At 61.0% G+C, this 229,661-nt stretch carries 206 protein-coding genes, 2 tRNA genes, 1 other RNA gene, 1 pseudogene and 1 riboswitch (2 of these 211 only partly in view); of the genes and pseudogenes, 148 read left to right on the top strand and 62 right to left on the bottom strand.

The annotated features are described in order from the left end of the window. Positions 1–358, top strand: partial view of a DUF4136 domain-containing protein gene (locus RE432_RS16500; protein WP_310934613.1) — the 3' portion only. The gene continues 290 nt to the left of window position 1, outside the view; 358 of the gene's 648 nt are visible here — the last part of the coding sequence; its start codon lies off the left edge, out of view; the stop codon is at positions 356–358. Positions 359–419: 61 nt separating this feature from the next. Here RE432_RS16500 and RE432_RS16495 read toward each other — a convergent pair whose 3' ends face one another. After that, complete coding sequence (locus RE432_RS16495) at positions 420–779, bottom strand: H-NS histone family protein (protein WP_310934612.1); 360 nt, start codon at positions 777–779, stop codon at positions 420–422. A gap of 173 nt (positions 780–952) precedes the next feature. Between RE432_RS16495 and RE432_RS16490 the strand changes: the two genes are divergently transcribed. The 7 genes from RE432_RS16490 to thpD all read left to right on the top strand — a co-directional run bounded on the left by RE432_RS16490 (position 953) and on the right by thpD (position 7,323). Beyond that, entirely contained in the window at positions 953–1,771 is an 819-nt protein-coding gene (locus RE432_RS16490) for a carbon-nitrogen hydrolase family protein (RefSeq protein WP_310934611.1), read from the top strand. A gap of 24 nt (positions 1,772–1,795) precedes the next feature. Continuing rightward, on the top strand, positions 1,796–3,253 hold the full coding sequence (gene tldD, locus RE432_RS16485) for a metalloprotease TldD (protein ID WP_310934610.1): 1,458 nt from the start codon (positions 1,796–1,798) through the stop codon (positions 3,251–3,253). A 225-nt stretch (positions 3,254–3,478) separates the two neighbouring features. After that, positions 3,479–4,021, top strand: a complete 543-nt coding sequence (locus RE432_RS16480; RefSeq protein WP_310934609.1) for a MarR family transcriptional regulator — start codon at positions 3,479–3,481, stop codon at positions 4,019–4,021. An 80-nt stretch (positions 4,022–4,101) separates the two neighbouring features. Beyond that, positions 4,102–4,587 carry a diaminobutyrate acetyltransferase gene (gene ectA / locus RE432_RS16475; RefSeq protein WP_310934608.1) on the top strand — a complete coding sequence of 162 codons (486 nt, stop codon included), beginning with the start codon at positions 4,102–4,104 and terminating at the stop codon, positions 4,585–4,587. A gap of 97 nt (positions 4,588–4,684) precedes the next feature. Continuing rightward, positions 4,685–5,992, top strand: a complete 1,308-nt coding sequence (ectB, locus tag RE432_RS16470; protein WP_310935207.1) for a diaminobutyrate--2-oxoglutarate transaminase — start codon at positions 4,685–4,687, stop codon at positions 5,990–5,992. Next, on the top strand, positions 5,989–6,384 hold the full coding sequence (locus RE432_RS16465) for an ectoine synthase (RefSeq protein WP_310934607.1): 396 nt from the start codon (positions 5,989–5,991) through the stop codon (positions 6,382–6,384). The genes ectB and RE432_RS16465 overlap by 4 nt, the downstream gene beginning before the upstream one ends. Before the next feature lie 18 nt (positions 6,385–6,402). Continuing rightward, positions 6,403–7,323, top strand: coding sequence for an ectoine hydroxylase (gene thpD / locus RE432_RS16460; RefSeq protein WP_310934606.1), 921 nt, complete (start codon positions 6,403–6,405; stop codon positions 7,321–7,323). 124 nt (positions 7,324–7,447) lie between these two features. Here the strand turns inward: thpD and ehuA are convergent, their stop codons facing one another. From ehuA to ehuB, 4 genes are read right to left on the bottom strand one after another with little or no spacing between them, the layout of a single operon-like run. Then, the gene (gene ehuA / locus RE432_RS16455) at positions 7,448–8,287 is read right to left on the bottom strand and encodes an ectoine/hydroxyectoine ABC transporter ATP-binding protein EhuA (RefSeq protein ID WP_409079883.1); all 840 of its coding nucleotides are present in this window, start codon (positions 8,285–8,287) and stop codon (positions 7,448–7,450) included. Continuing rightward, positions 8,284–8,976, bottom strand: a complete 693-nt coding sequence (gene ehuD / locus RE432_RS16450; RefSeq protein ID WP_310934605.1) for an ectoine/hydroxyectoine ABC transporter permease subunit EhuD — start codon at positions 8,974–8,976, stop codon at positions 8,284–8,286. Before ehuD ends, ehuA begins: the two co-directional genes overlap by 4 nt. A 2-nt stretch (positions 8,977–8,978) precedes the next feature. Further along, positions 8,979–9,650: an ectoine/hydroxyectoine ABC transporter permease subunit EhuC gene (ehuC, locus tag RE432_RS16445; protein ID WP_310934603.1), complete on the bottom strand. Its 672-nt coding sequence runs from the start codon at positions 9,648–9,650 to the stop codon at positions 8,979–8,981. A gap of 14 nt (positions 9,651–9,664) precedes the next feature. After that, positions 9,665–10,522, bottom strand: coding sequence for an ectoine/hydroxyectoine ABC transporter substrate-binding protein EhuB (ehuB, locus tag RE432_RS16440; RefSeq protein WP_310934602.1), 858 nt, complete (start codon positions 10,520–10,522; stop codon positions 9,665–9,667). A gap of 402 nt (positions 10,523–10,924) precedes the next feature. On the opposite strand from ehuB, the gene aroG reads away from it, so the two are divergent. From aroG to mnmA, 6 genes are all read left to right on the top strand, one after another. Then, entirely contained in the window at positions 10,925–12,019 is a 1,095-nt protein-coding gene (gene aroG / locus RE432_RS16435; RefSeq protein WP_310934601.1) for a 3-deoxy-7-phosphoheptulonate synthase AroG, read from the top strand. 62 nt (positions 12,020–12,081) lie between these two features. Beyond that, positions 12,082–13,494 (top strand): FAD-linked oxidase C-terminal domain-containing protein, encoded by a 1,413-nt coding sequence (locus RE432_RS16430; RefSeq protein ID WP_310934600.1) that lies wholly within the window; start codon positions 12,082–12,084, stop codon positions 13,492–13,494. Between the two features lie 55 nt (positions 13,495–13,549). Further along, positions 13,550–15,043 carry an FAD-linked oxidase C-terminal domain-containing protein gene (locus tag RE432_RS16425; protein WP_409079882.1) on the top strand — a complete coding sequence of 498 codons (1,494 nt, stop codon included), beginning with the start codon at positions 13,550–13,552 and terminating at the stop codon, positions 15,041–15,043. A 9-nt stretch (positions 15,044–15,052) separates the two neighbouring features. Beyond that, the gene (glcE, locus tag RE432_RS16420) at positions 15,053–16,153 is read left to right on the top strand and encodes a glycolate oxidase subunit GlcE (protein ID WP_310934599.1); all 1,101 of its coding nucleotides are present in this window, start codon (positions 15,053–15,055) and stop codon (positions 16,151–16,153) included. A 9-nt stretch (positions 16,154–16,162) separates the two neighbouring features. Further along, positions 16,163–17,389, top strand: coding sequence for a glycolate oxidase subunit GlcF (gene glcF / locus RE432_RS16415; RefSeq protein WP_310934598.1), 1,227 nt, complete (start codon positions 16,163–16,165; stop codon positions 17,387–17,389). 81 nt (positions 17,390–17,470) lie between these two features. After that, the gene (gene mnmA, locus RE432_RS16410; protein ID WP_310934597.1) at positions 17,471–18,586 is read left to right on the top strand and encodes a tRNA 2-thiouridine(34) synthase MnmA; all 1,116 of its coding nucleotides are present in this window, start codon (positions 17,471–17,473) and stop codon (positions 18,584–18,586) included. Between the two features lie 16 nt (positions 18,587–18,602). Here mnmA and RE432_RS16405 read toward each other — a convergent pair whose 3' ends face one another. From RE432_RS16405 to RE432_RS16380, 6 genes are all read right to left on the bottom strand, one after another. Beyond that, positions 18,603–19,412 (bottom strand): sulfite exporter TauE/SafE family protein, encoded by an 810-nt coding sequence (locus tag RE432_RS16405; RefSeq protein WP_310934596.1) that lies wholly within the window; start codon positions 19,410–19,412, stop codon positions 18,603–18,605. A gap of 134 nt (positions 19,413–19,546) precedes the next feature. Beyond that, positions 19,547–20,545: an asparaginase gene (locus RE432_RS16400; RefSeq protein ID WP_310934595.1), complete on the bottom strand. Its 999-nt coding sequence runs from the start codon at positions 20,543–20,545 to the stop codon at positions 19,547–19,549. An 83-nt stretch (positions 20,546–20,628) separates the two neighbouring features. Next, a complete protein-coding gene (locus RE432_RS16395) occupies positions 20,629–21,606 on the bottom strand; it encodes a tripartite tricarboxylate transporter substrate binding protein (protein WP_310934594.1) in 978 nt (325 codons plus the stop codon). Positions 21,607–21,648: 42 nt separating this feature from the next. Next, positions 21,649–22,731 carry a GTP-binding protein gene (locus RE432_RS16390; protein ID WP_310934593.1) on the bottom strand — a complete coding sequence of 361 codons (1,083 nt, stop codon included), beginning with the start codon at positions 22,729–22,731 and terminating at the stop codon, positions 21,649–21,651. A gap of 1 nt (position 22,732) precedes the next feature. Further along, the gene (locus RE432_RS16385) at positions 22,733–23,959 is read right to left on the bottom strand and encodes a hypothetical protein (RefSeq protein WP_310934592.1); all 1,227 of its coding nucleotides are present in this window, start codon (positions 23,957–23,959) and stop codon (positions 22,733–22,735) included. Between the two features lie 13 nt (positions 23,960–23,972). Continuing rightward, positions 23,973–24,890 carry a polysaccharide deacetylase family protein gene (locus RE432_RS16380; protein ID WP_310934591.1) on the bottom strand — a complete coding sequence of 306 codons (918 nt, stop codon included), beginning with the start codon at positions 24,888–24,890 and terminating at the stop codon, positions 23,973–23,975. A 158-nt stretch (positions 24,891–25,048) separates the two neighbouring features. Here RE432_RS16380 and RE432_RS16375 point away from each other — a divergent pair, with 158 nt between their 5' ends. Further along, entirely contained in the window at positions 25,049–25,807 is a 759-nt protein-coding gene (locus RE432_RS16375; RefSeq protein WP_310934590.1) for an IclR family transcriptional regulator, read from the top strand. Positions 25,808–25,877: 70 nt separating this feature from the next. On the opposite strand, the gene RE432_RS16370 is transcribed toward RE432_RS16375, so the two are convergent. The 3 genes from RE432_RS16370 to RE432_RS16360 form a co-directional block, all read right to left on the bottom strand. Continuing rightward, positions 25,878–26,876 carry a tripartite tricarboxylate transporter substrate binding protein gene (locus RE432_RS16370; protein WP_310934589.1) on the bottom strand — a complete coding sequence of 333 codons (999 nt, stop codon included), beginning with the start codon at positions 26,874–26,876 and terminating at the stop codon, positions 25,878–25,880. A 31-nt stretch (positions 26,877–26,907) separates the two neighbouring features. Beyond that, complete coding sequence (locus RE432_RS16365) at positions 26,908–28,179, bottom strand: RidA family protein (RefSeq protein ID WP_310934588.1); 1,272 nt, start codon at positions 28,177–28,179, stop codon at positions 26,908–26,910. A 309-nt stretch (positions 28,180–28,488) separates the two neighbouring features. Next, positions 28,489–29,103, bottom strand: a complete 615-nt coding sequence (locus RE432_RS16360) for a glutathione S-transferase N-terminal domain-containing protein (RefSeq protein WP_310934587.1) — start codon at positions 29,101–29,103, stop codon at positions 28,489–28,491. Between the two features lie 273 nt (positions 29,104–29,376). Here RE432_RS16360 and purB point away from each other — a divergent pair, with 273 nt between their 5' ends. Continuing rightward, positions 29,377–30,753 (top strand): adenylosuccinate lyase, encoded by a 1,377-nt coding sequence (gene purB, locus RE432_RS16355; protein WP_310934586.1) that lies wholly within the window; start codon positions 29,377–29,379, stop codon positions 30,751–30,753. Between the two features lie 136 nt (positions 30,754–30,889). After that, positions 30,890–30,965 (top strand) — tRNA-Lys (locus RE432_RS16350). Between the two features lie 87 nt (positions 30,966–31,052). On the opposite strand, the gene RE432_RS16345 is transcribed toward RE432_RS16350, so the two are convergent. Next, a complete protein-coding gene (locus RE432_RS16345) occupies positions 31,053–31,493 on the bottom strand; it encodes a tyrosine-type recombinase/integrase (protein WP_310934585.1) in 441 nt (146 codons plus the stop codon). A gap of 237 nt (positions 31,494–31,730) precedes the next feature. On the opposite strand from RE432_RS16345, the gene RE432_RS16340 reads away from it, so the two are divergent. Then, positions 31,731–32,288 (top strand): hypothetical protein, encoded by a 558-nt coding sequence (locus RE432_RS16340; RefSeq protein ID WP_310934584.1) that lies wholly within the window; start codon positions 31,731–31,733, stop codon positions 32,286–32,288. Between the two features lie 355 nt (positions 32,289–32,643). Here the strand turns inward: RE432_RS16340 and rdgC are convergent. After that, positions 32,644–32,934, bottom strand: a pseudogene (rdgC, locus tag RE432_RS16335) (recombination-associated protein RdgC); the annotation flags it as partial. A 26-nt stretch (positions 32,935–32,960) separates the two neighbouring features. Between rdgC and RE432_RS16330 the strand changes: the two are divergent. Further along, on the top strand, positions 32,961–33,191 hold the full coding sequence (locus RE432_RS16330) for a hypothetical protein (protein ID WP_310934583.1): 231 nt from the start codon (positions 32,961–32,963) through the stop codon (positions 33,189–33,191). A 1,628-nt stretch (positions 33,192–34,819) separates the two neighbouring features. Here RE432_RS16330 and RE432_RS16325 read toward each other — a convergent pair. The 3 genes from RE432_RS16325 to RE432_RS16315 all read right to left on the bottom strand — a co-directional run bounded on the left by RE432_RS16325 (position 34,820) and on the right by RE432_RS16315 (position 36,015). Continuing rightward, positions 34,820–35,134, bottom strand: a complete 315-nt coding sequence (locus tag RE432_RS16325; protein WP_310934582.1) for a putative quinol monooxygenase — start codon at positions 35,132–35,134, stop codon at positions 34,820–34,822. A gap of 249 nt (positions 35,135–35,383) precedes the next feature. Continuing rightward, positions 35,384–35,866: a hypothetical protein gene (locus RE432_RS16320; protein ID WP_310934581.1), complete on the bottom strand. Its 483-nt coding sequence runs from the start codon at positions 35,864–35,866 to the stop codon at positions 35,384–35,386. A 17-nt stretch (positions 35,867–35,883) separates the two neighbouring features. Beyond that, entirely contained in the window at positions 35,884–36,015 is a 132-nt protein-coding gene (locus RE432_RS16315; RefSeq protein ID WP_310934580.1) for a hypothetical protein, read from the bottom strand. 262 nt (positions 36,016–36,277) lie between these two features. Between RE432_RS16315 and RE432_RS16310 the strand changes: the two genes are divergently transcribed. Next, positions 36,278–37,243, top strand: a complete 966-nt coding sequence (locus tag RE432_RS16310) for a tripartite tricarboxylate transporter substrate binding protein (RefSeq protein ID WP_310934579.1) — start codon at positions 36,278–36,280, stop codon at positions 37,241–37,243. 79 nt (positions 37,244–37,322) lie between these two features. On the opposite strand, the gene RE432_RS16305 is transcribed toward RE432_RS16310, so the two are convergent. Then, a complete protein-coding gene (locus tag RE432_RS16305; RefSeq protein ID WP_310934578.1) occupies positions 37,323–37,595 on the bottom strand; it encodes a hypothetical protein in 273 nt (90 codons plus the stop codon). A 364-nt stretch (positions 37,596–37,959) separates the two neighbouring features. Here RE432_RS16305 and RE432_RS16295 point away from each other — a divergent pair, with 364 nt between their 5' ends. Continuing rightward, complete coding sequence (locus RE432_RS16295; RefSeq protein WP_310934575.1) at positions 37,960–39,177, top strand: glycosyltransferase; 1,218 nt, start codon at positions 37,960–37,962, stop codon at positions 39,175–39,177. Here RE432_RS16295 and RE432_RS16290 read toward each other — a convergent pair. Beyond that, positions 39,174–39,359, bottom strand: a complete 186-nt coding sequence (locus RE432_RS16290; RefSeq protein WP_310934574.1) for a hypothetical protein — start codon at positions 39,357–39,359, stop codon at positions 39,174–39,176. The two genes, RE432_RS16295 and RE432_RS16290, sit on opposite strands and share 4 nt — an antisense overlap. 185 nt (positions 39,360–39,544) lie before the next feature. Between RE432_RS16290 and RE432_RS16285 the strand changes: the two genes are divergently transcribed. Next, the gene (locus RE432_RS16285) at positions 39,545–39,880 is read left to right on the top strand and encodes a tetratricopeptide repeat protein (RefSeq protein ID WP_310934573.1); all 336 of its coding nucleotides are present in this window, start codon (positions 39,545–39,547) and stop codon (positions 39,878–39,880) included. Between the two features lie 16 nt (positions 39,881–39,896). Here the strand turns inward: RE432_RS16285 and mntP are convergent, their stop codons facing one another. Next, on the bottom strand, positions 39,897–40,460 hold the full coding sequence (gene mntP, locus RE432_RS16280) for a manganese efflux pump MntP (RefSeq protein ID WP_310934571.1): 564 nt from the start codon (positions 40,458–40,460) through the stop codon (positions 39,897–39,899). 7 nt (positions 40,461–40,467) lie between these two features. After that, positions 40,468–40,636: riboswitch (yybP-ykoY riboswitch) on the bottom strand. A 123-nt stretch (positions 40,637–40,759) separates the two neighbouring features. Between mntP and RE432_RS16275 the strand changes: the two genes are divergently transcribed. Then, complete coding sequence (locus RE432_RS16275; RefSeq protein ID WP_310934570.1) at positions 40,760–41,080, top strand: hypothetical protein; 321 nt, start codon at positions 40,760–40,762, stop codon at positions 41,078–41,080. Between the two features lie 300 nt (positions 41,081–41,380). Here the strand turns inward: RE432_RS16275 and RE432_RS16270 are convergent, their stop codons facing one another. Next, positions 41,381–42,817 (bottom strand): diguanylate cyclase, encoded by a 1,437-nt coding sequence (locus RE432_RS16270; RefSeq protein WP_310934568.1) that lies wholly within the window; start codon positions 42,815–42,817, stop codon positions 41,381–41,383. 251 nt (positions 42,818–43,068) lie between these two features. On the opposite strand from RE432_RS16270, the gene RE432_RS16265 reads away from it, so the two are divergent. Further along, the gene (locus RE432_RS16265; protein WP_310934567.1) at positions 43,069–45,918 is read left to right on the top strand and encodes an adenosylcobalamin-dependent ribonucleoside-diphosphate reductase; all 2,850 of its coding nucleotides are present in this window, start codon (positions 43,069–43,071) and stop codon (positions 45,916–45,918) included. Here RE432_RS16265 and RE432_RS16260 read toward each other — a convergent pair. From RE432_RS16260 to RE432_RS16245, 4 genes are all read right to left on the bottom strand, one after another. Then, entirely contained in the window at positions 45,915–46,256 is a 342-nt protein-coding gene (locus tag RE432_RS16260; RefSeq protein ID WP_310934565.1) for a hypothetical protein, read from the bottom strand. The two genes, RE432_RS16265 and RE432_RS16260, sit on opposite strands and share 4 nt — an antisense overlap. A 47-nt stretch (positions 46,257–46,303) precedes the next feature. Then, positions 46,304–46,666, bottom strand: a complete 363-nt coding sequence (locus tag RE432_RS16255) for a hypothetical protein (protein WP_310934563.1) — start codon at positions 46,664–46,666, stop codon at positions 46,304–46,306. A 9-nt stretch (positions 46,667–46,675) separates the two neighbouring features. Further along, positions 46,676–47,173 (bottom strand): hypothetical protein, encoded by a 498-nt coding sequence (locus RE432_RS16250; protein WP_310934562.1) that lies wholly within the window; start codon positions 47,171–47,173, stop codon positions 46,676–46,678. Between the two features lie 157 nt (positions 47,174–47,330). Continuing rightward, a complete protein-coding gene (locus tag RE432_RS16245) occupies positions 47,331–47,531 on the bottom strand; it encodes a hypothetical protein (RefSeq protein ID WP_310934561.1) in 201 nt (66 codons plus the stop codon). A 282-nt stretch (positions 47,532–47,813) separates the two neighbouring features. Between RE432_RS16245 and RE432_RS16240 the strand changes: the two genes are divergently transcribed. The 5 genes from RE432_RS16240 (at position 47,814) to ribA (ending at position 53,581) form a co-directional block, all read left to right on the top strand. Continuing rightward, positions 47,814–49,160 (top strand): substrate-binding protein, encoded by a 1,347-nt coding sequence (locus tag RE432_RS16240; protein WP_310934559.1) that lies wholly within the window; start codon positions 47,814–47,816, stop codon positions 49,158–49,160. 114 nt (positions 49,161–49,274) lie between these two features. Continuing rightward, positions 49,275–50,141 (top strand): branched-chain amino acid ABC transporter permease, encoded by an 867-nt coding sequence (locus RE432_RS16235; RefSeq protein WP_310934558.1) that lies wholly within the window; start codon positions 49,275–49,277, stop codon positions 50,139–50,141. Further along, complete coding sequence (locus tag RE432_RS16230) at positions 50,138–51,976, top strand: branched-chain amino acid ABC transporter ATP-binding protein/permease (protein WP_310934557.1); 1,839 nt, start codon at positions 50,138–50,140, stop codon at positions 51,974–51,976. The genes RE432_RS16235 and RE432_RS16230 overlap by 4 nt, the downstream gene beginning before the upstream one ends. After that, positions 51,963–52,667 carry an ABC transporter ATP-binding protein gene (locus tag RE432_RS16225; RefSeq protein WP_310934556.1) on the top strand — a complete coding sequence of 235 codons (705 nt, stop codon included), beginning with the start codon at positions 51,963–51,965 and terminating at the stop codon, positions 52,665–52,667. The genes RE432_RS16230 and RE432_RS16225 overlap by 14 nt, the downstream gene beginning before the upstream one ends. Positions 52,668–52,906: 239 nt before the next feature. Next, positions 52,907–53,581, top strand: coding sequence for a GTP cyclohydrolase II (gene ribA / locus RE432_RS16220; protein WP_310934555.1), 675 nt, complete (start codon positions 52,907–52,909; stop codon positions 53,579–53,581). 1 nt (position 53,582) lies between these two features. Here ribA and dbpA read toward each other — a convergent pair whose 3' ends face one another. Continuing rightward, positions 53,583–54,977, bottom strand: coding sequence for an ATP-dependent RNA helicase DbpA (gene dbpA / locus RE432_RS16215; RefSeq protein ID WP_310935204.1), 1,395 nt, complete (start codon positions 54,975–54,977; stop codon positions 53,583–53,585). Between the two features lie 85 nt (positions 54,978–55,062). Continuing rightward, the gene (locus RE432_RS16210) at positions 55,063–55,713 is read right to left on the bottom strand and encodes an NAD(P)H-dependent oxidoreductase (protein WP_310934554.1); all 651 of its coding nucleotides are present in this window, start codon (positions 55,711–55,713) and stop codon (positions 55,063–55,065) included. Positions 55,714–55,843: 130 nt separating this feature from the next. Here RE432_RS16210 and RE432_RS16205 point away from each other — a divergent pair, with 130 nt between their 5' ends. Together RE432_RS16205 and nirK are read left to right on the top strand one after the other, a co-directional pair. Continuing rightward, complete coding sequence (locus RE432_RS16205; protein ID WP_310934553.1) at positions 55,844–56,752, top strand: LysR substrate-binding domain-containing protein; 909 nt, start codon at positions 55,844–55,846, stop codon at positions 56,750–56,752. Positions 56,753–56,939: 187 nt separating this feature from the next. Then, complete coding sequence (nirK, locus tag RE432_RS16200; protein WP_310934552.1) at positions 56,940–58,316, top strand: copper-containing nitrite reductase; 1,377 nt, start codon at positions 56,940–56,942, stop codon at positions 58,314–58,316. A gap of 129 nt (positions 58,317–58,445) precedes the next feature. Here nirK and sstT read toward each other — a convergent pair whose 3' ends face one another. Further along, positions 58,446–59,705, bottom strand: coding sequence for a serine/threonine transporter SstT (gene sstT, locus RE432_RS16195; RefSeq protein ID WP_310934551.1), 1,260 nt, complete (start codon positions 59,703–59,705; stop codon positions 58,446–58,448). Positions 59,706–59,920: 215 nt separating this feature from the next. On the opposite strand from sstT, the gene ssrA reads away from it, so the two are divergent. The 3 genes from ssrA (at position 59,921) to RE432_RS16180 (ending at position 61,080) form a co-directional block, all read left to right on the top strand. Then, positions 59,921–60,287: a transfer-messenger RNA gene (gene ssrA / locus RE432_RS16190) on the top strand. 190 nt (positions 60,288–60,477) lie between these two features. Next, complete coding sequence (locus RE432_RS16185) at positions 60,478–60,759, top strand: type II toxin-antitoxin system RelE/ParE family toxin (RefSeq protein WP_310934550.1); 282 nt, start codon at positions 60,478–60,480, stop codon at positions 60,757–60,759. 6 nt (positions 60,760–60,765) lie between these two features. Beyond that, positions 60,766–61,080, top strand: coding sequence for a HigA family addiction module antitoxin (locus RE432_RS16180; protein WP_310935203.1), 315 nt, complete (start codon positions 60,766–60,768; stop codon positions 61,078–61,080). Positions 61,081–61,181: 101 nt separating this feature from the next. Here the strand turns inward: RE432_RS16180 and RE432_RS16175 are convergent, their stop codons facing one another. Further along, a complete protein-coding gene (locus tag RE432_RS16175; RefSeq protein ID WP_310934549.1) occupies positions 61,182–61,550 on the bottom strand; it encodes a pyrimidine dimer DNA glycosylase/endonuclease V in 369 nt (122 codons plus the stop codon). 268 nt (positions 61,551–61,818) lie between these two features. On the opposite strand from RE432_RS16175, the gene RE432_RS16170 reads away from it, so the two are divergent. After that, positions 61,819–62,079 (top strand): hypothetical protein, encoded by a 261-nt coding sequence (locus RE432_RS16170; RefSeq protein WP_310934548.1) that lies wholly within the window; start codon positions 61,819–61,821, stop codon positions 62,077–62,079. Positions 62,080–62,158: 79 nt separating this feature from the next. After that, on the top strand, positions 62,159–62,314 hold the full coding sequence (locus RE432_RS16165; RefSeq protein ID WP_310934547.1) for a hypothetical protein: 156 nt from the start codon (positions 62,159–62,161) through the stop codon (positions 62,312–62,314). Between the two features lie 42 nt (positions 62,315–62,356). On the opposite strand, the gene ligD is transcribed toward RE432_RS16165, so the two are convergent. From ligD to RE432_RS16145, 4 genes are all read right to left on the bottom strand, one after another. Next, positions 62,357–64,960, bottom strand: a complete 2,604-nt coding sequence (gene ligD / locus RE432_RS16160; RefSeq protein ID WP_310934546.1) for a DNA ligase D — start codon at positions 64,958–64,960, stop codon at positions 62,357–62,359. A 6-nt stretch (positions 64,961–64,966) separates the two neighbouring features. Then, entirely contained in the window at positions 64,967–65,959 is a 993-nt protein-coding gene (locus tag RE432_RS16155) for a Ku protein (RefSeq protein WP_310934545.1), read from the bottom strand. A gap of 54 nt (positions 65,960–66,013) precedes the next feature. Continuing rightward, positions 66,014–66,931 (bottom strand): mechanosensitive ion channel domain-containing protein, encoded by a 918-nt coding sequence (locus tag RE432_RS16150; RefSeq protein WP_310934544.1) that lies wholly within the window; start codon positions 66,929–66,931, stop codon positions 66,014–66,016. Between the two features lie 109 nt (positions 66,932–67,040). Further along, on the bottom strand, positions 67,041–67,559 hold the full coding sequence (locus tag RE432_RS16145; RefSeq protein WP_310934543.1) for a hypothetical protein: 519 nt from the start codon (positions 67,557–67,559) through the stop codon (positions 67,041–67,043). Between the two features lie 172 nt (positions 67,560–67,731). Here RE432_RS16145 and RE432_RS16140 point away from each other — a divergent pair, with 172 nt between their 5' ends. Further along, positions 67,732–69,375: a methyl-accepting chemotaxis protein gene (locus tag RE432_RS16140; protein ID WP_310934542.1), complete on the top strand. Its 1,644-nt coding sequence runs from the start codon at positions 67,732–67,734 to the stop codon at positions 69,373–69,375. Between the two features lie 19 nt (positions 69,376–69,394). Here the strand turns inward: RE432_RS16140 and gph are convergent, their stop codons facing one another. The 3 genes from gph to ompA form a co-directional block, all read right to left on the bottom strand. Continuing rightward, the gene (gph, locus tag RE432_RS16135) at positions 69,395–70,060 is read right to left on the bottom strand and encodes a phosphoglycolate phosphatase (RefSeq protein ID WP_310934541.1); all 666 of its coding nucleotides are present in this window, start codon (positions 70,058–70,060) and stop codon (positions 69,395–69,397) included. A 6-nt stretch (positions 70,061–70,066) separates the two neighbouring features. Further along, complete coding sequence (gene ubiG, locus RE432_RS16130; protein WP_310934540.1) at positions 70,067–70,801, bottom strand: bifunctional 2-polyprenyl-6-hydroxyphenol methylase/3-demethylubiquinol 3-O-methyltransferase UbiG; 735 nt, start codon at positions 70,799–70,801, stop codon at positions 70,067–70,069. Between the two features lie 83 nt (positions 70,802–70,884). After that, entirely contained in the window at positions 70,885–71,469 is a 585-nt protein-coding gene (gene ompA / locus RE432_RS16125; protein ID WP_310934539.1) for an outer membrane protein OmpA, read from the bottom strand. A 419-nt stretch (positions 71,470–71,888) separates the two neighbouring features. Here ompA and gyrA point away from each other — a divergent pair, with 419 nt between their 5' ends. The 15 genes from gyrA to cysM all read left to right on the top strand — a co-directional run bounded on the left by gyrA (position 71,889) and on the right by cysM (position 88,370). Beyond that, positions 71,889–74,600 (top strand): DNA gyrase subunit A, encoded by a 2,712-nt coding sequence (gene gyrA, locus RE432_RS16120; RefSeq protein WP_310934538.1) that lies wholly within the window; start codon positions 71,889–71,891, stop codon positions 74,598–74,600. Further along, a complete protein-coding gene (gene serC, locus RE432_RS16115) occupies positions 74,594–75,727 on the top strand; it encodes a 3-phosphoserine/phosphohydroxythreonine transaminase (protein WP_310935202.1) in 1,134 nt (377 codons plus the stop codon). The genes gyrA and serC overlap by 7 nt, the downstream gene beginning before the upstream one ends. Beyond that, the gene (gene pheA / locus RE432_RS16110; protein ID WP_310934537.1) at positions 75,720–76,805 is read left to right on the top strand and encodes a prephenate dehydratase; all 1,086 of its coding nucleotides are present in this window, start codon (positions 75,720–75,722) and stop codon (positions 76,803–76,805) included. The genes serC and pheA overlap by 8 nt, the downstream gene beginning before the upstream one ends. A gap of 11 nt (positions 76,806–76,816) precedes the next feature. After that, positions 76,817–77,956 carry a histidinol-phosphate transaminase gene (gene hisC / locus RE432_RS16105; RefSeq protein ID WP_310934536.1) on the top strand — a complete coding sequence of 380 codons (1,140 nt, stop codon included), beginning with the start codon at positions 76,817–76,819 and terminating at the stop codon, positions 77,954–77,956. Then, positions 77,953–78,867: a prephenate dehydrogenase/arogenate dehydrogenase family protein gene (locus tag RE432_RS16100; protein WP_310934535.1), complete on the top strand. Its 915-nt coding sequence runs from the start codon at positions 77,953–77,955 to the stop codon at positions 78,865–78,867. The genes hisC (RE432_RS16105) and RE432_RS16100 overlap by 4 nt, the downstream gene beginning before the upstream one ends. Beyond that, complete coding sequence (gene aroA, locus RE432_RS16095) at positions 78,860–80,185, top strand: 3-phosphoshikimate 1-carboxyvinyltransferase (protein WP_310934534.1); 1,326 nt, start codon at positions 78,860–78,862, stop codon at positions 80,183–80,185. The genes RE432_RS16100 and aroA overlap by 8 nt, the downstream gene beginning before the upstream one ends. Continuing rightward, positions 80,182–80,856: a (d)CMP kinase gene (cmk, locus tag RE432_RS16090; protein ID WP_310934533.1), complete on the top strand. Its 675-nt coding sequence runs from the start codon at positions 80,182–80,184 to the stop codon at positions 80,854–80,856. Before aroA ends, cmk begins: the two co-directional genes overlap by 4 nt. Positions 80,857–81,021: 165 nt before the next feature. After that, positions 81,022–82,737, top strand: coding sequence for a 30S ribosomal protein S1 (gene rpsA / locus RE432_RS16085; RefSeq protein ID WP_310934532.1), 1,716 nt, complete (start codon positions 81,022–81,024; stop codon positions 82,735–82,737). Between the two features lie 5 nt (positions 82,738–82,742). Beyond that, positions 82,743–83,102: an integration host factor subunit beta gene (locus tag RE432_RS16080; protein ID WP_310934530.1), complete on the top strand. Its 360-nt coding sequence runs from the start codon at positions 82,743–82,745 to the stop codon at positions 83,100–83,102. Positions 83,103–83,251: 149 nt separating this feature from the next. Then, positions 83,252–83,575, top strand: coding sequence for a LapA family protein (locus RE432_RS16075; protein ID WP_310934529.1), 324 nt, complete (start codon positions 83,252–83,254; stop codon positions 83,573–83,575). Between the two features lie 21 nt (positions 83,576–83,596). After that, entirely contained in the window at positions 83,597–84,871 is a 1,275-nt protein-coding gene (gene lapB, locus RE432_RS16070) for a lipopolysaccharide assembly protein LapB (protein ID WP_310934528.1), read from the top strand. Further along, a complete protein-coding gene (rfaE1, locus tag RE432_RS16065; protein ID WP_310934527.1) occupies positions 84,868–85,797 on the top strand; it encodes a D-glycero-beta-D-manno-heptose-7-phosphate kinase in 930 nt (309 codons plus the stop codon). Before lapB ends, rfaE1 begins: the two co-directional genes overlap by 4 nt. Further along, positions 85,794–86,789: an ADP-glyceromanno-heptose 6-epimerase gene (gene rfaD, locus RE432_RS16060; RefSeq protein WP_310934525.1), complete on the top strand. Its 996-nt coding sequence runs from the start codon at positions 85,794–85,796 to the stop codon at positions 86,787–86,789. The genes rfaE1 and rfaD overlap by 4 nt, the downstream gene beginning before the upstream one ends. A 147-nt stretch (positions 86,790–86,936) precedes the next feature. Further along, the gene (locus tag RE432_RS16055; protein WP_310934524.1) at positions 86,937–87,359 is read left to right on the top strand and encodes a DUF655 domain-containing protein; all 423 of its coding nucleotides are present in this window, start codon (positions 86,937–86,939) and stop codon (positions 87,357–87,359) included. 105 nt (positions 87,360–87,464) lie between these two features. Next, positions 87,465–88,370 (top strand): cysteine synthase CysM, encoded by a 906-nt coding sequence (gene cysM, locus RE432_RS16050; RefSeq protein ID WP_310934523.1) that lies wholly within the window; start codon positions 87,465–87,467, stop codon positions 88,368–88,370. Between the two features lie 41 nt (positions 88,371–88,411). On the opposite strand, the gene mltB is transcribed toward cysM, so the two are convergent. Further along, positions 88,412–89,638, bottom strand: coding sequence for a lytic murein transglycosylase B (mltB, locus tag RE432_RS16045; protein ID WP_310934522.1), 1,227 nt, complete (start codon positions 89,636–89,638; stop codon positions 88,412–88,414). A 10-nt stretch (positions 89,639–89,648) separates the two neighbouring features. On the opposite strand from mltB, the gene RE432_RS16040 reads away from it, so the two are divergent. Genes RE432_RS16040 through RE432_RS16030 form a run of 3 tightly spaced genes read left to right on the top strand, consistent with a single transcriptional unit; the run spans position 89,649 to position 92,304 of the window. Further along, a complete protein-coding gene (locus tag RE432_RS16040; protein WP_310934521.1) occupies positions 89,649–90,572 on the top strand; it encodes a histone deacetylase family protein in 924 nt (307 codons plus the stop codon). A gap of 52 nt (positions 90,573–90,624) precedes the next feature. Next, positions 90,625–91,374 carry an electron transfer flavoprotein subunit beta/FixA family protein gene (locus tag RE432_RS16035; protein WP_310934520.1) on the top strand — a complete coding sequence of 250 codons (750 nt, stop codon included), beginning with the start codon at positions 90,625–90,627 and terminating at the stop codon, positions 91,372–91,374. Then, the gene (locus RE432_RS16030) at positions 91,375–92,304 is read left to right on the top strand and encodes an FAD-binding protein (RefSeq protein ID WP_310934519.1); all 930 of its coding nucleotides are present in this window, start codon (positions 91,375–91,377) and stop codon (positions 92,302–92,304) included. Positions 92,305–92,385: 81 nt separating this feature from the next. Here RE432_RS16030 and RE432_RS16025 read toward each other — a convergent pair whose 3' ends face one another. Then, complete coding sequence (locus RE432_RS16025; protein ID WP_310934518.1) at positions 92,386–93,309, bottom strand: LysR substrate-binding domain-containing protein; 924 nt, start codon at positions 93,307–93,309, stop codon at positions 92,386–92,388. A gap of 143 nt (positions 93,310–93,452) precedes the next feature. On the opposite strand from RE432_RS16025, the gene RE432_RS16020 reads away from it, so the two are divergent. The 12 genes from RE432_RS16020 (at position 93,453) to RE432_RS15965 (ending at position 105,809) form a co-directional block, all read left to right on the top strand. Next, a complete protein-coding gene (locus RE432_RS16020; RefSeq protein WP_310934517.1) occupies positions 93,453–94,655 on the top strand; it encodes a CoA transferase in 1,203 nt (400 codons plus the stop codon). A 34-nt stretch (positions 94,656–94,689) separates the two neighbouring features. Beyond that, positions 94,690–95,484 carry an enoyl-CoA hydratase/isomerase family protein gene (locus tag RE432_RS16015; RefSeq protein ID WP_310934516.1) on the top strand — a complete coding sequence of 265 codons (795 nt, stop codon included), beginning with the start codon at positions 94,690–94,692 and terminating at the stop codon, positions 95,482–95,484. A 55-nt stretch (positions 95,485–95,539) separates the two neighbouring features. After that, positions 95,540–96,508, top strand: a complete 969-nt coding sequence (locus RE432_RS16010; RefSeq protein ID WP_310934515.1) for a tripartite tricarboxylate transporter substrate-binding protein — start codon at positions 95,540–95,542, stop codon at positions 96,506–96,508. Between the two features lie 104 nt (positions 96,509–96,612). After that, on the top strand, positions 96,613–98,109 hold the full coding sequence (locus tag RE432_RS16005; protein WP_310934514.1) for an aldehyde dehydrogenase family protein: 1,497 nt from the start codon (positions 96,613–96,615) through the stop codon (positions 98,107–98,109). Between the two features lie 21 nt (positions 98,110–98,130). Further along, on the top strand, positions 98,131–99,336 hold the full coding sequence (locus tag RE432_RS16000; protein ID WP_310934513.1) for an ABC transporter substrate-binding protein: 1,206 nt from the start codon (positions 98,131–98,133) through the stop codon (positions 99,334–99,336). A gap of 76 nt (positions 99,337–99,412) precedes the next feature. After that, positions 99,413–100,321, top strand: coding sequence for a 3-hydroxyisobutyrate dehydrogenase (mmsB, locus tag RE432_RS15995; RefSeq protein WP_310934512.1), 909 nt, complete (start codon positions 99,413–99,415; stop codon positions 100,319–100,321). 1 nt (position 100,322) lies between these two features. Next, on the top strand, positions 100,323–101,303 hold the full coding sequence (locus RE432_RS15990; RefSeq protein WP_310934511.1) for a quinone oxidoreductase: 981 nt from the start codon (positions 100,323–100,325) through the stop codon (positions 101,301–101,303). Between the two features lie 146 nt (positions 101,304–101,449). Beyond that, positions 101,450–103,273 carry an acyl-CoA dehydrogenase gene (locus RE432_RS15985; RefSeq protein WP_310934509.1) on the top strand — a complete coding sequence of 608 codons (1,824 nt, stop codon included), beginning with the start codon at positions 101,450–101,452 and terminating at the stop codon, positions 103,271–103,273. Positions 103,274–103,369: 96 nt separating this feature from the next. Continuing rightward, positions 103,370–104,011, top strand: coding sequence for a peroxiredoxin (locus RE432_RS15980; protein ID WP_310934508.1), 642 nt, complete (start codon positions 103,370–103,372; stop codon positions 104,009–104,011). 298 nt (positions 104,012–104,309) lie between these two features. After that, a complete protein-coding gene (locus tag RE432_RS15975; protein ID WP_310934507.1) occupies positions 104,310–104,486 on the top strand; it encodes a hypothetical protein in 177 nt (58 codons plus the stop codon). 126 nt (positions 104,487–104,612) lie between these two features. Continuing rightward, on the top strand, positions 104,613–105,002 hold the full coding sequence (gene rplS / locus RE432_RS15970; RefSeq protein WP_310934506.1) for a 50S ribosomal protein L19: 390 nt from the start codon (positions 104,613–104,615) through the stop codon (positions 105,000–105,002). A gap of 63 nt (positions 105,003–105,065) precedes the next feature. Continuing rightward, a complete protein-coding gene (locus RE432_RS15965; protein WP_310934505.1) occupies positions 105,066–105,809 on the top strand; it encodes a CoA pyrophosphatase in 744 nt (247 codons plus the stop codon). A 16-nt stretch (positions 105,810–105,825) separates the two neighbouring features. Here the strand turns inward: RE432_RS15965 and rsgA are convergent, their stop codons facing one another. Further along, a complete protein-coding gene (rsgA, locus tag RE432_RS15960; protein ID WP_310934503.1) occupies positions 105,826–106,731 on the bottom strand; it encodes a ribosome small subunit-dependent GTPase A in 906 nt (301 codons plus the stop codon). After that, complete coding sequence (locus RE432_RS15955; protein WP_310934502.1) at positions 106,724–107,968, bottom strand: M48 family metallopeptidase; 1,245 nt, start codon at positions 107,966–107,968, stop codon at positions 106,724–106,726. Before RE432_RS15955 ends, rsgA begins: the two co-directional genes overlap by 8 nt. A gap of 48 nt (positions 107,969–108,016) precedes the next feature. Here RE432_RS15955 and orn point away from each other — a divergent pair, with 48 nt between their 5' ends. After that, the gene (gene orn, locus RE432_RS15950; RefSeq protein ID WP_310934501.1) at positions 108,017–108,562 is read left to right on the top strand and encodes an oligoribonuclease; all 546 of its coding nucleotides are present in this window, start codon (positions 108,017–108,019) and stop codon (positions 108,560–108,562) included. A 41-nt stretch (positions 108,563–108,603) separates the two neighbouring features. On the opposite strand, the gene paaX is transcribed toward orn, so the two are convergent. Then, the gene (paaX, locus tag RE432_RS15945) at positions 108,604–109,560 is read right to left on the bottom strand and encodes a phenylacetic acid degradation operon negative regulatory protein PaaX (protein ID WP_310934500.1); all 957 of its coding nucleotides are present in this window, start codon (positions 109,558–109,560) and stop codon (positions 108,604–108,606) included. A 179-nt stretch (positions 109,561–109,739) separates the two neighbouring features. On the opposite strand from paaX, the gene paaA reads away from it, so the two are divergent. From paaA to RE432_RS15875, 14 genes are all read left to right on the top strand, one after another. After that, a complete protein-coding gene (gene paaA / locus RE432_RS15940; protein ID WP_310934499.1) occupies positions 109,740–110,732 on the top strand; it encodes a 1,2-phenylacetyl-CoA epoxidase subunit PaaA in 993 nt (330 codons plus the stop codon). Between the two features lie 60 nt (positions 110,733–110,792). Next, on the top strand, positions 110,793–111,080 hold the full coding sequence (gene paaB, locus RE432_RS15935) for a 1,2-phenylacetyl-CoA epoxidase subunit PaaB (RefSeq protein WP_310934498.1): 288 nt from the start codon (positions 110,793–110,795) through the stop codon (positions 111,078–111,080). A gap of 8 nt (positions 111,081–111,088) precedes the next feature. Continuing rightward, the gene (gene paaC, locus RE432_RS15930; RefSeq protein ID WP_310934497.1) at positions 111,089–111,853 is read left to right on the top strand and encodes a 1,2-phenylacetyl-CoA epoxidase subunit PaaC; all 765 of its coding nucleotides are present in this window, start codon (positions 111,089–111,091) and stop codon (positions 111,851–111,853) included. After that, positions 111,850–112,359, top strand: coding sequence for a 1,2-phenylacetyl-CoA epoxidase subunit PaaD (gene paaD / locus RE432_RS15925; protein WP_310934495.1), 510 nt, complete (start codon positions 111,850–111,852; stop codon positions 112,357–112,359). Before paaC ends, paaD begins: the two co-directional genes overlap by 4 nt. After that, on the top strand, positions 112,360–113,442 hold the full coding sequence (gene paaE / locus RE432_RS15920; protein ID WP_310934494.1) for a 1,2-phenylacetyl-CoA epoxidase subunit PaaE: 1,083 nt from the start codon (positions 112,360–112,362) through the stop codon (positions 113,440–113,442). It abuts the gene before it with no gap. A gap of 109 nt (positions 113,443–113,551) precedes the next feature. Continuing rightward, positions 113,552–115,216 (top strand): phenylacetic acid degradation protein PaaN, encoded by a 1,665-nt coding sequence (gene paaN / locus RE432_RS15915; protein WP_310934493.1) that lies wholly within the window; start codon positions 113,552–113,554, stop codon positions 115,214–115,216. Positions 115,217–115,241: 25 nt separating this feature from the next. Further along, positions 115,242–116,030, top strand: a complete 789-nt coding sequence (gene paaG, locus RE432_RS15910) for a 2-(1,2-epoxy-1,2-dihydrophenyl)acetyl-CoA isomerase PaaG (protein WP_310934491.1) — start codon at positions 115,242–115,244, stop codon at positions 116,028–116,030. Beyond that, positions 116,030–116,506, top strand: coding sequence for a hydroxyphenylacetyl-CoA thioesterase PaaI (paaI, locus tag RE432_RS15905; protein WP_310934489.1), 477 nt, complete (start codon positions 116,030–116,032; stop codon positions 116,504–116,506). The genes paaG and paaI overlap by 1 nt, the downstream gene beginning before the upstream one ends. Before the next feature lie 83 nt (positions 116,507–116,589). Continuing rightward, on the top strand, positions 116,590–117,906 hold the full coding sequence (gene paaK / locus RE432_RS15900; protein WP_310934488.1) for a phenylacetate--CoA ligase PaaK: 1,317 nt from the start codon (positions 116,590–116,592) through the stop codon (positions 117,904–117,906). Positions 117,907–118,757: 851 nt separating this feature from the next. After that, entirely contained in the window at positions 118,758–119,210 is a 453-nt protein-coding gene (acpS, locus tag RE432_RS15895; protein ID WP_310934487.1) for a holo-ACP synthase, read from the top strand. Further along, on the top strand, positions 119,207–120,265 hold the full coding sequence (nagZ, locus tag RE432_RS15890) for a beta-N-acetylhexosaminidase (RefSeq protein ID WP_310934485.1): 1,059 nt from the start codon (positions 119,207–119,209) through the stop codon (positions 120,263–120,265). The genes acpS and nagZ overlap by 4 nt, the downstream gene beginning before the upstream one ends. Next, the gene (uvrC, locus tag RE432_RS15885) at positions 120,228–122,051 is read left to right on the top strand and encodes an excinuclease ABC subunit UvrC (protein ID WP_310935201.1); all 1,824 of its coding nucleotides are present in this window, start codon (positions 120,228–120,230) and stop codon (positions 122,049–122,051) included. Before nagZ ends, uvrC begins: the two co-directional genes overlap by 38 nt. 15 nt (positions 122,052–122,066) lie before the next feature. Further along, positions 122,067–122,663: a CDP-diacylglycerol--glycerol-3-phosphate 3-phosphatidyltransferase gene (gene pgsA / locus RE432_RS15880; RefSeq protein ID WP_310934484.1), complete on the top strand. Its 597-nt coding sequence runs from the start codon at positions 122,067–122,069 to the stop codon at positions 122,661–122,663. Positions 122,664–122,665: 2 nt separating this feature from the next. Continuing rightward, the gene (locus RE432_RS15875) at positions 122,666–123,961 is read left to right on the top strand and encodes an MFS transporter (protein WP_409079881.1); all 1,296 of its coding nucleotides are present in this window, start codon (positions 122,666–122,668) and stop codon (positions 123,959–123,961) included. Between the two features lie 5 nt (positions 123,962–123,966). Here RE432_RS15875 and queF read toward each other — a convergent pair whose 3' ends face one another. Further along, positions 123,967–124,791, bottom strand: coding sequence for an NADPH-dependent 7-cyano-7-deazaguanine reductase QueF (gene queF, locus RE432_RS15870; protein ID WP_310934482.1), 825 nt, complete (start codon positions 124,789–124,791; stop codon positions 123,967–123,969). A 328-nt stretch (positions 124,792–125,119) separates the two neighbouring features. Here queF and aceA point away from each other — a divergent pair, with 328 nt between their 5' ends. From aceA to RE432_RS15820, 10 genes are all read left to right on the top strand, one after another. Beyond that, positions 125,120–126,445 carry an isocitrate lyase gene (gene aceA, locus RE432_RS15865; protein ID WP_310934481.1) on the top strand — a complete coding sequence of 442 codons (1,326 nt, stop codon included), beginning with the start codon at positions 125,120–125,122 and terminating at the stop codon, positions 126,443–126,445. A gap of 115 nt (positions 126,446–126,560) precedes the next feature. Further along, positions 126,561–127,526, top strand: coding sequence for a hypothetical protein (locus RE432_RS15860; protein WP_310934479.1), 966 nt, complete (start codon positions 126,561–126,563; stop codon positions 127,524–127,526). A 3-nt stretch (positions 127,527–127,529) separates the two neighbouring features. Beyond that, positions 127,530–127,682 carry a cbb3-type cytochrome oxidase assembly protein CcoS gene (ccoS, locus tag RE432_RS15855; RefSeq protein WP_310934478.1) on the top strand — a complete coding sequence of 51 codons (153 nt, stop codon included), beginning with the start codon at positions 127,530–127,532 and terminating at the stop codon, positions 127,680–127,682. 138 nt (positions 127,683–127,820) lie between these two features. Further along, complete coding sequence (gene ccoN / locus RE432_RS15850; RefSeq protein ID WP_409079880.1) at positions 127,821–129,311, top strand: cytochrome-c oxidase, cbb3-type subunit I; 1,491 nt, start codon at positions 127,821–127,823, stop codon at positions 129,309–129,311. 12 nt (positions 129,312–129,323) lie between these two features. Beyond that, entirely contained in the window at positions 129,324–129,980 is a 657-nt protein-coding gene (ccoO, locus tag RE432_RS15845) for a cytochrome-c oxidase, cbb3-type subunit II (protein WP_310934476.1), read from the top strand. Beyond that, a complete protein-coding gene (locus RE432_RS15840) occupies positions 129,980–130,153 on the top strand; it encodes a CcoQ/FixQ family Cbb3-type cytochrome c oxidase assembly chaperone (protein ID WP_310934475.1) in 174 nt (57 codons plus the stop codon). The genes ccoO and RE432_RS15840 overlap by 1 nt, the downstream gene beginning before the upstream one ends. Next, on the top strand, positions 130,146–131,069 hold the full coding sequence (gene ccoP / locus RE432_RS15835) for a cytochrome-c oxidase, cbb3-type subunit III (RefSeq protein WP_310934474.1): 924 nt from the start codon (positions 130,146–130,148) through the stop codon (positions 131,067–131,069). Before RE432_RS15840 ends, ccoP begins: the two co-directional genes overlap by 8 nt. A gap of 10 nt (positions 131,070–131,079) precedes the next feature. After that, the gene (ccoG, locus tag RE432_RS15830; RefSeq protein ID WP_310934473.1) at positions 131,080–132,582 is read left to right on the top strand and encodes a cytochrome c oxidase accessory protein CcoG; all 1,503 of its coding nucleotides are present in this window, start codon (positions 131,080–131,082) and stop codon (positions 132,580–132,582) included. A gap of 17 nt (positions 132,583–132,599) precedes the next feature. Then, positions 132,600–132,839: a FixH family protein gene (locus tag RE432_RS15825; RefSeq protein ID WP_310934472.1), complete on the top strand. Its 240-nt coding sequence runs from the start codon at positions 132,600–132,602 to the stop codon at positions 132,837–132,839. A 29-nt stretch (positions 132,840–132,868) separates the two neighbouring features. Further along, positions 132,869–133,123: a hypothetical protein gene (locus tag RE432_RS15820; RefSeq protein WP_310934471.1), complete on the top strand. Its 255-nt coding sequence runs from the start codon at positions 132,869–132,871 to the stop codon at positions 133,121–133,123. Between the two features lie 29 nt (positions 133,124–133,152). Here RE432_RS15820 and fnr read toward each other — a convergent pair whose 3' ends face one another. The 3 genes from fnr to RE432_RS15805 all read right to left on the bottom strand — a co-directional run bounded on the left by fnr (position 133,153) and on the right by RE432_RS15805 (position 134,948). Further along, complete coding sequence (fnr, locus tag RE432_RS15815) at positions 133,153–133,881, bottom strand: fumarate/nitrate reduction transcriptional regulator Fnr (RefSeq protein ID WP_310934470.1); 729 nt, start codon at positions 133,879–133,881, stop codon at positions 133,153–133,155. Between the two features lie 488 nt (positions 133,882–134,369). After that, positions 134,370–134,708 carry a type II toxin-antitoxin system PemK/MazF family toxin gene (locus RE432_RS15810; RefSeq protein WP_310934469.1) on the bottom strand — a complete coding sequence of 113 codons (339 nt, stop codon included), beginning with the start codon at positions 134,706–134,708 and terminating at the stop codon, positions 134,370–134,372. Between the two features lie 9 nt (positions 134,709–134,717). Beyond that, positions 134,718–134,948 (bottom strand): AbrB/MazE/SpoVT family DNA-binding domain-containing protein, encoded by a 231-nt coding sequence (locus RE432_RS15805; RefSeq protein ID WP_310934468.1) that lies wholly within the window; start codon positions 134,946–134,948, stop codon positions 134,718–134,720. A 190-nt stretch (positions 134,949–135,138) separates the two neighbouring features. Between RE432_RS15805 and clpB the strand changes: the two genes are divergently transcribed. Beyond that, positions 135,139–137,733: an ATP-dependent chaperone ClpB gene (gene clpB / locus RE432_RS15800; protein ID WP_310934467.1), complete on the top strand. Its 2,595-nt coding sequence runs from the start codon at positions 135,139–135,141 to the stop codon at positions 137,731–137,733. A 50-nt stretch (positions 137,734–137,783) separates the two neighbouring features. Here clpB and RE432_RS15795 read toward each other — a convergent pair whose 3' ends face one another. Together RE432_RS15795 and glnE are read right to left on the bottom strand one after the other, a co-directional pair. Beyond that, positions 137,784–138,467, bottom strand: a complete 684-nt coding sequence (locus RE432_RS15795) for an epoxyqueuosine reductase QueH (protein WP_310934466.1) — start codon at positions 138,465–138,467, stop codon at positions 137,784–137,786. Positions 138,468–138,518: 51 nt separating this feature from the next. Continuing rightward, the gene (gene glnE, locus RE432_RS15790) at positions 138,519–141,293 is read right to left on the bottom strand and encodes a bifunctional [glutamate--ammonia ligase]-adenylyl-L-tyrosine phosphorylase/[glutamate--ammonia-ligase] adenylyltransferase (RefSeq protein WP_310934465.1); all 2,775 of its coding nucleotides are present in this window, start codon (positions 141,291–141,293) and stop codon (positions 138,519–138,521) included. A 194-nt stretch (positions 141,294–141,487) separates the two neighbouring features. Here glnE and RE432_RS15785 point away from each other — a divergent pair, with 194 nt between their 5' ends. After that, entirely contained in the window at positions 141,488–145,051 is a 3,564-nt protein-coding gene (locus RE432_RS15785) for a YhdP family protein (RefSeq protein WP_310934464.1), read from the top strand. Positions 145,052–145,078: 27 nt separating this feature from the next. Here RE432_RS15785 and gdhA read toward each other — a convergent pair whose 3' ends face one another. The 3 genes from gdhA to trxA all read right to left on the bottom strand — a co-directional run bounded on the left by gdhA (position 145,079) and on the right by trxA (position 148,227). Next, positions 145,079–146,422 (bottom strand): NADP-specific glutamate dehydrogenase, encoded by a 1,344-nt coding sequence (gene gdhA, locus RE432_RS15780; RefSeq protein ID WP_310934463.1) that lies wholly within the window; start codon positions 146,420–146,422, stop codon positions 145,079–145,081. A gap of 152 nt (positions 146,423–146,574) precedes the next feature. Continuing rightward, the gene (gene rho / locus RE432_RS15775) at positions 146,575–147,831 is read right to left on the bottom strand and encodes a transcription termination factor Rho (protein WP_310934462.1); all 1,257 of its coding nucleotides are present in this window, start codon (positions 147,829–147,831) and stop codon (positions 146,575–146,577) included. Positions 147,832–147,900: 69 nt separating this feature from the next. Then, positions 147,901–148,227: a thioredoxin TrxA gene (trxA, locus tag RE432_RS15770; protein WP_310934461.1), complete on the bottom strand. Its 327-nt coding sequence runs from the start codon at positions 148,225–148,227 to the stop codon at positions 147,901–147,903. A 232-nt stretch (positions 148,228–148,459) separates the two neighbouring features. Between trxA and RE432_RS15765 the strand changes: the two genes are divergently transcribed. The 18 genes from RE432_RS15765 (at position 148,460) to trmD (ending at position 170,287) form a co-directional block, all read left to right on the top strand. After that, positions 148,460–150,421, top strand: a complete 1,962-nt coding sequence (locus RE432_RS15765) for a DNA topoisomerase IV subunit B (RefSeq protein ID WP_310934460.1) — start codon at positions 148,460–148,462, stop codon at positions 150,419–150,421. A gap of 18 nt (positions 150,422–150,439) precedes the next feature. Further along, positions 150,440–152,743, top strand: coding sequence for a DNA topoisomerase IV subunit A (gene parC, locus RE432_RS15760; protein WP_310934459.1), 2,304 nt, complete (start codon positions 150,440–150,442; stop codon positions 152,741–152,743). A 47-nt stretch (positions 152,744–152,790) separates the two neighbouring features. Next, a complete protein-coding gene (locus tag RE432_RS15755) occupies positions 152,791–153,825 on the top strand; it encodes a CDP-6-deoxy-delta-3,4-glucoseen reductase (protein ID WP_310934458.1) in 1,035 nt (344 codons plus the stop codon). A gap of 69 nt (positions 153,826–153,894) precedes the next feature. Further along, positions 153,895–155,148, top strand: coding sequence for a D-amino acid dehydrogenase (locus RE432_RS15750; RefSeq protein ID WP_310934457.1), 1,254 nt, complete (start codon positions 153,895–153,897; stop codon positions 155,146–155,148). A 6-nt stretch (positions 155,149–155,154) separates the two neighbouring features. Continuing rightward, positions 155,155–156,474: an extracellular solute-binding protein gene (locus tag RE432_RS15745; protein ID WP_310934456.1), complete on the top strand. Its 1,320-nt coding sequence runs from the start codon at positions 155,155–155,157 to the stop codon at positions 156,472–156,474. A gap of 224 nt (positions 156,475–156,698) precedes the next feature. Next, positions 156,699–157,595 (top strand): TcpQ domain-containing protein, encoded by an 897-nt coding sequence (locus RE432_RS15740; RefSeq protein WP_310934454.1) that lies wholly within the window; start codon positions 156,699–156,701, stop codon positions 157,593–157,595. Then, positions 157,595–159,175 carry a hypothetical protein gene (locus RE432_RS15735; protein ID WP_310934453.1) on the top strand — a complete coding sequence of 527 codons (1,581 nt, stop codon included), beginning with the start codon at positions 157,595–157,597 and terminating at the stop codon, positions 159,173–159,175. Before RE432_RS15740 ends, RE432_RS15735 begins: the two co-directional genes overlap by 1 nt. 1 nt (position 159,176) lies before the next feature. Continuing rightward, positions 159,177–160,574, top strand: coding sequence for a type 4b pilus protein PilO2 (locus tag RE432_RS15730; RefSeq protein ID WP_310934452.1), 1,398 nt, complete (start codon positions 159,177–159,179; stop codon positions 160,572–160,574). Continuing rightward, entirely contained in the window at positions 160,561–160,914 is a 354-nt protein-coding gene (locus tag RE432_RS15725; protein WP_310934451.1) for a hypothetical protein, read from the top strand. Before RE432_RS15730 ends, RE432_RS15725 begins: the two co-directional genes overlap by 14 nt. Next, positions 160,911–162,626, top strand: a complete 1,716-nt coding sequence (locus tag RE432_RS15720; RefSeq protein ID WP_310934450.1) for an ATPase, T2SS/T4P/T4SS family — start codon at positions 160,911–160,913, stop codon at positions 162,624–162,626. The genes RE432_RS15725 and RE432_RS15720 overlap by 4 nt, the downstream gene beginning before the upstream one ends. Further along, positions 162,623–163,756, top strand: coding sequence for a hypothetical protein (locus RE432_RS15715; protein WP_310934449.1), 1,134 nt, complete (start codon positions 162,623–162,625; stop codon positions 163,754–163,756). The genes RE432_RS15720 and RE432_RS15715 overlap by 4 nt, the downstream gene beginning before the upstream one ends. 29 nt (positions 163,757–163,785) lie before the next feature. Continuing rightward, on the top strand, positions 163,786–164,346 hold the full coding sequence (locus tag RE432_RS15710) for a type 4 pilus major pilin (protein ID WP_310934448.1): 561 nt from the start codon (positions 163,786–163,788) through the stop codon (positions 164,344–164,346). 10 nt (positions 164,347–164,356) lie between these two features. Further along, positions 164,357–165,385, top strand: a complete 1,029-nt coding sequence (locus RE432_RS15705; RefSeq protein WP_310934447.1) for a hypothetical protein — start codon at positions 164,357–164,359, stop codon at positions 165,383–165,385. A 43-nt stretch (positions 165,386–165,428) separates the two neighbouring features. Further along, positions 165,429–168,050 carry an alanine--tRNA ligase gene (gene alaS / locus RE432_RS15700; protein ID WP_310934446.1) on the top strand — a complete coding sequence of 874 codons (2,622 nt, stop codon included), beginning with the start codon at positions 165,429–165,431 and terminating at the stop codon, positions 168,048–168,050. Between the two features lie 22 nt (positions 168,051–168,072). Next, positions 168,073–168,333 carry a sulfurtransferase TusA family protein gene (locus RE432_RS15695; protein ID WP_310934445.1) on the top strand — a complete coding sequence of 87 codons (261 nt, stop codon included), beginning with the start codon at positions 168,073–168,075 and terminating at the stop codon, positions 168,331–168,333. A 170-nt stretch (positions 168,334–168,503) separates the two neighbouring features. Beyond that, on the top strand, positions 168,504–168,758 hold the full coding sequence (gene rpsP, locus RE432_RS15690) for a 30S ribosomal protein S16 (RefSeq protein WP_310934444.1): 255 nt from the start codon (positions 168,504–168,506) through the stop codon (positions 168,756–168,758). A 75-nt stretch (positions 168,759–168,833) separates the two neighbouring features. Then, positions 168,834–169,454, top strand: coding sequence for a ribosome maturation factor RimM (gene rimM / locus RE432_RS15685; protein WP_310934443.1), 621 nt, complete (start codon positions 168,834–168,836; stop codon positions 169,452–169,454). Positions 169,455–169,534: 80 nt separating this feature from the next. Continuing rightward, positions 169,535–170,287: a tRNA (guanosine(37)-N1)-methyltransferase TrmD gene (gene trmD / locus RE432_RS15680; RefSeq protein ID WP_310934442.1), complete on the top strand. Its 753-nt coding sequence runs from the start codon at positions 169,535–169,537 to the stop codon at positions 170,285–170,287. Positions 170,288–170,442: 155 nt separating this feature from the next. Here trmD and RE432_RS15675 read toward each other — a convergent pair whose 3' ends face one another. Further along, complete coding sequence (locus tag RE432_RS15675) at positions 170,443–173,301, bottom strand: valine--tRNA ligase (RefSeq protein WP_310934441.1); 2,859 nt, start codon at positions 173,299–173,301, stop codon at positions 170,443–170,445. 252 nt (positions 173,302–173,553) lie between these two features. Between RE432_RS15675 and ndk the strand changes: the two genes are divergently transcribed. From ndk to rpoD, 19 genes are all read left to right on the top strand, one after another. Then, the gene (gene ndk / locus RE432_RS15670) at positions 173,554–173,979 is read left to right on the top strand and encodes a nucleoside-diphosphate kinase (RefSeq protein ID WP_310934440.1); all 426 of its coding nucleotides are present in this window, start codon (positions 173,554–173,556) and stop codon (positions 173,977–173,979) included. Positions 173,980–174,014: 35 nt separating this feature from the next. Then, on the top strand, positions 174,015–175,175 hold the full coding sequence (gene rlmN, locus RE432_RS15665; protein WP_310934439.1) for a 23S rRNA (adenine(2503)-C(2))-methyltransferase RlmN: 1,161 nt from the start codon (positions 174,015–174,017) through the stop codon (positions 175,173–175,175). Then, on the top strand, positions 175,172–175,669 hold the full coding sequence (locus tag RE432_RS15660; RefSeq protein WP_310934438.1) for a helix-turn-helix transcriptional regulator: 498 nt from the start codon (positions 175,172–175,174) through the stop codon (positions 175,667–175,669). The genes rlmN and RE432_RS15660 overlap by 4 nt, the downstream gene beginning before the upstream one ends. Next, a complete protein-coding gene (gene ispG / locus RE432_RS15655; RefSeq protein WP_310934437.1) occupies positions 175,666–176,949 on the top strand; it encodes a flavodoxin-dependent (E)-4-hydroxy-3-methylbut-2-enyl-diphosphate synthase in 1,284 nt (427 codons plus the stop codon). The genes RE432_RS15660 and ispG overlap by 4 nt, the downstream gene beginning before the upstream one ends. 49 nt (positions 176,950–176,998) lie before the next feature. Beyond that, a complete protein-coding gene (hisS, locus tag RE432_RS15650; protein ID WP_310934436.1) occupies positions 176,999–178,288 on the top strand; it encodes a histidine--tRNA ligase in 1,290 nt (429 codons plus the stop codon). Positions 178,289–178,291: 3 nt separating this feature from the next. Continuing rightward, on the top strand, positions 178,292–178,927 hold the full coding sequence (locus RE432_RS15645; RefSeq protein ID WP_310934435.1) for a tetratricopeptide repeat protein: 636 nt from the start codon (positions 178,292–178,294) through the stop codon (positions 178,925–178,927). A 3-nt stretch (positions 178,928–178,930) separates the two neighbouring features. After that, positions 178,931–180,088 carry an outer membrane protein assembly factor BamB gene (gene bamB / locus RE432_RS15640; RefSeq protein ID WP_310934434.1) on the top strand — a complete coding sequence of 386 codons (1,158 nt, stop codon included), beginning with the start codon at positions 178,931–178,933 and terminating at the stop codon, positions 180,086–180,088. Continuing rightward, positions 180,085–181,527 (top strand): ribosome biogenesis GTPase Der, encoded by a 1,443-nt coding sequence (der, locus tag RE432_RS15635; RefSeq protein WP_310934433.1) that lies wholly within the window; start codon positions 180,085–180,087, stop codon positions 181,525–181,527. Before bamB ends, der begins: the two co-directional genes overlap by 4 nt. Continuing rightward, a complete protein-coding gene (gene hisC, locus RE432_RS15630) occupies positions 181,524–182,606 on the top strand; it encodes a histidinol-phosphate transaminase (RefSeq protein ID WP_310934432.1) in 1,083 nt (360 codons plus the stop codon). Before der ends, hisC (RE432_RS15630) begins: the two co-directional genes overlap by 4 nt. Before the next feature lie 116 nt (positions 182,607–182,722). Then, positions 182,723–182,959 carry an RNA chaperone Hfq gene (hfq, locus tag RE432_RS15625; protein WP_013742471.1) on the top strand — a complete coding sequence of 79 codons (237 nt, stop codon included), beginning with the start codon at positions 182,723–182,725 and terminating at the stop codon, positions 182,957–182,959. 75 nt (positions 182,960–183,034) lie between these two features. Beyond that, positions 183,035–184,132: a GTPase HflX gene (gene hflX / locus RE432_RS15620; protein ID WP_310935199.1), complete on the top strand. Its 1,098-nt coding sequence runs from the start codon at positions 183,035–183,037 to the stop codon at positions 184,130–184,132. Continuing rightward, positions 184,107–185,417 (top strand): FtsH protease activity modulator HflK, encoded by a 1,311-nt coding sequence (hflK, locus tag RE432_RS15615; protein WP_310934431.1) that lies wholly within the window; start codon positions 184,107–184,109, stop codon positions 185,415–185,417. Before hflX ends, hflK begins: the two co-directional genes overlap by 26 nt. A 9-nt stretch (positions 185,418–185,426) precedes the next feature. Further along, entirely contained in the window at positions 185,427–186,314 is an 888-nt protein-coding gene (hflC, locus tag RE432_RS15610; protein ID WP_310935198.1) for a protease modulator HflC, read from the top strand. Positions 186,315–186,490: 176 nt separating this feature from the next. Further along, positions 186,491–187,654, top strand: a complete 1,164-nt coding sequence (locus tag RE432_RS15605; RefSeq protein WP_310935197.1) for an ATP phosphoribosyltransferase regulatory subunit — start codon at positions 186,491–186,493, stop codon at positions 187,652–187,654. An 85-nt stretch (positions 187,655–187,739) separates the two neighbouring features. Then, positions 187,740–189,035, top strand: coding sequence for an adenylosuccinate synthase (locus RE432_RS15600; protein WP_310934430.1), 1,296 nt, complete (start codon positions 187,740–187,742; stop codon positions 189,033–189,035). A 201-nt stretch (positions 189,036–189,236) separates the two neighbouring features. Then, on the top strand, positions 189,237–189,779 hold the full coding sequence (locus RE432_RS15595; RefSeq protein ID WP_310934429.1) for a phosphoribosyltransferase: 543 nt from the start codon (positions 189,237–189,239) through the stop codon (positions 189,777–189,779). A 136-nt stretch (positions 189,780–189,915) separates the two neighbouring features. Further along, entirely contained in the window at positions 189,916–190,128 is a 213-nt protein-coding gene (gene rpsU / locus RE432_RS15590) for a 30S ribosomal protein S21 (RefSeq protein ID WP_013742464.1), read from the top strand. Then, positions 190,129–192,054 carry a DNA primase gene (dnaG, locus tag RE432_RS15585; RefSeq protein ID WP_310934428.1) on the top strand — a complete coding sequence of 642 codons (1,926 nt, stop codon included), beginning with the start codon at positions 190,129–190,131 and terminating at the stop codon, positions 192,052–192,054. A gap of 264 nt (positions 192,055–192,318) precedes the next feature. Beyond that, positions 192,319–194,601 carry an RNA polymerase sigma factor RpoD gene (gene rpoD / locus RE432_RS15580; protein ID WP_310934427.1) on the top strand — a complete coding sequence of 761 codons (2,283 nt, stop codon included), beginning with the start codon at positions 192,319–192,321 and terminating at the stop codon, positions 194,599–194,601. 92 nt (positions 194,602–194,693) lie between these two features. Here rpoD and RE432_RS15575 read toward each other — a convergent pair whose 3' ends face one another. Beyond that, entirely contained in the window at positions 194,694–195,581 is an 888-nt protein-coding gene (locus tag RE432_RS15575) for an SMP-30/gluconolactonase/LRE family protein (RefSeq protein WP_310934426.1), read from the bottom strand. Positions 195,582–195,687: 106 nt separating this feature from the next. Between RE432_RS15575 and RE432_RS15570 the strand changes: the two genes are divergently transcribed. Continuing rightward, the gene (locus RE432_RS15570) at positions 195,688–196,554 is read left to right on the top strand and encodes a LysR family transcriptional regulator (protein WP_310934425.1); all 867 of its coding nucleotides are present in this window, start codon (positions 195,688–195,690) and stop codon (positions 196,552–196,554) included. Between the two features lie 18 nt (positions 196,555–196,572). Here the strand turns inward: RE432_RS15570 and RE432_RS15565 are convergent, their stop codons facing one another. The 4 genes from RE432_RS15565 to RE432_RS15550 form a co-directional block, all read right to left on the bottom strand. After that, a complete protein-coding gene (locus tag RE432_RS15565; protein WP_310934424.1) occupies positions 196,573–197,727 on the bottom strand; it encodes an alpha-hydroxy acid oxidase in 1,155 nt (384 codons plus the stop codon). Further along, a complete protein-coding gene (locus RE432_RS15560; RefSeq protein WP_310934422.1) occupies positions 197,724–198,527 on the bottom strand; it encodes an alpha/beta hydrolase in 804 nt (267 codons plus the stop codon). The genes RE432_RS15565 and RE432_RS15560 overlap by 4 nt, the downstream gene beginning before the upstream one ends. A 51-nt stretch (positions 198,528–198,578) precedes the next feature. After that, positions 198,579–199,550 carry a tripartite tricarboxylate transporter substrate binding protein gene (locus RE432_RS15555; protein ID WP_310934420.1) on the bottom strand — a complete coding sequence of 324 codons (972 nt, stop codon included), beginning with the start codon at positions 199,548–199,550 and terminating at the stop codon, positions 198,579–198,581. Between the two features lie 118 nt (positions 199,551–199,668). Beyond that, on the bottom strand, positions 199,669–201,603 hold the full coding sequence (locus RE432_RS15550) for a sigma-54-dependent Fis family transcriptional regulator (protein ID WP_310934419.1): 1,935 nt from the start codon (positions 201,601–201,603) through the stop codon (positions 199,669–199,671). Positions 201,604–201,849: 246 nt separating this feature from the next. Between RE432_RS15550 and RE432_RS15545 the strand changes: the two genes are divergently transcribed. Further along, on the top strand, positions 201,850–203,376 hold the full coding sequence (locus tag RE432_RS15545; RefSeq protein WP_310934418.1) for an aldehyde dehydrogenase family protein: 1,527 nt from the start codon (positions 201,850–201,852) through the stop codon (positions 203,374–203,376). A 169-nt stretch (positions 203,377–203,545) separates the two neighbouring features. Next, positions 203,546–204,319, top strand: coding sequence for a 5-oxoprolinase subunit PxpA (locus tag RE432_RS15540; protein WP_310934417.1), 774 nt, complete (start codon positions 203,546–203,548; stop codon positions 204,317–204,319). Between the two features lie 6 nt (positions 204,320–204,325). Here the strand turns inward: RE432_RS15540 and RE432_RS15535 are convergent, their stop codons facing one another. After that, positions 204,326–205,516, bottom strand: coding sequence for a benzoate/H(+) symporter BenE family transporter (locus RE432_RS15535; RefSeq protein ID WP_310934416.1), 1,191 nt, complete (start codon positions 205,514–205,516; stop codon positions 204,326–204,328). A 126-nt stretch (positions 205,517–205,642) separates the two neighbouring features. On the opposite strand from RE432_RS15535, the gene RE432_RS15530 reads away from it, so the two are divergent. From RE432_RS15530 to RE432_RS15520, 3 genes are all read left to right on the top strand, one after another. Next, positions 205,643–207,766, top strand: coding sequence for a TonB-dependent receptor domain-containing protein (locus RE432_RS15530; protein ID WP_310934415.1), 2,124 nt, complete (start codon positions 205,643–205,645; stop codon positions 207,764–207,766). Positions 207,767–207,852: 86 nt separating this feature from the next. Continuing rightward, the gene (locus RE432_RS15525; protein WP_310935196.1) at positions 207,853–210,342 is read left to right on the top strand and encodes a membrane-bound PQQ-dependent dehydrogenase, glucose/quinate/shikimate family; all 2,490 of its coding nucleotides are present in this window, start codon (positions 207,853–207,855) and stop codon (positions 210,340–210,342) included. A 209-nt stretch (positions 210,343–210,551) separates the two neighbouring features. Next, complete coding sequence (locus tag RE432_RS15520) at positions 210,552–210,818, top strand: hypothetical protein (RefSeq protein WP_310934414.1); 267 nt, start codon at positions 210,552–210,554, stop codon at positions 210,816–210,818. Between the two features lie 14 nt (positions 210,819–210,832). Here the strand turns inward: RE432_RS15520 and gcvA are convergent, their stop codons facing one another. Continuing rightward, positions 210,833–211,768, bottom strand: a complete 936-nt coding sequence (gene gcvA, locus RE432_RS15515; protein WP_310934413.1) for a transcriptional regulator GcvA — start codon at positions 211,766–211,768, stop codon at positions 210,833–210,835. Positions 211,769–211,914: 146 nt separating this feature from the next. Between gcvA and RE432_RS15510 the strand changes: the two genes are divergently transcribed. From RE432_RS15510 to RE432_RS15485, 6 genes are all read left to right on the top strand, one after another. Continuing rightward, positions 211,915–212,916 carry a tripartite tricarboxylate transporter substrate binding protein gene (locus tag RE432_RS15510; RefSeq protein WP_310934412.1) on the top strand — a complete coding sequence of 334 codons (1,002 nt, stop codon included), beginning with the start codon at positions 211,915–211,917 and terminating at the stop codon, positions 212,914–212,916. Between the two features lie 68 nt (positions 212,917–212,984). Beyond that, positions 212,985–214,637 (top strand): FAD-binding protein, encoded by a 1,653-nt coding sequence (locus RE432_RS15505; RefSeq protein WP_310934411.1) that lies wholly within the window; start codon positions 212,985–212,987, stop codon positions 214,635–214,637. Positions 214,638–214,677: 40 nt separating this feature from the next. Further along, a complete protein-coding gene (locus RE432_RS15500; RefSeq protein WP_310934410.1) occupies positions 214,678–215,454 on the top strand; it encodes an enoyl-CoA hydratase-related protein in 777 nt (258 codons plus the stop codon). 33 nt (positions 215,455–215,487) lie between these two features. Further along, positions 215,488–216,690: a CaiB/BaiF CoA-transferase family protein gene (locus RE432_RS15495; protein ID WP_310934409.1), complete on the top strand. Its 1,203-nt coding sequence runs from the start codon at positions 215,488–215,490 to the stop codon at positions 216,688–216,690. A 56-nt stretch (positions 216,691–216,746) separates the two neighbouring features. Beyond that, the gene (locus RE432_RS15490; protein ID WP_310934408.1) at positions 216,747–217,466 is read left to right on the top strand and encodes a ribonuclease activity regulator RraA; all 720 of its coding nucleotides are present in this window, start codon (positions 216,747–216,749) and stop codon (positions 217,464–217,466) included. Between the two features lie 256 nt (positions 217,467–217,722). Continuing rightward, the gene (locus RE432_RS15485; protein WP_310934407.1) at positions 217,723–218,463 is read left to right on the top strand and encodes a hypothetical protein; all 741 of its coding nucleotides are present in this window, start codon (positions 217,723–217,725) and stop codon (positions 218,461–218,463) included. Here RE432_RS15485 and RE432_RS15480 read toward each other — a convergent pair. Further along, positions 218,452–218,907 carry a GNAT family N-acetyltransferase gene (locus RE432_RS15480; RefSeq protein ID WP_310934406.1) on the bottom strand — a complete coding sequence of 152 codons (456 nt, stop codon included), beginning with the start codon at positions 218,905–218,907 and terminating at the stop codon, positions 218,452–218,454. The two genes, RE432_RS15485 and RE432_RS15480, sit on opposite strands and share 12 nt — an antisense overlap. 187 nt (positions 218,908–219,094) lie before the next feature. Here RE432_RS15480 and RE432_RS15475 point away from each other — a divergent pair, with 187 nt between their 5' ends. Then, entirely contained in the window at positions 219,095–220,300 is a 1,206-nt protein-coding gene (locus RE432_RS15475) for an ISL3 family transposase (protein WP_310934404.1), read from the top strand. Between the two features lie 76 nt (positions 220,301–220,376). On the opposite strand, the gene RE432_RS15470 is transcribed toward RE432_RS15475, so the two are convergent. After that, positions 220,377–220,455, bottom strand: a tRNA-Ile gene (locus RE432_RS15470). A 204-nt stretch (positions 220,456–220,659) separates the two neighbouring features. Between RE432_RS15470 and RE432_RS15465 the strand changes: the two genes are divergently transcribed. The 4 genes from RE432_RS15465 to RE432_RS15450 all read left to right on the top strand — a co-directional run. Then, the gene (locus RE432_RS15465) at positions 220,660–226,605 is read left to right on the top strand and encodes an MG2 domain-containing protein (protein ID WP_310934402.1); all 5,946 of its coding nucleotides are present in this window, start codon (positions 220,660–220,662) and stop codon (positions 226,603–226,605) included. Positions 226,606–226,621: 16 nt separating this feature from the next. Then, positions 226,622–228,796 carry a penicillin-binding protein 1C gene (gene pbpC / locus RE432_RS15460; protein ID WP_310935195.1) on the top strand — a complete coding sequence of 725 codons (2,175 nt, stop codon included), beginning with the start codon at positions 226,622–226,624 and terminating at the stop codon, positions 228,794–228,796. 110 nt (positions 228,797–228,906) lie between these two features. Continuing rightward, positions 228,907–229,518 carry a SecDF P1 head subdomain-containing protein gene (locus tag RE432_RS15455; RefSeq protein WP_310934401.1) on the top strand — a complete coding sequence of 204 codons (612 nt, stop codon included), beginning with the start codon at positions 228,907–228,909 and terminating at the stop codon, positions 229,516–229,518. Between the two features lie 129 nt (positions 229,519–229,647). Continuing rightward, a protein-coding gene (locus RE432_RS15450; RefSeq protein ID WP_310934400.1) for a hypothetical protein crosses the window boundary here: on the top strand, positions 229,648–229,661 show its 5' portion. 379 nt of this gene lie beyond the right edge of the window; only the first 14 of its 393 coding nucleotides appear in the window; its start codon is at positions 229,648–229,650; its stop codon lies beyond the right edge, outside the window.

The following is a 229,661-nucleotide window of genomic DNA, read 5'->3' as shown; positions in this document are numbered from 1 at the left end:
CTACGATAATCCGGTGACTAAAACCTGGGTGCAGCGTTATAACGACCCTTATCTGAATGACGGCTGGATGGGTCCCGCCTTCGGCGGATATTATGGCGGCTTTCGCGGATGGGGGGGCGGTATATATATGTCGCCCTCGGTATCGAACTTCCCCGTTGATATTTATAAAAATACCTTGACGGTCATTATTAACGATAATCGGAATAATAATGCCGAGGTTTATAGGTCAAGCGCGGTTAATGCCAGCTCCGGGGATAATCTCATGCAGGCCATGCCTTATCTGGCCAGGGCGGTATTTGACCGGTTCCCGGGGAATAACGGGCAGACCCGTGAAGTCGAGTTCGAAAGAAGGCGCTAAGGCGATATCCAGCCGGCGCCTTGCTGTTCGGCAGGCCCCGGCCGGCCTGCCGCAGCCAGCATCAGCCCGAAATCAAAAACTCGCTGCGGTTCTTGCCATCGGCCTCGGCGTGCGTGATCCAGCGGGGCGCCTTGCCCCGGCCCGTCCAGGTTTCGCCCGTTTGGGGGTGGCGGTACTTAATGGGGACACTGCGTTTTGCCACGGCGCCGGCCGGCGACTTGCGCGCGGGGCTTGTGCCGGTTTTCTTGTTGTAGGCTGCGGCAATGTCGTCCGGCGTGATATCGTATTCACGCATCGACCGAATGATGGATGTCATGACCGGGCCGCGGCGTTTTGCCTGTAGCGCTTTGGCCTGTTTCTGGAGCTTCTGTATTTCTTTTTCTATTTTTTGCATAAGGGCAGAATGTGTATCGCGCGTCATTCGATATTCCTGTAATAAGGGTTGCAGAGACTTACCGTTAATATGCCCGGCTTTTCAGCCTGCGCAGCACTTAGTTCGATTGGCTTTCCATTGGCGGGATGGAAAGGCATATATTTAAAGATAAATGCTGCGGCCCAAGCCGCGTATTATAGCGATTAATATGCTGATTAACTATGAACGGAACAGAAAATAATTTCAGCGTTGCCGCCATTCAAATGGTGTCTTCGCCCCGGGTTGAAGATAATCTGGATCAAGCGGCGGCGCTGATTGCCCAGGCGGCGCAGGCGGGCGCCCAATTGATTGCGCTGCCCGAATACTTCTGTTTTATGGGGCATAAAGACGTCGATAAACTGGCTATTAAGGAAGCGCCCGGAAATGGCCCCATTCAGGCGTTTCTGTCCGGCCAGGCCCGCCAGCACGGAATATGGCTGGTGGGCGGAACCCTGCCGCTCGATAATGACGAACCGCAGCGTATTTTTAATACCAGCCTGGTTTATGACCCCTCTGGAAAGCAAGCGGCACGCTACGACAAGGTTCATTTATTCGGTTTTAAAAAGGGCCAGGAATGCTACGACGAATCCCTGTCCATCCGGCCCGGCCAGAACGCGCCTCAAACGGTCATGTTGCCGTGTGGGCGTGCCGGGCTTTCCATTTGCTACGACTTGCGCTTCCCCGAGTTTTTCAGGGCCATGGGCGATGTGAACCTGATTGTGCTGCCCGCGGCCTTCACCTATACAACCGGCTCGGCGCATTGGGAAATTCTGCTGCGCGCCCGCGCGATCGAGAATCAATGCTACGTGTTGGCGCCGGCCCAGGGCGGCGAGCATGAAAATGGCCGCCGGACATGGGGGCATTCTGTTCTAATTGATCCTTGGGGCGACATCATCGACCGTGTCGAGCAAGGGCCGGGTATGGCCGCAGGCACAATCAGCCTTGAACGAATTTCCGATGTCCGGGCCTCTTTGCCCGCATTGAAGCATCGCACGATGTAAACACAGTAACGGACTCATTTATTTATGAAAATTGCGGATCCCGCCATTAATGCTCTGGCCACGGCCAAATCGGTTTTGCTGGACCCTTGGGGCTTGAGCGAATCAGACATGGCCCGCGCCCTGAGCGAGATTTTCACTCATAAGGTCGATTATGCCGACCTGTATTTCCAATATACGCGCAGCGAAGGCTGGAGCCTGGAAGAAGGTATCGTCAAGACAGGCAGTTTTTCCATTGAGCAGGGCGTGGGTGTGCGCGCCATCAGTGGCGAGAAAACCGCTTTTGCCTATTCCGACACCTTGTCTTCCGATGCCTTGCTTTCGTCGGCCCGTGTGGTGCGCACCATCGGGCGCCAGGGGGCCGGACGCCAGAAGGTGATCAGCGGTCACCCGCCGCCCGCCCACGGCCTTTACCCTGCCATCGATCCGGTCAATACCTTGTCGGCGCCTGAAAAAGTGGCTTTGCTGGAGCGGGTCGAAGCAATGGCCAGGGCCTCCGACCCGCATATCATCCAGGTCATGGCGGGCCTGGGCGCAGAATACGACGTCATCCTGGTCGCGGGCAGCGACGGGCGGCTCGCCGCCGATGTTCGCCCGCTGGTGCGCCTGTCGCTGACCGTGATCGCCGAGCGCAACGGCCGGCGCGAAATGGGGCATGGGGGCGGCGGGGGCCGTACAGGCCTGGGCTATTTCACCGACGACATCCTGCGTTCCTACGTGCGGCGCGCCACGCACGAAGCACTGACCAATCTTGAAGCCCGGCCCGCGCCGGCAGGCCAAATGACGGTGGTGCTGGGTTCCGGCTGGCCCGGCATCTTGCTGCACGAAGCCGTCGGCCACGGGCTCGAGGGCGACTTCAACCGCAAGGGGTCCAGCGTATTTTCCGGCAGGATCGGCGAGCGTGTCGCCTCTAAAGGCGTAACCGTCGTCGACGATGGCACGATTGCCGATCGCCGCGGCTCGCTCAATATCGATGACGAGGGCAATGCAACGCAGCGCAATGTGCTGATCGAAGACGGTATTTTGAAGGGCTATATGCAGGACTCAATGAATGCCCGGCTGATGAAAATGCCTGTGACGGGCAATGGACGGCGCGAATCCTATGCGCATCTGCCCATGCCGCGCATGACCAATACCTATATGCTGGCCGGGCAAACGCCGCCAGAGGAAATCGTCGCATCGGTCAAGAAAGGCCTGTATGCCGTCAATTTCGGCGGCGGCCAGGTCGATATCACCAGCGGCAAATTCGTTTTCTCGGCTTCCGAGGCCTACATGATAGAAAACGGCAAGGTGACCTATCCGGTCAAGGGCGCCACGCTCATCGGCAACGGACCGGACGCCATGAACCAGGTCAGCCTTATTGGTAATGATTTGCAACTGGACTCGGGCGTGGGCACCTGCGGCAAGGAAGGGCAGAGCGTACCGGTGGGCGTCGGCATGCCGACATTGCGGATGGACGGCCTGACGGTTGGCGGTACCGCCTGATCCATACGACGTTTATCGGGTGCGGCCGCTCCGCACCCCTGGCCTCATAGCGGGCTAGACACAGAAAAAGGGCCGGAGGGTGTGTCAAACCCCTCCGGCCCTTTTGCGTACTGCGCTGATTTCCCCCTTCCAGGCGTGTAAAGCCTCCCGATGCGTTGGTTGACATCATTGGTTTGCGCGCTTATGATTTCTATAGAAATTAATTGGATTGAATTCTTTTTGATCATGACGACTACATCATCTTCTGCTCAGCAGTACGATTTGCGCATTTTGCGCGCCTTGAGACGCATTACGCGTTCGGTTGCGCTGCATTCGCGCCAGTTGGCGGCCTACAGCAACATTACGGCGCCGCAACTGATCTGCCTGCGCGCGGTCATCGACCACGGGCCGCTGACCGCCACGGCCATCAGCCGTGAAATCCATGTCAGCGCCAGCACCGTGGTCGGCATTCTTGATCGTCTCGAGGACAAAGGTTTGATCAACCGGGAACGGGGCCGCGAAGACCGCCGCATCGTCTTTGTGACGGCAACCGAGGCCGGCATCAAGCTTGCCCACGAAACGCCTTCCCCGCTGCAGAAAAAACTTGCAGACGCATTGAATGCCTTGCCCGAGCTGGAGCAAGCCACCATCACCATGTCGCTTGAACGCATCGTCGACTTGATGGAGTCCGATGGCGTCGCGCCAGTGGAAGCACCCGGCGAGCTTGCCTCGCCGATTCTCGATGTGCCCCTTGGGGGCGCGCTTCCCGAATCGGGACTGGTCGTGTGACAGATTGCGAAACTATCTTCTCCTCGATCAAGCCCACAGCAAGCGCAGACGACACGTGCTGCACTGACTCCCCTGCGTGGATGCGCGCCCCGCAAAAAGGCGACGCGGCAGGCATCCACCGTCTTATCGCCGAGTGCCCCCCGCTCGACCTCAATTCCGTTTACACCTACCTGCTCCTAAGCGAATACTTCGGCCAGACGTGCATTCTGGCCGGCTCGGGCGACACCCTGCACGGTTTTGTGTCCGGCTATGTGCCGCCGCAGCGGCCCGATACGCTTTTCGTCTGGCAGGTCGCCGTGCACGAGCGGGCGCGCGGCCAGCGTCTGGGGCGGCGCATGCTGCAGAATCTGCTGCAGCGCCCCGGCCTCGCCCACATTCAATTCATAGAAACCACCGTCGGTCCGGACAACAGCGCATCACGTGGCATGTTTGCGGGTCTGGCCCGGCAATTGCTTGCGCCTGTCAACGAGCAGCCGCTGTTCGAGCGGCATATGTTCGGGCCGCAAGCCCACGAAGACGAGCCCTTGCTGCGCATCGGGCCGTTTCGTTCCGAATTGCTTCGATAAGAAGCAAGTCGTTCAACAGTCGAGGCGTCAGGAAATATTCGGCGCACTGGCCGGTTTTTTTCTGATCGGCGCCTCACAACCAGGAGAGGAAAACATGATGGACTTAAAAATATTTGACCGGATGGAGTCGGAGGTGCGGGGCTACGTTCGGTCGTTTCCTGTCATCTTCAAACAAGCTCGCGGCTCCGTACTGATCGATGAAGCAAAAAAAGAATACATAGATTTCTTCAGCGGTGCCGGAACCCTGAATTACGGCCATAACAATCCCATTCTGAAGCAGAAGCTGATCGAGTATCTGGACACGGATGGCGTGGTGCATGGCCTGGATATGGCAACAAGCGCCAAGAAATATTTTCTTGAAACGGTAGACCAGGTGCTGCTCAAGCCGCGCAACTGGGAATACACCCTTCAATTTACCGGGCCCACCGGCACGAATGCGGTAGAAGCCGCGCTCAAGATCGCGCGGCAAGTCAAGGGCCGGCAAAACATCATTTCGTTCACGCACGGATTCCATGGCGTCAGCGGCGGTTCGCTGGCGGTCACGGCCAACGCCAAATTCCGCCAGGCGGCCGGCGTGGCGTTGAGCAATACGTCCTTCATGCCTTTCGATGGCTATATGGGCCCCGATGTGAACACCATCGCTTATCTCGAGCGCATGTTGAACGATAACAGTAGCGGGCTGGACCATCCCGCTGCTGTTATCGTTGAAACGGTGCAGGGTGAAGGCGGCGTCAATGTGGCGTCCAAGCGCTGGCTGAAAGAGCTGCAAAGGGTATGCCGCCAGCACGACATGCTGTTGATCGTGGACGACATCCAGGTCGGCTGCGGCCGTACCGGCAACTTCTTCAGCTTCGAGTCGGCCGGCATCGAGCCCGACATCATCACGCTGTCCAAGTCCTTGTCGGGCTTTGGCTTGCCGATGTCGCTGGTGTTGATGAAGCCCGAGCACGATATTTGGAAGCCGGGCGCTCATAGCGGCACCTTCCGCGGCAACAACATGGCGTTCGTGACGGCGGCCCAGGCCCTGGACAGCTACTGGCGCGACGATACCTTTGCCCAGAACACGCAACGCAAGGAACGCCTGGTGCGCGACTGGCTGGAAAACCTGGTTCACAGCTATCCCATGGCGGGGCTCAGCGTGCGTGGCCGCGGGCTGATCCAGGGCCTGGTGACCCCGGCGGACGATGACCTGGCTGGCCTGATCGCCAAGAAGGCGTTCGAGCGCGGCGTGGTGATCGAAACCTCGGGCGCCAATGACGAAGTGCTGAAGTTACTGCCGGCCCTGACTATCGAGGACGAGTTGCTGACGCGCGGTCTGGAGGTCATCGAACGCAGCCTGGCGGAAGCGCTGGCAGAGAAGGGCGTGCGTGCCCGTGTATTGAAATTTGGAGGACAGGCAGGATGATCGTCAGGAACGTCAAAGATGTGATCGGCACCGAGCACGAAGTAAAGACCCAGAATTGGCTTAGCCGCCGTGTGCTGCTGCAGAAAGACGGCATGGGGTTTTCCTTCCACGAAACGGTGATCTTTCCGGGTACGGAAACGCATATCCATTACCAGAACCATCTGGAAGCGGTGTGGTGCGTGGAAGGCGACGGAGAAGTCGAAACCATAGCCGATGGCAAGAAGTATGCCTTGGGCCCCGGCGTGGTGTATGCGCTGGACAAGAATGACGAGCATTGGCTGCGCGGCGGCAAAGAGCCGCTGCGCGTGATCTGCGTCTTCAATCCGCCGTTGACCGGCTTCGAGGTGCACGACGATAAAGGGGTGTATCCGCTGGTCACCGACGCGGCTTGAGCGCGAAGGAGTAAACAGATGAATATATTGATGAAGGATCTGTACGCGTCGCGTACAGACCGAACCTCTGCCATCATTGCCCGCCGCGACCCGGTGGTCTATGGGGGCGGCGCTTATGCGGACGCGCTGGCGTCCGCGCAGGTGGCTTCATACGAACGCGATGGCTTCCTGATGCTGGAAGACGTCTTCAGCGAAGACGAGGTGCAAGGCTTGCTGGACGAGGTCAAGCGCATGAGCGCCGATCCGTCCATCACCAACCTGGAAGAGGCCATTACCGAACCCGGCAGCGATGCGGTCAGGTCGATTTTCCGGGTGCACCAGTTGAGCCAGATGATGGACAAACTGGCGCGCGACCCGCGCTTGATCCATGTGGCCAGGCAGTTGCTGGGCTCCGAAGTCTATATGCATCAATCCCGGGCGAACATGAAGCCGGGCTTCAAGGGCAAGGAGTTCTACTGGCATTCGGACTTTGAAACCTGGCATGTCGAGGACGGCATGCCGGGCATGCGCGCGCTGAGCTGCTCGGTCTTGCTGACCGACAACAATGCCTGCAATGGTCCTTTGATGCTGTTGCCCGGCTCGCATCAGCAATTCATATCCTGCCAGGGCGTCACACCCGACAACCACTACAAGAAGTCGCTTAAAAAGCAAGAGTATGGCGTGCCCGACACCCTGAGCCTGCAACTGCTGGCCGAGCAGGGCGGCATTCAGGCCATGACCGCCCGCGCGGGTTCCGTCGTGTTCTTCGATTGCAACACCATGCACGGTTCCAACGGCAATATTTCGCCATGGCCGCGCGCCAACGTATTCATGGTGTACAACAGCGTGGAAAACACGCTGGAGCCGCCAAAATATGGTCTGGCGCCACGTCCGGAGCATATCGCCACGCGTAAAAGCTTCGACCCGCTGGTGCCGCTCGACGCCACCGTGACCGCTTAGGCGCCTGGCGGTCCGGGCCGAATCCGCCTGGACACAAGACTGCACCCCGGCGGCGGACCCTAGGATCCGCCGCCGGGGTGTTTTTGTTTGCGGGCCAAGCCGGCGGTGCCGGCGTCATGCCGTTTCAGCCGGGGTTGATGAATCCCTTCAGGAACTCTTGAGTGCGCACTTCGCGGGGCGAGGTGAATACCTGTTCCGGCGGGCCTTCCTCGACGATGCGGCCTTTGTCGAAGAAGCAGACACGGTCCGATATCTGCTTGGCGAACTGCATTTCGTGCGTCACCAGCAGCATGGTCAGGTCATCCTCTTCGGACAGGCGCTGGATGACGCTGAGCACTTCGCCCACCAACTCCGGGTCCAGCGCCGAGGTCGGTTCGTCAAACAGCATGATGTTGGGCTTCATGGCCAGCGCCCGGGCGATGGCGACCCGCTGCTGCTGCCCGCCCGATAACTGGCTGGGGAATTTGTCGGCCTGGTCCGAGAGCCCGACCAGGTCGAGGTATTCTTCGGCGCGCTGGTTGGCTTTTTCTTTGGACAGGCCCAGCACATGCACGGGCGCTTCGGTAACATTGCGCCGCACCGTCATGTGGGGAAACAGGTTGAACTGCTGAAACACCATCCCCATTTCTTTGCGCATCTCGCGCAGATGCGCCTCGCTGGCCGGAACCAGCTGATCGTTCTGGCGTTCATGCCAGAGCGGCCGGCCGGCAACGTGAATGACGCCTTCATTGATCGTTTCCAGCGTCATGAGTATGCGCAGGACGGTGGACTTTCCCGAGCCGGACGGCCCGATGATGGTGACTTTCTCGCCTTTCCTGACGCAGAAATCCAGTGCGTCGAGCACGGTCACATCGCCAAAGCGCTTGACGACTTTGTCGAACTGGATAATGGGCTCGGCCTCTTGTCCGGCCATGGCGGCCGCCGGGCCCACGGGCGCCTTCGCTTCGTTGGCTGCTTCGTTCATTTCAGGGGTATCCCTTGCTTGGGCAGGCGCCGGTCAAGATGGCGTATGGCTGCCGAAGCGACTAAAGTCATAATAAGGTACAGGCCGCCCACCATGGAAAGCGGCACCAGGTAATTAAAGGTGCGGTCGCCAATAATCTTGGCCACATTGAGCATTTCCAGTACCGACACCACCGACAGCACCGGCACATCTTTCATGATGGAAACCAGATAGTTGCCCAGCGCCGGGATGATGCGGGGGATGGCCTGCGGCACGATGATGACGCTGAATGTGCGCAGCGGCGACAGGTCCAGCGCGCAGGCGGCCTCGGTCTGGCCGCGTGTGATCGACTCAATGCCGGCCCGGTAGACCTCCGAGGTGTAGGCGCTGTACTGAATACCCAGGGCCAGCGCCCCCGTCAGGAAAGCGGGCAGCACAATGCCATACTCGGGCAGCACGTAATACAGGAAAAACAGCTGCACCAGCAGGGGGGTGTCGCGGATGAACTCGGTAATCAGGCGCGCCGGCCATGACACGATGCGCAGCCGGGACGACTTCAGCGCCGCCAGCACCAGGCCCAGCACGGCCGCAACGAAAAATCCCAGGACGGTGGCCTGTATGGTCACGACCAGGCCCTTGAACAGGATGGGCAGTATCGATGACGCGAAAAGCCAGTTGTTGGTGGTGTCCCACTCTATACCGAACAGCATGCTCAGGTCCTCCCCGCGCGCCAGCGCCCGACGGAACGTTCCAACAGCTTCATGATGGCGGTCAGAACCAGCGCCATGCCGAAGTACATGAACAGCAGCAGGGTGTAGATCGTGACGCTGTCCTGCGTGAAGTTGCGGATCTGTTCGGCCCGGAAGGCCAGGTCGCCCAGGCTGATCAGCGAAACCAGCGCCGTGTCTTTCAGGTTCTGGACCGCCAGATTGCCGAAACTGGGCATCATTTCAGGGATGGCCTGCGGCAGCGAGATGCGCCACAGGACCTGCCTGGGGGTGAAGTCAAGCGCCTTGGCCGCTTCATGCTGGGAGGGCGGCACCGCCTGGATGGCGCCGCGTACGACTTCCGCGCCGTAAGCGCCGATGTTCAGGCTCAAGGCCAGCGTACCGGCAATGACAGGCGGAAGCCGCAGGTCTATGCCGATGGCCTGGCCCAGGACGGGTAGGGCGAAATAAAGCCAGAACAGCTGGACCAGCAGGGACGTGCCCCGGAATACCTCGATAAAGCAGATCGATATCCCTTTGGCAAGCCAGTTATAGGAGATTTTTCCTATGCCAAAGGCAAAGGCGAAAAACGCGCCCAGGATGGTCGAATAAACCGTCAGTTGTATCGTTACCCAGGCACCTTGCAGCAGCGGCGTGCTGTAGCTAAGCCATTCCATCGGATGCTTGCGCTTTACTCAGCGCAGAGTTGCTCGGTGGTTTTGCTGAACGACTCTTTGGCATCGGTAGGGCTGAAGCCGTACTGAGAAAGGATTTTTTCCCAGTCCTCTGTCTTCTTGAACTTGGCCAGCTCGGTATTGACCGCAGCGCGGAAATCCTCTGAATTCTGGCTGAAGGTGAAGCTGCCCCAACTGCGCGCCGGCGCGCCGTCGATCACGGGATCAGTAAAGTTCTTGGCGGCTTCTACTTTCTTGCTTTTCCCCGCCAGCTCGCCCACGGTCAGGCTGGTCGCCGCATAGGCGCTGGCACGCCCGGTCGACACGGTGGAAATGGCATCGGCGTTGTTCGAGATCGTGACCATCCGGTCTGCCGGCACACCCAGCGCCTGAAGCATTTCAAGCTGGTCGGCGCCCGCCATGATGGCGACTTTCTTATCGGACTTGGCAAAGTCCTCGTAGGTGTGCACGTCGTCCGGGTTGCCCTGGGCGACCAGCAGCCCTTCGCCGTACGAGCTGTTGGGCTCTGAAAAAAGCACTTCCTTGCAGCGTTGCGGCAAGATGGCCATCTCGGCCGCGACCATGTCGAAGCGATTGGCCCGCAGCCCGGGGATCAGTGAGCCGAAGTTGGTCGTCACCCACTCGATCTTGCCGATGCCCAACTGCTCCATGATGTGTTTGGCCGTATCGGGCCCCACGCCCTTGGCCTGCCCGTCAAGGTCCATATAGCCATAAGGGATTTCGTTGGCCACGGCAATGCGGACGGTGCCGCGATCTTTGATTTCCTGCAGGCTGGCAGCTGTGGCCTGACCGGCCAGGCTGCCTGTCAGCGAGGCGGCCAGGACATAAAGCGCCGCTTTTTTTATCGTGTTCATTGCATATCCTTTTGCTGTGGTTGATAAGCTGCGTTCCAGTCAAGGCCGCGCTTTTCAATTGGCTCAGAAATGATCATCAATAAAATCATACACTACATAATTATTTGAACTCAAATTAATATTAGTGTAATGGACACGTTGACGGCGCCTATCCCTCTGGTTTTTGCAGGGCAGGCCTGATTTTTTATTGGCAAGATAAAAACTCTATGCTAGGATTGGCCTCTATGTACCGCGCAAGCCCATTTTTCTTTTTTTATTTTTTTGCTTTTCCAAAACCGCTGGTGGAGGAAGGGAAGCGTTGTACGCAGTAAAAAGAACCAAATTCCCAAAAAGCCGCCAGCGTCGCTAGGCGGCTTTTTTTGTACCGCCAGCAGGCGGGCACAATTACTCTGGAGTCTAGCTGTGTCGCACAATACTGATGATTTACGTATCCGGGAAATCAAGGAACTTAGCCCGCCCGCCCATGTTATGCGCGAGTTTCCCTGCACGACCGGCATTTCGTCCACGGTGTATGGCGCCCGCCGTGCCGTACACGATATTTTGCATGGCTCCGATGACCGCCTGGTCGTGGTGATCGGCCCGTGTTCCATCCATAATCCGGTCGCCGCCCTTGAATATGCCAAACGCCTCCTGGCGCAGCGCGAGCATTTCAAAGGCGAGCTTGAAATCATCATGCGGGTGTATTTCGAGAAACCCCGCACGACCGTCGGCTGGAAGGGGCTGATCAACGACCCGGGGCTGGACGGCAGCTTCAATATCAACCTGGGGCTGCGCACCGCGCGTGAACTGCTCATTGGCGTCAATGCGCTGGGTTTGCCGGCCGGTTGCGAGTTCCTGGACATGATCACGCCCCAGTACATCGCCGATCTGGTTTCCTGGGGCGCCATTGGGGCAAGAACCACGGAAAGCCAGGTGCACCGCGAACTGGCGTCGGGGCTGTCCTGCCCGGTCGGGTTCAAGAACGGCACCGACGGCAATACCAAGATCGCGATCGATGCCATCAAGGCGGCGTCGCAACCGCATCACTTCCTGTCCGTCACCAAGGGCGGACATTCCGCCATCGTTTCCACGGCAGGCAACAACGACTGCCATGTCATCCTGCGGGGCGGCAAAACCCCCAATTACGATGCCCAGAATGTCGAGGCGGCCTGCCAGGCGATGATCAAGTCGGGGCTGCGCCCGCGCATCATGGTCGACGCCAGCCACGCCAATAGCAATAAAGACTACAAGAACCAGCCGCTGGTGCTGGAAGATGTCGCCGGGCAAATGGAAGCCGGTGACGAGCGCATATTCGGGGTCATGATAGAAAGCAATCTGGTGGGTGGACGCCAGGACCTGGTCGCGGGCCAGAATCTGACTTACGGGCAAAGCATTACCGACGGCTGCATCGACTGGGATGACTCTGTGCGGGTGCTTGAGCGCCTGGCGGCGGCTGTCCGGCATCGTCGCCAGACATCTGTGCAATCGGCAAATGCCCTGATCGGCAGCAAGGCGTAAAACCCGTTAGTATGGGGTATAAAGCTAAGATAGCAAGCAGCAAGGTTTCCAGGAGTCCAGGCATGAACGCCCCTGTTGTTTCAGAAGTATTGCGTCGCGCTATTCCGGCCGGCTTTCTTGAAGCGCTGGCCGAAAGGTTTGGCGACCGCTTTTCGACCGCCCATGCCGTACGCGAGCATCATGGGCGCGACGAATCGCCGTATCCGCCGATGTTGCCCGATGGGGTGGTGTTTGCTTCCAGCACGGAAGATGTCGCCTGGGTGGCGCGCCATTGCCATGAGCACAAGGTTGCGCTGATTCCTTATGGCGTCGGGTCGTCGCTCGAAGGGCATCTGCTGGCCATCCAGGGCGGCATCAGCCTGGATCTTTCGGGCATGAACCAATTGGTGGCCGTCAACCCCGAAGACTTCACCGCGACGGTGCAAGCCGGGGTCACCCGCAAGCAGTTGAATGACGAAATCCGCAATACGGGTCTGTTCTTCCCCATCGATCCGGGGGCGGACGCCAGCCTGGGCGGCATGGCGGCAACCCGGGCTTCGGGCACAAATGCGGTGCGCTATGGCACCATGCGCGAAAATGTCATGTCCCTGAAGGTGGTCACGGCCGACGGCCGCGTCATCGAAACCGCCAACCGGGCCCGGAAGTCATCGGCGGGCTACGACCTGACCCGTATCTTCGTCGGCAGCGAAGGCACTTTGGGCATCATTACCGAAGTCACCCTACGCCTGTATCCACAGCCCGAAGCCATATCGGCCGCCATCTGTAACTTTCCCACGCTGCAAGCCGCCGTGCAAAGCGTGATCGAGATCATACAGATGGGGGTGCCTGTGGCCCGCGTCGAATTCATGGACACCTGGGCTGTCAAGGCCACGAATGCCTACAGCAAGCTCAGCCTGAACGAATCCCCCTTGCTGCTGTTCGAATTCCACGGCAGCCCCGCAGGGGTCAAAGAGCAGGCCGAAATCGTGCAGGGCATCGCACGCGATAACGGCGGCATGGATTTCGACTGGGCCGAGCAGCCGGAAGACCGCAGCCGCTTATGGACGGCGCGCCACAACGCCTATTTCGCCGGCCTGCAGCTGCGCCCCGGTTGCCGTGCCAGCACGACCGATGTCTGCGTACCTATTTCGCGTCTGGCCGAGTGCGTGTCCGAAACCGCCGTCGAGCTGGACCGAGCCAGTTTTCCGTATACCATCGTGGGGCATGTGGGGGACGGCAACTTCCACGTATTGATGCTGCTGGACCAAGACAATCCCGCCGAGTGGGAAGAGTCCGAGGCGCTGAATCGGCGCTTGGTCGAGCGGGCCATCCGCATGGAGGGCACCTGCACGGGCGAGCACGGCGTCGGCCTGCATAAAATGGAGTTCATGGTGGCCGAGCACGGGCGCGACGCCCTCGACCTGATGGCAAGTTTGAAGCATGCTTTCGACCCCCACAACATCCTGAATCCGGGGAAGATCATTCCGCAGGCTTGAAACGGCAGCGCCCAGCCTGGGCGCCGCCCTATAAAAACAACGATAAAGAGAGACAATGACCGATACTGTTATGAGCCCGGTGGCCGAGCATGCCCCGGATTTCGCGGGCCTGATTGCCCGGCTGGAGCCCAGCGTTCCCAGGCATTGCATTCTGTCGAAAATCGAAGACACGCGTCCCTACGAATGCGATGGCCTGTCCTTGTACCGCGCGCTCCCGCCCGTTGTCATATTGCCCGAGAACGAGGCGCAAGTCGTTGCCGTGCTGCAGGCCTGCAAGGCGTTCAATATACCCATTGTGGCGCGTGGCGCAGGCACCGGACTGTCGGGCGGGGCGATGCCGCACGCGCAAGGCATTCTGCTGGGCCTGGCAAAACTCAACCGCATCCTGAGCATCGACCTTGAAACGGCCACGGCCGTCGTGCAGCCGGGGGTTCGCAACCTGGCCATTTCGGAAGCGGCGGCGCCTTACGGCCTGTACTATGCGCCCGATCCGTCCAGCCAGATCGCCTGTTCTATCGGCGGCAATATCGCGGAAAACTCCGGCGGCGTCCATTGCCTGAAATACGGGCTGACCGTGCATAATATATTAAGGGTGCGCATGGTCACCATCGATGGCGAGATCGTCGAGCTGGGGTCCGAGGCTCCCGATAGCCCGGGGCTTGATTTGCTGGCGGCTTTCATCGGTTCCGAGGGCATGCTGGGCGTGGTGACCGAAGTCACCGTCAAGCTGATTCCCAAGCCTGCCTGCGCCCGGGTCATCATGGCCAGTTTCGCCAGTGTCGAAACCGCGGGGCAGGCCGTGACCAACATCATTGCCACGGGCATCATTCCCGCCGGGCTGGAAATGATGGACAAGCGCGCCATTCATATGGTCGAGCCTTTCGTCAAGGCAGGCTACGACCTGGATGCCGATGCCATCTTGCTGTGCGAGTCCGACGGCACCGAAGAAGAAGTCGAAGACGAAATTCAGCGCATGCTGGCTGTCTTTGAACAGGCGGGCGCCACGCGCTTGCAGGTGTCGGCGTCCGAGGCGGAGCGCCTGGTGTTCTGGGCGGGCCGCAAGAACGCATTCCCGGCTGCCGGGCGGGTTTCGCCCGACTATTACTGCATGGACGGCACCATTCCGCGCAGGCACCTGGGCCGGGTGCTGAGCGCCATCGAACAAATGGAAGACGAGTTCAGCTTGCGCTGCGCCAACGTGTTCCATGCGGGCGACGGCAATCTGCATCCCCTGATTCTGTTCGATTCCAATCAGCCGCAGGAAGTCGAGCGCGCGGAGAAGTTCGGCGCCGCCATTCTTGAGCTATGCGTGCAAGTGGGCGGGACGATCACCGGCGAGCATGGCGTCGGCCTGGAGAAGATCAATCAGATGTGCGTACAGTTCACGCGCGAGGAACTTGATTTTTTCTGCGCGTTCAAGCGCGCGTTCGATCCTTATGGCCTGCTGAATCCGGAAAAAGTCATCCCCACGCTGGTGCGTTGTGCCGAATACGGGAAGATGCATGTTCATGGCGGAGAAATCCGTTTTCCCGAGTTGCCTCGTTTTTAAAGGTTGCGCATGGATTTCGTATTATCCGAGCTTTGTCAGCAGGTCATGACCGCCCGCGGCGCGGAGCGCCCCATTTATATCCGCGGCGGCGGCACGAAAAGTTTTTACGGAGAGCCCGGCGGCCCCAGTCCCATTCCCGACACCGCCATCCTTGATATGTCGGTATGCAACGGCATCGTCAACTATCAGCCGTCCGAACTCGTCATGACCGTCAGGGCGGGCACCTTGCTCAGCGACATCGAAAAAGCGCTGGACGAACAGAATCAGATGCTGGCCTTCGAGCCGCCGCGGTTCGGGCCGGCCTCCACGATAGGCGGCAGTGTCGCCAGCGGCTTGTCCGGGCCCCGGCGCATGGCGGCGGGCAGCCTGCGTGATTTCGTCCTGGGCGCAAAGTTGCTGGATTCCTCCGGCATGGTGCTCAATTTTGGCGGCGAGGTCATGAAGAACGTGGCCGGCTACGATGTGTCGCGCCTGCTGGCCGGCTCCATGGGGATATTCGGCGCCCTGATCGAGGTGTCGATCAAGGTGGTGCCCAAACCTTTCCAGGAACGGACGTTCAGGCTGGAAGCCAGCGAAGCCCAGGCGCTTGAGCTGTTCGGCCAATGGCGGGGCCAGCCAATACCGATCACCGGCACGGCCTGGGTGGCGGAGCCTGAAGGACAGGCAGGGGCGCTGTATGTCAGGGTGTCGGGCAGCGAGCCCGCCGTGCTGAGCGGCGCCCGGAAAATTGGCGGCGAAGCCATGGCCGACGGGGAAGCGCAGTCGTTCTGGGACAGCTTGCGCGATCAGACCCACCCCTTCTTTCAGGCCCGGCCATTATGGCGTGTCGCGGTGCCGCCGCAAACCCCGGCGCTGCAGAAGGGGCCGACTCTGATTGAATGGAACGGCGGCCTGCGCTGGCTGTCGGGCGGGGCGCCGGCGGCTGATTTGCGCGATGGCGTCGGGCGGCAGGGCGGGCATGCGACGCTTTATCGTTTCGACGACAAGGCGCCTGATGTGCCCGTGTTCCATCCCTTGGCTCCCGGTTTGAAGAATATCAACCGCCGGTTAAAGCAAGAGCTTGATCCCGTAGGCATTTTTAATCCCAATCGCCTGTTTCCAGACTTTTAAGGGCACATCGTGCAAACAAATCTAGCTTCTTGGGCGCGTGACACCAATCCAGGCAAAGATGCCGATGAAATCCTGCGCCGCTGCGTCCATTGCGGGTTCTGCCTGGCAACCTGTCCCACCTATCAGGTACTGGGCGACGAGCGCGATAGCCCGCGCGGCCGCATCTACCTGATCAAGCAGGTGCTCGAGGGCGCCGAGCCGACGGAAGCCACACAGAAACATCTGGATCGCTGCCTGACTTGCCGGAACTGCGAAACCACCTGTCCGTCCGGCGTTCAATACGGGGCGCTTGTCGACATTGGACGCGATCTGGTCGATCAACGGGTCGAACGCCCAGTGTCGCAACGTTTGTTGCGCAGCGTATTGCGCCATGCACTCAATTCGCCGCTGTTCGGGCCGGCCATGTCGCTGGGGCGCCTGTTGCGCCCGATGCTGCCCGAGGTGCTTCGCAACAAGGTGCCGCAAGCCCGGCCCCTTGGCCAATTGCCTGTCGACGGGGCCCGTCATCCGCGCCAAGTGATCATGCTGGCCGGCTGCGTGCAGCCCGCCATGATGCCCACCATCGATGCGGCGACCATCCGCGTCCTGGATGCCTTGGGCATCGGCACGCGGGTCGTGCCGGGGGCGGGGTGCTGCGGCGCCATCAATTTCCACCTGGATGCCCAAGAGGCCGCGCTGGACCAGATGCGAGCCAATATCGATGCATGGCTGCCCCTGCTGGACAGCGGGGAAGCCGAGGCCGTCATCATGAATGCGTCGGGCTGCGGCGGCATGGTCAAGGAATATGCACACCATTTGCGCCATGACGCCGACTACGTCGCCAAGGCCTTGCGGCTGGTGGACAAGGTGCGCGACGTGGCCGAGATCGTTGCGCCTCATAGCGCGGAACTGAAGGCCAGGCTGGGCGGATTGCCCGAGCGCACGGCTTTCCATCCTCCGTGCACCTTGCAGCATTGGCAGGGCCTGCGCGGCGTCAGCGAAAACTTGCTGGATGAGCTGGGGTTCAATCTGCAGCCGTTCTCGGAGTCGCATTTGTGCTGCGGCTCGGCCGGCACCTATTCCGTCACCCAGCCTGAGCTGTCCAAGTCCCTGCGCACGCGCAAGCTCGATGCCATCCATGCGGCCCAGCCCGATTACATCGTTTCCTCGAACATCGGCTGCATTACGCATTTGCAAAGCGGTACCGCAACGCCCGTGCGCCACTGGATAGAGGTCGTGGACGAGGCCCTGCAATAGCAGGATTTGCGCAGGGCCGTGTCCGGCGGGCGCGTTCACCGGCGGCAACCTTTGAACGCGAAAGCGAATAAAATACCCGGCATGGTTAAAGCATCAGCAACAAAAGGACGCGTCGTCATCGGCATGTCGGGCGGAGTCGACTCTTCAGTGGCCGCGTGGCTGCTGAAAGAGCAGGGCTACGATGTATTGGGTCTTTTCATGAAAAACTGGGAAGACGATGACGACTCCGAGTACTGCTCAACGCGGCAAGACTGGCTGGATGCGGCCAGTGTGGCCGACCTGATCGGCGTCGATATCGAGGCCGTCAACTTTGCCGCTGAATACAAGGACCGGGTTTTTGCCGACTTCCTGCGTGAATACTCCGCCGGCCGCACCCCCAATCCCGATGTCCTGTGCAACGCCGAGATCAAGTTCAAAGCCTTCCTGGACCACGCCATGTCGCTGGGGGCGGATCATATCGCCACGGGGCATTATGCGCGGGTGCGCGCTGTGGACACCCCGAACGGCCGGCAACATCAGTTGCTCAAGGCGCTGGACCTGACCAAGGACCAAAGCTATTTTCTGCACCGGCTCAACCAGAACCAACTGGCGCATACCCTGTTCCCGCTGGGTGAAATCCCCAAGACGGAAGTCCGGCGCATTGCGCAGTCGCTGCAATTGCCCAATGCCGCCAAAAAGGATTCGACCGGCATCTGCTTCATCGGCGAAAGGCCTTTTCGCGAGTTTCTGAACCGCTATCTGCCCACCCATCCCGGTCCCATCAAAACGCCTGAAGGCGTGGTCGTCGGCCAGCACCAGGGCTTGTCGTTCTACACACTGGGCCAGCGCAAGGGCCTGGGCATAGGCGGCGTCAAAGGCCGCCAGCGGGACGACGGCACCGCCGACGCCTGGTATACGGCCCGCAAGGATCTGGCCAGCAACACCTTATATGTGGTGCAGGGGCATGATCATCCCTGGTTGCTGGGCCGAAGCTTGCAGGCGCTGGATGCCAGCTGGGTGGCGGGCTGTGCACCCGACCCGGGCGAGTATTCGGCCAAGACGCGCTACAGGCAGGCCGATTCGGCCTGCCGCCTGGAGGGCGCTGCCGCAGACGGCTTTTCTTTGTCGTTCACCGAAAATCAATGGGCAGTGACGCCGGGGCAGTCCGCCGTGCTGTACCAGGGCGACGTCTGCCTGGGCGGCGGCATCATCGCCTAAAGCCTGCGCACGCTGATCAGGCGTTGATGCCTTTCAGGAACATATAGATGGCCAGGGCGTACAGCATGATGGCAAAAACACGCTTGAGCTTCTTGACGGGCAGGCCGTGGGCCGCCTTGGCCCCTAAAGGCGCGGTGAAAATACTGGCTATCGCAATCAAACCCAGGGCAGGCAAAGAGATATAGCCGAACGAGCCGCTGGGCAAGCCGGTGACCGACATGCCCGAAACAATATAGCCCGCCACATTGGCGACCGCGATGGGAAAGCCCAGTGCGGCGCTGGTGGCCACCGCCGTATGGATCGCGACGTTGCACCAGGCCATGAAGGGTACGCTGATAAAACCGCCGCCCGCGCCGACCAGGCCCGAGAAAAAGCCGATGACGCCGCCCGCGAGCAGTTGGCCGCCGGTGCCCGGCATCTGGCGTGTGGGGGGCGGCTTCTTGTCCAGAAACATTTGCGTGGCCGAAAAGGCAACGAATATGCCGAAGAAAATGGCCAGATAGGCGCCCTTGAGGATAGAGAACACGCCTACGCTGCCTATCATGCTGCCGATGACAATGCCCGGCGCCAGCTTGCGTACGATATCCCAGCGCACCGCGCCGCGTTTATGGTGGGCCCGAACGCTGGAGATGGATGTAAAAATGATGACTGCCATGGAAGTGGCAATCGCCATTTTGACCGCCAGCTCGCTGTCTACGCCTTGCGACGAGAACATGAAGGTCAGGAAGGGTACAAGAACCATGCCTCCGCCTATGCCAAGCAACCCGGCCAGGAAACCGCTGCCGATTCCAAGTAGAAGTAGTTCGATGATGTGAAAACTGTTCATGAGCTTATGCGAGATGGGCAGAGCGCCGGAGCGACCGGACGCTTACGCCGTAAAAGAATACGCCTGGCAAATGTTGCCAGGCAACGGAATAACAAGCAGCGGTATCATGACACATTCTGCCGCTTGAAGCAGTCTCAAGCTTGCAGATTGCTGAAACGCATGAATTGATGGCGTATGGCCTCGACCGTTTCATTGTTCCCCATCAGTGCGCCCAGCAGCAAGCGTGCCTTCAATGCGTCGAGCAAGCCTGCCGGGATCAAGCCCCGGCCGGCCAGGTCGATTTCCGAGCCCGGAAACCCGTAGGTGTTCGTGAACACGGGTCCGCCGGGGGTGCGCACGGCAAGCACCACCGGCATCTTTGCCGCCAGCCCGGACAGCCTGGGCGCCCAGCACTGCGGCACATGCCCCGCGCCCATCGCTTCGACGACCACCCCGGCGTAACCCAGCCCGGGCAAGGCATCGAGCATTCGGCCATCATCGCCCAGGCAGGCCTTAACGATGGCGATATCCGGCCAGGCGCCGGGCCGGGATAGCGCCAAGCGCGGCATGCCCGACGACGAGGTAAACAGGGCACGCTGCTCGCTGACCAAGCCCAGGCGCCCGGCATTGGGAGAGATAAAAGAAGAAGTCAGGCCGGTATGCCCCTTTTTGACAAAGGCGGCGGCATGCACCTCGTCGTTCAGTACGACCAGGGTGCCGCGGCCGGCGGCCTGGGGCGAGCCCGCCACAATGACCGACGCGAGCAGATTGGCGGGGCCGTCCGCGCCGGCCGCCTGCGCCCCGCGCATGGCGCCCGTGACGATGACGGGCTTCCTGTCGGCAACGAGCATATCGAGCAGAAAGGCGGTTTCCTCGATGGTATCGGTGCCTTGAATGACAATGGCGCCGTCGATGCCGCCGTCGAACCGCTGCTGAATCAGGTGCGCAAGCTCCGCGATCTGGCTGGTCGCCAGCGAGGCGCCCGGCATGCTGCTGAAGGTCAAGGCTTCGATATCGGCTTGCTGCCCAATTTGCGGGACGGCGTTCAGGAGATCGGCGGCGGTGAGCGTAGGCGCAATGCCTTTCGACCCCTGGCCGCTGGTCATGGTGATGGTGCCGCCGGTGGAGATGACGATAAGCTTGGGCTTGGACATGCTGTGGATTCTGTATGGATGAGTGTTGTGTCGGAGGACGCGCCGCATGGCGGCGTCCCTTGCCTTGATGCGGGTTGGCCCGGCTAGTCTATGGTGATGCCGGTTTCCTGGACGACCTTGCCGTAGCGGGATATTTCCGACTGCAGCAGTTGCGCAATCTCTGCGGGCGGCGCGTTCAGGGGCTCGGCGCCCAGATTGCGAAAGGTCTGGATGACTTTCGGGCTTTGGACGGCTTTGCCGAAGGCCTCGTTCAGGCGGGCCACGATCTCGTCGGGCATGCCCGCTGGTCCCAGTACACCGCTATATAAAGTGAGTTCGGCGGCGGGTACGCCCGCTTCGCGTATGGTGGGCACATCGGGCAGTGCGCTGACGCGGTCGGGCGTGCTGACGGCCAGCGCCCGCAGCTTGCCGGCGTTGACCTGGGTGATGGCGGGGGGCATGCTGCTGAACGCGTATTCGATATCGCCGGAAATAATGGAGGCGACCAGTGGAGCGCTTCCCTTATAGGGGATATGAACGATATTGTTCTTGACCGCCTTGTTCATCATTTCGCTGGCCAGATGGATGATGGTGCCGTTCCCGGATGAGCCATAGAAATACGTGTCCGGTTTTTCGTGTATGCGGCTATTCAGTTCCTGAACGGTCTTGACCGGCGAGCTTGCATTGATGACCAGCAGCAAGGGCGTGGACGACACCATGGCCACGGGGGTGAAGTCTTTGATGGTGTCGTAGGGCAGCTTCTTGTAAAGGCTGGCGTTGATCGCGTGCGTGGTCAGGTCCTGGAACAGCAGCGTATAGCCGTCGGCCTTGGCGCGCGCCACGACATCCGACGCAATGGTCGTGCCGGCGCCTGGGCGGTTTTCCACCACAATGGTCTGCCCCAGCTCGACGGATGCTTCGCTGGCAACCGCGCGCGCCACCACGTCCGAGATGCCGCCGGGAGGAAAGCCAACGACCATGCGTATGGGTTGCGTCGGGTAAGCGCTCTGCGCCAGTACGGGACTGGCCGCCAGCGCCAGGGCGCACAGCGAGAGTCGGGAAAATCGTGCGAGTTTTAACATGTGTGTCTCCGGTTATGGCTATGAAAAAAAAAGGAAATGGGCTTATTCAGCGAGCGCCTGCAGGGACTGCCAGTAGCCTTCGATCTGTTCGCGCGCAAGGTTGCGCGCGATGAAAACCAGGGTCGATTGCCGGTCGCCGCCGGGATCGCGTTCCAGCGCCACGGGGCGGTCATAGACATGGCATACGCCCTGGATCAGTTGGGCCTGGCGCTCGCCTTCGAAGTAGACGATGCCTTTGACGCGCAGCAGGTCCTGGCCCCGCAGTTGCAACAGGGTGGACATGAATAGATCGAACAAGCCGCGGTTCAGCGGCGTGTCAAAGCGCAATGCAAAGTTGGCGATGCCGGCGGGATGGATGGAACGCTGCCGGGCCAGGTAGGCGCCCGTCCCGTCCGGCAAGGAACTGTCATCGCGGGGCGGCTCGCCGGGCGTGCCGGCTTGCCTGAGGGCGGCAATATCGCCGAACAGGCCGTCGCCAGGGTCCGCCAGAAAGGCCGGATGATTGAATGGCGTGGCATCGGCCAGCAGGGCGATGTCGAGATCGCCCCGTACGGCGGTGATGCCGCTGGCATAGCTGTTGATGGCGCGTGCCCAGGCCCATGCCGCATCGGCCTGGGCTGGCGTAGCCAGATCGGACTTGCTTAGGACGATCAGGTCCGCGGCTGCGATCTGGGCGTCTGCGATGGCCTGCGCCGCCTGGCGCGCCTGCGTGTTGATCGGGTCGATCAGGGTCACGACATGGGCAAGGCGGTAATCGCGCGCCAGCGGGCCGTCGCCATACAGCGTTTGAGCGATGGGTCCGGGTTCGGCCAGGCCGCTGGTCTCGATGATGACGCGGTCAAAGCTGGGCAATTCCCCGCGATACCGGCGCATGCCCAGATCGACCAGCAACGCCTGCAGGTCGCCGCGCAGTTGGCAGCACATGCAGCCGTTATCGAGCAGCACCGTGTTGTCGTCGGAGCGCTCCAGCAACTGGTGGTCGATGCCGATTTCGCCGATCTCGTTGACGATGAGCATGGAGTTGGACAGCTCGGGCGTGGCCAGCACTTTCTTGAGCAGGGTGGTCTTGCCGCTGCCCAGAAAGCCCGATACGACGATAACGGGCGTGCGCGTATCCGTCCGCATGCTACACCGTCATCTCGATGGCATACAGTCCGCCCGCATGGCGGTCCACGGCGAACACGATGCCGCGGTCGTCGACGAACACGTCGTTGAACTGTATGGACCCGGCGGGCGAACCCGCGGGCGCTTCGGGCACGAAGTAGGCCACTTCCTGCGGGCTGTACGGATCGCGGATGTCATAAGCCCGTATGCCGCCGTTGAAGTACGAGCATACGAGCATGTCCTCTGACTTCCAGGAGCCCGGGACGGGTGTGTTTTCGTGCACGTTGTGCGCGCCGTAGCGGCCGCCCCGCTGTTTGTGTATGTCCACCGGCGGCATGGGCAGCGTGGCGATGCTGATCGGATGTTTTTCGTCGCTGATGTCGACGAGCCAGACCAACTTGGGCCAGTCCGCGGCGTTGTCTTGCACGGTTTCATCGCTGACCACCATCAGATTGCGTCCGAACAGCGGTAGCGCGGTATGCGTGAAGCCCTTGAAGGGCGGCGAGTTCATGAAGCGCGAGATCGGCTTGGGATTGCTCAGGTCCGATATGTCCATGATGAAGGCGCCGCCGTCCAGATAGCCCAGGTAGCAGCGGTCCGGGCGCTGGGGGTAGACGTTGGTGTTGTGGGCGCGGAAGCCCGAGTCGAACTCCGGGGCAAGACGCGTGGGGGGCGGCGCGTCATCGCCTTCCATGGTGCCGGGCATGTGCCAGCGTCCTATGGCCTTGGGCGCGGTCGGATTGCTGACGTCGACAATACGATAAACCTGGTCGTCCTTGGGGTTGCGTGGGACCAGTTCCGGATCGCCGCAGGCCATATGGACGGTCTGGCCATCCACGAACCACAGGCAGTGCGCGCCTCGGGAGTGGGGGGCCGAAGCGTCAAAGTGAGACAGCAGCCTGGGTTTCTCGGGCTGGCTGATGTCGAAGAGGTCGAAACCGGCGGGGGCCAGGCCTGGCTGGCTGACCTGATAGGCCACCGCCATGAGGTTGCCGCTGACTTCCAGGGAGTTCGACCGCACATGGGCATGGGGAAGATCGGTCTGGACCAGGACGCGTGGGCGGCGAGGGTCGGAGACGTCGACCGCCGTGAAGTTCTTGGGCGCGCCTTCGTGTGCCAGCCATAGAACGCGCCGCCCGTCCGGCAGGCATTGCATGGCGATGCCCTCGCCTACGCCGCCGAATCCGCCCAGGGTGTCTTGAGATAACAGGCGCATGTTGCGCTGCTGGGGATAAAAGGTTTTTTGCATGCCTTGGCTTTCCTTAACGTTGAACAGCGGCGGTGCCGGCTTGGGCGGGGCTGGCCTGGTCGTACCATTCCAGAATCTGTTTGCCGGTCATGAAACGGACGCCGTCGTGGCCGGCGATGTAATTCAGCGCATCCTCAAGGTGCTTGATGCGATGCGGGACGCCGCTGAGGAAGGGATGGACGGCGATCGCCATGACCCGGACGCGTTCTTCGCCTTCCATATACAGGCGGTCGAAGCTGTCGCGCACGCGTGTGTAGAACTCCTCGGAGCGATGATGCTGGACCGCCATCATGGGAACGTCGTTGAGTTCCACGGAATACGGCATGGCCACCATGGGGCCAGTGGCGGTCTTCAGGCGGCACGGTTCGTCGTCCAGCACCCAGTCGCCGATATACCGTATGCCGGCCGCGTGGAGCAGGTCGACGCTGTCCAGCGTTTCCGTCAGGCCCGGGCACAGCCAGCCAACGGGTGCATTGCCCGTGAAATCGCGTATGGCTTCCACTGTTTTGGCGATCATCGCGGCCTGGTCGTCCACCGCGTGCGTGGGCATCTGGATATAGCCGTGCCCCATGAACTCCCAGCCGGCGTCATGCGCCGCCTGGGCAACCCTGGGGTAGCTGGCGCACACCATGCCGTTGATGGAAAGCGTCGGCGCGACCCCCAGTTTGTCGAACAGGGCCTTCATGCGCCAGAACCCCACCCGCATGCCATATTCATGCCAGGCCCAATTGGGCACATCGGGAAAAGGCGTAACGCCGGTTGGGGCCGGCAATACTTGGCGGGCCATGGGGCGGGCAATATCCCAGTGTTCCACATTGACGATAGGCCAAACGATAATGCGCGCGTTGTCTGGCCTGGCCAAAGCAGGGCGATCGATGATGGCTGAATAAGGTAGCCGTTCGGCTGGGGTTGAAGAGGAATTTATGTTCATAATATGGATATCGTTAAGTGGCCGTGTAAGAAACCGCAAGATTGCATTGAATCAATACCTTCAATCTAGATATCCGCTTTGGCAGTGTCAACGACTATTCTATATACTTCCATAATATGGATAATTTATTTGAAGCTGGGCCCGCCGGACGGGCAGCCGTGCCGGGCACCCAGGCCATCCGCCGCCTGGTCGATGTGCTCAAGGTGTTGGCCGAATACCAGGAGTCCGGCCTGCGATTTGTCGAGGTGGCCGAACTGTGCGGCTTGCAGCAGCCTACGACCCATCGGATGCTGAAAGCCTTGCAGGCGGAACAGATGGTAGAGCGCGACGCCGATACCCGGCGCTACCGCCTGGGCCCCCTGGCGTTTGAACTGGGCATCGCGGCCGCGCCGCAGTTCAATTTGCTGGAAATGAGCGCGCCGTCTTTGCGCAGGCTGGCCGAGGCCAGCGGCGACACTGCGTTCCTGTTCATTCGCCGGGGTAACGATGCCGTCTGCATTGATCGCGTGCTGGGGCATTATTCCATCCAGACGCCGGTGGTCACGGTAGGCAGCAGGCAGCCGTTGGGTGTCAATGCCGGGGGGCTCGCCATGCTGCTGGCCCTGTCTTCGTCCGAGATCGACACGATTCTGGCCGCGGTGGCTACGCGGCTCGGCGTATACGGCAATTGCGACGAGGCCGACATCCGCCGGCTGGTCGCGCGCAGCCGGGAATTGGGCTACGCCAGCATCGGCGAAATGGCCGTGCCCGGCGTTACCGCCATGGGCCTGGCCGTGGTCACGCAGTTCGGCTCGCCTGCGGCGGCCCTGACCGTGGCCGCGACAACCAGCCGCATGACGCCGCAACGGCAGGCAGAGCTTTTGCCTGTATTGCGCACCGAGGTCGACCGGCTCGCCGGCTTGCTGTACCGGCGCTAGCCTGCCGTCGGCGTGGGCGAACCGGCCGAAAAGTGCATGAACGCTTTCCGGCCGGTTCAAGCACCGTGTCTCATTCCAGCGTAATACCCGAACTCTTCACCACGCCTTTCCATAATTCGGCTTCATCGCCGATCTTCTGGGCAAACTGATCGGAAGTGCTTCCGCCGGCTTGGGCTCCCTGATTCGTCAACGCTTGTTTCACCTCGGCTAATTCCAAGACGGCGTTCACTTCTTTATTCAGCTTTTCGATAATGGCTGGCGGCGTGCCTTGCGGGGCCAGAATGCCCGTCCAGAGGCTGATGTCGTAATCGGCGATGCCCGCCTCCGTCATGCCAGGCAGCTCGGGTAGCAGGGGGCTGCGGTCCTTGGTGGAGACCGCCAACAGCTTGATGCGGTCACTGTCCCGATGCGGCAAAACGGCAGACAGTGTGGGCATGGCAGCGTGCAGCGTACCTCCCATCAGGTCGGTCACCACGGCGGCGCTGCCCTTATAGGGCACATGGTTCATGTTGATGCCGGACTTCGACAAAAACAGAGCCATGGCAAGATGAGTGGACGAGCCCACGCCAGCCGACCCATAGTTGGCGGTATCTGGATGGCTCCTTGCATATTCGAGCAGCTGGGGCATGGTATCGGCGTTAATAGATGGACTTGTCGCGACGACCAACGGCACAGTGGCCACCTGGCTTACTGGGGAGAAATCCTTGAGTGCATCGTACGAGACTTTAGGGTTGACGGCTGGATATTGCACGATCTCCGAACTGGAGCCCAATAGCAAGGTATAGCCGTCGGGCGTCGCGCGAGCCACTTGAGCGGCGCCGATACTGCCCCCGGCGCCAGCGCGGTTTTCTACGACGACCGACTGGCCCAGTCGAGGCGCCAGGTGCTGCGCCAGAATCCGCCCGACCACGTCGGAACCGCCTCCAGGCCCGAATGGCACGATAAGTCGTATGGCCTGGTCGGGCCAGGACTCGCTCTGGCTGGCCGCACTGGCGGGTGTCGCCGGAAGTGCTCCCAGGACCAATGCGAGGCCGGCAATTTTAAGATTAAGAGGGGGGCTGAATTTCATTGTCTTCTCCTTGTTGGTGTGGGGGTCTGATTCACGGGGCATAAACCCAGATTTCAGCTTGTACAACGGCGTTGTCCACGGGCAGGCGGGGCGCTTGCATGCCTGCGATAGGTAAGGCGATGCCCGGCAGCGCGCGCTGCCAGGCGCGGCAAGCGGGCAGGAAATCACGCATATCGGTATGTATTTGGCTGATCCTGACGACATGGCGCAAGCTTGTGCCGTGGGCTTCGCACAAAGCCGCGAACAACTCGATCAACCAGGCGGCCTGCTCTTCCACCAAGCTAGTGCGATGACCGGACTGCCGGGATTGGGCGGCGCCGACCGCTTGGCCGTTCTGAACCGCTACCGCTCCGGAGAAGGCCAGAAAATCGCCGATGCGAACTGCCGCAGGGTAGCCGGGGCCATAAGCTCCCAGGCAATCGGCCGGCGGTGGCAGGCCCATCGTTGGCTCGCCTTCATGGGCGATCAGATTGATTTCTATGCGTGCATCGGTAATGGCGAAGCCGGGGTTGGCCGTGGGAATAATGGTTGTCGCGGGTGGGCAACCTTCGAAGGCATTGACCCATACTTGATTCATGGCGGGCAAATCGTCCAAGTCCGACAAGCCAATCGTCGCCTTCTTTACATGACGCAGCGACAGCCCTGCGGCAGCGAGCGCGGGAATGAGCTTATTTCGAATCAGATATTCAGTTTCCAACTGGATGCGATTGCCTTTCCATAAGTGCCCTTCGGGCACTTTGGCCGAATCCGCGATGCCATCGAGATCGCCCGGCCCATGCGCGGCCATGAAACCGGCCACGAACACCCATCCTCCCACTTTTGCGACGGGTGCGAAGGCTGATGTGGCAGGGATATCCAGCTTGTCGGGATATAGCGTTTCAATGGGACCGGCCTGGTTAGTGGCGGCGATAAGATCCATGGACATGGACGCGTCAGGTTGCGCCAGCCCGGTCGCCAACAGGGAGGTGCTGGGCGCGCTTACCGGGCAGTGCTGCCTGCGTAACTGATGAAAAAATGGAACCGCTCTCCAGTCAGGGAAAAACTGATCGGCACGCACGATACGGTCGACTCCGGAATCGCCGCTATCCAGTAACGCCGCCGCTTGGCGCCATAGGGACGTTGCTTCTTCCGTCGCGCGGGTAGTGCCCAGCAGTGTGCTGTCTGTATCCAGGGCGGATAAGTCGGGAAGGAGCCCGTTCAAGAAGATGAGGTTCCCAGCGCTTGCACCTTTGGCGAACTCTAGAGGATCCCGCCCTACGGCATAACGACCGAGCGGCTCTGGTGCGCGGAGAGGTTGATTCATGCTTGTCTCCAGTTGTATTGCTTGGCAGTTGCAATTCAATTAAATCCATATAATGGATATTTGTCTAAGATGAGTGTGGAAGCCAGACACCGTATTATTTTTATTATTCAACGGTGCTAAGACTGGATTACAGGGATAGAGAAAGCTCAGGTCAATACATGCTTATAAAATATCCACATATTGGATATTGTCCCTATCGTGACAAATCTAGTGAATCGCAGTGGCAAAACGCTTCGGTGGGCTGCTGTGGGACGGCAATAGACGAAAAAAAACCGGGCAGGCCCGGTTTTTTTATTGCATTGGCTGTTGTCAGCCTTGGGGAGGCAAGGTGGCTATAAACGAAGGCCGCGCCTGCAGCTTTTCGTCAAGCCGCTGCAGGTTTGCGTACTTGCTGCGCCAGTTAAGTTCGGGAAAGCGCAAATCAAGATAGCCCAGCGCGCAGCCTACGGCCACATCGGCCAGGCTGAAATTGACGCCCATGCAGAAGGGTTGGTCGTCCAGGCTTTTGTCCATGGAGTCCAGGGCGGCGGCAATCTTCTTGTGCTGGCGGTCGATCCAGTCCTGACTGCGCAGCTCTGCGGCGCGTCGGTTCACTTCGATATTGATCGCCACGGCGGCGTCGAGCACGCCATCAGCAATGGCTTCCCAGCATTTGGTGGCGGCGCGGTCGCGCCCTGGCTGGGGAATCAGGCGGCCGACGGGCGACAGGGTGTCCAGATACTCAACGATCACTCGGGAGTCGAACAGGCTGCCGTTATCATCCATCAGCAGACAGGGCACTTTCCCCAAGGGGTTGTGCGCTTGTATGCTTGTGCTTGCGGCCCACACATCTTCGACTACGAACTCATATTCGAGTTTCTTTTCAGCCATCACGACGCGTACTTTGCGAACGTAAGGACTCGTGAGCGAACCAATAAGTTTCATGGCAAATTCAGGAAGTTGCAGGCCAAAAAAGTATAGCAGGATAGCCGGTCTTATTCGCCGTCAGAGGTAGACAAAACCGCTTCTTCCGCCGATAACAGAGGAATGTGTCGTTTATATGCTTATTTCGCCGAACCGGGTGTGACTTTTTGTCTAAATTCGGGTAATGGGCGCCTAATTACAAGAATGCCTTGCGTGGGGCGGCCGGCTTGCGTCCAGGGCCGAATGGCCTGCGGATGGTAGAATTCCGGGTGATTTTTCTTCATGTGAGCAGTCATGCAAATAGCCCCCCAACTTAGCCATTTGAACGCCTTGTCGCCCCTGGACGGCCGTTACGCCGCAAAAGGCCAGCCGCTACGCGAAACACTGTCGGAAGCGGCCTTCATGGCGCACCGGGTCGAAGTCGAGGTCGCCTGGTTGCTGGGCTTGTCGGACGCCGGCCTGGCCGAGCTTCCCGCGTTCACGGCCGATGCAAAGGCCGCCCTTAAAGCCTTGGTTGCCGATTTCTCTGAAAGCGATGCCGCACGCATCAAGGAGATTGAAAAAACCACCAACCACGACGTCAAGGCCGTTGAATACTGGCTCAAAGAGCGTGTGGCGGGCAATGCCGAGCTGGCCGCCGCCGCCGAGTTCATCCACTTTGCCTGCACTTCTGAAGACATCAACAACACGTCGCATGCGCTGATGCTGACGCGCGCGCGCGCCCAGTTTATTGTTCCGCGCCTGACCGAGCTGTGCGACCATCTGAAGACCCTGGCCCGCCAGTTTGCCGACCAGCCCCTGCTGTCGCGCACGCATGGCCAGCCCGCCAGCCCCACGACGCTGGGCAAGGAATTTGCCAACGTGGCGGCGCGCCTGGACCGCGCCATTGCCGCCATCCAGGCCGTGGAGCCCCTGGCCAAGATGAACGGCGCGACGGGCAACTACAACGCCCATTTGTCGGCCTACCCCGAAATAGACTGGCCCGCTTTCAGTGCGGGCGTGCTGTCCAGCCTGGGCCTGACGCAAAACCCTTATTCCATACAGATCGAGCCGCATGACTGGATGGCGGCGCTGTTCGACGCCGTCGCGCGCGCCAATACCATTTTGCTCGATCTGAACCGCGATATATGGGGATACATCTCGCTGGGCTACTTCAAGCAGCGGCTCAAGGAAGGCGAGGTGGGCTCGTCGACGATGCCGCACAAGGTCAACCCCATCGATTTCGAAAACTCCGAAGGCAATCTGGGGCTGGCCAATGCCTTGCTGCGCCACCTGTCCGAGAAACTACCCATCTCGCGCTGGCAACGCGACCTGACCGACTCGACCGTGCTGCGCAACCTGGGCGTGGCATTCGGCTATTGCGCCGTGTCCTACGATGCTTGCCTGCGCGGCCTGCATAAGCTCGAGCTCAATGCCGCCGCCATCGACGAAGACATCGATTCATGCTGGGAAGTGCTGGCCGAGCCCGTACAAACCGTGATGCGCCGCTACGGTTTGCCCCAGCCCTACGAACAACTGAAAGCGCTGACGCGGGGCAGGGGCATCAACCGCGAAGGCCTGACTGAATTCATCAGCGGGCTGGACCTGCCTGCCGAGCCCAAGGCGCGCCTGCTGGCCATGACGCCGCGCAGCTATATTGGCCTTGCGGCTGAACTGGCAAAAAAAATCTGATCTGCCCTGTGCCCAGTGCCCGGCGGCCGCAGCCGCTGCGCACCTGTGGTTTTCTGTAGTTCTATTTCAGATTTTCTGTATGTTTTTCTTGTCGAATGCAAGGTTTTCGCGTTAGAATCTTTTTCTTTGCAGCGATGGGCTGTTAGCTCAGTTGGTAGAGCAGCGGACTCTTAATCCGTAGGTCGACAGTTCGAGCCTGTCACAGCCCACCAGTAAAATCAAGCACTTAGGCCACTTCTTCGGGGTTGGCCTTTTTGTTTTATGTGCCGCGATATGAGACGCTGTCGCATATCCAGCAGTTACCACGCACCGATTTTTAGGCTGTTTGGGGCAACTAATTCCCGCCACCTGCTCTTGACGTAGATTTCTGTCGTGGCTTTATCCTTGTGGCCACACAATGCCTGGATCCGCTCGATGGGCTCGTCAGACAGCCACATATCGGTCGCGCCTTTGCCTTTCAGATCCCGGAACCCAAATGGAAGCAAGGTGGGCAACTTCTTTTTTGCCTTGGCCTGGGCCCTGCGCAACATCGCGTCGATTCCAGTGTGCGTATATGGCTCCCCCTTGCGCGTGTGAACGATGGGGCGCCGCAGCACCGGGATGTCGCCAATCGCCAAGTCGACAAGATTCAACAGTTGCCCGGATAGATCGATTTCCAGAACGCACCCGGTTTTATTTTGCTCGATGCGCAATACCTTGCCGGCACCCTTGTTGCGCACGATGGCCGGTGTCCAGTCCAAATATCGCTTTCAGGGCGCTGTAGTGTCCGATATGTCAGCTCCATCATGAGCCGCACCTGCTTGGGTGCGACGTCATATCCAGACAGGCGCAAAACCATGCTGCCCGGTAGTGTGGCGCTTGCTTTCGATGAAATGACTGTAGCGTTCGATAGGCACAATTCAACCCCAGGGCTTATTGGATCCCGGGCTCCGTGGTGGATGAAAAGGTATGATTCCCTCTGATAAGAGGAGGGAGCTATGGAGAAACTAGATAGGTTGGTGTTGCTTGCTGTCGGCCTAGTTGGCGGGTGGTTAATCGCCACTTTCCCTGGCTGGGTTGATGCATGGGGCAAAGAGCATTGGTGGAATATAGCTACCGCCTTTGGAACCGTCGGGGCCGCAGTGGGTGCCGTACTGATAGCTCTCTTTAATCATTTGAGCGAGAAGAGGAAAGAGCTGGCTGGCGCTCGGCGTTATGCAAAGTCAGTAGTCGATGTGCTGCTTGCGGCCCACGTTGAGCTTACAAGAGTCAAAGCGCAAATCCAGGCGTTTACACCGAATTCTTGTTTCAGGAATGGAGAATCGACAATCGTGGAGCAACTTACTGGCGTGCTTAACTCTATTAAGTCGATTGATATAGAGCGAGTTGGTGTGGTCTACCCGGAGATAGCCAATACTCTGTCGTCTTCAAAAATGTTTTTGGTGCAAGCCGTTGCCATCGCCGATAGACTGCCGGGGACTGCGCAGGCATGCGTGATAAATGTAGATAGCGCACGAGGTAATTTGTCATATAGCTGGAACGTCATGCTTCAATGATTTGGCAGAGTCAGATTGTAAGAACTGCTCATGGTGGTGGGGAAAATGTATGATTGCGGCTATCTCAAACGGAGATGGTTATGCCACACAAAGTAATAAATGGATTCCATATCTGGGCTACCGCAGAGCAGCACGGTGTAAACGGGTCGCCGCGAGCGTCCGTACATACGAGGCCGGTTGATGGGTCGCGTGAAGCACAGATTTTTCCGCTAGAAACTGCGGTCTCATTTCATACGCTTGAGCAGGCTATGAGGGCGTCTCAACATGTGGTGAGCATCGTGGATCGCATCAGCGATGATGGAGTTCCGTCGCCTTTGGTCTTTAAGACCGATTAGCCTACAGAAGCGGGATGTTGTTATGGCACCTTCTCGCCGCCCAGTGCTTCTACCAGGCCAGCGAGTAGCTGCGCGAGATCACCCGTCATGAGCGTGAAATCGGATTCGAACTGTTCGTCTTCGTTCTGAGCAGTGCCGTCCCGGCCTTCCTTCAGAACGTCCAGTGCGGAAATATTCAGGCCGTCATCCAGCACAAAGGAAACGCGATCATTCCATGTGAGTGCCAGCCGGGTGCACTGCTTGCAGGCCTGGACGTGCTTGCGAATATCCTCGACCTCGATGCTCTGCCGGACGTAGCGAACCTTCAGGCGTCTGTGTGTAGGCCTCTCGCGCCGCCATGGTCGCAGCGTTCGCTACGGTGCTGGCCATACGCCAGTCTGGCAAGGCGGCTGGCAAACAAGCAGCCCAGGCCGCCCAGGTAAAGGTTGATATCAAAGGATGGAGGATGCCCGTGAAGCTCGTGCTGAAATTGACTCGCTGGACGATGATGCTGTCCGTGATCGCGCTCGCCAGCGGATGCGGCACCGTGCCTGGTAATTACTGCGCCGTAGCCCAGAAACCCTTGTGAGTGGCAGTCGGATGCTGAGATCGATACCACTTGCGCGCCGGCTTGTGAGATACGTAGAAGAAGGGGAGTCACTTTACTGCCGGCAGTGTCCTCAGGCTAGGGCTTGCCACTGAGTTGAGTGCGGGTAATTACAATATGTAATAATCGTAAGGACATCAACTCACTTTGTCATGCGATGGATCCGATTGCTCCGCTTAATGTACTGTCAGCCATGATTGTGCTGCAAATCTTCCTCGCATTTACCATGCTATTGGGGGTTGCCACTGATCGTTCGCCATGCAGCAGTGCTCAATCACCAGGAGTTTATATTCTTCTGTTCGTCTCATTTATGATTTGTTTGATTGGCATCGCTTTCACCGAAGACTTCTACGAGGTTTGGCGCCCAATGTTGCGCGATCTATATGTGCCTACTTTGCCGATACAAGGCGGCATGAAACTGGTGTACTTATGCAATTATGTGACTGTTGGACTCATAATGCGGGGTACTGGAGGTAGAAATAGCCCCTTAATGCCTATACTGTTTCTGCTGCCAACCACATCAATATTTTTGCGCGAACACTTCGCATTGACCTTGGCGTATGGCACAACTAGTGGCATATATTATCTTTGGTTGTCGTTCGTAACTGAGGGATCTTTCCCTCGATTTATGGGCCCTAAGGCGCCTCTCCTTCCTTCCGCAAGAAATGGGGATGACAACAATTTTACTGCGCACAGGATAGTCGCACTTTTGTGTCTTGTTGTGACCCTATTGATTGGGTATATAACGAGGCCTGAGCCATTCATGTAACTCCCTTTGCGTGGGATCAGGCCTCGATGTTTTGAGTTGGCTGTTCCAGCCCCGCCCGGTCAGCTTCGGGTAGCGTCCAGTACATCTCTGGTGGTATATGCGGGAAGGGACATTCTGGTAGATCGTCGTTGGTATACGTGTTGACCTCGTTCATATTGGCTCGCTCGCTACATAGAGGAAGGGGAGGCGCAATATTGTTGGCAGCGGCCGAAATCGGAAGCGCGTCGGTGATGAATGTGAAGGGCAGAGCTTTCTTAGATCCAACCCGGATAAGTCATCAAGACTTTAATTGATTTTTTAGCTGCTGGAGCATCAGTGCGCCCGGACGGATCCTATGCGTTTTAGGTAGGGACGTAGTTACATAAAATGAAGGCCTTTGCCATATCCACCAATACCAGGGTAACTCATTCCATGGTGTTGAGTTCGCCTTGATTGGAAAGGCGGCTGTTATCTCTTCCCCATGGTCTGGGCGAACCGACAAGCTTGTTGACTTCCCAGAGTCTAGTTGAAGCTGCGAGATGTAGGCAGGTCGTTTACGACCAAATCTTAGCCTTAAATGTACGCCAGAGATGGTGACGGGCAGGATGCCTGAATTAACGATGCTGAGGCCCAGAGAGTATTCGGTACGAGATGAAGGGCTTTGTCCTATTGAAATATCTATGTTGAGTACGGTGGTAGTTTTGCAATCCAAATAGCGGTAACGGCAGCGCCGACCGTGCCAATGGCAGCGAACACCACTGTTTCTACATTTCTCGTGTGTATATACTCACGTACTCAATCCCTGTCCTGTTGAATGAATGGCTTAATATTAATTATTAATACCTACAACTTGTTTGCTCTGTCATAAATCTATTGGCCTGCTCGAATCCGACTCGAACAGGTCCATCAGCAGGAATGTCCCTTTCTCCCTCTGGTGCGCATTGATCAGCGGGACCAGCCGAGTGAAGTGTTCCGTTGCGCAGTGGGCATCCAGCGCTGCTCGATCCGGCCACGCTTCGATGAATACGAAATGGCCGGGGTCTTTTTGGTCAACGAACAGATCGTACGAGATGCAGAGCGGTTCCTGCTTGGTCTTTTCGACGAGCTCGCGATATAAGGGAATGACCGCGTCAAGCCTGTCGGGTTTGATGAAGTCCTGAGCGATTACTTTGAGCATGATGTTGCCTCTATGTCATGAAATTAATTTTTCTGGATGAAGTCATCGCTCCACGCGCACCTCAAACCATGTCTCCGCCTCACCCATCTCACGTAGCCCATCGCTCCTGGCTAACAGGGCGGCAGCCATCCATCGCTGGGCCAGCACAATGTCTTCCAGCGACATTTCCGTTTCCGCCGTGTCCCCGGCCGTCTGCCAGGCGCTGTGCGCACCGGCGGTGGCGCATTGGCCTGACTGCTATGCGTCAGATCAGGCTGGGCGGGCGAAACCGCTAGCAATCCAGTCCGTTGCGCTCTGGTGATTTAGCTTGAAGCCAGGCAGCACGCGAACCCGTGCAAGTTCTTCGCCGAAGCCATCGTGGGCGCTCAGCTCGGCATAGGGTTCGTATTCGTCAGGAACGATATCCAGAGCAATACGCAGCCGGCCGGACACCGAGTCGATGGTCAAGTTCTTGTGCAAAAGCGCATGAAGCTGTTGCTCGTGCCTGCGCAGCACTTCGGATGCCGTCTTGACCAGCGTGATGAAAGCCGCTGAATCCAGGGGTTTGGGGTTCTTCTTGTCGCGCCCCATGGTCCAGGGGCCGACCAGGGCCGGCTCGTCCTCTCCGTCCTGAATCATTTCGACGGCCCAACCGTCGTCATCCTCGTTCTTGATGACGCGGGCGGTCCAGCCGTCATCACGCCACAGGCGGGCCTCATGGATGCGGGTGGTCGGCTCGGTGTCGTCGGACATTGCCGGGGAAAACTCACTCACTGCGATGCGGTCGATGGCGCAACAGTCGTCGCTTCACCCGAAACCGGCGTGACTGGGTCTTTTTGACCGAGCTTGTAGATTCCAAACCCGATGGCAATGGCCAGCAGGATGCGTAGTGGTTGGCTCAATTTAACAATTCCTTGCTCAGCTAATTGTTGTCGCTTGGTGGGTCATATTCTACGTTGCAGCAGGGTTGGATATTACCCGCTAAATTTTCTTGTGCTCGGTGGCGGCCTGACGCTCATGCCAAAGCAGCAGCGTTATGTCGAAAGGTGCCCCGTCGGTCTAAGCAAGCGGGCGCGATTGACACGTTGAAACGGCAGGAACACAATCTTCTGACATTAACGACAACTAAAAGGCCTGTTTTCATCAGGCTTTCAGGAGGATAGCATGTTGGTACGGCGAAGTTGGATTGCGGCGGGCTTACTGTGTGTGGCGGCAACGGCGGGTGCCAGCACCTATCCGGAACGGACCATTACCATCGTAAGTCCTTTCCCTCCGGGCGGAGCGACCGACGTCATTGCACGGATAGTCGGGAAGGCAATGGGCGCTGATTTGGGCCAATCCATCGTCGTGGTCAACCGGCCGGGTGCGGGCACCACCATAGGCGCCGCCTACGCTGCGGGGCAGCAGGCGGATGGCTATACTTTATTGCTGGCGACAAACACGACCATCGTGGGCGCGCGGTTCTTGTATAAAGAATTGAAGTACGACCCTGATAGTTTCGAGCCTATTGGCGTCCTGGGTACGGCGCCCATGGTGCTGTTGTCCGCCAAAGCCCGAGGGTTCAAGGACACGGAAGCGGCCGTTGCCTACGCTGGGCAGCATGGCGAAGATGCGCGCATCGCCTCGCAAGGCCCGGGCACGCTGTCCCATCTACTGGCGGAATGTTTGCAGCAAGAGGCAAAAATCAAGATGACGCATGTGCCTTATAAGGGGACGGCAGAAGCCTTGCCTCCTTTGATGAATGGCGATGTGGATCTTTTTTATGACACGCCAGGCACGGGATTGCAGCAGGCAGACGCTGGCGCGGTCGGTGTTCTGCACAGTACTGGCCCGGATCGCCTGGCTTCGCATCCCGATATTCCGACTGTAGCTGAGGCAGGGATGAAAGCGTGTGAAATGCAGGCGTGGTGGACGCTGGTTGCGCCGGCAGGCACTCCGCCGGCGGCCATGGCTCGTTTGCAGGAAGCGCTGCAGGTGGCGTTAAAGGACGATAACGTGCGTAAGACGATACAGACTGCGGGTACGGAGCCCTCCGACGGGAAAGCGGAGGGCTATCGGGCCATGGTGCGTGCCGACGTGCAGAAGACCGGTGCGTTGATTGAACGCGCGGGTATTGTCTTGCAGCAGTGACCTTAGGGAAAGCCCATCGTCGCCAGAAGGGGCCATGCGCCCCAATGTTGTAATCTGGGGCGCAGCCGGACGGCAAGCGCTACTGGGCCGCAGCGGGCTGAGCCCGCATGAGCGATTCGCCGGCCAGCACAGTCCGTCGCGCCTCTTCATGCTTGTCGTGCAGGGCCAGATACTTTTCCTGCGAGCCGTCACAGCGGTCGGCTGTTCCGCTGAATGATTCTTCAAGATAACTCTGATACCAGAGCGACTCCTTGACCGTCATGCCCACAAATACTTCGTTGTCGTCCTGGTCTGTCGACAGGGCCCGGATTTCCGATAGATACGCCCGTGCTCCGGGCTGAAATTCCAACATATGACTCCTTAGATAAGCCTTCATTGTAGCCACTGCCCTGAACCCAAGACAAAAGCCGGCGGTCAGGGCCATGCTATAAAACGGTTAACACATCTCGGTAGGGCCAGGGAATATGTTGATTAAAACGTCGAGCCGTTGCGGCATGGCGCTCTTTTTTGCTGCGTTGGTATCCGGGTGCTCTTCGGTCGCTCCGGCGTCTTCGGAGCGTCCCAATGCGTGCACCTGGAACCGCAGCAGTTGCATGTATGAAGGCAAGTATGAGCCAGGGGAAGAAGCCTACGCCGAACAAGAAGCCAAGCGGCTGAACAGGGCTGCGGTCAGCAAGCTGCGCCGCAGCGCCAAGTAAGCGCATCCCCGGATCTGAATGAAGCTATTGGCCGTGACTTATGGCACCGAAGGGGACACCCGGCCCCTGGCCGTGTTGTGCCGTGCGCTGAAAGAGGCAGGCCACGACGTCATGCTGTTGGCGGGCGGGCAAACGCTTGACAGCGCGGCTGCGTCGGGAGTGCGTACCGCTGCCCTGAAAGGAAACATCCGGGACCAGCTCGAGTCGTTGGTGTCTGGCGGAAAAGGCGTAGGGGCGACGGCAGCGGGCTTGGCGCGCATGGCGAACGCCCATACAGAAGACTGGATGCGGCAGCTTGCCGAACACGCCAGGGACTGCGACGCATTGCTGGTATCGGGTTTGGCCGCGTTCGCGGGCTTGTCCGTGGCCGAGCATTTCAATATTCGTGCGATCGGCGCGGGGCTGATACCGATCTCTCCAACCCGGGCATTTCCGTCGCCATTTCTACCCGCCGCCCGGATTCCCCAGGCGTTCAACCGCTTGAGCCATCATATGGTCAACGGCTTGGTGTGGCGCGCATTTCGCAAGGCAACCAATCAGGCCAGACGCCGCGTGCTTGCTTTGCCCTCGCGCCGCCGTCTGTGGAGCGACCATCCTATGCTGTATGGTGTTTCTCCCTGCTTGCTGCCGCAGCCGCGGGACTGGCCCGCGCATACGCGGCTCTGTGGTCAATGGACCGGTCCGTTGCGGCCTTGGACGCCTCCCTCGGGCCTGCAGGATTTTCTGGATGCCGGCGAGGCGCCCATATACATCGGTTTTGGCAGTATGGTCGGATTTGACCGGGAGACGGTGCTGCGGACGATGCTGGATGCAGCGGCCGGCCGTCGCGTCTTGCTTTATCCGGGCTGGGCGGGCCTGCCCGATGGTGTCTTGCCCGACAATGTATATGTGCTGGGCGACACGCCCCACGATTGGCTGTTCCCCCGGACGTCGCTGGTCATTCACCATGGCGGCAGCGGCACGGCCCATTCGGCATGCCGGGCCGGGGTGCCTTCGGTTGTCGTGCCGTTTGCCGGTGACCAGGCCTTCTGGGCCCATCAGCTCCGGCGTCTGGGTGTGGCCGCTACCCCGTTGAAGGCAAAGGGTCTAAGCCAGGCCGGGCTTGAAAGCGCAATCGCATTCGCACAGCGCGCGGAAACCAGGCAGCGTGCCCAAGCGTTGGGCCGTCAAATGGCCAAGGATGCCGGCACGGCCACTGCGGTCGCGGAAATTGAGGCGATTGCGCGGCTGGGCTAGTCCGGCCGCCGGGCGCCGCCGCCACGATTGCGTTGGCTGGTTTGATCCTGGCTCGTTCCGATCTGGCTGGTATGGCCATCCTTTTTGCTGCGGTTCTGCTGATCGCCATGGCTCTGCTGGTCCTCGCGCTTGGTATCGTCGTCCTGCAGGTCTTCTTTGGCTGTGGTTTTATCGTTTTCCATGAATTATTCCTTTGCTCAATGTGTTCGGTGCGTGCAGGACGCAGCAAGATATGTGCCCGCGGGGGATGGGGTGTCCATGCGTGGGCGCCGCTTTCCCCCAACGGTGATAGCATGGGCAAGAAGGCTGGCCGGTATGCAACTCGGGGCAGCCCATTCCAAGGAGCGTTCATGAAACAGGGTGGATTGTGACCAAGAATGAAATGGGTGCGTCCCCATTGATCCAGCGTCTGGAAGCCATGCTTGCGGCAGGCAACGATAATCTGCTGTTGCGCTTCGGCCTGGGCAAAGCCTATGCCGAGGCGGAACAGTTCGAGCAGGCCATCCTTCACTTCGAGCAGGCCATCTTGCTGGACGGCGCACATTCGAGCTCATGGCTTGGCTTGGGGCGTGCCCAGTATGAACTGGGCAGGCGGGAGGAAGCGCAAAAAAACCTGGATAAAGCCGTTCAGGTGGCGACCCAGAAAGGGGATAAGCAGACCGTGAAAATGGCCCAGGTGTTTTTGCGGCGGCTACAGGGATAACGATGGCGCATGGGCATTACATCACCGTGTGTTCATAAAGGATGGCCGCGCCGATGCCCATCAGCGCCAGTCCGCCAAGGATTTCAGCCCATTTTCCCGCTACGATGCCGATGACCCGGCCGACCATGACGCCGAGGGTGACCATGAGCAGGGTGGCCAGGCCGATGGCCGCCGCCGTGATCAAGATATTGTTGTCGATGAATGCCAGGCTTACGCCCACCGCCATGGCATCGATGCTGGTGGCAAAGCCCGTCGCGGCGAGCAGCCAGAAGGAATGGCGGGCGACGGTGGGCGCTTCGGTTTTTTCTTTTTTCAGGCCGTTGCGTATCATCATTGCACCCAGGAGAAGGAGCAGGCCGAAAGCGATCCAGTGATCCCAGTCGGAGACGAACTCGGCCGCGATGGAGCCCAGCGCCCAACCCACCAGCGGTGTCACGGTTTCAATGACGCCGAAAATAAGGCCTGTTCGCAGCGCTTCCGATATGCGGGGCTTGCGAAGCGCAATGCCTTTACCCACGGCCGCGGCAAACGCGTCGGTGGACATGGCCAGTGCAAGGACCATCGTAGACGTGAAGTTCATATGAGGTGATTCCAGCCGGGCGACACATGGACACGCGCATGTGCCCGGCGGTCCATGCTGGTGTCTATGGTCTCGCCATGCCGTCTGGCCGCTTGCGCCATGGCTTGAAAAGCCAAGAATGTTGACGCAAGCCTTTCGCGCGCGGCGAAAGCAGGCTACTCCCCAAAGAGATGGCGCATTGTACCCCAAACAATCAGGCCTCGATGGCGGTCATGGTTTTCCTGGATGCGGGCGTATTGCCTGGGCAAGGATGAGGCGCTTATGATCTGTTGAGCGCCGTCGTGGTGCACGGAGATGTCATGAAAATTCTAAAGACGGAAAAGTTGGCGGAAGGACAAGCGGGCGCTCTGCGCGCCAGGATTCCCGGGGCGACGGAGGTACTGATCGACGAACGCGGGAAGCTGAGCGCCCGGGTAACGGCTTACGTGCCCGATGGGCAGGGCGCCTATGTTCAACACCAGGTTGTCTTGAGCGACGGCGAAATTGAACGCTTGCTTGCCTGCCTGGCGAATCCAAAGAATGAAGAGGTCTCCGGGGTGGTCGGCAAGTTCATGGGAGAAAACCTGCGAAACCTGCTTCGGCTCAGCGCGTTGGGCGCGGGAACGGCCCTCGCCGATTGAAGAAAAGGGGGCCGCCCCCGATGCGATGGTTTTTATCCGCTACTTTGTCGTAGAATAAGGGTAATTACCTAGGGGGTGCGAAATGAACCAATTGTTTGTTCCTCTTTTAGTTGTGACCGCCGCCACGTTGGGCGCAGGCGTTGTCTTCCTGCTTATTCTGATGGCGGCCGCCGGCACGCAGCCGGCGCAGCGCCGGGCCTGGAAAGCGTGGTTGCACCGCTTGTTCTGCCGGGTATCTTTTGATTGCTTCGGCCGTGGGGGTCCCGGCGTCGGGCAGTCCTGAAAGCACCGCCTGGGCGATTACATCAGCCGGGTTTGATTGCGGCCGCCGCGCTTCGCCGCATACAGCGCCTTGTCCGCCAGCAGCAGCATGGCTTCCATGTCGTTGCTGGCCGGATTCCTGAGTGTGCCGCCAATGCTCAGCGTCACGGAAACGACCTGCTGGTCATCCAGCGGGACCATTGCGCCCGCGATCGTACGCTGGATTCTTCGTGTGACTTCTTCCAGCAAGTCTTGCGTGCACTCCGGAATGAATACAGAAAATTCCTCGCCGCCGACCCTGCCACAGGGGTCTGTGTCACGCAGGCATTGCTGCAGCCGTTGTGCCACCATGCGCAGCATCCGGTCGCCGACGGCATGTCCATACGTGTCGTTGATATTCTTGAAGTGATCGATATCGATCATCAGCATGGCGGCGGGCTTCTTCTGGCTGGCCAACTGCACGAGCTGTTCGCCGACGCGTTGATGAAAGGTTCTGCGATTGAGCAGGCCGGTCAGGGGATCATGCTCGGCTAAATGGCGCAGTTCAGTCAGGCTGTTGTTGCGCGCCGCCATGACGCTTGCCACGGCGATGGGCGCCAGTGCGATCGATGCCACGCCAAGACGCAGTGACAGCAATACCGTTGGGTCGTGCAGCTCGAGGGCGAGCGGTACGATGCCGGCTGCCACGGCAACGATGCTCCACAGGCTGAAGGCAAGCGTCAACAGCGCGGTGGCGAACAGGCTGTAGGACAAGGCACAGGCCAGCAGCGCCATCACGGGGAAGGCCAGCGCGCCCGGACCGCCGATCAGCACGCTTGCCAGGAAAGACGTAAGCAGGCAAAGCAGCGGAACCATATTGGGCGTGGCCGCCTCTGGCGCGCGGGCACGGCGTTCCCGCCGCATCCAACTGCTGATGGCGGGCGCCGTCAGCATGGCAGGCAGTACGACAATATAGGAAACAAGTTCAGAGACCATCCAGTCGGCAAAAGCCCGGCCAAAAGCCGTGCCGAACAAATGCGATGACAGGCTTCCTCCGACCACGCCCGCCACGAGCGATGCCGCGGTGACGATCAGCACCAGCCTGGGCAGCGAGCCGGGGGAGGTCAACTGGCGATCGCTTGCCAACGTGCGGGAAAACAAGAACAGGGCGGCGGCCACGCTGATGAGGTTGGGCAGGTTCAACAGAGTTGCCGTCAGCCAGGAATTGCCCATGATGAGGTCGGCCAGGATGTAGCCTGCTGCGGCGGCGGCCCAGCCAGACGGGGTCGCCATGCTCGGTGAGCGCAAAAACAGGCCGAGCAATATCGCATTGGTCGGCCAGAATGCAGCCAGCAGGCCCGAAGGACGCGAATAGATACCGATGACGGACGAAGCCAGCACCACGCCCAGCACCAGCATCCAGTAAGGGGTGCTGGCGGCTCTGACGGGGGTGTGCTCTGGGGCCGAACCAGAAGTTTCTGTCTGGTCATGTGTCATGTTTGCATCGATCGCTGCTTGAGTTGAAATGGATTCTACCGGCGATCCCGAAATATGCAGCTGAAACTTGCAAAACTTTGACACTTGTTTTCATTCAAGGGTGTCCGAAGCCCGTAGACCCGCTTGAAACCCTCTTCTTGATGGGTATCAAGGCCCGGCGCCGCGCGCTATGATACGTTTATAGATTGACATTGGTAAGTTCACGCAGCACCTGTGCTGCACGCATTACCCGGACACCCAAGGAATCAACTATGCAGCACGTTGAAAGCATCTCCATCGCGTTGGCGGAACCGCAAGACATCTCTGTCGAAGTCCTCATCGAGAAATACGCCAAAGGCGGCGAAAAAAGTATTGACGAGGTGCGCGCCCGGGTGGCCAATGCCCTGGCCAAGGTGGAGCAGCCTAGGCATCAACGCAAGTATGCGGAAGAATTTCTTTGGGCCATGCAGCATGGCTTCATTCCGGCCGGGCGCGTCAACAGCGCCGCCGGCACCGACTTGCAAAGCACGCTCATCAACTGCTTTGTGCAGCCGGTGGGCGACTCCATCACCGAAGATGAAAAGGGTCGGCCGGGTATCTATACCGCCTTGGCGCAGGCAGCGGAAACCATGCGCCGAGGCGGGGGCGTCGGCTATAACTTTTCCGCCATCCGTCCCAAGGGCGCTCTGGTCAAAGGCACAGGCAGCAGCGCGTCGGGACCGATCTCGTATATGCGTGTTTTCGACCGCTCCTGCGAAACAGTCGAATCCGCAGGCGCGCGCCGCGGCGCGCAAATGGCGGTGTTGAATGTATCGCACCCGGATATCACCGAATTCATTACCGCCAAGCAGGAACGCGGCCAGTTGAACAACTTCAATGTGTCGGTCGGCGTGACGGACGCATTCATGCGCGCCGTGGAAGCCGACGAGGCATTCGAGCTGGTGCACGCTGCCGAGCCCAATCACGAATTCAAGGACCAGGGGGCGCATTGTCGCCAGGACGGCTTGTGGGTTTACCGTTCTGTGCGTGCGCGCGACGTATGGGATCTGATCATGCAGAGCACCTACGCCGCGGCCGAGCCGGGCGTGCTGTTCCTGGACCGCATCAATGCTGAGAATAATCTGGCGTACTGCGAACACATAGAAGCCACGAACCCCTGCGGCGAACAACCCTTGCCGGATTTCGGTTGTTGCTGCCTGGGCAGCCTGAATCTGACCGCCTATGTGCGTTCGCCATTCACTGCCCAGGCCGTATTCGACTTCAAGCAAATGGCGCGGGCAGCCGCGCTGGCCGTGCGGATGCTGGACAATGTGTTGATGGCGACCAAATGGCCGCTCGACGCGCAGCAGCAAGAGGCGGACGCCAAGCGGCGGCTGGGCCTGGGGTTTACCGGACTGGGCGATGCGCTGATCATGCTGGGCCTGAACTACGACTCGGAGCCAGGCCGCCAGATGGCGGCCGACATGGCGCGGGCATTACGCGATGCGGCTTACCGGGCATCCATCGATCTGGCGAAAGAGCGCGGCGCCTTTCCCAGGTTCGACGCCGATGCCTACCTGCAGGGCGGGTTTGCATCGCGGCTGCCCGACGATCTCAAGGCCGCCATTCGCCAGCAAGGCATACGTAACTCTCACCTGACGTCCATTGCGCCTACCGGCACGATTTCGCTGGCTTTCGCCGACAACGCATCCAATGGCATCGAGCCCGCCTTTTCCTGGTTCTATACGCGTACCAAGCGCATGCCCGATGGCAGCAAGAAGGACTACACCGTCGAGGACCACGCGTACCGCGTGTATCGGGCCATGGGGGGCGATGTCGAGGCATTGCCGGCGGCATTCGTATCCGCGCTGGATATCTCGGCGATCGACCATATGTTGATGGTGGCGGCGGTGGCGCCCTATGTGGATGCGGCCATTTCGAAAACGGTGAATGTCCCGGCCGACTATGCCTATGATGATTTCAAAGACCTGTACATGCAGGCCTGGCATAAAGGCCTCAAGGGCATTACCACGTATCGCCCCAACGCGATTCTCGGCTCGGTGCTGTCGGTGTCCGCGGATGCGCAGTCCAGCGCCCCGCCACCTATGACCCTGTCCGAGCAGGACAAGCGCCTGGTGCTGACCGAGGTCGCGATGTCGCCGCCGCTGGCATCTTTGCGCTGGCCTTCACGCCCCAGCCTGCCGGCCGGCGCGGCGGGCTGGGTCAGTGAAACCATACAGACGCCGCAAGGCGAGTTTGCCGTGGTGGTGGCCGACAAAGACCGGGTGCCTTTCGAGGTGTGGGTGCTGGGCGGACAGCCGCCGCGCGGACTCGATGCCATTGCCAAAACGCTGTCCACCGATATGCGCGCCAATGATCGCGGCTGGCTGCGTAAAAAACTTTCGGTCTTGAAGCAGGTTCATGCTGACGGCTTCCCGATGCCGATGCCGCCCGATGGGCATCGCGTCCAGGTGCCCAGCGCCCCGGCGGCGTTGGCCAAGCTGCTTGAGTGGCGCTACGACGACTTGGGCGCCCTGGATGCGCGTCCCGACGATCCGGCGCCGGTGTTGAATGCACTGTTTGCGCCGCACGAGCCCAGAACGGGAACCGATGGCACCCTGGCCTGGGTGGCCGATGTGCGCAACCCCGCAACCGATGACGATTTTGTGCTGATGCTGAAGGAATTGCAGATGCCCGATGGGAGCCGGCGTCCTTACAGCATGGGGCTGACGGGCGGCCACCCGCGCGCGCTCGATGGGCTGTGCAAGCTGTTGAGCCTGGACATGCGGGTGGTGGATCCGGCCTGGATAGGCATGAAGCTGCGCAAGCTGCTGAATTATGCCGAGCCGCGGGGCGACTTCTTGGCGCGGGTGCCCGGCAGCGAGCGCCAGGTCAACTATCCGTCGACGGTGGCCTATGTAGCGCAATTGGTCATACATCGATACGCCATGCTGGGCATCTTGACCGAAGAAGGCATGCCCATCAAGGCCATGGGCGTTGTGGCCGACGAGCCCGTGCGCCATGCCGCACAGCCTGCGCCCATGCAGGGCAGGCTGTGCGCCGAATGCGGCAATCACACCGTCATCAAGAAAGACGGTTGCGAGTTCTGCACCGTGTGCGGGGCGATCGGAGCCTGCGGCTAATGCTGTGTGGCGGTATTGGACCGCTTCAGCAGTTTGATCAACTGCTGTTTTAGCCCGCTGGAAAAAATAGGCACGAACTGCAGCACATCCTGCGCGTCGACCACCGATTTGATTTCAATGAACTGTCCGGTGAAGGCGGCAGTGTTGCGCGCATTCTTTTCGTACGCTTGCAAAAGCTTGTTGGCGGCAGCCTGAGCCTGGAACAGGCGGGTTTCAAGCTGTTCGCCGCTTGGCGCCGCGTAATGGTCCACCAGGTGTTCCATATCGTCCAGAAACAAGTTCAAGGCATAGTCGCCGCTGCAGTCGGCGCGTTCGTAGCCCCACTGGCGTGTTGTCATAGTGGCCTCGGAAGGGGAGCGGCGTACAGGCGTGCTGCCTGCCCGGCCTAGTTGATGCTGCGGGACGCCTGTTCTTGCGCTTGCACTTGAAGGATCAGCGCTTCCAGGCGTGGCGATGTGCGCAGGGCCAGCACCGGCGTTTCAGGGTTGGCCTCGTCCTGTTCAAGCCGGAGCCTGATGCTTTGCCCTTCGAACGCATCAGGGTTGGCCTGGATCTGCACATACTGATTCAACAGGCGATCAACCGCTTTCTGCGCTTCGTGCAATTGTACGGCCAGCGTCGATTCGGCATGCAGCTTGAATTGCTGCTCTATGGTCTTGGCCAGATCCCAGCTAAAGAACATGAGGGCGTTCTGGCCATGGCATTCGGGGTGCAGGAAGCCCCAGGATTCATTGTTGACTGAGTTCAAATTACGTCTTCAGGGTGTCGAGGTAGTACGGTGTTTGATGGATTTGCCATCGTAAGTATAAACATCGATTTGATCCGGCGCCTGAGAGCTGGGGGTTTGCAGGGTAAACAGACGGCCCTTGGCCGAGACTTTGATCTGCTCGGAGCAGGAACCGAATTCAGGCGATACGGTGTAGCCCGATTTATCCAGCACCACCCAGCGGTAAGCCACAGGGCAGCCGTTGTTGCCGCTATTGATGGAAATCAGCGCGACCTGAGCTTTTGGGGTGCTGAATGCGTAGGTGATGTTCAGCATGCCTTTGACGGGCGGATTGACATCGATGCTGTCCACGCGCAAGCGGGATTCGTACACATATTCGCTGGTGGCGATGTCAAGGGTTCCGTAGGGCGTGGGCAAGTGCAGACGCGATGGACTGACCGGCCAGGTCGCCGGCGAGGTTGCAGAAACAAAAGAGCTTGCGGCAAGCATCACAATGCCTGCCAGCAGCCGGGAGGATAGTGTGAGCATGATGAAGGTCCCATTCGTGAACGAGGCGCGAGTCGGGCGTCAGTAACTCGTTACAAGATTTGCGCAACGTGCGTGCTTTGTAAGGACTATTACATTTCATTTTTGCTCCACTTGCAAGTGGGGCAACGGCAGGAAAGTAAAAAAACAATCCCTGGCGCTATGCGGTTGTAATCATTAAATAAAGAAGCGCCACCGACATCAGGGCGAAATACACGACGATCCCCGCGATGAAGCTTCTTGAAACAATTTTGAGTTGCTGCTTCAGGCTGCGCTGATGCCCTGCCGGTTTGTGGCGCACGCTCCACCATCCGACGGCTACGCTCGCCAGCAGGCTGAGCAAAATAATCCAGATTTTCATAAAGGCATTCTAACGATAAGCCTCGCGCATCGCAGGGCGGACGGGGCTGTTATGTAAGTTTTACGTAAGTTTCAAATTGTATTTCTAATACTCAGCGCAGAAAGCCGTTCAAGAAGGCGCGAGCATATGGAATATATCGCATCGGGATATCGCCAAAAGATGTCGTGCTGCGATAGGTAGTCGGGGAAACAGGCGTATCGCCCGTGTTTTTTCAGGGCCCAAATCGGCATAGACCGATGTGTAGCACTTCAAGCTATTTGACTTACTAAAAGGAGATTACGGATGGAAGACAATAAATCGGGCAAAGCGGGCGGCGTCGATCGCCGGTCGATGCTGAAAATGGGTGCCGCAGGCAGCGCGTTGCTGGCTGGCGCACCCAAAATGGCGCTGGCGGCCGACGACAAGAAGCCCATTGGAAACTTTCCGGCTGGCACCGAGGGCGATTCGGTCTTCATTGGGCTGACCTTGGACATCACGGGCCCTTATTCGGCCCAGGGCGCCGACCAGCAAAAGGGATACGAACTGGCGGTCGAGCAGTTGAATGCGGGCGCGGAAGAGATCAAGAAGATTTCGCCGTTGACCAAGAAAGGGGTGTTGGGAAAAACCGTGAAGTTTGGCGTGGCGGATGCCGAAACCAAGCCCAATACGGCCGTACAGGCGGCCAGCCGCTTCATTCATGACAATAAAGCCATGATGATTTCGGGCAGCACCAGCAGCGCGGTGGCCATTGCCTTGCAAAAAGTGTGCGATCGCGAGCGGACGATCTATCTGCCCGCCATCAGCGGTTCGAACGAAACCACCGGTGTCGATTGCCAGCGCTACGGTTTTCGACTCTGCTATTTTGCCTATACCGCCTGCAAGGCCATCGCGCCTGTGCTGGCCAAGTCGCTGGGCAAAGATCGCAAGGCCATTTATTTGGTGCCCGACTACACCTATGGCCATACCACCTACGACTCCATGGTCGAATTCACCGAGAAGGAAGGCTGGAAGACGGTGGGCGAGCAGGTTCACCCGCTGGGCGCAAAAGACTACAGCTCCTTCTTGATCAATATTGCCAATAGCGATGCGGATACGCTGGTGGTGATCGCCTATGGCGCCGATGCGGCCAACTCTATCAAGCAAGCCAAGCAGTTCGGTCTGCTCGAGAAAATGAACATCGTGGTGCCCTATATGTCGGCTTTTCTTGAAAAGGAAATCGGCCCCGAGATCATGGGCGGTGTGTATGGCGCGACCGGTTTCTGGTGGACCTTGCAGGACGAATATCCCATTGCCAAGGACTTTGTCACGGCGTTCGAGAAAAAGTACAAGGCCAAGCCGCGCGATTCGGCCTATATCGCTTATCTGACCACGGCCATGTGGGCCGACGCCGTCGAGCGGGCGGGTTCCTTCTATCCGCCCGATGTGATCAAGGCCTATGAGGCCGGCGAAGTCCGGCAGGGGCCAGTGGGCGAGGTCAGCTTCCGTGCCGAAGACCATCAGGGCATCATCAACTTCCCCATCGTCAAAGGAAAGAAGCCTGCGGACATGAAAAACCCCGACGACTACTTCGAGATCGTGGAAGTGGTCAACGGCAAGGACGCGCTGCCTGAACTGGGCGTGCTGGGCTGCAAGCTGGGCCCTTATGTCTGATCGGCCAACGACTGCGTAAAGGGGGGCTGAAAAGGCGCCGCGCAATACGCGCGGGCCGCCTGTTCGGACCCGCCCACGTGCACTACATGTAAAGGAGGAGATTGAATGCCAAGCATGTCGTTGTTCTTATCCCAGCTATTCAATGGACTGGCAACAGGGTTGCTGCTGGCGCTGATCAGTACCGGTTTGACGATTATCTACGGCACGCTTGGTGTTGTTAATTTCGCGCATGGGGCTCTGTTTGTGGTGGGGTCCTATGCGGGCTTCACAGCGTACGGCATGACGGATTCCTTTGTCATTGCCATTATCGCCGGCTCACTGGTGGCGCTGGTGGTGGGGCTGGTTGTCGAGCGCGGCCTGATGCGCATGTATTACGGCCGCCCGCCCGAGGACCAGATTCTGGTCACTTTCGGTATCGGCATTATTCTGGTCGAGATTGTCCGTTCCATCTATGGCGGCATCAGCCTGTCGGTGCCCACGCCGGAGTGGGGGCAGGGCATTGCGCGCATCGGCTCGCTGATCTATCCGCTCTATCGCCTGCAGGCCTTGGGGATCGCCGCCGCGACGCTGGCGGTGCTTTACTACATTCTGTACCGGACCAGCCTGGGGCTGATCGTACGCGCGGGCATTGAAGACGCGCAGATGGTCAATGCGCTGGGCATCAACGTCAAGCGTACTTTCCTGCTGGTTTTCGGTATTGGGGCCATGGCGGCGGGGTACGCGGGTGTCATCGATTCTCCCATTGTCACCTTGTCGCCCGACATGGGGCACCGAATACTGGTCGACTCGTTCGTGGTGGTGGTGATCGGCGGTGTGGGGTCCTTTCCGGGCGCCATCGTCGGCGGCATCATTGCGGGCGAAATTCTTAGTCTTACCTCTATGTTCAATCCTGCATACTCGCATGTCATGCTGTTTGTCGTGATGGCTCTGGTTCTTATTTTCAGGCCGCAAGGCTTGATGGGACAGGAGGGTCGCGAATGAGCACGCAACTTCAAACAAGCACACTTGTGCGCCGCCAGATTCCCGAGATGGCCGTGGGCATCTGCCTGCTTGCCGCGCCCTTTATATTGCCGCACCTGGGCATGAGCGCCGACCTGCTGACGCGCATATTGATCTGGGGCCTGTTCGGACTGGGCTTCGACCTGCTGTTCGGGTACACCGGCCTGTTGTCGTTCGGCCAGTCCGCGTTCTACGGAACGGGCGGCTTCGTCGCGGCCTATCTGCTGACCTCGGGCATTGTGCCGCATATGCTTTTCGCCTTGCTCATCGGGGTGATCATCGCAGCCCTTGCGGGCCTGGCCATCGGTTACCTGACCTTGCGCCGCACCGGCATCTATTTTGCAATGAGCACCCTGGCTTTCGGCGAGATGTTCTACTTTCTGGAGAATTCGCTGTTCAAGGCATACACCGGCGGCGAAAACGGGATCGCCGGCGTGCCGCCGCCCGAAATCGCCCTGGGCTTTACAACGATCAGGATTTCCAGCGGCTGGCCCATGTACTGGTTCGTGGCGATCTTCTTCTTCCTTGGCTATCTGGTGGCGCGCCGTATTGTCCGGTCTCCCTTTGGGGCGGTGTTGAAGGCGATACGGGGCAATCCCAAGCGGGCCATGGCGCTGGGCCATGCCATACAGGGCTACAAGCTCACGGTGTTCGTGATTGCCGCAGCCTATGGCGGGCTGGCGGGCGGCTTGCTGGGCGTCTTCCAGTCCTACATGCCCCCCGACGCCTTTGCCCTCGATACCTCGGCTCAACTGGTCATCCAGACCGTCATGGGCGGCGCGGGAACCTTGCTGGGGCCGCTGCTGGGCGCCACGATCTGGCTATACCTGTATGAAGGGCTGCAGCAGGTCGCCAATATCGGCGCCTATTGGAAGCTGATACTGGGTATCGTGTTTGTCGTGCTGGTGACGGTATTCCGTCATGGCGTCGCAGGCGGCGTGCTGGACTACTTCAAGCGCCGGCGCAAGACGACCAGGGAAGTGGACGAAGAGGCCGATACCGAAGCCTCGGCGCAGTTGAACATTGTGCCGCCGATCGGAAACCGGCCGGGCGCCCCGGTGCTGGAAGCGCGCGGGATCACCAAGCAATATGGCGGGCTGACCGCGGTGAGCGATGTCGATTTTGCGGTGTCCGAAGGTGAAATGCGCGGAGTCATCGGGCCTAACGGCGCCGGCAAGTCCACCTTTTTCGCCATGCTGGCCGGCGAGCTGGAAACGACCAAAGGCCAGGTGTTCTTCCGCGGACAGGAGATCACCGGTATCGGCGTGACGGCGGTTTGCCAGCTGGGCATGAGCAAGAGCTACCAGATCAATCAGCTGTTCGAAGCGCTGACGGTCAGGCAGAACGCCACGATTCCCGTGCTGGCGCGCAATCGCGGCAAGTTCCGCACCGACATGCTGCGCAGCCTGCACCGTTCGGAAGGCCTGGACGAGCAAGTCAATGCGGCCATCGAACTGGTGGGGCTGAAGCATCAGGCCGATACGCTGGTGTCCGAGCTTTCCTACGGCGAGAAGCGCCGCCTGGAAATCGGCCTGGCATTGGCCACCGGCGCCAATGTCCTGCTGTTCGACGAGCCGCTTGCAGGTCTGGGGCCCGAAGAGCGCGTGCATGTGGTGGCGTTGCTTAAATCGATACGGAAAGGCCGCAGCATGGTGATTGTCGAACACGACATGGATGCCATGTTCGAGCTGGCTGAACGTATTACCGTACTTTATGAAGGCCGCAAGCTGGCGGAAGGCACTCCGGATGAAATCCGGATGAGTCCGGCAGTCCAGGCAGCATACCTCGGAGGGATGGACGAGCATGAGTCTGCTTGAGGTCGACAAAATCAATAGCTACTATGGGGATTCCCATATCCTGTTCGACGTGTCGATGCGCGTGGAAGAGAACGAAGTGGTGGCTTTGCTGGGCCGCAATGGCGCCGGCAAGAGCACCACGCTCAAGTCCCTGATGGGGATGGTGCAGCCCAAAAGCGGCATCATCCGCCACAACGGAACCGAGGTTCAGCATCTTCCTCCGTATCAACTGGCCAGGCGTGGCATTCAACTCGTTCCCGAAGAGCGGCGCGTTTTCGGGTCTATCACTGTGCAGGAAAACCTGCAGCTGGCGGCGATGTCTGCGGAGCAGGCGCGTTCGCTGGATGAAATCTACCAGACGTTCCCGCGTTTGGCCGAGCGCCGGCGCAATCGCGGCAAGCAGCTATCGGGGGGCGAGCAGCAGATGCTGGCCATTGCCCGGGCGATGATACGCAATGCCAATATCATCATGCTGGACGAACCTTTCGAAGGGCTGGCGCCCTTGATCGTGCGCGATCTGATCGAGGTGTGCCGCAAACTCGCCGAAAGCGGCAATACCATTGTCATCGTCGAACAGAATGTCAGGGCGGCCTTATCGCTGGCCGATCGCTGCTATCTGATCAACAATGGGCACATGGTTTTCGAGGGTACGCCGGCCCAACTGCAGGAAGACAATACCGTGATCCAGAAGTACCTGGGCGTCAAGGTATAAGCGCTTCTTCCTGAAGCCAGGGGCAGCCGCCTTCGCGGCTGCCCTTTTCTATGGTGTCTGCCGCCTTTTCCGCATGCCTGGAGCACTGTCAGCATGGATGGAACAGTAAAAACCGGCAGGGGTGGCTACTGCCCAAGGCTATACAGAAGTATAGTAGCGCATGCGACGTGCAGCGCTGCTGCGAACGAAGGCTCCGGTATTGGGTGGCCTTCGCCAATTTTGTATTTCGAGGTTTTTTTATGCGGCCTACACATGGCGCTGAATCGGTTGTGCCGGAAAAAAGTGGCCCAGGCGCCGAACATGCCAGCCCCGTCAACTATCGGCTGGACTACATCGCGTCCAGCAAGCTGCCCACGCCATGGGCGGAGTTCGCCATTCATATTTTTGTCGACCCAGCCACCAGCAAAGAGCATCTGATGCTTACGTTGGGCGATGTCACGGATGGCGAGCCCGTTCTGGCCCGCGTGCATTCCGAATGCCTGACGGGCGATGCGCTGTTCAGCCAGCGCTGCGATTGCGGCGCCCAGCTTGAAACCGCCCTGCAGGCCATTGCCCACGAAGGCCGTGGCGCCTTGCTGTATTTGCGCCAGGAAGGCCGGGGCATCGGCCTGGTCAATAAAATACGTGCTTATCAACTGCAGGATGCCGGCGCCGATACGGTCGAAGCCAACGAGCAACTGGGTTTTCCGGCGGATATGCGCCGCTACGACTTATGCAAGCCCATGCTCGCCAAATTCGGCATATCGGTGCTCAGGCTCATGACGAACAATCCGCGCAAGGTCCGCGCCATGGAAAAGATCGGCGTCCAGGTGTCCGAACGCATTCCCCTGCAGGTCAACCGCAATCCGTTCAACGAGAACTACCTGAGCACCAAGGCGTCCAAGCTGGGGCATTGGCTCAAAGAGCGGCTGTAGTTCACACTTCGGCCATGAAGCGCATCTTGAAGCGCCGGCCCTTGATGTTGCCGGCGCTCAGTTTGGCGTAGGCGTCCTTGGCCATGCCGCGCTCCAGCGCCACAAAGCTGACGAATTCCAGAATATTGATTTTGCCTACCTGCGCCGCCGCGAAACCGGCGTCTTTCGTCAGGGCGCCCAGCAGATCGCCGGGGCGTAGTTTGTCTTTCTTGCCGCCTTGTATGCACAGGGTCACCATGGGCGCGCGCAGCCGGCCGCCGGGCGCCGGCTTCAGCGACTTTGGATTCGCCCAGACAATGGCCTGGCCCTGGTATTGTTCGATCTGGTTGGCCCAGCGCATTTCGTAGGGCGCGCACAGGCTCAGCGCCAGGCCTTTGTCCTGGCCGCGCCCCGTGCGCCCTATGCGGTGGACATGCACTTCGGGATCGGGCGTGATCTCGACATTGATGACGGCGTCCAGCGCGTCGATATCCAGGCCGCGGGCGGCCACATCGGTGGCGACCAGCACCGAGCAGCTTCGGTTGGCGAATTGGATCAGCACATCTTCACGGTCGCGCTGCTCCAGGTCGCCATGCAGCGCCAGTGCGCTGAACCCGCGCGATTCCAGATACTGGGCCAGGTCGCGGCATTGCGCTTTCGTGTTGCAAAATGCCAGTGTCGACTCCGGCCTGAAGTGCTCGAGCAACTGCGCTACCGCGGCGTGGCGCCGGTCGGCGTCGATCTCGTAGAAGCGCTGTTCGATCTGGCCCGCATCGTGCACCGCGTCGACCTTGATCTCGGCGGGCTTTTTCAGAAACCGCGCACTGGCCTTGCGGATGTCGTCGGCATAGGTCGCTGAAAACAGCAGCGTTTGCCGCGAGCCGGGGCAGGCCGCGACGACTTTGGCGACGTCGTTGTAAAAACCCATGTCCAGCATGCGATCGGCCTCGTCCAGCACCAGGGTGTGCACACTGGAAAAGTCGACCGTGCTGCGTTCGATGTGATCCATCAGCCGGCCGGGCGTACCCACCACAACGTGGGCGCCGAACTTCACCGATTCGACCTGCGGCCGGATGGGCGTGCCGCCGCATAGCGTCAGTATCTTGACGTTGCCAACGGCGCGGGCGAGCCGGCGCAGCTCGTTGGCCACCTGCTCGGCCAGTTCGCGGGTGGGGCACAGCACCAGCGCCTGGGTGCTGTAGACCGAGGGATCGAGCTTATGGACGATGCCCAGGCCGAAGGCGGCGGTTTTGCCGCTGCCGGTCTTGGCCTGGGCGATCAGGTCGCGCCCCTCCAGAATCAGCGGCAGGCTTTGCGCCTGTATCGGCGTCATGGCCTGATATCCCAGGGTGCTCAGGTTGTCGAGCTGGGCGGCGAAGAGGGGCAGTGCGGTGAAGGAAAGGGGGGAGGTCACAATCGGGGGAGCGCAAAAGGCGTCTGGCGCCAGCCCGGGATTGGGCGGGCGTACAGACAATAGGCCCGATTGTAGCGCCTGCGCTGGGTCAGGCTGCCGCGTCGGCGGTTTCGGGGTCAAAGGCCTTGGTGGCCAGGACCTTGATGCAGCGGTCTGCGGTCTCCAGCGCTTGCTGGCGGCTGTCCGCCCCCAGGTCCGTGCCTTCGGCGCGCACGACGCGGACGTCTGTGATGCCGAAGAAGCCGAACACCGTTTTCAAATAGGTTTCCTGGTGTTCCATGGCGCGGCCCGCTTCGCTGTTGGAATAGATGCCGCCGCGGCTCAGGGCGGCAATCACGGTCTTGCCCGCAGCCAGGCCCACTACGCCTGCTTCCGTGTATTTGAAGGTGCGTCCAGCTTGCGCCAGGCGGTCGATCCAGGCCTTGAGTTGCGACGGAATGGAAAAGTTGTATAAAGGCGCGCCCACCACAATGACGTCGGCGTTCAGGAATTGCGTCACCAGCGCTTCGGACAGCGCGTTTTCGCTGCGCTGGGCCTCGGTCAGGGCCTGGTCGGACGGCGGCAGGCGGAATCCCATGGCATCGCGCGAGAAATGATTGGGCGTTTCGACGGCCAGATCCAGGTATTCGACTTGCGTGTCGGGCGTGTCGGCCATCCATTGGGCCACGACGTCTTTGGTGAGCTTGCGCGAAACGGAGTTGGCGCCATTGATGCTTGAGTCTACGTGCAGCAGTTTCATGAGTTCTCCAGGTGTTTTATCAAAAATAGTCAAAAGGACACGATGGATGCATTATGTATTGGCACGAAATGTTTGATAAGTAGGCCTGAATGCGATAGATTGTTCTACTTATGATGTTAATGGGGCGCCCATGCAAGACCTGAACGATATGCTGTACTTTGCCGAGGTCGTGAAACACGGCAGTTTTGCTGCGGCAGGGCGCGCGCTGGGGCTGCCCAAGTCCCGCCTGTCGCGCCGTGTGGCCAAGCTCGAGACCGATCTGGGGGTCAGGCTGCTTCAGCGCACCACGCGCAAGCTGTCGCTGACGACTGCGGGGGAGCTTTACTATCGGCATTGCAATGCCATGTGCGACGAGGCCGAAGCGGCGGCCGCGGCCGTGGCGCAGGTGCAGAGCGAGCCGCGCGGCGTGATTCGGGTGGTCTGCCCCGTGACGCTGGCGCAGTCCGTCGTGGGGCCGGTTTTGTCCGATTACCTGCTTAAACATCCGCTGGTACAGGTTCAGATGCAGGTCAGCAACCGGGTGGTCGATCTGGTCGAAGAGGGTGTCGATGTGGCCTTGCGTGTACGGCTGTCGGTGGACGACAGCGGCAGCCTGGTGGTCAAGCGCCTGGGCCAGACGCAGTCGCTGCTGGTGGCAAGCCCCGCCCTGATCCAGCGGCAAGGCTGTCCTGCTGACCCCAGCGACCTGTCCTTGATGGACTCGGTGGCCATGTCAGTCACGGACGGCCGCGCGTTCTGGAAGCTTTCAGGTCCCAACGGCGCGCAATATACCGTCACGCACAGGCCTGTTTTCGTGGCCGATGACCTGCTTACCCTGAAATTCGCCATACTGGATGGCGTCGGCCTGGGCCTGTTGCCCGACTATATGTGCCGCGATGAAATGGAAACCGGACAACTGGTGTCCGTGCTGCCCAACTGGGCGCTGGAGCCGGGCATTGTCCATGCTGTGTTCGGTTCGCGCCGTGGATTGATTCCGGCCGTGCGTTCCTTTCTGGATTTCCTGGGCGAGCACGTCACCCACGAGCCGAACAAGCCTTAGGGGGATAGGAAACGGGCCGGGCGTGAAACAGCAGCCGACAGGCAGGCCGCCGATGCAAGCCCGGCCAGCCGTTAGGCATGGCTACTTGATATAGATCAATGACGGCATCCGGAGGTAGGGGAAAATGGCAAAATTAGGCTTGCGTTCGCACACTGGAACTAAGGGGAAAACAATGCGGATATTACTTATGCTATGCACGTTCATGGCATCACTGGGGTTTATAGCCCCGTCTTTTGCTGCACATGATGGCCAGGCGCCACATGGCACGGTCACGTATACGCCCGACATCACCTTCACGCTACGAACCAGCATTGCCGACGGCAAGCTGGTGTTTGTGGGGGATGCCGGCGCGATCACAGGTAAAGTGAACCCCGATCTGCAGGTGCCCGAAAACGCCGTGGTGCAGATCAACGTCATCAATGGCGATGGCGCCATTCACGATATCGCCGTACCCGAATTCGGCGCCAAGTCCGATAACATCACAGGCAAAGGCTCGGCCACGGCCATTGTGTTCCGCGCCAACAAGAACGGTACCTTTGAATACCTGTGCACGCTGCCCGGGCACAAGGCGGCCGGCATGTTTGGCAAGCTCATCGTTGGCGAGCCGCAGGAGCAGGCGGACAGCGATGCGCTGGATATCGCCCAGGACCCGACCGCGGTTGGGGTGCCGGTAGGCCAGCGCGGGCCCGAGCACATTACCGTCGACCTTGAAACCACCGAGGTCGTGGGCAAGCTTGCCAGCGGCAGTACGTACAAGTATTGGACGTTCAACAACAAAGTACCCGGCCCGTTCGTTCGTGTGCGTGTGGGGGATACCGTTACCGTCAATCTGTCCAATGCCAAAGAGGCCTCGCACATCCACTCGGTGGACTTCCACGCGGTGACCGGCCCCGGCGGCGGCGCGGCCGTGACCCAGGCGGCGCCCGGCCAGACCAAGAGCTTTACCTTCAAGGCCATGCATCCGGGGCTGTTCGTGTATCACTGCGCAACGCCCATGGTCGCCCAGCACATCACCAACGGCATGTATGGCATGATATTGGTCGAACCGGAAGGCGGCCTGCCAGAGGTCGACCGCGAGTTCTATGTCATGCAGGGCGAGCTGTACACTGCGCAGAAGCATGGCGCGCTGGGGCACCAGGAGTTCTCGCTGGAAAAACTGCTGGATGAAAACCCCGAGCACCTGATGTTCAACGGCTCCATGGGCGCGTTGTCCGAGCAATACAAGCTTCAGGCCAATGTAGGCGAGACGCTGCGTATTTTCTTCGGCGTGGGCGGTCCCAACCTGACCTCCAGCTTCCACGTCATCGGCGAAGTGTTCGACAAGGTCTACGACCAGGCTTCATTGACCAGTCCTCCGCTGACCGATGTGCAAACGACGCTGGTTCCGCCCGGCGGCGCGACCATGGTTGAATTCAAGGTAGATGTTCCGGGCAATTACATCCTGGTGGACCATGCCTTGTCGCGGGTTGAAAAAGGCCTGTCCGGCATCCTGTCGGTGACCGGCGAGGAAGATCACAGCATTTTCCATTCCACCGAAGCCATCGACCCTAATTCGGGACACTGATCCTCGTCCAATGGATGAGGCCGCCGGTCATGCCGGCGGCTATCAACACAGAAGGGCAGGCCGCTTAGAGCGGGCTGCCCTTCTTTTTGTCTGCGTTTTTGTTTACGCGCGCGCCCGTGGACGCGTTGTTCAGGCCTTGAGCGCGGCCGCCTTGGCGGCTGCGTCCTGGTCGATCTGCGAATACGTCCCGGCTGCGGTGAACAAGACATCGGTAGACGAGTTCAGCGCTGTTTCGGTCGAGTCTTGCAGCACGCCAATAATGAAGCCGACGCCGACCACCTGCATGGCCACATCGTTCGAGATGCCGAACAGGCTGCATGCCAGCGGGATCAGCAATAGGGACCCTCCGGCGACGCCGGACGCGCCGCAGGCGCAAATCGCAGCGAGGATGCTCAGCAGCAGGGCCGTGGACAGGTCGACCTGTATGCCCAGTGTATTGACGGCGGCCAAAGTCAGCACGGTAATCGTTACGGCGGCGCCTGCCATATTGATCGTGGCGCCCAAGGGGATGGAGACCGTGTAGGTGTCGGCGGGCAGGCCCAGGCGCTTGCACAATTCCAGGTTGACGGGAATGTTGGCGGCCGAACTGCGCGTGAAAAAGGCGGTGATGCCGCTCTCGCGCAGGCAGGTGAAGACCAGGGGATACGGGTTGCTGCGGATCCTGGCAAAGACGATCAGCGGGTTTACCACCAGCGCAACGAACAGCATGCAGCCGATCAGCACGGCCAACAAGCGTGCATAGCCCAGCAGCGCGTCAAGGCCCGCCTCGGCAATGGTGGACGCGATCAGGCCGAAGATGCCGATGGGCGCGAAGCGGATGACTACCTTCACGATGAAAGACAAGGCCAGCGACAGGTCGGCCATCACATTCTTGGTAGCGCCGTGCGCATGCCGCATGGCAATGCCCATGGCGATGGCCCAGGCCAGGATGCCGATGTAGTTGGCGTTGGCCAGGGCGTTGATGGGGTTGTCGACCACGCTCATCAGCAGGTTGGATAAAACCTCGATAATGCTGCCCGGCGCGCTCAGTGCTTGCGCGTCGGTTTTCAGCTGAATGGTCAAGGGGAACATGAAGCTGGCCACCACTGCGACCAGCGCGGCGGCAAAGGTTCCCAGCAGATATAGAAGCAGAATCGATCCCATATTCGTCTGCTGGCCGTGCTTGTGGTTGGCAATAGAGGCGGCAACCAGGACAAGAACCAGAATGGGGGCAACCGATTTCAGTGCGCTGATGAAGAGGTCGCCGAGAATCGCGACCGCGTTGGCGGCCGACGGCGAGATGAGTGCCAAGACGATGCCGGCGACCAGGCCTATGAGTATCTGGACGACCAGGCTGCCATTGCTGACAAACTGCAGTAGCGGATTTTTTGTGATGGCTGCACGAGGCATCAGGGGCTCCAAAGCTAAGCCTTGCCGGCTTGTATATAAAAACGATTCGCTCCGCCGCCCCGCGCTTGGTATGCGCCGCACTTCTTGTGCCGAACCTTGTTCTGGCCGTGATGTGTCTGATTATTATGACAAAATGGCTAAAAAACAAGCCGGAAGGCATTCTACCACTTCAGAAATTGGTTTAAAAACCCCAGATCGCTTACAATAGACTTCCTGGGGTCGATCCGGCTTCGACGTGGGTCGCGAAACAGCGCAGGGCATGCCGAGCACCAGTAAGCTCGTAAATCCACTGGAAACAATACAAACGCCAACGACGAGCGTTTCGCTTTAGCCGCTTAATGCGGTAAGCCGCTGCACTAATTTGTCTTTGGGTTAGGTAGGGTAAAACCTACAGCAGCGTCATTTACAAAGAATCGGGCCTTGCTGGGTCACTCAGCCTGGTCTTAAATTAATGTGAATCGCCAAGGAAGGGCCTGTCGGTTGGCACGCTCCGCGGTTAAAACTTAAAGTGAACCGAATAAGCATGTAGAACTGCCTGCAGAGGGCTTGCGGACGGGGGTTCAATTCCCCCCGACTCCACCAAGACACACGACGCTGCACTATGCAGCACTAGACGGGGCCAGATGAGAATCTGGCCCTTTTTAGTGTCTTGTGGTGTGGCAATTGACTCTTCCCCATAAACGGGGGGACCAGCATTCATCAAACTCAGAATAGGCATAGCAGCCTCGTATGATCGCGTTGCGATACGTATAGCCATGCGATACAATATGGCATGATCAAAACCTTCAGGCACCGCGGCTTGCAGCGCTTCTTTGAGACAGGCTCTAAGGCTGGCATTCAGGCGGTGCACGCCTCAAAGCTGGCGCGCCAATTGCGTCAACTTAATGACTCATCAGGCCCTGAAGACATGGATATGCCAGGTTGGAATTTGCATCCACTGAAGGGGCAGGATCTAAAGGGCCACTGGTCTGTATGGGTCAACGGAAACTGGCGTCTGACATTCATGTTTGAGGGTCAGGATGCGGTCCTCGTTGATTATCAGGACTATCACTAGGAGAACATTATGCGTATGCACAATCCCCCGCATCCTGGCGAAACCCTGCGTGAAGACGTTCTTCCAGCGCTGGGCTTATCCGTAGCGGAGGCTGCTCGACAACTGGGTGTTAGTCGGGTAGCCCTATCGCGGGTGCTGCATGGACGTGCCGCTATTTCAGTGGATCTAGCACGCCGGCTGGAAGCGTGGCTGCGCAAACCTGATGGGCGGGGGCCTAGTGCGGAAACGTGGTTGCGCGGCCAGATTGGCTATGAGTTATGGCAAGCCGAACACTCGGGGCGCAACATAGAGGTTGAGCCTGCTCATGCTGTGCCTGCTTGAGCAGGCACAAGAAAACCCGTCGGGGCGGGTCGGGGAGGCGACGACATTCGCAACCTATCGACCGATCTGATTCGGTCATTCCAGACCGACAATCAGTTTGATTACTTGTTGCTTCGGTCCAGGATGCGTTGACGGTTCAGGCCTAGCGCTTCTTCAGTCGGGGTCCAGTCTTTCCAGTAATGGTCGGGAATGGATGGGAAGTCGCTGCGTTGAACACCGCTGAACGTCGGTTTGTAGCCGCGGCGCTTCATTTCCTCTACTAAAGCGGTATGCCTATGCGCTAAGTAGGAAAGACGCGTGTAGAAGAAAAGCAGATGGCCTTTGCCCAGTGTGTAGCAGCTTGGTTGCGACAGGTTTCCTTTTGCGGCGGCCTTCTGGGCCAGCGCAAAAACCCGGGGTAGTTCCCGGTATTCGGCGACCAGATGCGGGCCGCTCAGTTCCTGGACGGGAACGCAGTTTATACGAGTCATGGCTATTCGAGGCTAAACCGCTTTTATACCAGTCTTGCCATCTTTCCTGCCCATGCGGGCCCGTATGCCCCCGTCTATTCGGGCGGTATCATCCTTCGGTCGGTAATAGGTAACGCCACCCTGAAAAGGCCGACGTCTCTGTCGGCCCTTGTTCAACTGCCCAGCGCTGACATCCTGAAATAAGCTGTCGCAATCGCATCGGATTTTTTGCGAGGGATGGCCGATACTGAAACTCCGGCACAAGATGCCACTATCCAGGAGATTTTTTATGGCTACCCCTACGGATAAGGTCAAAGATGCCATCGAAGAAGGCGCGAACAAGACGGACAAGGCCATCGCAACCATGGCGGGCAAAGCGTCCCATGCCACGCGCCGCGCCCAGGTCGCCGCTGAAGATGCCGTCGATGGCGGGCGCGATGCGCTGGAAGGGGCGCTGATATGCGGAAAGGCGATGATACGCGCCAACCCTTTGGCGGCAGTGGCCACGGTTGCCGTGGTCGCTTACCTGTGGGGCCGGCTAAGGCGCTAAGCCGCAGCTTTACCTGTTTCCTTTGAGGGCGTCCATGGCCAAAAGTACGTTTGAATATAAAGGTCGAATGGTTGAAGTCATGTCCACGAACATCGTTGGCGGCGGACATGGCTTCGGCCTGAAGATCGATGGCGATGCCATCAACCGTAGCGCGTATGATCCCTCCAAGTCGGAAGACGAGGCGATCAAAGAGGGTGTGAAGTACGCCAAGGAATACATCGATTCCCTGCCGTGAAGCGTGTGCGGCGGATCCGTGGGCGGACGGAACGGCCGTATTTTAATCCTGGCTGGATTTCAGCAGTTTCATCGCTTGCGTCAGTGTCGCGGCCGAGTCCGCATAGTCCTTCCATGGCTCGTTCCCAAGATCCAGCCGCTGGTGGATATTGCCTATATGCCATTGCGTGGCGCTGGCCAGTTTTTCGACCTCATCCCAGCCCACAGGCACCGATATGCCCATGCCGGGACGCGCCCGCAAGGACCATGCCGATACGGTTGTGGCGCCCCAGCCATTGCGCAAATAATCGATGAATATCTTGCCCACGCGATTGCGCGGCCCGCTTTTCGCTGCAAACCGCCTGGGAAAGGTCTTGGCCAAGTGCTGCACCACAGCCTGCGAGCACGCTTTGACGGTGTCCCAATCGTGCCGCCGCTTCAATGGAACAACCACATGCAGTCCCTTGCCGCCGCTTGTCTTGACGAAGGACGCCAGTTTCAGCTCCTGCAAGAATGTGCGAAGCAGCAATGCCGCTTCCTGCATGGCTGCCCAGTCGACCCCTTTGCCTGGGTCCAGATCGAAGGTCATCCGGTCGGGCTTGCCAATCAGCGTCTTCGTTGCATTCCAAGTGTGGAACTCCAGCACATTCATTTGCGCGGCTGACGCCAGGCCCTGTTCCGTGGCGACTTCCAGCAAGGGCTCATGCTCGGGGTCGAGCTTGGCCGGCAGCGCGCGCACGCCGGTTATCTTGAGGGTTTCCAGGTGTTTCTGGAAAAATATTTGGCCCTGTACCCCTTCGGGTGCGCGCACTATCGAGACAGGGCGGCCCTTCATGTGTGGCATCATCAGCGGCGCAATCTGGGCGTAGTAACGGACCACATCGATCTTGCTGGTGTCCGTCGAGGCGTCGATGATCCGTTCAGGGTGCGTGACCTTGAGCTGTCCCAAGCGGGATTTCGTGGCGGTGCTTGCCTGCTTGACGGCATCGCCACGCCGAGCCTGGCCGTTCTTTGCCGCGGTCGTCTTCTTTGCGGTCGATGTCGACCCCGATTTCGATTTGGTCGCAGACATATTGGTCTCCCTTGTAATAGCTTGGGCGGGTTTGTCGTTGCGCAGGCCATGAAACACGGCGTGGCGTATGCGGCCACTGCTTGTCCACTGCGCGAACGACACTTCGGCTAGCAGCGTGGGTTGAACCCAATGCGCCTTTTTTTCGGCTGGGGTGTCTTCAACGAAGGGACTCTTGTCCGAATGCAGGGCTTGCAGGCGCTGGAAAATATCCTGCAGGCTTCGTGTGCTGAACCCCGTTCCGACTTTACCCGCGTAGCGCAGCGTGCCGTGCGCATCGTGTATGCCCAGCAGCAGGGCTCCGATGCCTTTGCGTGAGCCCTGCGGTTCGGTGTAGCCCCCGATGACGAACTCTTGCCGGTGGCCGCACTTGAGTTTGAGCCATGTTGCCGAACGCCTGGATGAGTAATGCGCATCCTTGCGCTTGGCAATAATGCCTTCCAGGCCCATCTTGCACGCACTGGTCTTGATGTCGCGCAAGGGTACGTCAAAGGCGGCGCTAAAGTGTATTGGACAGTCTTCACCTGTTGCGGCGCCCAGCAATAGCTGTTCAAGCATGGCGCGGCGCTGTATAAGCGGCAGGCCGCGCAAGTCCATGCCGCCAAGATAGGGGACGTCGAACAAGTAGTAGCGGATACGGCTCGTCTGCGCGCTGTCGAAAGCATTCTGCAACGCCTGGAAATCCGGCAAGCCCCGGTCATTCATCACGACGATTTCGCCGTCATACCATCCTGCCGGCAGCTTCATTGATTGAAGCGCTTTCGCCAGATGGGGCATACGATGGGTCCAGTCGTGGCCATTGCGGGTCACAAGCTGTATCTTGCGGCGATCGACACGGGCAAGCAAACGATAGCCGTCGAACTTGACCTCATAGATCCAGTCCTGCGGCTCGCCGGACGGTGCATCGGCTAACGTGGCCAACTGCGGACTCAAGGCGGCCGGCAGCGTTGTCCGGGGCGCCTGGAATGATTCGCCGCCAGATGTTGCGGGCACACGCGGGCGCTTTGCCGGACGCTGCTTTGCGCTGTTGTGCCTGGGCTTCTGCTCTTTGGCTGGCCCGACGCTGTCAGGCAGCTCATCCACGACACTGAATGCGGCCTCGGGCCTGGCGAATTCGTCTTTCTCTTTGATCAGGAGCCACGGCGCGGCTTTTTCGGTATTTCCGCGCATTCGAACCAGCGCCCACCTGCCTCCAAGCTTCTGGCCGTGCAAGGTAAAGCTCAGCTTGCCCGCCTTGTAGGCTTTGCGCGGGTCCTGCTCGGCAGTCCAGGTGCCCCGGTCCCAGATAATGACTTTGCCGGCGCCGTATTCGCCTTCTGGAATCTGTCCTTCGAACGCCTGATAAGACAGGGGGTGGTCCTCGACATGGACGGCCATGCGCTTATGAGCGGGGTCCACGCTTGGGCCTTTGGGGACGGCCCAGCTTTTCAGGACGCCATCCAGTTCCAGCCGGAAGTCGTAATGCAGATTGCGCGCCCAGTGTTTCTGTATGACGAAGACGGGCGCATTGCCGCTCGGTGCGCCGCCTTGCGCCGGTTCGGCCGTAACGGAAAAATCACGTTTGGCCTTGTATTGCTTGAGCGGATCGACACGGGCCATATCAGGTCATGCTGCCTTGCGGCTGCGGGATTTGGCGGACGATTTACCGGCTGCCTTCGTGCTGGCGCTACCGGTCTTTGCTGTTTTCCGTGCCGCGGCTTTCCTGGGTGTTTTGGCGCTTGCCTTGTTGGCGGCTTTGCCGCCCGTTTTGCGTGCCGGCTTGGCGGGTTTCCGCTCATTGGTGGCGCGGCCTTTGCCCAGGCTGCGTTGCAGCATTTCGGTCAAATCCAGTATCTTGGCGCCGGCCCCTTCTGTTTCATGCGGCTCAGGTTCGCCGACCGTCTCTGTTTCACCGGCCTCGACCTTTTCCTTCACCAACGCCAGAATCTGCTCTTTGAAGGAATCGACGAATGTGTGAGGCTGCCAAGGGGCGCTCATGTCTTCGATCAGTTGCGCGCCCATCTTCATTTCCTTTTCGGTCAGGCCGGCGGCCTTGACGCCTTGAGGCGGCAGATTCAGCTCATCCCAAGCGCGGATTTCGTCGTCCCAGTGCAGCAGATTCAGGATAAGGGCCGGGCCGCAGGCCATGAGGATGGCCAGGTGCTGCTTGGTCTGTATGACGACCTTGGCAATGCCGACTTTGCCCGACTTGTGCAATACCTCGCGCAATAGCGCGTAGACCTTGTCGCCTTTGCCTATCGGCGAGGTGTAATAGGGGCGGTCAAGGTATATGAAGGGAATAGCGTCGATGGCGACGAACGCTTCGATCTCTATGGTTTGCGTGGACTTGGGGTAGGCGGTTGCAAGTTCTTCGGCAGAAAGCACAACGTATTCCCCCTCGCTGTATTTCACGCCTTTGACGATGTTGTCCTGGCTGATTTCCTTACCGGTCGCCTTGTTGATGCGTTTGTACCCCACCGGATCCATGCTGCGCTTGTCCAGCCAGTCGAAGTCCACGCCCTGGCTGGTGGTGGCCGAATGCAAAGCAATGGGAATATGCACCAGTCCGAATGAGATGGCCCCCTTCCACAGGGCGCGTTTGCTGCTGCTTGCTGCCATGATGTCCTCCGCAGTGGTCGCAGGCCTCCAGCAAGCAGCATACCCGCGGGGGGTTCAGTCCAGGGGCGGATCGGCGGGTTTCGCTTCCATGCGCTTCGGACGGCTGACCGGAGGCGTCAGCCCCCGCTCGCGGATCGCGTCATCGATCGCCATCAGGATGGCATCGCGGCAATCGACATCGTCGGCAAAATGCGGTACCCAGTACTTGATCATGTAGGTGACGCCCTCGGCGGCGTAGGCGATGGCGCGGACAACAGGCTTTTGCGCCGCGGTCAGGACGTCTTTGGGCGAGCAGGAAAAGGCCGCGTCAAACAACAGCTGTTTGCCGTCCAGAATCGAGATGTCATGGCTCAGGATGATTTCGAGCTCGGCCTGGTACTGTTTGCGGGGGGCGCTGTAGTTGGTCAGCATCTGCCGCGATATCTGGCTGTTGGGCAAAATCATATAGGTGTCGTTGGGCGTCAGTATGCGCGTGGTGCGCCAGCCGATTTCGATGACGCGCCCCAGCGTGGCCGGATCGAATTCGACCCAGTCGCCGATGCGATAGGGCGCTTCGACCCCGATGGCAATGCCCGACAGCACATCCGCCAGAACGTTGCGGATGGCGAAACCGAGAATGGCGATGATCAAGCCGGAGCTGGCAAGAATGCCGCCGGCCGATTGCCCCAGAAACAAGCCGATTGCCGCGACGGTGGCAATGGTGAACAAGGTTGCGGCGATCAGTTCGCGCAGCAGCTTCGGTGTTTTACGTTTCTTTCTTACTTTCCTGGTCAGTGCGGCGCCGGCAACGCGGGCAAGCAGCCAGGCGAACGAATAAAACGCCGCCACGGCGCTGAGCTGTGCAATGGCCTTCGGATCCGACCCGGGCAGGTAGTGCTGAAACAGGTAGGCATGCAGAACATACACAAGTACCGATACAAAGCACAGCAATGCCGGCCACAATAGCCGCAGTATGCGCGAACCAGGAATCACAGGAAGCCCCCTTTTTTTGCCCCATAGTATAGGTTTTAAAGGCGGGAAGTTGTTGGCCGGCTACCTGAGGGAGGGCTTTTGATTGTCGGGCAAGCGGCGGGGCCCGGCGCTAGATGCTTCGTACGATCTCCGGGCCCAGGCGCTCCAGTATTGCCAGAACGGCATCGCATTGCTTCGGGGTGCGAGGGTGCACGATCAGCGACCATTGGCCTTCCTGGGTCGCACGCTCGACGCGCTGGATGACGATCTGGTGATCGGGCCGCGCGGTAATCAATCCGCCCAGCAGCAAGCCGGCGATGGCGGCAAAGAAGAGGAAGGCGATGAAACTTGTCTTGGGCGAGGACGCAACGGCGGGCAAACCGCTTGCATAGACCAGGCTCCAGGCAATCAGGCCTGCCAGGGCGCCCGCTGCACCCAGGCCCAGATGCGCCCGGACCGCTGTTCTGGCCACGCCCCGGGTTTCCGGCTCCAGTTTCTTGGAATAATCCTTTTCGTGGGGTTTGATCAGCCGCAAATGCGTCGCTTGCATGCCCGTTTCGGCGTGAAGGGTGGCCGCGGCGGATGCCGCTGCCGATTCGGTATCGAATATTGCGGCGATCTTGGTTGTCGCACGTTCTCCAAATAGCATTTGCCAAGCCATGGCGATCCCCCGATGCATGAGTTGATCTGGCTTCAGCAATTCACGTACCCGGCGCTGGATTTGACGGTTTTCCTGCGGGGAGCTAAAGACTGCCGCTGGTCCGCCGTTAAAGGTTCGGAACTGGGGTTTTCCCTTAGCGAATCGAAGAATTGGAAAGTGAATGAGTTTTTTCAAAAACATGCGTATTGGAAACCGGCTAGCGCTCGGTTTTGGTGTCATTTTGGCTTTGGCCGTGCTGATAGGGTGTCTGGGTGTCTGGCAACTGCGCACCCTGCAGGCGGCCAATCAGCGGATGATGGATGTGCCGATGGCCAAGGAGCGCATGATCGGTGATTGGTACCGCAACATGACCAACGGCATCAATCGGACCATTGCCATTGCCAAGAGTACAGACCCCGCTCTGGGGCCGTACTTTGCCAAGGAGACCGCCGCAGCGACCAATGCGTCGACCGCCCTGCAGGAGAAAATCGTCCCATTGCTGGTGTCCGAATCGGAAAAAGCGCTTTACCAGACGATCATGGAGCAGCGCCAGGTCTATCTGAGCACGCGCGATGCCATGACCCGGCAGAAGGTGGCGGGCAACGCCGCCGAGGCGAATCGCATCTTTGAAAATGAGTTCATTCCCGGCGCCCAGCGGTATCAGAGCTCTGTCGAACAGCTTGTCGAGTCGCAACGCAAGTTCATGGACGACACCTCGGCCAGTATCGCGGCATCGAACGCGTTCAGCCAACAGCTTATTGCGGGCCTGCTGTCGATAGCGGTCGTGGCAGGCATATTGTTTGCGTGGCGCCTGACCAAAGGCATCACGGGGCCGCTGCGGCGCGCTGTCCAGGTGTCGCGCAGTATCGCCAGCGGCGATCTGACCTCCACCATCGACGTACGCACTTCCGATGAAACAGGTCAACTGTTGCAGGCGCTGGCCGAGATGAACGGCAATCTCCTCAGGCTGGTCGGCAATGTCCGCGATGGGGCCTACAGCATCGCCAATGCGTCAGGCCAGATTGCCGCCGGCAATCTGGATTTGTCTTCGCGCACCGAGGAGCAATCCAGCTCCTTGACCGAAACCGCCTCCGCCATGGAGCAGTTGACGAACACGGTCAAGCAGACGGCCGATAACGCCCGGCAAGCCAATCAACTGGTGGTCTCGACCTCGGAAATCGCAGAAAAAGGCGGACAAGCCGCCAGCGATGTGGTGACCACGATGGAATCGATCAACGATTCGGCCGGCAAGATCGTCGATATCATCGCGGTGATAGACAGCATTGCCTTTCAGACCAATATCCTGGCCTTGAACGCGGCGGTCGAAGCGGCTCGCGCCGGCGAGCAGGGCAAGGGCTTTGCCGTCGTGGCCAGCGAGGTGCGTACCCTGGCGCAGCGCAGCGCAACCGCGGCAAAGGAAATCAAGACCTTGATTGTCGATGCGGTCGAGAAGGTGGAAGCGGGCAGCAAGCGGGTCGGCGAAGCGGGCGTCACGATCCAGGAAGTCGTGACCAGCGTCAAGCGGGTGGCGGATATCGTGGGTGAAATATCCACGGCCAGCCATGAGCAGAGCATAGGCATCGAGCAGGTCAATCAGGCCATTCTGCAAATGGACCAAGTCACGCGCCAGAATGCGGCCCTGGTCGAAGAGGCCGCTTCGGCGACCGGCAGTCTGCAGGATCAGGCCACCAACCTGACGACGTCGATCAGTGTGTTCAAGCTGGACGCCGGGGGCGGCGGATCTGTGGCGGCGTTGCCCGCCGCCGCGGCGGCGCGCAGCATTGCCGGCCTTAGCGTGGCGGCGCTTCCCCGGCTGGCTGTGTAGTCAACATAAGAAGCGGCGATCAGCGGTTTGCCCAGTCTTGAATGGCGGGCCAGATGTCTTGCGGGGTTTCCGCGATGGCGTCCGCTTCCCAGGCATGCACCGCGGTTTCCTGCCCGCAATACCCATAGGCGGCAACCACGGTGGCCATGCCGGCCGCTTTGCCGGCGATGATGTCGCGTTGGTCGTCGCCCACGTAGATGCACTGGGACGGCTCGAACCCCGTTTGCCTGGCTGCGTGGAGCAAAGGAGCAGGGTGCGGTTTCGCGTGGCTGGTGGTATCGCCGCCCACCGTTACGGCGCATTCTGTGTACAGCCCCAGGTGCACGACCAGGGGGACGGCCAGGTATTCCATTTTATTGGTGACGATGCCCCAGGCGTAATCGTTGTTCTTGAGCGTGGACAATAGCTCTTTCACGCCTGGAAACAGGGTGGTGAGCGTGGTCATGTCCTGTTCGTAGTCTTCCAGGAATTGTTGGCGACAGGCCTCGTAGTCGGGATGCTCGGGGCTCAGGTCGAGCCCGGCCCGCAGCAGCCCGCGCGCGCCGTGCGACGCAAACGGCCTGAGCGCTTCGTAGGGCAGGGGCGGCAGGCCGCGCCGGACGCGTTGCTTGTTGGCGGCGGCGGCCAGGTCGGGGGCGGTATCGGCCAGCGTACCGTCGAAGTCGAATAAAACCAGTTTGCGCATAAGAAATCAGGCCTCGCGGCGTGTTGCCATCAGGTAGTTGACCGACGTGTCTTGGCTGAGCTTGTAGTGGTCGGTAATGGGGTTGTATTCCATGCCGGCAAGCTGCGTGGCCGACAAACCCGCCTGCCGCGCGGCTGCCGCCAGCTCGCTGGGTTTGATGAAGTTCTCGTAGCTGTGCGTGCCTTTGGGCAGCATGCGCAGCACGTATTCGGCGCCGACGATGGCGAACAGGAAGGATTTCGGGTTGCGGTTCAGGGTCGAGAAGAACACCCAGCCGCCGGGCTTGGCCAAGGTGGCGCAGGCGCGCACCACCGAGGCGGGGTCAGGCACGTGTTCCAGCATTTCCATGCAGGTGACGATATCGAACCGGCCTGCCTGCTGGCTGGCCATGTCTTCGGCGCTGATCGCCTGGTAGTCGACTGAAACGCCCGATTCCAGGCCGTGCAGCCGGGCGACGGTGAGCGATTGCTGGGCCAGGTCGATGCCGGTGACCTGGGCCCCGGCCTGGGCCATGCTTTCGGCCAGTATGCCCCCGCCGCAGCCCACATCGAGGATGGTCTTTCCGGCAAGAGAGCCTGCGTGGTCGGTGATCCAGCCCAGCCGCAAGGGGTTGATGGCGTGCAGCGGCTTGAATTCGCTTTCAGGGTCCCACCAGCGCGAGGCCAGCGCGGCGAACTTGTCGATTTCGGCCTGGTCAACGTTGTGGCTACGGGTGTGGGCAGTAGAGGCGGTTGTGTTCATGGCCTGTCCGGAAAAAAAATAAGGGCCCCGCAATGCGGAGCCCTTATTGTAGCGTTTAACGCTGTAAGTATTACGCAGTGCTATTACTTGCGTGTACCCACGATTTCGATTTCTACGCGACGGTTTTGTGCGCGGCCTTCGCGGGTGCTGTTGGAAGCAACAGGACTCGTTTCGCCCTTGCCTTCGGCGTAGATGCGATCAGCGGCGATGCCTTTGCCGACCAAGTATTCTTTGACCGAGTTGGCGCGACGTTGCGACAAGCCTTGGTTGTACTCTTCAGTACCGATGGAGTCGGTGTGACCAGTAGCAATCAGGGTTTCAAGCGTGATCGTGTCGGCTTGCGCGGCGACTTGATCAAGCACTTGACGGCCTTCGGGTTTCAACGTGGATTTGTCGAAATCGAAGAACGTGTCGGCATTGAGCACAACTTTAGTGGCGGTAGGAGCCACGACAGGAGCTTCGGCTTGAGCAACAGGTACGCCGTCGCAACCGGGGATGCCGGTGGCGGGAGTCCAGAAGTTGTCGCGCCAGCACAATTCGTTGGTGCCGTTCATCCAAACGTCACCAAATGGATTGCGCCAGTTGTCGACAGTTTGCGCAGATACTGCGCCAGAAGCCGTAGCGGCTGCAATGGCGAGTGCTAGTGCGATTTTGGAGGGTTTGTTCATATTTCTCCTCGTTGAGCTTAATGCTGGTAAGTGACCGCAGCGAACCCCCGCCGCATATCAAGAAAACGGAGCCAGTATAGCAACGCCATGACTTAATCAAAGTATTGCGCTGGGTTTCATGCGTGTTAGGGCGAATCTTACGGCATTTCTGGTGGGTTCGTTAAGCTTGAGTGATGCATATGGGCCAGATATTAGGATTTCTACCCTATCTCTCTCATTATTGTTGGTTTTAGGCAACAAGCCCGCAGGCTTAAAGTGCTTTGTGAAGAGTTCGAGGGAAACGGCGGGCTCGCGATCGGGTGGATGGGCGTTTGAATGCCTTCCGGTTGGCCTGACCCGGCCTGGCTGGTGGAAGTGCTAGAATTTCCTATTCGCCCGTTACCGGCCCGATTTCACGACTTTCACGTTTAAGACACTCTATGGATTCCTTTGCCAAGGAGACCCTTCCAATTTCGTTGGAAGAGGAAATGCGCCGCAGCTACCTCGACTATGCCATGAGCGTAATCGTGGGGCGCGCCTTACCGGATGTTCGAGATGGCCTCAAACCCGTGCACCGGCGCGTACTGTTCGCCATGCACGAACTCAACAATGACTGGAACCGGGCCTACAAGAAATCGGCGCGTATCGTCGGCGATGTGATCGGTAAGTATCACCCGCATGGCGACTCCGCCGTTTACGACACGATTGTGCGCATGGCGCAAGATTTCTCCCTGCGTTACATGCTGGTCGACGGGCAGGGCAACTTCGGCTCGGTCGACGGCGACAGCGCGGCGGCCATGCGATACACGGAAATCCGCTTGGCCAAGATCGCGCACGAGCTCCTGGCCGATATCGACCAGGAAACGGTCGACTTCGGTCCCAACTACGATGGCAGCGAGCAAGAGCCGCTGCTTCTGCCTTCGCGCCTGCCCAATCTGCTGGTCAACGGCAGTTCGGGCATTGCCGTGGGCATGGCGACCAATATTCCGCCCCATAATCTGGCCGAAGTCATCGAGGGCTGCCTGTATTGCCTGCGCAATCCCGAATGCTCGGTCGACGAGCTGATCGAACTCATTCCCGCGCCCGACTTTCCCACCGGCGGGATCATCTATGGCATGTCGGGGGTGCGCGAAGGCTATCGGACCGGGCGCGGCCGCGTCATCATGCGCGCCAAAACCCACTTCGAGGACATGGAAAAGGGCAATCGGCAGGCGATCATCGTCGATGCCATTCCTTATCAGGTCAACAAGAAGACCCTGCAGGAAAAGATTGCCGAGCTCGTGAATGAGAAACGGATCGAAGGCATCTCCGATATCCGCGACGAGTCGGACAAGGACGGCATGCGCCTGGTGATCGAACTCAAGCGCGGCGAGGTGCCGGAAGTCATCCTGAACAACCTGTACAAAAACACACAGCTTCAAGATACTTTCGGCATGAACATGGTGGCGCTGGTCGACGGCCAGCCACGTTTGCTGAACTTGAAGCAGATCGTCGAGTACTTTTTGTTCCACCGCCGCGAAGTGGTCACGCGGCGCACGGTATTCCAATTGCGCAAGGCGCGCGAGCGCGGCCATGTGCTGGAAGGCCTGGCGGTGGCCCTGGCCAATATCGACGACTTCATCGCCATCATCAAGGCGGCGCCCACGCCGCCGGTGGCGCGCCAGGAGCTCATGGCGCGCTCATGGGATTCCTCGCTGGTCCGCGAGATGCTGGCGCGCGCCGACGAAGGTAATACGCCGGGCGGGCGGGCGGCTTACCGGCCTGATACCCTGCCAGAGGTCTTCGGCCTGCAGGACGACGGCCTGTATCGCCTGAGCGACACCCAGGCCCAGGAAATCCTGAACATGCGCCTGCAACGCCTGACCGGCCTCGAGCAGGACAAGATTGTTGGCGAATACAAAGACATCATGGCAACGATTGCCGACCTGCTCGATATCCTGGCGCGTCCCGAGCGCATCACGGCCATCATCAGCGACGAGCTCATTGCCATCAAGGCCGAATTTTCCACCGGCGCCAAAGACACACGCCGTTCCGATATCGAGCACAACGCCACCGAGCTCGACACCGAAGACTTGATCACGCCGATGGACATGGTGGTGACGTTGTCGCAAACGGGCTACATCAAGAGCCAGCCCTTGTCCGAGTACCGCGCCCAGAAGCGCGGCGGACGCGGCAAGCAGGCCACCGCCATGAAAGAAAACGACTGGATCGACCAGTTGTTCATTGCGAATACGCATGATTATCTCTTGTGCTTCTCCGACCGCGGCCGCGTTTACTGGCTCAAGGTGTGGGAAGTTCCGCAAGGTTCGCGCAATTCGCGCGGGCGTCCCATTGTCAATATGTTCCCGCTGATCGACGACGAAAAGATCACCGTGGTGCTGCCTGTCAAAGAGTTCAGTGAAGACCACTATGTGTTCATGGCGACGTCGCGCGGGACCGTCAAGAAAACGCCTTTGTCCGATTTCTCGAATCCGCGCAAGGCCGGCATCATTGCCGTGGCGCTGGACGACGGCGACTACCTGATCGGCGCCGACCTGACCGACGGCGAGCACGATGTCATGCTCTTCTCGGATGCCGGCAAGGCTGTGCGTTTCGACGAAAACGACGTCCGGCCCATGGGGCGGACGGCACGCGGCGTGCGCGGCATGATGCTGGAAGACGGCCAGACCGTGATCGCCATGCTGGTGGCCGGCGACGAGTCGCAAAGCGTGCTGACCGCCACGGAAAACGGCTTCGGCAAGCGTACATCCATTATGGAATACACGCGTCACGGCCGCGGCACCAAGGGCATGATTGCCATACAGACCTCGGCCCGCAACGGCAAGGTCGTCGGTGCGGTGCTGGTCATGCCTTCGGATGAAATCATGCTGATCACCACAGGGGGCGTCCTGGTGCGCACCCGTGTGTCGGAAATCCGCGAAATGGGGCGCGCCACCCAAGGTGTCACGCTCATCAGCGTGGACGATGACAGCATGCTGTCGGGCGTGCGGCGCGTGGTCGAAAGCGATGCCGACGACGATATCGAGGTGCTGGTCGAGGGCGAAACCGGCAATGCCGCCAATGTGCCCGATGATGAAGACGCAAGGCCGGAGCAGGGTGGTGGCGATACCGATGCCTCCCCGGACGCTGACGACACACAGGAAGAATCGTAATGCGCCCCTGGAATTTTTCGGCAGGCCCCTCGGCCCTGCCGCTGGAAGTGTTGCAGCAAGCCGCTGCCGAAATGACCGATTGGCACGGCTGCGGCATGTCGGTCATGGAAATGAGCCATCGCGGCAAGCAGTTCACCCAGATACGCGATGAAGCCGAGGCGGATTTGCGCGAGCTGCTGGCGGTTCCGGACGATTACGAAGTGCTGTTCATGCAGGGCGGGGCAACGGCCGAGAACGCCATCGTGCCCCTGAATCTGATTGGGCGCGGCCAGGCCGGCAAAGCCGACTACATCCTGACCGGCATCTGGTCGAACAAGTCCCATAAAGAAGCCCAGCGCTACGGCGACATTGCCGTGGCGGCCAGCAGCGAAACCGATACCGTCATCGACGGCGCCAGCCAGGCGCCCTGGACCTGGTATCCGGCTGCGCAGGACTGGAAGGTGCGCCCCGACGCGTCCTACCTGCATTTATGCTCCAACGAAACGATAGGCGGGCTGGAACTGGCCGTCTTGCCCGACATGGCCGCCCTGGGCGTCCCCGATGTGCCGCTGGTGGTCGATGCGTCGTCGCATTTCCTGTCGCGCCCCATCGATTTCTCGAAGGCGGCCATGGTGTATGCCGGCGCCCAGAAGAATGCCGGGCCGGCCGGCGTCACGATGGTCATTATCCGCAAGGATCTTGTCGGGCATGCCTTGCCGGCTTGTCCGACGGCGTTCGACTATGCCAATGTGGCCGCCGCCGACTCCATGTTCAATACGCCGCCCACCTACGCGATTTATATCGCCGGCCTGGTGTTCAAGTGGCTCAAGCGGCAGGGCGGCGTGGCGGCTATCGAGGCGGCCAACCAGGCCAAGGCGCAAGCGCTTTATGCCTATCTGGACGGCTCCGGGTTCTACGCCAACCGCGTGCATCCCGCATCGCGCTCGCGCATGAACGTGCCTTTTTTCCTTTGCGACGAATCGCTCAACAGCGAATTCCTGAGCCAGGCCGAGGCGGCCGGGCTGATGCAATTGAAGGGGCATAAAAGCGTGGGCGGCATGCGTGCGTCCATCTACAACGCCGTGCCGCTGGAAGCCATTCAATCACTCATTTCATACATGCAGGATTTTGAGCGCCGACATGGATAATTCTTTACAAGCCCGCCTATTGCCGCTGCGCGAGCGCATCGATGCGCTGGATGAGCAAATCCTTGATTTGCTGAATCAGCGGGCCAAGGCCGCGCAGGATGTCGGCAAGGTCAAACAGGAATTCGACCTTGACGGTCCGGTGCTCAAGCCCGAGCGCGAAGCCATGGTCATCCGCCGGCTGCAGACGATCAACAAGGGGCCGTTCACCGAGCAGGCGATCGACGCGGTATGGACGCAGATCATTTCCACCTGTCGCGGGCTCGAAAGCGTGCTGACGGTGGCCTATCTGGGGCCGCAAGGCTCGTTTTCGGAGCAGGCCGCGCTGGAGCATTTTGGCCATGCGGTCACCCGCGTGCGCTGCGATTCGTTCGATGAGGTCTTTCGGGCCGTAGAGGCCGGCCAGGCCGATGTGGGCATGGTGCCGGTTGAAAATTCGGCCGAAGGCGCCGTGAACCGGACACTCGATCTGCTGCTGAACTCGCCGCTCAAGGTATTGGGCGAGCGGTCCATCAAGATTCATCACAATCTGTTGACGCAGTCCGGTACGCTGGATGGCGTCACCCGCGTCATGGCCCACCCGCAGGCGCTGGCCCAGTGCCAGGCCTGGCTGACGCAGCACCATCCCGAACTGATCCGCGACGCGGCCTCCAGCAATGGCGAAGCGGCGCGCATTGCATCGCAGGACCCGACCGTGGCCGCCATTGCGGGAGATACGGCGGCGCAGGCATGGGACCTGCAAAGGGTCGCTTCGGGCATACAGGACGATCCGCAGAACCGCACCCGCTTTCTGGCCGTGGGCGCGATCGAAACCCTGCCGACCGACAGCGACAAGACCAGCATCATTCTGGCGGTTCCCAATCGCGCAGGCGCCGTATACGATATGCTTGCGCCCCTGGCGGCCAACGGTGTGTCGATGACGCGCCTTGAGTCGCGCCCGGCGCGCACAGGGCAGTGGGAATACTATTTTTATGTTGATCTTCTCGGACATCGCAATGAGCCTGCGGTCGCGCAGGCCTTGGCCGACCTGAAGAAACAGGTCGCCTTCTTCAAGGTGTTGGGCTCTTATCCTCGGCAATAGGAACAGGCTGTATGAATACCCCCGATCTCAAAACCGCCGCCCTGGCGGCTGTTGTTCCGGACTATGTGCTGTCCATCGCCCCGTATCAGGCCGGCAAGCCCATTGAAGAACTCGCGCGCGAGTTCAAGCTTGATCCCGCCTCCATCGTGAAGCTGGCTTCCAACGAAAATCCGCTGGGCATGCCGGAGTCGGCCCAGCGCGCCCTGACGGCCGCCGCCGCATCCTTGGGGCGCTATCCCGATCCCAATGGTTTCGAGCTGAAAGCAGCGCTGTCCGCGCGTTATGGCGTGCCTGCCGAATGGATCACCTTGGGCAATGGTTCGAACGACCTGCTTGAACTGGCTTCGCTGGCCTTGCTGGCGCCGGGTTCGGCCAGCGTCTACGCGCAGCATGCCTTTGCCGTCTACAAGCTGGCGACCCAGGCGCGCGGGGCCCGCCATATCGTGGTGCCGGCGCGTGACTACGGGCATGATCTGGACGCCATGTTTGCGGCCATCGACAGCGATACGCGCCTGGTGTTCATTGCCAATCCGAACAACCCCACGGGGACTTTCCTGCCGGCCGCCCAGGTTGCCGCCTTTCTGGCCCGGGTGCATGAACGCTATGGCGACCGGGTGACCGTGTTGCTGGACGAAGCCTATAACGAGTATCTTGCGCCGGACTTGCGATTCGACAGCGCCCGGTGGGTCGAGCAGTATTCCAATCTGATTGTCACCCGCACATTTTCCAAGGCCTACGGGCTGGCTGGCCTGCGCGTGGGTTTTGCCATGGCGCAGCCCCGGCTGACGGATTTGCTCAATCGCGTCCGCCAGCCTTTCAATGTGAACAGCCTGGCGCAGGCGGCGGCCGTTGCCGCGCTGGGCGACGCTGATTTCCTGCAGCGCGTCTACGAACTCAACCACAGCGGCAAGCAGGCCCTGGCAGAAGGCTTTACCCGGCTGGGCCTGCAGTTTGTGCCCAGCTACGGCAACTTCCTGCTGGTGCGCGTCGGCGATGCCGCGCGCATCAATCTGGAACTGCTCAAGCGCGGCGTGATCGTCCGTCCGGTCGTGGGCGATGGCCTGCCCGACTGGTTGCGCGTCACGGTCGGCCTGCCGGAAGAAAACACGCGCTTCCTGCAAGCCTTGGCCGCTATCCTCGACGCTCCATGACGGGGGATAATGCCGCCGCTGCCTCGCCGGCGCCGCCTTTGGTGCCTGTGCTGGCCGTTGTGGGGGTCGGCCTGATCGGCGGCTCGTTTGCCGCCGCGCTGCGCGCATCCGGCGCGGTCGGCCGGGTGCTTGGCGTCGGCCGCCAGGCGGCGTCGCTGGCCAAGGCGCGCGCGCTGGGCATTATCGATGAGGCCGCTACGCTGGAGCGCGCGGGCCAAGAAGCCGATCTGATTTTTCTGGCTGCGCCGGTCGGCGCCACGGCGTCCATTCTGGCGGAGCTGAAACCTTTTTTGCGTCCCCAGGCGTTGATCACCGATGCGGGGAGCACGAAGGCCAATGTGGTGGCGGCCGCGCGCGAGGCGCTGGGCGAGCGTATCGGGCAGTTCATTCCCGGACACCCGATTGCCGGCGCCGAGAAAACCGGCCCCGAAGCCGCTGATCCCGCCCTGTACCGGCAGCGCACCGTGGTGCTGACGCCGTTGGCTGAAAACAGCAGCGCCCAGAAAGCCGCGCTGACCCAGATGTGGGAGCGTTGCGGCGCCCGGGTCGTCTCCATGGAGCCCGGCGTGCACGACGCCGCATTGGCCTCGGTCAGCCACGTGCCCCATCTTTTGTCATCGGTGTTCATGTGGCAGGTCGCCACGGCGCAGGATTCCGACTTGCGCATGGCGCTGGCCGGTAGCGGCTTCAGGGACTTCACCCGCATTGCAGCCGGGTCGCCCGAGGTGTGGCGCGATATATTTCTGACCAACCGCCCGGCTGTGCTCGCCGAACTGCAAGAGGTCAAGGCGGCATTGGAGCGCGCGGAGCAGGCCCTGCAGAACGCAGATGGCCCGGCGCTGCAGGATTTTCTGGAGCGTGCGGCGCTGGCACGCCGATTTTGGGGGAGCCGTAGCGGATATCATGAGTGAGCTATCCAGTTTATGTTTGCCGCCGGTCCGGGCGGCGGCCGGACAATTGAATTTGCCGGGATCCAAAAGTATTTCAAACCGGGTCTTGCTGCTGGCGGCGCTGGCCGACGGCGTGACCGAGTTGAACGGCTTGCTGGATTCGGACGACACGCGCGTCATGCTCGATGCCTTGGGCAAGCTCGGATTGCAGGTCGATGCCGTGGGTACGCCAGGCACGGTGACCGTGCATGGCGCTTGTCCCTTCCCTGTGCCGCAGGCCGAGTTGTTTCTGGGCAACGCGGGCACAGCGTTCAGGCCGCTGACGGCCGCGTTGGCAGTCATGGGGGGCGACTACCGGCTTTCAGGTGTGCCCCGCATGCACGAGCGCCCGATCGGGGACCTGGTCGATGCCCTGACAGCCCTGGGCGCGCAGATCCAATACACGGGCAATCCGGGCTACCCGCCCCTGGCCATAGGCCGGGGCCGCATACAGGCGGACAAGCCCATCAAGATCAAGGGTTCGGTCTCCAGCCAGTTTCTGACCGCGCTACTGATGGCGGCGCCCATCCATACGGCACAGCAGCCGGCCGAACTGGTCATCGAGGTGGATGGCGACCTGATTTCCAAGCCGTACATCCTGATTACCCTGAACCTGATGGCGCAGTTTGGGGTGCAGGTACAGCGCGACGGCTGGCGGCGTTTCGTCATTCCCGCCGGATCTAGGTATCGCTCGCCGGGCAAAGTGGCCATCGAGGGCGACGCGTCGACGGCGTCGTACTTCATGGCGCTGGGGGCGATAGGCGGCGGGCCCATTCGCATACAGGGCGCGGGCGCCGATAGCATACAAGGCGATATGGCCTTTGCCGATGTCGTTGAAGATATGGGGGCCACCGTGGTCCGCCGCAGCGATTCGCTGGAAGTCAGCGGGATCAGGGTGGCGCAAGGCGAGCGCCTGAAAGCCTTTGACCGCGATTTCAATCTGATTCCCGATGCCGCCATGACCGCGGCGGCCATGGCGCTGTACGCCGACGGCCCCTGCACCCTGCGCAACATTGCCAGCTGGCGGGTCAAGGAAACCGACCGGATCAATGCCATGCATGCCGAGCTGGAAAAACTGGGCGCAAAGGTCGAATCGGGACCCGATTGGATCAGGGTGTATCCGGTCCAGTCATCCGAATGGCTGGCGGCAAGTATCGAAACCTACGACGATCATCGCATGGCGATGTGTTTTTCCCTGGCTTCTTTCGGTCCTGTGCCGGTGACGATTCTTGATCCCGCTTGCGTCAGCAAGACTTTCCCGGATTATTTTTCCGTTTTTCAAGATCTGGTGCAGCCATGAGCGCGTTGCAGGCAGGTGTCCCCGTGATCACCATCGACGGCCCGACCGCTTCGGGGAAGGGCACGATTGCGCACCGGGTCGCGCAGGCGCTGGGGTGGCTGGTGCTCGATAGCGGGGCCTTGTATCGCCTGACGGCGCTGGCCGTGCAGCAGCAGGGCGTCGATCCCAACGACCAAGAGGCCGTGGCCCGGGCCGCATCGCAGCTGGATGTGGCTTTCCAGGGCGATCAAGTGTTGCTCTCGGGACACGATGTGGCGGGCCTGATCCGCCAGGAAAGCGTGGGCAACCTGGCGTCCAAGGTGGCGGCTTATGCGCCGCTGCGGCAGGCCCTGCTGGAGCGCCAGCGGGCATTCCGCAAGGCCCCGGGCCTGGTTGCCGATGGCCGGGACATGGGTACAGTCGTGTTTCCCGATGCGCCTTTGAAGATATTTTTGGTGGCCGATGTGAACGCGCGGGCGGAAAGGCGCTGTAAGCAGTTGAAGGAAAAGGGGTTTTCTGCTAATCTATCGGGCTTGTTGGAAGATATGCGTGCGCGCGATGAGCGCGATCGCAATCGGGCCAATGCGCCGCTCGTTGCGGCGCATGACGCCAAAACGGTCGATTCGTCAAATTTAAGCATTGATGAAACGGTCAAGCTGGTGCTTGATTTCTGGTCGGGCGCCTGCAAGTAAGTACCCCGGCAGCGCCGGGTTGGGGTTTCAGGCGCAAGCTGTGTCGTACTGGCTGCTTTGCTGTCCAGGCACGGAATGCGTCCGGAATTATTTTCTACTCCACTGGGGCGGGTTTGCTGCCTTGGTGTGTTTTTAACAGCCATGTTGGCTTATGGATTTAATTTAATGTCCACCATTTCAACCACTGTCGCCTCCGGCGGCGAAAGCTTTGCCGACCTGTTTGCCGAAAGCATCAAGAACCAGGACATGAAGTCCGGTGAGGTCATTTCCGCAGAAGTCGTTCGCATCGATCACAACTTTGTCGTGGTCAATGCAGGCCTCAAGTCCGAGGCGTTGATTCCCCTTGAAGAATTCCTGAACGATCAGGGCGAGCTCGAGGTCGAAGCCGGCGATTTCGTGTCGGTTGCCATCGATTCGCTCGAAAACGGCTATGGCGACACCATTCTGTCGCGCGATCGCGCCAAGCGCCTGTCGGCCTGGCTGCAGCTCGAGCAGGCGCTCGAGTCCGGTGAAATGGTGACTGGCACCATTACCGGTAAAGTCAAAGGCGGCCTGACCGTCATGACCAATGGCATCCGCGCCTTCCTGCCCGGTTCGCTGGTCGACCTGCGTCCCGTCAAGGACACCACGCCCTACGAGGGCAAGACCATGGAATTCAAGGTCATCAAGCTTGACCGCAAGCGCAACAACGTTGTGCTGTCGCGTCGCTCGGTGCTTGAAGCCAGCATGGGCGAAGAGCGCCAGAAACTGCTCGAAACCCTCAGCGAAGGCGCTGTGGTCAAGGGCGTCGTCAAGAACATCACCGATTACGGTGCGTTCGTCGACCTGGGCGGCATCGATGGTCTGCTGCACATCACCGACATGGCATGGCGCCGTGTCCGTCATCCGTCCGAAGTGCTGCAAGTCGGTCAGGAAGTCGAAGCCAAGGTACTCAAGTTCGACCAGGAAAAAAGCCGCGTTTCGCTGGGCGTCAAGCAGTTGGGCGAAGACCCATGGGTCGGTCTGGCCCGTCGCTATCCCCAAGGCACCCGCCTGTTCGGCAAGGTCACCAACCTGACCGACTACGGTGCGTTCGTTGAAGTCGAAGCTGGTATCGAAGGCCTGGTTCACGTGTCCGAAATGGACTGGACCAACAAGAACGTCGACCCGCGCAAGGTGGTTACCCTGGGCGAAGAAGTCGAAGTCATGGTCCTGGAAATCGACGAAGACCGCCGCCGTATTTCGCTGGGCATGAAGCAATGCCGTGCGAACCCATGGGAAGAGTTCTCCATCAACTTCAAGCGTGGCGACAAAGTCCGCGGCGCCATCAAGTCCATTACCGACTTCGGCGTGTTCGTGGGTCTGCCTGGCGGCATCGACGGCCTGGTTCACCTGTCCGACCTGTCCTGGACGGAAACCGGCGAAGAAGCCGTGCGCAACTTCAAGAAGGGCGATGAAATCGACGCCGTCGTTCTGGGTATCGACACCGACAAAGAACGCATCTCGCTGGGCATCAAGCAGCTTGAAGGCGACCCCTTCAATAACTTCGTGGCCACTTACGACAAGGGCGCGGTTGTGCCTGGCGTCGTCAAGTCGGTTGAAGCCAAGGGCGCGGTTGTGACCCTGTCGGTGGATGTCGAAGGCTATCTGCGCGCATCGGAAATCTCCGCTGGCCGCGTCGAAGACGCCACCACGGTGCTCAATGCCGGCGATAACCTCGAGACCATGATTGTCAACATCGATCGCAAGACGCGCTCGATCCAGTTGTCGATCAAGGCGCGCGACAATGCCGAAACGGCCGATACCATTCAGCGCATGTCGGAAGCCAGCGCCTCGTCCGGTACGACCAACCTGGGTGCTTTGCTGAAAGCCAAGCTTGATCAGCAACGCGACGACGGTTAATTGGCGTGACAAAGTCGGAACTGATAGCGATTCTTGCTAGCCGTTACCCGCAACTGGCGGCGCGTGATACCGATTACGCCGTCAAGACGGTGCTCGATGCCATGACCCAGGCCTTGGCCGCGGGTCAGCGCATCGAAATCCGCGGATTCGGGAGCTTTTCCCTGTCCGAGCGGGCGCCGCGCATAGGCCGCAATCCCAAGTCTGGCGAGAAAGTCCAGGTGCCTGGAAAACAGGTGCCGCACTTCAAGCCTGGCAAGGAGCTGCGCGAGCGCGTCGATTCCGGCAACGACCAAGACGGCGAATCAGCTGCAAGCGAGTCTACATTTGCCTTAGGGCAGTTTGACACACGCATCATGCACGGCTGAGCGTTCCGCCTTTTGGCTGCAGTCAGTCGGCACAGCCGATGAAAGCAGGTCCTCCGTCGCGGGGGCCTGCTTTCTTTTTGGCCGTTACGGGGCAGAGGCGGAGATTCCCCTTACAATTGTCCAATTCCCGGTTTATTGGAGAGCTCGTTATGCGTTATCTGGTTTGGATACTGAGGCTGGTGGTGTTTGTTGTGGTGCTGATGTTCGCGCTTAAAAACACGGGGCCGGTGGATGTCCGCTTTTTTGCCGACCATGTCGCAACGGGCGTGCCTTTGATCGTGGTGATGTTGGTGGTATTTGTCCTGGGCGTGATTTTCGGGTTTCTGGTGGCGGCTCCGTCCATCATGAGGCGGCGGCGCGAGGCCGCGCGGCTCAGGCGCGAGCTGGCCCGGCTCGAAGAGAAAATCCGGCAGCCCACTCCCCAGCCGGCTGCCGTGGCGCCGGAAACGGTTGCGCCCTTGGCTCCCCTATAACTTGCACCGAGGTTGAATAGCGTGGATTTTGAACCGTGGTGGCTGATTTTTCTGCCTCTGTTGTTCGCGCTCGGCTGGATTGCCGCGCGCGTCGATATCCGGCAGATGCTTTCCGAAACGCGCTCCTTGCCGAATTCCTATTTCAAGGGGCTTAACTTTTTATTGAATGAAGAGCCTGACAGGGCCATTGATGCATTCGTCGAGGTGGCCAAGCTTGATCCCGAGACCACCGAGCTGCATTTTGCGCTGGGCAGCCTGTTTCGCCGGCGCGGTGAAATGGAGCGTGCCATTCGTGTGCACCAAAGCCTGCTGTCGCGTGCCGATCTGCCGCAGACCGACCGCGAAAACGCGCAGCATGAACTGGCCCAGGATTTCCTGAAGGCGGGCATGCTGGACCGCGCCGAACAGGCTTTCGAGCAGGTGCTGGATACGCGGTTTGCGATACCGGCGGTGCGGGCGCTTATACGTATCTACGAGTCCGAGCACGATTGGCCGCGCGCCATCGAGACCGTCAAGCGTTTGCGTGCGCTGGTCGACGAGCCGGTGCCGCAATTGGTGCATTACCAGTGCGAACGGGCCATGACCGCCATGTTGGGCAAGCCCGCTGACCTGGGGGCGGCCGAGGCCGCGCTGGATGCCGCCGACCATGCGGCCGCTGCCTTGCGCGGCCAGGCCCGCGGCCAGGCGTCCGAGGCGCGCATTGCCATGTTGCGGGCGCATCTGGCCAAGCTCAACAATATGCCAGAGCGTGAACGCGCCTATCTGGAATCCGTACTGACGATTGCGCCCGAATATGCCAGCCTCGTGGCGGCCGATTTGGTTGAAAGCTATCGGCGTGTCGGCCAGCAGGCGGAAGGGCTGAACGTACTGAAAGCGCACTATATGCGCTATCCGTCGCTGGATACCTTCAATGTGGTATTCCGTGAGCTGCGGGCCCAGCAGGGCTATGCGCCGGCCTGGGCCTTTGCCCGCGAGGCATTGCGTGCGCATCCGTCGCTGCTGGGGCTCGATCGGCTGCTCGAGGCCGAACTGGCCGCCTACGATGAGGCCGGTGCGTCCGTCACGGCGGCCGCGGCGGACGGCGCCCGTCAGGCGGTGGCGGGCAAGAGCGCGTCAGACGTCGTGCCCGGCGCCGACCTGAGCCTGCTGCGGTCGCTCATCCACAAGCACACGCAAAGACTCGACCGCTATGCCTGCCGCGTCTGCGGCTTCGAAGCGCGTCACTTTTATTGGCAATGTCCTGGATGCAACTCGTGGGAAACCTATGCTCCCCGCCGTCTGGAGGAAATGAAATGATGCCGTTCCCGGCAGAAGCGGTCAGCCGCGTAAAAGTATTGGTGGCAGGCGATATCATGCTAGACCGCTATTGGTTCGGTGAAGTCGACCGCATCTCGCCCGAGGCGCCGGTTCCGGTGGTGCGGGTGGCACGCAGGGAAGACCGCCTGGGCGGCGCGGCCAATGTGGCGCGCAATATCGTGGCGCTGGGAGCGCAAGCCAGTTTGTTGGGTATTGTGGGGGGCGACGAAGCGGGCAGCAAAATTCGCGATCTGGCCCGTGAGGCCGGCATCAATTCCTGCCTGGTGGCCGATGCCGACTTGCCCACCACGCTCAAGATGCGGGTTCTGGGCCGGCAGCAACAGTTGCTGCGAATCGATTTTGAACAGGAGCCGGGGCAGCCGTCGCTGGCCAAGCTCGAGGCCCAGGCAAAGCAGTTGATCGCGCAGCACGATATGCTGGTGCTGTCGGATTACGCCAAAGGCGCGCTGGCCCAGGTTGATGCGCTGATCAGCGCGGCGCGTGAAGCGGGCGTGCCGGTGCTGGTCGATCCGAAAGGGCATTTGTACCAGCGCTATCGCGGCGCGACCATCATCACGCCCAATCGCCTGGAAATGCAGCAGGCTGTGGGGCCTTGGCACGACGAAGACGAACTGGAACAGCGTGCGCAGGCCTTGCGGCAGGAACTTGCCCTGGACGCGCTGCTGGTGACGCGTTCCGAACAGGGCATGACCCTGTTCACTCAAGACGGCCGCCAGCATACCGATGCCCATGCGCACGAGGTGTTCGACGTCTCGGGGGCGGGCGATACGGTCCTGGCCGCCCTGGCCGTTACCCGAGCAGCCGGCATGAGCTGGTTCGACGCCGTGCTATGGGCCAATCGGGCGGGGGGCATCGTGGTCGGCAAGCTCGGCACATCCGTCGTCACTGCAGGAGAATTATCATGATCGTGGTAACCGGAGGCGCCGGTTTTATCGGCAGCAATATTGTGCGCGGCCTGAATGAGCGCGGCCATACCGATATCCTCGTGGTCGACGACCTGACCGAGGGCGACAAGTTCGTGAATCTGGTCAATGGCCAGATCGCCGACTATCTGCATAAAGACGATTTTCGCCAACGCGTTGCCCAGGGGCAGCTTGCGAATATCGAAGCGGTGTTTCATCAGGGCGCTTGTTCCGATACCACCGAGCGCAACGGGCATTACATGCTCGACAACAACTACCGGGTTACGCTGGAACTGTTCCAGTTCTGCCAGGCGGGCAAGATTCCGTTCATCTATGCGTCATCGGCCGCCGTCTACGGCGCCGGACCGGTCTATGCTGAAGACCCCTTGTACGAGTCCCCCCTGAATGTGTACGGCTATTCCAAGTATCTTTTCGATCAGGTATTGCGCCGCCAGTTCCATACCCTTACCGCGCCCGTGGTGGGTTTGCGCTACTTCAATGTGTACGGCCCCAATGAGCAGCATAAAGGCCGCATGGCTTCGGTTGCCTTCCATAATATGAATCAGTTTCAGGCCGAGGGCCATGTGCGCCTGTTCGGCGGCTGGGACGGCTATGTCGATGGCGGCCAGTTGCGCGATTTCATCTATATCGACGATGTGGTCGACGTCAACCTGCATTTTCTCGATCACCCGACGAAATCGGGCATTTTCAATTGCGGCACCGGCCGCGCCCAGCCGTTCAACGATGTGGCACGCACCGTCGTGAACACCTTGCGCGGCAGCAAAGGCAAACCCGAGCTGTCCCTGGCGGAACTGGTGGAGCAGGGCCTGATCCGCTACATTGCGTTTCCCGATGACCTCAAGGGGCGATACCAGAGCCACACGCAGGCCGATTTGAATCAATTGCGGGCGGCGGGATACGACAAGCCGTTTCGCGACGTGCAGACAGGCGTGGCGCAATACACCAAGGCGCTGCTGGCGCAAGGCCGCATCTGACCGTAGGTTTACGCATGGACTAATCATCGTGCCGGCCCTGTCGGCGCTTGATGGTTCCAGCGATCATGGCAGACAGGAAGCAGGCGGGGCGGTTCATCCAGAACAGATGCCGGGCTTGCTTCCTTCAACTTCACTTGGAGGCTGCTCATGAACCCTTTCACTGAATCCACTGTGGCCCAGCCGCTGGCCAATGCTTCTTGCCTGCGTTTTGCCGGCGCCGCCGTGCCGGCTCGTCGCTGGAAACGCCGCGCGCTGGTGGGATTGACGCTGGGCGTGCTGGCGGGCCTGGCGCTCCCGGGCACGGCGTATGCGCTGGATGTCAACACCGCCACGCAAGAACAATTGCGCGATGTGCGCGGCATTGGCCCCAAAACGGCGCAAATCATCATCGACGAGCGTTCGCGCGGCGGGCGCTACGAATCGCTGGAAGACTTGTCCGAAAGGGTCAAAGGTATCGGGCCCAAGAAAGCGGCGGCCTTGCAGGCGGCCGGCTTAAGGGCGGGCGCCGGCCCGGCCAAGGCGCCCGCTGCCGGGCCGGCAGGCGCCGCGGCGGGCCAGAAACCCAAATAACGGCGAATCCGGGCGGCACGCGGACCGCAAGGTGGATGGCCAGCCCAAGGCGCGATTGGGGGCACTGTTATGTCGCCGTCAGGCGCTTGGGTGTATGATTTCCGCATGAAAAAATACCTGACTATCGAAGACACCATTGGTGCAACGCCACTCGTCCGCTTGCAACGCATTCCGGGCGAGTCCGGCGAGCCGCGTGGCAATGTGATTCTGGCCAAGCTTGAAGGCAATAACCCCGCCGGCTCGGTCAAGGACCGCGCCGCAAGTTCCATGATCCGCCAGGCCGAGGCGCGTGGCGAGATCAAGCCCGGCGATACCCTGATCGAAGCCACCAGCGGCAATACCGGCATTGCACTGGCCATGACCGCGGCGGTGCGCGGCTACAAGATGATACTCATTATGCCCGATAACCTGTCGGTTGAACGGCGCGCCTCCATGACCGCATACGGGGCCGAGCTCATCCTGACGCCGGCGGACCAGGGCGGCATGGAATACGCACGCGACCTGGCCGACAAGATGCAGGCCGAGGGCAAGGGCAAAGTGCTTGATCAGTTTGCCAACGCTGACAATCCGCTGGCCCATCTTGAAACCACCGGTCCTGAGCTATGGGACCAGACCGATGGCCGCATCACGCACTTTGTCAGCGCCATGGGCACGACAGGCACGATCATGGGCGTGGGGCGGTACCTGCGCTCACGGAACAAGGCGGTGCAGATCGTGGGCGCCCAGCCCGCCGAAGGCTCGCAGATTCCGGGCATACGGAAATGGCCGGAAGCCTATCAACCCAAAATCTATCAGCCCGCCGAGGTCGATCGGTTTGAACTGATTTCCCAGACGGAGGCCGAGGTGATGGCGCGCAGGCTGGCGGCGGAAGAAGGCATTTTCGGCGGAATTTCCTCGGCGGGTGCGCTGGTGGCGGCAACGCGTGTTGCGGCGCAAGTCACCAACGCGACCATCGTGTTCATTGTCTGCGATCGCGGTGACCGCTATTTGTCCACGGGCGTGTTCAACTAGCGTCAGTCAGTGCTTGCTTAAAAGCCGCCGCAGGGGCCTGCTCAGTTGGGCCAGCCGTAGCCCATGCGGTCGGCCAGCGCCTGGGCCAGGTCGGCCACCGAGGTGGCATAAAAATAGCTGCGGTTATAGTGCGTAATGGCAAAAAAGTTCGGCGTCCCCAGCCGGTACTCGGCCGTATTCCTGGGTTCGTCCAGCAGATCCACCACGCCCAGCTTATGCTGCCGCCAGTCGCTGCCCGCGGCGGCATGCATTGCTTGTCGCGCACTGGCGCCGGCGGGGTTGCCCGGTGTTGGGCGGACCGCCGCGCCCAGATCCTGCAGTTGCGTCCATTCCAGCGTCGGGTACAGCCCCCCCACCACGAGGGCTTGCGGGTTTTGCGGCAGGGTGGCAGGCGCAAATACGGGCAGCCCCGGCTCCCAGCCGTGCAAGCGCAGGAAACGGGCCACCGAGGCGATGGCGTCGTCGACGCTGTACAGCAGGTCGATGCGTCCATCGCCATTGCCATCGGCCGCATAGCGCATCAGGCTGCCCGGCATGAACTGCGGCAGGCCCATGGCGCCCGCAAATGAGCCCATGGCTTCCCTGGCATTCAGTTTCTTCTCGTAGTCCAGCTGTATCAGGTCAGCCAACTGGTCGCGGAACAACTGGCTGCGCTCGGGCCGGCTGCTGTCGGGATAGCGGAAGCCCAGGGTCGTCAAGGCGTCCAGCACGCGAAAGTTGCCGGTATTCCTGCCATACACGGTTTCAACGCCTATGATGGCCACGATGATAGAGGGCGGCACACCGTAGTGGCGGGCGGTCTGGTCCAGCATGGCCTTGTTTTCGGACCAGAAAGCTTCCCCGGCATTGATGCGCACCGGCTCGACGAAACGGTTGCGGTAAGTGACCCAGCTGCGGCGGATGCGCGTTTTCGATGGCGTCATCAGCTTGACGGCCGCCGCGTTGTACTGGGCCTGCAGCAGCAGGGCTTCGACATGGCCGATAGGAATATGGCGGGCGCTGGCGACCTCGTTGGCATAGGCCTGGATGTTGGGCGTGAGGGCGCCGTTGTCCTGCAAGAACCCCCGGGCGCCCGCGATGGATTGCCCGGCCCCGATGGGCGGCGCAGTGTCGACGGCGGCTGGCGTATATCCCGTTGCCGGGGCGGGGGCGGCGGGTGGCGGCAGGGCTGGCGCGCCGGGCCGCAAGGCGGAGGTTTCGGTGGCCGCGCAGCCCGCCAAAAACAGACTGAGGAAGCTGACTTGCAATATACGAGCGGGTTTGAACATAATCATCCTTATGGAGACACTATATATTACTCACCCCGCATGCCGCTTGCATGAGATGGGCAGTTGGCATCCAGAGTGCCCCGACAGGCTGGATGCCATCAATGACCGCCTCGTGGCCAGCGGCTTGCTGGATTTCCTCCAGGAAGAGACCGCAAGCCCGGCCAGCGACGCCGATCTCTTGCGCGTGCATCCTGCCGAGCATATTGCGTACCTGCGCGGCCATGCGCCGGCAGAGGGCTATTTTCAGATCGATCCCGATACTTTGATGAATCCGCATACGCTGGAGGCGGCGTGGGCGGCTGCCGGCGCCGGCATCACGGCGGTCGATGCGGTCATGCAGCAGACGCATCGCAACGCTTTTTGCGCCGTGCGGCCGCCGGGGCACCATGCGCGTCCGGCGCAGGCCATGGGTTTCTGCTTCCTCAACAATATCGCCATCGCGGCGGCATACGCGCTTGAGCAATACGGATTGGAACGCGTGGCCATTATTGATTTCGATGTGCACCATGGCAATGGCACCGAAGAAATGCTGGCCGGGGATCCGCGCGTGCTGATGTGCAGTTTCTTTCAGCACCCCCTGTTTCCCGGCCAGTATCAGCACCCGCCGGCGGAAAACATGGTAAATATACCGGTCGACGCCTATACGAAAAGCGATGCGCTGCGTGCCCTGGTGGCCGATGTATGGGTGCCGCGGCTGCTGGCGTTTCGACCCCAGTTCATTTTTGTGTCGGCGGGCTTCGATGCCCACCGCGAAGACGATATGGCCCAGTTGAATATGGTCGAATCCGATTACGCCTGGATCACCGAGCAGGTGGTGGCGGTGGCCGATGAAACCGCTTCCGGCCGGATCGTCAGTTTTCTGGAAGGCGGCTATAACTTGTCGGCCCTTGGACGCAGTGTCGATGCACACATCAGGGCCTTGGCAAAGTTGTAGAATACAAAGGATTTTTTACGGTTTTTTTTATAGTTCCCTTGGAGGATGCTCGATGAAGGTGCTGGTACCTGTCAAGCGTGTGGTTGATTACAACGTCAAAGTACGCGTCAAGTCTGATCAAAGCGCTGTGGACATCGCTAATGTAAAAATGTCCATGAACCCCTTTGACGAAATTGCCATCGAAGAGGCTACGCGCCTTAAAGAGAAAGGTGCTGCGACCGAAGTCATTGCAGTGTCTTGCGGTGTTGCACAGTGCCAGGAAACGCTGCGCACCGCCATGGCCATCGGCGCCGACCGCGCGGCCTTGGTGCAAACCGATGCCGAACTGCAGCCCCTGGCCGTGGCCAAGCTGCTCAAGGCCCTGGTCGACAAAGAGCAGCCTCAACTGGTGATTCTGGGCAAGCAGGCGATCGACGACGACGCCAACCAGACCGGCCAGATGCTGGCGGCCCTGCTGGACTGGCCCCAGGCCACGTTTGCCAGCAAGGTCGAAGTCTCGGGCGACAGCGTCACCGTCACGCGCGAAGTCGACGGCGGCCTGGAAACGCTCTCGCTCAAGCTGCCCGCCATCGTCACGACCGACCTGCGGCTGAACGAGCCCCGGTACGTTACGCTGCCCAATATCATGAAGGCCAAGAAAAAGCCGCTCGAGGTCATCACCCCTGAGGACCTGGGCGTCGACGTCGCCCCGCGCCTGAAGACGCTGAAAGTGTCCGAGCCGCCTGCACGTTCCGCAGGCATTACGGTGCCCGATGTGGCAACGCTGGTCGACAAACTGAAGAATGAAGCAAAGGTGGTTTAAATGACAATATTGGTAATTGCTGAACACGACAATGCAAGCCTGAAAGCGGCCAGCCTGAATACGGTCGCCGCGGCCGCCAAGCTGGGCGATGACATTCACGTTCTGGTTGCCGGCAGCGGCGCCCAGGCCGTTGCCGATCAGGCGGCCCAGGCTGCGGGCGTAAGCAAGGTCTTGCTGGCGGACGCGCCTGCGCTGGCTGACGGCCTGGCGGAAAACGTCGCCGCGCAAGTGCTGGCGCTGGCCGGCGCCTACAGCCACATCCTGTTCCCGGCCACCGCCGCGGGCAAGAATGTGGCGCCGCGCGTGGCGGCCAAGCTCGATGTCGCCCAGATTTCCGACATTATCTCGGTCGAATCGGCCGACACCTTTACGCGTCCCATTTACGCGGGCAACGCTATCGCAACGGTGCAGTCCGGGGATCAGGTCAAGGTCATTACCGTGCGGACCACGGCGTTCGATGCCGTGGCCGCGCAAGGCGGCAGCGCCGCCGTCGAAACCGTCGATGCAGTCTCGGATTCAGGGCGCTCGTCGTTCGTCGGCCGCGAAGTCGCAAAAAGCGATCGTCCTGAACTGGCTGGTGCGTCGGTCGTGGTATCGGGCGGACGCGGGATGGGCAGCGCCGAGAACTTCAAGTTGCTCGACCCGCTGGCCGACAAGCTGGGCGCCGCATTGGGCGCCTCGCGCGCCGCGGTCGATGCGGGCTACGCGCCCAACGACTGGCAGGTGGGCCAAACCGGCAAGATCGTTGCGCCCCAGTTGTATGTCGCGGTGGGCATCTCGGGCGCCATCCAGCATCTGGCCGGCATGAAAGACTCCAAAGTCATCGTGGCGATCAACAAAGATGCCGAAGCGCCCATCTTCGGGGTGGCGGATTACGGCCTGGTAGCCGATCTGTTCCAGGCGGTTCCCGAACTGGTCGACGCATTGTGATGCCGCTGACGAATCAGTAATCGAATCGATGCCTGACGCAAAAGGCCTGCGACTATACCTCGCAGGCCTTTTGCATGGGCGTCAATAAAGCATCTTGCAGCCGGGCCAGTATTTGTCATGGATCAGTTGCTTGATCACTGCCTTGGTCAGCGAGACGACTTTCTGGACGGCGGGGTTCTCTGGCGCGCTGATGCTGGCGCAGAGCGAGATTTCGCGCGAAAGGCTGAAGTCCAGCGAGTGAGATCGGATGATCCCGTTTGTGATTTCAGGGTGCGCCGACGAGTAGGGCAGGATGGTGGCGGCCAGGCCTTCGCGCACCGCGGGGATCAAAATGGCGGAGGTGCTGGCCTCGGCAAACAAATGGTAGGTCAGGCGCGCCAGCATGAAGGCGTGATCGACGCGCGCCCGCAACTGATTGGGCAAGCTGGGCAGTATCAAGGGGATATCCACGATCTGGCTGATCGGGACGTCTTTGGCGGGAAGTTTCACGCTGGCATGGGTAAGCAGGTATAGATCCTCGATCATCAGCGGGGTGATGGCGATGCCTTTGATGGCTTGCTGGTCCGGCGACAAGGAAAAGTCGACACGGCCCTGCAGCACCAGCTTGGTCAGGTCAGCGCTGGGAATATCCACGATTTCCAGCACCACCCCCGGAATTTCCTGCTTGACCCGCTTCATCAGGGGGAGCGCGATCATGCGGGCCGTGCTGGACGCCAGGCCGATAGACACCGTGCCGGCGATCTGGGTATCGCTCTTGGCCAACAGGCTGCGCGTGGTATCGACCTGCCTGAGTATGGTTTGCGCATGCCGGTAGAGCAGGGCGCCTTCATTGGTGGCCTGCACCCCCTTTGCGCCCCGTGTCAGCAAACGCACCCCCAGATCATCTTCCAGCAAGGCGATCTGCTGGCTCAGCGCGGGCTGGGCCACATGCAGGCTTTCCGCCGCCCTGGTCATGTTCTGCATTTCGAATACCCGTACGAAGTACTGTAGCTGTTTTAGATTCATGTTCAGGTCCGCGGTTGCTGAATGATGCGCGCCGGAGGGGCGTTGAAGGAATAAGTTTAGCTTATGGCTTGATCGTAAAAAAGTATTTTTCCTGCTGCGTTTCCTTGCCTATGATGAAAAACAATATAAAGGAGACGAACAGCATGAGCCTGCCTCTAGCCGGGTTGAAAGTTCTGGATTTGACCCGAGCCCTATCAGGGCCTTTCAGTACGATGATTCTGGCCGATCTGGGGGCCGAAGTGATCAAGGTGGAGCCCACGCCGGACGGCGATATGGTACGCCAGTGGGGGCCGTTCGATAGCGACATAAGCGTTTATTATCTTAGCGCCAATCGCAATAAAAAAGGGATAGGCATCGATTTTCGCAGCCCCGAGGGTTTGGCCCTGATCAGGCAGATGGCGCTCAAGTCGGACATCGTGGTCGAAAACTTCAAGGTCGGCACCATGGAAAGCATGGGACTGGGCTACCAGGAACTGGCCCGTGAAAGGCCCGACATCATCATGGCATCGATCTCGGGGTTCGGCCGCAAGGGCCCCGCCAAGTCATGGGCGGGTTTCGATCAGATCGCCCAGGGCTATTCCGGGTTCATGAGCCTGACCGGCACGCTCGAGTCGGGCCCGACCCGGGTGGGCACGGCCATCGGCGACCTGACCGCCGGGATGTGGGTCGTCATCGGGATTCTCGCCGCCGTGGTCGAGCGTAAAAACTCGGGCCTGGGCCAGCATGTCGACACCTCGCTGCTGGCCAGCCTCATGGGCTTGCTCAGCGTCCAGGGCCAACGCTATCTCAGTGTGGGCGAAGTGCCGCAGCCTTGCGGGAATGTGCATCCCGTCATCGCGCCTTACGGGACCTTCGATACGGCCGATGGCCCCCTGAACCTGGCGCCCGCCACGCAGGCCATGTGGTGCAAGCTTTGCGCCATTCTTGAACTCGACGAACTGACGACGGACCCCCGTTTCATATCGAACGCCGACCGCATGCAGAACAGGCATGTGCTGAAAGAGCTGCTCGAGACCAGCCTGAAACGGAAGACGCGGATGGAATGGACGCCGCTGATGATCGAGCACGGCATCCCCGCCGGCCCCATCAACAACCTTGAAGATGTGTTCAACGACCAGCAGGTCCTGGCCTGCGGCATCGTCCAGAGCGCAGAGCATCCGACCGTGGGCGAGATCAAGCAGGTTGGGCTGCCCGTCAACCTGTCGAACATGGGGGGCGCCAATACGGTTCGCAGCGCGCCGCCCTTGTTCGGCCAGCATACGGCCAGTGTGTTTTCCGATTTCGGTTTTGATGCGGATGAGATCCAGCGTTTGCTGGAAAAGAAAATCATCCACCAGGCCGGCTGAAGCGCAGCTGCGCGTATGAACATGAGGTACAGAGATGCAGCAAGCAAGACACGCTAAACAGGCGGAAGGCGATTCGATCGCTCCCGAGTTGTCGGTGGATGGCGCCATCGCGACCATTCGCTTTCGCAAGCCCGCGCAGGCCAACCGCTTGAGCCCGGACGACCTGGCAACACTGCGTCGCCACATCGATACGGTGAACCGGGAAAAGCATGTACTGGTCCTGCGCTTCATGGGGGAAGGCAAGTATTTTTGCAGCGGCTACGATATTTCTTCGCTCGCCGCCGACGATGCGCCCAGCTCCCTGTACTTTGGTGAAACCATAGACATCATCGAAAATGCCCGTCCCGTCACGATTGCGGCCATCCATGGGGGCGCGTATGGCGGGGGGACGGATCTGTCCCTGGCCTGCGATTTCCGGGTGGGTTCGCCCGGCGCCAATATGTTCATGCCGGCAGCCAGGCTGGGCTTGCATTTTTATCCCGGGGGCATGTCCCGCTATATATCCAGGCTGGGCCTGAACCAGGCAAAACGGCTGTTCCTGACGGCGGAAAAGATAGACGCCCAGGAAATGCTGCGGATTGGATTCCTGACCGAACTGGTTCAGGCGGATGATTTGCAGGCGCGTGTCGATGCGCTGAGCCATTTGCTGGCCGGCATGGCGCCCATTGCCTTGCTGGGCATCAAAAAACACCTGAATCTGATTGCGCGGGCGCAAGTTCAGACGGATGACATTGAACAAGGGGTGCGCCAGTCCGAGTCATCGGACGATATCGCGGAAGGCGCCCTGGCATGGAAAGAGAAGCGGCCGCCCGTTTTCACCGGTACGTGAAGCGCAAGTGCTTGCAGAGATAAAAGTAATGAATATGAAAGCAAAGGAGACAACATTGAAAAAAATTTCACGATGGGCCGTAGCCGGCATGACCTTGTTTGTTGCGGCAGCCGCCTGGGCGCAGCCGGCTTATCCCACGAAACCGATTACGCTCGTCCTGGGTTTCCCCCCGGGAGGCGGCGCCGATAGCGTGGGCCGGGTGTATGCCAACGCGCTGAGCAAAATCCTGCAGCAACCCGTGGTGGTGGAGAACAAGCCGGGCGCCGGTTCCACGATTGCCGCGGGCCAAGTGGCCAAGGCAAAGCCCGACGGCTATACCCTTTATCTGGGCAATGCCAGCGTCATGGGCAGCGATACCGCGCTGTACAACGTCAGTTACACGCCTGATGACTTCATGCCGGTTGCCAGGCTGACGGTCTCCCCCATGATCCTGATTGCCAGCAAGAAGTCAGGCATAAGCAGTGTGGCGGATTTGCTGGAAAAGGCCAGGAAGGCGCCGGGCACGATCAATGTGGCCTCGTCCGGCAACGGCGTGATTACCCACCTTGGGGCCGTGGAATTCATGGAGCTGAGCAAGACCCAACTGATGCACATTCCGTTCAAGGGCGGTGCGGCGGCGACACAATCGGTCGCCGCTGGCGATACCGATGTGTCGTTCGCCACAGCGCCGTCCGCCCGGAGCGCCATCGATACGGGCAAAGCGATAGGGCTGGGCATTACGTCGGCTGAACCTTCCGCGCTCATTCCGCAGTACCAGCCGATTTCGCAGTTGGGCCTGCCTGGGTACGGCATTGCAAACTGGTGGGGCATTTTTACGCCTAAAGGCACGCCCCCGGAGATTGTGGACGTGCTGTTCAAGGCCAGCAACGAGGTACTGCAGGACGCCGACGTAAAGAAAAACTTTGCGACGGTTTACGAAGAAGTGGCGCCATCGAAATCCGTTGAAGACTTCACCCGGTTCGCCAGGACCGAGGGGGAGCAGGGCTTGCGGCTCGCGAAGTTGAGCCGCGAAACGGCAAACTGATGACGGGCGCACTGCCGGCCTGGCCGGGCGTGCCTGGTTTATTGGAACAGTGCGCGTCACAATGACTGGAATATTAAAAATCAACTGAAGGACGGGAGACTATCTTGGCGGATACATTACATACGGGTACGGCGGCGGCCGATTTGGCGCGCCGGTTGTCGGGCAGGCATTTTATTGATGGGCGGCTTGTTGCCGCGGTGTCGGGACAAACGTTCCCGGTCGTCAATCCGGCCACCGGGCAGGAAATCGGCCAGGCGGCCAATGGCACGGATGCCGACGTGAACGCGGCCGTCGATGCAGCGGCCAAGGCTCAGAAAGAATGGGCCAGGATGCCTGCGCGCGCGCGCGGCAAACTGTTGAACGAATGCGCCACGCGCTTGCAGGACCAGGCCGAGGAAATCGCCCAGCTGCTGGCGCTGGAAACCGGCAAAGCCATCCGGACCGAGAGCCGGCCGGAGGCCATGGTGGTTGCGGATTGCTTTACCTTCTATGGCGGGCTGGCCGGCGAACTGAAAGGGGAAACCGTCCCGTTTTCGCCCTCCATGCTGACCCTGACCCAGCGCGAGCCCATCGGTGTCGTGGGCGCCATTCTTCCCTGGAATGCGCCGTTGATGCTCATGGCGTTCAAGATTGCGCCAGCGCTGGCCGCCGGCAATACGGTGGTTGTGAAATCGGCGGAAGAAGCCCCCCTGGCCGCCCTGCGCATCATAGAAATCCTGAATCAGGTCCTGCCGGCAGGCGTCGCCAATATCTTGTCGGGTTTCGGTCCGGAATGCGGCGCTCCGCTGGTGGCGCACCCCAAGGTGGGCAAGGTCACCTTCACCGGATCGGTCGAGACGGGGCGCTACATTGCACGCGCGGCAGCGGAAAAGCTCATTCCGGTTACGCTGGAGCTGGGCGGAAAAAGCCCGATGATCGTGATGGACGATGCCGACCTGGACAAGGCCGTCGCGGGCGCCGTGGCCGGCATGCGTTTTACGCGCCAGGGGCAAAGCTGCACGGCTGCATCCCGCATGTTTGTCCACGAATCCATTATCGATGCCTTCGTGGACAAGGTCGCCGAAAAGGTCAATGCCATGAAAATGGGCGACCCGCTGGACGAGGAAACGGATATCGGCACCATCATTTCCCCGGGGCAGTTCGAGCGGGTCAACACCTACATCAAGCTGGGCGAGCAAGAGCCCGGCGTGCGCATCCGGCGCTTGTCGGCCGTGCCCGACGATCCGCAGTTCAAGAAAGGCCTTTTTGTCCAGCCTGTGATCTTTACCGGCATTGCCAATGATCATCGGGTAGCGCGCGAGGAAATCTTCGGTCCCGTGACCTGCATCATTCCATTCAAGCATTACGAAGAGGTCATCGAGCAGGCCAACGATTCCGACTTTGGGCTGGCCGCGACGATCTGGACGAAGAACTTGAAGGTGGCCATGGACGCGACGCAGCGGCTCCAGGCGGGCCTGGTCCAGGTCAATCAGAACATCGTGGCGCAGCCTGGGCTGTCATACGGTGGCATAAAGCAGTCCGGCCTTGGCAAAGAAGCATCTCTGGAGGCGATGCTTGACCATTTCACTCATAAGAAAACCATCATCATCAATCTGGATTGAAAACCACAAAGGAGACATGAAATGAAAAAAACAATGCTATCCCTTGGGCTGGCCGCATGCTTTGCGGCATCCCCCGTTCTTGCCGCCAACGACGTCATGCGTATTGGCGTGTTGAATGACCAGTCGGGCCTGTATTCCGATTTTGGCGGTGCGACGTCGGTCGTTGCCGCCCAGATGGCCGTCGATGATTTTGGCGGGGAATTGCTCGGCAAGAAAATCGAGGTCATTTCCGCCGACCACCAAAATAAAACCGACATCGCCACCTCGACGGCACGCAAGTGGTTCGACGTGGACAAGGTCGAGGTGATTGCCGACTTGACCAACTCCGCCGTCGCCCTGGCGGTGCAGGGCCTGGCGCAAGAGCGCGGCAAGGTCACGCTCGCTTCGGGACCGTTTTCCACCCGGCTGACGAATGAAAGCTGCTCGCCCACGGGCTTTCACTGGGCGTTCGACACCTATGCGTCTTCGGTCGGCACCGCGCGCGGCGTGTTGCAGGACGGCGGCAAAGAGTGGTTCATCCTGGCCGCGGACTATGCGTTTGGCGCCCAGATGGCCGCCGACCTGACTAAAACCGTCACCAGCAACGGCGGCACCGTGAAGGGGCAGGTCAATCATCCGGTCAACACCCCGGACTTTGCCTCTTTCCTGCTGCAGGCGCAGTCGTCGAAGGCGCAGATCGTGGGCCTGGCCAATGGCGGGACCGATACGGTCAACGCCATCAAGCAGGCGGCTGACTTCGGCTTGGTCGAGCAGGGGCAGCGCTTGGTGGCGCTGGCGCTGGTGATCAGCGACGTCCATGCGCTGGGGCTCGACAAAGCGAATGGCCTGGTGGCTACCACGGCTTATTACTGGGACCGCGATGACGCCAGCCGCGAGTTTGCGCAGAAGTTCGAAGCGCGGACCAAGCGCAAGCCGGGCATGGTCCAGGCGGGTGTGTACTCCTCGGTGTTGCATTATCTGAAAGCGGCGAAGGCCGCCGGTACGCTCGATGGCAAGGAAGTTGCCGAGAAAATGCGGGAAATGCCGGTCAACGATTTCTTCGCGACGAACGGCAAGGTGCGTGAAGACGGTCGCATGGAACATGACATGTACCTGATCCAGGTCAAGACCCCCGCCGAGTCGAAAGGGCCTTGGGACTATTACAAGGTACTGCGCACGCTTCCCGCCGAGCAGGTCACCATTCCGCTTTCCGAAAGCAAGTGCGAACGGGTCAAGCAGAAAAGCTGATTCCGATAAAACCAGGGCAAGGCGGCCGGCGGCGTGAGCGCGCTGCCAGGCCGGCTTGCGCAGAAGGAGGCATTTCATGTCCACAATTGCATTTATAGGACTGGGTAACATGGGCTTGCCCATGTGCAAGAATTTATTGAAAGCGGGCTATGCGGTGGTTGGCTTCGACTTGCAGGAAAGCTATCGGGACCGGCTGGCGGCGGCCGGCGGGAAAGTCGCCGAATCCATTGCCGAGGCGGTCCGGCAGGCAGATGCCGTCGTTTCCATGGTGCCAACGGGGCAGCATGTGCGTACGGTCTACGAGGGGGAAGGCGGGGTGCTGGAAAACGCCCGGCCCGGCACGCTGCTGATCGATAGTTCGACGATCGACGTCGAGAGTTCCAGGGCGGTCAACCAGGCCGCGGGCGCAGCGGGCTTCACCATGGTCGATGCGCCGGTGTCGGGGGCCGTGCCGGCCGCCGAGGCGGCGACGCTCGTGTTCATGGTCGGCGGGACGAAAGCGGCCTTTGAACAGGCGCTTCCCATACTCAAGTGCATGGGGACGTCTCAGGTCCATGTGGGCGAGGCGGGCTGCGGCCAGGCCATGAAGATCTGCAACAACATGATGGCGGGCATGAGCATGGTCGCCTTGAGCGAAGCCCTGACGTTGGCTGAACGGCTGGGTCTTGATTACCAGACGGTCTACGACGTGATGACCAAGGCGTCGGGGAATTGCTGGGCTTTGCAAGTGTATTGCCCGGTGCCGGGCCCCGCTCCGGCTTCGCCGGCAAATCGCGACTATGCCGCCGGCTTTGCCATGGCCATGATGCTGAAGGACATGAAGCTGTCGCAGACGACCGCCGCGGGGGCGTCCACGGCCACGCCGATTGCCGCGCAGGTGGCTGCCTTGTACCAGGCTGCGGTCGACGAAGGCCACGGCGGCAAGGATTTCAGCTTTATCTTCAATGTCGTTTCCGGCCGCATCGAACTGGGAGGCAGCCATTAACATGATCAAGGTTGTCCAGACTACCGGGCCCGGCGGCATCGATGTACTGGAGTTTGCTTCGGTCGAATTGGGGACGCCCGCCAGCGGCGAAGTGCTGCTCAGGCAAACCGCCATCGGCGTCAACCTGATCGACCTTTACCATCGCACGGCGACCGAAGGGCAGTATGCCATCCCGCATCCCGCCGTGCTGGGTGTCGAAGCGGCGGGGGTGATCGAGACGGTCGGGCCGGATGTCAGCGGTTTCGAGCCGGGTGACCGTGCCGCGTATTGCATGGTGCGCGGCGCGTATGCGCAGAAGCGCCTTATCCCCGCGGCGCGCTTGGTCAAGCTGCCCGATTTCATTTCCGATGAGCAGGCGGCGGCCTGCTTGGTGAAGGGCATTACGGCGTACTATTTGCTGCACAGAATCTATCCGGTCGGCCCGGGCGATACCCTGCTGGTGCACGCTGCCGCGGGCGGGGTCGGGCAGATGTTGTGCCAATGGGCCAAGCACCTGGGGGCGATCGTCATCGGAACCGTTGGTTCCCATGACAAAATGCCTATTGCCGCGGCGGCGGGCTGCGGCCATGTCATCCTGCACAATCAGGGTGATTTCAGTGCGCAGGTGAAAGCGCTCACCGCAGGCCGTGGCGTCGATGTTGCGTACGACTCTATCGGCAAGGACACTTTTTCCGGCTCGCTGGACTGCCTGCGCCCGCTGGGGGTCATGGTCAGCTACGGGCAGGCCAGCGGTGCCGTGCCGCCGTTCGATATCGGTGTCCTGGCGCAGAAAGGGTCTGTTTTCCTGGCCAAGCCTACATTGGCCACATTCGTCCAGGACCCGGCCGAATTCAGGCAACTGGCGGACCAGGTATTTCAAGCCATCAGAAGGGGCGCCATACGGGTTGATGCCGGACATCGCAGAGGCCTGAGCGATGCCGCGTCGGTTCATGCCGACCTGGAATCGCGCAAGCCATTGGGGTCGGTCGTGCTCGTGCCTTGACCCGTAAAAAACGGTACAGTGGACGGGTAGGCCAGACATGGCAAAATAGTTTGGACGCTTCATTGCCATCAATGCCGAATGCCGATTGAAACGTCCTGTCGATGCCTCGACAGGACGTCTTGTTGATTATGACTCACGGAGACTCTATGACTTATCGCGCCCCTACCCAGGATATCCGCTTCATTCTGAATGAATTGGCCGATCTTGACGGCGTGCTGGCCTTGCCGGGCTTCGAGGAAGTATCCGGCGATCTGGTCGATGCGGTGCTCGAGGAAAACGCCCGTTTTGTCGAACAGGCGATTGCGCCGCTCAATCGCAGCGGCGATACCGAGCCAGCCACCTGGTCGGACGGCGCAGTCCGGACGTCGCCCGGCTTCAAGCAGGCATTCAGTGAGTTTGCGCAAGGCGGTTGGCAGGGACTGCAGCACGAGCAGGAGTGGGGCGGCCAGGGCCTGCCCAAATTGGTGGGCGCGCCTGCCAGCGAAAACATCAATGCCGCGAACCTGTCGTTTTCCTTGTGCCCGCTGCTGACGGACGGGGTCATCGAAGCGCTGACGGCGGTGGGTACGCACGCGCAGCAGTCTTTGTTCATTCCTCCCATGCTGGAAGGCCGCTGGACGGGGACCATGAATCTGACCGAACCCCAGGCGGGTTCCGATCTGGCCCAAGTCGCTACGCGGGCGGTCAGGCAGGACGATGGCACGTACCGGCTTTCAGGGCAAAAGATCTTCATTACCTACGGCGAGCACGATATGGCGGAAAATATCGTGCATCTGGTGCTGGCGCGCACGCCGGACGCGCCCAAGGGCGTCAAAGGCATTTCGCTGTTCATCGTGCCCAAATACCTGGTCAATGAAGACGGTTCGCTGGGCGCGCGCAACGATGTCTGGTGCGCTTCGCTTGAACACAAGCTGGGCATCCACGGCAGCCCCACCGCCGTGCTGTTGTATGGATCGGGCAAGGGCGACGTGGGCGAAGGCGCGGTAGGGCATCTCGTGGGCCAGGAAAATCGCGGGCTCGAATATATGTTCATCATGATGAACGCCGCGCGCTATGCCGTGGGCATACAGGGGGTTGCCCTGTCGGAGCGGGCGCTGCAGCATGCCACCGCCTACGCGCACGAGCGCATGCAGGGCCAGGCGCTGGAAGGCTCCGCAGGGCCGGTGGCCATTGCCAACCACCCCGATGTACAGCGCATGCTTTTGACCATGAGGGCGTTGACCGAAGGCGCGCGGGCGCTGGCTTATGTGGCCGCGGCCGCTTGCGACAAGTCGCGCCGCCACCCGGATGCGGCCGAGCAGGGGCGCAACAAGGCGCTGTACGAGTATCTGGTGCCGGTGGTCAAAGGCTTTTCCACCGAATTGTCGGTCGAGGTGGCTTCACTGGGCATCCAGGTGCACGGGGGGATGGGCTTCATCGAAGAAACGGGCGCGGCCCAGTATTACCGCGATGCGCGGATACTGCCCATTTACGAAGGGACGACGGCCATCCAGGCCAATGATTTCGTGGGGCGCAAAGTGTTGCGCGACGGCGGGGCGGTGGCCAAGGCGCTGTCGCAGGCCATGCGCGCCACCGTTGCCCAGCTTGAAGAGGCCAGCGCCGGCTCCGGGGCCGATGCGCCAGGGCTGGCATTGATCGCCAGGCGCCTGGCGGCAGGCGTAGACGGTTATGAGCGCGCCACCGATTTTGTATTGGGCAATGCGGGCAGCCATCTACGCGCCGTGTTTCTGGGCAGCGTTCCTTATTTGATGCTTGCTGGCGTGGTTCACGCCGGCTGGCAGATGGCCCGGGCCGCGCTGGCATGCGCCGAGCATGTCCGCGCGGGCCAGGCATCGGGTTTCCACAAGCAGAAGATGGCGACCAGTGTTTTCTATGCTGCCCAGATACTGCCGCGGGCCGAGGCCTTGTCGGCTTCTATTCTAGAGGGAGAGGTTGCGAGCGGCTATGCCAGTATGGTTCAGAGCACATAAGGTTATATGTAAAACTTATTTCCACTAGCTTGCTTATGCTGCCACAATATATGGCATACCATTTCTGTCTGTTGTTTCACCATAAAGAGAGCTGCCATGACGACACTGCGTTTGGGCGATACCGCCCCTGATTTCGAACAAGATTCCTCCGTTGGTAAGATCAAGTTTCATGAGTTCCTGGGTGACGGCTGGGGTGTTCTGTTTTCCCATCCGGCCGACTTCACGCCGGTTTGCACCACCGAGCTGGGCTACACCGCGATTGTGGCGGGCGAGTTCGCCAAGCGCAACGCCAAGGTGATTGCCGTATCGGTGGACGATGCCGAGTCGCACAAGAAGTGGATCGAAGATATCAACGACACCCAGAACACCAAGGTGGAATTCCCTATCCTGGCCGACCAGGATCGCAAGGTTGCGACCTTGTACGACATGATCCACCCCAACGCCAGCACCACGGCGACGGTTCGTTCAGTGTTTATCATCGATCCCGCCAAGAAAGTGCGCCTGACCCTGACTTATCCGGCCAGTACGGGCCGCAACTTCAATGAAATCCTGCGGGTGCTCGATTCCCTGCAACTGACCGACAGCCACAGCGTGGCCACGCCGGTGAACTGGGAAGACGGCGACGATGTCATCATTGTCCCGTCCCTGAAAGACGAAGCCGTCCTGAAAGAGAAATTCCCCAAGGGCTACCAGGAAGTGCGCCCCTACCTGCGCGTAACGCCTCAGCCCAACAAGTAAGCGTTCAGACGTACGCACCGCACCCCAAAGGCTGGACGCCAAGCCAGCCTTTGGGGTGTTTTTCATGGTGGCGGCGGCAGGGCTTCCTGGCTTTGCCATCCGCTTGCCCCGGCCATGATGTCGCGCGCTCGTCACGCCTGAAAATAAAAGCTTGCAAAATATACTGTTGTTTTGTACAGTTCGTCTTACGGACTAGCTGTATGTTTAAACAGTGTTGTTTGCGGCCCGCTGCAGGCCGCCTGCCAAGCAGGCGCCCGTGTTGATGTCAACACCAGCCGCTTTTCATGCGAGACAAAAAATGAAGACTTCTCATCCCAAGAACCCGCCCTCCAAATGGCCTTTTCCGGCACGCAGCGGCAACAAGAAGCCCGCCAGCCTCACGCGTGGCGCCATGGTGGCCGACGTCTGCCTGGTTGCGGTATGGGGCGCCACCATTCCGGGCCTGATGTGGTTGGGGGCGGTTGGCGGCTTTTAAAAAAAAGCGTTTGCCTGTACAATAGCAGGCTTTGCTAACTCATCCTCTGACGGGCTTTGCGTTATATAGATAGCGCAACAACAGCAATAATGCGCCTGCTTCAAGATGAAACCTGGAGTGTTCACCGTGAACCTGATCGAACTTCTTGAACAAGAAGAAATCGCCCGCCTGACCGGCGGCGAAGCCAAGCCCTCGTTTGGCCCTGGCGACACCGTAGTTGTTAATGTAAACGTGGTTGAAGGCGCCCGCAAGCGCGTCCAGGCTTACGAAGGCGTTGTAATTGCCCGACGCAATCGCGGTCTTAATTCTTCTTTCATCGTCCGCAAGATCTCTTCGGGCGAAGCTGTTGAACGTACGTTCCAGCTTTATTCTCCGCAAATCGCCAGCATCGAAGTCAAGCGCCGCGGCGATGTCCGCCGTGCTAAACTTTATTATCTGCGCAGCCGCTCGGGTAAAGCCGCTCGCATTAAAGAAAAACTGGTGCGCAAGTCGGCCAAGAAGGTTGCTGCAGAATAAGCCGCAAGTTTCCGATACAAACCAGCAAAGGCACCCGGCGGGTGCCTTTGTTTTATGAATTTTATGTCGCAAAGCATATTACCTTCTGGAAGCAGGCGTGTTATTGCCACGGGTTTCGATCCCCAGACGCAGCCTATTGTCCAAAGTGATGCCTTGCTTGCGCTGGCGCCCGCCAGCCTAGAGGCCGACTTCATCTGCCATGCTTTCTCCTGTCCGGTGCGGTGGCAGGTGGAACCTGTGTTCACCCAGTCTTTTCAGGCCGACACGGTTCAATTCGATAATGTCATCCAGGCGGCAGTCCTGTTCCCGCTGGTGCAGCGCCCGTCGGGCCTGCATGTGCTGTTCACCCGGCGGGCCTCGCATTTGTATGATCACGCCGGGCAGATTTCATTTCCGGGCGGGCGCATCGAGGCGACCGATCGCGATGCCGTGGCGGCTGCCTTGCGCGAAACGCAGGAAGAAATCGGTGTGGCGCCGGAGTTCATCCGCTTGATCGGCACGCAGCCGGGTTTTTTGACGTCGACCCGCTTTACCATGAAGCCGATTATCGGGCTTATACGCCCGGGGTTCACCATTACCCCCGATAAGACCGAGGTGGCCGAAGTCTTCGAGGTGCCTTTGTCGGTATTGATGGATACGCGTCTGCATCGCCTGCATCAGGCCAATCTGCCCGATGGCGGGCATCGCTACTATTTTTCCATCACCTGGCAGTCCTACTTTATTTGGGGGGCCACCGCTGCCTTGATACGCAACTTCTATCATTATCTGGCCGCGGCGGAAGACCAGGCCGATAAGCGCGTTAAATAGCCCTGGGCCAGCGGTTTCAATATCGGCCCTGCGCCTCGTTTTCAGCCAGTATCCGCTTGTACAGCTCGTGGCGCTCCACCGGGATGTCGCCCCGCGCCAAGGCGGCCAGGACGCCGCAACCCGGTTCGTGGCGGTGCGTGCAATTATAAAAACGGCAGTGTTTTACGCCTTCGCTGAACTCGGGAAAGCCTTGTTCGATCTCCGTCGACGACAAGTGATAAAGGCCGAAGGCCTGGAAACCCGGAGAATCAATCAGGTCGCCGCCATGATCGGGCAGATGATACAGGCGGGTGCTGGTGGTCGTGTGCTTGCCCGCGCCCAAGGCTTGCGAGTGCGCTTGCGTAGGGGCCTGCGCCTGCGGGACCAGGGTATTGAGCAGGGTCGATTTGCCCATTCCGCTTTGTCCCAGCAGCAGGCTGTTGCGGCCTCGCAGCAGCGGCGCCAGCGTCGTTTTCACCTGCTCGGGCGCTAGGGCGCTGACCTCGATGATGCGCAGGCCGGCCTTGGATAAGGTTGCCAGGCGCTCTCGCGCCTTGGGCAGACTGGCGTGCAGGTCGGTTTTGTTCAGGATGACGATGGGTTCTATGTGGGCACTGCGCGCGGCAACCAGCGCACGACCGAGCAAATCGTCGGAAAACAGCGGTTCGGGCGCGACGACGATCAGCAATTGATCCACATTGGCCGCAAACTGCTTGGTGCGCATATCGTCGGATCGGTACAGCAGGTTGCGGCGCTCGAGGATTTCATCGATGGCGCCCTCGTCGGCGCCCTGCGGAGAAATACGAACGCGGTCGCCCACTGCGGCACCGGCTTTCTTGCCGCGCGGAAAGCATTTGCGCAGGCTCCCATCGGGCAGTTCGACCGTATAGTGGCGGCCGTGGGCCGCGATAATGCGCCCCTGCAGGGCAGGGGCTTTATCCATGTTTCAGGTGTTGTATGCGCAGCACGGCAGGCGGATGGCTATCGTAAAACGCTGAGTGTAAGGGGTCGGGCGTAAGGGTCGCCGCGTTATCGTCGTACAGCTTGACCAGGGCCGAGATCAGCCAGTCCGATGAACATTGGCCGGCGGCGTAGCGGTCGGCCTGGAACTCGTCGCGGCGCGATAGCCAACTGGCCAGCGGCGTGGCCCAGAAGGTGAAGACCGGCATGGCCAGGAAAAACAGAATCAGCGCCAGAGCGTCGTTAGGCCTGCCCAACTGGGGCAGCACCCCCAGGCCGGCATAGAACCACACTTGTGTGGAGAGCCAGCCCAGCAGCAGAAAGAAAGCCAGGGCAAGGCCGAAGCTGACCAGCATGCGCTTGATGATGTGCCGATGCTTGAAATGCCCCAGCTCATGCGCCAGCACCGCCTCGATCTCGTCGATGTTCAGGCGTGCCAGCAGCGTGTCGAAAAAGACAATGCGCCTGGCCTTGCCGAAGCCCGTGAAATACGCGTTGCCGTGGGCCGAACGCTTGGACCCGTCCATGACGAACAGCCCTCCGAGCGAAAAGCCGCAGCGTTGCGCCAACTGGTGGATGCGCTCGGCCATCTCCGGGTTGTCCAGCGGCGTGAACTTGTTGAAAAGCGGCGCAATCACTGTCGGAAACAGCCACAGTATCAGGAAATTGAAGGCGACCCATATGCCCCAGGCCCACCAGACCCAATTGGCGCCGGCATTGGCCATGACCCACAGCACGCCCGCGACCAGGGGCGCGCCCACCGCCAGCGTGACGATCAAGGTCTTGACGGTGTCCAGCACGAACAGGCGGGGCGTGACGCGGTTGAATCCGAAGCGGGCTTCCAGCCTGAACTTGCGCCAGGCCGAGAACGGCAGGCCGATGGCCCCGAGCAAGGCCAGCACGGCGCCGATCAGCGCCAGTTGGCGCAGCATCTCGTTCTCGATCAGCAGGCCCAGCTGCATATCCAGGATCTGCAGGCCGCCCAGCAGGGTCAGGCAGACCAGGACAGCGGCCTCGGTGATGCGCTCCACCATGGAGAACTGGATTTTTGCAATGGTGTAGTCAGCCGCCCGTTGATGGCTATGCAGGCCGATGCGGTCGGCGAACTCGGCGGGAACTTGGTCACGGTGCGCGCGCACATGACGCATCTGGCGATGATCGAGCCAGAAACGGATAAGAATGTCCGCCAGTAGAAAGGCAATAAACAACAAGGTAAACATAGGAAGCGGGCGTATGCGAAAATCTCTGTTTTAACGAAGGATGACAGTATGGCGGCGAATGATCAGCGTTTAGTGTGGCTCGACATGGAAATGACGGGCCTGGACCCCGAAAAGGAACGCATTATCGAAGTGGCGGTCGTCATTACCGAGGCCGACCTCAGCTTCGTGGCCGAAGGCCCTGTACTGGTTATACATCAAAGCGATGCCTTGCTTGATGCCATGGATAAATGGAATCAGTCCACCCACGGCAAGAGCGGGCTGATCGACAAGGTCAAGGCGTCGACCCTGACCGAAGAGCAGGCCGAAACCCAGTTGCTGGCTTTCCTGGCCCAGCATGTCCCCGCCGGAAAGTCGCCCATGTGCGGCAATACGATCGGGCAGGACCGCCGTTTCATGGTCAAGTACATGCCCCGGCTGGAAGCTTTTTTCCATTACCGCAATCTTGATGTCAGCACGCTGAAAGAGCTGTCGCTGCGCTGGAAGCCCGAAGTCTATAAAAGTTTCGTCAAGAAAAGCCGGCACGAGGCGCTGGCGGATATTTACGAGTCGATCGACGAACTCAAGCATTATCGCGAGCATTTTATAAAATTGTGAGCCCCGATGCGGGGCGCAGTGCGTGTACCGCCCAACGTCCTTCATGCCGCCGCCTGGGAGCGGGACGATTTGTTCCGGCCGCCGAAACGCTCGTGCACATAGGGCTGGAGCGTCTGGTAATGCAGGGGATCTTGCCCCAGCACCTCGTCAAGGTGCGCTTCGGCCAGATCGAATACCCGCCAGTACAGCACGCCGCATAGTTCCCGCGCCGCGTGGCCGGGCCAGTCCTGGGGCAGCATCTGCCGGGGCAACTGGGGATCGTGCAAGACGATCCGGCGCCACTCATGTAGGGTCAGCGCCCGCAATGCATAGGCCTGGGACGGGCGCATGCCGTTGTCGATGGCGGTCAGCATGGGGCCGAAAGTCTCCGAGAAATTCCGATATTGCTGGGCAACCCCTTCCAGGTCCCAGCATTGCGCGATCAGGTCGCTGATCAGCAAGCCTTTCCCCTGATTCATTTCATGCGCGCCCAGGACCAGGGCCTTGGCGCTGAGTTTGAGCTTGCTGAGCACTTTATGGGCGGGCGCGGTCTGGTTGCGGGGCAGGGCAAAAATGCCGGGCGCGATGGCGCCGAAACCCGCCCAGATCAATTCCCGCCGCACTTCACTGCGTTTGCTCAGGCTGCCGTTGCCAAAGCGCGGCAGCACGACGAGCGTCCAGTCGCCTTGCCACTGTGGGGGCGAGCCTTCGTAGATTCGGCCCGAGGCCTGGCGGGTCAGCTCTTTCCCATGCTCGCTCAGGCGATACAGGCTGCGGCGCCCGTGCCGCTCGGATTGCAGCCAGTCTTGCGCCACCAGCCTGAAGACGCTTGTGCGCAGCAGCCGCTCGTTGATGCCCAGGGGCGTGACCAGTTCGATCAGATGGCTCAGCCAGATGCTGCCGCCGTGAGGCTCGATGGCATCGCCCAGCAGGGTCACGCACAGCGACTTTGCGCGCGGGGGGTCCCGTTCGAGCAAAGCGTGTATCAGATGTTGTAGCGTGGGCTGGGTATCGTGCATGGCAAGCGTGTCCGTGGCGGCAAGCCATCTTATACGAAAGTGCTGCGGGGGATGCCGCCCAAGGCCTATTTGATACTAAAATTTGATTGACATCAATATTTTTGTATTAAATAATGAATGCATGAAGACGGCCCGGCGATCCAGGCGCCGCCCGCAAACCAAGACAGGAGACCGCCATCATGTATGCGCAACTCGTTGAAACCGGGGTCAAGAGTGTTCGTTCCGTCGATGAACTGACCGGGTCCGAGCAGGCCTTTCAGCAACGCATCGACGAGGGCGTGCGGATCGAGCCGAAAGACTGGATGCCCGAACCCTACCGGAAGACACTGGTCAGGCAGATTTCCCAGCACGCCCATTCTGAAATCGTGGGCATGCTGCCCGAAGGCAATTGGATCACGCGCGCGCCCACGCTCAAGCGCAAAGCGATTTTGCTGGCCAAGGTGCAGGACGAAGCGGGTCACGGCCTGTATTTGTACAGCGCCGCCGAAACACTGGGCGTGTCGCGCGACGACCTGGTCGACGACCTGCATTCGGGCAAGGCCAAGTATTCCAGCATCTTCAACTATCCCACCTTGACCTGGGCCGATATCGGGATGATAGGCTGGCTGGTAGACGGTTCGGCCATCATCAACCAGATCCCGCTTTGCCGTTGTTCCTACGGCCCTTATGCGCGTGCCATGGTGCGTGTCTGTAAAGAAGAATCCTTCCATCAGCGCCAGGGCTATGACTTGCTGATCCAGATGTGCCGGCACGGCACGCAAGCCCAGAAAGACATGTGCCAGGAAGCCCTGAACCGCTGGTGGTGGCCGGCGCTCATGATGTTCGGGCCGTCCGACGCCGACTCGCCCAATAGCGCGCAGTCCATGCAATGGCGCATCAAGCTGTTCTCGAACGACGAGCTGCGCCAGAAAATGGTCGACCAGACCGTGCCCCAGGCCGAATACCTGGGCCTCACAGTGCCTGATCCCGATCTCACATGGAATGAAGAGCGGGGCCATTACGATTTCGGCGAGATTGACTGGGCTGAGTTTTATGCGGTGATCAAAGGAAACGGCCCATGCAACCGCGAACGCCTGGAGGCGCGTGTTCGCGCTCATGAAGACGGCGCCTGGGTGCGGGACGCGTTCTCGGCCTATGCCGACAAGCAAGCGCGCAAGCGGGCGGTCGCCTGACCCCGTATTGGCGCGTTAACCTGATTGGGGCAGCCCTGGCGCCGCCCCGCGGAGACGACAATGAATCAAAAAGCATGGCCCCTGTGGGAAGTGTTCATTCGAAGCCAGCATGGCCTGGCGCATAAGCATGTGGGCAGCCTGCACGCATCCGATGCGGAAATGGCCATCAACAACGCGCGGGATGTCTATACGCGCCGCAACGAAGGCCTGAGCATCTGGGTCGTGAAGGCCGCCGACATTGTGGCCAGCAGCCCCGACGACAAGCAGCCGCTATTCGAACCGGCCAATAGCAAAGTCTATCGCCATCCTACTTTCTTTCCCATGCCGGAAGAAGTCAAACATATGTAGGAGGCCGTATGGACCACGCTTTGTTCCAGTATTCGCTGCGCATGGGCGATACCAATCTGATACTTTCCCACCGCCTGTCGGAATGGACGGGCCATGGCCCGGCGCTTGAAGAAGACCTGGCCATGACCAACGTGGCGCTCGATCTGCTTGGGCAGGCGCGTCTGTGGCTGACGCTGGCCGGCGAACTCGAAGGCGCGTCGCGCGATGAAGACCAACTGGCTTACTTGCGCGATGCGCCCGAGTACCGCAATTACCTGTTGGTGGAGCGCGAGAACGGCCATTACGGCAATACCATCGCGCGTCAGTTCTTCTTCGATGTCTGGCATTATTTTCTGCTTCAGGCGCTCTGTACCTCGGGCGATGAGCGCGTGGCGGCCATCGCTGAAAAGTCCATCAAGGAAGTCAGCTACCACGTGCGGCGTTCCTCCGATATCCTGGTCCGCCTGGGCGATGGCACGGCCCAGAGCCATGCCAGGATGCAAGAGGCCGTCAACGATGCCTGGCGTTTCGTCGGCGAACTGTTCCTGGATGACGAGGTAACGCTGGCATTGGCTGAACGACGGCTTGCGCCCGCCCACGCCAGCCTGTGGCCGGCCTGGCTCGACCATGTCGGCGCCGTCCTGAGCGAAGCCACGCTGAGCCTGCCCGACGCCGATGAAGCCAGGCATCCTGCCCATCAGGGCGGCGTGCAGGGCCGCCACACCGAGGCGCTGGGGTATTTGCTGGCGGAAATGCAGCATCTGCAGCGCAGCTATCCGGGAGCGTCCTGGTGAATGCCGTTGCCCATCGCCCCGCCCACGAGCAGGTCCTGGAATGGCTGGCCGCCGTGCCCGACCCCGAGATTCCGGTGCTGTCGGTCGTCGACCTGGGCTTGATCCGCGACATTGCCTGGGAAGACGCTACGTGCGTGGTCACGATTACGCCCACCTATTCGGGCTGTCCGGCAATGCAGGAAATTTCTGCCGACATACGGGCCGCCCTGCTGGCGCAGGGCATCCGGCAGGTACGCATCGAAACCCGCCTGTCGCCCGCCTGGACGACCGATTGGATGACCGAGAAGGGCCGCAAGGCACTGAAAGGCTACGGCATTGCGCCGCCCGCCGAAAAGGCGATTGATTTTTCGGGGATTTCCCGCCAGAACACGGCGGTGGCCGTCCCATGCCCGCTATGTGGCTCCAGCCACACCCGTGTCATCAGCCATTTCGGCTCGACGTCCTGCAAAGCTTTGTACCGCTGTCATGCCTGTGGCGAGCCATTCGACTATTTTAAGGCGCACTAGATGAATCAGTTCTATTCCCTGAAAGTGGCGTCGGTTGCCAAGAACACACGTGACGCCGTGGTGGTCACATTCGACGTGCCTGGCGAACTGCACGATAAGTTTTCTTTCCGCCCCGGCCAGTACCTGACACTGCGCACCCAGCTCGATGGCAACGAGCTGCGCAGGTCGTATTCCATTTGCGCGGCGCCAGGCGACCGGCAATTGCGTGTTGCGATCAAGCGGCTGAACGATGGCGAGTTCTCCAGCTGGGCCAATGAGCACCTGGCTTCGGGGCAGCAGTTGGATGTCATGCCGCCCGACGGTCATTTCACCGTCGACTTTGTCCCCGGACAGGCCCGTAACTACGTGGCGTTCGCGGTCGGCAGCGGCATCACGCCCATTCTGTCCCTGGTGAAAACGGCGCTCGAGACCGAGCCGGTCAGCACCTTCACCCTGTTCTTCGGCAATCGTGCCTCGTCGGCCGTGCTGTTCCGCGAAGAGATCGAAGACCTCAAGAACCGCTACATGCAGCGTTTTTCGCTGGTCTACGTCATGAGCCGCGAACACCAGGATATCGACCTGTTCAACGGGCGGCTGGATGGTCCCAAGGCCGCGCAGTTGCTGACCCTGTGGATGGACCCGTCCCGGATCGATTACGCTTTTGTCTGCGGTCCGCAGGACATGACTGAATCGGTTACCCAGGCCCTGCGCAACAAGGGCCTGGATAAATCGCAGATCAAGTTCGAGCTGTTCGGTTCGCCCAAGGGGCCCCGCGCACTGCGTACCGGCCAAGAGGCGCGCAAGGCGCCAGGCAAGGACTTGTGCGAAGTCACCGTGGTGCAGGATGGCCTGACGCGCACGCTGACCATTGAAAAGAACAAGGACAGCGTGCTGGATTCCGCCCTGGCCCAGGGAATAGAGCTGCCGTATTCCTGCAAGGGCGGCGTCTGTTCCACCTGCCGATGCAAAGTCATCGAAGGCGAGGTCGACATGGATGCCAACTTTGCGCTGGAAGACTATGAGGTCGCACGAGGCTTTGTGCTGTGCTGCCAGAGCTTTCCCGTGACCGACAAGCTGGTCATCGATTTTGACCAGGAAACCTGAGGGCGCCCGCCAAAGCGGGTGGCAATACCCCGCAAGTCCGGATTTTCCTTTAAATTTGAATCATATTGACCGCGCCGGATCCCGGGCGGTGTTCTAAGGAGCAAGCACTGTGTCGACCGATTTTTTCAAGGCCCATCAGGGCGTTCTGGAACAGGCCGTCGCGGCGGCGGCCTCGCGCGGCTACTGGAGCCCGTTTTCCGAATCCCCCAGCCCTCGCGTGTATGGCGAAACCGCCAACGATGACGGCCGGGCTGCCTTTGAGGCCTACCGCGGCAAGGATTTTCCCCTGCGGCAGGAAGGGGCTGCCGGCCAGACCGGCAGTGAAATCTCGCCTTTCGGATTTCCCCTGGACATCCGTTATCCGCAGGTCCCGGCGCGGACTCTGGTTGACCAGTCGGAAGCGGCGCTCGAGACTTGGCGCGAAGCCGGTCCGCAGGCATGGGTCGGCGTGTCGCTGGAGATCCTTCACCGCCTGAACCGGCGCAGTTTTGAAATGGCTTATGCCGTCCAGCACACCACCGGCCAGGGTTTCATGATGGCCTTCCAGGCAGGCGGGCCGCACGCGCAAGACCGGGGGCTGGAGGCTGTGGCCTATGCCTGGCAGGAAATGGCCCGTATCCCCGGCCTGGTGACCTGGGAGAAGCCGCAGGGCAAGCATGATCCCATCAAGATGCAGAAACGATTCACCGTGGTGCCGCGCGGCATCAGCCTGGTGATCGGCTGCTCCACCTTTCCGACTTGGAATGGCTATCCCGGCCTGTTTGCCAGCCTGGCGACCGGCAACACGCTGATCGTGAAGCCCCATCCGGGCGCCATCCTGCCGCTGGCCATTACGGTACAGATTGCCCGCGACGTATTGGCCGAAGCCGGCTTCAACCCCGATGTCGTGCAACTGGCCGCGCATGGCGCGGACGACGACACGGCCCGGGCGCTGGCTCTGGACCCCGCGGTCAAGCTCATTGATTTCACCGGCAGCAGCGCCAACGGCAACTGGCTGGAGCAGAACGCGCGCCAGGCCCAGGTCTACACCGAGAAAGCGGGCGTGAATCAGGTCATCATCGATTCCGTCGACGACTTCAAGAGCGTGGCGCGCAATCTGGCTTTTTCGTTCGCCCTGTATTCCGGCCAGATGTGCACCGCGCCGCAAAACGTCTACGTGCCGCGCGACGGCATCAAGACCGCTGACGGCCATATGAGCTTTGACGATGTGGCCGCCGGCCTGGCGCAGGCGGTGGAAAAGCTGGTTGCCGATCCCGCACGCGCCGTCGAGATCACGGGCGCCATTCAAAACGAGGGCGTTGTGCGGCGCCTGGATGAAGCGCGCGCGCTGGGCCTGTCCATACTGTCCGACAGCCAGCGGCTGGCGCACCCCCAGTTTGAAGGCGCCCGTGTGCACACGCCCTTGCTGTTGAAGACCGATGCGGGCAATGCCGCGATCCAGCGAGAGTGGTTCGGCCCCATTGTGTTTGTGGTGGCGACCGACTCCACCGACAGCAGCATCGAATTGGCCAGGCAGACGGTGGTGGATCACGGCGCCTTGTCCCTGTCGGCTTATGCCACCGACGCAGCCATTGCTGAAAAGGCGCAAAAGGCCGCCGAGCGTGCCGGGGTGTCTTTGTCGCTGAACCTGGCCGGCGCTGTTTTTGTGAATCAGACGGCGGCCTTCAGCGACTTTCACGGTACCGGCGCGAACCCCGCCGCCAATGCGGCCCTGTCCGACTCGGCCTATGTCGCCAACCGCTTCCGTGTGGTGCAAACTCGTTGGCACGCCTAAGCATCAATCAGTTTCCGGAGACAGCATGAGCTACGAAAGCATCCAGTTTGAATTGAAGCAGGGCATCGCCCGCATTGTCTTGAACCGCCCCGACAAGCTGAACAGCTTTACGGCGTCCATGCATGGCGAATTGGCCGATGCGCTGGACAAGGTCGAGGCCGAAGGGGCAAGAGTATTGGTACTGACGGGCAACGGCCGCGGTTTTTGCGCCGGGCAGGATCTGTCCGAGCGCGAAATGGGAACGGGCGGCGGCTCCGTCGACCTGGGCGAGACGATCCAGAAGTACTATGCGCCGCTGGTTCGCCGCCTGCGTGCGCTGCCTTTGCCCGTCGTGGTCGGGGTCAACGGCGTGGCGGCCGGCGCTGGCGCCAACCTGGCGCTGGCGGGCGATATTGTCATTGCCAAGGAAAGCGCCAGCTTCATCCAGCCATTTTGCCGCCTGGGCCTGCTGCCCGATACCGGCGGCACGTATGTGTTGCCGCGCCTGGTCGGCCAGGCGCGGGCCATGGGGCTTTCCCTGCTGGGCGACAAGCTGACTGCGCAAAAGGCCGAGCAGTGGGGGCTGATCTGGGAGTGTGTCGCCGATGATGCCTTTGAATCCCGCCTGGATGAGCTGGCCGGCCATTTTGCCTCGGCGCCCACCAAAGGCCTGGCCTATACCAAGCGCGCCCTGAACCAAAGCCTGTCCAATAGCCTGGACGACCAACTGGACCTGGAGCGCGACCTGATGCGCGAGCTGGGCGCCAGCCACGATTATGCTGAAGGGGTTTCGGCATTCCTGGGTAAGCGGCAAGCTGTGTTCAAGGGGAAATAATGCGCGCTTCATCATCGAATGCCCAGGAAGAGGGTTTGGACGCTTTGCCCGACGATCCCCAGGCACTGGCCGAGCTGACTGCCCGGACCATGTATGCCAACGACGCCGCGTCGCAGGCGCTGGGGGCGCGAGTCGTATCGGTGGGGCCGGGCCAGGCGGCCATGAGCATGACGGTGCGCCCGGACATGCTCAATGGCCATAAAACCTGCCATGGCGGCTTCATCTTCGCCCTGGCCGACAGCACCTTTGCCTTCGCCTGCAACTCGCGCAATGCCGTGACGGTTGCCTCGGGATGCACCATTGATTATCTGGCGCCCGGGTTCGAGGGGGATGTACTGACGGCGCAGGCCACCGAATACTCGCTGGCGGGCCGCACCGGTATCTACGACGTGCATGTCACCAATCAGGATGGCAAGCGAATCGCTATTTTCCGTGGACGATCATATCGGCTCAAGGGGCTGGTGGTTGGCGAATAGCAGTGCAATCGAATCACGGCGGGCAGGCCGCCATGGATACAAAACATCTGGTCTATTGAAAACATAAAGGGTAGGAGCCGAACATGTCAGAAGCCAAATCGTCGAACGCTGGCCGCGACGCCATCGAACACGCCAGCAAGGATGAACTGCAAAGCGTGCAGCTTGAGCGCATGAAGTGGTCGCTCAAGCACGCTTACGACAATGTGCCGCACTACAAGCAGGCGTTCGACGCGGCGGGCGTTCATCCCGACGATCTGAAGCAGCTTTCCGATTTATCGCGTTTTCCGTTCACGACCAAGCAGGACTTGCGCGACAACTATCCTTTCAGGATGTTTGCGGTGCCGCGCCAGCAGGTCGTCCGCATCCATGCTTCCAGCGGTACGACCGGCAAGCCGACGGTGGTGGGCTATACCGCCAAAGACATCGACAACTGGGCGGATCTGGTGGCCCGATCGATCTGGGCCGGGGGCGGCCGCCCGGGCGATATTGCGCACATTGCCTATGGGTATGGCCTGTTCACCGGCGGGCTGGGGGCGCACTATGGCGCCGAAAAGCTGGGCTGCAGCGTCGTGCCGATGTCGGGCGGGCAAACTGAAAAGCAGGTGCAACTGATTCAGGATTTTCAGCCCAGCATCATCATGGTGACGCCTTCCTATTTCTGCAACATCATCGAGGAAATGGAACGCCAGGGCATGGACCCGCGCGAAAGCGCCTTGCGCATCGGCATTTTCGGCGCCGAGCCCTGGACGGGCCAGATGCGCCAGGATATCGAGCAGCGCGCGGGCATCGACGCGGTCGACATATACGGCTTGTCCGAGGTGATGGGCCCGGGCGTGGCCATGGAGTGCATCGAATCCAAAGACGGTCCGGTGGTGTGGGAAGATCATTTCTATCCCGAGATCATCAACCCGGACACGGGCGAGGTCGTGCCTGAAGGGGAAGAGGGCGAGCTGGTGTTTACGTCGCTGACCAAAGAGGCCATGCCGGTCATCCGCTACCGCACGCGGGACCTGACCCGCTTGCTGCCGCCGACCTCGCGCAGCATGCGCCGCATCGGCAAGATCACGGGCCGCAGCGATGACATGCTGATTGTCCGTGGTGTGAATCTGTTCCCGACCCAGGTCGAGGAAATCGTCCTGAAGATGCCCGAGCTGGCGGCCCAGTATCAGTTGGTGCTGACGCGCAGCGGCAATCTGGACGAACTGGAGATTCTGACCGAGGTGCGTCCTGAGTTCGATCATTTAAGCGTTGCGCAGCGTGATGCGCTGGCTTTGAAGCTGAAGCATGCGGTGAAGACGTATATTGGCGTGTCGGCGCGTATTACGGTGCAGACGGCGGGGCTGGTTGAGCGGACGCTGACGGGGAAGGCGCGGCGGGTGATTGATAAGCGGGCCCGGTAGTTTTTTGCTTGTCGGCGTGTCGTTTTGTTGTATTGGTCGTGTTGTGGATGTTCTTGCCAATGCGTTGAGTGTTTTGACGCGTTCCTTGATGTTCTAAAGAAGGCGGGGGTGCCGGGCGCTGTTCCGGCTTCACGCGCGGCGTCCCTGGCTGCGCCAGGGATACCCGGTTCAGGCCCTCCAATCGGGGCGGACGCGGAACTCGCGCGATCGGGCCAGTGGCCCGAAAGCCCGCGCTCAAACAGGCCGCGCCCTTGCCTCCCCGATTGAATGGCCTGAACCGGCTTGCGCAAGGCGCCTGCACAGCGCCCGGCACCCCCGCCTTGTAGAGCATGCATGAATGGGGTGCATCGTTGAAGGGGCTTGTGTTTTGGCGTGACGGTGCTGAACGGGCAAAGGATACATGGCAAGCAATTGGCAAAGCATAATCAGTTGGCAAGGCACAAGCAGTAGGCAAGGCACAAGCAGCAGGCAAAGCACAAGCAACTGGTAAATAGCAGACAGGCACATTGTTGTTTCTCCCGCGATGCTGGGCTCTGCCGGGTGTCAGGGGGTGGGGCCGGCTACGGCGTGCTTGTTTCCGCATCTTCCTCGTTCGGCCGGGCGTCGGGCGAACTCACTCGCTGCGCTCGCTCAGACAACGCCCGACGACAGCCCCCGGCCTGCCTTCGGAAGCCTGCGGCGCACGCCTAACCGCCGGCCCCACCCCCTGACACCCGGCAGAGCCTTGCCCCAATAACAATACGCAGCAACCGTCATCCGACAATATCCAGCAACCGTCATCCACCGCCATAAAAACAACTCTTCCCCGACAAGGTATCATTTCATGTTCTGGCCGTATGGTGGACAAGGTGATGATGGCGGATGTAGGGCAGGCGGGCATAGCGGGAATCGGCATGGACTTGCTGCGGCTGGACCGCATCGAGCGCGTCCATGCGCGCCATGGTGACAAATTCGTGCATCGCATCCTGGGCCCGCAGGAGATCGACAAGTTCCGGCTCCGTTACCAGCGTGACCCGAAGCGCGGGCTGCGTTTCCTGGCCACGCGCTTCGCCGCCAAGGAAGCCTTCTCCAAGGCCATCGGCCTGGGCATGCACAGCCCTATGGCATGGTCGCGCATGCAGACCCTGAACGAAGCCAGCGGCAAGCCGCGCGTACAGCTGTCGGAACCGCTGGCCAGCTGGTACGGCCAGCGCTTTGGCAAGGCCCACATTTCCGTCACGGACGAAACTGATACAGTGGCGGCCTTCGTCGTCGTCGAAACCCTGGCACTGACACGTAAAGATTCAACGGAACCGACTTTATGACAGCTAACAATACACGCGCGAGTTTGCCTCCGGGCCCCGTCATGGTAGATGTGGAAGGCACGACGCTGACGCATCACGAGCGCGAGCGCCTGCATCATCCCCTGGTGGGGGGCGTGATTCTGTTCGCGCGCAATTTCGATCATCGCGAGCAATTGGCGGCCCTGTGCCAGGCCATACACGCCGAGCGTGACGAACCCCTGCTGATCGCCGTGGATCACGAAGGCGGGCGCGTACAGCGTTTCCGGACCGATGGCTTCACCTCCATCCCGGCGATGAGCGTGTTTGGCGAACTGTGGTCGCAGGACTCCCTGGCCGCCATGCGCCTGGCTTCCGAGGCCGGTTATGTGCTGGGGGCCGAATTGCGCGCCTGCGGCGTGGACCTGAGCTTTACGCCGGTGCTCGATCTGGACTATGGCGTCAGCAAAGTCATCGGGAATCGCGCGTTTCACCGCGACCCCCGCGTGGTGGCCATGCTGGCCCGGGCGCTGATACAGGGGCTGATGCTGTCCGGCATGGCGGCTTGCGGCAAGCACTTTCCCGGTCATGGGGCGGTCGAGGCGGATTCGCACCACGAGATTCCGGTCGATGACCGCAGTTTCGAGCAGATCATGCAGGAAGATGCCGCGCCCTATGGGTGGCTGGGCGATATGGTGCTGCCGTCGGTCATGCCCGCCCATGTCATTTATTCCGCAGTCGATCCGCATCCGGCGGGTTTTTCGCGCCACTGGATACAAAAAGTCCTGCGCCAGGACCTGGGTTATGGCGGCGTGGTTTTTTCGGATGACTTGACCATGGAAGGCGCAACCGTGGCGGGCGACATTCTGGCGCGTGCCACGGCCGCGCTGAACGCCGGCTGCGATATGGTGCTGGTCTGCAACCGCCCCGACCTGGCCGACGATCTGCTGGCCAGGCTGGACGTGGCGCATGACCCCGTCGCGGCTCAGCGCATACGCCGCCTGATGCCCGCCAGCACAGCGCTGGGCTGGGATGCCTTGCAGGCCGATGAACGGTATCAATATGCCCGACAGCTTCAATCTCAAATCGTTTCTGGCTGACCTGCCGCATCTGCCCGGCGTTTATCGGCATATCGATGCGCAGGGCGAAGTGCTGTATGTGGGCAAGGCGCGCGACCTCAAGAAGCGCGTAAGCTCATACTTCCAGAAAACCCCGGGCAGCCCGCGCATTGCGCACATGGTGGCCCGGGTGGAGCGGCTGGAGGTGACGGTGACGCGCTCCGAGGCGGAAGCCTTGCTGCTCGAGAACAATCTGATCAAGCGCCTGAAGCCGCGCTACAACATTCTTTTCAGGGACGACAAGTCGTACCCCTATCTGATGTTCAGCGGCCACGACATTGCCCGGATTGCCTACTATCGCGGCAGCACCAGCGGAAAAGGCCGGTACTTCGGACCGTATCCCAATGCCTGGGCCGTTCGCGAAACCATACAGATACTGCAGCGGGTGTTTCGTCTGCGCACCTGCGAGGACAGCGTATTCGCCAACCGCTCGCGGCCCTGTCTGCTGTATCAGATCGGGCGCTGTTCGGCGCCTTGCGTCAATCTGATTTCGGCCGCCGATTATCAGGCCGATGTCGCGCGTGCCGTGCGCTTCCTGGATGGGCGCGCCAGCGAGGTCATGCGCGATATCGAACAGCGCATGCACCAGGCCTCCGATGCGCTGGAATTTGAAAAAGCCGCGGTCTTGCGTGATCAGGTGGGCGCCCTGGCCAAAGTGCTGCAGCAGCAATCGATGGAAAAAGTGGGCAACGATGACGTCGATGTGATCGCCGTGGCCTCGGCGGGCGGCCGGGTATGCGTGAACCTGGCCATGATACGGGGCGGCAGGCACTTGGGCGACAAGCCGTTTTTCCCGACCCATACGCTGGATGACAGCCCGGCCGATGTGCTAGCCGCTTTTGTGGCGCAGCACTATCTAGAGAGCGCCATGCCGGCGGTGCTGGTGTGTTCGCACCCGTTGCCCGATCCCGATCTGATCAAGCTGCTGGCCGAACAGACGGGCGTCCGGGCCCGCATGCTGTTCAAGCCCCAGGGCATACGCAGGACCTGGCTCGAGCAGGCGGCCAAGAATGCCGAGCTGGCGCTGGCGCGCCTGTTGACCGAATCCAGTGCGCGGGCGGCGCGCAGCCTTGCGCTGGCCACCGCGCTGGATCTGGATGTGGACGAAGCCGCCCTGGATGCGATGCACATCGAATGTTTCGACATCAGTCACACAGCGGGCGAAGCCACGCAGGCGTCCTGTGTGGTCTATAAGCATCATGATATGCAGCCCTCGTTGTATCGCCGCTACAACATTGCGGGCATTACGCCCGGCGATGATTATGCCGCCATGCGGCAGGTGCTGACCCGCCGCTTCAGCCGGGTGGCTGACGGACAGGCCGAGATGCCCAGCATCGTCCTGATCGACGGAGGCAAGGGGCAGGTCGAGGTGGCCCGGCAGGTCTTTGTCGAGCTTGGACTGGACGTGCGCAGCATCGTAGGCGTCGCCAAAGGGGAAGGCCGCAAGGTGGGGCTGGAAACCCTTGTGTTTGCGGATGGCAGGGCGCCGGTGGCCCTGGGCGTCGAGTCGGCTGCTTTGATGCTGGTTGCCCAGATACGGGACGAAGCGCACCGGTTCGCCATCACCGGCATGCGCGCGCAGCGCGCCAAAGCGCGCAATGTGTCGCGCCTGGAAGAAATCGAAGGCATAGGCGCCCGGCGGCGCCAGAAGCTGCTGGCCCGCTTCGGCGGATTTTCGGGCGTGGTGGATGCCAGTATCGACGACCTGAGGTCGGTGGAGGGAATTTCGGATGAGCTTGCGGAACGTATCTATCAGGCGCTGCGATAGGGTAGTATTCAACTTATGCCTATAAATCTGCCCATCGCCCTGACTTGGCTGCGCATCGCCATGATCCCGCTGATTGTCGGGTTGTTCTATATTCCGGCCGACTGGATATCCGTTCCGGTGCGCGATGCGGTCGCCGCGTTCGCCTTCATTGTGGCCGCCCTGACCGATTGGTTCGATGGCTGGCTGGCCCGGCGCTGGAATCAAACCTCGTCCTTCGGCGCCTTCCTGGATCCCGTGGCCGACAAACTGATGGTGTGCGCCGCGCTGCTCATCCTGCTCGACCTGAATCGCGTCGATTCCTTCATTGCGCTGATCATCATTGGCCGCGAAATCACCATCTCGGCGCTGCGTGAATGGATGGCCAAGATCGGGGCAAGCGGCAGTGTGGCGGTGCACCGGCTGGGCAAGTTCAAGACAGCCGCCCAGATGGTTGCCATACCGTGCCTGCTGTACTGGCAGCCGCTGTATGGCGTGTCGCTTCAACTGGTGGGACAGGTGTTGATCGTGATCGCCGCCATCCTGACGGTATGGTCCATGTTCTATTACCTGCGTCGCGCATGGCCTGAAATCCGCGACCGCTCCGACCGGGACAAAGGTTCAAGAAAGGCATAAAGATGATGGCGGCAAGTGTTGATTCCATTGAAGATACTTCTGCGCTGAAGCGCCGGGACTGGCAAATCATCAGCCTGATCGGCTCAGCGCACGCATCGTCCCATTTTTTCCAGCTGGTCATCCCCACGCTGTATCTATCGCTGGCCCATGAGTACGGTTACGATTTCGTGCGGCTGGGCCTGCTTGCCACGGTGTTTTTCCTGGTGTCCTGCTTTGGGCAGGCCTCGTCGGGCTTTGTCGTCGACCGCATCGGGCCCGCGCCCGTGCTCCGTTTCGGCCTGGGCTGCTTCGTGCTGTCCGGCATACTGATTGCGAGCTCGAACGGATACGCCATGCTGCTGCTGGCCGCCGCCATTGGCGGCATCGGCAACTCCGTATTCCATCCGGTTGATTATTCCATCATCAACCATCGCGTCAGCCAGCGCCGGCTGGGCCATGCCTTCAGCACGCACGGACTGACGGGCAATCTGGGCTGGGCGCTTACGCCGGTGTTCATGGCGACCATCATCTATCTGTCCAACTGGCGGGTTGCCGCGTTCGCCGCGGCGGCGCTGGTGGCTTTTGTGCTGTTCCTGACATGGCTGGGCCGCGGCCTGCTGGCGGGCAAGAATGAAAGCGTGCCGGAACCGGCAGCCGAGAGCGGCGCCGGCCAGCAGCAAACAGACCTTTCCCGTCAATCGGTAGGGCAGACACTGGCTACGCTGCTGGTGCAACCGGCGCTTTGGGGCGCTTTCCTGTTCTTTGCCTTTACCTCCATGGCTTTATCGGCGGTACAGAACTACACCATTCCCATGCTGGGCGACGTATACGGCATCGACAAAGTCCTGGCGGGCACCACCTTGTCGGGCTATATGATTGCGGCTGCCGTCGGCATGGTGGCCGGCGGCTTCCTGGTCGGGGCCACGCCCAACACGGAACGAACCGTGGCTATTTCACTGGTGCTGGCCGGTGTGTTGCTGGTGGTGCTGGCCGCAGGCAGCGTACCGCCGTCTTTTGCCATGGTGCTGGTGGGCCTGGCGGGTTTTTGCTCGGGCGTTTCCGCCCCTTCCCGCGATATGCTCATACGGCGGGTTACGCCCAAAGGGGCGACCGGCACCGTGTACGGCCTGGTCTACTCCGGCATGGATGTGGGATCTTCGCTGGCGCCGGTCGGATTCGGCCTGCTGCTTGATGCCGGCCTGGCCCAAGGCCCCTGGATCGGCGCGGCCGCCGGCTTTGTGCTGGCCGCCGGTATGGCTGTGCTGGTGGCCAGGTCGGCTGGCCGCAGCGCCATGCCCGCCAGCCCGGCCAGGGCCTGAGCCGGTTATTGCCTGGGGGTTCTGGCCTGGCCGACGTCGGCGGGGGCGCTGCTGCGCCAGGGGTTGATGTCCAGGCCGCCGCGCCGTGTATAGCGCGCATAGACCAATAAAGAGTGGGGTTGGCAGGCCTGCCAGATATCGCAATACATTTTCTCGACGCAGTGCTCATGAAATTCCGTATGGCGGCGCAGGGAAACAATGTATCGCAGCAAGGCATGGCGATCAATTTGCGGGCCGGTATAGCGCACCTGCACGCTGCCCCAATCAGGCTGTCCGGTGACCGGGCAGTTGGACTTGAGCAAGTCGGACACCAGCGTTTCGCTGACCACCGGGGCATCGGGCAGGCAGCGCAGCAGGCCGGGTGCGGGCTCATAAGTGGATATGTGTATATCCGCATCGTCGATGCTGATCCCGTCCAGGGCGCCGCATTGCAAGCCCAGCTTCGGGTCTAGCGGTGTGATATCGACGCGGACGCCCGCCCCGGCCGCTTGGCTCAGGTCGCGCCGCATGACCTGGCTGACGGCATCCGCATGGTCGAAACGCTCTTCGCTGAAAGAATTCAGATACAGCTTGAACGACTTGGACTCCACCAGCCTGGGGCTGTCGTGCGGGAACGTAAAGCGGGCCAGGGCCACGACAGGCTTGCCTTTAGGCGTCAGCCAGGACACTTCGTAGGCATTCCAGATGTCGGCGCCGTGCCAGTTTGCCGGGATGGCCAGCGCCGCCCGGTTGGTCGCGCGCTCGATAGGGAAAAGCAGGGCGGGGTTGTAGGCGTCCGGATAGGACACCTCCTGGCCCAAAGGCGTCTGCGCAAGGGTGGAATCGTGCATGGTGTTCGAAAGCAGAAGAATAAGCGCCCAGGTCCAGGGTTCTGCCGGGCGGAACAAGAAAACATTGTACCTTGCCGTCCGAGACTTATCGCATGGTGAAAAATCGCTTTCGCATTACGAAATCATCATGTTGCGCTGCATGATAATAATTTTCATAGCGAAGAATTTTGTTTCATAATGCGTAATGTATATTTCAACTATCTGTTTTAAAAGGAAAACATTTTTAATCTTATATAAGACATAAGTGTTATTTGCCCTGCAACAAAGGCGTAGACTTTTCTCCATGGTTTTTCACTTTTCTTTTTTAACTTTTTAAGGGAATGACATCATGACCACACGAGAAAACGAAATACGCAACTTGCAGAAAACCTGGGCCGAAGATGCCCGCTGGCAGGGTATCAAACGGGGTTATGGCGCGGAAGAGGTCGTCCGCCTGCGCGGATCGGTGATGGTGGAGCATACCCTGGCGCGCCGCGGCGCTGAAAAGCTTTGGGGGCTGCTGCATACCGAGCCTTTCGTCAACTCGCTGGGGGCGCTGACGGGCAACCAGGCCATGCAGCAGGTCAAGGCGGGGCTCAAGGCGATTTATCTTTCCGGCTGGCAAGTGGCGGGGGACGCCAACGGCGCAGGGGAAATGTATCCCGATCAGTCGCTGTACCCGGCCAATTCCGTTCCGCAGGTCGTACGCCGCATCAACAACGCCCTGACCCGCTGCGATCAGATTCAATGGATGGAGGGCAAGAATCCCGGCGATCCGGACTATCTGGATTATTTCGCGCCCATCGTTGCGGATGCCGAAGCTGGATTCGGCGGCGTCCTGAACGCCTTCGAGTTGATGAAGGCCATGATAGAGGCCGGCGCAGCCGGGGTGCACTTTGAAGACCAACTCGCGTCGGTCAAGAAGTGCGGCCACATGGGCGGAAAAGTGCTGGTTCCCACGCGCGACGCCGTGGCCAAGCTGGTGTCGGCCCGGTTGGCCGCCGACGTCATGGGCGTGCCTACGCTGCTGCTGGCGCGTACCGACGCAGACGCCGCCGATCTGGTCACGAGCGACATTGATGAAAACGACCACCCATTCATTACCGGCGAACGCACGGTCGAAGGCTTTTTCCGCACTCGCGCCGGCATTGAGCAAGGGATTGCGCGCGGCCTGGCCTATGCGCCATATGCCGACCTGCTGTGGTGCGAAACATCGACCCCCAATCTGGAATACGCCCGCCAGTTCGCGGAAGCCATTCATCGGCAGTTCCCGGGCAAAATGCTTGCCTACAACTGCTCGCCCTCGTTCAACTGGAAGAAGAATCTGGACGACGCGACGGTGGCGAAGTTCCAGCGCGAGCTGGGTGCCATGGGTTACAAGTTCCAATTCATCACCTTGGCCGGCTTCCATGCCTTGAACTACGGTATGTTCGAATTGGCCCATGGCTACGCCCGCCGCCAGATGAGCGCCTTTGTAGAGCTGCAGCAAAAAGAGTTCGCCGCTGCCGACCAGGGCTTTACGGCGGTCAAGCACCAGCGTGAAGTGGGCACCGGTTACTTCGATGCCGTCACCCAGGCCATCGAAGGAGGCCAGTCATCCACGACGGCGCTGACGGGTTCCACCGAAGAAGCCCAATTCGAAACCCAGGCTGGAAACAGCCGCAGGGTCGCTTGATGCCGTCCCCGCCCTGTGCGCATCGCAGGGCGGGGCGTCAGGAATAAATTCCAATCATTTCAAAACCTTGATCTAAATCAACTCGCGCGCCGGGGCATTTGTTATATTGCCCTCCATGCGCGCATTCTCCATTTTTTCCACCCCCGGCGGGCTGTCGGACGGCGACCGCCAAAAGCGGCGGCATATGCTTGCCCGCATGGGATTGGGGTGGCTTGCCATGATGCAGGTCATGATGTTCGCCTTTCCGGGCTACCTGCGCTCCGACAGCATGGCGCCTGATAACCTTGAATTGCTTGATCAGGCCATTTTCCTGATGAATTGGATCAGTCTGGTGCTCACGGTACCGGTCATGCTGTATTGCGCCTGGCCGGTCTGGGGCGGGGCGTGGAACAGTCTGCGGCGCGGCAAAGTGGGCATGGATGTGCCTGTTGCGCTGGGCATCATTGCCGCCTTCATTCCCAGCGCCCACACGGCCTGGACGGGCCACGGCGAAGTCTATTTCGATTCCGTCACCATGTTCGTGGCCTTCTTGCTGACGGCGCGCTACCTTGAGCTGTGCGCCCGCCAGGCGGTGGGCGCCGGGGAAGCGCACCGATTCATCGAACAATGCCGCGCGGCCCTGTCCGGGCGCGCCAATCGGGTGGCGTTCTGGTTTGTGCTGGTGCAGCTGGCCCTGGCTTTCCTGGTGGCTGCCGTTTGGTATGTCTATGTTCCCGAGCGGGCCATTGGGGTCATGGTGGCGCTGCTGGTCATGAGCTGTCCCTGTGCCATGGCGATGGCGGTCCCGACGGCTGTTGCGGCGGCGCATGCCAGCTATTCGGCTTCCCCCGATACGGCCCGGCCCGATCCGCGGCAGCTGGTTCAGGCCACGGGCACGGTGGCGCGTCAAAATTTATACGGTTCGGTGGCGTGGCATCTGCTGATGACGCCCCTGGCGGCCTGCGGCCTGGTGGCGCCCTGGCTGGCGGCCATCACGATGCTGCTGTCATCGCTTGCGGTGGCCTTCAACTCGTGGCGCCTGTTCCGGCAACAGACGCGGCCGCTCAAGCGTGGCTGGCAAGCCGCCGCGGTACAGGGCTAGGGCATGGCCTCATCCCTGTTCCTGTTGCTGCCGATTTCCCTTTTTTTGGTGATTCTTATCGGCGCGGCGTTCTGGTGGGCGATTTTTTCCGGCCAGTTCGACGATACGAACGAGGCCGCCGAATCCATCCTTCACGATAATGATTCTGAAGGCTGACGAATTTTTATAAAGTGTGGCGCGAAAGCGTCGGCTCTGAACGCATGGCCTTCTTTTTGATGCACATCAAAGTGGGTAGGCACGCCATGGGCGATGATGCTGGCGTCTCGCATTGTTTATTTGTTTTAGGGGAAGCTCATGGGCATGTCCGATACTGTCGGAACACAGGCCGAAGTCTTCAATTACCGGGTGGTCAGGCAGTTCACGATCGCCACGGTATTCTGGGGCGTCATCGGCATGGCGGTTGGTGTGTTGATCGCCGCGCAACTTATCTGGCCGGAACTGAATTTCAACACGCCGTGGCTCAGCTATGGACGCCTGCGTCCGCTGCATACCAACGGCGTTATTTTCGCGTTCGGGGGCAGTGCCCTGTTTGCCACGTCGTATTACGTTGTCCAGCGCACCTGTCAGGCGCGCCTGTTCAGCGACAAGCTGGCCGCCTTCACCTTCTGGGGCTGGCAAGCCGTCCTGGTCGCGGCAGTCATTACCCTGCCGCTGGGCTACACCAGCACCAAGGAATACGCCGAGCTGGAATGGCCCATCGACATCCTCATTGCCCTGGTCTGGATCGCGTTCGCCGTCGTTTTCTTCGGTACGATCGCAAAACGCCGGGTCAAGCATATTTATGTGGCGAACTGGTTTTTCGGTTCCTACATCCTGACCATTGCCGTCCTGCATATTTTCAATAACCTGCAAATGCCGGTCACGCTGTGGAAATCGTACTCGGCCTATGCCGGCGTGCAGGATGCCATGGTGCAATGGTGGTACGGCCATAATGCCGTGGGCTTCTTCCTGACCACCAGCTTTCTGGGCATGATGTATTACTTCGTGCCCAAACAGGCGGGCCGCCCGATTTACTCGTACCGCCTGTCCATCGTGCACTTCTGGGCCTTGGCATTCACCTATATGTGGGCCGGCCCTCACCATCTGCTGTACACCTCGCTGCCCGACTGGACCCAGACTTTGGGCATGGCCCTGTCGCTGATCCTGCTGGCGCCCTCCTGGGGCGGGATGATCAACGGCATCATGACCATGTCGGGTGCCTGGCACAAGCTGCGCACCGATCCCATCCTGAAGTTCCTGGTCGTGGCCCTGTCGTTCTACGGCATGTCGACATTCGAAGGCTCCATGATGTCCATCCGGACGGTCAATGCCCTGTCGCACTACACCGACTGGACCGTGGGCCACGTGCACTCCGGCGCGCTGGGCTGGGTCGCCATGATCACCTTCGGCTCGTTCTACTACATGATTCCCCGCCTGTACGGCCGCACCTCCATGGCCAGCATGAAACTGGTCGAGCTGCACTTCTGGATCGCCACGCTGGGCGTGGTCCTGTATATCAGCTCGATGTGGATCGCGGGGGTCATGCAGGGCCTGATGTGGAGCGCGACGGGCACCGATGGCACCCTGACCTACAGCTTTGTCGAAGCCGTCAAGGCAACCTATCCGTTCTACGCGATCCGCCTGATGGGCGGGCTGATGTTCTTGTCGGGCATGTGCATCATGGCCTGGAACACCTGGCTCACCGTCAAAGGGCAACCCAAGGTCAACCCGGCGGTGCCGCTGTATAGCCCCGATGCCCGGGATCCCGCCTACATCGGCCCGGCCTCGGCGACGGCGACGGCTTAAGGAGAAAGCAACATGGCAAAGAAAAGTACCGGTTTTTCTCACAAGCTGATTGAAACCAATGTCGGACTGCTGATCATCCTGAGCATTGCGGTCATCTCGTTCGCGGGCCTGGTGCAGATCGTTCCGCTGTTCTTCCAGCACTCGACGACGCAGCCCACCCCGGGCGTGACGCCCTACGAGCCCCTGCACCTGATCGGGCGCGACATCTACATACGCGAAGGCTGCGTGGGCTGTCATTCGCAGCAGATCCGGATGCTCAGCTCCGAAGTGCAGCGCTATGGGCCGTACTCCCTGGCGGGCGAGTCGAATTACGATTACCCCTTCCTGTGGGGCTCCAAGCGCACCGGGCCCGACCTGGCCCGCGTCGGGCAGCGCTACTCCGACGATTGGCACCGCGTGCATTTGCGCAATCCGCGCGATGTCGTCAAAGAGTCCAATATGCCGGCCTATCCATGGCTGCAGCGCAACTCGGTCGAGAACGAGAACGTTCAGGCCCGCATGCGCGCACTGCGCCGGCTGGGGGTGCCCTACACCGATGAGCAGATTCAGAACGCGCCCGAGCAGTTGAAGGGCAAGACCGAAGAAGACGCCCTGGTGGCCTATCTGCAAGGGCTGGGTGTCGCCGGCCGCGAAGCCGCAGCCAAGGCGGTCGCTGAAGGAGAGCTGTAATGGCCGTACTCAACGGCGTGGCGACCCTACTCGCCATCCTGACTTTCCTGGGGATTGTCTGGTGGGCATTTTCACGCGGCCGGGCCCAGGCCAACCACGACGCATCCATGCTGCCGTTCTCCGTTCCTGACGAAGCCATCATGGATAAAAAAGAAGGGGGCTCTCATGAGTGATTTCGTCAGTAGCTTCTGGAGCTACTTCATCAGCATCATCGCCGTGGGCGGCGTGATCTTCTGTCTTTGGCTGCTGTATACGCAGCGCGCCTGGCTGAAGCAGACCGCCCCGCAGGTCGAAGATACCGGCCACGTATGGGACGGCGATCTGACCGAACTGAACACGCCCGTGCCCCGCTGGTGGACGGTCTTCTATATCGGCCTGTGTGTCGTGGCCTTGCTCATGTTCTTCCTGTATCCGGGGCTGGGTTCATACAAGGGGTCGCTGGGCTATACCTCGGCCGGCCAGGTCAAGGCGCAGCAAGAGGCCTTGAATGAGCAGATCAGGCCCGTCTATGCGCGCTATGGGCAAATGTCCATCCCCGAGGTGGCGCAGGACGCCGATGCGCGCCAGATAGGCCAGCGGCTGTTCCTGAACAATTGTGCGCAGTGCCACGGCTCCGACGCGCGGGGCAGCGGCAATTTCCCCAATCTGGCCGACGGCGACTGGCTGTACGGCGGCGAACCCGAGCAGATCCTGCATACCATCACCAAGGGCCGGCACGGCATCATGCCGCCCTGGGGCGCGCAGATCAAGCCGGCCGAGGCGTCCGACATCGCGCAGTACGTACGGTCGTTGTCGGGCTTGGCGGCTGATTCTTTGCGGGTAGTGCCGGGCAAGCGCGGCTTCGATACGTTCTGCGTGGCATGCCACGGCGTCGACGGCAAGGGCAACACCGCCGTGGGCGCGCCCAACCTGACCGACAATGTGTGGTTGTATGGCAGTTCCGAAGCGTCCATTGTGGAAACCATCCTGAACGGCCGCGAGAACCGGATGCCGGCCCAGGAAGGCATCCTGACGGAAGACCAGATCCGCATGCTCACCGCATGGGTATGGGGACTGACCAATCAAGGTGCGGCCGCAAGCACAAAATAAAGGCATAGGCATGAGTAGCGAACCACCCGTCAACCAGGCACATGGGAAAACGTCCGAGGCGGTGCCTGCCTGGCAGCCGCCCCGGGTCCGCCAGGCGGGGGGAGGAACGTCTCCTCAGGTGGAAAAGGCGCTGTCGGACGTCCGCAGCAAAATTTACCCGCGCTCGGTCACGGGTATCTTTGCGCGCTGGCGCATCGTCATGGTCTTCGTCACTCAGCTGATTTTCTATGGCTTGCCCTGGCTGCAATGGAATGGCCGCCAGGCCGTCCTGTTCGATCTGGCGGCCCGCAAGTTTTACATCTTCGGCATGGTGCTGTGGCCGCAAGATGTGATTTATCTTGCGGTGCTGCTTGTCATTTCCGCGTTTGCCCTGTTCCTGTTTACCGCCATGGCCGGGCGCCTGTTCTGCGGCTACGCCTGTCCGCAAACGGTGTATACCGAAATCTTCATGTGGGTCGAGCGCCGCATCGAGGGCGACCGCCTTGCGCGCATCCGGCTGGACGAACAGCCCTGGAATGCGCGCAAGATCCGGCTCAAGGTATCCAAGCATATCGTGTGGATACTGATTGCCTGGTGGACGGGGTCCACCTTCATCGGCTACTTTGCGCCCATACGCGAACTGGGCATGGGCCTGCTGACGCTTTCGCTGGGGCCGTGGCAATGGTTCTGGATGGTGTTCTATGCCTTCGCCACATGGGGCAATGCCGGCTTCATGCGTGAAGCCGTCTGTAAGTACATGTGCCCTTATGCCCGTTTCCAGAGCGTCATGGTGGACGATGACACCTTTGTGGTGACCTACGACCATGTCAGGGGCGAGCCCCGGGGCGGGCGTTCGCGCCGCATCGACCACAAAGAGGCGGGCATGGGCGATTGCGTCGACTGCAGCCTGTGCGTGCAGGTGTGTCCCACCGGCATCGACATCCGCGATGGCCTGCAGTACATGTGCATAGGCTGCGGCGCTTGCGTGGATGCCTGTGACACCGTCATGGATAAAATGAATTATGAAAGAGGCCTGATTCGCTACACCTCGGGCCGCGCCATTACCGACGGCATGACGCAAGGGCAGGTGCGCAAGCGCATGTTGCGGCCGCGCGTGCTGGTCTATTCGGCCATACTGGGCCTGATCATGATGGCTTTTGTCGTGTCGCTGGCCACGCGCACCACCTTGCGTGTCGATGTCATCCGCGATCGCGGCGCCCTGGGCCGCGAAGTGCCGGGCGGCATGATTGAAAACGTATACCGCCTGCAGATCATCAACACCTCGGAATCACCGCTCACGCTGACGCTCGGCGCCCGTGGCGTGCCGGGACTGTCCATCGTCACTGCGGAAGAAAACACGGCAACCGTGGAGGTCGGCGCGGCGTCGAATAAAATGGTGCCGGTTGTGGTGCGTGCGCCGGCCGGCGAGGTGTCTTCCGGCCTGCACGAGATCGAGCTCACGGTCGACGGACAATATCTCGAAGGCAGCCAGGCCAGTGTCGTCGAGCGTTCCAGCTTCTTCGTGCCCCGATAACCGTCAAAGGGAAGATCATGCCAACTGTGAACAACAAAGCTTCAACCGACGCCAGGGACAGCGGTCCGTGGTGGCGTGAGCCCTGGCCCTGGATACTCATGGCCGGGCCGGCCGTGGCTGTCGTGGGGTGTATTATTACGATAGTGCTGGCGTTTCAGAACATGGGTAATCAGCCCATTGACGATGGCGGTGTCAAACGCGGGCTGGTCGTCAGCAAACAAATACAGGCTCCCGTGCCCAAGGAGTCCCAAGAATAGATTGTGTCAATACAGCAGGAGACCGGCTTATGCAGTATCGTTCGTTAATGTGGATTTTGTGGCCTTCGTTCCTGATCGGGGCGGCGACCAGCGCGACGGTGTTTGCCTTGGTGGACCCGCTGGATGTCACCTTCCTGGGCTATTTGCATGCCACGCGGCAGCAAGTGTATGCCGGCGGTTTCTTCCTATTCTGGCTGATGGCGGCGCTGTCCAGCGCATTGACCTTGCACATGGCGCCGCGCGGGCGCATTGTGGACGAATTCGGCGATCCGATCGAGGGTTGAGCCTGGCGCGCAGGGCGCTGCTGCGGCAATCAGCCGCAGTCGGTGCCCGATAGTTCCTGCAGTCCCCGCATATCCACGATATGCACTTCCCGTTGCTGTACCCGGATCAGCCCGTCGCGCGCAAAGCGTGAAAACAGGCGGCTGACGGTTTCCAGCGTCAGGCCCAGATAATTGCCGATTTCTTCGCGGCTCATTCTAAGGATGAATTCGTTGGGCGAGTATCCCAGGGTTGCCAGGCGTTGCGACAGATTGATCAGGAATGCCGCAAGCCGTTGTTCGGAGCGCAGCGCGCCCAGCGCCATGACCAATTGGTGCGAACGGCTGATTTCCTTGCTCATGAGGCGGCGCAACTGCTGCTGCAGCGCGGGCAGATGCTGCGACAGCAGATCAAGCTCGTCAATGCGTATGACACAGACCTCGCTGTCTTCCAGGGCAATGGCATGCGACACATGGGTATTGTCCAGCAGCCCGTCCATGCCGATGATCTCGCCAGGCAACAGAAAGCCGGTGATCTGCACCTGGCCCGAGGAGTCTTCCAGTTGGGTTTTCAGGGACCCCGAACGAATGCCGTAGACGGCTTCGGTCTTGTCCCCCAGACGGAATAATGCGGACCCCTTGGGGATACGAATGCGCTCTTTGACCAGCTCATCCAGTTTGGCGATATCGCCACGCTGCATGCCGATCGGTAAACAGATTTCGCTCAGCATGCAAGTCGAGCAACGTGTGGCGTCAGAGGGAACAGAAATTCTTTTTTGCATGCGGTCGCCCCGAGGACGAATTAAATAATCGGGTTTCGAAGGAACAAAACAACATTGTAGGCCAAAGGTTAAGGGAAAACCCTTGGCCTGCTTGTTTGACCTGTGTCAAGTATACGGTAGCGGGCTCTGAATTGCCCCACAGCCGTGGGGGTATTTTTTTGCCTTGGGCCGCCCCAAGGCAAAAAGCGCCCCCTCGGGGGATGAGCCCGGACACAGGACAGTCCCTGCGGGCTGTTCTGTGCCTGGCGAATCGGAGCGGCCTGCAGGCCGCGAGGTGGACAGCAAGCGGACATTAGCCCGCGCAGCGTGGGGGCATTTTTTGCCGCCGGGCCGCCCCAAGGCAAAAAGCGCCCCCTCGGGGGGCAGCAAGCAGGCATGAGCCTGCGCAGCGTGGGGGCATTTTTTGCCGCCGGGCCGCCCCAAGGCAAAAAGCGCCCCCTCGGGGGGCAGCAAGCAGGCGTGAGCCTGCGCAGCGTGGGGGCATTTTGTTAGGCCTTGGAAATCAGCGCCAGGAGCTTTGCGCGCACCTGTGCAAGTTCGGCGGCGTTGACCCGCCCCTGCTGGCTGATCTTGGTATTGACCCAGTTGATGCTTTTGACCTGATCCGAGAGGACGGCCAGTTGTTGCCCGGATCCGATGAGGACCTCGAAGGGATACCCCTTGATATGTGTCGTGATGGCGCAACAGACCATCAGGCCGGTCTTTTTGTTGTAGGCCAGGGGGCTGAGCACCAGCGCAGGCTTGTAGTCGTCGTGGCCATCCTGGCCGGGAAACTCGAAATGCAGTCTGATGATGTCGCCGGTATCGGGCGTATAGCGCTTGCTCATGCCTTTCCCCTAGTCGCCGGCGGCGCCGAAATCGATTTCGGCGTGTACGTTTCTGGGCTTGATGCCGTGCAACAACTGGCCCAGCAGGTATTCCTCGGAACGCACCGGCTGAATGACAATCGAGCCGCGCTCCAGGCGAAGCTCGATGACATCGTCCGGGCTGAGCTTGAGCGACTTCATCATGGACGACGGCAGACGCACAGCCGCGCTATTACCCCATTTCTTGATCACGCCACGCATGGCTGCTCCTTTCAGGCTGGTTTTTATTGAACTGAACGGGTCAGGATGGGCCCCGCTTGCGCATACCCAGGCTGCTGGCGATAGTGTAAACGGTGTCTCGCCGAGGGGGGAAGCCCCTTGAAATTCGCCATTACAGCCGCACCTATTCACTATTCGAGCACAAGCTCTTTCTCATTTCAGTGAAACGATTATGCGATTCGATAAACTCACCACGAAGTTTCAGCAGGCTATTGCCGATGCGCAAAGTCTCGCTGTCAAGCACGACAATCAGTACATCGAGCCGGCCCACGTGCTGGCTGCGTTGCTGGCCGACCCGGATAGCGGCGCGGTCAGTCTTCTGGCCCGGGCGGGGGTTGCCGTCAATCGCCTGGCCGCCGCCGTCACTACCCAGATAGAAGGGTTTCCCCAGGTACAGGGCGCCGAAGGCAATATCCAGGTCAGCCGCGATCTGCAGGCGGTGTTTGCCCGTACCGACAAAGAGGCCTCCAGCCGCGGCGATGCCTATATTGCCAGCGAACTGTTTCTGTTGGCGCTGGCTGACGACAAGGGTGAAACTGGCCGGCTTCTGCGCGAGGCCGGCTTGCAGCGCAAAGCCCTGGAAACCGCCATCGAGGCGGTGCGCGGCGGCGCGTCGGTCGCCGACTCGGAAGACGAGTCCAACCGCCAGGCGCTGGCAAAGTACACGACCGACCTGACCGAGCGCGCCCGCATAGGCAAGCTGGATCCGGTCATTGGCCGCGATGATGAAATCCGCCGCGCCATCCAGATCTTGCAGCGCCGCACCAAGAACAATCCGGTCCTGATCGGCGAACCCGGCGTGGGTAAGACCGCCATTGTCGAGGGGCTGGCTCAGCGCATCGTCAATAATGAAGTGCCGGAAACGCTCAAGGGCAAGCGGGTACTGTCGCTGGATATGGCGGCCTTGCTGGCGGGCGCCAAGTACCGCGGCGAGTTCGAGGAACGCCTCAAGGCCGTCCTGAAGGAGCTGTCCCAGGATGATGGGCAGACGATTGTCTTCATCGACGAGCTGCACACCATGGTGGGCGCGGGCAAGGCGGAAGGCGCCATGGACGCCGGAAACATGTTGAAACCAGCCTTGTCCCGGGGCGAATTGCATTGCATCGGCGCCACGACGCTGGACGAATACCGCAAATACATTGAAAAAGATGCCGCGCTGGAGCGCCGCTTCCAGAAGGTGCTGATCGGCGAGCCGGATGTGGCGTCCACCATCGCCATATTGCGCGGCCTGCAAGAGCGCTACGAGCTGCATCACGGCGTGGCCATCACCGATCCGGCCATCGTCGCCGCCGCCGAGCTGTCCAACCGTTACATCACGGACCGTTTCCTGCCCGACAAGGCGATCGACCTGATCGACGAGGCCGCCGCCCGCATACGCATGGAAATCGATTCCAAGCCCGAGGTCATGGACAGGCTGGACCGCCGCATCATTCAGTTGAAGATCGAGCGGGAGGCTGTCAACAAGGACACTGACGAAAGTTCCCAGCGCCGGCTCAAGGCCATCGAGGACGAGCTGGTCAAGCTGCAGCGCGAATACAACGACTACGAGGAAGTCTGGAAGTCCGAGAAGGCCGCCGTCCAGGGCTCGCAGGCGATCAAAGAGGAAATAGAGCGCACCCGGGCTGAAATGGCCGAGCTGCAGCGCAAAGGCCAGTTCGACAAACTGGCCGAGCTGCAGTATGGCAAGCTGCCCGAACTGGAAGGCCGGCTGGAATCCGCGGAAGCCAGCCAGCAGGCCGCCACCGATACCGACCGGCCACGGCTCTTGCGCACCCAGGTCGGCGCCGAAGAGATTGCCGAGGTCGTGTCGCGCGCGACGGGGATTCCCGTGGCCAAGATGATGCAGGGCGAGCGCGACAAGCTGCTCCAGATGGAAGATTACCTGCACCGGCGGGTGGTCGGCCAAAGCGAAGCCGTCACCCTGGTGGCCGACGCCATTCGCCGCTCGCGGGCGGGCTTGTCGGATCCATCGCGCCCTTATGGTTCCTTCCTGTTCCTGGGCCCCACGGGCGTGGGCAAGACAGAGCTGACCAAGGCTTTGGCGAGCTTCCTGTTCGATTCCGAAGACCACTTGATACGCATCGACATGAGCGAATTCATGGAGAAGCACTCGGTGGCGCGCCTGATCGGGGCGCCTCCGGGCTATGTGGGCTATGAAGAGGGCGGCTATCTGACCGAAGCGGTCAGGCGCAAGCCTTATAGCGTCCTGCTGCTGGACGAGATCGAGAAAGCGCATCCCGACGTGTTCAACGTGCTGCTCCAGGTATTGGACGATGGCCGGCTGACCGATGGGCAGGGCCGTACGGTGGATTTCCGCAACACAGTCATCATCATGACGTCCAATCTGGGGTCGCAGCACATCCAGAGCATGGCCGGCCAGCCTTACGAGGTGATCAAAGAGGTCATCTGGGACGAGCTCAAGCAGTCCTTCCGCCCCGAGTTCCTGAACCGGATAGACGAGGTCGTGGTCTTCCATGGCCTGGAAGCCAAGCACATTGAATCCATTGCCCGGATTCAGCTGGAGCGGTTGGGGCAGCGCATGGCGCAGAAGGAAATGCGCCTGGAGGTATCCGATGCGGCCCTGGCGCAACTGGCTCGTACGGGTTTCGATCCGGTCTTTGGCGCTCGCCCCTTGAAAAGGGCGATCCAGCAGCACATCGAGAACCCGATCGCCCGCTTGATCCTTGAAGGCAAATTCGGCCCCAAGGATGTGGTGCCGGTGGATTGGCAGGATGATCAGTTCGTGTTTTCACGGACGCTGCAATAGCTTGTTTCCTGGCGGGTTTCACCGCCAGGTTCAGCCGCGCGCAGAAATGATCAGTTGGTCCCGGGCGGCGGATTCAGTTCCAGTTCATCCTTGCCGTAGAACTTGATCCCGATCTTGATGCGCTCGCGCCCCTGGGCGCGGCGATGCCGGTTGGTGTCGCGCAGCGAATACACGCAGCCGCAGTATTCCTGCTGATAGAACGCTTCGCGCTTGCTGATTTCTATCATGCGGGCCGAGCCGCCGCCTTTGCGCCAGTTGTAGGTCCAGTAGACCAGTTCCGGGTAGCGCGCGGCCGCGCGCTCGCCGCAACCGTTGATCTGGTTCATGTCTTTCCAGCGCGAAATGCCCAGCGAGCTGGTAATGGTGTCGTAGCCATGCTCGTGGGCATACAGCGCGGTGCGCTCGAATCGCATGTCGAAGCATACCGTGCAGCGCTGCCCGCGCTCAGGCTCGTCTTCCAGCCCCTTGACGCGCTCGAACCAGTTGTCGCGATCGTAATCGGCATCGATGAAGGGAATGCCGTGTTCTTCAGCAAAACGGATGTTCTCGTTCTTGCGGATTTCGTACTCGCGATCCGGATGGATATTGGGGTTGTAGAAATAAATGGCGTAATCGATACCCGACGCGGTCATGGCCTCCATGACTTCGCCCGAACAGGGCGCGCAGCATGAGTGCAGCAGCACTTTTTTGCGGTTATCGGGCAGGACGAGCTTGGGACGTTGCAATTCGATCATGATTCATGGGCGCGGCTGTTGCGGCGCAGTATAGCGTTCAATATAGGCATTTTAGTCCCCAATGACGCTATTCCAAAGCGCGGTCACGGTAGCGCGCTCTTGCGTCAGGTGATCGCTGGGTACACGCGCTTTTTCAGCGCCCTGCAGGCGCAGGGCGTGCTGCCGCTTTCTGAACGCCCGGTAAGCATCGCCCGCCTTGCCGGCCAGGTCCGCCGGAATCAGTCCCGATTCCGCCGCCAGGCGCAGCAGCGCGATGTTGCCCAGGTTGTCCAGCAAGGCCGGATATTCCCTGGCAAAACATAGCACCAGGTATTGGGTCACGAACTCGACATCGACCATGCCGCCCCGGTCGTGCTTGAGGTCGAAATCGGCCGTGCGGTTGGGGTGGCCCGCGCTGATTTTCTGGCGCATCTGCCGCACTTCGTCCTTGAAGCTTTCTTTGTCGCGCGGCAACAGCAGCACTTGCCGGCGGATGGCTTCGAAGCGTTCTCCGATGGCGGCATCGCCGGTGACGAATCGGGCCCGTGTGATGGCCTGATGCTCCCAGGCCCACGCGTGCTGCGTTTGGTATTGGGCAAAGGCTTCCACGGATACCGCCAGCAGGCCCGCATCGCCGTCGGGCCGCAAGCGCAGGTCGATTTCATACAGGCGCCCCGACGACGTCATGGTGGACAGCCACGAGGCCATGCGCCGGCCAAGCTTGGCATAGAGTTCGCTGGCCTCGTCGTTGGGGTCGTCGTACAGGAAGACCAGGTCCAGGTCGGAGGCGTAGCCCAGTTCCTTGCCGCCCAGGCGGCCGTAGGCAATGATGGCAAAGCGGGGCGGGGCAAGGTTCTCGCGCTGGCCGCGCGGCTGCACCTGCGGCCACACCCGCGTGATGGTCTCGGCCAGCAGCAGGTCGGCCAGCGCGGAAAGCCGGTCGCCCAGCTGTTCCACGGTCAGCACGCTTTCCAGGTCCTGGGCCAGCAGCTGGAACGTAATCTGGTGCTGGGTGTCGCGCATCAGATTCATTTGCTGCTCGACATCGTGCTGCCCGTCCGGCAGCAGGCAGGCTTCGAGCTCCTCGTGCAGTTGCTGGGCGATCTGGCCGAAATCCGGGGGGGCCAACAGGGAACGCCATTCAATCAGGCTGTCCAGGAGCAGGGGGTAGCGGCTCAGGTATTCGGAAGCCCAGGGGCTGGCGCTGACAATACGCGCGACGCGGGCCAGGGTTTCAGGGTATTCAGCCAGCAGCGCCAGGTAGGCGCTGCGCTGGGCGATGTGTTCGACCAGCGTGAGCAAGCGCACCGCCGTGGTTTCGGGCTGTTCGGTTTTCGAGGCCATGTCGATGATGGCGGGCAGCAAGGCTTCCACCCGTTTGCGGCTGGTTTGCGACAGGCTCCGGATGCGGTGGCTGTCCAGCAGCGCGTCGACCCGCTGGCAAATGGCCTGGGCCTGGTCGCCGATCTGTTGCTGGATATGATCGCTCAGGTCTGCGCAGGGGGCATCGCCCTGCGGCTTGGGCGCCGTATCGGCGTCGTCGTCGCCGCCCATGCCGGCAATCCGGAAGGCATTGCGGAAGGTTTGGGACACAAAAGCGCGGTGCGCGGCAAGCTGGGCCTCAAAGTCGGGCTGCGTCATGCCCATGGCGCGCGCCAGCCCGGCGCAGCCTTCGGGGTCCCTGGGCAGCAAATGAGTCTGTTCGTCTTCGCGGTACTGCAGCAAATGCTCCACACGCCGCAGGAAACAATAGGCGGCGGCCAACTGTTCCGCGACGTCGGAGGCGATAAGACCGGCTTTATCCTGCTTGTGCAAGGCGGACAGCAGCCCGCGCTGCTGCAGCGAAGGCATGCGGCCGCCGCGGATCAACTGGCTCAGTTGCACGACGAACTCCACTTCGCGTATGCCGCCGTCGCCCAGTTTGATGTTGTGCACCGTGTCGACACCGTTGCGCGCCAGGGCGCGCTTCTGCCAATCCAGGCGTATGCGTTCACGCAGTCCGCGCAAGGCGGCCAGTGCGTCGAAGTCAAAATACTTGCGATAGACAAAAGGTGTGCGCAATGCTTCCAGCTGTTCGATCTGCGCCGACGGATCGCTGCCCTCGAATGCCTGGCAGCGGATGACACGGCCTTTGAGCCAGGCATAGCGTTCCCACTCGCGTCCCTGGGTAACCAGATAGTTTTCCAGGGCGTCCAGGCTCCAGGCCAGGGGGCCGGAGTCCCCATCGGGGCGCAGGCGCAGGTCGGTGCGGAATACCTGGCCGTCGGCATCGATCTCGGATAAAACCGGCATCATGCGCTGCGTGACGCGTCCATAGAACTCATGGTGGCTGATCTTGCGGCGGCCGGTGGTTTCGCCTTCTTCGCCATAGAGCATGATCAGATCGATATCCGATGATACATTCAGTTCCTTGCCGCCAAGCTTGCCCATGCCTACAATCAGCAGCTCTTGCGGCTTGCCGGTGCCGGGGTCCAGCGGTATGCCGTGTACCTCGGCCAGGCTGGCGGCCACGCTTTTATAGGCCTCGGCCACGGCGATGTCCGCAAGCGCCGACATGGCGCCGACGATTTCCTGCAGCGGCGCCATCCCGTTTATATCGCGCACCAGGGCTGAATAAAACACCCGTTCGCGCAACTGACGCAAAATGCGCCGTACCTCGGCCACCGGCAGGGCCGCGCCGGCCCCGTCGTTTTTCAGCGCTTCCAGCCATTCAAGAATCGTTTTGCGGCTAAGCGGCTGGTCCACCGCCTGGATCAACCATTGTTCGAATGAGGTGTTGGCGACGAGTTTCCGGCGCAGGGCGCCCGACCACTGCAAGGCGGGCGCTAATATAATGGCTTCAGACATAGGGCTTATGAAAGGAACGATACAAGAAACAGGAACACGGTGACCGTAAAAACAGAAACCCGAGATACTGCAAATATTACTGGCTAATTCAATCTGTGCTCCAATTTTCTTCTGCAATTTTGCGCTTCGCCGGAAAAATTGCACTCCTTGCCTACTTCCTCGCTGCGCTCCTGTTTCTGGGCGTTCGATATTGGGTGCTGCCCAATATCGACCACTGGCGGCCGCAGATCGAGCGGCAGTTGTCCGACGCGCTCCAGGTCAGCGTCAGGCTGGGGCGGATCAACGCCGAGTGGAAGGGTCTGAATCCCAGGCTGGAGGCCCTGGACGTCCGGTTTACCGATAGGCAGGGGCGCACCCTGCTGGCCGTGCCCGATGCCCGGGCGACGCTCAGCTGGCGCAGCGTGCTTAGCCGAATCCCGCAGTTTACGGCGCTTGAGGCGCGCGGCGTCGACCTGAGCCTGCGCCGCGATCGCGATGCCCGGTTCTGGATCGTGGGCCACGCATTCAGCGCGAGCGGGCCGGCGTCGCCGGCCGGCGACGCCGGCCGTATGCTGGACTGGCTGCTGAGCCAGCGCCGGATTGTCCTTCGCGAAGCCACCTTGCGCTGGACCGATGAACTGCGCAATGCGCCGCCCCTGGTCCTGGATGGCGTGACCTTGAATCTCGCCAATCGATACCTGGATCATCGTTTTATGCTGCTCGCCGAGCCGCCCGCCGCCCTGGGGCAAAGGCTGGACATACGCGGCGAATTCCTGCGTGGGGGGAAGGCAGGGGGCAATCCGCTGAGCCTGGAGGATGGCAGGGGCCAGCTGTATGCGCATGCGGGAAATATGCAGCCTCTGGCGTGGGCGCCCTGGCTTGATTTGCCGCAGGCCTTGCAATCGGGCCAGTTGTCCGTCCGGAGCTGGCTGAAGTTCGACGGAGGGCGGATCACCTCGCTTACCTCGGATATGACCGTCGCGCAGGGGCATTGGGCATCCGGCGGGGGCCTTGATCTTCAGGCGCAGTCGCTGCGCCTGTTCTTGTCGGGCTCGTGGCCGGAGTACAAGAGCCTGCTGCGGCGGGACAGCGCCGGGCCGGAAGACGCCGGGCAAACGCCCGGGCAAGGGATTGAGTTTCGCTTGCTGGGCCAGCAACTGGATGGCCGGGCGCCCCAGGTGTTTGAACATCCGATTGCCTTGCAAAGCATCACGTCCCGGGGGACTGTCCAGAGGTCGAGTCGCGGCTGGCGGGTGGGGGTCCAGAACCTGGCCCTGGCCGGCAAGGAGTTGAATGCCAGCCTGCAGGGCGACTGGCAAGAGGGCGGGTCGGGCGACGCCGGGCTGATCGACATGCAGGGTCGTATCGAACGGGCCGCGATCTCGGCCATCAACACCTATATGCCCAGCATGGTCAACGAGGACGCGCGCAATTGGATGGCGCAAGGCCTGGTGGCGGGCGAAATCGCTGACGCCCGATTGACGCTGCGGGGCGACCTGGAGCATTTTCCTTTCAACGACGAGCCGGACAAGGGCGACTTCAGGCTGGATGGGCGGTATGCCGGCGTCACCATTGATTATCTTCCGCCCGAGCCGGGCGCCCTGGGGTGGCCTCGCCTGGACGATATGCGCGGGACCGTGGCTTTGCACCGCGCGGACTTGCGCCTGTTTGCCCAGGAGGCGGTCATGCGGCCTGCCCCGGACCACGTCATACAGTTGAATAACGTCCAGGCGCGCATTCCAAATATCGAACACGGTTCCGTGCTGAGTGTGACCGGCGATACGGTGGCCGAAGGCCAGGCCTACCTGAAACTGATGACCCATGCGCCCTTGGGAAAGATGCTCGACGGGCTGTTCAACGCCGCCAGCACCGACGGCACGTGGCGTGTGCCTTTGGCGTTGACTATTCCCTTGCTGCACAGCCGCGACAGTACCGTACAGGGCGCCATCCATTTCTCGGGCAATACCTTGCGCCTGGCGCCTGAAGCGCCCCCGCTGACGCAAGTCACGGGCAGGCTGGACTTTAGCGATACGATGATTGCCGCCACAGGGCTGAAGGGGGCGTTCCTGGGAGGCCACTTGTCCATGGAGGGCGGGGTCGGCGGCCAACTGGAGGGCTTGCGGATGCAGGGCGCGGCAGCCGCCAGCGCATTGTCGGACTATGTGGGGCTGGAGGGCATGAAACGGCTGCAAGGCAACGTACCGTATCAGGCCCGTTTGCGGCGCGGCAAGGATGGCGCCTTCTCGCTGGACGTCGATTCCGATCTGAAAGGGCTGGCCATGGATTTTCCCGAACCGTTCGGGAAAACGGCAGATCAGGCCATGCCCTTGAAGGTTCATTGGGGCCGCCATACCGGTGGCAAGGACAACGTGCTCAGGATAGAAGCGGATAATCAGTTGCGGGCAAGCCTGCTGCATCGCGCGAACCAGAAGGGCGGGGCGTATTTTCATGCCGGCGCGCTGGGTGTGAACCAGACGGTGGCGTTGCCCGCGTCGGGCATCAACCTGGATGTGCGCCTTCCCGCTGTGGATGTCGATGCCTGGGATGCCGCGGTCACGGCGTTTTCCGCCGTGGCGCCCAAGGCGGGCAAGGCGGCCAAGGCGTCTGCCCGGCCTTTGCTGCCCGGCATCAATCAGGTGCGCTTGCAGGCGGATACGCTCAAGGTCCAGGGCCTGACCCTGGATGAACTGACGTTCACCGCGCGCCAGCCGCAGGCGCATCAGTGGCGTGTCGATATCAGCTCATCGCAAACCGCCGGGACCCTGTTCTGGCGTGAAGCGAACGGGAAGGTGGCAGGGCGCGTCGATGCCAGCTTCGATCGGCTGGCATTGGGCAGCGTAGGGGATGATGACGATTCAGACGCGTTCGACGACAGCTTCCAGTTCGATGACGATCTGGATATACCCGGCATCAATCTGCGTGTGAAGAATTTTCGCCTGTACGGGCGCGAGGTGGGCGAGCTGTCGCTGGTTGGGGTGAATCAGTCGCGCGGCCGTCTCTGGCAACTGGAACAACTGAACCTGGCCAGCCCATCGGCTGAGCTGTCGGGGTCAGGCTTGTGGCGTCTGAGCGGCCCCGACCGCGGCCTGGTGCTGGATGCCGAAGCCCGCATGACCGACCTGGGCGCTTATCTAGAGCAGATTGGCCTGCGCGATGTCATGAAGGCGGGGCAGGGAACCGTGCAAGGCAGGCTTGAGTGGCGCAATATGCCTTGGGATTTCAGCAAAACAGACTTGAACGGCCATATTGCGTTTGATCTGGAAAAAGGACGTTTCAGCACGCTTAACTCTTATTCGGCCCGTTTGCTTGAACTGCTGTCCTTGCAGTCGGTCAAGCGGCTGGCCCGCCTGGATTTCAATCCGGCCGGACTGACCAAGGACGGTTTTCCCTACGATAATCTGCGTGGCAATGTGACCGTGGAAAAGGGTCTGCTGAGCACGAGCGATTATCGGGTCATCGGCCCCGTCGGAACGATTGTGATCGGCGGGGACGTCGACCTGACCAGCGAGGCGATTGATCTGCAGGCTGTGGTGATTCCGAATCTGGATGTCAGCGGCGCGGCCGTTGCGGCCGGCATTGCCATCAATCCCATCGTGGGCGTAGGCGCTTTCCTGACGCAGTGGCTGCTTCAGGCGCCGCTGGCCAAGGCCATGACGGTGGAATACCAGATAGGCGGCAAGTGGTCCGACCCCCAGATCAAGGAAGCGTCGGGCCCGTCATCCAGCGCCCACGCCCGCGACCAGGGCGAACAGGCGCAACCACCCAAGGTCACCCCCTAGCGCGCATGCGCGCCGGGGGAAATACGGCTAGTAAATACCTTGCTGCAACATGGCGTCGGCCACTTTGACGAAACCGGCAATATTGGCGCCATTGACGTAATTGACCGACCGGCCTTCGACGGTGCCGTGCAGCACGCAGTTTTCATGGATGTCGCGCATGATGGCGTGCAGCTTGGTGTCCACTTGCTCGCGCGTCCAGCAAAGCCTTTGCGCGTTCTGGCTCATTTCCAGTCCTGACACCGCCACGCCGCCGGCATTGCTCGCCTTGCCGGGCGCGTACAGGATCTTGGCGTGAACAAATGCGTCGACCGCCTCGAGGCTGGTGGGCATGTTGGCGCCTTCCGCCACGCAGCGCACGCCATTGCTGATCAGGGTTTGAGCGTCTTCCAGGTCGAGTTCGTTCTGTGTGGCGCAGGGCAGGGCGACATCCACCGGCACGTGCCATGGACGCTTGCCGGCCTCGTAGACCAGGTTGAGCCGCTCGGCATAGGTTTCGACCCGGCCGCGCTCTTCGTTCTTGATGCGGCTCAGTTCGGCAAGCTTTGCCGGCGTGAAACCGGCCTTGTCGATCACGGTGCCGTGCGAGTCCGATACCGTGACCACTTTGGCGCCAAGCTGCATGCATTTCTGGATGGCGAACTGGGCAACATTGCCCGAGCCCGACACCGATACCGTGAGCCCTTCGATGGACTGGTGGGCATGCTTGAGCATTTCTTCGGCGAAGTAGACCGTGCCGTAGCCGGTGGCTTCCGGGCGGATCAGGCTGCCGCCGAAACTCAGGCCTTTGCCGGTAAACACGCTCGCCGACGAATTCGAGATTTTTTTCATCATGCCGGTCATGAAGCCGACCTCTCGGGCGCCTACGCCGATGTCGCCCGCGGGCACGTCGGTGTCCGGGCCCAAGTGGCGGTACAGCTCGAGGATGAGCGCTTGGCAAAAACGCATGACTTCGCCATCCGACTTGCCTTTGGGGTCGAAGTCGGAGCCGCCTTTGCCGCCGCCCATGGGCAGTGTCGTCAGGGCGTTCTTGAAGGTCTGTTCGAAAGCCAGGAATTTAAGAATGGACAGGTTGACCGAGGGGTGAAAGCGCATGCCGCCCTTGAACGGGCCGATGGCCGAACTGTGCTGGATGCGAAAACCCCGATTGGTTTGTACTTGTCCTTGATCGTCGACCCAGGAAATCCGGAACTGGATGGCGCGTTCGGGTTCGACCAGGCGCTCAAGCAGGCCTTGATCCGCATAGCGGGGGTTCTGCTCGATGAATGGCCACAAACTGTTCATGACTTCTTTGACCGCCTGCATGAACTCGGGCTGATTCGGGTCGCGGGCGCGAAGTTGGTCAAGAAATTGTTCGAGAGTAGGTAGTTTCATCAAGAGTGCTCTGTTGTATGTACTGAGTAAGCAAGGCTCAGTGAAGTTTGAAAATGGAAGGTTCTGGGACCGGCCTGCCAGCCGTCGGCGAATGCGGACGGATATCGCAAGTAAGCCTCTCGTGAGAGAGGCTTACAGGTGTGGCTTGCCGCTTATTTTTTCATCATGTCGAAAAATTCGGCGTTTGTTTTGGTTGCGCGGATTTTGTCCAAAATAAACTCCATGGCTTCGATCTCGTCCATATCGTGAATGAACTTTCGAAGCACCCAGACTTTCTGTAGAAGCTCGGGTTTGATGAGTAGCTCTTCGCGGCGCGTACCCGATTTGTTCAGGTTGATCGCCGGGTAGACGCGTTTTTCAGCCAGGCGGCGTTCCAGGTGGACCTCGGCGTTGCCTGTGCCTTTGAATTCTTCATAAATGACTTCGTCCATGCGGCTGCCGGTCTCGACCAGCGCGGTGCCGATGATGGTCAGCGAGCCGCCTTCCTCGACGTTGCGGGCTGCGCCGAAGAAACGCTTGGGCCGTTGCAGGGCGTTGGCATCGACACCGCCGGTCAATACTTTGCCGGAAGCCGGGACGACGGTATTGTAGGCGCGCGCCAGGCGGGTGATGGAGTCGAGCAGGATCACGACGTCTTTCTTGAGCTCGACGAGGCGCTTTGCTTTTTCGATCACCATTTCGGCCACCTGGACGTGGCGCGTGGCCGGTTCGTCGAAGGTGGAAGCCACGACTTCGCCGCGGACCGTGCGCTGCATCTCGGTGACTTCTTCAGGGCGCTCGTCGACCAGCATGACGATCATGATGGCGTCGGGGTAGTTGGTGCTGATCGCATGGGCCATATGCTGCATCATGACCGTTTTGCCCGACTTGGGGCTGGCGACGATCAGGGCGCGCTGCCCTTTGCCTATGGGGGCAAAAATATCCAGGATGCGGCCCGTGATGTTCTCTTCGCTTTTTATGTCCCGCTCAAGCGTCATGACCTCGTCCGGATGCAAGGGCGTGAGGTTGTCGAACATGATGCGGTGCTTGATGACCTCGGGCTGCATGCCGTTGACTTTGTCGACCTTGACCAGGGCAAAATAGCGTTCGCCGTCTTTCGGCGTGCGGACCTCGCCTTCAATGGAGTCACCAGTGTGCAGATTGAAACGGCGTATTTGCGATGGCGAGATGTAGATGTCGTCCGGGCTGGCCAGGTACGATGTCTCGGGCGAACGCAAAAAACCAAAACCGTCGGGCAGCACTTCAAGGACGCCGTCGCCGAAAATCTGTTCGCCCTGCTTGGCCCGGCGTTTCATGATGGCAAACATCAGTTCTTGCTTGCGCAACCGGCTGGCGTTGTCGATGTCGAGTTCGGCGGCCATTTCCAGCAGCTTGGAAACGTGCTGTGTTTTTAATTCGGTGAGGTGCATGTGAGAAGAGAGGGGGGTATTTGCAAAGTGGTGGCGAGCCCAGAAAAGGCTCGCGCGCAAAAAATGGTTCTACAGGGATTCGTCCAGGAACGTATTGAGTTGTGACTTGGACAATGCGCCCACTTTAGTGGCAGCCGCCTTGCCGTCTTTGAACAGCATGAGCGTAGGGATGCCGCGAACGCCGAACTTGGCGGCTGTCTCGGGATTCTCGTCGACATTGACCTTGGCAATGATAACACGGCCTTGGTATTGGCTGGCGGCCTCGTCCAGCAAGGGGGCGATCATCTTGCAGGGGCCACACCATGCTGCCCAGTAGTCGACCAATACGGGAACGTCTGAGTTGATGACGTCGGCCTCAAACGAGGCGTCGCTGACGTGTTTGATGGATTCGCTCATGATAAAAAGAAATAGAGGATGATGGGTGTATGAAAAAGGGGAAGGCTGGGCAACAACACCCTGTATGCTACGGGCGGCATGCCTGCGATTGTTGCCGTATTTCCACAAGCATACCACTGTAGGCGGCATGGCGCACAGGGGCTGGCCACAGCGGGATTTTTGCCCGGCCTGATGCAGAATCCATCCTTTCCGTAAAATACCGTAATTCCATTTCAGCAAATTCGAGACTAAATTGGCTACACCACGCTACGACGAAGCATCCATCCGGGTTCTGAAGGGGCTGGAACCCGTAAAGCAGCGGCCCGGCATGTACACCCGAACCGACAATCCGCTGCATATCCTGCAAGAGGTCATCGACAACGCGGCCGACGAGGCCCTGGCGGGCTTCGGCACGCAGATCAAAGTCACCCTGCATACTGATGGCAGCGTATCGGTCGAGGACGACGGCCGCGGCATTCCAGTGGGCATGCATCCCGAAGAGCATGCCCCGGTGGTCGAGCTGGTGTTTACGCGTTTACATGCGGGGGGCAAGTTCGACAAGAAATCGGCGGGCGCTTATGCCTTTTCAGGCGGCTTGCATGGCGTGGGGGTATCCGTCACCAACGCCTTGTCCACGCGTCTTGAAGTATTGGTGTGGCGCGGCGGCAGCGCGCACGAACTGGTCTTTGCCGACGGCGCGGTGCATACGCCCCTGCGCGAACTGGAGCCGGTGGGGCGCAAGAAAACCGGGACGCGTGTGCGGGTGTGGCCCGATCCCAAGTATTTCGACACCGCTGTCCTGCCTGTCGCCGAACTGGTCCATGCCTTGCGCAGCAAGGCTGTCCTGCTCAGCGGCATCAAGGTTTCGCTGAGCATCGAAAAGACGGGCGAGACGCGCGAATGGCAATACCAGGAAGGGCTGCGCGGCTATCTTGACGAGGCGCTGGGCGATGCTGAAAAAATCATTCCGGTTTTCGAAGGCAAACAGTATGCCGCCGATGATGACGAATCATTTGCGCTGGGCGAGGGCGCGCAGTGGGTCGTGGCCTGGACGCTGGACGGCGCCGTGGTGCGTGAATCCTACGTCAACCTGATCGCCACCACAGCCGGCGGCACGCACGAGGCGGGCCTGCGCGATGGCCTGTTCACGGCGGTCAAGTCGTTTGCCGAATTGCACAGCCTGGTGCCCAAAGGGGTCAAGCTGCTGGCCGACGACGTGTTTGCCCGGGCCAGTTTCGTCTTGTCGGCCAAGGTGCTCGATCCGCAATTCCAGGGGCAGATCAAAGAAAAGCTGAACAGCCGCGACGCGGTCAGGCTGGTCAGCGGCTTCGTCAAGAATGCGCTGGATCTATGGCTCAACGCCAATGTCGAATACGGTAAAAAGCTGGCTGAAAGCGCCATCCGGCAGGCACAGGCCCGGGCCCGTTCGTCCCAGAAGGTCGAAAAGCGCAAGAGTTCAGGCGTGGCCGTGCTGCCGGGCAAGCTGACCGACTGCGAATCGGATGACACCTCGCGCACGGAACTCTTCCTGGTCGAAGGGGATTCGGCCGGGGGCTCCGCCAAGATGGGGCGCGATAAAGAATTCCAGGCCATCCTGCCTTTGCGGGGCAAGGTGCTGAATTCCTGGGAAGTGGACCGGGACCGGCTGTTCGCCAATAATGAAATCCACGATATTGCCGTGGCGATCGGGGTCGACCCGCATGGGCCTGGCGATGCGGCGGATCTGTCCGGCCTGCGCTACGGCCGGATTTGCATTCTGTCGGACGCCGATGTGGACGGTTCGCATATCCAGGTGTTGCTGTTGACGCTGTTTTTCCGGCATTTCCCCAGGCTGGTCGAGGCGGGCAACGTCTATGTGGCGCGTCCGCCGCTGTTCCGGGTGGACGTTCCCGCCGCCGGAAAGCGGCCGGCCCGCAAGGTTTACTGCCTGGATCAGGGCGAACTGGAGGCGGTGCAGGACAAGCTGCGGGGCGAAGGCGTGCGGGAAGGCTCCTGGAGCATCAGCCGCTTCAAGGGCCTGGGCGAAATGAGCGCCGAACAGTTGTGGGACACCACCATGAATCCCGACACGCGGCGCCTGATGCCCGTGACCTGCGGCGAACTGGGTGTCGCCGCCACCACCGACATGTTCGACATGCTGATGGGCAAAGGTGAATCGGCGCAACGCCGGGTCTGGCTCGAGGAAAAAGGCAATCTGGCCGAGGTCGACGTTTAACCTATAGCGGGATAAAAAATGGATAGTACACAAGCAGGCCTGTTCGACGGCGAACAGAACGGCCAGGGCATTACCCTTGCGCATTACGCCGAGCAGGCATATTTGGATTACGCGGTATCCGTGGTGCGCGGCCGCGCCTTGCCCGATGTGGCCGATGGGCAAAAGCCCGTGCAGCGGCGCATTCTTTACGCGATGCAGGCCATGGGCCTGGGGCCCGGCGCGAAGCCGGTGAAATCGGCCCGTGTGGTGGGCGATGTGCTGGGCAAGTATCACCCCCACGGGGATCAGGCGGCCTACGACGCCATGGTGCGGATGGCCCAGGATTTCGTGCTGCGCTACCCGCTGGTCGATGGGCAGGGCAATTTTGGCTCGCGCGACGGCGATAATGCGGCGGCGATGCGCTACACCGAAGCCCGCCTGACGCCTTTTGCGCGCATCCTGCTCGATGAACTGGACGAAGGCACGGTCGACTTTGCCGCCAACTACGATGGCAGCCAGAAAGAGCCGGTATTGCTGCCGGCGCGCCTGCCGGTCATGCTGCTCAATGGGGCGTCGGGCATTGCCGTTGGCATGGCCACTGAAATCCCCTCGCATAACCTGCGCGAGGTCGCCAAGGCCTGCGTGGCGCTGATTCGCAACCCCAAGCTGCCAGACGAAGAGCTGTACGGGCTGGTCCCGGGGCCCGACTTTGCGGGCGGCGGCCAGATTATTTCGTCGCCCGCCGATATTGCGCACATCTATGCCGGCGGCAGAGGGACGATCAAGGCCAGGGCGCGCTGGCAGTTCGAGGAGTTGGCCCGCGGGCAATGGCAATTGGTGGTCAGCGAGTTGCCGCCGGGCGCCTCGTCGCAGAGAATCCTGGAAGAGATCGAAGACCGCACCAATCCCAAGATCAAGGCCGGCAAGAAAAGCCTGACGACGGAACAGCAGCAGACCAAGGCGTTGATGCTGGGCCTGCTGGACGCCGTGCGGGACGAGTCCGGCAAGGACGCCGCCGTGCGCCTGGTGTTTGAACCCAAGACCAGCCGCATCGACCGCGATGAATTCGTCAATACCTTGCTGGCCCAGACCAGCATGGAAGGCAGTGTATCGATCAACCTGGTCTGCATCGGCACGGATGGACGGCCCGGCCAGCGTTCGCTGCGGCAGGTGCTGACCGAATGGCTGGGCTTCCGCGCCCACACCATGACGCGCCGGACGCAGTACCGCTTGGACAAGGTCACCGATCGCATCCATGTCCTGGAAGGCCGCATGGTGGTCTACCTGAATGTGGACGAGGTCATCCAGACCATACGCGAGTCGGATGAGCCGCGTGCGGCCTTGATGCAGCGCTTTGACCTGAGCGAGCGGCAGGCGGAAGACATCCTGGAAATGCGCTTGCGCCAACTGGCCCGCCTGGAAGGCTTCAAGATCGAGAAAGAACTGGCCGCCCAGCGCGATGAGCAGGCCGCCCTGCGCGAACTGCTGGACAATCCCAACGCGTTCAAGCGCCTGATGATCAAGGAAATCGAAGCGGATGCCAAGCAATACGGCGACGACCGGCGTACCTTGATCGAGGCGGCGGAGCGGGCCGTGCTTGAAAACCGGGTAGTTGAAGAACCCGTTACCGTGATCATTTCCCAGAAAGGCTGGCTGCGGTCGCGCCAGGGGCATGGCCACGATGCGGCGCAGTTCAACTTCAAGGCGGGCGATGCGCTGTACGACGCCATAGAGTGCCTGAGCACCGACGATCTGGTGGCTTTTTCCAGCACAGGCCGTGTCTACACCGTGGCCGTGTCCAGCCTGCCCTCGGCGCGGGGGGACGGCCAGCCGGTCACGTCCATGATAGAAACCGAACAGGGCGCCCGCATTACGCATATGATTGCGGGGCGTGCGCAGCAGCGCTATGTGGTCGGGACGCAATCCGGCTACGGTTTCATCACGACCCTGAAAGACCTGACCACGCGCCAGCGCGCCGGCAAGCAGTTCGTCACCCTGGAAAAGGGCGATACCTTGCTCAAGCCCGTCTTGTTGCGCGACACCGACCAGTACCTGGCCATGCTCGCCAAAAAAGGCCGTTTCCTGGTGGTCGAGCTGGCCGAGCTGAAACGCTTGTCCGGGGGCGGGCGGGGTACCATTTTGATGGGGTTCGATGCCGGAGACGCCCTGGCCCAATGGGTGGCCGTGGGCCCCCAGGGCATTGCCGCAAAAGGCGTGTACCGCAATAAGGAAATCATCGAAACGCTGGGGCTGGATGCTCTGGCTGAATATATCGGCAAACGCGCCCGCAAGGGGAAAAACCTGTCGGTCAAAGTCAAGCAAGCCCAGCTTTTGCCCGTTTAGTTAAACTTGTAGGTGTTTCTATTTATTCTTCTTTACGATCAGGCGTTATGAGTTTCAAAGTCGCGGTTCAGCCCAGCAATCATGAGTTCACGGTCCAGGAAGGGCAGTCCGTCCTGGATGCGGCACTGGCCGCAGGCATTGTCTTGCCCTACAGTTGCCGCAATGGCGCCTGCTCCACATGCAAGGGCAAGGTGGTGGAAGGGTCGTTCGAGGCGGGCGAGAGTCCCGCCCAGATCCTTTCGCCCGAAGACCTGGAGCAAGGCTATACCCTGTTCTGCCAGGCCCGGCCTACGTCGGACCTGGTGATCGAGGCCCATGAAATCCGCATGGCAAGCGATATCCAGATTCGCAAGATGCCTTCGCGCGTGATGGGCATCGAGCAGCCCGCCGCCGATGTCATGATCGTCAAGCTGCAACTGCCGGCCGCCGATCCGTTCCGCTACTACGCAGGCCAGTACCTTGAGTTTATTTTGAAAGACGGGCGCCGCCGCAGCTACTCCATGGCCACCCCGCCCACTGAAAACAACCTGGTCGAACTCCATATCCGCCATATGCCGGGCGGGGTGTTCACCGACCACGTGTTCGGCGCGGGTGAAACGCAGATGAAACTGCGGGAAATCCTTAGGGTCGAAGGGCCTTTCGGCTCCTTTTTCCTGCGCGACGATAGCGCCAAGCCGCTGGTGTTTCTGGCCAGCGGCACCGGCTTTGCGCCGATCAAGGCCATCGTCGAGCGTATGATATCGACCGGGGACCAGCGCCCCGCGGTGCTGTATTGGGGCGGGCGTCGTCCGGCCGATCTGTATATGCGCGAGCTGGCCGAGCAGTGGGAGCGGGATTTGCCCGGCTTCCGCTTCGTGCCCGTGATCTCCGAGGCGCAGGCCGGCGACGGCTGGAGCGGGCGCACCGGTTTCGTGCACCAGGCCGTCATGCACGATATTCCCGACCTGTCGGGTTATCAGGTCTACGCCTGTGGTGCGCCGGCCATGGTAGAGAACGCAAGAAAAGACTTCATCCAGCACAATGGCCTGCCTGAAGACGAATTTTTTGCTGATGCCTTCACCACCGAGGCCGATACGGTCTAGCAAGGTGTCCGGTCTGGAACAGCCATCGCACGGCGCGTCGTTCAAGCAGCCTTAAAGAAGGAAAAGACCATGAAAATTGCGGTACTGGGTAGCGGCATCATCGGAACATCCACGGCATGGTGGCTGAATCAGGCCGGCCACGAGGTGGTGGTCATTGACCGGGAAAGCGGTCCCGCCCAGGAAACCAGCAGGGCCAATGGCGGGCAGATTTCGGTGTCTTATTCCGAGCCCTGGGCGAATCCGCGGGCGCCGCTGAAGCTTCTGCGCTGGCTCATGAAGGACGATGCCCCCATGCTGTTCAGGCCGCAGTTCGACCCCAGGCAATGGTGGTGGGGCTTGATGTTCCTGCGCGAATGCCTTCCCGCCCGCCTGGCGCCCAATATACGCGCCTTGGTGCGCATGTCCGAGTACAGCCGGGGCACCTTGCAATCGATGCGCCGCGAACTGGACATACAGTACCATCACCTGGAGCGCGGCATCCTGAACTTCTATCGCGATCAGGCCGAGTTCGAGGACTCCCAAAGAATGGCGGGCGTGATGCGGGACTTTGGCGTGGACCGGCGCATTGTCAGCACCGATGAGATCATCCAGCTGGAACCTGCGCTGGCCGGCGCCCGCCATGTCATCGTGGGGGGCGATTACACGGCCGAAGACGAAACCGGCGATGTCTATCTGTTCACGACGGCGCTGGCCGACAAGGCCCGCCAGGCGGGTGTCGAGTTTCGTTTTTCGACGCAGCTCAGCCGGCTGATATCGGTGGGAGGGCGCATCGAAGGGGCCGAGGTGATCAACCCGGACGGGCTGTACGAGATCTTGCGCGCCGATGCCTATGTGGCCGCGCTGGGTTCGTATACGCCTCAATTTGTAAGTCCACTCGGCGTGCCGTGCAACGTCTATCCGGCCAAAGGGTATTCCGCCACCTTCGACATCCTGGACCCTCAGGCAGCGCCCATGGTCAGCCTGACCGACAGCGCGCACAAAGTCGTGTATGCCCGGCTGGGGAACCAGCTTCGCATGGCCGGTACCGCTGAATTGTCCGGCTACTCGCGGGCCATCAATACAAACCGTTGCCAAAATATGCTGGCGCTGGCGCGCGAATTGTTCCCAACCGCGCTTGATTTTGGTAATGTACGCTACTGGTCGGGCCTGCGCCCCACAACGCCTTCAAATGTTCCGCTGATCGGCAGAACAAAAATTCAGAATCTGTTCCTGAATACCGGGCACGGCACCTTGGGCTGGACCATGGGCGCCGGTTCAGGCCGTGCGTTGGCCGACCTGATATGCGGCCGCAAGCCCGAACCCGATTTTCCTTTTCTAGGTTAGCCTTTTATGAAACGACCTTGGTTTTTCGACGCCCCGTGCTCGGGGCGCACTATTGCGTGGGCGAGCGCCGGCGCCATGCTGATGGCTTCCATGGCTGCTGCGGCGGCCACGGATATCGAAGTCTGGCATTCGCTTAACCCTTACAACAAGGGCGTGTTCGAAGATCTCGTCAAGGACTTCAATAAGGAACAGAAAGACGTCAAGGTCAAGCTCAAGGCCTTTGACCGGGAAGACGACATCGAAGCGGCGCTGGCCGGCGCCAAGAAACGCGAAGACCGGCCTCAACTGGTCCAGCTGGACGACGACCGGGCTCCCGACGAAGTCGCTGGACGCTCGTATATTCAGCCCTTGAATACCTTGCTGGCCAAACACCCCATCAAGGATGCCAAGTGGTTCCTGGACGATAAAAACACCTTTGCGCGCGACAGCAAAGGGCGGCTGGTGGCGTTCCCCTACATGGTGGATATCCCCGTGATGTTCTACAACATCGACGCATTCAAGAAAGCCGATCTCAAGCCTACCGTTCCGCAGCGCAACTGGGCCAGCCTGCAAGACCAGCTGGTGACGCTTGCCAACAACGGCTCGCGTAAATGCCCGCTGACCAGCGACCAGCCGGTATCGGTCAATCTTGAAAATCTTGCCGCCGTCAACAATCAGCTGTATGCCAGCAACGATAACGGGCTCAAAGGCAAGGGCAAACCCGCTTTTTCGTTCGACGTGCTGTACATACGCCATTTGTCGATGATGATCAGCTGGGTCAAGTCCGAGCTCATGGTCAAGCCTGAATTCAACGCCAATGCCACCAAGCGTTTTGCCAATGGCGAGTGCGCCGTGCTGTTTTCCACATCCAGCAATATCGGCTGGTTCAGCGATAACCGGAAGCTCGATTTCTCGGTAGCCGGCCTGCCGTACTATCCCCAGGTCACCGCCAAGCCGGGCAACGCCTTCGTGGGTGGTTCGGCCTTGTGGGCAACCGCCGGGCACTCCAAGGAAAGCGATGCCGCCAGCGCCCAGTTTCTGGCTTGGCTGGCCCAGCCCAAGCGCGCCGCCGATTGGTATCAAGAGACCGGTTTCCTGCCGCTGACGCATCAGGCATTTGATCAAACCGAAAAGGGCTATTACAAGAATCTGGGCGAATGGCAGGAATTGGTCGCCGCCTATGCGCGCAATCCCGGCGCCAATGGCCGCGGTTTCCGCATCGATAATTATCCCAAGATCCGCGCCATGTTCCACGACACGCTGGAAAAGGCCCTGAGCGGCAATCAATCCGCGCCCGCCGCGTTGAAGACGGCGGCGGCGGAAGCGGGCAAGATGATGCGCAAGTAAGCCGCGCAGCCGGCCGGAACGGGTGGATAAGTCCGCCCCGTATCGCGGTCGTTGCGCATACGCTGGACATAAAGCCAAGCAATTGTTTTTGCTTGGCTTTATTGTTTTTGCCTCCAAGACAAAACAGGCTATCCGTGGAAGCCGGTCTGGCGGGACGTGCCGGGAGCCGCGCAAGATAGCGGCAACGCCAAAAGGTGGCGCTGTTCCTGTCTTGGGTGTGAACGATGATCAGAATCATTGCTGCGTTGATGTTCCCGGTCTTGCTGCCTGCCTGCGCCGCCGTGCCCGATTGGTTTGCGCGGCCGCCCCAGGCAAGCGGCCCGGTCCGGTCCGCCTTGGCCCGCTACAGTTTTGACTGGCGGCTTTCCGGCAGCCAGGCTGTGGCGCCCATGCAGGTTTTTGACGACGGCCGCCGGACCTGGCTGCAGTTCGCGCCGCATCAGCCGGTGCCCGCCATCTTCGAGCGTGCCGCGGGTGGCGAGCGCCCGCTTAGCTACGCGCGGGAAGGCCCTTATATCGTCTTGCCGGGGGTCTGGCCCGAGCTGGTGTTCCGGGGCGGTGCGCTGCAAGCCATGGCGCGCCGCATGCCCGGCGGCTCCGCTGATACGGACGGCGCCCAAGCCACGAGGCAGCACGATGCACCGGTTGATGGCGGGCCAAGGCAGGCATCCGGCAAGGCGGCCGACGCAGCCGCCGCGCAGGTTTCCGCCGTCTCCGTGCCATCCGTGGCGGAACCCCAGGCCTTATCGGCCAGCGCAGCACCCGACGCCTCGCAGGCTGCAGCGCCGATGGCGGCCGGCCATGCGCCTGATCCGGCCGTCTCCGCCGAGCACTACCAGGTCAGCCCTCGCGATCTGACCTTGCGCGCCGCCCTGGCCAGATGGGCCAGGGCGGCAGGCTGGACCTTCGAGCCTGAACACTGGACGGTGGATGCGGACATTCCCATCGTGGGGTCGGCCCGCTTCGATCTCGAGTTCAAGCCCGCGGTGCAGGAACTGGTGGCCTCGACCGAACTGGCCGACAAACCGCTGCAGCCGTGCTTCTACTCCAACCGCGTATTGCGCATCGTGCCCTATGCACAGTCCTGCGACAGAACGGTTGGTTCATCGAGGGCGTCGTAATGCGTCTGCTCCTTGTCGCCGGATTGTGTCTGATGCTGTCGGCTTGCGCTCTGGGGGAGCAGGTCAAGCAGATTGCCGCGTCAGTCGGCCAGGCGCGCCACGCGGCCCAAGACAGGCATGAGCGCTTCGCCCGCGCCGCCAGCAGTGCGCAAGCGCGGCGATCCGCCCAGGACGTCGGCCGCCCCTGGCTTGCCGGCCGGGCCCAACCCCTGGCCCGGGAAGTGAGCTTGCCCCCGGCGTTGCGTGCCGACGTCAATACCACACTGATGTTTGCCCAAGGCCCCATGGACCTGGCCGCCATCGCCCAGCGTATTACGGCGGCCACGCAGATACCGGTGCACATCAGGCCCGATGCCTTGCTGCCGCTCGAACGTTTCCTGCCGCGCCTGCAGCTCGCCGGCCAGGCCGGCGCTGTGATCAAAGCACCCGCTACGGTGACGCTGGCCGGCGGCCCCGAACCCCTGGCGCGCATCCTGGATCGTATCGGCGCCCGGCTGGGCATCATGTGGCGGTATCAGCAAGAACGCATCGAGTTCTACCGTACCGAAACCCGTATGTTCAATGTGCGGGCACTGGCGCTCAATGCCAGCGCCGAGGCCTCGCTGGGGCTGGGCGGCGGGGCGGCCTCGGACGGGTTCGTCAGCACGTCGCGCACCACTTTGCGCAGTGGGGAACACGATGCGCTTGCGGTCGTGCGCGCCCGCATAGCGCCTTTTCTGTCCCTGTCCGGCGTACTGGTTGCCGAGCCGGGCGCGAGCGCGTCCGTCATTGTCACCGATACCCCTGAAGTCCTTGAGCGCATCGGCGCCTACATCGAGCAGGAAAATCGCGCCCTGACACGCCGGGTGCGGCTGGTATTCGAGGAACTGACCGTGGTCATACGAGACAGCGCCGAAGCGGGCCTGGACTGGAATCTGGTTTTCTCAAGCGCCAAGCTTGCCGCCGCCATGACCATGCCCGGCGCAAGCGTGGGGGACCCGGGGTCCATCAGCCTGGGCCTGAACCAAGGCGCGTTCCAGGGGTCTGATGCCGTGGTCAAGGCCTTGAGCCAGGTCGGTCAAGTCGTGCGCCGCAGCAGCCTGCCGGTGCTGACGCTGAACCGGCGTCCGGTCACCCATGCCGTGCGGACTACTTTTTCCTATATCGACAAGGTGCAGACAACGGCGCTGGCCAGCGGGGCGGGCATGGCCTTGCCATCCGTGTCCGTGAGCCAGCGAGAGGAAACCGTGGGGTCCCTGCTGACCTTGGTGCCCGACGCACAGGATGACGGCCAGGTGCTGCTGTCGGTAGCCTACGACAACACCGTTGCGCAGCCGCTCAAGTCAGTCACGTTCGGCGACAAGAACAACCCTTTGCAATTGCAGCAAATCACCATCGACGGCAACGGCACCGTCCAGCAAGTGGCGCTGCAGCCCGGGCAGCCCCTGCTCATTTCAGGCTTCGACCGCTCGCAAGAAGAAACCGAGGGCAGACGCTTGAATCCGGGCATGCCGCTGGCGCTGGGCGGCAGCGACCGGGCGTCGCGGGAAAGCCTGATGACGGTGATGATCGTCACCGCGCAGGTCGAAGAGGGATTCTGACATGGCTCACATCGCAGAACCGTTGCTGCTGCCCCGGTCTTCCTGCACGCTGGTATTCGGCTTGCACTGGTTTCCGCTGGTCGGCAGCCGGTCCGGCAAAGCCGGCCGGCGCCTGGCGCGGCAGCACCGATCGACGCATAGCGTATTGCCCGAAGGCGAGCTTGGCGCCATCGGGGTCGTCGCGCTGAAAAACCGGGCATTGCGCAAAACAAGCCTGTACTCGGCGGCACAGAACGTGGGGCAGCTTTTTACCTCGGGCACGATTGCCGCGCTGCTTGAAGTGGAGCGCGTGGGATATTGGCTGGTGGCGGTGCACGAAGGCGCAGTGGTGGCGCGTACGGACCAGCTGTATCGCAACAAGGAAGATGCCGCCGAGGTGATCGACAGCCTGCGTCAGGCCTATCCCCAGTTGCGTGTGCTGCTTACCCCGGAAGATGGCCTGCCGACGCTGGAAGCCATCGAGGCGGCCAGTTCTTCCCGCAGCCTCTTGCAGCCCGTCAGGCGCTGGCCTGCCATCATGCCCTGGCCTGTGCAGGGCTTTGTCCTGGCGCTGATCCTGGTGCTGCTGGTGCCGCGGGTCTGGCAAGTGTTTGACTATGCCCAGCCTGCCGCCGCCGGTCAGGCGCAGCCCGAACCCGAGCAAGCCTGGCGCGCGGCCGTCGCCCGCTCGGGCAGCCAGCGCAGGGTGCATGGGGTCCAAGGGACCACGGCCTTGCTGGATGCCTTCCATGCGCTGCCTGTCGGCTTGGGCGGTTGGTTGCTGCGCCGGGCCGATTGCCGGGCAGAGGGGCAGCGCTGGCATTGCCAGGCACGCTACGAGCGCAGCGGCCCGCAAGCCAGCAACCGCTCGTTTCTGGCCCTTGCGCCGCCGTCGTGGACGATCGCGTTTTCCTCTCTGGATCATGTCGCCGCCCATTGGCAGGCCGAGGCTTACGGCTTGCCCCTGACGCGTTTGAAGCTGCCCGCCACCGCTGAGCAGGACAAGGATCTGCTCAGCGCCCTGCAGGGCATCATGCCCGGCTTTGCCCAGATGCGCATCGGCAGGCCGGGGGCTATTCCGCTGTCTGTTCCCACCGATCACCAGGGCCAGGCATTGGAGCGGCCAGCGGGCCAGGCTGTCTATGTTTCGCGTCCGGTGCATGTCAGCGGTCCATTGCGCTCGGCCAGCCTGTTCCTGCCTCATGCCGCGTTCGCCGCCTGGGAAAAAGCCACGCTCACATTAAGCCAGGCCGAGCGGCCCGGCTTGAAGGACAGCCGGTTGAATCTTTCTCTTCAAGGGGTCTTCTATGAAACCGATCAAATTATGGATGATGTGTCTGCTGTGCGCTGCGCCGGGTCTGGCGCAGGCCACTGCGCCGGACAACGAGGATCTGGCAGCGCAGCAGATGTCGGTGCGTGAACTGATGCGCCTGGACACTGACCTGGCGCTGGCGCAGGCCCGTAATCGCCTGCGCCAGCAGCGCGGCAGACCGGATCAGCCCGAGGCGGGCGCGATGCCCGCCCGCCACGGCAATCTCAAGCTGGTGGCGCTATACGGCGTTGGCAAGAAACTGCTTGCCGAAGTGGCGATCGGCGGGCAGGCGCATGTATACATGCGCGGGCAGCCCTTGGCCGTCGGCGCGAAGGCCGGGCCGTCAACCTATCTGTTGCGGGGCATGTCCGGGTCCTGCGTCCACCTTGAACGCGGCGGTGAAGCACACACGCTGTGTCTGAATCCCGTTTTGGGGACAGCGGAATGAGGGCCGTCTTTCCGGCCTGGGGCCGTTCCGCTGCATCACGGTCCGGCCTGATGGCGCCGGCCGAACGCTTCGACTCGTCGGCTGCCGTGACCCTCTCCAATGCCGATGAGCTGGCGGGCATGGAACCCGGCTTTCTTCGCTCTTTAAGCAGCCAGTTCGACGTCGATGCGCTGGCCAGCCGGCTAAGCCCTGTGTTGCTGGAGGACCAGACAGTAGCCATTTTTTCGCTGGCCGAACACGTGGGCAGCGATCAGGCCGATGAACTGGCCCGCCGTATTGTCCAGGCCGGGTACCCGTTGGCCAGCCCCGCGCGCTACATCCTGGCGGCCCCTTTGCTGCTGGCCGTGGCGCGCAGCCAGGTTACGCCGCAGTCGCTGTCCCGTTCGCCCCGGCTGCGGCTCGAGCAATCCAGAACGGCGCTGGAGGAAGCGTTTCAGGACTTGCTGGAGTGGGGCGCGCGGCACGATGCCAGCGACATTCACCTGAATGTCCGGCTGCACGAGGCCGAGTCCGAGGTGAAATACACGGTGTCCGGGCGCTATCTGGCGCCCGAACGCTTCCGCCGCATGCCCACCAGTACCTTGGTCGATATGTTGTCGGTGGCATGGATGGATATTCGTGGCGGCAATGGGGCCGTGTTCGATCCCTTCATCGAGCAGCAGGGCAGCCTGTCCAGGCGGGTCGATGGCCAGGGCATGATACTGCGCTGGGCTTCGCTGGCCGCCGACGCGGGCCCCAGCGTGTGTCTGCGCTTGCTGCGCCGCGACACCTCTTTGCGGCTGCCCGGCCTGGATCAACTGGGCTACCTGGCGGATCAAATCGAGCTCATCAACCGTGTCATGCTGTCCGAAGGCGGTGCGGTGGTGTTTGCCGGGACGGTGGGCTCGGGCAAGTCGACGAGCCTGGCGTCATTGATGGCCGGGCTGCCCGCGCACCGCAAGATCATCACCATCGAAGATCCAGTCGAATACCTGATCCCCGCGTCCATACAGAATACGGTTGCCCGGCACCTTGATGGCGCCGCGCATGGCAGCTATGCCTCGAAACTCAGGGCGCTCAAGCGGTCGGCCATGACCGATGTCTTGCTGGGCGAAATACGCGACCAGGAAACGGGCCGGGCGTTCATGGACCTGGCCGGTTCCGGCGTGAACGTCTACACCACGGTGCATGCGCCGTCCGCGGCGCACATACCCGACCGGCTGGCCTCTGACTTCATCGGCGTGTCGCGTGATTTCCTGGCCACGCCGGGCATGCTCAAGCTCCTGGTTTTCCAGGCCTTGCTTCCGGCCGTATGCCCCCAGTGCGCGCTGCCTGCTGGCGAACTGCTGAACGGGGGCGAGCATCTCGATGGCATACATCGCAGCGGCACGCAATGGCAAGCGTGGCTGGGGCTGGTTCAGCGGCTCTACCCGCATTCAAGCCCGTCGTGGCGCATACGAAACCCGGAGGGCTGCCGCGCCTGCCGCAAGGAGCGCTTGCCCGAACTGAACGGCTACGCCGGCCGTACGGTAGTTGCTGAAATCATCGAGCCCGGGCTAGGCTTGCAGGCAGGCCGTTCCGCCATGGCGTGCGCCGTGCACAAGGCGTCTGAAGGCGGCATCGACTTGCGCGACATCGAGGTCCGTTTCCACGCTTTTGAAACCGAATATGCCAGGCGCCATGCGAAAGAAGAGCGGCCACCGCCTGCAGCGCACCTGAGGGTGGTGCCGTGACCCGCCGCCGTTCCGGGTTGCGGGGCATGCATGGCTTGCGCGCCGTGCTCCATCGCGTGGACTGCTGGCGGTTTTCGGCGATGCGTGCCGATTACTACGACTATCTGTCCGCCTTGCTGCAAGGAATGCAAGGCGTGCGCACCCTTAGGGATGTCTTTGAGCTGGACGCGCGCCGCTACGGGCCCGCGTCGGTGCGCGGGCGTCTGTCCAGGCACTGGATGCAGGCCTATCAGGCTGCCGGCGGCGACCTGTATGCCACATGGCTGGGCAGTTTTCCCCAAAGCGAACTGGGCTTGCTGCGTGCGGCGCAAGCCTTTGGGAATGCGGCCCTGCTGCGCACCTTCGGCGAACTGTCTCAGGCCCTGCATCTGACGCAGCAGGCCAGGCACATCCTGACGTCGACGCTCTGGGCCGCTGCCGCGGCCCTGGCCATGCTCTTTGCCATGCTGCTGGCGGTGCCATGGTTGACTTTGCCCCGGCTCTTGCATGCTTTTGCCGCGGTTCCGCTCGACTACTACGGCCGCCTGACCACACTGCTGATCCGTTTCGCGGCGGCTATCCAGGCGCACTGGATGTTCCTGGCCGTGCTGGCGGCAGGGGGCGCAGGCCTGCTGCTATGGTCGCTGCCCAATACCGGCGGACGGCTTCGCCATCGGCTTGATCGCCATGCCTTCTGGCGCCTATACCGCTATATCCATGCCTTGCGCTTCCTGGGCCTGCTGGCCATTCTGCTCGCGCGCGACGATGTCGGTTCGACGCAATTGCGCGCCGCGCTGTCGCTGCAGCGCGTTGGCCTATCGCGCTGGCTGGACAGCTACCTAAGCGCCATGCTTGCCCGGATCGACGCCGGTGTCGCCGGGGCGGGCACCTTCGATGTGGGGCTGCTGGATCGCGAGCAATTCTGGTTCCTGAGCGACATGGTCATGGCCAAGGGCCTGCATGGCGGGCTGGTGCTGGGCACCGCGCGCTTGCGCCGCCATGTGCTGGGCGTCACGGCCAGGCAGGCCCAGGTGCTGCGCTGGTGCCTGTTGATGGCCTGCCTGGCCGGCCTGCTGGGCCTGGGCCTGTGGCACTACGCCGTGATCGATGAACTGCGCCGCTCACTCATGCTTTTTCATGCCAGTCAATAAAGCCTGGCCTTTTCCTACAAGGAGCTATCATGCCTGCAATCCGGCTTGCCCAGCAGGGCTTTTCACTGATCGAAGTGTCCATCGTCACGGCCATCGTGCTTTTGCTGGCCATCATCGGCGTCCCGGCCATTGGCGGCTATGTCGTCGAGAACAAAGTCCCCAAAGTGGGCGAAGAGCTGGCGCGCTTTATTCTGCAGACCAAGGTCAACGCGCCGAATGGGTCCACCACACCCTATGCGGGGATAGCCACATCCAACTTTGCGAATCTGGTGCGCGATTCCAGCATTTTCACGGTGTCGGGGGCCGACGCGGCGGTCAAGGTGCTGCATGGCCTGGGGTCGGATGGCGAGGTCAACGTGGCCGAAGCGCAATCGGGGGCCGCGTTCTCCATTACGCTGTCCCGGGTACACAATGCCGCCTGCCCGTCCATCGCGTCGGTGATGCAGCGGGTGTCGGACACCATGACGGTGGCCGCCCAGGGGCAGGCGGCGGTCACGATCAAGGACGGCAGCACGCATTACAGCGCGCTGGCCGCTGAGTCGCGCTGCGCCAAGGGCGACGTCAATACCTTTGTTTTCACGGCCAGCTAAGGCTTCGGTCATGGGTAGAAGGTCCCAGCAGGGCTTCGCCCTGCTTGAACTGATCGTGGCCGCCTTGCTGGTCACCCTGCTTGCCGTATGGGGGGCGCAGACGCTGGCGAACCGGCTCGACGATGCCAGCGCCCAGGCCAACGCCGCATGGATGCTGTCGCTGCGTGAGTCCGTGCAGCGCTATCTGGAGCGCTACGCAAGCACGCTGGCGCTGGCCGGGCATGGCGCCGTGTCTGGCCCTGCGGGATACGCCGACTGGTCCCGGCCCACCCTGGCCGAGCTGAAGGCGGATGCCCTGCTGCCGCAAGGGTTTCCGGCGCGGACGATGCTGGGCGGCGGCGCGTCGGTGCGCGTGATCCGCCAAGGGGATTGCCCAGGCCGCGATTGCCGTATCGATGCATTGATCCATAGCAACACACCTTTTCTGACCAAGCGTTCAGGGCATGTCAGCGAGCAGATGGTGGCTCAGTGGCTGATGGCCAGCCGGGGCTGGGGAGGGTGGGTGGCCGGCGGCCGGCCGCATGTCGTGGGCGGGGCGGCATTTCAGTACCCCAATCCGCCTTGGCCAGGCGAGCCCTTGCCGGCCGGTACCGTGGCATTGGCTGTTACGCATGGGCAACTGCGCGACGCCGATTTCCTTAGGGTGGGCGACACACGAGACCCGGAGTTTCAAGGGACCGCCACGGTCCAAGGGAATATTTCGACCGGCGCCGACCTGCACGTGCGGCGCTACGTCTACCTGGGAACCTCCGAAGAGCGGTTCATGCCTTGCGGCGGCGATGGCGCGGTCAGCCGGGAGGCGGGCGGGGGGCTGCTGATCTGCCGCGACAGCCTTTGGCTTCCGGCCAGCCGCAGCGGCAGCGGGGGATTTTCAACCAATGAATGGTGGGGATGCCAAAGCAACTTGGGGACGTCGACCGCCAATCCCGTCACCGGTGGCTGCAGTTGCCCGCCATACTCGGCCCCGGTGGTGATTTCCGACAGCGGCCCGCAGGCGTTTCCGGATGGCCGCACGGTGGGATATTTGTGCGTGGATTAGTGTTTATAATGTCCGGTTACCTATCAACCCGTGTTTTTCTGCAATGAAAACCTCCGAAATACGTCAGAAGTTTTTGTCCTTCTTCGAGTCGAAAGGACACCAGATCGTGCCGTCGTCCTCTTTGGTGCCCGGCAACGATCCGACCCTGCTGTTTACCAATTCGGGCATGGTCCAGTTCAAAGACGTGTTTACGGGGAAAGACACCCGCCCTTACACACGGGCGACGTCGTCGCAGCGCTGCGTGCGTGCGGGCGGCAAGCATAACGACCTCGAGAACGTGGGCTATACCGCCAGGCACCATACTTTCTTCGAGATGCTGGGCAACTTCAGCTTCGGCGATTATTTCAAGCGCGACGCCATTCAATACGCATGGGAACTGCTGACCACGGTCTATAAGCTGCCCAAGGAAAAACTCTGGGTCACGGTCTACCACGAGGACGACGAAGCCTACGACATCTGGGCCCAGGAAATCGGCGTGCCGGCCGAGCGCATCATCCGCATCGGCGACAACAAAGGCGCCCGCTATGCCTCGGACAACTTCTGGCAAATGGCGGATACCGGCCCTTGCGGCCCCTGTTCCGAAATCTTCTACGACCATGGCCCGGAAATCTGGGGCGGGCCGCCGGGGTCGCCCGAAGAAGACGGCGATCGCTACATCGAGATCTGGAACCTGGTGTTCATGCAGTTCGAGCGCGATGCCGCTGGAAACATGCCCTTGCTGCCCAAGCCCTGCGTGGATACCGGCATGGGCCTGGAGCGCATTGCGGCCGTTTTGCAGGATGTGCATTCCAATTACGAAATCGATCTGTTCCAGTCCTTGATCAAGGCCGCCGCGCGTGAAACCGGCGTCAGCGACCTGAGCAACAATTCGCTCAAGGTGATTGCCGACCACATCCGGGCATGCAGCTTCCTGATCGTCGATGGCGTGATTCCCAGCAACGAAGGCCGGGGCTATGTCTTGCGCCGGATCGTGCGCCGCGCGTTGCGCCACGGCCATAAGCTGGGCCAGTCCGGCGCATTCTTTCATCGCCTGGTCGCAGACCTGGTGGCCGAAATGGGCCATGCGTATCCTGAACTGGCCGCCCAGCAGGCCCGCGTCGAGCAAGTGCTCAAGCAAGAGGAAGAGCGCTTCAGCGAAACGCTGGAAAACGGCATGAAGATCCTGGATGCCGCACTGGCGGCCATTCCTGAAAAGGGTGTGCTCGACGGCCAGACTTTATTCACGCTGTACGACACCTATGGATTCCCCGTCGATTTGACGGCCGATATCTGCCGCGAGCGCGAAGTTCAGGTCGACCTCGATGGTTTCGAAGTAGCCATGAACCATCAGCGCGAGCAGGCCCGTGCGGCGGGCAAATTCAAGGCGGTCGAGGGCTTGAGCTACAGCGGCGTCGAAACCCGCTTCGATGGCTACGAGCATTTGCAGGGCCAGGGCGCCATCACCGCCTTGTATGTCGACGGCACGCCCGTCGATTCCATTGCGGCGGGCCAACAGGCCATTGTCGTGCTGGATGCCACGCCGTTCTATGCTGAATCCGGCGGCCAGGTGGGGGATGCCGGCGTGCTGCAGGCGGGTGGCACGCGCTTTGCGGTGGCCGATACCCAGAAGATCCAGAACGGTGTCTTTGGCCATCATGGCCAGGTGCTTGAAGGCGTGCTGGCCGTTGGCGATACCGTGGAGGCCCTGGTCGATACGCTGCGCCGGGCGCGCACGATACGCAACCATTCGGCCACCCACCTGATGCACAAGGCGCTGCGCCAGGTGCTGGGCAGCCATGTGCAGCAGCGCGGTTCCCTGGTCGACCCGGACAAAACCCGTTTCGACTTTGCGCACGATGCGCCCATGACGGCCGAGCAGATTGCGCAGGTCGAGCGCATCGTCAATGACGAAGTGCTGGCCAACCACGCCACGAAGGCGCAATTGATGGCCTACGATGATGCGGTGCAGGGCGGCGCCATGGCGCTGTTCGGTGAAAAATACGGCGACACGGTCCGCGTGCTCGATATCGGTTTTTCACGCGAGTTGTGCGGCGGTACGCACGTGGCGCGCACAGGCGATATCGGTCTATTCAAAATCGTTTCGGAAGGCGGCGTGGCGGCGGGTGTGCGCCGGGTCGAAGCCATTACCGGCGACAATGCCCTGGCCTGGGTGCAGCAAACCAACGATACGCTCGTACGCGCGGCGGGATTGCTCAAGACCCAGCCGGCCGAATTGGTTGACCGCATTGCGCTGATGCAAAGCCAGGCTAAAAGCCTGGAGCGCGAACTTGACCGGCTTCAAAGTAAATTGGCGGCGTCGGCCGGCAACGATCTGGCCAGCCAGGCCATTGTGCTCCAGGGCGATGCCAAGCTGTTGGTGGCCAGCCTTTCCGGCGCGGACCCCAAGGCCCTGCGCGGCATGGTCGATCAGCTTAAAGACAAGCTGAAGTCGGCGGTGGTGCTGCTGGCGGCGGTCGCTGACGACAAGATCAGCCTGGCAGCCGGCGTGACCGGCGATCTGGCCGGCCGTGTCAAGGCGGGCGATCTGGTCGGCATGGTGGCGGCGCAGGTGGGCGGCAAGGGGGGCGGGCGGCCCGACATGGCCATGGGCGGCGGCACCGATGTGGCTGCGCTGGCCGGGGCGACCGCCAGTGTGGAATCGTGGGTGCGCGAGCGCCTGGCCTGACGGCCTGTTGCGCGAACCGATCATGGCCGACAACACCCATGCCCCGTTGCCCGAGGCCGACCTCGAAGTCGATGCATCGGGCCTGAAATGCCCGTTGCCTATCCTGCGTGCCAAGAAAGCGCTGGCGCAGCTGGACGGCGGGCAGGTCCTCAAAGTCATTACCACCGATACGCACGCGGTCAAGGATTTCCAGGCTTTTGCCAAGCAAACCGGCAACGTGCTCGAGGCGCAGGTCGAAACCGGAAGCAGCGCCGTCCATTTCCTGCGGCGGCGGCCCGCTTGAGGCCGGCGCCGGCCTGCTGCCGCCATGCTGCGTCAAGGCGCGCCGGCGCACGATGCCAGCCTGTTGCTTTTTAACTGGTTATTTAAACGGTTCAAGGCAATTTGGTTTGCGAAGACAAGCCGAAAAGTGCTAGAATCTTTTGTTTTTCACAACATTTTCAAAGGATTACCATGGTTGTGATTCGTCTAGCCCGTGGCGGCTCGAAGAAGCGTCCGTTTTACAACGTTGTAGCAGCCGACTCGCGTAATCGCCGCGATGGCCGTTTTATTGAGCGCGTAGGCTTTTACAACCCTGTTGCCAACGAAGGCCAGGAAAACCTGCGTCTTGCCCTGGATCGCGTTCAGTACTGGACCGACAATGGCGCGCAACTGTCGCCTGCCGTCAGCCGCCTGGTTAAAGAATACTCGGCTAAAGCTGCTGCCTGATCGCCTGTTGCCATTGCAGGCCTGCCCGGTGCGGCAGTCTGCCGTTGTAACAGCCGATGATTGCAAAAGACTACAGTGAGTACGCCCGCGACGTTGTCCGCCGACCCGCCTGCTGATCTGGTGGAGCTTGGGCGCATCGTGTCCGCCTACGGCGTGCGCGGCTGGGTCAAAATTCAGCCTCACTCCTCAAACGGCCAGGTATTGCTTGCGGCAAAAACCTGGTGGTTGAAAGCGCCCGCCTTGAAAGCAAGCCCGGGCGCTTCGCCGTTGGCGTTCGCCGTACAGGTCCTTGCCAGCCGGCCCCAGGGCGCGACCGTGGTGGCCCAGCTCGACGCTGCGCCTGATCGCGATCGCGCTGAAGCCCTGAAAGCCCATACGGTATGGGTGCCCCGCGCCGATTTCCCGGCGGCGGACGACGATGAATACTATTGGGTGGATCTGATCGGCTGCAAGCTGTTTGGCGAGCACGAGGGCCGTTCGGTCCTGATAGGTCAGGTGCTCGACGTCATCGATAACGGGGCGCATGCGGTACTACGCGTAGGGCGGGCGACGGCCGATGCCGGCGGCGAACTGACTTTCATGCAAAATGAAAAAGGCAAAACGCTCGAGGTGCTTGTGCCCTTTGTCAGTGCGCACGTGCACACGGTCGATATCGCCGCCCAAAGACTTGAAAGCAACTGGCCGGCTGAATTCTAGGCTGACTGGTTCGCGCAGCCGCCTTACCTGGCCCGTCCCGTTTCACATGCTATTTTGCGGAAAAATTGGGGGACGCAACCATGCGTTTTGATGTGATTTCGCTGTTTCCCGACATGTTTTCCCTGGTCCGCGACCTGGGGGTGACAGGGCGCGCCCATAAGCAGGAGCGATGGTCGTTGGGCCTGTGGAATCCGCGCGACTACACGCATGATGTGCATCGCACCGTCGACGACCGGCCTTATGGCGGCGGCCCCGGCATGGTGATGATGGTCGAGCCGCTGGAGCAGGCGGTGCATGCCGCCCAGGCCTGCCGGGCGGAAGCCGCCGCTACCCCGGTGATCTTGATGAGCCCGACCGGCAAGCGGTTCGATCAGGCGATGGCGCAGGAACTGGCTGCCGGCCAGGGCGCCATCCTGGTTTGCGGACGTTACGAAGGGGTGGACCAGCGTTTTATCGACCGTTGCGTCACGCACGAGGTTTCCCTTGGCGACTTTGTGATGTCGGGCGGCGAGATCGCCGCCTTGGCCATCATGGACAGTGTGCTGCGTTTATTGCCCGGCGTGTTGAACGATGCCGAGTCGGCCAGGCAGGATTCCTTCCATGAAGCCCTGACCGGTTTGCTGGACAGCCCGCATTACACCCGGCCCGAACAGTATCAGGACATGGCGGTGCCCGCCGAACTCTTGTCCGGCCATCATGCCAATATTTCAGTCTGGCGCCGCCGCCAGTCTCTCAGGCTGACCGCTGCCCGCCGGCCCGACCTTATCGACGCTGCGCGGCGCGATGGCTTGCTGTCGAAGGCGGACGAGAAATTCCTGAGCGAACTGGAATAACCGGCCGCTAGGGCATATAAGCTGTCCGTCGGGCGCGGCTCGCCTGTTCTGGCGCGGCCTGCCTGTCCTTTTTTACGCGCCGATACGGACTGCCGTCAATGACAAGCAGGACACCCAACAAGCAGGCCCCCCCGCTTTAAAAGCAGGGCGTAAGCCTATGCGCCACCCAGCTTGGCCAATTGCTCCTGAACCTTCGACAGCGTTTCGCCAAACTGCGCAATGCGATTCTTTTCCTGCTCGACGACGGCGGCGGGCGCGCGCTCGACGAAGCTGGCGTTCGACAGCTTGCTGTTCGCCTTGGCAATCTCATTCTGCAGCCGCTCCACTTCCTTGCCCAGGCGCAGCCGTTCCGCCTCGGCATCGATCTCTACGTGCAGCATCAGTTGCGTGCTTCCCACGATCTGTACGGGCGCGCCCACATCGGGCAACTGGTCCACGATATCCACGCTGTCGAGCTTGGCCAGCGCGGTCAGGTAAGGGCTGTTCTGGGCCAGGACGTCGCGTTGGCCTTGAGCGATGAGCGGTACCCGTTGCGCGGGCGACAGGCCCATTTCGCCGCGCAGCGCGCGCACCGCTTCGACTTGCGCCTTCAGTTCGGCGATCTGAGCCTCGGCCTGTTCGTTCAGCAAGCTGTTGTCGGGACGGGGGTAGGGCTGTATGCTCAGGCTGCTGTCGTCGCCCGCCTGGCGCTTGCCGGCCACCAGCGCCACCTTTTGCCAGAGCTCTTCGGTAATGAAGGGGATGATGGGATGCGCCAGGCGCAGTACGGTTTCCAGCACCCGTATAAGCGTGCGCCGCGTGCCCAGTTGCTGGGCCGGCGTGCCGTGCTGGATCTGGACTTTGGCCAGCTCCACATACCAGTCGCAGTACTCGTCCCACACAAAGCGGTAGATCGCATTGGCAATATTGTCGAAACGATAGTCGGCGAAGCCGCGCTCGACATCGCCCTCGAGCCGCTGCAATTGGCTGACGATCCACTGGTCGGCAAAAGACAGTTCGGGCGGCGTGCCCGCGCCGTTCAGGGCATGGCCTTCGGTGTTCATCAAGACAAACCGCGACGCATTCCACAGTTTGTTGCAGAAATTGCGGTAGCCTTCGCAGCGCTTCAGGTCGAAATTGATATTGCGCCCCAGCGTGGCATAGGCGGCCATCGTGAAGCGCAGCGCGTCGGTGCCGTAGGCGGGAAAGCCGTTGGGGTAGTCTTTGCTGGTTTTCTTGCGGATGCTGGCCGCTTGCTTGGGGTTCATCAGGCCGCTGCTGCGTTTTTCCAGCAGCGCATCGAGCCCGATGCCGTCGATCAGGTCGACCGGGTCGATGGTGTTGCCCTTGGACTTGCTCATTTTCTTGCCGTCCATGTCGCAGACCAGGCCGTGTACATAGACGGTTTCAAACGGCACTTTGCCGGTCATGTGCATGCTCATCATGACCATGCGGGCGACCCAGAAGAAAATGATGTCAAAGCCCGTGACCAGCACGCTGGAGGGCAGGTAGCGTTCGATGTCAGGGGTTTGCTCGGGCCAGCCCAGGTCGGTGAACGGGACCAGAGCCGATGAAAACCAGGTGTCGAGTACGTCGGGGTCGCGCGTCAGCGGGCCGCTGACGCCTGCCGCGTCTGCCTGGCGGCGTGCATCGGCCTCGTTGCGGGCCACGAAAATCCGCCCGTCGTCGGCATACCAGGCGGGAATCTGATGGCCCCACCAGAGCTGGCGCGAAATGCACCAGTCCTGGATCTTTTCCAGCCACTGGTTGTAGGTGGTGGTCCAGTTTTCAGGGTAGAACTTGATCCGGCCGTCGGCCACGACTTCCAGCGCCACATCGGTGATGCTGCGGCCGGGGTGCAGGGTGTCGGCGGGGGCGGGCTTGCTCATGGCCACGAACCATTGATTGGTGAGCATGGGCTCGATCACAGTGTTGGTGCGATCGCCGCGCGGAACCATCAGTTTGTGCGGCTTGACGCTTTGCAGCGCATCGAGCGCAGTCAGGTCATCGACGATCTTCTTGCGTGCGTCGTAGCGGTCCAGGCCGCGGTAGGCCTCGGGGGCGTCGTCGGATATTTTGGCATCCAGGGTCAGGATGCTGATCATGTCCAGGCCATGACGCTGGCCCACCGCGTAATCGTTGAAGTCGTGCGCGGGGGTGACCTTTACCACGCCGGTGCCGAACTCCCGATCGACATAGTCGTCGGCAATGACCGGAATCTGCCTGCCGACCAGCGGCAGGATCACGCTGGCGCCGATCAGGTGGGCATAGCGTTCGTCTTCGGGGTGCACCATCAGGGCCACGTCGCCCAGCATGGTTTCAGGGCGGGTGGTGGCGACCACCAAGTGTTCGATGCCGCCCGAGGGCTGAGCCAGCGGGTAGCGGATTTCCCACATGAAACCGTCTTCTTCCTCGCTGACGACTTCCAGGTCGGAGACGGCGGTGCCCAGGACCGGGTCCCAGTTCACCAGGCGCTTGCCGCGATAGATCAGCCCTTGCTCATGCAGGCGCACAAAGGTTTCGACCACGCCGCGCGACAGATTGTCGTCCATGGTGAAGTATTCGCGGTCCCAGTCGCACGACGAGCCCAGGCGGCGAAACTGCTCGGTGATTGCGTTGCCGGACTTTTGCTTCCATTCCCAGACTTTTTCGACGAATTTCTCGCGCCCTAGATCATGGCGCGATATGTTCTGGGCATCCAACTGGCGTTCCACCACGATCTGCGTGGCAATACCGGCATGATCGGTGCCGGGAATGAAGACGGTATCGTCGCCCCGCATCCGGTGGTAGCGGACCAGCCCGTCCATCACGGTCTGGTTGAAGGCATGGCCCATATGCAGCGTGCCGGTCACGTTGGGCGGCGGAAACTGAACCACAAAAGGCTTGCTTTCAGCAGGGTCGGCGGGGGCTACATGCTGGCCGCCGGTAAAATAGCCTTTACGTTCCCATTCTGCATACCAGCGCGATTCAATCTCTTGTGGTTCAAAGCTTTTGGCAAGTTGGTCGGGATCGTTCTGGCTGGAATGTGTAGTCATGATGTAAATCGGTTAATGCAGGCAGCCGCAAAGCGGCGAAAGTCTGACTATATCTGAAACGTGCATTGTATGCGGGACGGCCCTCGGCATGTTAAAATGCCCGGTTAACATAAACTTTAGCAAAGTTATTGTTTTTATTGAAGATTCTTGACTGGATCGATATTTTTGGCTGCTTGCCGACGTTTGGCTTTTGCGGACATCCCTTGAATGGGCGATCCGGTTTTCAAACCACTTTAATTCTTTGGACCTCATATGGCTATTGAACGCACTCTTTCCATTATCAAACCCGACGCTGTTGCCAAAAACGTGATTGGCCAGATTGTTGCTCGCTTCGAGCAAGCCAACCTCAAGGTCGTTGCCGCCCGCCTGCAACAGCTCTCGCGCGACGATGCCGAGCGTTTCTACGCCGTCCACAAAGAGCGCTCCTTCTACAAGGATCTGGTCGACTTCATGGTTTCGGGCCCGGTGTTCGTGCAAGTGCTTGAAGGTGAAGACGCCATCCAGAAGAACCGCGACCTGATGGGCGCCACCGACCCCAAGAAAGCCGACGCCGGCACCATCCGCGCCGACTTCGCCGACAGCATCGACGCTAATGCCGTGCACGGCTCCGATGCCGCTGAAACCGCCGCTGTGGAAATCGCTTTCTTCTTCCCCGAAAGCAACATCCACAGCCGTTGATTTCCGCCATACGCGATCTTCGCCGCAGCAACGTCATGCCGTCCGCCGAATCCATCAATCTGCTTGGCCTGGATACCGCCGCGCTGACCGACCTGGTCGGCCAGTGGGGCGGCAAGCCGTTCCGCGCCAAGCAACTGCAGCGCTGGGTGCACCAGCGTGGCGCGGATTCCTTCGATGACATGACCGACCTGGCGCGTGAGTTCCGCCTGCAGCTTGCAACGCATTGCTCGATTCACGCGCCCGCCGTGTCGACCGAGCAGCGTTCTGCCGACGGCACACGCAAGTGGCTGTTCGATGTGGGCAAGAACAATGCGGTCGAGACGGTTTTCATACCGGAAGACGACCGCGGCACTTTGTGCATTTCCAGCCAGGCGGGCTGCACCGTGGCCTGCCCGTTTTGCTCGACCGGCTATCAGGGCTTCAATCGCAATCTGACGACCGCTGAAATCATTGGCCAATTGTGGCATGCCCGGCGTGTATTGCAGGCCGACATGCAAAGCGCCCGCATTGGCGATGGCGCCGCGCAAGCCGCGCCCGAGCCCACGCGGGTCATCAGCAACGTGGTCATGATGGGCATGGGCGAGCCCCTGCTCAACTACGACCAGGTGCTGGGCGCGCTGCGCCTGATGCTGGACGACAATGCCTATGGGTTGTCGCGCCGCCGCGTCACCGTGTCCACGTCGGGCGTCGTGCCCATGATGGACAGGCTCGGCCGCGATTGCCCGGTGGCGCTGGCCGTGTCCCTGCACGCGCCCAACGATGCCTTGCGCGACAAGCTTGTGCCGCTCAACCGCAAGCATCCGCTTGCCGAACTGCTGGCGGCTTGTAATCGCTATCTCGAGCATGCGCCCCGGGACTTCATCACGTTTGAGTACATTATGCTGGACGGCGTCAACGATACCGATCAGCATGCGCGCGAATTGATTACTATTGCACAGCAGGTGCGTTGCAAATTCAATTTGATTCCGTTCAATCCGTTTCCGCAGTCGGGTCTGAAGCGTTCGCCGGCGTCGCGAGTCCGCTTGTTTGCACAGCGCCTGATGGACGCTGGTGTGGTGACCACCGTGCGTAAAACACGCGGCGATGACATTGCCGCGGCCTGTGGGCAGTTGGCAGGCGACGTCAAAGACCGTACGCGCATCAGCGAACGTTTACCCGATCGCGCGATTATCGAAATAAAACAGGAGCGTGGATGAATCAACCCTTACTCAGAGAAGCACGGCCCGAGGTCGACGCACAGCCTGCCCCCACGGGCGTGGGCGCAACATTGCGCGGCCTGCGCGAAGCCAAGCGGCTTTCACCCGGCGAGGTGTCCGCGCGCCTGAAGTTCTCCAGCCGCCAGCTCGAGGCGCTTGAAACCGAGCAGTGGGACCGCCTTCCCGGAGGCATGTCGCTGCGGGGTTTCGTCAAGAACTATGGCCGCTTCCTCGAGGCCGATGTCGATGCGCTGCTGGTCATGCTCGACAACCAGGTTGGCACTGCGCCGGTGGCCCGGCAGGCGTCGCTCAGCGGCGCCCAATCGCTCGGCCCCACCGATCTGCCCATACACGGGGAACCGGCCAGCCGGTCTTGGGGCTGGCTCATCGTTATCCTGATCTTATTGTTCGTCGCCGGTTTCTACGCCATCGAGCGCGGCTGGGTGCCTGACTCGTGGCTGGTGTTCGACTGGCTCAAATCACTGAAAAAATGAGCGAAAATCCAGACTTGGCCACAGTTGGCGGTCCCCTGGCGGTCGGCGCGGCGGCAAGAAGGCCGACGCGTCCCGCCATCGTCCGCTGGGGCAGCCAGTCGGTGCAGGTGGGGGGGAATGCCCCGGTTGTCGTGCAGTCCATGACGAACACAGATACCGCCGACGCCATCGCCACGGCCATTCAAGTCAAAGCGCTGGCCCAGGCGGGGTCGGAGCTTGTCAGGATTACGGTCAATACGCCTGAAGCCGCGCGCGAAGTCCCCGCCATCCGCGAACAGCTCGATCGCATGAATGTGCCGGTGCCGCTGGTGGGCGACTTCCACTATAACGGCCATAAGCTGCTGGCCGAGTTCCCCGAATGCGCCCAGGCCCTGTCCAAGTACCGGATCAACCCCGGCAATATGGGCGGCGGCAAGAAGCGCGGCGATAATTTCGCGCAAATGATCGAAGTGGCCTGCCGCTACGAAAAGCCGGTGCGCATCGGCGTCAACTGGGGCAGTCTCGATCACGAGCTCATGGCCCGCATGATGGACGACAACAGCCGGCGCGCCCAGCCCTGGGACGCCCAGGCCGTGATGCGCGACGCGCTGGTGGTCTCCGCCATCAGCAACGCCCGGCGCGCCGAAGAACTGGGCCTGTCTCCCAACGCCATCGTGCTGTCGTGCAAAGTCAGCCATGTCCAAGACCTCATCACGGTCTACCAGGATCTTTCATCGCGCTGCGATTATCCCCTGCACCTGGGGCTCACCGAGGCCGGCATGGGCAGCAAAGGCATCGTGGCCTCGACGGCGGCCTTGTCGGTGCTGCTGCAGCAAGGCATTGGCGATACCATCCGCATCTCGCTCACGCCCGAGCCGGGCGGCGATCGCCGCCGCGAAGTCATCGTGGCCCAGGAGATCCTGCAAAGCATGGGGCTGCGTGCCTTCACGCCAATGGTGGTAGCATGCCCAGGCTGCGGGCGCACCAGCAGCACCGTATTTCAAGAGCTGGCCGACAGCATACAGGCTTATCTGCGGGCGCAAATGCCGCTCTGGAAAACCCGCTACCCTGGTGTCGAAACCATGAATGTGGCGGTCATGGGCTGTGTGGTCAACGGCCCCGGCGAAAGCCGGCACGCCGATATCGGCATCAGCCTGCCCGGAACCGGTGAAATCCCCTCGGCGCCTGTCTATGTCGATGGCGAACGGACCGTGACCTTGAAGGGCGATACCATCGCACAGGAGTTCCAGGCCATTGTCGAGCAATACGTTGAACGGCGCTATGGCGGGGGCGGTTCGTAAAACATAACAATGCACGCGGCCAGATCGCGCGCGCACAGTAAATCTATTTATGACGCAGTCGTTTCAGAAGGTCCGTGCCCTGACGGGCATGAAAGATGTACTCCCCGATACCAGCGCGCAATGGGAAGCGCTGGAGGCCACCGTGCGCGAGTGGCTGGCGGCCTATGGCTACCGCAATATGCGTACGCCCGTGCTCGAGCATACCCGCTTGTTTACGCGGGGCATCGGCGAGGTCACCGACATTGTCGAAAAAGAAATGTATTCGTTCACCGATGCCTTGAATGACGAGCGCCTGACCATGCGCCCGGAGTTCACCGCCGGCATGGTGCGGGCAAGCATCGAACACAATATGCTGTACGATCGCCCGCATCGCGTCTATGCCATGGGCCCGGTGTTTCGCCACGAAAAACCGCAGCGGGGGCGCTACCGCCAGTTTCACCAGATCGACGTCGAGGCGCTGGGTTTTGCCGGCCCCGACATCGATGCGGAACTGATCGTTATGCTGGCCAGGCTATGGAAGCTCCTGGGGCTGACCGACATACGGCTCGAGCTGAATTCATTGGGCCAGGCCGGCGAGCGCGCGGCGCACCGCGCCGCACTGATCGAATACCTGGAACAACACAAAGACGTGCTCGATGAAGAGGCGCGGCGGCGCATGCATACCAACCCCTTGCGGGTGCTCGACACCAAGAATCCGGCCATGCAGGACATGGCTGACAATGCGCCGCGCTTGTTTGATTTCCTGGGGGCCGATTCGCTGGCCCACTTCCAGGGCGTCTGCGATCGCTTGCAGGATGCCGGCATTGCGTATCGTCTGAACCCGCGTCTGGTGCGCGGGCTCGACTACTACAATCTGACGGTTTTCGAGTGGGTGACCGATCGCCTGGGCGCGCAGGGCACGGTCTGCGGCGGCGGCCGCTACGACGGCCTGATCGAGCTGCTGGGCGGCAAGCCTGCGCCCGCGGTGGGGTTCGCCATCGGCGTAGAGCGCTTGCTGGATTTATGCGCGCAGTCGGCCGATCAAGCCGCCTTGCCGGAGTGCCAGGTTTATCTGATTCACCAGGGCGCCGAGGCGCAGCGCCTGGCCGCCCAATTGGCTGAAAAGATGCGCGATGCCGGTTTGCGGGCGATTGTCCATGCCGGGTCCGCGGGGTTCAAGTCGCAGTTCAAGCGCGCCGATGCCAGTGGCGCTACATTGGCGGTTATTCTGGGCGACGATGAAATCGCTTCCGGTACCGCCAGCGTCAAATGGTTAAGGGAACAGGTTGCCGAAGGCCAGTCCCAGCAGGAAACGATCCCTCTTGATCGTTTGGTTACAGAGTTGACATTAAAGGTTTAAGGCATGGCATACGATTTAGAAGAACAGGAAAAACTGGACGCGCTGCGTGCATGGTGGGATCGCTATGGCACCTTGTGCGCCGTGCTGGTATTTGTGATTGTGGCCGGCATTGTCGGCTGGCGCGGCTGGCAGTGGTACCAAGGCCATACGGCCAGCCAGGCCATGGGTTACTTCGAGGCGCTGGAAGGCGCGGCGGGGCAACAGGGCGACGACGCCGTGGCGCGCATCAAGGCGGCCAGCAATACCCTGCGCAGCGATTTCACCAAGTCGGGCTATACCCCTCGCGGCGTCCTGGTCGCGGCGCAGGCCCTGCAGGCCCGCAACGACCTGGACGGCGCGCGCGAGCAGCTCGAATGGCTGGTCAACAACAGTGCCGATCCCGCGCTGGTCCCCGTCGCCCGCCTGAGGCTGGCGGGGCTTCTGCTCGAGCAGAAGCAGTACGACCAGGCGCTGGCCCAGATCGCCGATGCGCCGCCTGCTTTTGCGGGCCTGTATGCCGACCGCCGCGGCGATATCCTGCTGGCGCAAGGCAAGACGGCCGAGGCAAAAACCGCCTGGGAAGCCGCGCTGAAGGCATTCGGCAGTGATCCCGTGGCGCAAATCGTTCAATTGAAGATAGATGCTTTAGGTGGAGCCTGATTCATGCAAATAGCCATCCTTCGCCGCAGCGTGCGTAGCGCCGTGCTGGCCATGAGTGTTGCCGCCCTGGCGGGGTGCTCGATGTTTTCCAGCCCTAATCCGCGTTACGATCCGGCGCCGCTGACTGAATACGCGGCGGGTATTTCGGCCAACGTGGCATGGACCGTCTCGCTGGGCAGCGGCGGTGGCTACGGGTTTGCGCCCGCCCTGGTCGGCGATGCCGTTTACGCCGCGACGCCCAATGGCCGTGTCAGCAAAATTGACCTGGCCTCGGGCCGTGCCCAATGGCAATCCGGCACCGATCTGAAGCTGTCGGCGGGCGTCGGATCCGACGGCCAGACGACCGCTGTCGCCGCCTCGGACGGTACCGTGATTGCTTTCGACGACCAAGGCGCCGAAAAATGGCGCGCCAAGGCGACCAGCGCCGTCAACGTGCCCCCGGCCGTGGGCGGCGGGGTCGTGGTGGTGCGCAGCAGCGATTACCGCATCCAGGCCTTTGACGCGTCGACGGGCGAGCTGCGCTGGAATCTGCAGCGTCCTGGCCCCGCGCTGGCCCTCAAGACTAATATGCAGATGCTGATTGTCGATGGCATGCTGCTTTCCGGCCTGCCCAATGGCAGGCTGATGGCGATCGACGCGCGCAATGGCAACGTGCAATGGGAAGGGACCGTGTCGGTCTCCCAGGGCGCTACCGATCTTGAACGCATCAGCGATGTCGTGGGCACGCCGCAACTGCAAGGCCCGCTGCTGTGCGGCGTCTCGTACCAGGGGCGCATGGTGTGTTTCGATATCTCGCAAGGCGGAAGGCCGCTCTGGGAGCAGAATTTCTCCAGCAATAGCGGTATGGCGACCGACAGCCAGCAGGCTTATGCGGCCAATCAGCGCGGCGTCGTCTATGCCTACGGGCTGACCGACGGGCACGAAGCCTGGAAACAGGATGCGCTGGCCAACCGCAGGCTTTCATCGCCCGCCGTCGTTCCACAGGCGGTCGCCCTGGGCGACTTCGAAGGGTATGTGCATTTCCTGTCACGTACCGACGGCCAGTTATTGGGTCGCGTCCATGTCGGTGGCGGAGCCATCGTTTCGCCTCTCGTGGCAACCAATCGCGGCGTGCTGGTGCAAACGGGTAGCGGAAATCTCGTTTTGGTTGGTGTTAATTGAACAGTACTGCATACAAGCCGGTCGTTGCCCTGGTCGGGCGCGCCAATGTGGGTAAATCCACCTTGTTCAACCGGATTACCCGCTCTCGCGCAGCGCTAGTGGCTGATTTTTCAGGCCTAACGCGCGACCGGCACTATGGCGAAGGGCGGGTTGGTGAACACCCCTTCATCGCTGTCGATACGGGCGGTTTCGAGCCGGTGGCCAAAGACGGCATCCTGCTTGAAATGGCGCGCCAGACGCAGCAAGCGATTGCCGAGTCCGATGTCGTCATCTTCCTGGTCGATGCCCGGGCGGGTGTCAACGCCCACGACCATGAAATTGCGCGCCTGCTGCGCAAATCCGGCCAGCGTGTGTTTCTGGCCGTCAACAAGGCCGAGGGCATGCGCTATGGTTCGGCTGCCGCCGAATTTCATGAGCTGGGCCTGGGCGAGCCGCATCCCATTTCGGCATCGCATGGCGACGGGGTGGTCGACCTGATCGAGCATGCCTTGTCGTATCTTGACGATGCAGCGCCGGTCGATCTGGCCGACGATGAGCCTGAATTCGTTGTCGATGACGCGGAACCGCTGCTGACCGGCGATGACGCGGGCATGGACGAGGCCGACGACGCCGCCGGCGAGCCGGTGTCGCACCGCATCAAGCTGGCCATTGTGGGCCGTCCGAACGTCGGCAAGTCCACGCTGATCAATACCTTGCTGGGTGAAGAGCGGGTCATCGCTTTCGATATGCCTGGAACGACCCGCGACGCCATCGAAATCGAATTTGAACGAGGCGGGGTGGGGTACACCCTGATCGACACGGCTGGTCTGCGCCGCCGCGGCAAAGTCTTCGAAGCGGTGGAAAAATTCTCGGTCATCAAGACATTGCAGGCCATCGAAGCCTGCAATGTGGTCCTGCTCATGCTGGATGCACAGGCCGAGATTTCCGATCAGGATGCCCACATTGCCGGTTTTGTGCTGGAAACGGGCAGGGCGCTGGTGGTCGCCATCAATAAATGGGATGGCCTGGACAGCGAGCAGCGTGAACGCATCCAGCGCGAATTCGAACGCAAGCTGCGCTTCCTGTCGTTTGCCAAAATGCATACCGTTTCGGCCCTGAAGGGGCAGGGCGTCAATGCCTTGATCAAATCGGTCAATGCGGCCCACGCCGCGGCGTTTGCCAAGCTGTCCACGCCCAAGCTGACCCGGGTGCTGCACGCCGCGGTCGAGCAGCAGCAGCCGCCCCGTAAAAGAATTTTCCGGCCCAAGATGCGTTATGCGCACCAGGGGGGGCAGAATCCGCCGCTTATCGTCATCCATGGCAGCGCCCTGGATGCCATACCCGAATCGTACCGGCGCTACCTAGAGTCGCGCTTTCGCGCGGCGTTCAAGCTGGACGGCACACCGTTGCGCATTGAATTCAAATCTTCCCACAATCCTTACGTACAGGGGACGCAGTGAGCCGTTTCTGGAGCGATCATCTTGTTGACCTGACGCCTTATGTCGCCGGCGAGCAGCCCAAAGTGGCCAATTTGCTCAAACTCAACACCAATGAGCATCCCTATGGGCCATCGCCGCGCGCGCTGGATGCCATCAAGGCCGCGGCAACCGAGCGCCTGCGCCTTTACCCCGACAACGAGTCGACGGCCTTGCGCGAGGCCATTGCCGCCTTGCATGGCCTGGATGCCGGCCAGGTATTCGTGGGCAACGGCTCCGACGAGGTCCTGGCCCATATCTTCAATGGCTTGTTCCGCCGCTCGGGCCGCACGCTGTTGATGCCGGACATCACCTATAGTTTCTACCGGACTTACTGCACGCTGTACAAGATACCGGTCCGGCTGGTGCCGCTGGCCGATGATTTTTCGATCCGCGCGCGCGATTACATCGATGGCCGGGATGCCGAGCCGGCCGGCATCATATTTTCGAATCCCAACGCGCCCACCGGCATTGCCATGCCGCTGGATGACATCCGGGCCATTGCCCGCGCCAACGCGGACGTCCCCGTTGTGGTGGACGAAGCCTATGTGGATTTCGGCGCCGAATCCGCCATAGCGCTGCTCAAGGAGCACGACAACATCGTCGTGGTGCATACCTTGTCCAAATCCCGTTCATTGGCCGGCCTGCGCGTAGGGTTTGCGGTGGCGGGCAGCCAGATCGTGGAAGGCCTGAACCGCGTCAAGGACAGCTTCAACTCCTATCCGGTCGATAGCCTGGCGCAAGCCGGCGCGCTGGCGGCCATACAGGACACGGACTATTTCGAGCAAACGCGCCAGGCCGTCATCGACGCCCGCGAGCAGCTGGCGCAACAATTGACTACGCTTGGATTCCAGGTGTTGCCCAGCCGGGCCAACTTTGTGTTCGCCAGGCATCCGGCCCACGACGGCGCGGCATTGAGCCGGGCCTTGCGCGCCCAGAACATATTGGTGCGCCACTTCAGTTTGCCGCGTATCGACCAGTTTTTACGCATCACGGTGGGAACTCCTGACGATTGTGCGCGTCTATGTAATACCTTGGTCAAAATACTCACGAAAACACATTAAAATACCTTAGCCGCTACTTATTATCACTTCTCGCACCGTGCACATTCAGGGAAAACCCTGTACAGTATACGTTTCAGCAAACTGTCTTAAATAACAACACAATCGGAGCCTAGCCAATGAGCAATAAAGGGCAAACACTACAAGATCCATTTCTAAACGCCCTTCGCAAGGACCACGTACCCGTCTCGATTTATCTGGTCAATGGGATCAAGCTGCAAGGGCAGGTTGAGTCTTTTGATCAATATGTTGTGCTGCTGCGCAATACCGTGACTCAAATGGTATACAAACACGCCATATCCACCGTCGTACCCGCTCGCCCCGTCAACTTCCAAGTGGATGAGCCTTCTGAATAAATCACAGCCGGATCGTTTTGCCGGAACGCCCGCCGTGTGCCTTGCGCCGGCGGGCCTTTCATTCAGGCCTTCATGATGAAGGCCCTGATCATCAGCGTCGATCTGGGCGAGCCCGATTACGCTGCACATGCCGAAGAATTCATGATGCTGGCCACAGGTGCGGGGGCCGATATCGTCGGCACGGTCACGGCGCGCCGCGCGCGCCCCGATGCCGCCCACTTCATTGGATCCGGCAAGCTTGAAGAAGCCATACTGCTCGCCGACGAAGCCGAGGCGGAAATCGTTCTGTTCGATCAACCTCTTACCCCCGCCCAGCAGCGCAACCTCGAACGGGGCTTCAAGCGGCGCGTCGTCGATCGCGTCGCGCTTATACTGGACATTTTCGCCCTCAGGGCCAAAAGCCACGAAGGCAAGCTGCAGGTCGAGCTCGCCCAGCTTCAGCATCTGTCGACACGCCTGACGCGCATGTGGTCTCACCTTGAGCGTCAGCGCGGCGGCATAGGCATGCGGGGGCCGGGGGAAGCGCAGCTGGAAATGGACAGGCGCATGATCGGCGACAAGGTCCGCTTGCTGCGCGAGCGCCTTGCCCGGGTGCAGCGCCAGCGCAGTACCCAGCGCAGGGCCCGGTCCCGCAGCAATACGCTGTCAGTCTCCCTGGTGGGGTATACCAACGCGGGTAAATCCACCTTGTTCAATGCCTTGACCCGCGCGGGCGCCTATGCGGCAGACCAGTTGTTCGCCACGCTGGACACAACCACAAGGCGCGTGTGGATAGAAGGGGCGGGGCAGGTGGTTATATCGGATACGGTGGGTTTCATACGTGATCTGCCTCCTACGTTGATCGCCGCCTTCCGGGCGACGCTCGAGGAAACAGTGCAGGCCGACCTGCTGCTGCATGTGGTCGACGCGGCCAGCCCGCAGCGCGATGAGCAGATCTTCGAGGTCGACAAGGTGCTGGCGGATATCGGGGCAGCCGATATCCCGCGCATTCTGGTTTATAACAAAATCGATCAGGCGGGTTACGAACCCAGGGTAGAGCGTAACGAACATGGTACGATTGCACGAGTTTTTGTAAGCGCCATAGAGCGCTCGGGTCTAGACAGTTTGCGTGGGGCAATTGTCGAATCTGGTCAAATCGCGGGAAATAATGCGTTTAATGTCGAAAATATTTAATCTGAATGATCCCGGTTGGGGACGTGGTAACAATAATGGCTCCGAGCCGCCCCGTCGTCCCAATCAGGGCGACGGTCCTCCCGATCTGGACGAAGTCTGGCGCGATTTCAATAATCGCCTGGGGTCTTTGTTTGGGCGCAAGCCCAAGCGCGGCGGCCAGTTCGGCGGGGGTGACAATGGATCGGGCAATGGCGGCGTGCAAATGCCCAAGGGGTCGCCCAAGACCGTAGGCGTCATCATCGCCATCATCATTGCGCTCTGGCTGGCCAGCGGTTTCATGATTGTGCAGGAAGGCCAGGTGGCCGTGGTCACCCAGTTCGGCAAATACACCAAAACCTTGCCGCCGGGCTTGCAATGGCGCTTGCCGTATCCCATCGAAGCGCACCAGAACGTCAACATTTCGCAACTGCGTACTTTCGAAGTGGGCTTTCGCGGCAATGCACGTAACAAAGTGCTGCCTGAATCCCTAATGCTGACGACGGACGAGAACATCATCGACTTGCAGTTCGTGGTGCAGTACCGCCTGATGTCCACCGGTGCGCCGGACTACCTCTTCAAAACCAGCCAGCCCGACGAATCCGTGCGCCAGGCGGCTGAAACCGCCATGCGCGAAATCGTCGGCAAGAAGCCCATGGATTTCGTGCTGTATTCCGGCCGTACCGAAGTGGCGACCGAGGTGCAGAGCCTGGCCCAAAGCATTCTTGACCGCTACGAGACCGGTATCCAGATCAGCACGGTCGCCATCCAGAACGTGCAGCCGCCCGAGCAGGTGCAGGCCGCATTCGACGATGCCGTCAAGGCCGGCCAGGATCGCGAGCGCCAGATCAACGAAGGTAACGCCTACTCCAACAAGGTGCTGCCCGAGGCGCAGGGCCAGGTGGCCCGCATGATCCAAGAGGCTGAAGGCTATCGCGCTACCGTGATCGGCGACGCGACGGGTGACAGCGCGCGTTTCGCCAGTGTCGAAGCCGAGTTCGCCAAGGCGCCCGACATCACGCGTGAACGCATGTATCTGGCCACGATGCAAGACATTCTGCAGAACACCAGCAAGATCATGATCGATTCGCAGGCCAGCAATAACATGCTGTATCTGCCGCTTGACAAGATCATGAGCCAGGCCGCAGCGGACCGCAGCAGCTTCAGCAGTTCTGTCGAAAGCACCTCCAGCGCAGCCGCCGCTGCCACGACGCAACCCGCCAGGCCGTCTACGCCGGCCCGGGGCCGCACGCCCGATAGTGGCGGCACCACGGTCAATTCGTCGTTGATCAACCCGTATTCGCGCTAGGAGGCCATGATGCAACGTTTTTTCCCTGCTTTAGTCGGCCTGGTCATTCTCCTGGCAATTATTTCTTCTTGTGTATTCGTGGTTCGCGAGCGCGATGCCGCGCTGGTATTCGCACTGGGTGAAGTCCGCGAAACGATCGTCGAGCCCGGCCTGTATTTCAAGCTGCCGCCGCCGTTCCAGAACGTGGTCAGGCTCGACAAGCGCCTGCAAACCATCGAGGCCAACGACCCCGAGCGTATCCAGACGGCTGAAAAGAAGAACCTGCTGATCGATTCGTTCGTCAAATGGCGTATTTCCGATCCGCGCCTGTTCTATGTGACCTTCGGCGCCAACGACCGCGCGGCTGTCGAGCGCTTGACCGCGCAAATACGCGATGCCCTCAATGCATCGGTGAACGTGCGCACCGTCAAAGAAGTGGTGTCCAACGAGCGCAACCTCATCATGCGTGAAATCCTGACCAACGTCGAAGCGCGCGCCAAGCCGCTGGGCGTCCAGGTGGTCGATGTGCGCTTGCGCCGTATCGACTTTGCGCCTGAAATTTCCGAATCGGTGTATCGCCGCATGGAAGCCGAACGCAAGCAGGAAGCCAACCGCTTGCGCGCCACGGGTGCGGCCGACAGCGAGCGTATTCGCGCGCAGGCCGACCGTGAACGCCAGGAGCTCCTGGCCAAGGCCTACGCCGAGGCGCAAGAGATCAAGGGCGAGGGCGATGCCAGGGCTGCGGCCATTTATGCCGGCGCCTATGGCAAGAATCCCGAGTTCTACAGCTTGTACAAGAGCCTGGAAGGCTACAAGGCTGCATTCTCCGATTCCAAGGACGCCATTGTGCTCAGTCCCAAGTCCGAGTTCTTCAAGTTCTGGAATTCGGCGCAAGGCTCGCAACCCGCCACGCCTTAAGGCCTGGCCGCACGATGCCAGGAAACAGGGCCCGGCTTGCCGGGCCCTGTTTCACTTCTTGCGCATGATCGTTTATACTATCGCGTAAGTTTTGTTTACCTTTTCCGCAAGCGACTTGGCGGGCTTACGCCCCAGGTCGCTTTTTGTTTGGCGTTTTACTTGCATTGGTTCGCATGATGTCCAACTGGTTGTTGCCAGAGAATCTGGCCGATATTCTGCCCGCCGAGGCGCGTCGCATCGAAGAGCTGCGGCGCAATCTGCTGGACTTGTATCGCACCTACGGTTTTGAGCTGGTCGCGCCGCCTTTGGTGGAATACCTGGACTCCCTGTTGTCGGGGACCGGCGCCGACCTGAATCTGCGCACCTGCAAACTGATCGACCAGATCTCGGGCCGTACGCTGGGGGTCCGGGCCGACATGACGCCGCAGGTATCGCGCATCGATGCGCATTTGCTGAATCGCGAAGGGGTAACCCGCCTGTGTTATTGTGGAACGGTGCTGCATGCCAGGCCCGCCGGTCTGTTGTCGGACCGCGAGCTCTTGCAGATAGGCGCTGAAATCTTTGGCCATGCGGGCGTTGAAGCCGATATCGAAATCATCGAACTCGCGCTGGCCAGCGTAAAGCGTGCGGGTGTCGTCCATGCCCGCCTCGATCTGAATCATCCGGGCGTGCTGCGCGCCCTCATCGAATCCGACAGTGCGCTGGCCGATTTTGCAGACACCATCTTCGACCTTCTGGGCACCAAGGATATCCCCGGCCTGACAGAACTGGGCGCCCGGATTCCCGATGTGCAGCCCGAAAGCATCCGGGCGCTGATACAACTGGCTTCGCTGTACGGCAGTACCGAAGCCATTGCCCGGGCGCGCGAAGTCCTGCCGCCACTGCCTGCCTTGCGCGCTGCGCTCGACGATCTCGATGCATTGATCCGCGCGCTGCCCGGGCACGAGTTCAGCGTCGATCTGGCCGACATGGGCAGCGGTTACGGCTATCACTCGGGTGTGGTGTTTTCCATTTACGCTCACGGCTGGCACGATGCGCTGGTCCGGGGCGGGCGCTACGATGGGGTGGGGCGGGCTTTCGGCCGTTCGCGTCCCGCCACCGGCTTCAGCCTGGATCTGCGCAAACTGTCGTCGGGCTTGCCGGCGGCCTCGCCCGCCAAGGCCATACGGGCGCCGTGGGGCACGGACGCCGTCCTGGTCGATGCGTTGCGCCAGTTGCGCGACGCCGGCGAAATCGTCGTGCAGATGCTGCCGGGGCAGCCCCCCAGGCTGGATGAATTTACCGTTGACCGAGAACTGGTGCTGGACGGCGGAACATGGAAGGTAAGGGCGATTCACTAGCCGGGGAAGCCGGCTTGTTTTATCGTATAGGTTAAACCGATTTTGGCCTTGTTTCTCTTGGGCCGGAACTTTATTGATACGTAACATGAGCAAGAATATCGTGGTGATCGGCACCCAATGGGGTGACGAAGGCAAAGGAAAAATCGTCGACTGGCTGGCTGAGTCGGCCCAGGGCGTCATTCGCTTCCAGGGCGGCCATAACGCCGGCCATACCTTGTGGATCAATGGCAAGAAAACCATTCTGCGCCTGATCCCGTCGGGCATCATGCATCCGCACGTCACCTGCTATATCGGCAATGGTGTGGTGCTGTCACCCGAGGCCCTGCTGAAAGAGATCAACGAGCTCGAAGAGGCCGGCCTGGATGTCCGCTCGCGCTTGCAGATCTCGCCGGCTTGTCCGCTGATCCTGCCCTATCACATTGCCATCGACCAGGCCCGCGAGGCACGCAAGGGCGAGGGCAAAATAGGCACGACGGGGCGCGGCATAGGCCCCGCCTACGAAGACAAGATCGGCCGCCGCGCCTTGCGTGTGCAAGACCTGTACGATCCGGCCATTTTCGATGAAAAGCTGGCCGAAGCGCTCGATTTCCACAACTTCGTGCTGACCCAATACTTGGGCGGCAAGGCGGTTTCGATGGACGAAGTCCGCGACCAGGCCATGTCGCTGGCGCCTGTGCTCGAGCCCATGGTGGCCGATGTGTCCAGCAATCTGCACATTGCCCGCAAGGCCGGCCACAAGCTGTTGTTCGAAGGCGCCCAAGGCGCGCTGCTGGACATCGACCACGGCACTTATCCCTATGTCACCAGCAGCAACTGCGTGTCGGGCGCGGCATCGGCCGGCGCCGGCGTGGGTCCGCAAGCGCTCGACTACGTATTGGGCATTGCCAAGGCCTACACCACCCGCGTGGGCGGCGGCCCCTTCCCGACGGAACTGCTGGACGATACCGGCGTGCGCCTGGCCACGGTCGGCAAAGAGTTCGGCTCGGTCACCGGCCGTCCGCGCCGTTGCGGCTGGTTCGATGGCGCGGCCATGAAGCGCTCCGTCATGATCAACGGCATTTCCGGCCTGTGCATCACCAAGCTGGATGTCCTGGACGGTGTCGAGCAGATCAAGATCGGCGTCGGCTACCGCTACAAGGGCGAGTTCCTTGACGTGTTGCCGTATGGCGCCCATGCCGCCGCCGAGGCCGAGCCCGTGCTGGAAGAAATGGCCGGCTGGACGGAGTCGACGGTGGGCATCACCGAATACGACAAGTTGCCCGTCAATGCGCGCCGCTACCTCGAGCGTATCGCCGAAGTCTGCGATGTGGGCATCGATATGGTCTCCACCGGACCCGACCGCATGGAAACCATCGTGTTGCGCCACCCCTTCAACGGCTGATCGCCCGCGCCATCGCTGTGCTGACCGGGTTCTGCGCTTCGGGCAGCACTGCGCTGAAGGCGCACGCATGGCTGCCTGGACTCAAGGGCCGATTCCGCACAATGCGGGGTCGGCCCTTTTCAGTTCCCGGCTTTTCTTGATCGCCATACAGGTTTATGATTACGGTCCTCGCATGATGCAACCTATGGATTTTTCCGCTTTATGAATTTGCCGCCAAACACCGACCGCGACCTGTGGGTCAGCTGGGATGACTACCACCGCCTGATCGAACGCCTGGCGCTGGGCATTCATGAATCGGGGTGGCAGTTCGAAAAAATCGTGTGCCTGGCCCGCGGCGGGGTCCGTGTGGGCGACGTACTGTCGCGTATCTACGACATTCCCTTGGGTATTCTGGCCACCAGCAGCTACCGCGAAGCGGCCGGTACCGAGCAGGGGCAGCTTGATATCGCCCAGTTCATTACCATTACGCGGGGCACGCTCGATGGCCGGGTGTTGCTGGTGGACGACATGGTCGATACCGGCATGACCTTCAGCCGTGTGCGCGACCACCTGCTGTCCCAGTTTCCGGCCATTACCGAATTGAAGACCGCCGTCCTGTGGTGGAAAGGGCATTCCCAAGCCATCCCTGATTTCTACGTCGAAAAGCTGCCCACTAATCCCTGGATACATCAGCCCTTCGAAGACTATGACAGCATCCGTCCTCATCAGCTTGAATCCTGGGTGCGCAAGGGCGTGCGGAACTAAGCCTGTTTGGGTGCGGCGGTGCGCGGACATGCGGCGTTTTAGCCGATAAGCTGGCAAAAAAGCGGCGTTCGTGCTAAACTTTCAGGTTGTCGTCTGTACAACTAATTTTCAACCTAAAACAGGGCTTTAAGATTACATGCCTATCGTTCGTCTGAAAGAAAACGAGCCGTTTGAAGCCGCGCTTCGCCGCTTCAAGCGCACTATCGAAAAAATCGGCCTCTTGACCGAGCTGCGCTCGCGCGAATTTTACGAAAAGCCCACGGCTGAGCGTAAACGCAAGCATGCTGCGGCCGTCAAGCGCCACTACAAGCGCATCCGCAGCCAACAACTGCCTCCGCGTTTGTATTGATTGATCCCTGAATCATTTGTTCAGGAACTACTCGCCCGGGTTGATGTTGTTGACGTCGTCGGGCGATATGTACAGTTGCGCAAGGGCGGAGCCAACCTGCTTGGCTTGTGCCCCTTCCACAACGAAAAAAGCCCCTCATTCACAGTAAGCCCCACCAAGCAGTTCTACCACTGTTTCGGTTGCGGAGCCCATGGCAGCGCGGTCGGCTTCCTGATGGAGCATACCGGCGCAAGCTTCCCGGAAGCGGTCCGGTCGCTGGCGTCCACCGTCGGCATGACGGTGCCGGAAGAATCGCGCAGCCCCCGGCAGCAGGCCGCCGACAAACGCCGCAAGGAAGAAGTCAATCGGCATCAGCAGATCCTTGACCTGGCGCAAGCCCACTACCTGCGCGAACTCAAAGGGTCGCAAAGCGCCATCCGTTATCTGAAGCAGCGCGGCTTGTCCGGCGAAATCGCGGCGCGATTCGGTCTGGGCTGGTCCGGGACGGACCGGCGCGGGCTGGCGGCGGTCTTTCCCCAGTACGAAGATCCTTTGCTGGTGGAATCGGGCCTGGTCATCGAAGCCGAGGACGGCCGCCGCTACGACCGCTTTCGGGAACGCGTCATGTTCCCGATACGGAATACGCGCGGCAACCTGATCGGTTTTGGCGGCCGCATTATCGGCAAGGGCGAGCCCAAATACCTGAACTCGCCTGAAACCAGCCTGTTTTCAAAAGGGCACGAGCTATACGGGCTGTGGGAAGGGCGTGCCGGCATACGCAGCGAAGGCTATGTGCTGGTCGTGGAAGGCTATATGGATGTCGTCGGGCTGGCCCAGCACGGGCTGGGCAATGCCGTGGCCACGCTGGGCACGGCAACGACGCCGTTTCATATACAGAAACTGCTGCGCGTCAGCAGCAAGATCGTTTTCAGCTTTGACGGCGACAAGGCGGGGCGCCGCGCTGCCTGGCGGGCGTTGAACACTTGCCTTCCTTTGGTGCGCGATGATGTGTCCATGCGTTTTCTGTTCCTCCCGGACGACCATGACCCGGACTCCTACATCAAGGAATTTGGCGCGGAAGCCTTCAAGGCGACAGCGGCTGAAGCCGTACCGCTCTCGCGCTTCATGCTCGACGAACTGGCTTCGCGCCATGCCCTGAGCGAAGCGGAAGGCCGCGCCGCGTGCGTGCACGAGGCCAAACCCTTGCTGGCCTTGCTGCCCGAGAGCACGACGCTGCGTCTCCAGATCGAGCGCGAATTCGCCAAGCTGGTCCAGCTCACGCCCGAAGAGCTGGCCGAGCTTCTGCTTGAAACGCCCGTCCCGTCCGCCCCCGGCGGCCAGCACCCCGCGGGCGCGGGCATGGCGGGGCGTACGCCGGCGTCGGGCTTTGACGAGCCGCCGGGTTTCATGGATGTGCCATCTTTTGATTCGGACGCTTACGAGCCGTATGCCCCGGTCCAGGAGCAGGACGAGCCTGTCGCCCGAAGAAAGGGCAGCTCAACCCGGCATAACAAGGCCAGGACGGTGACGCCGATGGCCAAGCGCCTATTGCGTTTGCTGCTGGCGCATCCGGAACTGGTATCAAGCCTGGGCGACCAGCAGCTTGAAATTCTGGAGCATGGCCCCCATCTGATACTTGTGCGAGATTTAATCGCCCTGGCGAACATGAGCGGTGCACGCCATGCCGGCGCTTTGTTGCAGGCGGCCGATCCCGGTTCGGATCTGGAAGGCGTGCTGGCCACGCTGACCCCCGAATTGCTTGCCCAGGAAGATTTGCCCGATCCCCATGCTGAATGGAACGATGCCTTGCGACGCATAGAGCTCGACGCCATTAAAGCCGAGCAGTCGGCGCTGGTGGACGCGGGATTGAAGGATGATGCCTCCAGGAAAAGGTATCAAGAATTGACGCGACGAATTGCACTGGTAAATAATGCCACTTCGCGTTAAGTACGGTAAAATAGAGAGTTTTCGCAAAGACTCAACATACTTGCCCCAAGCACGTCAGGCGTGATGACGGGCATGCAAGCCGGTTAGCCCCTTTTTGCCCTGCAACGATATATACAGATACGTCAGGGATTCTTTCATCTGGGCTGCTGAGCTGCATTGGCGTTATTCATGCGGTATGCCAAGGCTTTGCGATGAGTAAGTTCTGCCCCTGCAACACTCGTTGGCGCATGCCGACCGAGTGTGTTTGCGTTTACGGAAGCGACTATGACCCAAGTTACTGGTAAAACCCCCCAGGCAGCAGAAGATGCTGCAAAGAAAACAAAGACTGTTGCGGCAAGCAAAAGCACGGCCAAGACAGCGGTAAAGGTTGGGGAAAGCACAAAGGCAGAAAAAGCGCCAGCCAAGACGGCCGCCAAGAAGGCGGCGGTCAAGAAAACGGCCGCCAAGACCACGGCCCGGAAGGCCGCGGCCGGTACAGCGGGCGCGGCAAGCAAGACCGCCGCGCGTAAAACCACGGCCGCCAAAACCGCCACGGCTGCCAAGGCGCCTACCGGCCGCCGTCCGGGACGGCCCGCGAAGAATGCCAATAACGATTCCGTCGATTTCAATGACGACGATACCGGCGACGCCGAGGTCATCCCCGAGCTCAAGCCCTTGCCCAAACGTGGCGGCAAGCGCGGCAAGGCCGACAAGGATGTCCCCGCGCGCAACCAGATGACGCCTGAAGAGCAAGAAGCGCGCCGCAACCGCCTGAAAGTGCTCATCAAGCTGGGCAAGGATCGCGGCTACCTGACTTACGGCGAGATCAACGATCACCTGCCCGACGATCTGGTCGACGCAGAAGCCATTGACGGCATCATCAGCACCTTCAGCGACATGGGCATCTCGGTCTACGACCAGGCGCCTGACGCCGATGCCTTGCTCATGAGCGACAACGCCCCGGTGGCGTCCAGCGACGACGACGTCGAAGACGAGGCCGAAGCCGCCTTGACGACGGTCGACTCCGACTTCGGCCGCACGACCGATCCCGTCCGCATGTACATGCGCGAGATGGGCACCGTCGAACTCCTGACGCGTGAAGGCGAAATCGAAATCGCCAAGCGCATTGAAGACGGCCTCAAGCACATGGTCATGGCCATTGCCGCATGCCCGACCACCGTCAATGAAATCCTGCAGTATGTGCAGCGGGTCCGCGATGGCGCCGCCCAGATCGACGAGGTCGTGGACGGCCTGATCGATCAGGAAGGCGAAGAATACGCGGGCGCAGGCGTCTCGGTGGACAACGACGAGAACGAAGACGGGCCGGCAGGCGGCATGAGCAGCAAGCAGCTCGAGCACCTGCGCACCAAGTCGCTCAAGAAGTTCGAAATCATCAGCTCGTGGTTCGACAAGATGCGCAAGGCCTTCGAGCGCGACGGCTATCAGGCGCAGGAATACATCCAGGCGCAGGAAGCCATCCTGAACGAACTGATGGGTGTCCGCTTTACCGCCAAGATGGTCGAAAAGCTTGCCGATACCCTGCGTGAGCAGGTGGGCGAAGTGCGCAAGCTCGAACGCGCCGTCCTGCACACCTGCGTCGACCGCGCAGGGATGCCCCGCGCGCACTTCATCAAGGTTTTCCCCGGCAATGAAACCAATCTGAACTGGGTGCTTGAAGAAGTGGCCGCCGGGCACGGATATTCGGAAACGCTCGAGCGCCATATCCCCGCCGTCCAGGAAATCCAGCAAAAGCTGATCGATTTGCAGACCAGCGTCGTGCTGCCGCTCAAAGACCTGAAAGACGTCAATAAGCGCATGGCAACCGGCGAGGCGAAGGCGCGCAAGGCCAAGCGCGAAATGACCGAGGCCAACCTGCGTCTGGTGATCTCCATCGCCAAGAAGTACACCAACCGGGGCCTGCAGTTCCTGGATCTGATCCAGGAAGGCAACATCGGGCTCATGAAAGCCGTGGACAAGTTCGAATATCGCCGCGGCTACAAGTTCTCGACCTATGCCACCTGGTGGATACGCCAGGCCATTACCCGCTCGATCGCGGACCAGGCGCGCACCATTCGCATCCCGGTGCACATGATTGAAACGATCAACAAAATGAATCGTATCAATCGCCAGATCCTGCAGGAAACCGGCGCCGAGCCTGATCCCGCCACGCTGGCCCAGAAGATGGACATGCCGGAAGACAAGGTTCGCAAGATCCTGAAGATCGCCAAAGAACCCATCTCCATGGAAACGCCCATCGGCGACGATGATGACTCCCACCTGGGCGATTTCATCGAAGACACCGGCACCTTGTCGCCGTCGGAATGGGCCTTGCATGGTTCCATGCGCGACGTGGTCAAGGAAGTGCTCGATTCGCTTACGCCGCGCGAAGCCAAGGTGCTGCGCATGCGTTTCGGCATTGAAATGAGCACCGACCAGACGCTGGAAGAAGTCGGCAAGCAGTTTGACGTCACGCGCGAGCGCATCCGTCAGATTGAAGCCAAGGCCTTGCGCAAGCTGCGGCACCCCAGCCGCGCCGACAAGCTCAAGAGCTTCCTGGAAGGGCAGTAAGCAGCTCCACAGGCCGGGCGCGTCGCTGACGGGCCGGCTTAACGTCCTGACGCATCAAACGGCAGCTTCGGCTGCCGTTTGATTTTTGCCGCCTACCACTCCAGCTTTGCATGCAGTATCGAGCCGGTTTCGGAGTCCGTAATGAATAGTCCGGGATGCTCGGCCGGGCCGAAGGTGGCATTGGTCGTCAGCAAGCCTTCGCACGACTTGATGCGCCGTATGGGCTCCCCCTGGGGGTTGAAAACCCAAAGCGTGCCCAGGCCAAGATGGCACACGATCAGGTTGCCTTGGGCGTCGATCGCCAAACCGTCGGGGCCGCTGCCGCCGCTCAAGCGGATGAACACACCGACTTTCATGACGCCGCCGTCGGGCAACAGGGGCACCCGCCAGACGGAGTTGTCGCGGGTGACCGCCAACAATACGGAACGCTCGTCCGGGGCCAGCACCAGGCCGTTGGGGCTGGGAACATTGTTCAGCAAGCAATCCAGCTGTCCGTTGGCCCGCAAGCGGAAAAGACGGCCGCTTGGATCGTGCAGGCCAGTCAGGCCCTGATCGGTGAAGTACAGGTCGCCGTTGCTGCTGAATATCAAGTCGTTCAGGCCTTTGAACCGTTCGCCGGCCACTTTGTCGAGGACGGTGTGCAGGGTGTTGCTGGCGGGGTCCAGGGCCAGCAGCCCATTCTGGTAGTCGGCAATGAACAAGCGGCCATCCGGGGCGAACGCCAGGCCGTTGGGCTGGCCGTCGTACTGGACGACCTGCTCTATACGCCCCTGCGGCGTGGCGCGAAAAATCCTTCCCCACGGAATATCGCAAAACCAGAGGCGGCCCTCCCGGTCGAAGACCGGGCCTTCGATAAAGCTGGCCGCAGGCATGCCCGGCCGCTGCAGCTCAAGCCAGGGCGACGCGCCCGCCGGACGATGGTCCTGCTCGCTGAGCCTGGCAAAAACGGTGGTGGTCGATAATGCGGGGACGTCAAACATAGTGGGCTCCGGGTTGGAATAGGGTGGGCGCATTCAATCGTGCTATGTTACGAGGACGGATTTGCTTCACTCTGGATGCAGGGTCCGAATACAACAACGCCAAGCAATGGATACCAGATATCTTCATAGTTTTGTTTCAGTGGTCGACTGCGGCTCGTTTGCAGAGGCTGCCCGCCGCCTGAACCTGACACCGGCCGCCCTGGCCGCCCGCATCAAGGCGCTTGAAGAGGACATCGGCGCGACCCTGATCGCCCGTGCCGGCCGCAACGTGAAGCCGACTGACGCGGGCATGAAAATCGTCGACCACGCGCGATCGATATTGCGCGATGCGCGCGATATGCGCGCCGTGGCCAACAACGATGAGCCGCTGGGCGAGCTGCGGCTGGGCGTGGCCACGTCGACGCTTGCGGCGCTCACGCCCACGCTGCTTCGAAAAATCTACGCCCGCTATCCCAAGATGACGATCTTCATTGAGTCGGGATCGTCCAGCTCGTTGGAAGAGCGCACCGTGTCGCGCCATCTGGATGCGGCCATCATGGTCGAACCCGTGTACGCCACGGCCAAGGGCTTCGAGTGGCAACTGATCAAGAAGGAAACGCTGGTTGTCATCGCGCCTGAACATGTCAGGGGCAGCGACCCTTTCGATTTGCTGGCCCGGGAACCCTTTCTGCGTTTCGACCGATCGCTGCGCGGCGGCCAGATTGCCGAGCAATACCTGCGCAAGCACAGGATTTCCCCTAATGAGCGGCTGGAGATCGACACGCTGATGACCATCGCCTATCTTGTCAGCGACGGCATAGGCGTTTCCCTGATTCCCGATTGGGCGCCAGAGTGGGTCAACAGCCTGGGTGTCTTGCGCTTGCCCCTGCCTGACAAGCCTCCCGCGCGCAATATGGGCATTTTCTGGAATACCAACAGCCCGCATGCAACGCTTATCAAGATGATTCTTGACGAGGCCAGAAGGTCTTTCTAGTGCCATGGCGCATCCGGCCTACAGGGCCGCCAGGCAACTGCTGTCCAGATCGGCTGCGCGAGGCACCCCCAGCATGGCCAGATTGCGGTCCACTTCCAGGGCGAGCAAGTCGACGGCGCGCTCCACGCCCTGGCGGCCGCCCGCCGCCGCGGCATAGGCGAACGGCCGGCCGACAAAGACAAAGCGTGCGCCCAGCGCCAGGCATTTGATCACATCCGACCCGCGCCGTATGCCTCCATCCATCATGACGGGCAGGCCGGGGCAGCGCTGTACCACCTTGGGCAGCAAGTACAGCGGCGATACGGCGCCATCCAGTTGCCGCCCCCCGTGATTGGACAGGATGATGCCGTCTGCGCCGTGGTCTGCCGCCTTGGCCGCGTCCTCGGGACTCTGCAGCCCCTTGATGACCAGGGTATGGCCCCATAGCGCGCGTATGCGCCGGATGTGTTCCCAGTTCAGGCGGCCGCGATCCGAAAAATCGCGCTCTACATGGCGCGAAATGATGGGCACCCCACGGGTCGCATAATTGTTCTCGAAGTGGGGCACGCCGTGCTTGAGCATGGTTTTCAGGAAGGTGTTTGCAAGCCAGCGCGGGTGCGTCAGGCCTTGCCACATCAATCCAGGGGTCAGCTTCAAGGGCGACGAAAAGCCATGGCGCAGATAGTTCTGTTTATTTGGGTTGACCGGCGTATCCACTGTGATGACCAGCGTTCTGAAACCACTGCGGTCAATGCGTTCGATCAGCGCATCGAGTTTTTCGGGGTCGCTGGGTATATAAGCCTGGAACCAGGCGTTCGGGTTGCGTTGCGCCACGACCTCCATGGGGATGAGCGATGACGAGCTCATGATCATGGGGATGCCGCGACGGGCGGCGGTCTCGGCCAGCACGACATCGCCCCGGTAAGTGTAAAGCGCAGTCAGCCCCATGGGGGCCATGCCGAAGGACTGCGCATACTGCTGTCCGAGCAGCGTGATGCCCGTGTCGCGGGTGGACACGTCGACCAGCGCTTTCTGGACGAACGCGTAGCGGCGGAAGGCGTCCAGGTTGTTCCGGTGCGACACGCCGTCCTCCGCGGCGGCCGACACGTAGCCGTACAGGGGCCGTGGCAATATTTGCCGTGCCCGGGCTTCGAAGTCGTCCAGGCACAAGCAATCATCCAGCGCTGTATTCATGAAAGTTTTTCAAGAAACTTCAGGGCAGCTTGCGCGCAGGTGTCCGGATGCGCGCCGCCGGCGTGATAGCAGTCGATGGGCAGGACCAGGACTTCCGCCTGCGGCATGCCAGCGCGAACGACGTCCGGCAACAATTGCCCGGCCGCCGCATTCGTCTGCTCGGACGGCTCGGTCATGATCACCAATGCCGGGGATTTGATCTTGTCCAGATCCAGGCGCGGCTCGGTGGTTACGACCCAGTTCAGGTAAGCCTTGGCGGTCGAGAGGGAGGTGGCGCCCATCATATCCACCCACCAGTCTATGCATTTGGGCGAAGCATCGTATCCCAGGCGGGCGGGCATGGTCTTGCGGGCCCAGCTTCTGATGCCGTGCTCCAGCATATAGGGCAGCCAATCCGAACTGCCGGGCGCGACCAGGGGAGGGCACGTCAATATCAGGGATTTGACCAGATCGGGGCGCGTGGCGGCAAACCGCATGGCGCTGATGCCTCCGCTTTTTCCGGACACCACATGCACCGGTTCGTCGATGAGCCGGTTGACGAGCCGTACGATATCGTCCACGAACAAGTCTGTGGAGTACTTGAACGTTTCATCCACCGGCCTGGTCTTGCCGAAGCCCCGGATGTCGAACATGAGCAGGCGGTACTTGCGCGAAAGGTGCGGAATCCAGGCGCGCCAGGCGGTCAGGTCTTCGGTGAATCCGTGGATGAACAGTATGGTCTCGGATTTTTCCCAGGGGTCGGTGTAGTCGAAAATCTCGTAATACGGCTGATAGTCTTCAGATAAGTCCAGATACGGCATGTCGTTTCCAAGAAAAAAGTAATGTGAAAGAGAGCTTGATTGACGCGGGGATTACGATGGCTCGACGCCGGCGGCCTTGAGCGTATCGCCTATGCGCTTGATGTCGTTCTCGACCGACGCCTGCAGTTCCTCGGGCGTTCCGCCCAATGGCTTCACGCCCTGGGTCAGGAATTTCTTGGCCAGATCGGGGTCTTTGAGCGCGGTGTTCATGGCCTGGTTGAGTTTGGCGACGATGTCGGCGGGCGTCCCGGCCGGCGCGAACACCGCATTCCATCCCGTCACATTGAAGTCGGGCAGTCCCGACTCGCCGATGGTTGGCAAGTCGGGGGTGGCGGGCAGGCGCTCGGCGTCGGCAATGGCCAGGGCCTTGACCTTGCCGGCTTTCATCATGGCCATGGAGGAAATGGGCGATACGAAGCCCGCCTGGATGTCGCCCTGGATCAGGGCGGCAATGACCTGCGGGTCGCCCTTGTACGGCACATGGGTCAATTCAACGCCGGTGCGGGACTGAAACAGCTTCATGGCGGTATCGCCCCAGCTTCCCACGCCGACCGACCCGTAGTTGAGTACGCCGGGCTGCTGTTTGGCCAGGTCGATAAATGCCTGCACGCTGTCCGCCTTGCTGTCGGCGTTGACCAGCAGAATGGCCGACACCGTGCCCACTTTTGCCACGGGGGCAAAGTCCTTGATGGTGTCATAGGGCAAGTCTTTCTTCAGGCTGGGATTGACGACATGGGACGGAAAGACCATCAGCAAGGTATAGCCGTCCGGCTTGGCCCGGGCCACATGGCTCGAGCCGATGACCCCGCTGGCTCCGGCCTTGTTATCGACAATCACGGACTGCTTCAGGACTGAGCCAAGCTTGTCGGCCAGGATGCGTGCCAGCGAATCGGTAATGCCGCCGACACCCGCCGGAACGATCAAGGTAATGGGCTGGCTGGGATAGGAACTGCTCGTATTCTGTGCGGGCGCCGGATGGGAAAAGGTCAGCGCCAAGCAGGCCAGAATAAAGAATTTCTTCATATCAGTCTCCATATAAGTTCAAAGTTTTTATCTTTGAATTATAGGGAGCGGCTGCCCGGCGATTGAACAATAGTATTAAATTCGAACGATCAAATTTATGTTGAGTGCGCGTGCGCATTCAGGGTCTTTGCTGCCTCTTGGACGCGGCCGACCGTGCCAGGTAGCGGTACAAGGTGCTGCGATGAACACCCAGTATGCCCGCGGCCTGGCTGATGTTATTGCCGCACTGGGCGATCACGCGCAGGATGGCTTGTTCATTGATGGCCCGCAGGGTCGTGCCGGGTGCGGGGCCGGCGCTTGCGGCGGCGGCTGCCGTGTCCGGCGGTGCTGCGGCAAGCCCGTCGGCATCGCCGGACAGGATGTCGGCCGGCAGGTCGCAACGCTGTATGAGGCGGCCGGCGGGCCGCAGAAACAGCAGGGTGCGCAAGACGCTTTGCATTTCGCGGTAGTTGCCGGGCCATGGGTAGGCCGCCAAGGCATCCAGCGCCGCGTCGCTCAGCGTCGTGGCGCGTTCCAGGGCGCCCAGGCGCTTGAACTCATGGCACAGCAATTCGCGTAGATCGGCGCGATGGCGCAGCGGAGGCAGCGTGGTCTTGTAGTCTTGAAGACGGTAGAACAAGTCGGCCCGGAAGGCGCCGCGGCGGATCATGTCCGCCAGATCGCGGTTGGTGGCGCTGACCACGCCGAAGTTGACGGGGATGCGCCTATCCGAACCCAAAGGCTGTACTTCGCGCTCTTGCAGCGCGCGCAGCAGGCGCGTCTGCAAGAGCAGGGGCATGTCGCCGATTTCGTCCAGGAACAGAATGCCCCCATGGGCCTCGCGCAGCCGTCCCAGCGCGCCTTCGCGCCGGGCGCCGGTGAAGGCGCCCGCCTCGTAACCGAAAAGCTCGGATTCGATCAGGCTTTCCGGCAGCGCGCCGCAGTTGACCGCCACGAACGGACCCTGCCGCCAATCGCTGCGGTCATGCAAGTGCCGGGCGAATATTTCCTTGCCCGCGCCGGTTTCCCCCTGCAGCAAAACCGCCATGCCCGCGTTGAGCGCGCTGATGGCATGCGCCAATGACTTGTCGGCTTCGGGGCTGAGCGGCGGCAGGGCGCTGCGGATGACTGCGGCGGGGGCCGCGGGGGTTGCCGGCGGGACGGGCCGGCTGTCCGGGTTCGGCAGCCCGCCACGGCGGGTTCCGTGCCGCAGCGTACCCAGCAGCGGCAGCCCGCTTTGGGTGCGCAGGCGGCCCGGTTCGCGTTTCAGGGCTTTCCATCCGTCCAGCCAGTCATCGACCGGACTGTCGAGCAGGCCCCAGTCGGTGGCCAGCAGGCGCAGGGCCGCATCGTTTGCGCCGACGATGCGTTCGCCTTCGATGAGCAAGATGGCGCGCTCGACGGACTCGAGCAAAGAGGGCTGCTGCTGGAAAACCAGCCGGTGCAGCCGTGCATCGGTGTTGTCCAGCAGGCGATTGCCGATCTGCTTGGCGCACATCTGGGCCAGGCCCAAGGCGTAGGCGTGCAGCGTGTTTGCCTCGCCCGAGATATCGAGCACCCCGATGACATCGCCGCGCGGCGAGAAGATGGGCGCGGCATGGCAACTGAGTATGGCGTTGCAATCAAGGAAGTGCTCCCCGCCATGCACCCGGATGGCCGTCCCTTCGTAAAGCGCTGTGCCGATGGCATTGGTGCCGCGCAAGGATTCGGCCCAACTGAAGCCGGGGCGAAGCGCGACGCGCTCGGCCTTGTGCAGGAATTCCGTGCTGCCTGCTTCTTGCAGGATCACCCCGCCGGCATCGGCCAGCAGAACAACGCTTTTTGCGCTCGAGACGAGCGCCGCCAGGCTTTCCAGTTCGGGCTGGGCCGCTTCCAGGACATGCGCGTGCTGTTCGCGGCGGGCTTGCAGCTCGCCGGCGGACATGGGATTGGGGTCCGAGTGCAAGGAATAATCAATGGCGGCGCAGCGTTCCCACGAGCGTTTTATGGATGCCGCTGCGCGCAGGGCGGCGCTGTCCAGCAGGGCGCTTGATACGGTGGTCGTCATCGCGTGCATGCCTAGGGTCTCCGTCATGTCGCATTGTGCGTCAGGCTGTGTTGCATTGTGCTGGCAGGCTTGTCGCGTTCTGCGACAAGCCCTTGTTTTCCATGGGGATAATTATTGTTTTTCAGGCGGGGTGGAAACGCCTTAACCATACACCTTTTGCGGGTTGCTGCCTATCGGGCAGGCTGGCCGGGCGGGTTGGCATGCGTATTGCTTGAAGTGAATCAAGACCGGCTTGAGCCGGCCCCTTCCATTCAACTTTCCAGGAGACGCTCAATGGACCTGACTCAACTCAAGTACTTCGGTATCGACGTGGAGTTTCCCTATAAACGCCATTACGAGAACTACATCGGCGGGAAATGGGTGCCGCCGGTATCCGGCAATTATTTTGACAATGTATCGCCGATTACGGGCGAATCTTTCTGCGAAGTGCCGCGTTCGGACGCCGCCGATGTGGCGCTGGCGCTCGATGCGGCGCATGCGGCGCGCAAGACATGGGGCGAAACCTCGGTCACCGAGCGTTCCAATATCCTTTTGCGCATGGCCGACAAGATGGAGCAGCATCTGAAGGTGCTGGCCGTGGCTGAATCGATAGACAATGGCAAGCCGCTGCGTGAAACCATGGCCGCTGATGTGCCTTTGGCCATCGACCATCTGCGCTACTTTGCCGGTTGCATACGCGCGCAGGAAGGCGGGATTTCAGAGGTCGACCACGACACCGTCGCGTATCATTTTCATGAGCCCATGGGGGTGGTGGGGCAGATCATTCCTTGGAACTTCCCCCTGCTGATGGCGGCCTGGAAGCTGGCCCCGGCACTGGCTGCGGGCAACTGCGTAGTCATGAAGCCGGCAGAGCAGACCCCGGCCTCCATCCTGGTCCTGATGGAACTGGTGGGCGATCTTCTGCCGCCGGGCGTCGTCAATATTGTGAACGGTTTCGGCAAAGAGGCCGGCCAGGCGCTGGCCAGCAGTGATCGTATCGCCAAGCTGGCGTTTACCGGCTCCACGCCCACCGGCAAGCATATTTTGCACGCCGCCGCCGACAACCTGATTCCCACGACCGTCGAACTGGGCGGAAAGAGCCCCAATATCTTTTTCGCCGATGTGATGGACCAGGATGACGCCTTTTTCGACAAGGCGCTGGAAGGGCTAGCCATGTTCTCGCTGAACCAGGGCGAAGTCTGCACATGCCCGTCGCGCGTGCTGATCCAGGAATCCATCTACGACAAGTTCATCGAGCGCGCGGTCAAGCGGGTGGAAGCCATCAAGACGGGGCACCCCCTGGACAGCAAGACCATGGTGGGCGCGCAGGTGTCGCAGGTGCAAATGGACAAGATCCTGTCCTATATCGATATCGGACGCCAAGAGGGCGCCCAATGCTTGACAGGCGGCGCGCGCAACGCGCCGGGCGAAGGGCTGGATGGCGGGTTCTACATCAAGCCTACCCTGCTGTTCGGCGACAACAGCATGCGCGTCTTCCAGGAAGAAATCTTCGGACCGGTGGCCTCTGTCATGACTTTCAAGGACGAAGAGCAGGCGATCGAACTGGCCAACGACACCTTCTATGGGCTGGGGGCCGGCGTATGGACGCGGGACGGCACGCGTGCCTACCGGATGGGCCGGCAGATACAGGCGGGCAGGGTGTGGACCAACTGCTATAACCTGTATCCGGCCCACGCCGCGTTCGGGGGCTACAAGAAATCCGGCATCGGCCGCGAAACCCACAAGATGGCGCTGTCGGCCTACCAGCAGACCAAGTGCCTGCTGGTCAGCTACAGCCCCAACGCCCTGGGTTTCTTCTAGGCCAGGGCTGTCCGGTCTTGGGGCGGCCCGCTGCCGCAAGGCCGGGTTCCCGCCTGGGCAACTTGCCCGCTCCAGCGGTATCGGAGCGGGCATGGTTTTGCTTTATGATCGAAGCTGGCTACCCCTAGGGGGCGGGCGGCGCCTGCCCTGCAACGACGGAAACTGAAACATGAATGTATCGATCGATCTGAATTGCGACATGGGCGAGAGCTTCGGCGTCTGGACAATGGGGCAGGACGAAGACATCTTGCCCTATGTGACCTCGGCCAACATCGCCTGTGGCTATCATGCCGGCGACCCGGCCACCATGCGCAAGACCGTGGCGGCCGCGATCCGGCACGGCGTCGCATTGGGCGCTCACCCGGGCTTGCCGGACCTGGCGGGATTTGGCCGGCGCAACATCGACATCAGCCCCGAGAATGCCTACGACATCGTGGTCGTGCAAGTGGGGGCGCTTGCGGGTGTGGCAGCCAGCCAGGGCGCCCGGCTGCATCATGTCAAAGCGCATGGCGCGCTGTACAACATGGCGGCCAAGAACCGCGCGCTGTCCAAGGCCATTGCGCAGGCCGTCTACGACGTCGACCCTGCGCTTGTCCTGTATGGCCTGGCCTCCAGCGAACTGATACAGGCCGGCCAGGAAGCGGGCCTGGCCGTTGCCCACGAAGTCTTCGCAGACCGCACTTACCAGGCGGACGGTTCATTGACCTCGCGCAAACAGCCTGATGCCATGATTGAGGATCCCGACGTTTCCATACGCCAGGTCCTGCGCATGGTCACGGAAGGCAAAGTCAATACGCTGCAAGGCGGCGACATTCCGGTCAAGGCCGATACATTGTGTATACATGGCGATCAGGCCGGCGCCGTGGTGTTTGCCCAGGCCATCCGCGCGGCCCTGGAAGCAAACCGGATCAATGTCCGCCGGGTGGGCGGCGACGCCGCGTAGCCAGGCCTACCTGACGATGCGCCGGGCGAACAGATGCACCGCCATGCCAAAGACCAGGCCCCAGAAAGCGCTGCCGATGCCCATGAATGTCAGGCCCGATGCGGTGCAGATAAACGTGACCAGCGCGGCCTCGCGGCCTTGTTCTTCCGCCAGGGCGCCGGCCAGGCTGTTGGCGATGGTGCCCAGCAGGGCCAGGCCGGCAATGGCGGCGACCAGTTCGGTGGGGAAGGCGGCGAACAGGCCCACGACGGTGGCGCCGAAAATACCCGTGGCCAGGTAAAACACACCCGCCCAGATCGCCGACCCGTAGCGCTTGGCGGGGTCCGGATCGGCGTCCTTGCTCATGCAGATCGCGGCGGTAATGGCAGCCAGGTTGAATGAAAACCCGCCGAAGGGACCCAGCAGCAAGCCTATTGCGCCGGTCCAGCCGATAAGGGGCGACGCCGGCGTGTTGTAGCCGTTGGCGCGCAGCACCGCCAGCCCGGGGACGTTCTGCGAGGTCATGGTCACGATGAACAGCGGTATGCCAACGCCGATCAGCGCCGACAGCGAAAATTCCGGAGCCATGAACAAGGGTTGTGCCGGCGTCCAGCTCAGGGTGTCCAAGTGCAGGAGCCCCAGCGCGCCCGCGCATGCGATGCCCACGGCCAGGGCAAGCGGCACGGTATAGCGCGGCAGCCAGACCCGGCCCAGCACAAATGTGATGAACATCAGCCCCACCATCAGCCATTGGGTTTGCATGGCGGTAAACAGATCCATGCCGAACCGGATCAATATGCCCGCCAGCATGGCCGCGGCGATATGCCGGGGCATGGTTTGCATGAGTTTCTGAAACCATCCGGTCATGCCGCTCAGCGTGATCAGCAAGGAAGAAAAAAGGAACACGCCGATGGCCTGGCTCATGCTCAGCCCCTGCAGGCTGGTGACCAGCAGCGCCGCGCCCGGCGTGGACCAGGCGGTAAGCACCGGGCTGCGATAGCGCAATGACAAGCCGATGCAGCTTGCCCCCATGCCGATGCCCAGCGCCCACATCCACGAATTCAGCTCGGCGGGCGTTGCGCCCGCCGCTTGCGCGGCCTGGAAAATAATGGCTACCGAGCTGGTATAGCCGACAAGCACGGCGATGAAGCCGGCGGAAATATGCGAAATCCTGAACCAGTTGCCCACAGGTGCCTCGGCCGTTTTTTCTATTGTCATGCAAGGAATAATATGAAGGTGGCTATGCTAGCACTGTCTGTTGGCAGTGGGAAATACGGGGCATGGCAGCGGGGACGGCGCATGGAAAATAACCCTGATTTCGACAGGGATGATCATTTATTTTTAATGTTATGTTATAACATTTCAGTTTTTGATTATTCCAATAAGGGGAAAAGAATGTCCTTCAGGCTTCATCCGCTGGCCGCCATGCTGGCGCTGGCACTCGGTCCCGGCATGCCGGCTCACGCGCAGGACGCTTCCGCAGCGGACGGCGCCGCCGTCCAGTCGCTGCCGTCCATCACCATATCGGCCAGTCCTTTAGGCGCAAGCCGCGATGCCATGGGCATGCCGGTCGATGTGCTGGATGGATCGAATCTGGTCCTGAAGCGCGAAGCCACCTTGGGAGACACGCTGAACGGCCTGCCGGGCGTGCATGCCGACACGTTTGGCGCGGGCGCCAGCCGGCCGGTGATCCGCGGGCAAACCGCGCCGCGGGTCAAGGTCCTGTCCGACGGGTCCGAACTGATGGACGCCTCGGGCGTGTCCCCCGATCACGCTATTACCAGCGAACCCATGCTGGCCAGGCGCATCGAGGTCTTGCGCGGGCCATCGACGCTGCTGTATGGGGGCGGGGCGATAGGCGGGGTCGTGAATGTGATGGATGACAAGATTCCCGTAGCGGTTCCTGAAAACGGCGTCGAGGGGTTTGCCGAGCTAAGGGGGTCGACAGGCTCCGGGGAGCGCGCCGGCGCATTCGGGCTGACGGCCGGGCAGGACAACTTCGCGATTCATGTCGAAGGGCTGAAGCGGCGATCCAAGGATTATCGGGTGCCGGGATGGACGGATGGGCGGCTCGCGGGCTCGTATGAGGAAAGCACGACGGGCAGCATAGGCCTGTCGTGGATAGGCAGCCGCGGCTATGTTGGCGTCGCGTACACCAACACCGAGAGCGAATACGGTTTGCCCGGCCACGAGCATGAATATGAATCGTGCCATCCGCATGGCAGTCATTTGCATTGCGGCGGCCACGATCATGGCCATGGGCATGATCATGAAGAACACGAAGACGAGCACGAGCACGAGCACGATCATGCGGCGCCGTTCGTGCGTTTGAGAACGGAGCGCATCGACTTGCGGGCCGAAGTCAGGGAACCGTTTGCGGGCGTTCGCAAAATCAGGTTTCGCAGCGGCTTGACCGATTACCAGCATAAGGAAATAGAAGGGCATACTGTCGGTACGACCTTCAAGAACCGCGGCTACGATGCTCGCCTGGAACTGGAGCACGAGCCCATTGCAGGGTGGCGCGGCGTGCTGGGCCTGCAGGGCGCGCAGAGCAATTTCAGCGCCTTGGGCGAAGAAGGTTTCCTGCCTAAATCAGACACCAGGACGATGGGCCTGTTCCTTCTGGAAGAGTACCGCCTGGAGGACTGGAGGTTTGAAGTGGGCGCGCGCCATGATTGGCAAACGATCAGCCCCGAGGGCGGATTGCCGCGTTCCCGGCTGGGCGGCACATCGGTGTCGGGCGCAGCCATCTGGGAGTTTGCGCCCGAATACGCCTTGTCCCTATCCGCATCGCGCTCGCAGCGATTGCCGTCGGCTCAGGAACTCTACGCGGACGGTATCCATCTGGCCACCAATACGTATGAACTGGGCAACCCGGACCTGAAGCAGGAGACCTCGCAGAATATCGACCTGACCCTGCGCAAACATGCCGGCGATGCACGCTTTGCTGTGAGCATATTTCACAACCGGGTCAAAAATTACATCTATGCCAACACGCTGGATCGGCATGAAGACTTCCGCTTGATTGAGTATACGCAGCGCGATGCCGAATTTACGGGCATCGAAGGCGAAGCCAGCTACCGCTTCAATCAGCATATGACGGCAGGCGTGTTCGGCGACCTGGTGCACGGCAAACTCAAGGGCAGCGGCGGCAACTTGCCGCGGATTCCCGCTGCGCGCGCCGGCGCGCGCCTGATGGCGAACTGGCAAAACTGGTCGGGTCATGTCGAAGCCTATCGCGTCCTTCGTCAAGACAGGCTGGCGGATTATGAAAGCGAGACCCCGGGCTACAACATGGTCAATGCGGGCGTGGCTTACGATGGACGCACAGGCGGAACGGACTACACCGTTTACCTGCGCGCCACCAATCTGTTTGACCAGCGGGCATTCAATCATGCGTCCTTCCTGTCGTCGGCAGCCCCTTTGCCGGGGCGCCGTGTGATGCTGGGGCTGCGGGTCGAATATTGATGCCGCCCTGCCGCCCGGCATGATACTTGCTGTCGCTTTTCGTATTGAATGTCTTTTTCCGGTTGACATGGATAGGGAGAGCAATGATGCGTAGCGGGCGGCAAAACATAGCGCTGGCGGTGGCCGCTGGCATCAGCGCCTTCCTCGGGCTGGCGCTGGCCGCCGGCGGCGGTTGGCTTATTGCCTTGGGCGGGTCTTGGTATTACCTGATTGCGGGCCTTGTGCTCATCGCCGTTGCGGTGCTGTTGATTCGGCGCCGAAGCGAAGCCCTCTGGCTTTATGCATTGCTGATTGCCGTAACGCTGGCGTGGGCTGTGTGGGAGGCCGGCCTGAGCTGGTGGCCGCTTGCCGCGCGCGCCGACCTCTTGTTCCTGCTGGGTTTGTTTCTGCTGACGCCGTGGGTGACCCGTCCGCTTGTTCATCGCCAGCGCTCGACTGAGGCAGCGCGCGAGCAATACGCCCCTGCGGTGCGCCGCGCCGTCTTGCCGCTGGGCTTGGCGCTGAGCCTGTTGGCCGTGGTAAGTATTGCCACGTGGTTTGTCGAGCCCCAGCAGATCAAAGGCATGTTGCCGGGCAGCCGGGTACAGGTCGCTGCCGATGCTCAGGGCGTGCCGGCGGGGGAGTGGCACGCATACGGCCGTGACGGATTCGGCCAGCGGTATTCGCCGCTGACCCAGATCACGCCCCAGAACGCCGATCAGCTGGAAGTCGCCTGGCATTACGAGACAGGCGATATGCGGGGGCGGGAAGGGGACCCGGAAGAAACCACGTTTGAGGTAACGCCCTTGAAGATTGGCGATCGGCTTTATTTCTGCACGCCGCACCAATCGGTGATTGCGCTGAACGCCACGACAGGCCAGGAAATCTGGCGCTACGACCCGCAGATACAGGGGGAGCTTGCATTGCAGCATCTCACCTGCCGCGGCCTGTCTTATCATGCAGGCCAGGCAAGCAGCGCCGGGGCGGGCCCGGACTTGCCCGAGGCATCCAATGACAAGGTGCCGGCGCCGCCAGGACAGCCGGTTGCGGCCCAGGATGGCCAGACCAGTGAACAATGCCAGGACAAGCTGTTCATGCCGACGGCGGATGGCCGGATCATTGCATTGAATCCCGATGATGGGACCGTTTGCCAGGATTTCGGCGGGGGCACAGGGCAGATCAACTTGTGGGCCAATATGCCCAACGTCAAGCCGGGCGGCTACTACTCGACTTCGCCGGTGGTGGTCACCGAGTCATTGATCATTGTCGGCGGCACGGTGCTGGACAACGTGTCCACGCAAGAACCGTCAGGCGTCATCCGGGCCTTTGATGTCAATACGGGTCAATTGGTGTGGAACTGGGATCCGGGCAATCCCGAGTCAACGGAGCCGATTGCCGCCGGCGATACCTATACGGCCAGCTCGCCCAACAGCTGGTCCATTTCCAGCGTGGACGAGAAGCTGGGCATGGTCTATGTCCCTTTTGGAAACCAGCCGCCCGACCAATGGGGCGGTGAGCGCACGGCATCGGTCGGCCGCTACTCGTCCGCAGTCGTGGCGCTGGATCTGGCCAGCGGCAAAGAGCGCTGGCATTTTCAGACAGTGCACCACGACTTATGGGATTACGATGTGCCATCGCAACCCAGCCTGATCGACCTGAGCATTGGCGGAAACACCATTCCCGCCCTGGTTCAGCCCACCAAGCAAGGCGAGCTCTTTGTCCTTGACCGGCGCTCCGGCGAACCCGTCCTTCCCGTGCATGAAGCACCTGTTCCACAAGGCGCGGCGAAAGGAGACACGACGGCTGAAACCCAGCCGGTTTCGACATTGTCGTATGACCCGCCCAAGCTGAGCGGGGCCGATATGTGGGGCGCCACGATGATAGACCAGATGGCCTGCCGCATCCGTTTTCAGCAGTTGCGGTACGAGGGCCGCTACACGCCTCCTTCGGAGCAGGGCACCCTGGTGTATCCGGGTAATTTTGGGGTATTCAACTGGGGAGGCATTGCTGTGGATCCGCAGCGGCAGATTGCCTTTACCACGCCGACTTATCTGGCGTTCGTGTCCAGGCTGGTGCCGCGTGCCGACGACGAAACGCTGTATGTGCAGGGCGGAAATCGCCCGCAGAACAGCCTGCCCAGCCTGAACGAAAATTTCGGCGCGCCTTTCGCCATAGAGCTGAGCGCTTTCACTTCTGCGCTGGGGCTGCCTTGCCAGGCGCCGCCCTGGGGCTATGTGGCCGGGGCCGACCTGACAAGCGGCGACATTGTCTGGAAGCACAAGAATGGCACGGTGATCGATAGTTCGCCCTTGCCCCTGCCGTTCAACATGGGGGTGCCCAACCTGGGGGGCCCGATGTTGACGGCCGGCGGCGTTGCTTTTCTGTCGGGCACGCTTGACTATTATGTGCGTGCCTACAATGTATCCAACGGCGAACAGCTCTGGGAAAGCCGCCTGCCGGCAGGCGGGCAAGCCACGCCCATGACATACATCGGCGAAGACGGCCGCCAATACGTGCTGGTGGTGGCGGGCGGCCATGGTTCGCTGGGAACCAAAGCGGGAGACGATGTGATCGCCTATGCCTTGCCTCAAAAGTAGTCAGGCGGCCCAGGGTTCCACCCTGCATGCCTTTGCTTTCCTCTATCGATTTTCCATGGATGGTAGTGAGCGTTGTTTGCCCAAAGAACCTCACACCAGCATGGAGTCCGGGCTTGAGCCAAGAGTTAAATTGATATCCCCAAAGTTATACACAGATTGTGGGGATAAATTTGTGTCATGATGGCGCAGCGCTCAATTCCGGATTCCTCATGAAAAAGACCGACCTTGAAAAAAACAAAGCCCTGAAGTTAATGGGCAAGCTTAAAGCGGCAACGCCGCCTGGACGCTATGCCGGCACGGCGCCCGTATTGGATCGCCGCGAGCAGCGCCGATTGGACCAGGCCGCCGGCCTGGTGCCGTTTCCGGTCAAACTGCAACAGCCCTTGATCGACGCCTTGCGTGCCCGAGCGGCAGCCGAGGGCATGAGTATCAACGAACTGACCAACGCCTTGCTGGCCAGCGCATTGAAGGAATAGCGTGATAACGGCGGCTAGGTTTCTTGAACAGAAGGAAGGGGCGGGCTATGGGGACCCGCGCTGGCCTCCGCTTCGCTGATCAGCCAGCGGCGGAACTGTTCCAGCTTGGGGTCATTTCGTTTCGATGGCGGATAAACCAGGCAATAAGAGTCGCCGCTGTAGAACGGGATCGGTAATGGCATGACCAGACGGCCATTCGCGATGTCGTCTTCCACCAGCAGGCGCGGCACGAGCCCGATGCCCAGGTGGGCAATGGCGGCTTGCGCAATCATATAGAAATGTTCGAACCTGGGGCCCGCGCCGGCATCCAGGCCGCTGACGCCCATGGCCTCGAACCACTCCCGCCATTTTCTCGGCCGTCTTGTTTGCTGCAGCAAAACGTGCTCTTTCAGGTCCGCGGGGGCGGTGATAGGGGGATGCCGGTTCAGGTAGGCGGGGGAACATACTGCGACCAGGTCGCGGCCAACCAGCGATTCCGAGAGCACATTCGCCCAATCATTGGAGCCGTAATGGAAGGCGGCGTCGAACTCGTCCTGTTCGAGATCGAATGGGATGTCCCGCGTCGATAGATTGATGACGATGCCGGGGTGCGCTTCATTGAAGCGCGCAAGCCGGGGAATAAGCCATTTCGTCGCGAATGCGGGGGCGGTGGCAATCCTTAATGCGCCGCCGCGTCCTTTATGGGCAAGTAGCGTGACCGTGGCTTCCTGTATTTGGCCAAGCGCGCCTCTGACTGCCTCGGCATACTGCTGTCCGGCATCGGTCAGCACGAGCCGCTGCCGCACCCTTTGGAACAGCAGCAGACCCAAGGATTCCTCCATCAGCGCTATCTGCCTGCTGACCGCGCTCTGGGTAAGGTGCAATTCCGCTGCGGCTTTCGTGAAGCTCATGTGTCTTGCCGAAGCTTCAAATGCTCTTAATGAGGACATGGAGGGTATATGCCAGGACATTTCTCAAGTTTATGACTTTATCTCATGACTGTCCAAGTTTTTATCGTTTGGAGGCCTGCTCGATGGGCCTCTAGAATGTGTGCAGCAGCAAGGTATACGTATAAATCGCTGCCGCCGGTGCCGGCAATAATATAGGAGATAAACTCATGAGTTTTACAGCATTTCTTAGGGCGGGGCGTCGTTTCGCCATCCTGGGCTTTGCAGGCTGCTTTGCATTGGCTTTCGCCAGCACGGCCTCTGCCCAATCCACCTATCCAAATAGGCCAATCACCATCGTTGTCCCGTTTTCGCCCGGCGGCGGTACCGATGCCATGGCCCGCGCAGTGGGCGCCAGGCTGCAGGCTCAAATGCACACGCCGGTGGTCGTTGATAACCGGCCCGGGGCCGGGGGGACAATCGGGGCTGCGTTTGCGGCCAGTTCGGCTCCCGATGGCTATACGCTGTTGATCTTGAATCTCGTCCCGCATACATCCTCCAAAGGGCTTTACAAGAACCTTCCATTCGATCCCGTGAAGAGCTTCAGCGCGCTTGGGCTCGTTGGCGATACCCCCTATGTCGTGGCCGTCAATCCGAATGTGAAGGCGAAAACACTCCAGGAGTTCGTGGCGCTTGCGAAAGAGGAGCCGAATAGCCTCAATTATGGATCGTCGGGCGTTGGCGGGGTGAGCCATCTGAGCACGGAGTTGTTTCTGAGCTCGGCGGATATACAGCTGACACATGTTCCCTATAAAGGGGACGGCCCCGTTGTGACGGATTTGATTGGTGGCCAGATCGATGTCACTTTCGGTAATGTGCTGGCCCTGCTTCCTCATATACGCGCTGGAAAATTGCGTGCGCTTGCCGTGACGGGTGACGCGCGGTCTTCAACGATGCCGGATGTGCCCACGGTCAAGGAATCGGGCTATCCGGACTACGTCGTCGTCGGGCAGTTCGGTTTCGCTGTCCCGGCCGGAACGCCCGATGCGGTTATTGAGCGGCTGAATCATGAGTTGGTGCAGGCGGTGAAATCACCGGAGATCGAGGAAACTTTCTCCCAGCAAGGCGTGACCAGCCGCAGCTCGACCCCTGCGGAAATGCAGGAAATGATGGTTGGCGAGCAGAAGAAATGGATGAAGATAGTCAAAGACGTAGGCATAGAGCCGAACTAGCTCGCCATGCGTGTGACCTCTGGATGGGCGGATAGTTGCCATTGCATTTTAGGACAGGGATGGGGTAGATGACCGCTACGATAGAAACGGTTGACACGGATGTACTGGTGCTGGGCGGCGGGCTTGCCGGCTTCAGGGCGGCAAGCGCCGCAAAGCGCTCGGGCGCCAGGGTGCTTATCGCTTACCAGGCCAGGGGGGCGTCGCAGCACATCATCGGTTTCAATGTTCCGCGGGAGGATGCGGAATCGCCTGATTCGATTGCCGCCTATGCGCGCGACACGGTCGAAGGCGGATACGGCATCAACGACAGGCGCCTGGTTGACGTCATGGCGGTCCGCGCCGCCGCGGCCCTGCGTGAACTGATTGACATCGGTGTGCCGCTGCAGCGCGATGGCGGCGCCATCGCTCGCCGACATTTATCTGGAAACACATTTGCCCGTTCCGTTTATCATCCCAACGGCATTGGCCGCCTTGCCCTGGACCGCTTGATTGAACTGTCCGGCGAGCACGGGATACAGAAGCTTTCGGGCTGGAAAGCGATCAGCCTTCTTCAACATGCCTCTTCTGTCGTCGGTGCATTGCTGTGCCGGCGGGACGGGTCGCAGCCGGTGGCTGTGCGGGCGGCCTCGACCGTGCTGGCAATGGGGGGCGTGGGGGCCATATTCGGAAACAGCACATACCCTCCGGATATCACGGCTGATTCATATGCTTTCGCGCTAGACAGCGGGGCGACGCTGGTGGATATGGAGTTCGTGCAATTCGAACCGACAGTCATCGTTGAACCGGGTCCCTGCTGCGGCATGGAAATGCCAACAGCCATGTTCGCCGACGGCGCCACATTGCGGAACAGGCTGGGGCAACGCTTTATGCTGGCGCACAACCCTGGGCACGGTGAAATGCAAATAGAGAAAGCCAAGATCGCGCTGGCCATTCAGGCGGAGGCCATGGCGGGGAGGGCGGAAGAAGGGGGTACTGTCCTTTTTGATACGTCCGGCATCCCCGCAGCGCGCCTCGAAAGCTATATGGCGCATTGCAAGCGATTGAGGCTTGCTGGAATCGACCCCATGCGGGGACCCATATGGGTCAAGCCGGCCGCTCACAGCCACATGGGAGGCATACGCATCGACGCGAACTGCCACACGGGCGTCGATGGCTTGTATGCTGCCGGGGAAGCAAGCGGAGGCGTACACGGGGCGAGCCGGATAGCCGGTAATGGCGGAAGCGATGCAATCATCTTCGGCGGCGTAGCCGGCGCCGCGGCGGCAGCGTCTGCGGGCTCTCAGGATCTGAGCGGGCTGCCATGGACTGACATCCTGGCCAGGGCCGCGGATAAACTGGCCAGCGTGCCTGTCCGCGCCGATGGACCTCGGCCCGATGACATCAAGAACGCCGTGCGGAAAACGATGCTCGACCATGTCGGCATTGTGCGCACGGAACGTGATTTGCGATGCGCGCTGGACGATTTGCGCGTGTTGCACGACGAGTTGCGTGCGGGCTTGTGCGTGGCCAGGCCTGCGGATCGGGTGAAGGCGCTCGAGGCCATGAGTTTTGTCATGGCGGCAAAGGCGGTTGCCTGCTCTTCTCTTGAAAGGACGGAAAGCAGAGGAGCCCACTGGCGAGAGGACTATCCCGCACGTGATGACGATAAGTGGATGTGTCACGTCAGTGTACGGAAGATCGACGCCGATCAGCTTGAAATCGGCCGTTGCAGTATTGAATGAATCCTGGGGATTTCCTGGGTCTTGCCAACAGGAGGGTGCCATGGCGGTGCTTGTGCGCGAAAAAATTGACAAAGCGGTCGTATTGACGCTGAACCGGCCGGAATCGATGAATGCCTTATCGCATGAATTGGTAGGCCGATTGATCGAAGCGATAAAGGATGCATCGGAAGATCCCGACTGCCGGTCGATTATCCTGACCGGCGCGGGCGATAAGGCATTTTGCGCCGGTACGGACTTGAAGGAGCGCCGCAGCTTATCGCCTGAAGAGAAATGGGCCCAGAGCCGGGGAGGGTGGAATCTGAACCAGGCCTTATTCAACTCCCCCAAAGCCGTCATTGCGGCGGTGGGAGGATGGTGCCTCGGAGGCGGGTTTGAACTGGCCTTATATTGCGACATACGTATCGCCGCGGACGATGCCCGCTTCGGCTGGCCGGAAATGACCCTGGGCGCTTATCCAGGCAGCGGTGCCGCCTTGATGCTGCCGCGCATCGTCGGGCCGGCCCAGGCCAAGCTCTTGTTCTTTACCGCCCGCCGCATCGATGCCCATGAGGCCTATCGTATAGGGCTGGTCGAGCGTGTCGTATCGCGGCCTGCCTTGCTCGAGGCCGCGCTTGAGTTTGCCGGGGAAGTCGAGCGAACCAGTCCTTTGGGACTCGCGGCGGTGAAGCGGTCCGTCAATCAAGGCAGTGACTTGCCTTTGGACGAGGCCGCGAAGCTTGACCAGATGCTGCGCCGGCCGCTAGAGGGCACACGCGACTATGAAGAAGGCATTCGGGCCCACTTTGAGAAACGCAAGCCGGTTTTCGCCGGCCGTTGAGCCAATGCATGTAAAGGAGCTGGAATTCTAGCCATGAAGTCAACCAACAAGCCACTCACAGGAATCCGCGTAGCGGACTTTACCCGGATACTGGCAGGCCCCTATTGCGCCCAACTGCTCGGCGATCTGGGCGCCGAGATCGTCAAGGTCGAGATCCCCCAGGAAGGCGATCCCCTGCGTACACAAGGGCCGCCGTTTCACGAGGGCAACGGCCTGACCTATTACGCCGCCAACCGCAACAAGCGATCGATTGCTTTGGACATGCGGACTGATCGCGGCAAAGCCATCGCACGGGAGCTATGCCTGAAGGCGGATGTGGTACTGGAAAACTTCCGGCCGGGCGTGATGCAAAGACTGGGGCTGGATTACGACAGCCTTGCGCTGGACAATCCCCGCCTGGTCTATGCAAGCATGTCCGGGTTCGGCGCGGACGGGCCCGACAGCATGAAAGGGGCGTTCGACCTGACGATACAGGCGGTCGGCGGCTACATGAATATCACCGGAGACCGAGGCGGCGCCCCAATAAAAATGGGCACGTCGGCGTTTGACATCATAACCGGGACCAATTGCTATGCGGCTGTGCTGGCTGCGTTGCTGCAGCGCACTGTTTCAGGAAGAGGCCAGCGGATCGAGACCAGCCTGCTTGAATCGGAAGTGGCTTTTCTGGCGAACGCCGCCCTCGAATATTTGATTCTGGGCAGGGAACCCGAAAAGTGGGGGTCCGAGCATGCCCAGCAAGTGCCCTACAAGGCTTTCCGTTCCCAGGATGGCTGGATTGTGATCGGGGCGGGTTTCTCCAACTTGTTCGCGGAGCTGTGCAAGGTCTTGAAGCGTCAAGATCTGATTTCCGATCCGCGTTTCATTGAACTGCAGGACCGGGTCAACAATCGGGACGAACTGTACGCGATTCTGGATGCGGAAATAGTCCGGCATCGAACAGAGGAACTGGTCGCCAAACTGGACGCGGCGAAAGTCCCATGCTCGGTGGTAAACAATATGAAAGGGGTTTTTTCGCATCCGCAGGTACGGCATCGGCAGATGGAACAGCGCCTGCATCACGAGCAATACGGCGAAATCCCAACGTTGGGTCCGGCCGTGAAATTCTCGGCATTCGACATCACCGATGGCTGGTCCGCGCCGCCGGTCCTGGGTGAGCATACGCACGAGGTTCTTCATGAATGGCTTGGATATGATCCGGAGCAGGTGGCTGAACTGCGTGATTCGGGCGTCATTTAAGAGCCAGGCCGATCTTTGCATTCCCTGAACTTATCCATTTTCTGTGAAATATATCCATGAGCAAACTTGAAGACAGCACACGGCAGCAACTGAAACACGTCAGCACCGCAACACTATGCACCGCTCTTTTTAAGCGCGGATTGCGCAACCAGTTCATCCAGGATGTTCGCCCGCTCAATACGCAGCTCGAGAATATGGTGGGGGAAGCCTTTACCTTGCGCTATATTCCGGCGCGCGAAGACTTGAACCAGATCGCGGTATTTCGGAATCGCTCCCATCCCCAGCGCCAGGCTGTCGAGCAGTGCCCGGAAGGCGCCGTCCTCATGATAGACAGCCGTAAGGACCCCAGGGCCGCTTCCGCGGGCTCGATTCTGGTATCGCGGCTGATGATGCGCAAAGTGGCCGGCGTCGTGACCGATGGGGGATTCCGCGATTCTCCCGAGATCGCTCGGCTAGCCATTCCCGCGTATCACAATCGGCCTTCGGCGCCGACAAACTTGACACTGCATCAGGCTATCGCCATCAACGAGCCGATTGGTTGCGGGGACGTGGCCGTCTTTCCGGGCGATGTCGTGGTGGGGGATGCGGAAGGGGTCGTTGTGATCCCCGCGCACCTGGCTGACGAGATCGCATCGGAAGCGGCCGCCATGACGGTGTTCGAAGATTTTGTCACCGAGCAGGTCCTGAATGGGGAATCGATTCTTGGCTTGTATCCGGCCACAGAGCCGGCGGTGGAGGCGAAGTTCAACCAATGGCGGGAAGCACAGGGGCGATAGTTTGCCATGGCCCGTGAGTTGAACACGCCTGCACTGACACCCCTTGCCGGGGGCGCGGCTATTGAAAACGATACGCGCAAGTACATCATGCGCGCCAAAGGGGATGCAGTTGCTGCCTTTGACGCCCCACTGAATACGTGGGAGTCACATGTGGCGGATAGGCCGGGGCTATCGCTGTGGTGGTAAGGGCTTTGGGGAAGGAGTACGATTCTTTCCGATAAGAGGGGACCAGCCCCTGCTGATAACGGAGGGGACGATGGGCAAAGAGGAAACGGGTTTTTGGCGGTCGCTGGGGTGGCGAGAATGGGTGGTTATTGCTGCAGCGCTGATGCTTGCAATGGGCGTAGCGGCCATTCTTTCGCCGGGCTTTCGGGGCTTTATCTCTCATAGCGCAACGGCCGCCTGGGTTCAGGCGCTTGGGTCCGTAGGCGCCATTTTCGTGGCGATCGGCGTGGCACGCCATCAAACACTGGAGAGTGAGCGCAAAGCCGCGGAGCAACGGCAGCATGATGCAGCGACCCGGCGTATACAGGCGCAGACAGCACTGAAGTCTATCCGCGCCGAGCTCGAGTCGTATCGCAGCAAGAAGCTTGTTTCAATGGAAGGCATCATTGCCGCGTTGCAAAAAGGGGAAAACCTTCCCGACATCCCGCTGGCCAATAATGATTTTCAAGCCTATAGAAGATCCGCCTATTTTCTGACGCTGCTTGAAGATTATTCGTTAGGACAGCGTATACATGACATGTACGACGACATAGATACGTTCCGTATGAGCTTGGCGTACTACGTACAGCTTCGTCTGGAATACATAGCGGCTTATCAGGCAAACGAGGGCCGCTACGATTCGGCCACATATCTTCCTCTTAAGGCAGCCGACCAAAAATTGACGCGCCAAGCGCAGGATGCCGCTGCTCTGTACGCAGCGCTGCTGGTCAGTCTGGATGCGCTGTTGCTGGAGGTAGCGGCTGCTTGCCGACCCAGCCCCTTACAGGCTTAGCTTCATCCCTTCGTGTGAGGCTGTGAACCCAAGCCGCTCGTAGAATTGCAAGGCATCCGGCCGCTGCTTGTCAGTTGTCAGCTGAACCAGTCCGCAGCGGGCCTCCCGCGCCAAGCCGATGGCGTGCTCAAACAGGGCATGGCCAATCTTCTGGCCACGGTGTTTGCCACTCACGCGAACGCTTTCTATTTGTGCACGGAGCATGCCGCCCCTGGATAGGCCGGGGATAAGCGTCAGTTGCAGCATACCGACCACTTCGGCCCCGAGCACTGCCACAATGATGAAGTTTCCTTTCTGCGCCTGGATTGCTTCGAGCGCCGCAGCATAGGCAGTGAGGTGCTGAACGCCATCACGGTTGGCGCCTAAAGCGTCATCAGAGAGAAGGGTGGCAATCGCCGGAAGATCGGCTTTCTGAGCTTCACGGAAGATAATGTTTGATGTCATTTTATAGCACGGCTATCGGCCCGGTAGCACCGGTGCGCGACACAGGCCTTTTCGCCTGTTGTTGTAAGAACTAGGTGGTCCAGGTGGCGAATCATGAACGGCATTCGAGCAAAGAAAAACGGGCTCTTAATCATTAACGGGGGACAGCGACATTCATTAGACTTGTTTTTGCGAAGAAACATGTTTAATGGAAGCAATGCCGATGTCCCCCGTAAATTCTATCTTAGGAATCAGAGATCTCGTTATTGATCGGGTCGAGCGTGGCCGAGAGATTCATGTGTGGGCCCGGCCAGCCAAGCGCTTGGTGTGCGTACATTGCCAGCAAGGGTCGGTGCGGATTAAGGCGACGCACCAACGTACGCTCAAGCACACCCGTCAGGGCAACCAGTTGATGGTGCTGCATCTGCGCGTGCCCAAGTACCACTGCATTGATTGCAATCGCTATTTTCGTCACCGCTTCGCTGGTATCCGGCCACGGCGCCGGGCCACCGAGGCGTATCGCCTGGAGGTCTTCGAGGCCCACGATGGGGGCGTGAGCCAGCACCAACTGACGCGCACGCACCGGATCGGCAGCGCCACGGTCGAGCGCTGGTATCAATCGTTTGTAAAGCAACGCGTCTCGGAGCTCTCGGGCAGGACCTGCCCCCAGGTGCTGGGCATTGATGAGCACTTCTTCAGCCGCAAGAAGGGCTACGCCACCACGCTGGTGGATCTGCAGCACCACAAGGTGTTCGATGTGGTGCTGGGGCGCTCAGAAGCCAGCCTGCGTGGCTTTCTGAAGCGCCTGCCGGGCAAGGAGCACGTGCGCGTCATTGTGATGGATCTGTCCGAGACCTATCGGCGCATTGCCCAGGAGTACTTCCCTAATGCCATGATCGTGGCCGACCGTTTTCATGTTGTTCGGTTGGTGAACCAGCACTTTCTGAAGCTATGGCAGCAGCATGATCCCGAAGGGCGCAAGAACCGGGGCTTACTGAGCCTGATGCGCCGCCATCACTGGAATTTATCCTCGATACAGAAGGAGCGCCTGCGCCAGTACTTGGCCCAGGAGCCCGTGCTGCAGGCCCTGTACTTTGCCAAGCAGCAACTGAATGGGTTCCTGGTCATGAAGAGTTTGAAGGCCAAGCGGGCTAAGCAGATGCTGCCTAAATTCCTGGCCTTGATCCGCCAGTTTGAGCAAAGCCCAGCTCGGGCCTTGGCTCAAACGCTTAGATCGTGGCTGGAACCCATTGTGCGCATGTGGCGATTCACCAAGTCTAATGGGATCACCGAGGGGTTCCACACAAAGATGGAAATGCTCTCACGCAGAGCGTATGGCTTCAGGAATTTTGAGAATTACCGTATGAGAGTCTTGGCTCAGTGCGGTTGGAATGGTGTAATTAACCGAGTGTGATGAATGCCCATATCCCCCGTTAATGGGGAAGAGCCGAAAAACGGGTTCCCGCTTGACCGGAAACCCGCATGAATACTGGTGCCCCCCCCGTGAGTCGAACACGGCACCAACGGATTATGAGTCCGCTGCTCTAACCAGGCATGAGCTAGAGGGGCGTATCGTTGTTTTTCGTACCAAAAACCAGTCGATAGCCCGCAATTATTACATAAACCGTAAACGCTTGCCTAGCCAATGGGTGGCGTCCTGGCTGCATTGTGCGCACAAGGCTGACTGCGTATTTAAACGATGGTATTGTGGCCGGAAACGGGGCGGCAGGCGCGTGCTTTTTCCGGCCCGGCAATAAGCTACCAAGACAGGACATGGGCGTGCATCAAATCAGAATCGCGGTTTTTGCGTGGGCTTTATGTGTATCGACGGCGTGGGCCGCCCAAATCACCCAGTTCAGCCCCCAGGGGACGGTAGCCAAGGTGGAAAGCATCAAGCTGTCGTTCGACAAGGCCGTCATGGCGTTCGGCGATGGGCAGGCGCCGCCGCCGGTGCACGTTGCTTGTGATGATCCTGATCTGAAAGGCGCTGGCCGCTGGCTCGACGACCGGCGCTGGACGTATGAATTCGCCAGTAATCCGGGGCCTGGCATCAGCTGCCGCATTGAGCTTGACCCTGCGTTTCAGACCCTGACCAATGAGCCAATAGGCGGCAAAACAAGCTTTACGTTTCAGACGGGCGGGCCCATGGTCAGCCAGTCGCGCCCCTATGGCTCCACCATCGATGAGGATCAGGTTTTTGTACTGCGCTTTAACGGCGCAGTTGACCCTAATACCGTGCTGGCCAATTCGCGCTGCCTGGTCGAGGGCCTGGGTGAGGCCGTGCCAGTGCGGGCAATAACGGGCGACGCGCGCAAGCAGATTCTGGAAGCGGTCTACTACTCCAGGAGCCAGGAATGGGATACGCCCGCCACGCAGTTGCTGCAGTGCAAGCGGCGCCTGCCGGCCGAGGCGCGGGTGCAACTGAGCGTGGGCCCGGGTGTGGCGACGCTGGCGACAAACGAACGGGCTGCAGTGGCCAGCACCCAGCCAGAGCTTTTCAAGTACACGGTACGCCCGGCCTTCACGGCAAGTTTTACCTGCCAGCGCGAGAACGCCCGGATGCCATGCACTCCTGTGTCGCCGGTGACGCTTGCGTTTTCCGCGCCTATTTCCCCTGACGATGCCGGCAAGATACGGCTGCAGACGCCGTCGCAAACACTCGAGCCGGACATCGACGACCGCGAGGGCTATCTGGGCGGTTTGTCGCGCGTGCAATTTCAGGGGCCGTTCCCGGAGCAGTCAAGCATGACGTTGACCGTGCCGGAAGGGCTGCGGGATGACGCCGGGCGTGAACTGGCCAACGCCGATCAGTTTCCCTTGTCGTTCCAGACGGCGGCTTTCCCGCCGCTGGTGAAGTTTTCTTCCGGCGCTTTCGGTGTCATCGAACGTTTCGCCAATGTCGATCCGGGCGGCGACGAGGCCAAGGCGCCGGCCAGTGTGCCGATCACTGTGCGCAATGTCGAGGCGGCCTTGGCGGCGCAGGCATCCTCCGTGTCGGCGGGTTCTGTTGGCGACTACGTCACGCGGGACGATCGCGATGTGCTGCAATGGTACGCACGGGTGCTGCAGCTGGAAAACAGCCGCCTGACGGCCAACCAGATCAAGGATGTCATGGCGGGCAAGCGGTTGCGCCTGGAAGACAAGCCGTTGCTGGATACGCGGGGATTCTCGGCGCTGGCGGATCAGGCCGGTGTGCGCACGCTGAAGCTGCCCGGTGTGTCGGCCGAAGACCCCCGGCCGTTCGAGGTGATCGGCGTGCCGCTGCCTGAACCGGGTTTTCATGTGCTGGAAGTCGAGTCCGCGCGCTTGGGGCAATCGCTGCTGGCCTCCGGCCAAGCGATGTATGTGCGCACAACGGCATTGGTCACCAATTTGGGCGTGCATGTGAAAACGGGCCGGGACGATACCCTGGCCTGGGTCACGACGCTGGACGAGGGCAAGGTGGTGCCCGATGCGGCCATTACCGTGCTGGATTGCTCGGGCCGAATGCTTGCCCAGGGCAAGACCGATGCCCATGGCGTCTGGCATCACCACGAGCCGCTGGATGCCCCCGATTACTGCGACGATACGGGGCTGAGCGGTGTGTATGTGTCGGCCCGCATCGATGCCGACCACCCGCAGGCGCGCGGCAAGGCCGATTTTTCCTTTGTTTTCTCGACCTGGAATGACGGCATAGAATCGTGGCGCTTCAATGTGCCCACCGATACGCGGCCCACGCCAACGGTGATTACGCATACGGTGTTCGATCGTACGTTGCTGCGGGCCGGCGAAACGGTTTCGATGAAGCATTTCGTGCGTGTGCAGACGCGCGACGGCCTGGCCTTGCCGGCCAGGCCAGAGGCGCTGCCGGGCAAGCTCTTGATCGAACACCAGGGGTCGGATCAGCGCTACGAGCAGGCCTTGACTTGGCAGGAAACGCCCTCGGGCGGCTTGGCGGCGGCCGGCGAGTTCGCCATTCCGGAAACGGCCCGCCTGGGTGTGTACTCGGTTCGATTGACCGATGACGATGGCGGCTGGTACGGAAGCAGCGAGTTCCGCGTCGAAGAATTCAAACTGCCTCTGTTGACGGGTAGCCTGAAAATCAGCGGCGACGCAGGGGGGGCGGCCCTGGTGGCGCCATCCAGTCTGGATGCCGATGTGCAGATCGCCTATGTGTCGGGCGGTCCGGCAGGGCAATTGCCGGTCAGTATGTCAGGGGTGGTGCAAGACCGGCCGGTCAGCTTCGCCGGCTATGAGGACTATTCTTTCAGCGCGCCCGACGCGGAAGACGGCGACGGCCAATCCGGCGATGAGCAGGGCAAGCAGGCGCTCTTTTTGGATAAACAGGCGCTAGTGCTGGATGCGCAGGGCGGCGGCCGGTTGAATGTGCCGTCCTTGCCGGCGTTCACGCAGCCCCGGGATTTGCTTTTCGAGGCCAGTTTTTCAGACCCCAATGGCCAGATCCAGACGCTGTCGCAATCGGTGCCCGTCTGGCCGGCCAGCGTTCAGGCGGGCCTGCGGGCCGGAAACTGGGTCCAGGCAGGCAAAGAGACCCATGTACACGGCCTGGCCTTGTCCTTGGACGGCCAGCCGCAGGCCGATGTGCCCATCACGATCGCCGCGGTCGCCCACAAGACTTATTCGACGCGCAAGCGCATGGTGGGCGGCTTCTATAGTTACGACAATCATACCGAGACACGTGATCTGGGTACGGTATGCCAGGGGCGCAGCGGGCCGGATGGATTGCTGGAATGCGAGCTGTCCTTGAAGGAGCCGGGATCGATTCAGTTGATTGCGAAGGCCGAAGATGCGCAGGGGCGCGTCTCTGCCGCGGCGTCGACCGTGTGGGTGACAGGCGCGGGCGATTTGTGGTTTGGCGGTGAAAATGACGACCGCATCGATGTCATTCCCGCCAAGAAGGACTGGAAGCCTGGCGAGACGGCCGAGTTCCAGGTGCGCATGCCTTTCCGGCAGGCCACGGCTTTATTGGCCATCGAGCGCGAAGGGGTATTGAAAACGCAGGTGGTGGAGCTGTCAGGCACGGATCCGACCATCAAGGTGCCGGTCGAGGCCTCCTGGGGGCCGAATGTCTACGTGTCGGTGCTGGCTTTGCGCGGGCGTGTGCACGAGGTCCCCTGGCAATCGTTTTTTGACTGGGGCTGGCAACAGCCTGTTGCCTGGTATGACGCGTTTGTGCAAGCGAAGACCAGCTATGTTGCGCCCACGCCTTTTGTCGATCTGGCCAAGCCGTCCTTCCGTTTCGGTTTGGCCGAGATACGGGTGTCGGACGAACAGAATGCATTGGCGGTGCGTGTCAGCGCCGATAAGCAAACCTATCAGGTGCGCGACCAGGCCAGCGTGACCATCGAGGTCAAGCAGCCGGACGGGCAGCCTGCCGCGCACGGCACGGTGGCGTTTGCGGCGGTGGACCAGGCCTTGCTGGAATTGGCGCCCAACGATAGCTGGGATATCTTGCGGGCCATGCGCCAGTTGCGCAGCTACGGCGTTGAAACCGCAACGGCCCAGATGCAAGTGGTCGGACGCCGGCATTATGGCCGCAAGGCTTTGCCGGCGGGCGGCGGCGGGGGCAAGAGTCCCACCCGCGAGCTGTTGGACACGCTGCTGCTGTGGCAGCCTGACGTCCCGCTGGACGAGAACGGCAGGGCGGTGATCAAGGTGCCGCTGAACGACGCGATCACGCGCTTCAAGCTGGTGGCGGTGGCCGACTTTGGGGCGGATAGGTTCGGCACCGGCACGGCAAGCATTGTCAGTACGCAAGACCTGCAGGCCATATCGGGCTTGCCGGCCCTGGTGCGCGAAGGCGATCGCTACGCCGCTGCCGTTACGGTGCGCAACACGACGCAGCGCGCCATGCGTCTGCAGGTAAAGGCCGGCTACCGCGGCAAAGGGGTGCCTTCGGAGGCGCTGGCGCCGCAAGAGATCGAGGTGGCGGCCGGCGCGGCCGGCACGGTCAACTGGGATATCGACGTGCCGGAAAGCAATCTGCTGAACGCGTCCACGACACTTGACTGGACGATTTCCGCCCAAGAGCAGGGCGGCGCTGCGGAGGCCGCGACGGACGCCCTGTCGTTCCGGCAAGTGCTGTTGCCCGCTGTCCCGGTCAGGACGCGGCAGTCCGTCTTGCTGGCTTTGGCGTCGGACAAGCCCGCGGTGGAGTTGCCTGTGTCGGTTCCGCAAGGCGCGCTGGCCGATGCCAACGGACTGCCTCGCGGCGGCCTGCAGGTGCATGTGCAATCGAGTCTGGCCGGTGGCCTGCCCGGCGTGCATGAATGGTTTGCCGATTATCGCTACACCTGCCTGGAGCAGCTCGGTTCCAAGGCCATCGGTTTGCGCAGTGTGTCCGATTGGGAAGAGCTGATGCGCCGCCTGCCCGATTATCTGGATGAGGACGGGCTGGCAGCGTATTTTCCGGGCGCAAGGCGCGGCAACGAAGTGCTGACCGCTTATTTGCTGGCTGCAAGCCACGAGGCGCAAAGCCTGGGCCTGCCTTTCGCCATCCCCGACACGGCGCGGCAAGCCATGATCCGCGGCCTGTCGGCTTTTGCGCAGGGCAAGCTGGTCCGCAATCGATGGTCCCCCGCGCGCGACCTGGACGTGCGCAAGCTGATGGCGCTCGAGGCCTTGTCCCGCTACGAGCAGGTGAACCCGCGCATGTTGAGCAGTATTGCCATCGCCCCTGACCGCTGGCCTACCTCGGCAGTGATCGACTGGCTGGCGCTGCTGCAGCGCGTACCCGGCATACCGGACCAGCAAGCGCAGGCAGCCCGGGCCCGCCAGGTCATCCTGGCGCGCATGGTGGATCGCGGTACGGAAATGGTCTTGAACGACGAGGCGCAGAACGACAGTTGGTGGTTGATGATGGGGCGCGCGTCCAATCAGGCCAAACTGATACTGAACGTTACGGGTCAGCCAGCCTGGGACAAGGATTTGCCCCGCATGGCACAGGGCTTGATGAGCCTGCAGCGCAACGGCGCGTGGCGCACCACGACGGCCAACTTGATGGGAAGCCTGGCCATCGAGAAATTCGCCCGCCATGTTGAGCACACGCCGGTTTCGGGACGAGTACAGGTGGGCATGGCCTCCGGCGGGGAAGCGCAAACGTTCAACTGGGATGCCTCCAAGGCGGCGAAGGATGGCGTGAAGATGCATGACTTCTTCCTGCCCTGGGGCGAACGGCCTGCCGACGCCTTGTCGCTGACGCAGCAGGGGCAGGGCAACGCCTGGGCTACGGTCCGGTCATTGGCGGCCGTGCCGGTGCAGAAAGACACGCAAGCGGGGTTTGCGCTGCAGCGCAGCGTCAAGCCGATCTCGCAGGCGGTGCCCGGGGTGTGGTCGCGGGGCGATGTGTATCGCGTGACCTTGACCGTCGACGCCAAAACCCCCATGACCTGGGTTGTCTTGACGGATCCGATTCCCGCCGGGGCCACCGTGCTGGGCAGCGGACTGGGCCGCGACGCGGGCATTGCAACGCAAACCGAGGATTCCGGCCAGGGCTGGTACGGACCCAGCTTTGTTGAGCGCAGCTTCGAGTCGTACCGTGCGTACTACGACTACCTGCCCATGGGCGTATCGACGGTGGAGTACACCGTCCGCCTGAATACCGCCGGTCAGTTTCAGTTGCCTTCGACACGCATCGAGGCGATGTACCAACCCGATGTCTACGGTGAATTATCGGGTCCGCAGTCGATGACGGTGCGTGCCGAGGCCAAGGATGAGTAAATAGCGGATGTTTGCGATGAAGCGCATGGCGACGGGCATTCTGGCGGGGCTGGGGCTGGCATGGGGGCTGCCGGGCCTGGCGCTGGGCGCGCCCGCCTACCAAGAGGTCAAAGCCCATTACCGGGCTTCCGACATCCTTGTTCTGGACCGCGCCGGACAGCCGCTGGACCGCGTGCGTACGGATTTCGAGAGCCGCCGGGGCGAATGGGTACCGCTGGAAGATATTTCCGTAGCGCTGCAACAGGCGGTGATTCTGTCTGAAGACCGCCGCTTCTACGACCATGCCGGGGTCGATTGGCAGGCCGTTGCGGCGGCGGCATGGGGCAATCTTGCCCACGCCCAGCATCGCGGCGCGTCCACATTGAGCATGCAGTTGCTGGGCCTGATCGACCAGGAATATGGCCGCGGTCCACATGGGCGCAGCATCATGCAGAAAATTGAACAGGCTTTTGAGGCCAGGCGGCTTGAAGCGCAATGGAGCAAGCCGCACATTCTGGAAGCTTATCTGAACCTGGCGGCCTTTCGCGGCGAGCTTGTGGGTGTCGATGCCTTGTCGCATGTCCTGTTCCAGAAACATCCCAGCGGCTTGAATGCGCGCGAGTCCGCGCTGGCCGCGGTCCTGCTCAGGGCGCCCAATGCCAGGCATCCGGTCGTGGTGCAGCGAGCCTGCCAGGTGCTGGTTCAGATGGGATCGCCGCAGGAGTGCAAAGGCTTGAGCGATTTCGTTGCCTTGGCCTTGCTGCGTTCGGCCGGGCCGTGGGCCGGCAGCCGGCAATGGGCGCCACATTATGCGCGGCTGGCCATCGAGCAAGGGCCAGCGCATGCGGGTAGTCCAGAGCAACAGTCCGTGCGCAGCACATTGGACGCCGCCTTGCAGCGCTATGCCGCGCACAGCGTCGCCCGCCATGTCAAAGAACTGGGCATGGCAAGCGTACGCGACGCTGCGGTGGTGGTCCTGGATAACCGCTCGGGCCAAGTCCTGGCTTATGTGGGCTCGTCGGAGGATTTGTCCGCGGCGCCGCGCGTGGATCACGCGCGTGCCTTGCGGCAGGCGGGCTCTACGCTCAAGCCCTTTCTGTATGCGCAGGCCATCGAGCAAGAACGACTGACCGCGGTGTCCCTGCTGAATGACGGGCCGCTGAACCTGCCGACGGGTAATGGGCTGTACATACCGCAGAACTACGACAAGCATTTTGCGGGCTGGGTCAGCGTGCGTACCGCCCTGGCGTCATCGTTGAACATCCCGGCGGTGCGCGCCTTGCTGATGGTGACGCCCGATGCATTCGCGCGCCGGCTGGTCCGCCTGGGCGTGCCGCTGGATCAAAGCGGCGATTTTTACGGCTATAGCCTGGCCTTGGGCAGCGCCGACGTGACCCTGTTGAGCCTGACCAACGCCTACCGGGCGCTGGCCAACCTGGGGCGGTATTCCCCGCCGCGGTTCTCGGATACGCCGGCGGCCCAGGGGCAGGCCCAACAGCTCATGCCGCCCGGCGCGGCGTGGATTATCGGCGACATTCTGTCGGACCGGCAGGCCCGGGCCCGCACCTTCGGACTTGACAGCGTGTTGTCCACGCCTTTCTGGACGGCGGTCAAAACAGGCACCAGCAAAGACATGCGCGACAACTGGTGCCTCGGCTGGTCGCAGCAGTACACGGTGGGTGTATGGGTGGGCAACAGCGGCGGCGCCAGCATGCGCGACGTCTCGGGCGTATCGGGGGCGGGTCCCATTTGGCATGACCTGATGAATTATCTGCACCGCCACCGGGGCAGCGTCCAAGCGCCCGCGCCGGCGTCGGTCAGTCAGGCCCGCGTTTGGTTCGAGGATCATATTGAACCCGCGCGGCAGGATTTTTTCCTGGGCGACACGGCCGTGACGCAGGTGAGCCTGGCACAGGATTATGTCCAGCCGGGCCAGGGTTCGCCGCTGATCAAAACCCCGGCCGACAATACGATACTGGCGCTCGACCCCGATATCCCGGCGGGCCATCAGCGGGTGCGGCTGCAGGCCGCCAACGTGGCGGCAGGGGCGGCGGCACACGTCGCTTGGCGTGTCGACGGACGGACGATAGGCCAGGGCGGCACGGCGCATTGGACGCCAAAGCCGGGCAGGCACCGCATCGAGCTGCTCGATGAACAGGCTCGTGTCCTGGATAAGGTGCACGTGGACGTACGGGGCGGACGGCTACAATAACGGCATGCCAGTACGTCTCAGAACAAATTGACAGATCTTGACTTAGATTCTTCTGCGCACCTCGTTAAACTTTATTCATCGTTGTATTGATTCACTGAAGGGGAGTTTTCATGATTAAGGTAAGTACGCTAGGCCGCATTCTTGTGCCATTCAGCTTGGTCTTGTTGGCCGCCTGCCAGACGACGCCTGGCACGGGAACCGCCCAGGCCCCTGGTACTACCAGCCCTGCCACCGAGACGCCGGAGCCTGAAACCAGCATCCAGGCTCAACAGCAAGGGGCGCCGGTCGCCGTGTTCCTGGCCGATACGACCATTCAAGCAGGCTGGACCCCCGTCAACATCCAGTCGGGCACCTTGTACGTGAACCCTCAGCCCATCATCACCCGGGACGATCTGGCCGGCATACAGGCAGGCGCCAATAAAGACGGCGAAGGCCTGCTGGCGCTGGAACTGAATGACGAAGGCAAGAACAAGGTGGCCGAGGCCACGACCCAGAATCCCAACAAGCGATTGGCTCTGGTGGTCGGCCGTACGATGCTGGCCGCGCCGGGTTACAACACGCCCGTCACGACGGGGCATCTTGTGTTTGCAGTGGGTACCGAAGCCAATGCAACGGCGGCCGCGCGCGCGATCGCCGGCGTGCCGCCGGGCGCGGAGTCCGGTGCGGCGCCCAGCCCCGGAACGGGAGGGGCCGCCAGCGGCACGGGTACGGGTACGCAGTGATGATGTGGCGCGGCTGATCACAGTGCGCTTCAACCATCATGGCAATAAGACGGCACCCTGGCGGTGCCGTTTTTCGTTGCCATGCCACGCAGGCGCGTATCATAGGCAGGTTTCAGGGGTGGGGAATCGATGAATAATCAAAA

It is taken from the genome of Pusillimonas sp. SM2304 (genome assembly GCF_031628915.1).
Taxonomy (GTDB): Bacteria; Pseudomonadota; Gammaproteobacteria; order Burkholderiales; family Burkholderiaceae_B; genus Pusillimonas_C.
This window is presented reverse-complemented; position numbering and strand designations above follow the sequence as displayed.

Bases quoted from the DNA above. Each gene is read 5' to 3' on its own strand.
- hflX (WP_310935199.1), top strand. From the start codon at position 183,035: ATGAAGGCCCTGATCATCAGCGTCGATCTGGGCGAGCCCGATTACGCT.
- RE432_RS15660 (WP_310934438.1), top strand. From the start codon at position 175,172: ATGAATCAACCCTTACTCAGAGAAGCACGGCCCGAGGTCGACGCACAG.
- RE432_RS15535 (WP_310934416.1), bottom strand. From the start codon at position 205,516: ATGACAATAGAAAAAACGGCCGAGGCACCTGTGGGCAACTGGTTCAGG.
- aroA (WP_310934534.1), top strand. From the start codon at position 78,860: ATGAGTGAGCTATCCAGTTTATGTTTGCCGCCGGTCCGGGCGGCGGCC.
- paaE (WP_310934494.1), top strand. From the start codon at position 112,360: ATGAATCAGTTCTATTCCCTGAAAGTGGCGTCGGTTGCCAAGAACACA.
- clpB (WP_310934467.1), top strand. From the start codon at position 135,139: ATGCGATTCGATAAACTCACCACGAAGTTTCAGCAGGCTATTGCCGAT.
- mntP (WP_310934571.1), bottom strand. From the start codon at position 40,460: ATGAACTTCACGTCTACGATGGTCCTTGCACTGGCCATGTCCACCGAC.
- RE432_RS16025 (WP_310934518.1), bottom strand. From the start codon at position 93,309: ATGAATCTAAAACAGCTACAGTACTTCGTACGGGTATTCGAAATGCAG.
- RE432_RS15740 (WP_310934454.1), top strand. From the start codon at position 156,699: ATGATCAGAATCATTGCTGCGTTGATGTTCCCGGTCTTGCTGCCTGCC.
- RE432_RS16330 (WP_310934583.1), top strand. From the start codon at position 32,961: ATGGTCGCAGCGTTCGCTACGGTGCTGGCCATACGCCAGTCTGGCAAG.
- RE432_RS15455 (WP_310934401.1), top strand. From the start codon at position 228,907: ATGATTAAGGTAAGTACGCTAGGCCGCATTCTTGTGCCATTCAGCTTG.
- RE432_RS15720 (WP_310934450.1), top strand. From the start codon at position 160,911: ATGAGGGCCGTCTTTCCGGCCTGGGGCCGTTCCGCTGCATCACGGTCC.
- RE432_RS15820 (WP_310934471.1), top strand. From the start codon at position 132,869: ATGCAGTATCGTTCGTTAATGTGGATTTTGTGGCCTTCGTTCCTGATC.
- RE432_RS16290 (WP_310934574.1), bottom strand. From the start codon at position 39,359: ATGGAAAACGATAAAACCACAGCCAAAGAAGACCTGCAGGACGACGAT.
- paaA (WP_310934499.1), top strand. From the start codon at position 109,740: ATGTATGCGCAACTCGTTGAAACCGGGGTCAAGAGTGTTCGTTCCGTC.
- RE432_RS15555 (WP_310934420.1), bottom strand. From the start codon at position 199,550: ATGAAGAAATTCTTTATTCTGGCCTGCTTGGCGCTGACCTTTTCCCAT.
- ccoS (WP_310934478.1), top strand. From the start codon at position 127,530: ATGGCCTCATCCCTGTTCCTGTTGCTGCCGATTTCCCTTTTTTTGGTG.
- RE432_RS15505 (WP_310934411.1), top strand. From the start codon at position 212,985: ATGACCGCTACGATAGAAACGGTTGACACGGATGTACTGGTGCTGGGC.
- RE432_RS15750 (WP_310934457.1), top strand. From the start codon at position 153,895: ATGAAAATTGCGGTACTGGGTAGCGGCATCATCGGAACATCCACGGCA.
- RE432_RS15485 (WP_310934407.1), top strand. From the start codon at position 217,723: ATGGGCAAAGAGGAAACGGGTTTTTGGCGGTCGCTGGGGTGGCGAGAA.
- pgsA (WP_310934484.1), top strand. From the start codon at position 122,067: ATGCCTATAAATCTGCCCATCGCCCTGACTTGGCTGCGCATCGCCATG.
- RE432_RS16400 (WP_310934595.1), bottom strand. From the start codon at position 20,545: ATGTCCAAGCCCAAGCTTATCGTCATCTCCACCGGCGGCACCATCACC.
- RE432_RS15600 (WP_310934430.1), top strand. From the start codon at position 187,740: ATGAGCAAGAATATCGTGGTGATCGGCACCCAATGGGGTGACGAAGGC.
- gcvA (WP_310934413.1), bottom strand. From the start codon at position 211,768: ATGTCCTGGCATATACCCTCCATGTCCTCATTAAGAGCATTTGAAGCT.
- RE432_RS16325 (WP_310934582.1), bottom strand. From the start codon at position 35,134: ATGCTCAAAGTAATCGCTCAGGACTTCATCAAACCCGACAGGCTTGAC.
- RE432_RS16380 (WP_310934591.1), bottom strand. From the start codon at position 24,890: ATGAACATAAATTCCTCTTCAACCCCAGCCGAACGGCTACCTTATTCA.
- RE432_RS16405 (WP_310934596.1), bottom strand. From the start codon at position 19,412: ATGAACAGTTTTCACATCATCGAACTACTTCTACTTGGAATCGGCAGC.
- ccoP (WP_310934474.1), top strand. From the start codon at position 130,146: ATGAGTGATTTCGTCAGTAGCTTCTGGAGCTACTTCATCAGCATCATC.
- ndk (WP_310934440.1), top strand. From the start codon at position 173,554: ATGGCTATTGAACGCACTCTTTCCATTATCAAACCCGACGCTGTTGCC.
- ectA (WP_310934608.1), top strand. From the start codon at position 4,102: ATGCGCGCCCCGCAAAAAGGCGACGCGGCAGGCATCCACCGTCTTATC.
- RE432_RS16365 (WP_310934588.1), bottom strand. From the start codon at position 28,179: ATGAATCAACCTCTCCGCGCACCAGAGCCGCTCGGTCGTTATGCCGTA.
- RE432_RS15745 (WP_310934456.1), top strand. From the start codon at position 155,155: ATGAAACGACCTTGGTTTTTCGACGCCCCGTGCTCGGGGCGCACTATT.
- RE432_RS16245 (WP_310934561.1), bottom strand. From the start codon at position 47,531: ATGAAAATCTGGATTATTTTGCTCAGCCTGCTGGCGAGCGTAGCCGTC.
- ehuC (WP_310934603.1), bottom strand. From the start codon at position 9,650: ATGGAATGGCTTAGCTACAGCACGCCGCTGCTGCAAGGTGCCTGGGTA.
- pheA (WP_310934537.1), top strand. From the start codon at position 75,720: ATGGATAATTCTTTACAAGCCCGCCTATTGCCGCTGCGCGAGCGCATC.
- RE432_RS15565 (WP_310934424.1), bottom strand. From the start codon at position 197,727: ATGAATACAGCGCTGGATGATTGCTTGTGCCTGGACGACTTCGAAGCC.
- RE432_RS15825 (WP_310934472.1), top strand. From the start codon at position 132,600: ATGCCAACTGTGAACAACAAAGCTTCAACCGACGCCAGGGACAGCGGT.
- RE432_RS15480 (WP_310934406.1), bottom strand. From the start codon at position 218,907: ATGACATCAAACATTATCTTCCGTGAAGCTCAGAAAGCCGATCTTCCG.
- RE432_RS15705 (WP_310934447.1), top strand. From the start codon at position 164,357: ATGGGTAGAAGGTCCCAGCAGGGCTTCGCCCTGCTTGAACTGATCGTG.
- RE432_RS15725 (WP_310934451.1), top strand. From the start codon at position 160,561: ATGTCGGTGCGTGAACTGATGCGCCTGGACACTGACCTGGCGCTGGCG.
- RE432_RS15965 (WP_310934505.1), top strand. From the start codon at position 105,066: ATGTCGCAAAGCATATTACCTTCTGGAAGCAGGCGTGTTATTGCCACG.
- RE432_RS16305 (WP_310934578.1), bottom strand. From the start codon at position 37,595: ATGTTGGAATTTCAGCCCGGAGCACGGGCGTATCTATCGGAAATCCGG.
- orn (WP_310934501.1), top strand. From the start codon at position 108,017: ATGGCGGCGAATGATCAGCGTTTAGTGTGGCTCGACATGGAAATGACG.
- bamB (WP_310934434.1), top strand. From the start codon at position 178,931: ATGCAAATAGCCATCCTTCGCCGCAGCGTGCGTAGCGCCGTGCTGGCC.
- RE432_RS15570 (WP_310934425.1), top strand. From the start codon at position 195,688: ATGGATACCAGATATCTTCATAGTTTTGTTTCAGTGGTCGACTGCGGC.
- RE432_RS15975 (WP_310934507.1), top strand. From the start codon at position 104,310: ATGAAGACTTCTCATCCCAAGAACCCGCCCTCCAAATGGCCTTTTCCG.
- RE432_RS16015 (WP_310934516.1), top strand. From the start codon at position 94,690: ATGCAGCAAGCAAGACACGCTAAACAGGCGGAAGGCGATTCGATCGCT.
- RE432_RS16385 (WP_310934592.1), bottom strand. From the start codon at position 23,959: ATGCAAAAAACCTTTTATCCCCAGCAGCGCAACATGCGCCTGTTATCT.
- RE432_RS16480 (WP_310934609.1), top strand. From the start codon at position 3,479: ATGACGACTACATCATCTTCTGCTCAGCAGTACGATTTGCGCATTTTG.
- RE432_RS16100 (WP_310934535.1), top strand. From the start codon at position 77,953: ATGACGGGGGATAATGCCGCCGCTGCCTCGCCGGCGCCGCCTTTGGTG.
- hflC (WP_310935198.1), top strand. From the start codon at position 185,427: ATGCAACGTTTTTTCCCTGCTTTAGTCGGCCTGGTCATTCTCCTGGCA.
- fnr (WP_310934470.1), bottom strand. From the start codon at position 133,881: ATGCAAAAAAGAATTTCTGTTCCCTCTGACGCCACACGTTGCTCGACT.
- uvrC (WP_310935201.1), top strand. From the start codon at position 120,228: ATGCCCGACAGCTTCAATCTCAAATCGTTTCTGGCTGACCTGCCGCAT.
- ubiG (WP_310934540.1), bottom strand. From the start codon at position 70,801: ATGAACACAACCGCCTCTACTGCCCACACCCGTAGCCACAACGTTGAC.
- hisS (WP_310934436.1), top strand. From the start codon at position 176,999: ATGACGCAGTCGTTTCAGAAGGTCCGTGCCCTGACGGGCATGAAAGAT.
- RE432_RS15730 (WP_310934452.1), top strand. From the start codon at position 159,177: ATGGCTCACATCGCAGAACCGTTGCTGCTGCCCCGGTCTTCCTGCACG.
- RE432_RS16340 (WP_310934584.1), top strand. From the start codon at position 31,731: ATGGAGAAACTAGATAGGTTGGTGTTGCTTGCTGTCGGCCTAGTTGGC.
- ompA (WP_310934539.1), bottom strand. From the start codon at position 71,469: ATGAACAAACCCTCCAAAATCGCACTAGCACTCGCCATTGCAGCCGCT.
- RE432_RS15520 (WP_310934414.1), top strand. From the start codon at position 210,552: ATGAAAAAGACCGACCTTGAAAAAAACAAAGCCCTGAAGTTAATGGGC.
- RE432_RS16275 (WP_310934570.1), top strand. From the start codon at position 40,760: ATGAAAATTCTAAAGACGGAAAAGTTGGCGGAAGGACAAGCGGGCGCT.
- RE432_RS15860 (WP_310934479.1), top strand. From the start codon at position 126,561: ATGCGCGCATTCTCCATTTTTTCCACCCCCGGCGGGCTGTCGGACGGC.
- RE432_RS16295 (WP_310934575.1), top strand. From the start codon at position 37,960: ATGAAGCTATTGGCCGTGACTTATGGCACCGAAGGGGACACCCGGCCC.
- RE432_RS16260 (WP_310934565.1), bottom strand. From the start codon at position 46,256: ATGACAACACGCCAGTGGGGCTACGAACGCGCCGACTGCAGCGGCGAC.
- RE432_RS15510 (WP_310934412.1), top strand. From the start codon at position 211,915: ATGAGTTTTACAGCATTTCTTAGGGCGGGGCGTCGTTTCGCCATCCTG.
- RE432_RS15495 (WP_310934409.1), top strand. From the start codon at position 215,488: ATGAAGTCAACCAACAAGCCACTCACAGGAATCCGCGTAGCGGACTTT.
- RE432_RS16020 (WP_310934517.1), top strand. From the start codon at position 93,453: ATGAGCCTGCCTCTAGCCGGGTTGAAAGTTCTGGATTTGACCCGAGCC.
- nirK (WP_310934552.1), top strand. From the start codon at position 56,940: ATGCTATGCACGTTCATGGCATCACTGGGGTTTATAGCCCCGTCTTTT.
- queF (WP_310934482.1), bottom strand. From the start codon at position 124,791: ATGCACGATTCCACCCTTGCGCAGACGCCTTTGGGCCAGGAGGTGTCC.
- trxA (WP_310934461.1), bottom strand. From the start codon at position 148,227: ATGAGCGAATCCATCAAACACGTCAGCGACGCCTCGTTTGAGGCCGAC.
- RE432_RS16270 (WP_310934568.1), bottom strand. From the start codon at position 42,817: ATGACACATGACCAGACAGAAACTTCTGGTTCGGCCCCAGAGCACACC.
- RE432_RS16210 (WP_310934554.1), bottom strand. From the start codon at position 55,713: ATGAAACTGCTGCACGTAGACTCAAGCATCAATGGCGCCAACTCCGTT.
- glnE (WP_310934465.1), bottom strand. From the start codon at position 141,293: ATGTCTGAAGCCATTATATTAGCGCCCGCCTTGCAGTGGTCGGGCGCC.
- RE432_RS16320 (WP_310934581.1), bottom strand. From the start codon at position 35,866: ATGTCCGACGACACCGAGCCGACCACCCGCATCCATGAGGCCCGCCTG.
- RE432_RS16185 (WP_310934550.1), top strand. From the start codon at position 60,478: ATGATCAAAACCTTCAGGCACCGCGGCTTGCAGCGCTTCTTTGAGACA.
- RE432_RS16370 (WP_310934589.1), bottom strand. From the start codon at position 26,876: ATGAAATTCAGCCCCCCTCTTAATCTTAAAATTGCCGGCCTCGCATTG.
- sstT (WP_310934551.1), bottom strand. From the start codon at position 59,705: ATGCCTCGTGCAGCCATCACAAAAAATCCGCTACTGCAGTTTGTCAGC.
- rlmN (WP_310934439.1), top strand. From the start codon at position 174,015: ATGCCGTCCGCCGAATCCATCAATCTGCTTGGCCTGGATACCGCCGCG.
- RE432_RS15695 (WP_310934445.1), top strand. From the start codon at position 168,073: ATGGCCGACAACACCCATGCCCCGTTGCCCGAGGCCGACCTCGAAGTC.
- ehuD (WP_310934605.1), bottom strand. From the start codon at position 8,976: ATGCTGTTCGGTATAGAGTGGGACACCACCAACAACTGGCTTTTCGCG.
- hisC (WP_310934536.1), top strand. From the start codon at position 76,817: ATGAATACCCCCGATCTCAAAACCGCCGCCCTGGCGGCTGTTGTTCCG.
- RE432_RS15525 (WP_310935196.1), top strand. From the start codon at position 207,853: ATGCGTAGCGGGCGGCAAAACATAGCGCTGGCGGTGGCCGCTGGCATC.
- RE432_RS15560 (WP_310934422.1), bottom strand. From the start codon at position 198,527: ATGCCGTATCTGGACTTATCTGAAGACTATCAGCCGTATTACGAGATT.
- rpsA (WP_310934532.1), top strand. From the start codon at position 81,022: ATGTCCACCATTTCAACCACTGTCGCCTCCGGCGGCGAAAGCTTTGCC.
- ispG (WP_310934437.1), top strand. From the start codon at position 175,666: ATGAGCGAAAATCCAGACTTGGCCACAGTTGGCGGTCCCCTGGCGGTC.
- rfaD (WP_310934525.1), top strand. From the start codon at position 85,794: ATGATCGTGGTAACCGGAGGCGCCGGTTTTATCGGCAGCAATATTGTG.
- RE432_RS16175 (WP_310934549.1), bottom strand. From the start codon at position 61,550: ATGACTCGTATAAACTGCGTTCCCGTCCAGGAACTGAGCGGCCCGCAT.
- gdhA (WP_310934463.1), bottom strand. From the start codon at position 146,422: ATGAAACTACCTACTCTCGAACAATTTCTTGACCAACTTCGCGCCCGC.
- RE432_RS16205 (WP_310934553.1), top strand. From the start codon at position 55,844: ATGCAAGACCTGAACGATATGCTGTACTTTGCCGAGGTCGTGAAACAC.
- paaX (WP_310934500.1), bottom strand. From the start codon at position 109,560: ATGCACGATACCCAGCCCACGCTACAACATCTGATACACGCTTTGCTC.
- cysM (WP_310934523.1), top strand. From the start codon at position 87,465: ATGAAAAAATACCTGACTATCGAAGACACCATTGGTGCAACGCCACTC.
- RE432_RS15980 (WP_310934508.1), top strand. From the start codon at position 103,370: ATGACGACACTGCGTTTGGGCGATACCGCCCCTGATTTCGAACAAGAT.
- RE432_RS16155 (WP_310934545.1), bottom strand. From the start codon at position 65,959: ATGGCAGCAAGCAGCAGCAAACGCGCCCTGTGGAAGGGGGCCATCTCA.
- gyrA (WP_310934538.1), top strand. From the start codon at position 71,889: ATGGATTCCTTTGCCAAGGAGACCCTTCCAATTTCGTTGGAAGAGGAA.
- RE432_RS15990 (WP_310934511.1), top strand. From the start codon at position 100,323: ATGATCAAGGTTGTCCAGACTACCGGGCCCGGCGGCATCGATGTACTG.
- RE432_RS15500 (WP_310934410.1), top strand. From the start codon at position 214,678: ATGGCGGTGCTTGTGCGCGAAAAAATTGACAAAGCGGTCGTATTGACG.
- RE432_RS16035 (WP_310934520.1), top strand. From the start codon at position 90,625: ATGAAGGTGCTGGTACCTGTCAAGCGTGTGGTTGATTACAACGTCAAA.
- pbpC (WP_310935195.1), top strand. From the start codon at position 226,622: ATGAAGCGCATGGCGACGGGCATTCTGGCGGGGCTGGGGCTGGCATGG.
- RE432_RS16170 (WP_310934548.1), top strand. From the start codon at position 61,819: ATGGCTACCCCTACGGATAAGGTCAAAGATGCCATCGAAGAAGGCGCG.
- acpS (WP_310934487.1), top strand. From the start codon at position 118,758: ATGATGGCGGATGTAGGGCAGGCGGGCATAGCGGGAATCGGCATGGAC.
- ehuA (WP_409079883.1), bottom strand. From the start codon at position 8,287: ATGAACGAAGCAGCCAACGAAGCGAAGGCGCCCGTGGGCCCGGCGGCC.
- ccoN (WP_409079880.1), top strand. From the start codon at position 127,821: ATGGGCATGTCCGATACTGTCGGAACACAGGCCGAAGTCTTCAATTAC.
- RE432_RS15530 (WP_310934415.1), top strand. From the start codon at position 205,643: ATGTTATGTTATAACATTTCAGTTTTTGATTATTCCAATAAGGGGAAA.
- hfq (WP_013742471.1), top strand. From the start codon at position 182,723: ATGAGCAATAAAGGGCAAACACTACAAGATCCATTTCTAAACGCCCTT.
- nagZ (WP_310934485.1), top strand. From the start codon at position 119,207: ATGACAGCTAACAATACACGCGCGAGTTTGCCTCCGGGCCCCGTCATG.
- RE432_RS16140 (WP_310934542.1), top strand. From the start codon at position 67,732: ATGAGTTTTTTCAAAAACATGCGTATTGGAAACCGGCTAGCGCTCGGT.
- paaI (WP_310934489.1), top strand. From the start codon at position 116,030: ATGCGCGCTTCATCATCGAATGCCCAGGAAGAGGGTTTGGACGCTTTG.
- RE432_RS15795 (WP_310934466.1), bottom strand. From the start codon at position 138,467: ATGATCGAATTGCAACGTCCCAAGCTCGTCCTGCCCGATAACCGCAAA.
- aceA (WP_310934481.1), top strand. From the start codon at position 125,120: ATGACCACACGAGAAAACGAAATACGCAACTTGCAGAAAACCTGGGCC.
- ccoG (WP_310934473.1), top strand. From the start codon at position 131,080: ATGAGTAGCGAACCACCCGTCAACCAGGCACATGGGAAAACGTCCGAG.
- RE432_RS16030 (WP_310934519.1), top strand. From the start codon at position 91,375: ATGACAATATTGGTAATTGCTGAACACGACAATGCAAGCCTGAAAGCG.
- RE432_RS15985 (WP_310934509.1), top strand. From the start codon at position 101,450: ATGACTTATCGCGCCCCTACCCAGGATATCCGCTTCATTCTGAATGAA.
- thpD (WP_310934606.1), top strand. From the start codon at position 6,403: ATGAATATATTGATGAAGGATCTGTACGCGTCGCGTACAGACCGAACC.
- glcE (WP_310934599.1), top strand. From the start codon at position 15,053: ATGGATTTCGTATTATCCGAGCTTTGTCAGCAGGTCATGACCGCCCGC.
- gph (WP_310934541.1), bottom strand. From the start codon at position 70,060: ATGCGCAAACTGGTTTTATTCGACTTCGACGGTACGCTGGCCGATACC.
- parC (WP_310934459.1), top strand. From the start codon at position 150,440: ATGGATAGTACACAAGCAGGCCTGTTCGACGGCGAACAGAACGGCCAG.
- ehuB (WP_310934602.1), bottom strand. From the start codon at position 10,522: ATGAACACGATAAAAAAAGCGGCGCTTTATGTCCTGGCCGCCTCGCTG.
- RE432_RS16235 (WP_310934558.1), top strand. From the start codon at position 49,275: ATGTCGTTGTTCTTATCCCAGCTATTCAATGGACTGGCAACAGGGTTG.
- ligD (WP_310934546.1), bottom strand. From the start codon at position 64,960: ATGGCCCGTGTCGATCCGCTCAAGCAATACAAGGCCAAACGTGATTTT.
- paaG (WP_310934491.1), top strand. From the start codon at position 115,242: ATGAGCTACGAAAGCATCCAGTTTGAATTGAAGCAGGGCATCGCCCGC.
- RE432_RS16230 (WP_310934557.1), top strand. From the start codon at position 50,138: ATGAGCACGCAACTTCAAACAAGCACACTTGTGCGCCGCCAGATTCCC.
- rho (WP_310934462.1), bottom strand. From the start codon at position 147,831: ATGCACCTCACCGAATTAAAAACACAGCACGTTTCCAAGCTGCTGGAA.
- RE432_RS15545 (WP_310934418.1), top strand. From the start codon at position 201,850: ATGGACCTGACTCAACTCAAGTACTTCGGTATCGACGTGGAGTTTCCC.
- rpoD (WP_310934427.1), top strand. From the start codon at position 192,319: ATGACCCAAGTTACTGGTAAAACCCCCCAGGCAGCAGAAGATGCTGCA.
- RE432_RS16495 (WP_310934612.1), bottom strand. From the start codon at position 779: ATGACGCGCGATACACATTCTGCCCTTATGCAAAAAATAGAAAAAGAA.
- RE432_RS16055 (WP_310934524.1), top strand. From the start codon at position 86,937: ATGAACCCTTTCACTGAATCCACTGTGGCCCAGCCGCTGGCCAATGCT.
- RE432_RS16425 (WP_409079882.1), top strand. From the start codon at position 13,550: ATGACCGATACTGTTATGAGCCCGGTGGCCGAGCATGCCCCGGATTTC.
- mnmA (WP_310934597.1), top strand. From the start codon at position 17,471: ATGGTTAAAGCATCAGCAACAAAAGGACGCGTCGTCATCGGCATGTCG.
- RE432_RS16265 (WP_310934567.1), top strand. From the start codon at position 43,069: ATGCAGCACGTTGAAAGCATCTCCATCGCGTTGGCGGAACCGCAAGAC.
- RE432_RS15805 (WP_310934468.1), bottom strand. From the start codon at position 134,948: ATGCGTGGCGTGATCAAGAAATGGGGTAATAGCGCGGCTGTGCGTCTG.
- RE432_RS15710 (WP_310934448.1), top strand. From the start codon at position 163,786: ATGCCTGCAATCCGGCTTGCCCAGCAGGGCTTTTCACTGATCGAAGTG.
- RE432_RS16250 (WP_310934562.1), bottom strand. From the start codon at position 47,173: ATGCTCACACTATCCTCCCGGCTGCTGGCAGGCATTGTGATGCTTGCC.
- RE432_RS16490 (WP_310934611.1), top strand. From the start codon at position 953: ATGAACGGAACAGAAAATAATTTCAGCGTTGCCGCCATTCAAATGGTG.
- mltB (WP_310934522.1), bottom strand. From the start codon at position 89,638: ATGTTCAAACCCGCTCGTATATTGCAAGTCAGCTTCCTCAGTCTGTTT.
- paaK (WP_310934488.1), top strand. From the start codon at position 116,590: ATGTCAGAAGCCAAATCGTCGAACGCTGGCCGCGACGCCATCGAACAC.
- RE432_RS15605 (WP_310935197.1), top strand. From the start codon at position 186,491: ATGTCCAACTGGTTGTTGCCAGAGAATCTGGCCGATATTCTGCCCGCC.
- RE432_RS16465 (WP_310934607.1), top strand. From the start codon at position 5,989: ATGATCGTCAGGAACGTCAAAGATGTGATCGGCACCGAGCACGAAGTA.
- alaS (WP_310934446.1), top strand. From the start codon at position 165,429: ATGAAAACCTCCGAAATACGTCAGAAGTTTTTGTCCTTCTTCGAGTCG.
- rsgA (WP_310934503.1), bottom strand. From the start codon at position 106,731: ATGGATAAAGCCCCTGCCCTGCAGGGGCGCATTATCGCGGCCCACGGC.
- RE432_RS15875 (WP_409079881.1), top strand. From the start codon at position 122,666: ATGATGGCGGCAAGTGTTGATTCCATTGAAGATACTTCTGCGCTGAAG.
- RE432_RS15540 (WP_310934417.1), top strand. From the start codon at position 203,546: ATGAATGTATCGATCGATCTGAATTGCGACATGGGCGAGAGCTTCGGC.
- RE432_RS15755 (WP_310934458.1), top strand. From the start codon at position 152,791: ATGAGTTTCAAAGTCGCGGTTCAGCCCAGCAATCATGAGTTCACGGTC.
- RE432_RS16390 (WP_310934593.1), bottom strand. From the start codon at position 22,731: ATGCGGACGGATACGCGCACGCCCGTTATCGTCGTATCGGGCTTTCTG.
- RE432_RS16040 (WP_310934521.1), top strand. From the start codon at position 89,649: ATGGAGACACTATATATTACTCACCCCGCATGCCGCTTGCATGAGATG.
- ccoO (WP_310934476.1), top strand. From the start codon at position 129,324: ATGGCAAAGAAAAGTACCGGTTTTTCTCACAAGCTGATTGAAACCAAT.
- ribA (WP_310934555.1), top strand. From the start codon at position 52,907: ATGCGGCCTACACATGGCGCTGAATCGGTTGTGCCGGAAAAAAGTGGC.
- ectB (WP_310935207.1), top strand. From the start codon at position 4,685: ATGGACTTAAAAATATTTGACCGGATGGAGTCGGAGGTGCGGGGCTAC.
- RE432_RS15675 (WP_310934441.1), bottom strand. From the start codon at position 173,301: ATGACTACACATTCCAGCCAGAACGATCCCGACCAACTTGCCAAAAGC.
- RE432_RS15490 (WP_310934408.1), top strand. From the start codon at position 216,747: ATGAGCAAACTTGAAGACAGCACACGGCAGCAACTGAAACACGTCAGC.
- RE432_RS16225 (WP_310934556.1), top strand. From the start codon at position 51,963: ATGAGTCTGCTTGAGGTCGACAAAATCAATAGCTACTATGGGGATTCC.
- RE432_RS16360 (WP_310934587.1), bottom strand. From the start codon at position 29,103: ATGAAACTTATTGGTTCGCTCACGAGTCCTTACGTTCGCAAAGTACGC.
- RE432_RS15840 (WP_310934475.1), top strand. From the start codon at position 129,980: ATGGCCGTACTCAACGGCGTGGCGACCCTACTCGCCATCCTGACTTTC.
- RE432_RS15735 (WP_310934453.1), top strand. From the start codon at position 157,595: ATGCGTCTGCTCCTTGTCGCCGGATTGTGTCTGATGCTGTCGGCTTGC.
- RE432_RS15475 (WP_310934404.1), top strand. From the start codon at position 219,095: ATGGAAGCAATGCCGATGTCCCCCGTAAATTCTATCTTAGGAATCAGA.
- RE432_RS16165 (WP_310934547.1), top strand. From the start codon at position 62,159: ATGTCCACGAACATCGTTGGCGGCGGACATGGCTTCGGCCTGAAGATC.
- purB (WP_310934586.1), top strand. From the start codon at position 29,377: ATGCAAATAGCCCCCCAACTTAGCCATTTGAACGCCTTGTCGCCCCTG.
- rfaE1 (WP_310934527.1), top strand. From the start codon at position 84,868: ATGATGCCGTTCCCGGCAGAAGCGGTCAGCCGCGTAAAAGTATTGGTG.
- paaB (WP_310934498.1), top strand. From the start codon at position 110,793: ATGAATCAAAAAGCATGGCCCCTGTGGGAAGTGTTCATTCGAAGCCAG.
- trmD (WP_310934442.1), top strand. From the start codon at position 169,535: ATGCGTTTTGATGTGATTTCGCTGTTTCCCGACATGTTTTCCCTGGTC.
- RE432_RS15955 (WP_310934502.1), bottom strand. From the start codon at position 107,968: ATGTTTACCTTGTTGTTTATTGCCTTTCTACTGGCGGACATTCTTATC.
- RE432_RS16075 (WP_310934529.1), top strand. From the start codon at position 83,252: ATGCGTTATCTGGTTTGGATACTGAGGCTGGTGGTGTTTGTTGTGGTG.
- RE432_RS15645 (WP_310934435.1), top strand. From the start codon at position 178,292: ATGGCATACGATTTAGAAGAACAGGAAAAACTGGACGCGCTGCGTGCA.
- RE432_RS16000 (WP_310934513.1), top strand. From the start codon at position 98,131: ATGAAAAAAACAATGCTATCCCTTGGGCTGGCCGCATGCTTTGCGGCA.
- RE432_RS16395 (WP_310934594.1), bottom strand. From the start codon at position 21,606: ATGTTAAAACTCGCACGATTTTCCCGACTCTCGCTGTGCGCCCTGGCG.
- RE432_RS16430 (WP_310934600.1), top strand. From the start codon at position 12,082: ATGAACGCCCCTGTTGTTTCAGAAGTATTGCGTCGCGCTATTCCGGCC.
- RE432_RS15575 (WP_310934426.1), bottom strand. From the start codon at position 195,581: ATGTTTGACGTCCCCGCATTATCGACCACCACCGTTTTTGCCAGGCTC.
- RE432_RS15465 (WP_310934402.1), top strand. From the start codon at position 220,660: ATGGGCGTGCATCAAATCAGAATCGCGGTTTTTGCGTGGGCTTTATGT.
- rpsU (WP_013742464.1), top strand. From the start codon at position 189,916: ATGCCTATCGTTCGTCTGAAAGAAAACGAGCCGTTTGAAGCCGCGCTT.
- RE432_RS15550 (WP_310934419.1), bottom strand. From the start codon at position 201,603: ATGACGGAGACCCTAGGCATGCACGCGATGACGACCACCGTATCAAGC.
- RE432_RS16145 (WP_310934543.1), bottom strand. From the start codon at position 67,559: ATGCTATTTGGAGAACGTGCGACAACCAAGATCGCCGCAATATTCGAT.
- RE432_RS16240 (WP_310934559.1), top strand. From the start codon at position 47,814: ATGGAAGACAATAAATCGGGCAAAGCGGGCGGCGTCGATCGCCGGTCG.
- mmsB (WP_310934512.1), top strand. From the start codon at position 99,413: ATGTCCACAATTGCATTTATAGGACTGGGTAACATGGGCTTGCCCATG.
- cmk (WP_310934533.1), top strand. From the start codon at position 80,182: ATGAGCGCGTTGCAGGCAGGTGTCCCCGTGATCACCATCGACGGCCCG.
- RE432_RS16310 (WP_310934579.1), top strand. From the start codon at position 36,278: ATGTTGGTACGGCGAAGTTGGATTGCGGCGGGCTTACTGTGTGTGGCG.
- paaC (WP_310934497.1), top strand. From the start codon at position 111,089: ATGGACCACGCTTTGTTCCAGTATTCGCTGCGCATGGGCGATACCAAT.
- RE432_RS15595 (WP_310934429.1), top strand. From the start codon at position 189,237: ATGAATTTGCCGCCAAACACCGACCGCGACCTGTGGGTCAGCTGGGAT.
- hflK (WP_310934431.1), top strand. From the start codon at position 184,107: ATGCGTTTAATGTCGAAAATATTTAATCTGAATGATCCCGGTTGGGGA.
- tldD (WP_310934610.1), top strand. From the start codon at position 1,796: ATGAAAATTGCGGATCCCGCCATTAATGCTCTGGCCACGGCCAAATCG.
- RE432_RS15810 (WP_310934469.1), bottom strand. From the start codon at position 134,708: ATGAGCAAGCGCTATACGCCCGATACCGGCGACATCATCAGACTGCAT.
- rpsP (WP_310934444.1), top strand. From the start codon at position 168,504: ATGGTTGTGATTCGTCTAGCCCGTGGCGGCTCGAAGAAGCGTCCGTTT.